At 66.0% G+C, this 230,686-nt stretch carries 193 protein-coding genes and 9 pseudogenes (2 of these 202 only partly in view); 136 read left to right on the top strand and 66 right to left on the bottom strand.

What is annotated here, in order from left to right:
• Positions 1-335, top strand: the 3' end of a protein-coding gene (selD, locus tag G6N68_RS15510) for a selenide, water dikinase SelD (protein WP_163713846.1). 658 nt of this gene lie to the left of the window's left edge; the window shows 335 of its 993 coding nt (coding positions 659-993); its start codon lies beyond the left edge, outside the window; it ends in the stop codon at positions 333-335.
• On the opposite strand, the gene G6N68_RS15505 is transcribed toward selD, so the two are convergent.
• A complete protein-coding gene (locus G6N68_RS15505; RefSeq protein ID WP_240355491.1) occupies positions 332-1,003 on the bottom strand; it encodes a GntR family transcriptional regulator in 672 nt (223 codons plus the stop codon). The genes selD and G6N68_RS15505 overlap by 4 nt on opposite strands.
• A gap of 97 nt (positions 1,004-1,100) precedes the next feature.
• Here G6N68_RS15505 and G6N68_RS15500 point away from each other — a divergent pair, with 97 nt between their 5' ends.
• Positions 1,101-2,135 carry a cupin gene (locus G6N68_RS15500; RefSeq protein ID WP_371871699.1) on the top strand — a complete coding sequence of 345 codons (1,035 nt, stop codon included), beginning with the start codon at positions 1,101-1,103 and terminating at the stop codon, positions 2,133-2,135.
• 69 nt (positions 2,136-2,204) lie between these two features.
• Here the strand turns inward: G6N68_RS15500 and G6N68_RS15495 are convergent, their stop codons facing one another.
• A complete protein-coding gene (locus tag G6N68_RS15495; RefSeq protein ID WP_163713840.1) occupies positions 2,205-2,588 on the bottom strand; it encodes a hypothetical protein in 384 nt (127 codons plus the stop codon).
• 303 nt (positions 2,589-2,891) lie between these two features.
• Between G6N68_RS15495 and G6N68_RS15490 the strand changes: the two genes are divergently transcribed.
• Positions 2,892-5,135, top strand: a complete 2,244-nt coding sequence (locus G6N68_RS15490; RefSeq protein WP_163713836.1) for a sulfatase-like hydrolase/transferase — start codon at positions 2,892-2,894, stop codon at positions 5,133-5,135.
• Positions 5,136-5,139: 4 nt separating this feature from the next.
• Here G6N68_RS15490 and G6N68_RS15485 read toward each other — a convergent pair whose 3' ends face one another.
• Genes G6N68_RS15485 through G6N68_RS15475 form a run of 3 tightly spaced genes read right to left on the bottom strand, consistent with a single transcriptional unit; the run spans position 5,140 to position 7,507 of the window.
• A complete protein-coding gene (locus G6N68_RS15485) occupies positions 5,140-6,243 on the bottom strand; it encodes a quinone-dependent dihydroorotate dehydrogenase (protein WP_263991910.1) in 1,104 nt (367 codons plus the stop codon).
• An 8-nt stretch (positions 6,244-6,251) separates the two neighbouring features.
• Positions 6,252-6,473, bottom strand: coding sequence for a DUF5703 family protein (locus G6N68_RS15480; RefSeq protein ID WP_163718659.1), 222 nt, complete (start codon positions 6,471-6,473; stop codon positions 6,252-6,254).
• Positions 6,474-6,526: 53 nt separating this feature from the next.
• Positions 6,527-7,507, bottom strand: coding sequence for a YncE family protein (locus G6N68_RS15475; protein WP_240355763.1), 981 nt, complete (start codon positions 7,505-7,507; stop codon positions 6,527-6,529).
• A 188-nt stretch (positions 7,508-7,695) separates the two neighbouring features.
• Between G6N68_RS15475 and G6N68_RS15470 the strand changes: the two genes are divergently transcribed.
• The 10 genes from G6N68_RS15470 to G6N68_RS15425 all read left to right on the top strand — a co-directional run bounded on the left by G6N68_RS15470 (position 7,696) and on the right by G6N68_RS15425 (position 17,374).
• A complete protein-coding gene (locus tag G6N68_RS15470) occupies positions 7,696-7,998 on the top strand; it encodes a hypothetical protein (protein ID WP_163713833.1) in 303 nt (100 codons plus the stop codon).
• 69 nt (positions 7,999-8,067) lie between these two features.
• Positions 8,068-8,901: an undecaprenyl-diphosphate phosphatase gene (locus G6N68_RS15465; RefSeq protein WP_163718655.1), complete on the top strand. Its 834-nt coding sequence runs from the start codon at positions 8,068-8,070 to the stop codon at positions 8,899-8,901.
• The gene (locus G6N68_RS15460; RefSeq protein ID WP_163713830.1) at positions 8,898-9,629 is read left to right on the top strand and encodes a histidine phosphatase family protein; all 732 of its coding nucleotides are present in this window, start codon (positions 8,898-8,900) and stop codon (positions 9,627-9,629) included. The genes G6N68_RS15465 and G6N68_RS15460 overlap by 4 nt, the downstream gene beginning before the upstream one ends.
• Before the next feature lie 121 nt (positions 9,630-9,750).
• Positions 9,751-10,338, top strand: coding sequence for a DUF3090 domain-containing protein (locus G6N68_RS15455; RefSeq protein ID WP_163713827.1), 588 nt, complete (start codon positions 9,751-9,753; stop codon positions 10,336-10,338).
• Complete coding sequence (locus G6N68_RS15450; RefSeq protein WP_163713824.1) at positions 10,322-11,137, top strand: SCO1664 family protein; 816 nt, start codon at positions 10,322-10,324, stop codon at positions 11,135-11,137. The genes G6N68_RS15455 and G6N68_RS15450 overlap by 17 nt, the downstream gene beginning before the upstream one ends.
• A gap of 55 nt (positions 11,138-11,192) precedes the next feature.
• The gene (locus G6N68_RS15445) at positions 11,193-11,978 is read left to right on the top strand and encodes a 3'(2'),5'-bisphosphate nucleotidase CysQ (RefSeq protein WP_240355761.1); all 786 of its coding nucleotides are present in this window, start codon (positions 11,193-11,195) and stop codon (positions 11,976-11,978) included.
• A 35-nt stretch (positions 11,979-12,013) separates the two neighbouring features.
• Positions 12,014-13,249 carry a cysteine--1-D-myo-inosityl 2-amino-2-deoxy-alpha-D-glucopyranoside ligase gene (gene mshC / locus G6N68_RS15440; protein WP_163713817.1) on the top strand — a complete coding sequence of 412 codons (1,236 nt, stop codon included), beginning with the start codon at positions 12,014-12,016 and terminating at the stop codon, positions 13,247-13,249.
• A gap of 24 nt (positions 13,250-13,273) precedes the next feature.
• Positions 13,274-14,155, top strand: a complete 882-nt coding sequence (locus G6N68_RS15435; protein WP_163713814.1) for an SDR family oxidoreductase — start codon at positions 13,274-13,276, stop codon at positions 14,153-14,155.
• 4 nt (positions 14,156-14,159) lie between these two features.
• On the top strand, positions 14,160-15,365 hold the full coding sequence (locus tag G6N68_RS15430) for an FAD-dependent monooxygenase (protein ID WP_240355490.1): 1,206 nt from the start codon (positions 14,160-14,162) through the stop codon (positions 15,363-15,365).
• A gap of 179 nt (positions 15,366-15,544) precedes the next feature.
• Positions 15,545-17,374, top strand: coding sequence for a PE family protein (locus G6N68_RS15425; RefSeq protein WP_163713811.1), 1,830 nt, complete (start codon positions 15,545-15,547; stop codon positions 17,372-17,374).
• 117 nt (positions 17,375-17,491) lie between these two features.
• On the opposite strand, the gene G6N68_RS15420 is transcribed toward G6N68_RS15425, so the two are convergent.
• Positions 17,492-19,129 carry an IS1634 family transposase gene (locus tag G6N68_RS15420; protein WP_163713809.1) on the bottom strand — a complete coding sequence of 546 codons (1,638 nt, stop codon included), beginning with the start codon at positions 19,127-19,129 and terminating at the stop codon, positions 17,492-17,494.
• A gap of 164 nt (positions 19,130-19,293) precedes the next feature.
• On the bottom strand, positions 19,294-20,166 hold the full coding sequence (locus G6N68_RS15415) for a PAC2 family protein (RefSeq protein WP_205351484.1): 873 nt from the start codon (positions 20,164-20,166) through the stop codon (positions 19,294-19,296).
• Positions 20,167-20,691: 525 nt separating this feature from the next.
• Here G6N68_RS15415 and metH point away from each other — a divergent pair.
• From metH to G6N68_RS15390, 5 genes are all read left to right on the top strand, one after another.
• A complete protein-coding gene (metH, locus tag G6N68_RS15410) occupies positions 20,692-24,426 on the top strand; it encodes a methionine synthase (RefSeq protein WP_371871698.1) in 3,735 nt (1,244 codons plus the stop codon).
• Positions 24,427-24,544: 118 nt separating this feature from the next.
• On the top strand, positions 24,545-24,826 hold the full coding sequence (locus G6N68_RS15405; protein WP_163713801.1) for a phosphoribosyl-ATP diphosphatase: 282 nt from the start codon (positions 24,545-24,547) through the stop codon (positions 24,824-24,826).
• A 2-nt stretch (positions 24,827-24,828) separates the two neighbouring features.
• Entirely contained in the window at positions 24,829-25,680 is an 852-nt protein-coding gene (gene hisG / locus G6N68_RS15400; RefSeq protein WP_163713798.1) for an ATP phosphoribosyltransferase, read from the top strand.
• Between the two features lie 76 nt (positions 25,681-25,756).
• Entirely contained in the window at positions 25,757-26,254 is a 498-nt protein-coding gene (locus G6N68_RS15395) for a glycine zipper 2TM domain-containing protein (RefSeq protein WP_163713795.1), read from the top strand.
• Positions 26,251-27,621, top strand: coding sequence for an FAD-containing oxidoreductase (locus G6N68_RS15390; RefSeq protein ID WP_163713792.1), 1,371 nt, complete (start codon positions 26,251-26,253; stop codon positions 27,619-27,621). Before G6N68_RS15395 ends, G6N68_RS15390 begins: the two co-directional genes overlap by 4 nt.
• A 92-nt stretch (positions 27,622-27,713) precedes the next feature.
• Here G6N68_RS15390 and G6N68_RS15385 read toward each other — a convergent pair whose 3' ends face one another.
• Together G6N68_RS15385 and G6N68_RS15380 are read right to left on the bottom strand one after the other, a co-directional pair.
• Entirely contained in the window at positions 27,714-28,487 is a 774-nt protein-coding gene (locus G6N68_RS15385; RefSeq protein WP_163718650.1) for a thioesterase family protein, read from the bottom strand.
• Positions 28,484-29,356 (bottom strand): RecB family exonuclease, encoded by an 873-nt coding sequence (locus G6N68_RS15380; RefSeq protein ID WP_163713789.1) that lies wholly within the window; start codon positions 29,354-29,356, stop codon positions 28,484-28,486. The genes G6N68_RS15385 and G6N68_RS15380 overlap by 4 nt, the downstream gene beginning before the upstream one ends.
• Positions 29,357-29,429: 73 nt before the next feature.
• On the opposite strand from G6N68_RS15380, the gene trmI reads away from it, so the two are divergent.
• Positions 29,430-30,281 (top strand): tRNA (adenine(58)-N(1))-methyltransferase TrmI, encoded by an 852-nt coding sequence (trmI, locus tag G6N68_RS15375; protein WP_163713786.1) that lies wholly within the window; start codon positions 29,430-29,432, stop codon positions 30,279-30,281.
• 1 nt (position 30,282) lies between these two features.
• On the top strand, positions 30,283-32,181 hold the full coding sequence (locus G6N68_RS15370) for a serine/threonine-protein kinase (RefSeq protein ID WP_240355489.1): 1,899 nt from the start codon (positions 30,283-30,285) through the stop codon (positions 32,179-32,181).
• Positions 32,182-32,186: 5 nt separating this feature from the next.
• On the opposite strand, the gene G6N68_RS15365 is transcribed toward G6N68_RS15370, so the two are convergent.
• Together G6N68_RS15365 and lppK are read right to left on the bottom strand one after the other, a co-directional pair.
• The gene (locus tag G6N68_RS15365; RefSeq protein ID WP_163713783.1) at positions 32,187-32,483 is read right to left on the bottom strand and encodes a DUF503 domain-containing protein; all 297 of its coding nucleotides are present in this window, start codon (positions 32,481-32,483) and stop codon (positions 32,187-32,189) included.
• A gap of 7 nt (positions 32,484-32,490) precedes the next feature.
• On the bottom strand, positions 32,491-33,117 hold the full coding sequence (gene lppK / locus G6N68_RS15360) for a lipoprotein LppK (RefSeq protein ID WP_163713779.1): 627 nt from the start codon (positions 33,115-33,117) through the stop codon (positions 32,491-32,493).
• 272 nt (positions 33,118-33,389) lie between these two features.
• On the opposite strand from lppK, the gene arc reads away from it, so the two are divergent.
• Complete coding sequence (arc, locus tag G6N68_RS15355; RefSeq protein ID WP_163713776.1) at positions 33,390-35,219, top strand: proteasome ATPase; 1,830 nt, start codon at positions 33,390-33,392, stop codon at positions 35,217-35,219.
• A 218-nt stretch (positions 35,220-35,437) separates the two neighbouring features.
• On the opposite strand, the gene G6N68_RS15350 is transcribed toward arc, so the two are convergent.
• Positions 35,438-36,067 (bottom strand): hypothetical protein, encoded by a 630-nt coding sequence (locus G6N68_RS15350; RefSeq protein ID WP_163713773.1) that lies wholly within the window; start codon positions 36,065-36,067, stop codon positions 35,438-35,440.
• A complete protein-coding gene (locus tag G6N68_RS15345) occupies positions 36,057-37,262 on the bottom strand; it encodes a hypothetical protein (protein ID WP_163713770.1) in 1,206 nt (401 codons plus the stop codon). The genes G6N68_RS15350 and G6N68_RS15345 overlap by 11 nt, the downstream gene beginning before the upstream one ends.
• Before the next feature lie 88 nt (positions 37,263-37,350).
• On the opposite strand from G6N68_RS15345, the gene dop reads away from it, so the two are divergent.
• The 4 genes from dop (at position 37,351) to prcA (ending at position 40,810) form a co-directional block, all read left to right on the top strand.
• Positions 37,351-38,847 carry a pup deamidase/depupylase gene (dop, locus tag G6N68_RS15340; protein ID WP_163713767.1) on the top strand — a complete coding sequence of 499 codons (1,497 nt, stop codon included), beginning with the start codon at positions 37,351-37,353 and terminating at the stop codon, positions 38,845-38,847.
• 138 nt (positions 38,848-38,985) lie between these two features.
• Positions 38,986-39,180, top strand: a complete 195-nt coding sequence (locus G6N68_RS15335; protein WP_069420324.1) for a ubiquitin-like protein Pup — start codon at positions 38,986-38,988, stop codon at positions 39,178-39,180.
• Positions 39,177-40,046 carry a proteasome subunit beta gene (prcB, locus tag G6N68_RS15330; RefSeq protein ID WP_163713765.1) on the top strand — a complete coding sequence of 290 codons (870 nt, stop codon included), beginning with the start codon at positions 39,177-39,179 and terminating at the stop codon, positions 40,044-40,046. Before G6N68_RS15335 ends, prcB begins: the two co-directional genes overlap by 4 nt.
• Positions 40,043-40,810 carry a proteasome subunit alpha gene (prcA, locus tag G6N68_RS15325; protein WP_163713762.1) on the top strand — a complete coding sequence of 256 codons (768 nt, stop codon included), beginning with the start codon at positions 40,043-40,045 and terminating at the stop codon, positions 40,808-40,810. Before prcB ends, prcA begins: the two co-directional genes overlap by 4 nt.
• A 10-nt stretch (positions 40,811-40,820) precedes the next feature.
• Here the strand turns inward: prcA and G6N68_RS15320 are convergent, their stop codons facing one another.
• Positions 40,821-42,410 (bottom strand): PPE domain-containing protein, encoded by a 1,590-nt coding sequence (locus G6N68_RS15320; RefSeq protein WP_163713759.1) that lies wholly within the window; start codon positions 42,408-42,410, stop codon positions 40,821-40,823.
• Positions 42,411-42,637: 227 nt separating this feature from the next.
• Between G6N68_RS15320 and pafA the strand changes: the two genes are divergently transcribed.
• The 7 genes from pafA (at position 42,638) to G6N68_RS15285 (ending at position 50,953) form a co-directional block, all read left to right on the top strand.
• Positions 42,638-43,996: a Pup--protein ligase gene (pafA, locus tag G6N68_RS15315; protein ID WP_205351345.1), complete on the top strand. Its 1,359-nt coding sequence runs from the start codon at positions 42,638-42,640 to the stop codon at positions 43,994-43,996.
• A 12-nt stretch (positions 43,997-44,008) separates the two neighbouring features.
• A complete protein-coding gene (locus G6N68_RS15310; RefSeq protein WP_163713756.1) occupies positions 44,009-44,998 on the top strand; it encodes a helix-turn-helix transcriptional regulator in 990 nt (329 codons plus the stop codon).
• Positions 44,995-45,972 carry a helix-turn-helix transcriptional regulator gene (locus tag G6N68_RS15305; protein ID WP_163713752.1) on the top strand — a complete coding sequence of 326 codons (978 nt, stop codon included), beginning with the start codon at positions 44,995-44,997 and terminating at the stop codon, positions 45,970-45,972. Before G6N68_RS15310 ends, G6N68_RS15305 begins: the two co-directional genes overlap by 4 nt.
• A gap of 101 nt (positions 45,973-46,073) precedes the next feature.
• Entirely contained in the window at positions 46,074-46,325 is a 252-nt protein-coding gene (tatA, locus tag G6N68_RS15300) for a Sec-independent protein translocase subunit TatA (RefSeq protein ID WP_163713749.1), read from the top strand.
• 108 nt (positions 46,326-46,433) lie between these two features.
• The gene (tatC, locus tag G6N68_RS15295; protein WP_240355488.1) at positions 46,434-47,297 is read left to right on the top strand and encodes a twin-arginine translocase subunit TatC; all 864 of its coding nucleotides are present in this window, start codon (positions 46,434-46,436) and stop codon (positions 47,295-47,297) included.
• Between the two features lie 81 nt (positions 47,298-47,378).
• Complete coding sequence (locus G6N68_RS15290; RefSeq protein ID WP_163713743.1) at positions 47,379-50,132, top strand: DEAD/DEAH box helicase; 2,754 nt, start codon at positions 47,379-47,381, stop codon at positions 50,130-50,132.
• A 71-nt stretch (positions 50,133-50,203) separates the two neighbouring features.
• The gene (locus G6N68_RS15285) at positions 50,204-50,953 is read left to right on the top strand and encodes a DUF4333 domain-containing protein (RefSeq protein WP_163713740.1); all 750 of its coding nucleotides are present in this window, start codon (positions 50,204-50,206) and stop codon (positions 50,951-50,953) included.
• A 12-nt stretch (positions 50,954-50,965) separates the two neighbouring features.
• On the opposite strand, the gene G6N68_RS15280 is transcribed toward G6N68_RS15285, so the two are convergent.
• Entirely contained in the window at positions 50,966-51,919 is a 954-nt protein-coding gene (locus G6N68_RS15280) for a 5'-3' exonuclease (RefSeq protein WP_163713737.1), read from the bottom strand.
• A gap of 82 nt (positions 51,920-52,001) precedes the next feature.
• On the opposite strand from G6N68_RS15280, the gene G6N68_RS15275 reads away from it, so the two are divergent.
• Positions 52,002-53,129 (top strand): M24 family metallopeptidase, encoded by a 1,128-nt coding sequence (locus G6N68_RS15275; protein WP_163713734.1) that lies wholly within the window; start codon positions 52,002-52,004, stop codon positions 53,127-53,129.
• Here the strand turns inward: G6N68_RS15275 and G6N68_RS15270 are convergent.
• The gene (locus G6N68_RS15270; RefSeq protein ID WP_163713732.1) at positions 53,126-53,743 is read right to left on the bottom strand and encodes a DUF5631 domain-containing protein; all 618 of its coding nucleotides are present in this window, start codon (positions 53,741-53,743) and stop codon (positions 53,126-53,128) included. The genes G6N68_RS15275 and G6N68_RS15270 overlap by 4 nt on opposite strands.
• A 37-nt stretch (positions 53,744-53,780) precedes the next feature.
• Between G6N68_RS15270 and G6N68_RS15265 the strand changes: the two genes are divergently transcribed.
• Both G6N68_RS15265 and G6N68_RS15260 read left to right on the top strand, forming a co-directional pair.
• Entirely contained in the window at positions 53,781-54,092 is a 312-nt protein-coding gene (locus G6N68_RS15265; protein WP_163713729.1) for a hypothetical protein, read from the top strand.
• 184 nt (positions 54,093-54,276) lie between these two features.
• Positions 54,277-54,555 carry a hypothetical protein gene (locus G6N68_RS15260; RefSeq protein WP_163713726.1) on the top strand — a complete coding sequence of 93 codons (279 nt, stop codon included), beginning with the start codon at positions 54,277-54,279 and terminating at the stop codon, positions 54,553-54,555.
• Positions 54,556-55,290: 735 nt separating this feature from the next.
• Here the strand turns inward: G6N68_RS15260 and G6N68_RS15255 are convergent.
• The 5 genes from G6N68_RS15255 to G6N68_RS15235 form a co-directional block, all read right to left on the bottom strand.
• Positions 55,291-55,842, bottom strand: coding sequence for a hypothetical protein (locus G6N68_RS15255; protein ID WP_163713723.1), 552 nt, complete (start codon positions 55,840-55,842; stop codon positions 55,291-55,293).
• Between the two features lie 231 nt (positions 55,843-56,073).
• Positions 56,074-57,027 (bottom strand): hypothetical protein, encoded by a 954-nt coding sequence (locus tag G6N68_RS15250; RefSeq protein ID WP_240355487.1) that lies wholly within the window; start codon positions 57,025-57,027, stop codon positions 56,074-56,076.
• A gap of 87 nt (positions 57,028-57,114) precedes the next feature.
• The gene (locus tag G6N68_RS15245; RefSeq protein WP_163713720.1) at positions 57,115-57,765 is read right to left on the bottom strand and encodes a hypothetical protein; all 651 of its coding nucleotides are present in this window, start codon (positions 57,763-57,765) and stop codon (positions 57,115-57,117) included.
• A gap of 51 nt (positions 57,766-57,816) precedes the next feature.
• Complete coding sequence (locus G6N68_RS15240; protein ID WP_163713716.1) at positions 57,817-60,126, bottom strand: putative alpha/beta hydrolase; 2,310 nt, start codon at positions 60,124-60,126, stop codon at positions 57,817-57,819.
• Positions 60,127-60,137: 11 nt separating this feature from the next.
• A complete protein-coding gene (locus tag G6N68_RS15235; RefSeq protein ID WP_163713713.1) occupies positions 60,138-60,452 on the bottom strand; it encodes a DUF2563 family protein in 315 nt (104 codons plus the stop codon).
• A gap of 168 nt (positions 60,453-60,620) precedes the next feature.
• On the opposite strand from G6N68_RS15235, the gene G6N68_RS15230 reads away from it, so the two are divergent.
• Positions 60,621-62,090: a phosphoinositide-specific phospholipase C-related protein gene (locus tag G6N68_RS15230; RefSeq protein ID WP_163713709.1), complete on the top strand. Its 1,470-nt coding sequence runs from the start codon at positions 60,621-60,623 to the stop codon at positions 62,088-62,090.
• Positions 62,091-62,108: 18 nt separating this feature from the next.
• Here G6N68_RS15230 and G6N68_RS15225 read toward each other — a convergent pair whose 3' ends face one another.
• Positions 62,109-62,516 carry a F420-dependent biliverdin reductase gene (locus G6N68_RS15225; protein ID WP_163713707.1) on the bottom strand — a complete coding sequence of 136 codons (408 nt, stop codon included), beginning with the start codon at positions 62,514-62,516 and terminating at the stop codon, positions 62,109-62,111.
• Between the two features lie 35 nt (positions 62,517-62,551).
• On the opposite strand from G6N68_RS15225, the gene dprE2 reads away from it, so the two are divergent.
• From dprE2 to bla, 8 genes are all read left to right on the top strand, one after another.
• Entirely contained in the window at positions 62,552-63,301 is a 750-nt protein-coding gene (gene dprE2, locus G6N68_RS15220; protein ID WP_163713705.1) for a decaprenylphospho-beta-D-erythro-pentofuranosid-2-ulose 2-reductase, read from the top strand.
• Positions 63,298-64,470: a precorrin-6y C5,15-methyltransferase (decarboxylating) subunit CbiE gene (gene cbiE, locus G6N68_RS15215; RefSeq protein ID WP_163713702.1), complete on the top strand. Its 1,173-nt coding sequence runs from the start codon at positions 63,298-63,300 to the stop codon at positions 64,468-64,470. The genes dprE2 and cbiE overlap by 4 nt, the downstream gene beginning before the upstream one ends.
• A complete protein-coding gene (cobM, locus tag G6N68_RS15210) occupies positions 64,467-65,216 on the top strand; it encodes a precorrin-4 C(11)-methyltransferase (protein WP_163713699.1) in 750 nt (249 codons plus the stop codon). Before cbiE ends, cobM begins: the two co-directional genes overlap by 4 nt.
• Positions 65,216-65,941 (top strand): cobalt-precorrin-6A reductase, encoded by a 726-nt coding sequence (locus G6N68_RS15205; RefSeq protein ID WP_163713696.1) that lies wholly within the window; start codon positions 65,216-65,218, stop codon positions 65,939-65,941. The genes cobM and G6N68_RS15205 overlap by 1 nt, the downstream gene beginning before the upstream one ends.
• A 42-nt stretch (positions 65,942-65,983) precedes the next feature.
• On the top strand, positions 65,984-66,472 hold the full coding sequence (locus tag G6N68_RS15200; protein ID WP_163713693.1) for a DUF2505 domain-containing protein: 489 nt from the start codon (positions 65,984-65,986) through the stop codon (positions 66,470-66,472).
• A gap of 127 nt (positions 66,473-66,599) precedes the next feature.
• Entirely contained in the window at positions 66,600-67,778 is a 1,179-nt protein-coding gene (locus tag G6N68_RS15195) for an FAD-binding domain (RefSeq protein ID WP_163713691.1), read from the top strand.
• Between the two features lie 39 nt (positions 67,779-67,817).
• Positions 67,818-69,812 (top strand): DUF6541 family protein, encoded by a 1,995-nt coding sequence (locus G6N68_RS15190; RefSeq protein ID WP_163713688.1) that lies wholly within the window; start codon positions 67,818-67,820, stop codon positions 69,810-69,812.
• 17 nt (positions 69,813-69,829) lie between these two features.
• A complete protein-coding gene (gene bla, locus G6N68_RS15185) occupies positions 69,830-70,756 on the top strand; it encodes a class A beta-lactamase (RefSeq protein ID WP_163718640.1) in 927 nt (308 codons plus the stop codon).
• On the opposite strand, the gene G6N68_RS15180 is transcribed toward bla, so the two are convergent.
• The 3 genes from G6N68_RS15180 to cobG are packed head-to-tail and all read right to left on the bottom strand — an operon-like array spanning position 70,744 to position 73,950.
• The gene (locus G6N68_RS15180) at positions 70,744-72,216 is read right to left on the bottom strand and encodes a precorrin-2 C(20)-methyltransferase (protein ID WP_163713685.1); all 1,473 of its coding nucleotides are present in this window, start codon (positions 72,214-72,216) and stop codon (positions 70,744-70,746) included. The genes bla and G6N68_RS15180 overlap by 13 nt on opposite strands.
• Positions 72,213-72,839 carry a precorrin-8X methylmutase gene (locus tag G6N68_RS15175; RefSeq protein WP_163713682.1) on the bottom strand — a complete coding sequence of 209 codons (627 nt, stop codon included), beginning with the start codon at positions 72,837-72,839 and terminating at the stop codon, positions 72,213-72,215. Before G6N68_RS15175 ends, G6N68_RS15180 begins: the two co-directional genes overlap by 4 nt.
• A gap of 4 nt (positions 72,840-72,843) precedes the next feature.
• The gene (gene cobG, locus G6N68_RS15170) at positions 72,844-73,950 is read right to left on the bottom strand and encodes a precorrin-3B synthase (protein WP_163713679.1); all 1,107 of its coding nucleotides are present in this window, start codon (positions 73,948-73,950) and stop codon (positions 72,844-72,846) included.
• 146 nt (positions 73,951-74,096) lie between these two features.
• Between cobG and G6N68_RS15165 the strand changes: the two genes are divergently transcribed.
• Positions 74,097-74,240, top strand: a complete 144-nt coding sequence (locus tag G6N68_RS15165) for a hypothetical protein (protein WP_163713676.1) — start codon at positions 74,097-74,099, stop codon at positions 74,238-74,240.
• A 325-nt stretch (positions 74,241-74,565) separates the two neighbouring features.
• On the opposite strand, the gene G6N68_RS15160 is transcribed toward G6N68_RS15165, so the two are convergent.
• Positions 74,566-75,396, bottom strand: coding sequence for an SDR family oxidoreductase (locus G6N68_RS15160; protein WP_163713673.1), 831 nt, complete (start codon positions 75,394-75,396; stop codon positions 74,566-74,568).
• A 69-nt stretch (positions 75,397-75,465) separates the two neighbouring features.
• Between G6N68_RS15160 and G6N68_RS15155 the strand changes: the two genes are divergently transcribed.
• From G6N68_RS15155 to lnt, 8 genes and pseudogenes are all read left to right on the top strand, one after another.
• Positions 75,466-76,152, top strand: a complete 687-nt coding sequence (locus G6N68_RS15155; protein WP_240355486.1) for an alpha/beta hydrolase family protein — start codon at positions 75,466-75,468, stop codon at positions 76,150-76,152.
• Positions 76,153-76,230: 78 nt separating this feature from the next.
• Entirely contained in the window at positions 76,231-76,611 is a 381-nt protein-coding gene (locus G6N68_RS15150; protein ID WP_163713670.1) for a rhodanese-like domain-containing protein, read from the top strand.
• 24 nt (positions 76,612-76,635) lie between these two features.
• The gene (cobN, locus tag G6N68_RS15145) at positions 76,636-80,223 is read left to right on the top strand and encodes a cobaltochelatase subunit CobN (protein WP_163713667.1); all 3,588 of its coding nucleotides are present in this window, start codon (positions 76,636-76,638) and stop codon (positions 80,221-80,223) included.
• Between the two features lie 130 nt (positions 80,224-80,353).
• Complete coding sequence (locus G6N68_RS15140; RefSeq protein ID WP_163713664.1) at positions 80,354-80,734, top strand: PPOX class F420-dependent oxidoreductase; 381 nt, start codon at positions 80,354-80,356, stop codon at positions 80,732-80,734.
• A 10-nt stretch (positions 80,735-80,744) separates the two neighbouring features.
• Positions 80,745-81,608 carry a type 1 glutamine amidotransferase domain-containing protein gene (locus tag G6N68_RS15135; protein WP_163713661.1) on the top strand — a complete coding sequence of 288 codons (864 nt, stop codon included), beginning with the start codon at positions 80,745-80,747 and terminating at the stop codon, positions 81,606-81,608.
• 115 nt (positions 81,609-81,723) lie between these two features.
• The gene (locus tag G6N68_RS15130; RefSeq protein ID WP_163713658.1) at positions 81,724-82,281 is read left to right on the top strand and encodes an FxsA family protein; all 558 of its coding nucleotides are present in this window, start codon (positions 81,724-81,726) and stop codon (positions 82,279-82,281) included.
• A gap of 9 nt (positions 82,282-82,290) precedes the next feature.
• A complete protein-coding gene (locus G6N68_RS15125; RefSeq protein WP_163713656.1) occupies positions 82,291-83,895 on the top strand; it encodes an amidohydrolase in 1,605 nt (534 codons plus the stop codon).
• Positions 83,888-86,705 (top strand): annotated as a pseudogene (gene lnt / locus G6N68_RS15120) (apolipoprotein N-acyltransferase). The gene G6N68_RS15125 and the pseudogene lnt overlap by 8 nt, the downstream one beginning before the upstream one ends.
• On the opposite strand, the gene rbpA reads toward lnt, so the two are convergent.
• The gene (gene rbpA, locus G6N68_RS15110) at positions 86,683-87,018 is read right to left on the bottom strand and encodes an RNA polymerase-binding protein RbpA (RefSeq protein WP_015293389.1); all 336 of its coding nucleotides are present in this window, start codon (positions 87,016-87,018) and stop codon (positions 86,683-86,685) included. The pseudogene lnt and the gene rbpA sit on opposite strands and share 23 nt — an antisense overlap.
• A gap of 180 nt (positions 87,019-87,198) precedes the next feature.
• Here rbpA and G6N68_RS30170 point away from each other — a divergent pair, with 180 nt between their 5' ends.
• From G6N68_RS30170 to G6N68_RS15095, 3 genes are all read left to right on the top strand, one after another.
• Complete coding sequence (locus G6N68_RS30170; RefSeq protein WP_205351344.1) at positions 87,199-87,570, top strand: hypothetical protein; 372 nt, start codon at positions 87,199-87,201, stop codon at positions 87,568-87,570.
• Positions 87,571-87,844: 274 nt separating this feature from the next.
• Positions 87,845-100,372 carry a type I polyketide synthase gene (locus G6N68_RS15100; RefSeq protein WP_163713642.1) on the top strand — a complete coding sequence of 4,176 codons (12,528 nt, stop codon included), beginning with the start codon at positions 87,845-87,847 and terminating at the stop codon, positions 100,370-100,372.
• Between the two features lie 10 nt (positions 100,373-100,382).
• Complete coding sequence (locus G6N68_RS15095; RefSeq protein WP_163713639.1) at positions 100,383-102,944, top strand: sugar epimerase family protein; 2,562 nt, start codon at positions 100,383-100,385, stop codon at positions 102,942-102,944.
• Between the two features lie 8 nt (positions 102,945-102,952).
• Here the strand turns inward: G6N68_RS15095 and G6N68_RS15090 are convergent, their stop codons facing one another.
• From G6N68_RS15090 to G6N68_RS15080, 3 genes and pseudogenes are all read right to left on the bottom strand, one after another.
• Positions 102,953-103,495 carry a DUF2243 domain-containing protein gene (locus G6N68_RS15090; protein ID WP_163713636.1) on the bottom strand — a complete coding sequence of 181 codons (543 nt, stop codon included), beginning with the start codon at positions 103,493-103,495 and terminating at the stop codon, positions 102,953-102,955.
• 259 nt (positions 103,496-103,754) lie between these two features.
• The gene (locus G6N68_RS15085; protein WP_163718638.1) at positions 103,755-105,317 is read right to left on the bottom strand and encodes an HNH endonuclease signature motif containing protein; all 1,563 of its coding nucleotides are present in this window, start codon (positions 105,315-105,317) and stop codon (positions 103,755-103,757) included.
• Between the two features lie 318 nt (positions 105,318-105,635).
• Positions 105,636-106,844, bottom strand: a pseudogene (locus G6N68_RS15080) (IS110 family RNA-guided transposase).
• 342 nt (positions 106,845-107,186) lie between these two features.
• On the opposite strand from G6N68_RS15080, the gene G6N68_RS15075 reads away from it, so the two are divergent.
• From G6N68_RS15075 to G6N68_RS15055, 5 genes and pseudogenes are all read left to right on the top strand, one after another.
• Positions 107,187-108,329, top strand: coding sequence for a transposase (locus tag G6N68_RS15075; RefSeq protein WP_240355484.1), 1,143 nt, complete (start codon positions 107,187-107,189; stop codon positions 108,327-108,329).
• A gap of 74 nt (positions 108,330-108,403) precedes the next feature.
• Positions 108,404-109,789: pseudogene (locus tag G6N68_RS15070) on the top strand (IS1380 family transposase).
• 1,484 nt (positions 109,790-111,273) lie between these two features.
• Positions 111,274-112,669, top strand: a pseudogene (locus G6N68_RS15065) (IS1380 family transposase).
• A 124-nt stretch (positions 112,670-112,793) separates the two neighbouring features.
• A pseudogene (locus G6N68_RS31510) lies at positions 112,794-114,631 on the top strand (PE family protein).
• A gap of 630 nt (positions 114,632-115,261) precedes the next feature.
• A complete protein-coding gene (locus tag G6N68_RS15055; protein ID WP_163713633.1) occupies positions 115,262-117,154 on the top strand; it encodes a PE family protein in 1,893 nt (630 codons plus the stop codon).
• A 61-nt stretch (positions 117,155-117,215) separates the two neighbouring features.
• Here the strand turns inward: G6N68_RS15055 and G6N68_RS15050 are convergent, their stop codons facing one another.
• Positions 117,216-117,842 (bottom strand): TetR/AcrR family transcriptional regulator, encoded by a 627-nt coding sequence (locus tag G6N68_RS15050; RefSeq protein WP_163713630.1) that lies wholly within the window; start codon positions 117,840-117,842, stop codon positions 117,216-117,218.
• 104 nt (positions 117,843-117,946) lie between these two features.
• Between G6N68_RS15050 and G6N68_RS15045 the strand changes: the two genes are divergently transcribed.
• A complete protein-coding gene (locus tag G6N68_RS15045; RefSeq protein ID WP_163713627.1) occupies positions 117,947-119,164 on the top strand; it encodes a cytochrome P450 in 1,218 nt (405 codons plus the stop codon).
• 23 nt (positions 119,165-119,187) lie between these two features.
• Positions 119,188-120,156, top strand: coding sequence for an SDR family NAD(P)-dependent oxidoreductase (locus G6N68_RS15040; protein ID WP_163713625.1), 969 nt, complete (start codon positions 119,188-119,190; stop codon positions 120,154-120,156).
• Here the strand turns inward: G6N68_RS15040 and G6N68_RS15035 are convergent.
• A complete protein-coding gene (locus tag G6N68_RS15035; RefSeq protein WP_163713622.1) occupies positions 120,143-120,826 on the bottom strand; it encodes a hypothetical protein in 684 nt (227 codons plus the stop codon). The two genes, G6N68_RS15040 and G6N68_RS15035, sit on opposite strands and share 14 nt — an antisense overlap.
• Positions 120,827-120,905: 79 nt before the next feature.
• Between G6N68_RS15035 and G6N68_RS15030 the strand changes: the two genes are divergently transcribed.
• Genes G6N68_RS15030 through G6N68_RS15020 form a run of 3 tightly spaced genes read left to right on the top strand, consistent with a single transcriptional unit; the run spans position 120,906 to position 124,947 of the window.
• On the top strand, positions 120,906-122,411 hold the full coding sequence (locus tag G6N68_RS15030; protein WP_163713619.1) for a carboxylesterase/lipase family protein: 1,506 nt from the start codon (positions 120,906-120,908) through the stop codon (positions 122,409-122,411).
• 5 nt (positions 122,412-122,416) lie between these two features.
• Positions 122,417-124,444 (top strand): DUF7064 domain-containing protein, encoded by a 2,028-nt coding sequence (locus G6N68_RS15025; protein ID WP_163713616.1) that lies wholly within the window; start codon positions 122,417-122,419, stop codon positions 124,442-124,444.
• A complete protein-coding gene (locus G6N68_RS15020) occupies positions 124,426-124,947 on the top strand; it encodes a gluconokinase (RefSeq protein WP_205351343.1) in 522 nt (173 codons plus the stop codon). The genes G6N68_RS15025 and G6N68_RS15020 overlap by 19 nt, the downstream gene beginning before the upstream one ends.
• Here the strand turns inward: G6N68_RS15020 and G6N68_RS15015 are convergent.
• Positions 124,913-125,827: a DoxX family protein gene (locus G6N68_RS15015; RefSeq protein WP_163718632.1), complete on the bottom strand. Its 915-nt coding sequence runs from the start codon at positions 125,825-125,827 to the stop codon at positions 124,913-124,915. The two genes, G6N68_RS15020 and G6N68_RS15015, sit on opposite strands and share 35 nt — an antisense overlap.
• 70 nt (positions 125,828-125,897) lie before the next feature.
• Between G6N68_RS15015 and pncA the strand changes: the two genes are divergently transcribed.
• Both pncA and G6N68_RS15005 read left to right on the top strand, forming a co-directional pair.
• On the top strand, positions 125,898-126,458 hold the full coding sequence (gene pncA / locus G6N68_RS15010; RefSeq protein WP_163713613.1) for a pyrazinamidase PncA: 561 nt from the start codon (positions 125,898-125,900) through the stop codon (positions 126,456-126,458).
• Positions 126,458-127,255, top strand: a complete 798-nt coding sequence (locus tag G6N68_RS15005) for a ketosteroid isomerase family protein (protein ID WP_163713610.1) — start codon at positions 126,458-126,460, stop codon at positions 127,253-127,255. The genes pncA and G6N68_RS15005 overlap by 1 nt, the downstream gene beginning before the upstream one ends.
• Here the strand turns inward: G6N68_RS15005 and G6N68_RS15000 are convergent.
• The gene (locus tag G6N68_RS15000) at positions 127,227-127,595 is read right to left on the bottom strand and encodes a DoxX family protein (protein WP_163718630.1); all 369 of its coding nucleotides are present in this window, start codon (positions 127,593-127,595) and stop codon (positions 127,227-127,229) included. The genes G6N68_RS15005 and G6N68_RS15000 overlap by 29 nt on opposite strands.
• Before the next feature lie 89 nt (positions 127,596-127,684).
• On the opposite strand from G6N68_RS15000, the gene G6N68_RS14995 reads away from it, so the two are divergent.
• The gene (locus tag G6N68_RS14995; RefSeq protein WP_163713607.1) at positions 127,685-128,581 is read left to right on the top strand and encodes a sigma-70 family RNA polymerase sigma factor; all 897 of its coding nucleotides are present in this window, start codon (positions 127,685-127,687) and stop codon (positions 128,579-128,581) included.
• A gap of 13 nt (positions 128,582-128,594) precedes the next feature.
• On the opposite strand, the gene G6N68_RS14990 is transcribed toward G6N68_RS14995, so the two are convergent.
• From G6N68_RS14990 to G6N68_RS14980, 3 genes are read right to left on the bottom strand one after another with little or no spacing between them, the layout of a single operon-like run.
• Positions 128,595-129,434, bottom strand: a complete 840-nt coding sequence (locus G6N68_RS14990; RefSeq protein WP_163713604.1) for a hypothetical protein — start codon at positions 129,432-129,434, stop codon at positions 128,595-128,597.
• A 21-nt stretch (positions 129,435-129,455) separates the two neighbouring features.
• Positions 129,456-129,776 (bottom strand): hypothetical protein, encoded by a 321-nt coding sequence (locus G6N68_RS14985; protein ID WP_163713601.1) that lies wholly within the window; start codon positions 129,774-129,776, stop codon positions 129,456-129,458.
• Positions 129,773-130,111, bottom strand: coding sequence for a YbaB/EbfC family nucleoid-associated protein (locus tag G6N68_RS14980; RefSeq protein ID WP_163713598.1), 339 nt, complete (start codon positions 130,109-130,111; stop codon positions 129,773-129,775). Before G6N68_RS14980 ends, G6N68_RS14985 begins: the two co-directional genes overlap by 4 nt.
• A gap of 100 nt (positions 130,112-130,211) precedes the next feature.
• Between G6N68_RS14980 and G6N68_RS14975 the strand changes: the two genes are divergently transcribed.
• The 3 genes from G6N68_RS14975 to G6N68_RS14965 are packed head-to-tail and all read left to right on the top strand — an operon-like array spanning position 130,212 to position 134,226.
• Complete coding sequence (locus tag G6N68_RS14975) at positions 130,212-130,787, top strand: hypothetical protein (RefSeq protein ID WP_163713596.1); 576 nt, start codon at positions 130,212-130,214, stop codon at positions 130,785-130,787.
• Complete coding sequence (locus G6N68_RS14970; protein WP_163713594.1) at positions 130,784-133,291, top strand: hypothetical protein; 2,508 nt, start codon at positions 130,784-130,786, stop codon at positions 133,289-133,291. The genes G6N68_RS14975 and G6N68_RS14970 overlap by 4 nt, the downstream gene beginning before the upstream one ends.
• On the top strand, positions 133,288-134,226 hold the full coding sequence (locus tag G6N68_RS14965) for a hypothetical protein (protein ID WP_163713592.1): 939 nt from the start codon (positions 133,288-133,290) through the stop codon (positions 134,224-134,226). The genes G6N68_RS14970 and G6N68_RS14965 overlap by 4 nt, the downstream gene beginning before the upstream one ends.
• Before the next feature lie 35 nt (positions 134,227-134,261).
• On the opposite strand, the gene G6N68_RS14960 is transcribed toward G6N68_RS14965, so the two are convergent.
• Complete coding sequence (locus G6N68_RS14960; protein ID WP_163713589.1) at positions 134,262-134,879, bottom strand: TetR/AcrR family transcriptional regulator; 618 nt, start codon at positions 134,877-134,879, stop codon at positions 134,262-134,264.
• Positions 134,880-135,099: 220 nt separating this feature from the next.
• Between G6N68_RS14960 and G6N68_RS14955 the strand changes: the two genes are divergently transcribed.
• The 14 genes from G6N68_RS14955 to G6N68_RS30845 all read left to right on the top strand — a co-directional run bounded on the left by G6N68_RS14955 (position 135,100) and on the right by G6N68_RS30845 (position 153,869).
• Positions 135,100-135,477, top strand: coding sequence for an ATPase (locus G6N68_RS14955; RefSeq protein WP_163713586.1), 378 nt, complete (start codon positions 135,100-135,102; stop codon positions 135,475-135,477).
• Between the two features lie 136 nt (positions 135,478-135,613).
• Entirely contained in the window at positions 135,614-137,488 is a 1,875-nt protein-coding gene (locus G6N68_RS14950; protein WP_163713583.1) for an AAA family ATPase, read from the top strand.
• Entirely contained in the window at positions 137,481-139,067 is a 1,587-nt protein-coding gene (eccB, locus tag G6N68_RS14945) for a type VII secretion protein EccB (protein ID WP_163713580.1), read from the top strand. The genes G6N68_RS14950 and eccB overlap by 8 nt, the downstream gene beginning before the upstream one ends.
• The gene (eccCa, locus tag G6N68_RS14940) at positions 139,067-143,242 is read left to right on the top strand and encodes a type VII secretion protein EccCa (protein ID WP_163713577.1); all 4,176 of its coding nucleotides are present in this window, start codon (positions 139,067-139,069) and stop codon (positions 143,240-143,242) included. Before eccB ends, eccCa begins: the two co-directional genes overlap by 1 nt.
• 297 nt (positions 143,243-143,539) lie before the next feature.
• On the top strand, positions 143,540-143,836 hold the full coding sequence (locus tag G6N68_RS14935) for a PE domain-containing protein (protein ID WP_163713576.1): 297 nt from the start codon (positions 143,540-143,542) through the stop codon (positions 143,834-143,836).
• A gap of 75 nt (positions 143,837-143,911) precedes the next feature.
• Positions 143,912-145,240, top strand: coding sequence for a PPE family protein (locus G6N68_RS14930; protein ID WP_163713573.1), 1,329 nt, complete (start codon positions 143,912-143,914; stop codon positions 145,238-145,240).
• 124 nt (positions 145,241-145,364) lie between these two features.
• Positions 145,365-145,685: a hypothetical protein gene (locus G6N68_RS14925; RefSeq protein ID WP_163713570.1), complete on the top strand. Its 321-nt coding sequence runs from the start codon at positions 145,365-145,367 to the stop codon at positions 145,683-145,685.
• Between the two features lie 38 nt (positions 145,686-145,723).
• The gene (locus G6N68_RS14920; protein WP_163713567.1) at positions 145,724-146,017 is read left to right on the top strand and encodes a WXG100 family type VII secretion target; all 294 of its coding nucleotides are present in this window, start codon (positions 145,724-145,726) and stop codon (positions 146,015-146,017) included.
• A 103-nt stretch (positions 146,018-146,120) separates the two neighbouring features.
• Positions 146,121-146,957 (top strand): ESX secretion-associated protein EspG, encoded by an 837-nt coding sequence (locus G6N68_RS14915; protein ID WP_163713564.1) that lies wholly within the window; start codon positions 146,121-146,123, stop codon positions 146,955-146,957.
• Between the two features lie 103 nt (positions 146,958-147,060).
• Positions 147,061-148,461, top strand: coding sequence for a CpaE/TadZ family protein (locus G6N68_RS14910; protein ID WP_163713561.1), 1,401 nt, complete (start codon positions 147,061-147,063; stop codon positions 148,459-148,461).
• Positions 148,462-148,484: 23 nt separating this feature from the next.
• Complete coding sequence (eccD, locus tag G6N68_RS14905; RefSeq protein ID WP_163713559.1) at positions 148,485-150,041, top strand: type VII secretion integral membrane protein EccD; 1,557 nt, start codon at positions 148,485-148,487, stop codon at positions 150,039-150,041.
• 4 nt (positions 150,042-150,045) lie between these two features.
• Positions 150,046-151,473, top strand: coding sequence for a type VII secretion-associated serine protease mycosin (gene mycP, locus G6N68_RS14900; protein ID WP_163713556.1), 1,428 nt, complete (start codon positions 150,046-150,048; stop codon positions 151,471-151,473).
• Entirely contained in the window at positions 151,470-153,542 is a 2,073-nt protein-coding gene (gene eccE, locus G6N68_RS14895) for a type VII secretion protein EccE (RefSeq protein ID WP_163713554.1), read from the top strand. The genes mycP and eccE overlap by 4 nt, the downstream gene beginning before the upstream one ends.
• A gap of 27 nt (positions 153,543-153,569) precedes the next feature.
• Entirely contained in the window at positions 153,570-153,869 is a 300-nt protein-coding gene (locus G6N68_RS30845) for a helix-turn-helix domain-containing protein (protein ID WP_240355483.1), read from the top strand.
• 28 nt (positions 153,870-153,897) lie between these two features.
• Here G6N68_RS30845 and G6N68_RS14885 read toward each other — a convergent pair whose 3' ends face one another.
• Positions 153,898-154,203 carry a type VII secretion target gene (locus tag G6N68_RS14885; RefSeq protein WP_163713550.1) on the bottom strand — a complete coding sequence of 102 codons (306 nt, stop codon included), beginning with the start codon at positions 154,201-154,203 and terminating at the stop codon, positions 153,898-153,900.
• Positions 154,204-154,264: 61 nt separating this feature from the next.
• Between G6N68_RS14885 and G6N68_RS14880 the strand changes: the two genes are divergently transcribed.
• The 6 genes from G6N68_RS14880 (at position 154,265) to G6N68_RS14855 (ending at position 159,727) form a co-directional block, all read left to right on the top strand.
• A complete protein-coding gene (locus tag G6N68_RS14880) occupies positions 154,265-156,112 on the top strand; it encodes an alpha/beta hydrolase (protein ID WP_240355759.1) in 1,848 nt (615 codons plus the stop codon).
• 94 nt (positions 156,113-156,206) lie between these two features.
• Positions 156,207-157,043, top strand: coding sequence for a DUF3097 domain-containing protein (locus tag G6N68_RS14875; RefSeq protein ID WP_163713547.1), 837 nt, complete (start codon positions 156,207-156,209; stop codon positions 157,041-157,043).
• Positions 157,044-157,183: 140 nt separating this feature from the next.
• Entirely contained in the window at positions 157,184-157,708 is a 525-nt protein-coding gene (locus G6N68_RS14870; protein WP_163713543.1) for an OsmC family protein, read from the top strand.
• A 40-nt stretch (positions 157,709-157,748) separates the two neighbouring features.
• A complete protein-coding gene (locus G6N68_RS14865) occupies positions 157,749-158,816 on the top strand; it encodes an acyl-CoA dehydrogenase family protein (RefSeq protein WP_163713540.1) in 1,068 nt (355 codons plus the stop codon).
• Between the two features lie 21 nt (positions 158,817-158,837).
• Positions 158,838-159,464, top strand: coding sequence for an RNA polymerase sigma factor (locus G6N68_RS14860; RefSeq protein WP_163713538.1), 627 nt, complete (start codon positions 158,838-158,840; stop codon positions 159,462-159,464).
• Positions 159,461-159,727 carry a hypothetical protein gene (locus G6N68_RS14855; RefSeq protein ID WP_163713535.1) on the top strand — a complete coding sequence of 89 codons (267 nt, stop codon included), beginning with the start codon at positions 159,461-159,463 and terminating at the stop codon, positions 159,725-159,727. The genes G6N68_RS14860 and G6N68_RS14855 overlap by 4 nt, the downstream gene beginning before the upstream one ends.
• On the opposite strand, the gene G6N68_RS14850 is transcribed toward G6N68_RS14855, so the two are convergent.
• The gene (locus tag G6N68_RS14850) at positions 159,724-159,975 is read right to left on the bottom strand and encodes a cold-shock protein (protein ID WP_163713532.1); all 252 of its coding nucleotides are present in this window, start codon (positions 159,973-159,975) and stop codon (positions 159,724-159,726) included. The genes G6N68_RS14855 and G6N68_RS14850 overlap by 4 nt on opposite strands.
• 272 nt (positions 159,976-160,247) lie before the next feature.
• On the opposite strand from G6N68_RS14850, the gene G6N68_RS14845 reads away from it, so the two are divergent.
• The 4 genes from G6N68_RS14845 (at position 160,248) to G6N68_RS14830 (ending at position 162,815) form a co-directional block, all read left to right on the top strand.
• Positions 160,248-161,129, top strand: coding sequence for a universal stress protein (locus G6N68_RS14845; RefSeq protein ID WP_163713529.1), 882 nt, complete (start codon positions 160,248-160,250; stop codon positions 161,127-161,129).
• Positions 161,130-161,270: 141 nt separating this feature from the next.
• A complete protein-coding gene (fdxA, locus tag G6N68_RS14840; protein WP_163713526.1) occupies positions 161,271-161,615 on the top strand; it encodes a ferredoxin in 345 nt (114 codons plus the stop codon).
• 28 nt (positions 161,616-161,643) lie between these two features.
• Positions 161,644-162,543, top strand: coding sequence for a universal stress protein (locus tag G6N68_RS14835; protein ID WP_163713523.1), 900 nt, complete (start codon positions 161,644-161,646; stop codon positions 162,541-162,543).
• An 83-nt stretch (positions 162,544-162,626) separates the two neighbouring features.
• Positions 162,627-162,815 carry a hypothetical protein gene (locus G6N68_RS14830; protein ID WP_163713520.1) on the top strand — a complete coding sequence of 63 codons (189 nt, stop codon included), beginning with the start codon at positions 162,627-162,629 and terminating at the stop codon, positions 162,813-162,815.
• Positions 162,816-162,852: 37 nt separating this feature from the next.
• Here G6N68_RS14830 and G6N68_RS14825 read toward each other — a convergent pair whose 3' ends face one another.
• The 3 genes and pseudogenes from G6N68_RS14825 to G6N68_RS14815 form a co-directional block, all read right to left on the bottom strand.
• Complete coding sequence (locus G6N68_RS14825; protein ID WP_240355482.1) at positions 162,853-163,485, bottom strand: PAS and ANTAR domain-containing protein; 633 nt, start codon at positions 163,483-163,485, stop codon at positions 162,853-162,855.
• A gap of 46 nt (positions 163,486-163,531) precedes the next feature.
• Positions 163,532-164,886 (bottom strand): annotated as a pseudogene (locus G6N68_RS14820) (IS256 family transposase).
• 375 nt (positions 164,887-165,261) lie between these two features.
• Positions 165,262-165,744: an Hsp20/alpha crystallin family protein gene (locus tag G6N68_RS14815; RefSeq protein ID WP_163713516.1), complete on the bottom strand. Its 483-nt coding sequence runs from the start codon at positions 165,742-165,744 to the stop codon at positions 165,262-165,264.
• Between the two features lie 143 nt (positions 165,745-165,887).
• Here G6N68_RS14815 and G6N68_RS14810 point away from each other — a divergent pair, with 143 nt between their 5' ends.
• On the top strand, positions 165,888-166,250 hold the full coding sequence (locus G6N68_RS14810) for a MerR family transcriptional regulator (protein ID WP_163713513.1): 363 nt from the start codon (positions 165,888-165,890) through the stop codon (positions 166,248-166,250).
• Positions 166,251-166,253: 3 nt separating this feature from the next.
• On the opposite strand, the gene G6N68_RS14805 is transcribed toward G6N68_RS14810, so the two are convergent.
• Together G6N68_RS14805 and G6N68_RS14800 are read right to left on the bottom strand one after the other, a co-directional pair.
• The gene (locus G6N68_RS14805) at positions 166,254-167,714 is read right to left on the bottom strand and encodes an aminotransferase class I/II-fold pyridoxal phosphate-dependent enzyme (RefSeq protein WP_163713510.1); all 1,461 of its coding nucleotides are present in this window, start codon (positions 167,712-167,714) and stop codon (positions 166,254-166,256) included.
• Between the two features lie 167 nt (positions 167,715-167,881).
• Positions 167,882-168,241 (bottom strand): hypothetical protein, encoded by a 360-nt coding sequence (locus G6N68_RS14800; RefSeq protein ID WP_163713507.1) that lies wholly within the window; start codon positions 168,239-168,241, stop codon positions 167,882-167,884.
• Positions 168,242-168,385: 144 nt separating this feature from the next.
• Here G6N68_RS14800 and G6N68_RS14795 point away from each other — a divergent pair, with 144 nt between their 5' ends.
• Genes G6N68_RS14795 through G6N68_RS14785 form a run of 3 tightly spaced genes read left to right on the top strand, consistent with a single transcriptional unit; the run spans position 168,386 to position 170,034 of the window.
• Positions 168,386-168,922 carry a DUF1360 domain-containing protein gene (locus tag G6N68_RS14795; RefSeq protein ID WP_163713504.1) on the top strand — a complete coding sequence of 179 codons (537 nt, stop codon included), beginning with the start codon at positions 168,386-168,388 and terminating at the stop codon, positions 168,920-168,922.
• 20 nt (positions 168,923-168,942) lie between these two features.
• Positions 168,943-169,356: a ChaB family protein gene (locus G6N68_RS14790; protein WP_163713501.1), complete on the top strand. Its 414-nt coding sequence runs from the start codon at positions 168,943-168,945 to the stop codon at positions 169,354-169,356.
• A 12-nt stretch (positions 169,357-169,368) separates the two neighbouring features.
• A complete protein-coding gene (locus G6N68_RS14785) occupies positions 169,369-170,034 on the top strand; it encodes a UdgX family uracil-DNA binding protein (protein WP_163713498.1) in 666 nt (221 codons plus the stop codon).
• 30 nt (positions 170,035-170,064) lie between these two features.
• Here G6N68_RS14785 and G6N68_RS14780 read toward each other — a convergent pair whose 3' ends face one another.
• Positions 170,065-170,808 (bottom strand): SDR family NAD(P)-dependent oxidoreductase, encoded by a 744-nt coding sequence (locus G6N68_RS14780; protein WP_240355757.1) that lies wholly within the window; start codon positions 170,806-170,808, stop codon positions 170,065-170,067.
• 362 nt (positions 170,809-171,170) lie between these two features.
• On the opposite strand from G6N68_RS14780, the gene G6N68_RS14775 reads away from it, so the two are divergent.
• Positions 171,171-171,554, top strand: coding sequence for a hypothetical protein (locus G6N68_RS14775; RefSeq protein WP_240355481.1), 384 nt, complete (start codon positions 171,171-171,173; stop codon positions 171,552-171,554).
• Positions 171,555-171,576: 22 nt separating this feature from the next.
• Positions 171,577-172,278: an HAD family hydrolase gene (locus G6N68_RS14770; protein ID WP_240355480.1), complete on the top strand. Its 702-nt coding sequence runs from the start codon at positions 171,577-171,579 to the stop codon at positions 172,276-172,278.
• A gap of 73 nt (positions 172,279-172,351) precedes the next feature.
• Here the strand turns inward: G6N68_RS14770 and mbp1 are convergent, their stop codons facing one another.
• From mbp1 to G6N68_RS14745, 5 genes are all read right to left on the bottom strand, one after another.
• Positions 172,352-172,585, bottom strand: a complete 234-nt coding sequence (gene mbp1 / locus G6N68_RS14765; RefSeq protein ID WP_163713492.1) for a microaggregate-binding protein 1 — start codon at positions 172,583-172,585, stop codon at positions 172,352-172,354.
• 187 nt (positions 172,586-172,772) lie between these two features.
• Positions 172,773-174,563 (bottom strand): thiamine pyrophosphate-requiring protein, encoded by a 1,791-nt coding sequence (locus G6N68_RS14760; RefSeq protein WP_163713489.1) that lies wholly within the window; start codon positions 174,561-174,563, stop codon positions 172,773-172,775.
• Positions 174,564-174,618: 55 nt separating this feature from the next.
• Complete coding sequence (mhpA, locus tag G6N68_RS14755; protein ID WP_240355479.1) at positions 174,619-176,169, bottom strand: bifunctional 3-(3-hydroxy-phenyl)propionate/3-hydroxycinnamic acid hydroxylase MhpA; 1,551 nt, start codon at positions 176,167-176,169, stop codon at positions 174,619-174,621.
• Positions 176,166-177,125: a fumarylacetoacetate hydrolase family protein gene (locus G6N68_RS14750; protein ID WP_163713486.1), complete on the bottom strand. Its 960-nt coding sequence runs from the start codon at positions 177,123-177,125 to the stop codon at positions 176,166-176,168. The genes mhpA and G6N68_RS14750 overlap by 4 nt, the downstream gene beginning before the upstream one ends.
• Positions 177,122-178,255 carry a VOC family protein gene (locus tag G6N68_RS14745; protein WP_205351342.1) on the bottom strand — a complete coding sequence of 378 codons (1,134 nt, stop codon included), beginning with the start codon at positions 178,253-178,255 and terminating at the stop codon, positions 177,122-177,124. Before G6N68_RS14745 ends, G6N68_RS14750 begins: the two co-directional genes overlap by 4 nt.
• A 109-nt stretch (positions 178,256-178,364) precedes the next feature.
• Here G6N68_RS14745 and G6N68_RS14740 point away from each other — a divergent pair, with 109 nt between their 5' ends.
• Both G6N68_RS14740 and G6N68_RS14735 read left to right on the top strand, forming a co-directional pair.
• The gene (locus G6N68_RS14740) at positions 178,365-179,048 is read left to right on the top strand and encodes a TetR/AcrR family transcriptional regulator (RefSeq protein ID WP_163713479.1); all 684 of its coding nucleotides are present in this window, start codon (positions 178,365-178,367) and stop codon (positions 179,046-179,048) included.
• A gap of 102 nt (positions 179,049-179,150) precedes the next feature.
• Positions 179,151-179,975 (top strand): alpha/beta fold hydrolase, encoded by an 825-nt coding sequence (locus tag G6N68_RS14735; RefSeq protein ID WP_163713476.1) that lies wholly within the window; start codon positions 179,151-179,153, stop codon positions 179,973-179,975.
• Here the strand turns inward: G6N68_RS14735 and G6N68_RS14730 are convergent.
• Positions 179,965-181,299 carry an acyltransferase family protein gene (locus tag G6N68_RS14730; protein ID WP_163713473.1) on the bottom strand — a complete coding sequence of 445 codons (1,335 nt, stop codon included), beginning with the start codon at positions 181,297-181,299 and terminating at the stop codon, positions 179,965-179,967. The genes G6N68_RS14735 and G6N68_RS14730 overlap by 11 nt on opposite strands.
• Before the next feature lie 47 nt (positions 181,300-181,346).
• On the opposite strand from G6N68_RS14730, the gene G6N68_RS14725 reads away from it, so the two are divergent.
• Complete coding sequence (locus tag G6N68_RS14725) at positions 181,347-182,342, top strand: dipeptidase (protein ID WP_163713470.1); 996 nt, start codon at positions 181,347-181,349, stop codon at positions 182,340-182,342.
• On the opposite strand, the gene G6N68_RS14720 is transcribed toward G6N68_RS14725, so the two are convergent.
• The 3 genes from G6N68_RS14720 to G6N68_RS14710 all read right to left on the bottom strand — a co-directional run bounded on the left by G6N68_RS14720 (position 182,339) and on the right by G6N68_RS14710 (position 185,433).
• Positions 182,339-183,094 carry an acyl-[acyl-carrier-protein] thioesterase gene (locus G6N68_RS14720; protein WP_163713467.1) on the bottom strand — a complete coding sequence of 252 codons (756 nt, stop codon included), beginning with the start codon at positions 183,092-183,094 and terminating at the stop codon, positions 182,339-182,341. The genes G6N68_RS14725 and G6N68_RS14720 overlap by 4 nt on opposite strands.
• A gap of 9 nt (positions 183,095-183,103) precedes the next feature.
• A complete protein-coding gene (locus G6N68_RS14715; RefSeq protein WP_163713464.1) occupies positions 183,104-184,540 on the bottom strand; it encodes an NAD(P)-binding protein in 1,437 nt (478 codons plus the stop codon).
• A gap of 71 nt (positions 184,541-184,611) precedes the next feature.
• Entirely contained in the window at positions 184,612-185,433 is an 822-nt protein-coding gene (locus G6N68_RS14710) for a helix-turn-helix transcriptional regulator (protein ID WP_205351341.1), read from the bottom strand.
• A 144-nt stretch (positions 185,434-185,577) separates the two neighbouring features.
• Here G6N68_RS14710 and G6N68_RS14705 point away from each other — a divergent pair, with 144 nt between their 5' ends.
• From G6N68_RS14705 to G6N68_RS14685, 5 genes are all read left to right on the top strand, one after another.
• A complete protein-coding gene (locus G6N68_RS14705; protein WP_163713461.1) occupies positions 185,578-186,294 on the top strand; it encodes an SDR family oxidoreductase in 717 nt (238 codons plus the stop codon).
• Between the two features lie 46 nt (positions 186,295-186,340).
• Entirely contained in the window at positions 186,341-187,150 is an 810-nt protein-coding gene (locus tag G6N68_RS14700; protein ID WP_163713458.1) for an enoyl-CoA hydratase-related protein, read from the top strand.
• Complete coding sequence (locus tag G6N68_RS14695) at positions 187,150-187,998, top strand: SMP-30/gluconolactonase/LRE family protein (RefSeq protein WP_163713455.1); 849 nt, start codon at positions 187,150-187,152, stop codon at positions 187,996-187,998. The genes G6N68_RS14700 and G6N68_RS14695 overlap by 1 nt, the downstream gene beginning before the upstream one ends.
• Positions 187,995-188,882: an alpha/beta hydrolase fold domain-containing protein gene (locus G6N68_RS14690; protein ID WP_163713450.1), complete on the top strand. Its 888-nt coding sequence runs from the start codon at positions 187,995-187,997 to the stop codon at positions 188,880-188,882. Before G6N68_RS14695 ends, G6N68_RS14690 begins: the two co-directional genes overlap by 4 nt.
• Before the next feature lie 182 nt (positions 188,883-189,064).
• Positions 189,065-190,738 (top strand): tetratricopeptide repeat protein, encoded by a 1,674-nt coding sequence (locus tag G6N68_RS14685; protein ID WP_163713448.1) that lies wholly within the window; start codon positions 189,065-189,067, stop codon positions 190,736-190,738.
• Here the strand turns inward: G6N68_RS14685 and G6N68_RS14680 are convergent.
• Entirely contained in the window at positions 190,716-192,920 is a 2,205-nt protein-coding gene (locus tag G6N68_RS14680; protein ID WP_163713446.1) for a molybdopterin-containing oxidoreductase family protein, read from the bottom strand. The two genes, G6N68_RS14685 and G6N68_RS14680, sit on opposite strands and share 23 nt — an antisense overlap.
• 163 nt (positions 192,921-193,083) lie before the next feature.
• On the opposite strand from G6N68_RS14680, the gene G6N68_RS14675 reads away from it, so the two are divergent.
• The 13 genes and pseudogenes from G6N68_RS14675 (at position 193,084) to G6N68_RS14615 (ending at position 207,564) form a co-directional block, all read left to right on the top strand.
• A complete protein-coding gene (locus G6N68_RS14675; RefSeq protein WP_371871587.1) occupies positions 193,084-194,316 on the top strand; it encodes an acyl-CoA dehydrogenase family protein in 1,233 nt (410 codons plus the stop codon).
• Positions 194,317-194,335: 19 nt separating this feature from the next.
• Positions 194,336-195,202, top strand: a complete 867-nt coding sequence (locus G6N68_RS14670) for a hypothetical protein (RefSeq protein WP_163713441.1) — start codon at positions 194,336-194,338, stop codon at positions 195,200-195,202.
• 151 nt (positions 195,203-195,353) lie between these two features.
• Positions 195,354-196,361: an Acg family FMN-binding oxidoreductase gene (locus G6N68_RS14665; RefSeq protein ID WP_163713438.1), complete on the top strand. Its 1,008-nt coding sequence runs from the start codon at positions 195,354-195,356 to the stop codon at positions 196,359-196,361.
• A gap of 1 nt (position 196,362) precedes the next feature.
• Positions 196,363-197,718 (top strand): wax ester/triacylglycerol synthase domain-containing protein, encoded by a 1,356-nt coding sequence (locus tag G6N68_RS14660; protein ID WP_163713435.1) that lies wholly within the window; start codon positions 196,363-196,365, stop codon positions 197,716-197,718.
• An 82-nt stretch (positions 197,719-197,800) separates the two neighbouring features.
• Complete coding sequence (locus G6N68_RS14655) at positions 197,801-198,403, top strand: SRPBCC family protein (protein WP_163713432.1); 603 nt, start codon at positions 197,801-197,803, stop codon at positions 198,401-198,403.
• Between the two features lie 36 nt (positions 198,404-198,439).
• Positions 198,440-199,598, top strand: a pseudogene (locus tag G6N68_RS14650) (site-2 protease family protein).
• A 331-nt stretch (positions 199,599-199,929) separates the two neighbouring features.
• A complete protein-coding gene (locus tag G6N68_RS14645; RefSeq protein ID WP_163713429.1) occupies positions 199,930-200,805 on the top strand; it encodes a universal stress protein in 876 nt (291 codons plus the stop codon).
• 130 nt (positions 200,806-200,935) lie between these two features.
• Positions 200,936-202,132, top strand: coding sequence for an alpha/beta hydrolase family protein (locus G6N68_RS14640; RefSeq protein WP_240355754.1), 1,197 nt, complete (start codon positions 200,936-200,938; stop codon positions 202,130-202,132).
• A gap of 11 nt (positions 202,133-202,143) precedes the next feature.
• Positions 202,144-203,550 (top strand): wax ester/triacylglycerol synthase family O-acyltransferase, encoded by a 1,407-nt coding sequence (locus tag G6N68_RS14635; protein ID WP_163713424.1) that lies wholly within the window; start codon positions 202,144-202,146, stop codon positions 203,548-203,550.
• Positions 203,551-203,577: 27 nt separating this feature from the next.
• Positions 203,578-203,961: pseudogene (locus G6N68_RS14630) on the top strand (erythromycin esterase family protein); the annotation flags it as partial.
• A 140-nt stretch (positions 203,962-204,101) separates the two neighbouring features.
• Entirely contained in the window at positions 204,102-205,754 is a 1,653-nt protein-coding gene (locus G6N68_RS14625; protein ID WP_205351481.1) for a sensor histidine kinase, read from the top strand.
• Positions 205,755-205,926: 172 nt separating this feature from the next.
• On the top strand, positions 205,927-206,811 hold the full coding sequence (locus tag G6N68_RS14620) for a universal stress protein (RefSeq protein WP_163713420.1): 885 nt from the start codon (positions 205,927-205,929) through the stop codon (positions 206,809-206,811).
• Between the two features lie 150 nt (positions 206,812-206,961).
• Positions 206,962-207,564: a class I SAM-dependent methyltransferase gene (locus G6N68_RS14615; protein ID WP_163718611.1), complete on the top strand. Its 603-nt coding sequence runs from the start codon at positions 206,962-206,964 to the stop codon at positions 207,562-207,564.
• Positions 207,565-207,584: 20 nt separating this feature from the next.
• On the opposite strand, the gene mmpH is transcribed toward G6N68_RS14615, so the two are convergent.
• The 9 genes and pseudogenes from mmpH to G6N68_RS14570 form a co-directional block, all read right to left on the bottom strand.
• Positions 207,585-208,664 (bottom strand): MMP endo-(1,4)-3-O-methyl-alpha-D-mannosidase, encoded by a 1,080-nt coding sequence (mmpH, locus tag G6N68_RS14610; protein ID WP_163713417.1) that lies wholly within the window; start codon positions 208,662-208,664, stop codon positions 207,585-207,587.
• The gene (locus tag G6N68_RS14605; protein ID WP_163713414.1) at positions 208,651-209,409 is read right to left on the bottom strand and encodes a class I SAM-dependent methyltransferase; all 759 of its coding nucleotides are present in this window, start codon (positions 209,407-209,409) and stop codon (positions 208,651-208,653) included. The genes mmpH and G6N68_RS14605 overlap by 14 nt, the downstream gene beginning before the upstream one ends.
• Positions 209,403-210,671, bottom strand: coding sequence for an MMP alpha-(1->4)-mannosyltransferase (manT, locus tag G6N68_RS14600; RefSeq protein ID WP_163713411.1), 1,269 nt, complete (start codon positions 210,669-210,671; stop codon positions 209,403-209,405). Before manT ends, G6N68_RS14605 begins: the two co-directional genes overlap by 7 nt.
• A gap of 201 nt (positions 210,672-210,872) precedes the next feature.
• The gene (locus G6N68_RS14595; protein ID WP_163718608.1) at positions 210,873-212,123 is read right to left on the bottom strand and encodes an Rv1453 family transcriptional regulator; all 1,251 of its coding nucleotides are present in this window, start codon (positions 212,121-212,123) and stop codon (positions 210,873-210,875) included.
• 446 nt (positions 212,124-212,569) lie between these two features.
• Complete coding sequence (locus tag G6N68_RS14590; RefSeq protein ID WP_163713408.1) at positions 212,570-215,497, bottom strand: MMPL/RND family transporter; 2,928 nt, start codon at positions 215,495-215,497, stop codon at positions 212,570-212,572.
• Positions 215,494-215,928 (bottom strand): MmpS family transport accessory protein, encoded by a 435-nt coding sequence (locus G6N68_RS14585; RefSeq protein WP_240355476.1) that lies wholly within the window; start codon positions 215,926-215,928, stop codon positions 215,494-215,496. The genes G6N68_RS14590 and G6N68_RS14585 overlap by 4 nt, the downstream gene beginning before the upstream one ends.
• Before the next feature lie 250 nt (positions 215,929-216,178).
• Positions 216,179-216,787 carry a TetR family transcriptional regulator gene (locus tag G6N68_RS14580; RefSeq protein ID WP_163713404.1) on the bottom strand — a complete coding sequence of 203 codons (609 nt, stop codon included), beginning with the start codon at positions 216,785-216,787 and terminating at the stop codon, positions 216,179-216,181.
• A 112-nt stretch (positions 216,788-216,899) separates the two neighbouring features.
• Positions 216,900-218,579: a PecA family PE domain-processing aspartic protease gene (locus tag G6N68_RS14575; protein ID WP_163713401.1), complete on the bottom strand. Its 1,680-nt coding sequence runs from the start codon at positions 218,577-218,579 to the stop codon at positions 216,900-216,902.
• A 417-nt stretch (positions 218,580-218,996) separates the two neighbouring features.
• Positions 218,997-219,713, bottom strand: a pseudogene (locus G6N68_RS14570) (PPE family protein); the annotation flags it as partial.
• A gap of 261 nt (positions 219,714-219,974) precedes the next feature.
• Here G6N68_RS14570 and G6N68_RS14565 point away from each other — a divergent pair.
• From G6N68_RS14565 to G6N68_RS14555, 3 genes are read left to right on the top strand one after another with little or no spacing between them, the layout of a single operon-like run.
• Entirely contained in the window at positions 219,975-222,260 is a 2,286-nt protein-coding gene (locus G6N68_RS14565; protein ID WP_163718605.1) for a SpoIIE family protein phosphatase, read from the top strand.
• Entirely contained in the window at positions 222,253-223,284 is a 1,032-nt protein-coding gene (locus tag G6N68_RS14560; protein ID WP_205351339.1) for a CobW family GTP-binding protein, read from the top strand. The genes G6N68_RS14565 and G6N68_RS14560 overlap by 8 nt, the downstream gene beginning before the upstream one ends.
• A gap of 54 nt (positions 223,285-223,338) precedes the next feature.
• Positions 223,339-224,166, top strand: a complete 828-nt coding sequence (locus G6N68_RS14555) for an acyl-CoA thioesterase (protein WP_163713395.1) — start codon at positions 223,339-223,341, stop codon at positions 224,164-224,166.
• A gap of 4 nt (positions 224,167-224,170) precedes the next feature.
• Here the strand turns inward: G6N68_RS14555 and G6N68_RS14550 are convergent, their stop codons facing one another.
• Positions 224,171-225,061 (bottom strand): DMT family transporter, encoded by an 891-nt coding sequence (locus G6N68_RS14550; RefSeq protein WP_163713392.1) that lies wholly within the window; start codon positions 225,059-225,061, stop codon positions 224,171-224,173.
• 242 nt (positions 225,062-225,303) lie between these two features.
• On the opposite strand from G6N68_RS14550, the gene G6N68_RS14545 reads away from it, so the two are divergent.
• The 10 genes from G6N68_RS14545 to G6N68_RS14500 form a co-directional block, all read left to right on the top strand.
• Entirely contained in the window at positions 225,304-225,516 is a 213-nt protein-coding gene (locus tag G6N68_RS14545; protein ID WP_205351338.1) for a type II toxin-antitoxin system VapB family antitoxin, read from the top strand.
• The gene (vapC, locus tag G6N68_RS14540; protein WP_163713385.1) at positions 225,513-225,917 is read left to right on the top strand and encodes a type II toxin-antitoxin system VapC family toxin; all 405 of its coding nucleotides are present in this window, start codon (positions 225,513-225,515) and stop codon (positions 225,915-225,917) included. Before G6N68_RS14545 ends, vapC begins: the two co-directional genes overlap by 4 nt.
• A 568-nt stretch (positions 225,918-226,485) precedes the next feature.
• Positions 226,486-227,079, top strand: a complete 594-nt coding sequence (locus tag G6N68_RS14535) for a site-specific integrase (RefSeq protein ID WP_240355475.1) — start codon at positions 226,486-226,488, stop codon at positions 227,077-227,079.
• Positions 227,080-227,142: 63 nt separating this feature from the next.
• Positions 227,143-227,466 (top strand): transposase, encoded by a 324-nt coding sequence (locus G6N68_RS14530; protein WP_069422688.1) that lies wholly within the window; start codon positions 227,143-227,145, stop codon positions 227,464-227,466.
• A complete protein-coding gene (locus G6N68_RS14525; protein ID WP_163713382.1) occupies positions 227,463-227,963 on the top strand; it encodes an IS3 family transposase in 501 nt (166 codons plus the stop codon). The genes G6N68_RS14530 and G6N68_RS14525 overlap by 4 nt, the downstream gene beginning before the upstream one ends.
• Positions 227,926-228,351, top strand: a complete 426-nt coding sequence (locus tag G6N68_RS14520; RefSeq protein ID WP_163713379.1) for an integrase core domain-containing protein — start codon at positions 227,926-227,928, stop codon at positions 228,349-228,351. The genes G6N68_RS14525 and G6N68_RS14520 overlap by 38 nt, the downstream gene beginning before the upstream one ends.
• A 97-nt stretch (positions 228,352-228,448) precedes the next feature.
• Complete coding sequence (locus G6N68_RS14515) at positions 228,449-228,913, top strand: tyrosine-type recombinase/integrase (protein WP_240355474.1); 465 nt, start codon at positions 228,449-228,451, stop codon at positions 228,911-228,913.
• A complete protein-coding gene (locus tag G6N68_RS14510; protein WP_163713377.1) occupies positions 228,910-229,248 on the top strand; it encodes a helix-turn-helix domain-containing protein in 339 nt (112 codons plus the stop codon). The genes G6N68_RS14515 and G6N68_RS14510 overlap by 4 nt, the downstream gene beginning before the upstream one ends.
• Positions 229,241-230,086, top strand: coding sequence for a hypothetical protein (locus tag G6N68_RS14505; protein WP_163713375.1), 846 nt, complete (start codon positions 229,241-229,243; stop codon positions 230,084-230,086). The genes G6N68_RS14510 and G6N68_RS14505 overlap by 8 nt, the downstream gene beginning before the upstream one ends.
• 67 nt (positions 230,087-230,153) lie before the next feature.
• On the top strand, positions 230,154-230,686 hold the 5' portion of the coding sequence (locus G6N68_RS14500) for a tetratricopeptide repeat-containing protein (protein WP_163713371.1). 2,245 nt of this gene lie beyond the right edge of the window; 533 of the gene's 2,778 nt are visible here — the first part of the coding sequence; its start codon is at positions 230,154-230,156; the stop codon falls past the right edge of the window.

Below are 230,686 nucleotides of genomic sequence, written 5' to 3'. Positions count from 1 at the left end.
AATGCGCCACGGACATAACGGGTTTCGGCTTGCTGGGCCACCTGCACAAGTTGGCCCGGGCCAGCGGCGTCACGGCGGTGATCGACTCGGCGGCGGTGCCTTACATCGAGGGTGCCCGCGAAGCCCTCGCGGCGGGTTATGTCAGCGGGGGCACACGCCGCAATCTCGACTGGGTCGGGCCACATGTCGACCTGACCAGGGTTGACGACGCGACCGCGCTGTTGCTGGCGGACGCGCAGACCTCCGGTGGGCTGCTGATCGCAGGCGAGATCCCCGGCGCGCCGGTGATAGGCGAACTCGTTGCACGCCAAGAACATTCGATCGTGGTGCGTTAAATCCCGCCGAGCGGGTCGATGGCCAAGCCCAGGGCCCGCACCGTGCTGGCGAGGTGAGTCCGGACGGCGCCCAGCGCCCGCTCCAGGTCGCAGTCGCGCAGTGCCTCGGCGATCTCGCGGTGCTCGTCCATGATCGTCGTCGTGCGATGCGGATCGCGCCCCGCCGACTCGCGAATCATGCGCATCTGCCGGTCGCGCAACGACGAATAGAAGTCGCACAACAGGGGATTGCCCGCCTCTTCCAGGGTCACGGCATGAAACTGGCGGTCGGCCTCCAGGAACTTCTGCCAGTTCACCACCTCGGCGGCCTCCTGTTGGCGGTGCAGCGCCTCCGACATCCGCTGGTAGACCGCCTCGGCCGCAGCGGGGCCGTGCCGCACCACCTTGGCCGCCGCAAACTGTTCCAAAATCAGCCTGGCCTCGATGACCGCCCGGACCTCTTCTGGCGACACCGGCACCACCAGCGCGCCGCGCTGCGGATACAGGCGGAGCAGCCCTTCGGCTTCCAGTCGCAGGAACGCCTCGCGGACCGGGGTGCGTGACATGCCCAACGCGGCGGCGACGTCGCCCTCGCTGATCAGTTCCCCGCCGGGGAAGGCGCCGGTGAGCACCTGCGACTTGACGTAGTGCAGCGCGCGGTCCTTGGCGGTTCCTCGCTCGGCTGCCACATGCACCCCTTCCGGTGGGACCAAGCTCACAATACAACTGAGATACAAGTTAGATACTATCAAAATATCAGTCATGTTCAACCATCGAGGAGAGGCGATCATGACCATTGCGACACCGTTGACCAGCGCAATCGACTTCGACCCCACGGTCCCCGCGCCCATGACTAACATCGCCGAGCCTGGCTTCGAGGGCAGGTTCGAGTCCTGGTCCGATGACGCGCGCCTGTTCGAGTACTCAAAGGCGGCGAACCCGATCGGCTCGGGACACACGCCGCAGATGCCGATCGCCCAGTTCGGGCCCGAGCTCTACGTGGACCAGCCGACGGGCGTCATCCCCCTCGACCTGTCCGCCCAACTGGGCTTCACCACCGGTGCGGCCACCAGCCCGGGGTTGCTGGCGAACTTCCTGACCATCCGGGCCGCGGAGCACATCGACACCGGACAGCTCCGAGTCAACGCCACCTCACAGCTCTACTACGTGCTGTACGGGCGAGGCTTCGCCGCCGTCGACGGCCGGCTGGTCGGGTGGGAGAAGGGCGACTTCCTGGTCCTGCCCGCGGGCTCGAAGGCGGTGTTCTACGCCGACGCCGACGCGGCCATGTACTGGGTGCACGACGAGCCGCTGCTGCGTTACCTGGGGGTTGACGCGACCCGGCCACGGTTCCGGGCCACCAAGTTCCGTCGCGCGGACGCCGTCGCGAAGCTGGCCGAGATCGCCGCACGGCCCGGCGCGAACGACAAGAGCCGGGTGAGCGTGCTGTTGGCCAACGCCGACCAGGAGCAGACGCTGACCATCACCCACGTGCTCTGGGCCATGTTCGGGGTGCTGCCGCCGCATCAGCAGCAGCGTCCCCACCGGCATCAGTCGGTCGCGCTGGATCTGATCCTCGACGCGCCGCCGAGCGGCTGCTACACGCTGCTGGGCACCCGGCTGGACGAGCGTGGCGAGATCGTCGACCCGATCAGGGTGGACTGGCAGGCCGGCGGTGCTTTCACCACTCCTCCGGGCATGTGGCATGCCCACTACAACGAGACGGACACCCCGGCACACCTGATCCCGGTGCAGGACGCCGGACTGCAGACCTTCCTGCGCAGCCTGGACATCAAGTTCACCCAGCGCCGCGACGGCTGAGGCGCGACGCGCGATTGACTCTGCGCCTAGGGCGACAAAATGCGAGTAACCGCCGCCAAAACCGCAGTATCAACGCGAGGTCAGTTGTCGCTGCAGAATGTGGGCCAATCTGAGGGCTACCAGGTTGAGCATCCCTTGCACTTCCGGCTGTTCATTCGGCGGCAGGTTGTCGACCTCGCGCTGCACGGTGTCCGCTTGCTGCCGCAGCGCCGCAATCTGCTGATTGCGTTGTGCGGGGGTCAGGTTGTCCCAGTTGTCGTCCAGCTCGGTGGCCTGCCGCAGCAGCTCCTCGACCTCCGCCTTGGGGTCGACCGCGAGGCTAGGGGGAGGCCGCAGCGGGCGGAAGTCGCTCGGTATGCCGGACGGCGCGGCGGCGGGCTGTGCTTGCACCGGACTCGCGATCATCAGGGTGCCGGCCAGCAGGCCGGTAGCAACAATCGCCGTGATTTTCATTGACGTTCCTCCTGCGCGCTCGACGACGTCGGCGCGGGGTCCCGACGTCCGAAGGCTCGCGTTCGCGGCCGACACGCGCAGATTGCCGCACGTCGGCTGCGGGATCTTTGCGTAACTCTTGCGGAATTCTTGCGTTCGCCGCGGCGCTGAGCCCACGCCTCGACGCCGCGCGGCGCATCCCTGGCACGAACTCGACTTGCACACTGCGCCTTGCACATTGCGCAGGCGAGCCATAGGGTGACGAAGCTTGTAGTCGCGTGACTACAGCTTCCGACGATTCCGATGGATTGGGGCGATGCCTAAATGAGCCAACCGGTGCGACCGCCGAAAGACGCGCCCAACGTCGTCGTGATTCTGCTCGACGACCTCGGTTTCGCCCAATTCGGTTGTTACGGTTCGGACATCGCGACACCGGCTATCGATCGCCTGGCCGCCGGGGGGCTTCGATACAACCGCTTTCACGTGACCGCCCTCTGCTCGCCGACCCGGGCGGCGCTGCTGACGGGCCGCAACCACCACGCGGTGGGCATGGGTTTCCTGGCCGACCTGCCCACGACGCATCCGGGCTACACCGCGCGCATCCCGCGGTCGGCGGCCACCCTTCCGCGGGTGCTCCGCGACGCCGGCTACAGCACGCTGGCGGTGGGCAAATGGCATCTGGTCCCGCGCGGTCAGCGCTCCGACGCCGGGCCGTTCGAACAGTGGCCGCTGGGTTTGGGTTTCGAGCGCTACTACGGTTTCCTTCGCGGTGATGCGAATCAATGGGCGCCCGAACTGGTTCGGGACAACTCGTTCGTCGAACCGCCCGCCCGCCCGGAGCAGGGCTACCACCTGACCGAAGACCTCGCCGACGAGGCCATCCGGATGGTGCTCAACCAGCAGGCCGGAACCCCGGGCAAGCCGTTCTTCCTGTACTTCGCCACCGGCGCGATGCACTCGCCGCACCACGTGGAACGCTCGTGGGCGGACGCCTACTCGGGTCGGTTCGACCGGGGCTGGGATCAGTGGCGCGACGAAGTGTTTGCCCGGCAAGTGAATTCGGGCGTGGTGCCCGCCAACACCACCCTCACGTCGCGGCCATCCTGGGTGCCCGCGTGGGAGGACCTCAGCGCCGACGAGCGCCGGCTGTACGCCCGGATGCACGAGGTGTACGCGGGATTCCTCAGTCACACCGATGCGCAGATCGGGCGAATCATCGACACGCTGGAACGCATCGGTCAACTCGACAACACCCTGATCTTCGTGCTGTCCGACAACGGCGCCAGTGCAGAGGGCGGCGTCACCGGCACCGCCAACGAGCACCGCTTCACCCACCGTGTCCGCGACAACCTCGCCGACAACCTGCAGCTGCTCGACGACTGGGGCGGCCCCGAGAACTACCCGCATTACGCGTGGGGTTGGGCCTGGGCCGGCAACACGCCGTTCCGGCTTTGGAAGCGCTACACCTGGCTGGGCGGAACACGTGTACCGTTCATCGCCCACTGGCCCAAGCACATCCGCGCGGGGAGCGCGGCCGGCCAAGTTCGAGGCCAGTTCGCCCACGCGATCGACCTGCTGCCCACCGTGCTCGACGCGTGCGGCATCTCCGCGCCCGAAACGGTCGACGGCATTCCCCAGTTGCCCATCCAGGGCGCCAGCCTGCTGCCCAGCTTCACCGATTCCGCGGCGCCGAACCCGCGCTCGGTGCAGTACTTCGAGATGCTCGGCTCGCGGTCGATCTTCGCCGACGGATGGAAAGCCACGACCGACCACGTCTCGGGGGGAGTCATGGACGAGGATCTGCTGTTCCCGGGCAGCCGTGACTTCGAGCACGATCAGTGGTCGCTGTTCAACCTGGACGAGGACTTCTCCGAGGCGCACGATCTCGCGAACGAGCATCCCGACGTGCTCGAAAGCCTGCAGCGGCAATGGTCGACCGAAGCCGAGGCGAACAATGTGCTGCCGCTGTTCGATTCGCTCGTCGGGCGCCTCGCGGCCTTCGCGCCGCCGGATTACCCGATCGACCAGAGGGTCACGCTGTACCCGCAATCGGGCCCGGTGTCCGACGAGGCAATACCGCTGCTGGCGGGCGGTGGCCACATTGTCGCCGACGTCGAGGTGCCCGAGGTAGCCGAAACCGCGCCAAGCGGAGTGTTGTTCGCCATCGGAGACCGCAACGGCGGGCTGGCCGCCTACGTGCTCGACGGACGACTCACCCTCGCGCTGGCCCTACCCGGTGAGACGTTGAGATTGCAGTCCGGTCAACAACTTTCACCGGGCCGCCACCTGCTCGGCCTGGTGCTGCGGCTGGAGCAGGGCGGCCTGCGGGTAGAAGCGGTGTTGGACGGGGAGGTCGTCGCCAGTGCGTCGTCCGAGCACACCCTGCCCTTCGTCTTTCAGCATGGCGGCACCCACCTCACGCTCGGCTACGACCGGGGGCTGCCGGTGAGCGACGACTATCAGCCCCCATTCGCGTGGAACGGCATCCTGCACACCGTCACGGTGCACGCCGGACAGACGGAACTCGACCAGCTGGACTTCCTGCGCACCGCCCTACAGGCCGACTGAAGACTCAGCCGGGCGGGTTCTGCGGTTTGCGCACCGCCGAGCCCACCGCGTCGCTGAGCGAGGCGTATCCACCCGCATGCAGCCGGCGGGCGATTCCGTCGTGAATGTCCTTGGCCCACAAGCCGCCGCCGTAGATGAAACCCGTGTAACCCTGTAGCAGCGACGCGCCCGCGGTGATGCGCTCCCAGGCGTCGTCGGCCGTCTCGATTCCGCCCACGCTGATCAGCACCAGCCGGTCGCCGACGCGGTCGTAGAGCCGGCGCAGCACCTCGACGGCGCGCTTGGCCACCGGCGGCCCGGAGATACCGCCCGGGCCCAGCGCCTCGACGCCCGGGGTGCGCAGACCCGCGCGCGAAATCGTGGTGTTGGTGGCCACGATGCCGGCCAGGCCCAGCTCGACCGCCAGGTCGGCGATGTCGTCGACGTCGGAATCGGAGAGGTCGGGCGCGATCTTCACCAGCACCGGCGTGGAGGTCTCCTGCAGCACCGCCGACAGAATCGGGCGCAGCGACTCCACTGCCTGCAGGTCGCGCAGCCCCGGCGTGTTCGGTGAGCTGACATTGACCACCAGGTAGGCCGCCAGCGGGCCCACCAGGCGCGCGCTGGCGCGGTAGTCGTCGACGGCTTGGTCGGCCGGTGTCGCCTTGGTCTTTCCGATGTTCACCCCGATCGGGATGTCGGGGGTGTGCCGCGCCAGTCGGAGCGCCAACTCGCCCGCGCCGTGATTGTTGAATCCCATCCGATTCAGCAGTGCCCGGTCATCGGCCAACCTGAACAAGCGCGGGGTCGGGTTACCGGGTTGCGGGTGTGCGGTGACAGTGCCGATCTCGGCGTATCCGAAACCCAGCGCGCCCCAGGCGGTCAGCCCGGTGCCGTCCTTGTCGAAACCCGCGGCCAGCCCCAGCGGCCCCGGGAACCGCACCCCGAACACCGCGCTGGACAACACCGGATCGGTCGGCCCCAGGGTCCGACGCAGCCGCGAGCGCACCGGCTCACTAGCCGTCGCACCGCGCAACGCGGCGAACACGAGCGTGTGGACGCGCTCCGCCGGCATCAGGAAAAGCAGCCGTCGAAACGGCGCGTATAACGGGTGCTGGCCCGCGCCGATCTGCAAGGTCACAGTTCCGTGTGGTCGGGACCGCGCGTGCTCGAGTCCGCGCTGTCCAGGCGAGACTTCTTGCGGCGCAACAACACCCGTCGACTCCCGTCATTGTAGAGCCGGACCCTGGTCAGTTCCCAGCCGCGGAACTCGGCCTCGATGGACAACCGGGTGGACGCGCTGAGCCGGGTCACTTCCGGCGGCAGTCGCAACGGCGCCCACTCGTATTCGTCAGACATGTCGGTGTGCCATTCGGCGGGTAGCCGACCCCATTGCGTCGACCGGCGGTTCGTCACGACTGGCCCGCCGCGTGCTCGATGACCTGAACCCCGGCCCCGGAACCGGACACCACGTACAACGTGCCGGACGTGTCGTCGAAGGCCAGCGAGTTGGGTTGCTGCACGGTCGGGTAACGCACCTTTTCCACGGGGATTCCGGTGGACAGATCGTAACCAATGACGATGTTCGCCGCGGTCTGGGCTATCCAGGCCAAATTCCGCGACCCGACCAGGCCGTACGGCGCCTGCGGCACCGGATATGCCTGCCGCAGGATCAGCGGGTCGACTCCGTAGACCAGCAGTTGGCCGCCCCGTGTGTCGGCGACCAGTACCCGACCTTGCTCATCGGCGGCCATGGTGGTGGCGCCCTCGCCGGCGCGCAATGCCTGCTCGGCACGCCCGTCCGGCGCCAACGCCGTCACCGACGTCTGCCCGCGGTCCAGCACCACAACCCGGTCGCCCTGGGTGACAAGGGAATCGACCCGAGCGAACAGCTGGTTGCGGTCGGTCACCGGGGCGGTCCCCGATTCCGCGGCCCCCAGGGTGTAGACGGCGCCATCGGCGCTGCCGAGCACCAGTCGGCCGTCGGCGCGGCGGGTGATCGCGGTGAAGTCCACCTGCCCGGAATCGGCGACGGCGACCCGGTCGACGCGCCCACTGACCAGATCGACCACAAAGTAACCGCCGCGGCTGGCCACCGCCGCCGCGCCATGACCGTCGCAGACAAACGCCGACGCGGGTCCCGGCAGCGCGATGACCCGGGGCGCGGCCTGACCCTCGTCGAATAGGCTGAGGCTGGCGGGCGCCGACGGGTCGTCTCCGGGACTGAGCACCACCAGCTTGTGCGTCTGGCCGTCATACTGCGCGGCCTGGGGATGACCTTCCAGCGGTCGTACCACACCGGCCGGAGCTTGCGCCGCCGGTGGAGAGACCGCCGGCTGTGCGGCCGGAATCGTGGGTGGAGTCGATTGCAGCGGATTCGACGAACACCCCATCAGGGGCAATGCCAAAACCAGCAAAACAATGCCGGTGCAAATACAGCTTTGAAAAGCACTTTTGTGCAGTTTGACCAAGGAATCGCCTTCTTGCGCGGAGCGTACAAATGAAATTCTAAGGAACGCGACCGCCCCCAATCTGGTCATGTCGCTCCCCCCAACTGGTCTTGAAGATGTATCTTCTTGACATGACCGTCATCGCTGACCGGCATATCGCAAGCAACGAGTTTGCTATCGAGGATATGTTGACGGGCATTTTCGCCAGCGGGTACGGAGTCGTCGGAGATGGGCGTAGTTTTTCTTTCCACATTGAGCACCGCTCGCTCGTTGTCGAGATTTACCGGCCACGTATTGCCGGCCCGGTTCCACAATCGGAAGACGTGGTCGCGCGGACCGTCCGCAGCTTGGTCGACATCGACCTGACCGACGAGCGCAGCCTGGCCGCGGCCGTGCGAGACGCCGTCGCCCACGCGGAACCCGTCCAGCGCTGACGCCGCGGTCGCGCCACGTAGCAGCTTTCGCAACCAGGTACGGTCGTCGTCGTGTCTGCGGTTCCGGCGATGTCCTGGTGGCAAGTCATCGACTTGGCCGTGCTGCAGGGTCTCACCGAGTTTTTGCCCGTCTCTTCGTCTGGCCACCTGGCCATAGTGTCGCGGCTCTTTTTCCGCGATGACGCCGGCGCCTCGTTCACCGCGGTCACCCAGCTGGGCACCGAAGCGGCCGTGCTGGTGTACTTCGCGCGCGACATCGGCCGCATCCTCAAGGCCTGGTTCAGCGGCATCTTTCGCGGCGCCGCATACCGCAACGCCGACTACCGACTCGGCTGGTACGTCATCATCGGGACGATCCCGATCTGCGTGCTGGGCCTGCTGTTCAAAGACGACATCCGCTCCGGCGTGCGCAATCTCTGGGTGGTGGCCACCGCAATGGTCGTCTTCTCCGGCGTGATCGCCCTGGCCGAGTACCTGGGCCGACGCACCCGGGACGTCGAGCAACTGAACTGGCGTGATGCCGTGGCGGTGGGTGTTGCCCAATGCCTGGCGCTGGTCCCCGGCGTTTCTCGATCGGGCGCGACGATCAGCGCCGGTCTCTTCCTCGGGCTGCAACGCGACCTGGCCGCGCGATTCGGGTTTCTGCTGGCCATTCCGGCGGTGTTCGCCTCCGGTCTGTTCTCGCTGCCGGACGCCTTCCACCCGGTGACCGAGGGGATGAGCGCGACCGGCCCCCAGCTGCTGGTCGCCACGCTGATCGCGTTCGGGATCGGGTTGGCCGCGGTGGCCTGGTTCCTGCGATTCCTGGTGCGCCACAACATGTATTGGTTCGTGGGCTACCGCGTGCTGTTCGGGGGGGTGGTGCTCGCCCTGCTGGCGACCGGAACGGTGACTGCGACATGACCGTCATCCTGTTGCGCCACGGCCGGTCCACGTCGAACACCGCGGGCACCCTTGCGGGCCGTTCCGAGGGCGTCGACATCGACGACAAGGGCCTCGAGCAGGCCGCCGGCCTGATCGATCGGCTTGGCGATCTGCCCATCCGGGCGCTGGTCACCTCCCCGCTGTTGCGGTGCCGTCGCACGGTGGAGCCACTGGCCGAGGCGCTGTGCCTGCAGCCGTTGATCGAGGACCGGCTCGCCGAGGTGGACTACGGCGACTGGACCGGCCGCAAGCTCAGTGAGCTGGTCAACGAGCCGCTGTGGCGGGTGGTCCAGGCCCATCCGAGCGCGGCCGTGTTTCCCGCCGGGGAGGGCCTCGCTCAGGTCCAGGCTCGCGCCGTGGCCGCGGTCCGCGAACACGACCGGCGCCTGGCCGAGCAGCACGGCGGTGACGCGCTCTGGGTCGCCTGTACCCACGGCGACGTCATCAAGTCGGTGATCGCCGACGCCTACGGCATGCATCTGGACAGCTTTCAGCGGATCAATGCCGATCCGGCGTCGGTCAGTGTGGTGCGTTACACCCAGCTGCGCCCGTTCGTGCTGCACGTCAACCACACCGGGTCCCGGCTCGCGGCCGGGCTGCGCGCAGCGCCACCTCCACCCACCGAGGCCGCCAAAGAGGGCGCCAAGGAGGGCGCCAGGGACGTGCCTCCACCGAGCGACGCCGTCGTCGGCGGCTCCACCGACTGACCCACGACCGCCGAGCGTGCGTGTCGGTACCCGACACGCCGACAAACATTGGCATTCTGCGCACCCTCGCGACACATGGAACCGCACAGGGACCGCATGGGCACGGTATTTTGGAAGTGCCATGGCCCGAGCAATCCACGTCTTCCGCACACCCGACCGATTTGTGGCCGGGACCGTAGGGCAGCCCGGAAACCGCACGTTCTACATCCAGGCCGTGCACGACTCCCGCGTGGTGTCGGTGGTGCTGGAAAAGCAACAGGTAGCGGTTCTGGCGGAGCGCATCGGCGCGTTGCTGCTCGAGGTGAATCGCAGGTTCGGCACCCCGGTGCCGCCGGAGCCCACCGAGGTCGAGGATCTCAACCCGCTGATCATGCCGGTGGACGCCGAGTTTCGGGTCGGGACGATGGGACTCGGCTGGGACTCCGAGGCGCAGACGGTGGTGGTCGAATTGCTAGCCGTCACCGACGCCGAGTTCGATGCCTCAGTCGTCCTCGACGACACCGAGGAGGGGCCCGACGCGGTGCGCGTCTTCCTCACCCCGGAGTCGGCGCGGCAGTTCGCAACCCGCTCCAACCGTGTCATCTCGGCGGGGCGCCCGCCGTGTCCGCTGTGCGACGAGCCGCTGGACCCGGACGGGCACATCTGCGCGCGCGCCAACGGCTACCGGCGCGAGGCGCTGCTCGGGCCCGACGATGACGTCGCAGAGTGACGCGCGTGAGGTCCTGCGCAACGGCGAGCTGACGGTCCTCGGACGCATCCGCTCCGCCAGCAATGCCACCTTCCTGTGCGAGGCCACGCTGGGGTCCGCGAACGTGCATTGCGTCTACAAGCCGGTGGCCGGCGAGCAGCCGCTGTGGGACTTCCCCGACGGCACGCTGGCCGGCCGCGAACTGGGCGCCTACCTGGTTTCGGTGGCACTGGGCTGGAACATCGTGCCGTACACCATCATTCGAGATGGTCCCGCCGGACGCGGCATGCTGCAGCTGTGGGTTCAGCAACCCGGCGACGACGTCGACGCCGACCCCCGGCCCGGACCTGACCTGGTCGACCTGTTTCCGGCCGGCAAATCACAACCCGGCTACCTCGCGGTGCTGCAGGCCTACGACTACGCCGGCGACGAGGTCGTCCTCATGCACGCCGACGACACCCAGCTGCGCCGGATGGCGGTGTTCGACATCGTGGTGAACAACGCCGACCGCAAGGGCGGCCACGTCCTCAAAGGCATCGACGGCCAGGTCTACGGGGTGGACCACGGGGTGACCCTGCACGTCCAAGACAAGCTGCGCACCGTGCTGTGGGGGTGGGCCGGCAAGCCCATCGACGACGAGACGTTGGAGGGAGTGGCCAGGCTGATCGAGGCCCTGCGCGGGTCGCTGGCCGACGAGCTCAAGGGGCTGATCACCGCGGCCGAGGTCGCCGCGCTGCGCCGGCGCGCGCTGGACCTACTGGACAACCCGGTGATGCCGGCTCCGAACCGCCACCGACCCATTCCCTGGCCGGCGTTCTGACGCGGGCCGGCGCGTCAGTGATACTGAAGGCGTGACCGCGGCCCCCGGCGACAAGATCGACAACCACGATCTGACCGACGCCGAGCTCGCCGCCGACCTCGCCGCCGATGCAGGCCGACTGCTGCTGCAGGTACGCGAAGAAATGGGTTTCGCCCATCCGTGGATGCTCGGCGATGCCGGTGACACGATGGCGAATTCGTTGATCCTGCGCCGGTTACGCGTCGAGCGACCCGACGATGCCGTGCTCAGTGAGGAAGCTCACGACGACCTGGTCCGGCTGAAGTCCGACCGGGTCTGGATCATCGACCCGCTGGATGGCACCCGCGAGTTCTCCACCCGCGGCCGTGACGACTGGGCCGTACACGTCGCGCTATGGCAACGTTCCACCAACGGTGAGCGGCAGATCACCGACGCCGCCGTGGCGCTGCCGGCGCGCGGCAATGTGGTGTACCGCAGCGACACCGTGACGGGCGACGCGGCGCCGACGGGAATTCCCCGCACGCTGCGGGTGACCGCCAGCGCGACCCGGCCCCCAGCGATCCTGTACCGCATGAGCCAAACCCTGGACATCGAACTGGTGCCGATCGGTTCGGCCGGCGCCAAGGCGATGGCGGTGGTCGACGGCCACGTCGACGCCTACGTGCACGCCGGCGGCCAGTGGGAGTGGGATTCGGCGGCGCCCGCGGGCGTGGTGCAGGCCGCCGGGATGCATGCCTCGCGGTTGGACGGCTCGCCGCTGGAGTACAACCAAGCCGACCCGTATCTGCCGGATCTGTTGATGTGTCGCGCTGAGGTGGCGCCGATCTTGCTGGACGCGATCCGACAGGCCTGGTGGCGGTAGGTCCCTGGCGACGCGGCTGTCCTAAAGTCGACGGCATGCAGTCGTGGTCGCCGGCACCGGTTCCGGTACTGCCGGGGCGCGGCCCGGAGCTCCGGTTGTATGACACCGCCGATCGTCAGGTGCGCCCGGTGACGCCGGGTGCCCGGGCAACGATGTACGTCTGCGGGATCACGCCCTACGACGCGACACACCTCGGCCATGCGGCTACCTACCTGGCGTTCGACCTTATCCATCGGCTGTGGCTCGATCTGGGGCACGAGACGCACTATGTGCAGAACGTCACCGACGTGGACGACCCGCTGTTCGAACGCGCCGACCGCGACGGGATCGACTGGCGCGATTTGGCCGAGCGAGAAGTTGCGCTGTTCCGCGAGGACATGTCGGCGCTGCGGATCCTGCCGCCCAGCGAGTACATCGGAGCCACCGAGGCTGTCCCCGAAATGGTGGAGCTCATCGAGAAGATGTTGGCGTCCGGCGCGGCCTATGTCGTCGATGGCGAATATCCCGACGTGTACTACCGGGCGGACGCCACGCTGCAGTTCGGCTACGAGTCGGGCTACGACCGCGACACCATGCTTCGGCTCTTCGCCGAACGCGGCGGCGACCCCGGGCGGCCCGGCAAGACCGACGAACTCGACGCGCTGCTGTGGCGGGCCGCGCGGCCAGGGGAGCCGAAGTGGCCGTCCCCGTTCGGGTTTGGCCGCCCCGGCTGGCACGTCGAATGTGCCGCGATCGCGCTCAGCCGCATCGGCAGCGGACTTGACATTCAGGGCGGCGGCAGCGATCTGATCTTCCCCCACCACGAGTTCACCGCCGCGCACGCCGAATGTGTCAGCGGCGAACGGCGTTTTGCGCGCCACTACGTGCACGCCGGGATGATCGGCTGGGACGGACACAAGATGTCCAAGAGCCGCGGCAATCTGGTGCTGGTGTCGCAACTGCGCGCCCAGGGCGTCGATCCGGCGGCCATCCGATTGGGTCTGCTTGCCGGGCACTACCGTTCGGACCGCTATTGGAGCCAGCAGGTCCTCGACGAGGCGACCGCCCGCCTACACCGCTGGCGCACCGCCGCCGCGTTGCCCGCCGGCCCGGACGCGGCCGACGTCATCGCCCGCGTACGGCGCTATCTGGCTGATGATCTCGACACCACGAAAGCGATTGCCGCGCTGGATGGTTGGACCACCGATGCGCTGGAATACGGTGGCCACCACGAAGGCTCACCGGCGCAGGTGGCCGCGGCCACCGACGCGCTGCTCGGCGTGTCGCTCTAGCCGTACGGTGGTACGTTTTCGGCCATGACCACGATGCAGGACAAAGTCGTCTTCATCACCGGTGCCGGGCGAGGAATCGGGGCCGAAGTCGCCCGTCGGCTGCACAACAAGGGTGCCAGGCTGGTGCTGACCGATCTCGGTGACAAGGAGCTGGCCGAGATCGGCGCCGAGCTCAGCGGCGATGGCCGTGTGCTCACCGTCGTTGCCGACGTGCGCGATCTCGCGGCAATGCAGGACGCGGCAAAGCAAGCCGTCGAGAAGTTCGGCGGCATCGATGTCGTCGTCGCCAACGCCGGCATCGCCAGCTACGGCTCGGTGCTCGCCGTCGACCCGGAGGCGTTCAAGAGGGTGCTGGACATCAACCTGTTTGGCGTCTTCAACACGGCCCGAGCCACCTTGCCCGACTTGATAAATCGCCGTGGCTACCTGCTGGTCGTCTCGTCGCTGGCCGCGTTCGCCGCGGCCCCGGGCATGGCCTCTTACGACATGTCCAAGGCCGGCGCCGAGCACTTCGCCAATTCGCTGCGGCTGGAGGTCGCCCATCTCGGCGTTGACGTCGGTTCGGCGCACATGTCGTGGATCGACACGGCCCTGGTCCGCGACAGCAGGGCAGACCTGCCGTCGTTCGATGAACTTCTCCGGAGATTGCCTTCGCCGCTGAACAAGACCACGTCGGTCAACAAGTGCGCCGCGGCCTTCGTCGACGGCATCGAGAACCGGAGAGCGCACGTGTACTGCCCGAGATGGGTGGGCCTGCTGCGCTGGCTAAAGCCGGTGTTGTCCACCCGGCTCGGCGAGATGGCCATCCGCAAGACCGCGGCCGAACTGATGCCCCGGGTAGACGCCGAAACCATCGCACTCGGTCGATCCACCAGCGCCTACACCCAGGCTCTGGAGAAACCGTAATGCCGTGAAGGTGGCCATTTGCGGTGCCGGGATCGCCGGGTTAGCCGCTGCGGAACGTATGTCGGCGCTCGGCGCCGAAGTGGTGTTGTTGGAGCGCTCGCCCGGCCCGCGCACCCAGGGCTACCTGATCGACTTCTTCGGCGCCGGTTACGACGCCGCCGAAGCCGTCGGAGTCCTGCCGGCGATCGAAGATCTTGCCTACCAAGTCGAGGAAGCCGGCCTGGTCGACGAGCGCGGCCGTCGTCGAGCGGGCATACCGTATGGGCTGATCAACAAAGCGCTCGAAGGCCGGCTGTGCAGCATCATGCGGCCCGACCTGGAAAAGGCGTTGCGGGACAACCTGCCTGCCGACGTGGACCTGCGCTTCGGCGCATCAGTTGCCGATGTGACACACCGTGACGAGGGGGTCACGGTGACGCTCGTCGACGGCGGCGAATTCGATGCAGATCTGCTCATCGGGGCCGACGGAATCCACTCGACCGTGCGCACATTGGTGTTCGGCGACGAGTCACAGTATCTGCGCTACCTCGGATTTCACACCGCCGCTTTCGTATTCGACGCTCCCGAGATCCGCGAGGCCGCCGGCGACCGCGTCTTGCTGACCGACACCCTGGATCGGCAGCTGGGCTTCTACGTCCTGCGCGACGGCAAAGTTGCGGCGTTCGCGGTCCATCGCGCGCCGGATCCACAGCGGCCCAACGACGTTCGCGCCGCCATCGAGACCAGCTACGCCGACATGGGCTGGCTGGTGCCGCAGGCCCTGGAAAATCTCCCACCCGCCGAGCAGATCTATTACGACCAGGTCGCCCAGGTCGTGATGCCCACCTGGCGCAAGAATCGGGTGGTCCTGCTCGGTGACTCGTGTGCGGCGGTCTCGCTGCTCGCCGGACAGGGCGCTTCGTTGGCCGTGGCCGCCGCATACGTGTTGGCCGAACAGTTTCGCAGGACCTCGTCCGTGGATCGGGCGCTGGACTTCTACGAGCGGCTTTGGCGCCCAACCGTCGAGGACAAGCAGAAGTCCGCGCGCGATATGGCCAACCGGTTTCTACCCGCCACGGTCGTTCAGCAACGGACCCGCCGCCTGGCGCTGCGGTTCGCTTGGTTCGGTCCCGTCAGACGGCGTCTGGTGGCCGCATTGGTCGGCGAGCCCGACGCGGTCATCCCGATGCTGCTCGACACCGCATCCGACGATCAATCCGCGCTGTCGTAGCTAGAAGCGACGTTCCGCGGCGCGCGTGGCGTGGTCTTTGAAAACTCTTGAAGTTTCCTAGGTGTGGCCTCTGAATAGGGGAGACTTGCTGGCAGGACGGGTCTAGCATCTGCTGTTGCACCTTATTGGTCGTTCGTGAGGGTATTACGGGGCGATTCGTTCAGCGAGCGGAGTCGGGCATGTCGTTTGTTCAGGTGCAACCGCCTTTATTAAGTTGGGCCACTGGTGATTTGGTGGAAATCGGCTCGGCGATCAGGGCAGCCAACGCCGCAGCGCAGGGGCCTACGGCGGGGTTGGCGGCGGCTGCCGCCGATGAGGTGTCGACGGGCATCGCCGCGATTTTCGGTGTCTACGCGCGCAGCTACCAGCAGGCCGGTGCTCAGGCGCTGGCTTATCACGAGCAGCTGGTGCGGTCGTTGAGTTCGGCCGGGTCGTGGTATGCGGCTGCCGAGAGCACCAATGCGGCCGTGGCGCAAGAGGTGCTCAACGTGGTCAATGCGCCGACGCAGGCGTGGTTGGGGCGTCCGTTGATTGGCGATGGGGCCAGCGGTGGTCCGGGGCAACCGGGTGGGGCCGGAGGGTTGCTGTTTGGCAACGGCGGCCATGGTGGTGCCGGGGGGCCGGGGCAGGCCGGGGGCGCGGGTGGGAGTGCGGGGTTGTTCGGCAACGGCGGCAACGGTGGTGCCGGTGGGGCGGGGGCGGCCGGGGGGAACGGCGGTACGGGCGGCTGGCTTTACGGCCATGGTGGCGCCGGTGGGGACGGTGGGGCTGCGGTGTCCGGTATCAACGGCGGCATTGCCGGGCCGGGTGGCCATGGCGGCAGCGCCAATTGGTTCGGCAATGGCGGGAGTGGGGGACACGGTGGTGCTGGTCTTAAGGGGGCGGACGGCGTCAATGTCATTCCCGATCCCACCCCGGCGGCACCCGGCGCGGAGGGTTCCGATGTCTTCAGCACGGGGACAGCGCCGATTATTGCCGGCGACGGCGGTCCTGGTGCCGACGGCGGTCCCGGCGGTACCGGCGGCACTGGCGGGGAGGGTGGGCGCGCCGTGAATGACATCTCCCCATCCGGGCCGACCGTGGGCGGTAATGGTGGTGCGGGTGGTCCCGGCGGCAACGGCGGCGTGGGCGGCATGGGCGGAACAGCAGGTTCCTTAACCGGTCCCGCGTCGGCCGGCGCCGGCGGTACGGGTGGAGATGCCACTGCCGCCGGTGGTGCCGGTGGTGCCGGCGGACAAGGTGGGAGGGCTGTCACCGGAAGCTTCCTCGCCTTCGGGGGTGTGGGCGGGGACGGGGGGGACGGCCATGTTGGCGCCGATGGCGGTGCCGGGGGTGGCGGTGGTGCCGGTGGTAACGGTGGTCGCGGTGGTTTGTTGGTCGGCTCTGGTGGCACTGGCGGTGCCGGCGGCATCGGAGGGGCCGGCGGTGACGGTGTCGTTGGTGGCAATGGAGGCGACGGCGGGAAAGGTGGCATAGGCCAAGCGGCCTCAGGGGGCAACTCCAATGGTGGCCGCGGTGGTTTCGGCGGCGACGGCAACACGGGAGGCTCCGGTGGCATGGGCGGCATTGGGGGCCGGGGCGGCGCCGGCGGCGCCGGCGGGCTCCTCATCGGTGACGGCGGGTCAGGCGGCGCAGGGGGGCTTGGTGGCGCCGGCGGGGTAGGTGGCATCGGCGGTGCAGGCGGGACCGGGGGAGACGGCGGGGTCGGCACTTCCTTCGGCGGCAGCGCCTTCAGCGGCAATGGCGGTGATGGCGGCAACGGGGGTAATGGCGGTGCCGGAGGCGCCGGAGGTGGCGGGGAGGCCGGCGGTGCCGGCGGCGCGGGCGGCTTGCTGAGTGGTAAGCCGGGCACCCATGGTGCGGCCGGGCGTGGTGGCGACGGTGGAGCAGGTGGAGGCGGCGGTGCCGGTGGCGTGGGTGGTGCCCCTGGCGGCCCGGACGGGGATCCTGGCCTTGGTGGCAATGCCGGCAGCACCGGTAGCCAGGGTGCCGACGGCGCGGATGGGTAACGGACAGCCGATACTGGCACCGCCCCGACGATTTAGCGCCGACGAGCGCGCGATTACTAGCGCCCGAACCCCGGACGTCGGCGTTTGAGATACCGCTCCTGAGTTTGGACATTTGGCTTAGTACCCAGGTTTGAAGCCGAGGTCGGTGAGGATTTTGCGTTCGGCGTGGGGGATGGCCGTTGGGAAGGTTTGGGTGGCGCCGTTGATGTTGATGGTGGCGCTGCGCAGCGGCCGCAACGCCTTGATGACCTTGGCGATGGATACCCCAGTACGCGACTGGATGACATGCGAGACAGCCAGGGCGGCGAACACGATGGTTAGGTGCGCTTCAATGGCGTCGCGCATGCGGTTGAACATCGGGCGAGCCTCGAGGTCGCTCTTGGACATCCGAAATGACTTCTCCACGTGCCACAGGTCGTGGTATTTCGCGATGACTTCTGCGGCCGGCATCACCGTGACCGGCACATTGGTCACATACCCCTTGAGGCCTACGAGGGATTGTGCACGCGCCAGACTGGGCTCATCGATGGTGCGATCAGTGCCGCGGACCTTCACGAACCGGGCGGTCCTGGCCACCTTGGAGCCCTCGACGATGGCTCGCGCGCGGGCCTCTTGGGCGGCCAGGGTCCTCTGGTCGCGGCGGGCCCGTTTCGCTGAGTAGGCCCAGAGTGCTCGCCAGGCTCCTGGGTGAGCTTGGGGGTTCCAGACCGGTTCGGCGCGTTTGTTGCAGTCGTTGACCTTGTTGTTGCCGTGTCGCGGCGTGACGGTATCGATGATCTGTCCGTCGGTGAAAACATCGCCATTCCAATGGAAATGGGATTCCAGATCCCCGGGCGCCTTGGTCGTGCGGGAGCCGACGATGAAGGAGAGCTCCAGTTCGTCGAGTGCTTTGAGGTTGGCCGCCGACAGCATCCCGGCATCAGCGGCCACCACCATCGGGATGCCTTGGAGTTGGTGGCGTTCGACGAAGCCGCGGATGATCGGCACGATGGTGGTCGTCTCGGCGGTGTTGCCTTCGAAACACCCGATCTCCAACGGCATCCCGGTGCGGTCCACCAGCAGTCCGACGACAATTTGAGGGTCGATGCGGCGGTCTTTTGAGTACCCCACTCGGCGCAGCTCGTCTTCGTGTTCGGCCTGAAAGTGAAGAGTGGTCGTGTCATAGAGCAACAGTGACAGGCCTCCGCAATCACGGGAATGCTCAAAGCATTTCGCGGCGACCACGGCACGGGCGGGGCCGGCGTGCAGGTTGCGGACGTGGCGGTCAATGGTCTTGTACGACACCAGCGTTGCCCCGAGGTCGGCCAACACCCGCAACGCGTCGATCTTGCTCGTCGGCTCCACGATCCGGGCGATTACCAGGTCCCGGAACACCTCGTCGCCGACCTCGTCGAAACCGAGCCAGTCATACACGTGGGCAAGCAGGTCATAAAGCAAGCGCGAACTGGTGCCCAGCGTGCGTCCCGGAGCCACCACCGGTGCTGACTGCCCGGGCTTGGCCGGCACTGCGACCAGGGCGCGCTCCCGGAAATCGGCCACATCGGCCATCGACTGGGCACGTGCAGATACCTCGAAATCGAGAGCGGCCTGGCCTTCGAGAACCATCTGCCGTGCCTGATCCAGCAGAACCCCCAGTTCAGCATCGGTATGCGCCGAACCCAGATGAGCCAGGACCACCACCTTGCCCTGATCCTTGCGTGCCACCTGCACCGCCACCGCACCCGAGGCAGTGCGCACCTTCCGCACATACGCCACCGCACGAACCTACCCGGTTAGTACCCCAAAACACCGATCCGCACGACCAAAACAGCAGGTCACAAAGTTACGCAGCGCGAGAACCGCCGAGGGTGTCCAAACTCAGGACGGACAGCCGATACTGGCACCGCCCCGACGATTTAGCGCCGACGAGCGCGCGATTACTAGCGCCCGAACCCCGGACGTCGGCGTTTGAGATACCGCTCGAACTCCGCGGCCAGCGCGTCACCGTCGATGCTGCCCAGCGCATCGTTGACATCGATGGCCGCGTCGCCGTGTTGTTCCAGCGAGTGGACGTATTCGCTCAGTTCCTCGTCGTCGGCGGCCATCTCGGTGATCTCGCGTTCCCACGCCTCGGCCTGTGCCGGCAAGTCACCCAGGGGCACCTCGATGTCGAGCACGTCCTCGACCCGGCGCAGCAGCGCCACCGTCGCCTTGGGGTTCGGCGGGTGCGACACGTAGTGCGGCACCGCCGCCCAGAACGTCACCGCGGGAATGCCGGCCGCCACGCACGCGTACTGGAACACCCCGGCGATGCCCGTCGGCCCTTCGTATCGGGTCTCCTGAAGACCGAACATCCGCGCCGAGTCGGGGGAGTAGGCCGCTCCGGTGACCGGCACCGGGCGGGTATGCGGGGTGTCGGCCAGGAGCGCTCCGAGGATCACCACCGTATCCACGTTGAGCTTGTCGATGATCGCCAGCAGCTCGTCGCAGAACGTGCGCCAGCGCATGTTCGGTTCGACGCCGTTCATCAGGACCACGTCGCGATCGCTGCCGGGCGGGCGGCAGTGCGAGATCCGCATGGCAGGCCATTCCAGTTCCCGGGTGACCCCGTCGACCTGACGGATGACCGGACGGTTCACCTGGTAGTCGTAGTACGCCTCGTCGTCGATCTCCACGATGGGCAGCGCGTCCCAGGTCGACGTCAGGTGCGCCACCGCATCGCTGGCGGCGTCACCCGCGTCATTCCAACCCTCGAAAGCCGCCACCACGACGGTGTTGTGCAGTTCGGGCAGCAGGTCGCCGCCGTCGAGCACACTTTCCGGCCCAGGGTCCGGCCCAAAATCCGGCAAATTCACAGTTTCAGCCTACGGCGTCGCAGGCCTGACACCGGTAAACGCGCAGGTGATCGCCCACGTTGATCCGCGCGTGTCGCGCGCCCCCGCGGCGCGGCAGATTACCCATGTCCCCGGCGCAAAAACTGCCTTCCACCTGCGAATAGGCTGCTAAACGGTCATCGAATTTCGATAGCACGACTATCCTTAACTTGTGACCGTTCCCAATTTCGGATCCGACAAAGTCGTCGCGATCAACGAAATACGGTCGGCCGCAATTTGGTTAGCACCAATAACTACGACATCGACAAGACCCGTGGACCGGCGCGCCGGGGCAGCGCGATCGTAAGCGGGTCACGTCGAACTGGGCGTCCAGACGTCGGGTACTGACGTAGACTTTTCTGGCCGAGAGGCGTTGCAACGGGGCCGGGTCCCTACCGGTTCCGCCACGCTCGGCAAGAGTCAAGGACGCCTTCCGTTATGGAAGGAACGTACGTGAACGCCGCCATGTCAGACTTCGCGCCGAACATCCGCCCCGACTGCACCGACGAACTAACCGCGGCTTTGCGCCAGCGGATCATGGTGATCGACGGCGCGATGGGCACGGCGATCCAGCGGGACCGGCCGGACGAGGCCGGCTACCGCGGCGACCGGTTCACGGAGTGGCCGACCGCTCTTCAGGGCAACAATGACCTGCTCAACCTGACGCAACCGCAGATCATCGAGGGGATCCACCGCGAGTACCTCGAGGCGGGCGCCGACATCCTGGAGACCAACACCTTCAACGCGAACGCGATCTCGCTCTCCGACTACGAGATGGCGGATTTCAGTTACGAGCTGAACTACACCGGCGCCGCCCTGGCCCGCAAGGCCGCCGACGAGTACAGCACCCCGGAGAAGCCCCGTTATGTCGCCGGCGCGATCGGCCCGACGACGCGAACCGCGTCGATCTCGCCGGACGTCAATGACCCCGGAGCCCGCAACGTCTCCTACGACCAACTGGTCGCCGCCTACCTCGAAGCCGCCAACGGCCTGGTCGACGGGGGTGCCGACATCCTCATCATCGAGACGATCTTCGACTCGCTGAACGCCAAGGCGGCGGTGTTCGCCGTCGAGACGCTGTTCGAGGAGCGCGGACGGCGCTGGCCGGTGATCATCTCGGGCACCATCACCGACGCCTCCGGTCGGACCTTGTCCGGCCAGGTCACCGAGGCGTTCTGGAACTCGATCAGGCATGCAAATCCGATCGCGGTCGGCCTCAACTGCGCCCTGGGCGCGCCCGAGATGAGGCCCTACATCGCCGAGATGTCACGGATCGCGGACACGTTCGTGTCTTGCTACCCGAACGCCGGCCTGCCCAACGCCTTCGGCGAGTACGACGAGTCCCCGGACCGTCAGGCCAGCTACATCGCCGACTTCGCCGACGCCGGCCTGGTCAACCTGGTCGGTGGTTGCTGCGGAACGGCGCCGCCGCACATCGCCGCGATCGCCAAGGTCGTCGAGGGCAAGCCCCCGCGCGAGGTGCCGAAGGTCCCGGTGGCCACCCGGCTCTCGGGTCTCGAGCCGCTGAACATCACCGACGACTCCCTCTTCGTGAACATCGGTGAGCGCACCAACATCACCGGCTCCGCCCGGTTCCGCAACCTGATCAAGGCCGGGGACTACGACACCGCGCTCTCGGTCGCCCTGCAGCAAGTCGAGGTCGGCGCACAGGTCATCGACATCAACATGGACGAGGGCATGATCGACGGCGTCGCCGCCATGGACCGGTTCACCAAGCTGATCGCGGCCGAACCGGACATCAGCCGCGTCCCGGTGATGATCGACTCCTCCAAGTGGGAGGTCATCGAGGCCGGCCTGAAGAACGTGCAGGGCAAGCCGATCGTCAACTCCATCTCGATGAAGGAGGGCGAAGAGAAGTTCATCCGCGAGGCCCGACTGTGCCGCAAGTACGGCGCCGCCGTCGTCGTGATGGCCTTCGACGAACAGGGGCAGGCGGACAACCTGGAGCGGCGCAAGGAGATCTGCGGCCGCGCCTACCGGATCCTGACCGAAGAGGTCGGCTTCCCGCCCGAGGACATCATCTTCGACCCGAACTGCTTCGCACTGGCCACCGGCATCGAAGAGCACGCGACGTACGGCATCGACTTCATCAATGCCTGCTCCTGGATCAAGGAGAACCTGCCCGGGGTGCACATCTCCGGCGGCATCTCCAACGTCTCGTTCTCCTTCCGGGGCAACAACCCCGTTCGCGAGGCGATCCACGCGGTGTTCCTGTTCCACGCCATCAAGGCCGGCCTGGACATGGGCATCGTCAACGCCGGTGCGCTGGTGCCCTACGACTCGATCGACCCGGAGTTGCGGGAGCGGATCGAGGACGTCGTCCTGAACCGCCGCCCGGATGCCGCCGAGCGACTGCTGGAGATCGCCGAACGGTTCAACAGCAAGGAAAAGTCCGAAGACCCTGCGGCGGCCGAGTGGCGCTCCCTCCCGGTGCGCGAGCGGATCACGCACGCACTGGTCAAGGGCATCGACGCCCACGTCGACGAGGACACCGAGGAACTTCGGGCCGAGATCGCCGCCGCCGGTGGTCGCCCGATCGAGGTGATCGAGGGCCCGCTGATGGACGGCATGAACGTCGTCGGCGACCTGTTCGGCTCGGGCAAGATGTTCCTGCCCCAGGTGGTGAAGTCCGCCCGGGTGATGAAGAAGGCTGTGGCCTACCTGCTGCCGTTCATCGAGGCGGAGAAGGCAGAGTCCGGCGCTGCTGCGGGGAAGGACACCAACGGCACCATCATCATGGCGACCGTGAAGGGCGACGTCCACGACATCGGCAAGAACATCGTCGGGGTCGTGCTGCAGTGCAACAACTTTGAAGTGATCGACCTCGGTGTGATGGTGCCCGCCGAGAAGATCCTGGCCGCCGCGGAAGAGCACGACGCCGACATCATCGGGCTGTCCGGCCTGATCACCCCGTCCCTGGACGAGATGGTCAACTTCGCTGTCGAGATGGAACGCCGCGGGCTGGAGATCCCGTTGTTGATCGGTGGCGCCACCACCTCGCGCGCGCACACGGCCGTGAAGGTGGCGCCGCGTCGGAGCGGTCCGGTGGTCTGGGTCAAGGATGCGTCCCGCTCGGTGCCGGTGGCGGCCGCACTCCTCGACGACAAACAGCGTCCGGGTCTGTTGGAGGCGACCGAGAAGGATTACGCGTCGCTGCGCGAACGGCACGCCCAGAAGAACGAGCGGCCGATGCTGACGCTGGAAAAGGCCCGCGCGAACCGGACGCCGATCGACTGGGACAACTACACGCCGCCGGTGCCGGCGATAGGTGTGGGAGTACGGGACTTTCAGGATTACGACCTCGCCGAGTTGCGCGAGTACATCGACTGGCAGCCGTTCTTCAACGCCTGGGAGATGAAGGGCAGGTTCCCCGACATCCTCAACAACCCGGCCACGGGTGAGGCCGCTCGCAAGCTGTACGACGACGCCCAGGAGATGCTCGACACCCTGATCAAGGAGAAGTGGCTGACCGCCAACGCGGTGATCGGGTTCTTCCCGGCCAACGCAGTCGGTGACGACGTCGAGGTGTACACCGACGACACCCGCACCGAGGTGCTGGCGACGCTGCACAACCTGCGCCAGCAGGGCGAGCACCGCGAGGGCATCCCGAACCGGTCGCTGGGCGACTTCATCGCCCCCAAGGACACTGGGCTGGCCGACTACGTCGGCGCGTTCGCCGTCACCGCCGGGCTCGGCAGCCAGGAGAAGATCGCGGAGTTCAAGGCGGCCCTCGACGACTACAGTGCCATCCTGCTGGAATCGATCGCCGACCGGCTGGCCGAGGCGTTCGCCGAGCGGATGCACGAACGGGTCCGCAAGGAGTTCTGGGGCTACCAGCCCGAGGAGCAACTGGACAACGAGGCGCTCATCGGTGAGAAGTACGTCGGAATCCGCCCGGCCCCCGGCTACCCGGCCTGCCCGGAGCACACCGAGAAGGTCACGCTGTGGAAGTTGATGGACGTTAGGGAGCGGACGGGGATCGAGCTGACCGAGTCGATGGCGATGTGGCCCGGTGCCGCCGTCAGCGGCTGGTATTTCTCGCACCCGCAGTCGCAGTACTTCGTGGTCGGCCGGCTGGCCCAGGACCAGGTCGCCGACTACGCGCGGCGCAAGGGCTGGACCCTGCAGGAGGCCGAGCGCTGGCTCAGCTCCAACCTGGGCTACAACCCCGAGGACTGAGCCTTCTTCTCTGCCGCGAGCGACCGTGTTTGTACGCCGACACGCCGTCGAAGGCGTACATCTGCGCGCCCTCGCGGACGAGCTTCCCGGAAACCAAAGTGACTTCGCTGGAGGGCACGTGAAACAATCGCTGGCCGTGAAGACCTTCGAGGATCTGTTCGCCGAACTCGGCGAGCGTGCCCGCACCCGGCCCGCTGGCAGCGGCACCGTCGCCGCGCTCGACGCCGGGGTACACACGCTGGGTAAGAAGATCCTGGAAGAAGCCGGTGAGGTGTGGCTGGCGGCTGAGCACGAACCCAACGAAGCCCTGGCCGAGGAGATCAGCCAACTGCTCTACTGGACGCAGGTCCTGATGATTTCCCGTGGCCTGACCCTCGAAGACGTGTATCGGAAACTGTGAATATGCTGCGAATTGCGGTGCCCAACAAGGGGGCGCTGAGCGAGCCGGCCACCGAGATCCTGTCCGAAGCCGGCTACCGCCGACGCACCGATCCCAAAGATCTGACCGTCATCGATCCCGCCAACAACGTCGAATTCTTCTTCCTGCGGCCCAAGGACATCGCCATCTATGTCGGTTCCGGCGATCTTGACTTCGGTATCACCGGACGCGATCTGGCGCTGGATTCCGACGCGCCGGTGCAGGAATGTCTGGCGCTGGGCTTCGGCTCGTCGAAGTTCCGGTACGCGGCGCCGGCGGGACGCGACTGGACCGTGGCCGACCTCGCCGGTAAGCGGATCGCCACGGCATACCCGAATTTGGTTCGGAAAGACTTGGCCGCCAAGGGTATTGATGCGACGGTCATCAGGCTTGACGGGGCGGTCGAGATCTCGGTGCAACTCGGGGTTGCCGACGCCATCGCCGACGTGGTGGGGTCGGGCCGCACGCTGAGCCTGCACAATTTGGTAGCTTTCGGTGAGCCACTGTGTGATTCGGAGGCAGTGCTCATCGAGCGGGCCCACGCCGATAGCCAAACCAGCCGTGCACGTGAGCAATTGGTCGCTCGGGTGCAGGGCGTGGTGTTCGGCCAGCAGTATCTGATGCTTGACTACGACTGCCCGCGCACCGCGTTGGACCGGGCCACGGCGATCACCCCGGGACTGGAGTCCCCGACCATCGCCCCACTGGCCGACCCGGACTGGGTCGCTGTTCGGGCCCTGGTGCCTCGCCGCGACATCAACAGCCTCATGGACGAACTCGCCGTCATCGGCGCCAAGGCGATCCTGGCTTCCGACATAAGGTTCTGCCGCTTCTGAACGACTTCTGAGCAGGTGATTCGGACGTCACTGTGTTAGCGTCCCTAATCATCCTGTTCGGTGCCAGGAGGCCCCTGTGACGCACGTACTCGTTCTGCTCCTTGCCCTCCTACTCGGTGTGGTCGCCGGGTTGCGTTCATTGACGGCCCCCACAGTCGTCGCCTGGGCGGCGTATCTCGGCTGGATCGGTTTGCACGGAACGTGGGCAGCATGGGCCGCGAGCCTGGTGGCGGCGGTGATCTTCAGCGTCCTTGCCGTCGGCGAATTAATTAATGACAAGCTTCCCAAGACGCCGCCGCGTACCGCGACACCGGTCTTCGCGGTCCGACTCATCATGGGCGGGTTGGCCGGTGCGATCTTAGGCACCGCCTGGCATTACAAGTGGAGTTCGCTGGGCGCCGGTGTCATCGGCGCGGTGCTGGGCACCTTGGGTGGGTACCAGGCGCGAAAGGCGTTGGTAGCTAAGAACGGTGGCAATGACCTGCCGATCGCACTGCTGGAGGATTCGGTGGCGGTGCTCGGCGGTTTCGGTATCGTCGCCGCGGCGGCCGCCATGGTTCCCGACGCCCTGTGACGCAGCATTTCGACGCGATCGTCGTCGGCGCCGGCCAAGCCGGGCCACCACTTGCGGGTCGCCTGACGGCGGCCGGGCAGCGGGTCGCCGTCATCGAGCGCAAACACGTCGGCGGCACGTGCGTGAACACCGGATGCATCCCCACCAAGACGCTGGTGGCCAGCGCGCATGCCGCCCACTTGGCCCGCCGCGGCGCGGAATACGGCGTGGGGACCGGCGAGATCAGCGTGGACATGGCGAAGGTCAAGGCCCGCAAGGACGGCATTATGCTCAAGGACCGCGCCGGGGTCGAGGGCTGGCTGGAAGGCATGGACGGCTGCACCCTTTATCGCGGACATGCGCGCTTCGAAGACCCCCACACCCTGCGCGTCAACGACGAAATCCTGCACGCCGAGCGGATTTTCCTCAATGTCGGCGGGCGTGCCGTCATTCCGGACATTCCGGGTCTCGACGATGTCGAATACCTGACCAACGTGTCGATTCTCGAACTCGACACGGTGCCTCAGCACCTCGTCATCATCGGCGGCAGCTACATCGGGCTGGAATTCGCCCAGATGTATCGCCGTTTCGGGGCCGCCGTGACCGTCGTGCAGCGTGGCCCGCGACTGGCGTCGCGCGAGGACGAAGACACCTCGGCCACCATCAAGGAGATCCTGCAGGGCGAGGGGATCGACGTAGTCACGAATGCCGACGATATACGAATCACCAAACAAGGCAGCAGTTTTGAGCTTACTCCGAGCGCCGGCGCGAATCCGGTCCGCGGCAGCCATCTACTGTTGGCGGTAGGTCGCCGACCCAACACCGACGACCTGAATCTGGCGGCGGCCGGTGTGCAGACCGATGACCAGGGCCACATCCTGGTAGACGATCAGCTCAAGACCAGCGTCGACCACATCTGGGCCATGGGCGACTGCAACGGCCGGGGCGCCTTCACCCACACCTCGTACAACGACTTCGAAATAGTGGCCGCCAACCTGCTCGATGACGATCCGCGCCGGGTCAGCGACCGCATTCCTACCCACGCGCTCTATATCGACCCGCCGCTGGGGCGCGCCGGGTTGACCGTCGACGAGGTGCGCAAGTCGGGCCGCAGGGCGCTGGTGGGCAAGCGGCCGATGACCCGGGTCGGCAGGGCGGTGGAAAAGGGTGAGACGCAAGGATTTATGAAGGTCGTGGTCGACGCCGACTCCCACCAGATCCTGGGCGCGGCCGTCTTCGGCGTGGGCGGTGACGAGGCCATTCACTGCATCCTGGATGTGATGTCCGCCAAGGCGCCCTACACCACCCTGTCCCGCACGATGCACATTCACCCCACGGTCAGCGAGCTCATTCCGACTGTGCTGCAGGAGCTTTCGCCGCTCGACTAGTTCGTCGAGCGGGAGGCCTACGCACCCACATCTTGAACTCGCGGGCCATATGCCCCACTTTCGGCGACCCCACGGACGGCGACCGCGAACGGTCACCTGCGCTGCACCAGCAGCGGCTGCGCGGACGTACCGATGAACCCGTCCCTGTCGAAGACCTGTCCCGTGGTCACGCCGACCCCGTCTGGCCCTACCGACGCGCGAGCCCGCAACGCGAAATCGGAACCCGTCGGCAGGCGGTGCAGGTGCACGACGGTGTCGGTGTTCATGAAGAAAAACTCTCTGGGATCCAAAACGGCGCCGACACCATTGGCGCAGTCGACCACGGCGGCAAGCCGCTGCAGTGCCGTCGTCGGATCGGTGTCGACGATGTGGGCCAGGGGGCTGAACCACGAAACCGCGGCTGCCCCGTCGGCCTGTTGCGGGCGCCAGTGCAGTGCGTCGAAATAACCCCCGATGCCCAGAAACGTTGCGGGCAACGGCTGCGCCGGTCCTTCGGCCAGTGGGGGATAGCGGTCGCTGGCCGCGTCGGTGGTGTCGCTAATCGCGATGAGCCAGGCCGTCACCCGCGCCACCACGCGGTCGGCCGACATTTCGCCGACCATCATGCAGACGCGCGAACCCGGACGCTCCACCCAGGCCCGCACGCGTACCGGACGCACCGGAATGGCCCCGAGGATATCTAGCCCGAGTCGCCCCACGCGCAGACCGGAATCCGCCGAGAGCTCCTCGATGAGCTTGGTCAGCAGCGCCAATGGCGGTGAGCCGTACTGGATTTCGGGGTCCCAATTGCTTCGGGTGTAGTCGGTGGAATCGAATATCTGGTAATCACCATCGGTGCCGAGGCGCCGGTAGTAGCAACCTTTCACGCCGGGCACGAAGCCGTTTCGGCGGGTTGGAGTTCCGGCCAACCTGGGTACGGCGGGGGTGTCCCCCCGAAGGCCGGGCAGTGCTGTTGGTGCGAGCACCAATCACACAGCCGCGACGGGCTGGGGCGGAAATCGCCTGTCGCACCGGCTGATTGGATCGCGCGCCAGATCGCCATCAACGTCTTCTCGAAACGCAGCAACTCGTCACGATCCGGCGAGTAGTCCAGCACCTGGCCGTCGGCCAGATAGATAAGCCGCAACCGAGCGGGCAGCACACCGCGCGAACGGAACAGCGCCACCGCGTAGAACTTCATCTGGAACATCGCCTTGAACTCGGCGAGGGCCCGCGCCGCGGGTGGGGCCTTGCCGGTCTTGTAGTCGACCACGCGAAGTTCGCCGGTGGCCGCGACGTCGATGCGGTCGATATAGCCGCGCAGGAGCGTGCCGTCGGCCAGTTCGACCTCGACCCGCTGTTCGCAGCTCTGCGGGTCGAACCGCGTCGGGTCTTCCAGGCGGTAATAACCGGAGAGCAACGCGCGCGCGTCGTCGAGTAGCTGAGCGCGTTGCTCGGGGTCGAAGTCGGCCGCCCGCTCAGGTTCGGCAGCGATCACCTGCTCCCAGGCCGACGCCACCAGTGACCGCGCGGTGTCCGGGCCGCGCTGCACGGCGGGCAGGCCGTAGAGCTGCTCGAGGGCGGCGTGCACCAACGAACCCCGGAGCTGCGCCGCCGACGGCGCCTCAGGCAACCGGTCGATGGCCCGGAACCGGTACAGCAGTGGGCATTGCTTGAAGTCCGCCGCCCGCGACGGCGACAGCGCCGGCCGGTGCACACGATCAGCCGGCTCAGGCGCCACCAGCTGTTCGGTCATATTCGCAGCCTAGGTCGGCACACCGACAACCCCGAGCACAAATTGCGGCGAGTCTGCTGGCACGCTAGACGACGTGTCAGCAACCGGCCCGTTCACCGTGGGAGAGCGCGTCCAACTCACCGACGCCAAGGGCCGCCACTACACGATGGCACTCGCGCCTGGCGCGGAGTTCCACACCCATCGCGGCTCGATCGCCCACGACGCGATCATCGGGCAGGACGAAGGCAGCGTCGTCAAATCCAGCAACGGCGCCCTGTTCCTGGTGCTGCGGCCGCTGCTGGTCGACTACATCATGTCGATGCCGCGCGGGCCGCAGGTGATATATCCCAAGGACGCGGCGCAAATCGTGCATGAGGGAGATATCTTTCCCGGGGCCCGGGTCCTGGAAGCGGGCGCCGGATCGGGTGCGTTGACGTGCTGGCTGCTGCGGGCCGTCGGCCCGCAGGGCACCGTGATCTCCTACGAACAGCGAGCCGACCACGCCGAACACGCCAGCCGCAACGTCGCCAACTTCCACGGCGCACAGGGCCGGGTCCCGGACAACTGGCAGTTGATCATCGGCGACGTCGCCGGCTCCGAATTGCCCGACGGCTGCATCGACCGCGCGGTGCTCGACATGCTGGCTCCGTGGGACGTCCTGGACTCGGTCGCCCGACTGGTGATCGCCGGCGGTGTGCTGGTGGTCTACGTTGCCACCGTCACGCAACTGTCCAAGGTCGTGGAGGCGATGCGGGCGCAGCAGTGCTGGACAGAACCGCGCTCATGGGAAACGCTCCAGCGCGGCTGGAACGTGGTCGGGCTGGCGGTCCGGCCGCAACATTCCATGCGCGGGCACACCGCGTTCTTGGTGACGGCACGACGGTTGGCGCCCGGCGCCGTTGCCCCGGCGCCACTAGGTCGCAAGCGCCCGGGAAGGGACGGATAGCTTGAACTCCACCGAGGGCACGCCTTTCGGGCGCTATCGGTTGTTGGAGTTGTTGGGTCGCGGCGGGATGGGGGAGGTCTGGCGCGCGTTCGACACCGAGACCAATCGGGTGGTGGCGGTCAAGGTGCTGCCGGCGCAGCTTGCGGTGGATCCGATGTTTGGGGAGCGGTTCCGCCGTGAGGCTAACGCGGCGGCGGGGTTGAACAATCCGCATGTCATTCCGATTCACCATTTCGGGGAGATCGACGGGCGTCTGTATGTGGATATGCGGTTGGTCGAGGGTCGGGATCTGCAGGAAGTTCTGCGGCAGGGTCCGTTAGAGTCGGCGCGAGCCGTCGCCATCGTCGAGCAGGTAGCTTCGGCGCTGCATGCCGCGCACCGGATCGGGTTGGTACACCGCGACGTCAAACCCTCCAACGTGCTGCTGGACGATGAGGACTTCGCGTACCTCATCGACTTCGGTATCGCACGCAGTACCGATGAAACGGGCCTGACTGGCACGGGCAACATCATCGGCACCTGGGCGTACTTGGCCCCAGAACGCATCTCGGCTGGACAGTTGGACCCTCGTTCCGATGTCTACGCCTTGGCGTGCGTGCTTCATGAATGCCTGACCGGCCAACAGCCGTATCCAGCCAGCAGTCTCGAGCAGCAGATATCGGCCCATTTGACCAGTCCGCCGCCGCGACCCTCGCAGCTGCGGGCGGGGGTTCCCGCGCAGTTGGATGCCGTCATCGCAGCGGGCATGGCCAAGGATCCCGATCAGCGCTATGCCACGACCAAAGAGTTGGCCCGCGCGGCCCGCGAGGCCATCGCTGTACCGACTGCGCCGGGTCCCGTTGCTCGGCCGGAACCCGCCCTTCAGCCTCCGCCACGCAGAGCACCAGCGTCCCCGCCGACCGCCACAGCACCGGCCCCAAGGCCCCCCGCGCCGTACCAAACGCGGGCCCGGCCCCGCCCCGTTCCACCGGCCCCCCAAATCCACACCGTCCCCGTCTCACGCGCGCCGGTGCTTGATAAGCCACCGGAAGCAGAGCCACCAGGCGACAACCCGCCGTGGTGGCGGCGCAAGGTCGTCATCATCCTTGCGGTCATGATCGTCGCCGTAGCCATCACTGTCGGAATTTGGAGCACGGTCGGGAGCACCGGCAGCACAGGCAACAGTCAGGGTCAAGTCGCGCTGCCAATCAAGTGCGCTAACGACTTGGGTCGGGGCCTGGCGGTCGATACCGCCGGAGCGGTGTACATCGCCTGCTCCGACAATAGCGGTGTATTCAAGTTGTCAGCCGGAACCAACGGTCCAGTGAAATTGCCTTTCCCCGGCGGCGACTTTCGGGGAGTGGCAGTCGATACGAAGGGCGCCGTCTATGCAATCTGCGACAGTCGTGTGTATAGGCTTCCGGCCGGAGCCAGGACTGCAATCGAACTGCCCTTCGGCGGTCTCGACAACCCGTGGGGTTTGGCGGTCGATACCGCCGGTGCAGTCTATGTTGCTGAGTCCGGCAAGAATCGAGTGCTCAAGCTGGTATCAGGCACCCCAGTCGAATTGCCCTTTTGGGACCTCAACAAGCCGGTCTCCGTGGCGGTCGACACCGCCGGTGCCGTCTACGTCACCGATCTAGATGCTCGGTTGTTCCAGCTTCCGCGCGGTGCCTCAACCGCAGTTGACGTGACTCCCGCTCCCAGCGCCATTTCGATGGCGGTCGATACCGGCGACCGCATCTACTTCATCTCTGGGGGGGTTAATCAGCGGGTGTTTAAGTTGTCAGCCAACTCTTCTGTCCCACTCGAACTGCCGTTCGACGGTCTCTACAACCCCAGCAATATAGCGGTCGACAACGCCGGCGCCGTCTACGTCACCGATGACAGCCATCGGGTGCTCAAGCTCACTGTGGGCTAACGGGACTAGTCATCGTCGCTGCGCAGCAAACTCCGCCGCGCCGACAGCAACTCGAACTCCGGATGTGCGGCCACCAGACGCTCGGCCGCGTCGAGCACCTCCACCACGTGCCCACGATCGCCGGCCACCACCGATACGCCGATGCCCGCCCGGCGGTACAGCTCGTTCGAACCCGTCTCCGCGGCGGAGACGCTGAACTTGCGCCGCAACTCCGCGACCACCGGACGGATCACCGAGCGCTTCTGCTTGAGCGAACGCACGTCCCCGAGCAGCACGTCGAACTCGAGCCAGCCGATCCACATCCTGGGTTCAGCCCGGCGGTGTCTGCGACGGCGAAGGGGCGGGAGCAGGACTGGACTCTGAGCTGGACGCAGGGGGCACCGGGCTGACAGGCGTCGGCGATGGGCTGGCCGACGCCGTCGAAGTCCCCGATTTCTGCAGCGCCAGCAGCGTCTCCGCGGTTCGCTTGGACAGCTGCCAGCCGCCTTGGACGCGCGTGAACTCCATCGGGAAAGTGAACTCGCGACGCTCCGGGTTCGCGGTCGTGACGACGACCGTCGCTAGCACGTCGGACGGATTCTTGTCCGACCACACGATGTCTTTGGCCACGAAAGTCATGGGTAGATAGCCGCCGTCGCGCGCGGCAGTGGTGAACCTGTCCAGAGCGGCGGCGGTTTCTTGATTGGAGCCTTCGACCAGACCCAACTTGTCGACGCCCGGCACTGCCGGATCGGCGAGCCGCGACAGCACGTCGGTCAACACCTCGGGGGCGGGCAGGGCAGTGGCGGGCGGCGCGGCGGGCACACTCGTGGGCGCCGGCGCGTTTGAGGGGGCAGTGGACGAGGAATTCTTTGCCTCGTCAGGTGAACATCCCGTAAGCACCAGTGCCAGCATCGCTGCGGCGTTGGCGAAAGTTACGCAGATGTTTCGGTGCATCCAGCGGGAGGTTTCGGCTATGGACAATCAACGTATGCGGGACACGTCACATTCACCGCCCCGGGGACCGACGCAACGACCCATACCAAGCCCGTGGCTTGGGATTTCGCAGTCACAGCGGTCCTTTCGCTCGGCCCGAGTAGAAGCTGAGAATACCAGCGAGACCAAGATTGTTACTTTTCAACGGCATTTGACTACACACATGGATCGCCAATCGCCGGTAGCTTGGATGTATCCGCCACGCCATTTCTGGTGCGGGAAAGGAGTGCAACATGGGTGACTCAGAGCGTTCCGAAGCGTACAAGGTCCCTCGCGATAACTCCCTGTCCAGCGGCGATGCTGCCGAATTAGAACAGTTGCGACGCGAGGCAGCGGTGCTTCGCGAGCAACTCGAGAACGCGCTCAGTCATCAGAGCCCGACACGCTCAGCGCGCGATGTGCACCAACTAGAAGCTCGGATCGACTCGTTGGCGGCCCGAAATTCGAAGTTAATGGAAACTCTTAAAGAAGCGCGTCAGCAGCTGCTCGCGCTTCGCGAAGAGGTCGACCGATTGGGCCAGCCGCCCAGCGGTTACGGGGTCCTGCTGGGCACCCATGACGACGACACAGTCGATGTGTTCACCTCCGGCCGCAAGATGCGACTGACGTGCTCGCCGAACATCGACACCAAGACTCTTCGTAAGGGGCAGACGGTCCGGCTCAACGAGGCGCTGACGGTCGTCGAGGCGGGCTCGTTCGAATCGGTCGGTGAGATCTCGACCCTGCGCGAGGTGCTCGCCGACGGTCATCGGGCCTTGGTGGTCGGTCACGCCGACGAGGAACGCATCGTGTGGCTGGCCGATCCGTTGGTGGCCGAGGATCTGCCAGACGGACACCCAGATGCGCTCAACGACGACACCAGGCCGCGGAAACTGCGGCCTGGCGATTCTCTGCTGGTCGACACCAAAGCCGGGTACGCCTTCGAGCGAATCCCCAAGGCCGAGGTCGAGGATCTGGTCCTCGAAGAGGTGCCGGACGTCAGCTACGAGGACATCGGCGGTCTGAGCCGCCAGATCGAGCAGATCCGCGACGCGGTCGAGCTGCCCTTCCTGCACAAGGAGCTCTACCGCGAGTACTCGCTGCGGCCGCCCAAAGGCGTGTTGCTCTACGGTCCGCCCGGCTGTGGCAAGACGCTGATCGCCAAGGCGGTGGCCAACTCGTTGGCCAAGAAGATGGCCGAAGTCCGTGGCGACGACTCCCGCGAGGCCAAGTCCTACTTCCTCAACATCAAGGGCCCCGAGCTGCTGAACAAGTTCGTCGGTGAGACCGAACGTCACATCCGGCTGATCTTCCAGCGGGCCCGGGAGAAGGCCTCCGAAGGTACTCCGGTGATCGTGTTCTTCGACGAGATGGACTCGATCTTCCGCACCCGCGGCACCGGCGTCTCCTCGGACGTCGAGACCACCGTGGTCCCGCAGCTGCTCAGTGAGATCGACGGCGTCGAGGGCCTCGAGAACGTCATCGTCATCGGCGCGTCAAACCGCGAGGACATGATCGACCCGGCCATCCTGCGGCCTGGCCGTCTGGACGTGAAGATCAAGATCGAGCGGCCCGACGCCGAAGCGGCCCAGGACATTTACTCGAAGTACCTGACCGAGAACCTGCCGGTGCACGCCGACGACCTCGCCGAGTTCGACGGCGACCGGGCGGCCTGCATCAGGGCGATGATCGAAAAGGTCGTCGAGCGGATGTACGCCGAGATCGACGACAACCGGTTCCTGGAAGTCACCTACGCCAACGGTGACAAGGAAGTCATGTACTTCAAGGACTTCAACTCCGGGGCCATGATTCAGAATGTCGTCGACCGCGCCAAGAAGAACGCCATCAAGTCGGTGTTGGAGACGGGCCAGCCCGGTCTGCGGATTCAGCACCTGCTGGATTCGATCGTCGACGAGTTCGCCGAGAACGAGGACTTGCCCAACACCACCAACCCCGATGACTGGGCGCGGATTTCGGGCAAGAAGGGCGAACGGATCGTCTACATCCGCACGCTGGTCACCGGTAAGTCTTCGAGCGCGTCGCGGGCCATCGACACCGAGTCCAACCTGGGTCAGTACCTGTAAACACTTGTCGCTCGCCGCGACTAGCGTCTGACCGATGCGGCTTCGTTGCGGTCCGAATGATGCCGATGAACATCGGGCTGCCCGCAATGTGAAGGCATGGGACGGTCGCTCGCCGGTCCAGCAGGCCGAGGCGCTGTTCGCGGCGGCCGTCGCCAAGGCCGCGCAAAGCCCTTATGCGACACCGCAGTTGGATGGCCAACCGCGAGTTAGCAATCGACTCAGGTGATCAGCGAGTAGCTGTTGGTCAGGTCGTCCTGTACGACGTACGCGGGACTCGAAATCGTGTCGACGCGCACCTCACTAGGTAGCACGCGGACGTGATAGGACCACCCGGTGGGCAATTTCAGCCGGTCGCCCAGCTTCCGCAGATCTTCCCGTGACAGCTCGGGGTCCGCGACCTGGCTCCAGGTTTGCATGATCCAGCGCTGGCCCTTGGGGTCTTGAAGTTCGTAGACCTCTTCGCCCGCGTTGTAGACGAAGACCGTGTGGCGGTTGACCTGATTGGGGACGTAAGGTGCGGGGTTCATGGACGACAACAGCACTGTCGCTTGCAGTTGCATGTCGATTCCGCCGAAGTTCTTGATGATCGCCGGGCCCTGGCGGTTCTTTTCGATCGCATTCATCAGCCAATAGCGCGGACCGTTGAGCAGAACCGCGGCGGCACCGTGTTCGGTCGCGAGCGCTTGCGCGTCGAGCGCGCTCCACAGTTCGGCCGGACAATCATTGAGCGGATAGCTGTTGTAGACGTTGGCCTGCGGACCGGCCTCGCCGGGGACTACCAAGAGGACTTCGCCATATCGCTGACCGGCTAAGTCGGCCACCTCGCTACGTGCATGTTTACCCGGCATTCGGGTGAAGGTAATCATCGCTGTCACCGCCGTCAACAGCGACGCGCGCAACGGCGCCGCGGTATCGGTTGCGTGCCGTCAGGGTGGCATGCAGGTCGTCCATCAGCGGATTGAGAAAGCTGGTGCGGTATTCCTCATCGCCGGCGGCGCGAGCGCTGATGTACATGAAGGTCAAGGCGCCCAGCACCAGGCACATGTGGATCAGCGAATGCGGCACCGGAACGGTAAACCCCAGGATCGTGGAGCTGGTCACCCCGGTGTGGGCCCATTCCTTCAGCAGATTGGCATCGAGCACGATCAGGCCGAGCATCAGATAGATCGCGCTGGTCAGGGCCGCCACGACCATGATCTGCGCCAGCTGCGAGACGGCCAGTACGAACACCACGTTGACGCGTTCGGCCCTGGTCAGCGCCGGCGTGTCCGACGGATCGGGCAACGGTTCAAAGGGTGTATCGGCAAGCAGCTCACTGTCTTTGGGCACCGACGCCGGTGACCGCAGCATCGGTCTCACCCGGTCCACGGTCGAGGAGACGACGAACGCGACGGCGATGCCGACCAGAAAGGCCAGTGCCAGCACCAGCCGCTCACCGCTGATCTTCGCCGCCATGAGCCAGACGTTGCCGTTGAAGAACACCAACGTGGTCAGCAGCACGACCGGCAGCGCCCGCACCGCCAGGGTGCCGATCGTCGCGAGATGCGACAACGTCATGCGTATCGCCCACCCGAGCACGGAACCGAGGCCACTGGCCGTCAGTAGCAGCATGATGAGCGCGGCCACAGCGGCCTGTGGCAGGTGTGCCACGCCGGCCTGTACGAGGATGACGGCCGCCACGACGGAGATTGCGACGGTCGCGGCGATGGCGCGCGCCCGGCCGGTCGGGAGCCGGGAGACCAGCCACCCAGCGAGGGTGATCGCTATCGGAGCGACCGCGATGACGGCCAGGATCACCCACTCGGAGGGTGACGGTGTCCCGACTATGTTCACGTCTTCGCCGCGGGTGATCAGATAGATCGGTATGCCCGAGCAATGCAGCATCGCGTAGGCCGCCAACACGGGCGCCGAACGGGACCACAGCCGTCGCCACCGGGCCCGCCTCGTCAGCACCGACGGCAGGCCGCGCTGCAGGAACCAGCTCTCGGCCGCGACGGTCGCCGCGTCGGGTCGGGCACGCCTGCGCTGCGGGGGAAGATCCATCGCGCCTCACCTTAGTGCCGTGACCAGCCCTGACGCGTCACACCGGGCCGTTCACGGCTCGGATCGTCGGCGGGCCTAGGCTTTACGCATGCAACGGATTATCGGTACGGAGGTCGAGTACGGCATTTCCTCGCCGTCGGACCCGACCGCCAACCCGATCCTTACCTCGACGCAGGCGGTCCTGGCCTACGCGGCGGCCGCCGGGATTCAGCGCGCCAAGCGCACGCGGTGGGACTACGAAGTGGAATCGCCGCTGCGCGACGCCCGTGGTTTCGATCTGAGCCGCTCGGCCGGACCGCCGCCGATCGTCGACGCCGACGAGGTCGGGGCCGCCAACATGATCCTCACCAATGGGGCGCGCCTTTACGTCGACCACGCCCACCCCGAATATTCCGCACCCGAATGCACCGATCCGCTGGACGCGGTGATCTGGGACAAGGCCGGCGAGCGCGTGATGGAGGCGGCCGCCCGGCACGTCGCCAGCGTTCCCGGGGCCGCCAAGCTGCAGCTCTACAAGAACAACGTCGACGGCAAGGGCGCTTCCTACGGGTCGCACGAGAACTATCTGATGTCGCGGCAGACGCCGTTCTCGGCGATCATCGTGGGTTTGACGCCGTTCCTGGTGTCCCGGCAGGTGGTGACGGGCTCCGGCCGCGTCGGCATCGGCCCTTCCGGCGACGAGCCGGGTTTCCAGCTGTCCCAGCGCTCCGACTACATCGAGGTCGAGGTCGGGCTGGAAACCACGCTCAAGCGCGGCATCATCAACACGCGCGACGAACCGCACGCCGACGCCGACAGATACCGCCGATTGCACGTCATCATCGGTGACGCCAACCTCGCCGAGACCTCGACTTACTTGAAGTTGGGCACCACCGCGTTGGTGCTCGATCTCATCGAGGAAGGTATCGATCTCACCGACCTGACGCTGGCCCGTCCGGTGCACGCGGTGCACACCATCAGCCGTGACCCGTCGCTGCGCGCGACGGTGGCCTTGGCCGACGGACGCGAACTCACCGGCCTTGCACTGCAACGGATCTACCTCGACCGGGTGGCCAAGCTCGTCGACAGCCGCGACCCGGACCCCCGGGCGTCTCACCTCGTGGAGACCTGGGCGCACGTGCTCGACCTGTTGGAGCGGGATCCGATGGAGTGCGCCGAGTTGCTGGACTGGCCGGCCAAACTGCGTCTGCTCGAAGGTTTCCGGCACCGCGAGAACCTGAGTTGGTCCGCACCCCGCCTGCACCTGGTCGATCTGCAGTATTCCGACGTCCGGCTGGACAAGGGGCTCTACAACCGCCTGGTGGCGCGCGGATCGATGAAGCGGCTCGTCACCGAGCACCAGGTGCTGGAGGCGGTCGACAATCCGCCAACGGATACCCGCGCATACTTCCGCGGTGAATGCCTGCGCCGCTTCGGCGCCGACATCGCCGCGGCCAGCTGGGATTCGGTGATTTTCGACCTGGGTGGTGACTCCCTGGTGCGCATCCCGACGCTCGAGCCGCTGCGCGGCAGCAAGGCGCACGTCGGAGAGTTGTTGGACTCGGTCGATAGTGCGGTGGAACTCGTGGAGCAGCTCACCAGCTAGCGAACGCGGACATCGGAACTAGGAGGAGCTTAGACCGACGAAACGTCGGTGCTGACCGGTACTGTAGGTAAAGACCAGCGGGCGTGTGGAATCACACGAGGCCTCTTGGAGGGCCGTTAACGAAGCAGGAGGCGGGCGATGGCTCAGGAGCAAACCAAACGTGGTGGTGGCGGTGGCGACGAAGAGGATCTCGCCGGCGCTTCTGCTGCAGGCCAGGAGCGTCGCGAGAAGCTGACCGAGGAAACCGACGACCTGCTCGATGAGATCGACGATGTCTTGGAGGAGAACGCCGAGGACTTCGTCCGCGCATACGTTCAAAAGGGCGGACAGTGACCTGGCCGTTGCCCGATCGCCTGTCCACCAAATCTGCACTCTTCGGATCACCGTCAGTAGACCTGTCGTCTTTCACTGACTTTCTGCGGCACCAAGCACCGGAATTGCTGCCCGCGAGCCTCAGCGCGGGATCCGTCGGCGACCAACTGCCGCACGGCACCACCATCGTGGCCCTGAAGTACCCCGGCGGTGTCGTCATCGCCGGCGACCGGCGCTCGACGCAGGGCAACATGATCGCCGGGCGCGACGTGCAGAAGGTCTACATCACCGACGAATACACGGCCACCGGCATCGCCGGCACCGCCGCGATAGCCGTCGAGTTCGCCCGCCTCTACGCGGTCGAACTCGAACACTACGAGAAGCTCGAAGGCGTACCGCTCACCTTTGCCGGCAAGGTCAACCGCCTGGCGATCATGGTGCGCGGCAACCTGGCCGCCGCCATGCAGGGCCTGGTCGCGCTGCCGCTGCTGGCCGGCTACGACATCCATGCTTCGGACCCGGAATCCGCGGGCCGCATCGTCTCATTCGACGCCGCCGGCGGGTGGAACATCGAAGAAGAGGGCTACCAATCGGTGGGCTCCGGGTCGATCTTCGCCAAGTCCTCGATGAAGAAGCTGTATTCCCGCGTCAGCGACGCCGATTCGGCGCTGCGGGTTGCCATCGAGGCGCTCTACGACGCCGCCGACGACGACTCCGCCACGGGCGGACCGGATTTGGTTCGCGGGATCTTTCCGACGGCGGTCCTCATCGACGCAGACGGAGCGGTTGACGTGCCGGAGAGCCGCATCGCCGGGCTGGCTCGCGAGATCATCGAAAGCCGTTCGCGCGCTGACACTTTCGGTCCCGACGGCGGTGAGAAGAAGTGAGCTTCCCATATTTCATCTCGCCCGAGCAGGCCATGCGCGAGCGCAGCGAGCTCGCGCGCAAAGGCATCGCCCGGGGCCGCAGTGTGGTGGCGCTGGCATACGCCGACGGTGTCCTGTTCGTCGCGGAGAACCCGTCGCGGTCATTGCAGAAGATCAGCGAAATCTACGACCGGGTGGGGTTTGCGGCCGCCGGGAAGTTCAACGAATTCGACAACCTGCGCCGCGGCGGGATTCAATTCGCCGACACCCGCGGCTACGCCTACGACCGCCGCGACGTCACCGGCCGGCAACTGGCCAACGTGTACGCCCAAACCCTCGGCACCATCTTCACCGAGCAGGCCAAGCCCTACGAGGTCGAGTTGTGCGTGGCAGAGGTCGCGCACTACGGCGAGACGAAAGCCCCCGAGCTCTACCGGATCACCTACGACGGGTCGATCGCCGACGAGCCGCACTACGTGGTGATGGGTGGCACCACGGAGCCGATCACCACCGCGCTCAAAGAGTCCTACACCGAGAACGCCGACCTGCCGCAGGCATTGCGGATCGCGCTCGACGCGCTTCGCGCGGGCAGCGCCGAATCGTCGACGAACGGCCAGGCCACCCTGAGTGTGACCAGCCTGGAGGTCGCGGTCCTGGACGCCAATCGGCCGCGGCGTGCGTTCAAGCGAATCCATCGCTCGAAGCTGGAAGCCCTGCTGGAGGAATCGAATACCGAAGATTCCAAAGAGGACGGCGACGCCGAGGGCGACGAATCCAAGGATTAGCGGGCGGGTTTCATCGCCAGTTGCGCGGTAGCAACGGTATGTCCGGCGTGCTGCTGAAGTCGTCGGTGGCCAACGTCGTCAAACCAGCGGCCTCTTCCTGCACGTCCTGAAGAACGGACCCGGCCGCGCCCAGTGCTCCGGCGCCGCCATCTGACGCCGCCACCGACACGGGCTCGTCGAGGTCGGGCGCGTCGTCCATATCCATGAATTCGTGGCCGTACTGGCGCTGCGTCATGTGCTTGCGCCGCCGACTACGCGCCTGGCGGCGGGCCGCGGCCCGGGCTTCCGCCGCGGCGGCCGCACTGTCGGGCTCGGGCGCCTTTCGCTGCGCCTTGGCGCTCGCGCTGGACGTCATCCCGGAACCGAACCCGATGCCCGGCGGCGCCAACGCGTAGGGCGGTACGAAGCTCGTTCCTGCGGCGGGTGGGCCCGCGGGTGCGGCACTGACGACGCCGGTAGCCGTCGACGGCGCGGGAGCCGAGGCCGGGGTCCCCGCCGGGGCGGAGGCGACGGTCGTGACAGCAGAAGTCATTCCGCCGGCCGGCCACGACTCGGGTCCGGCCGCGACAAGCGCCGGTGCGGGCGCGGCAACCGCTTGGGGCAGGCCGGCCAGCCCGGCCACCCCGGCGAACCCGCCCGCCGTCGCCGCCGGTGCCAGCATCGCTCCGCCGGCCGCGGCCACCAGCAGCGGTGATTGGGTTATCGCGGTACCCAACTGGGCGATGTGAGTGGGCCAGTCGAACACCGAGAGGGCAACGAAGTACTGCAGTGCCATTGCCGGGTTTTGCGTCATCTGCATCGAGTCACCGATGAGTTCCAGGCCCCGGGCCAGGTACCACATCGGCTGGGTGGCGTCCGCATAGGACTCGTAGCCGACACCATTGAGCAGGCCCGCTCCGGGGTCCCAATACACACCGAAGTTCTCCAGGACGTCGGCGATGAATTCGGTCGCGACGTTGGAAACCAACGGATTGCGAATGAGCGGGTTGATGCCGAGCTGGAGCAGATACGGTCTGAGCACCTCAAGCAATGCCCGCCCCGGATCCAACGACGCCGCGGGCTGCGCAAGAATCGGCGGCGCCGGCGCCGCTTCCGGCGTCGATGCAACCGCTACCTCCGTGGTGGCCTGGTAAACCCCCATGGTGGTGGCAGCCTGGATCCACATCCGCAGGTAATCGGCCTCGTTGAGCGCGATGGGGATCGCGTTGATGCCGAAGAAGTTTGTCGCCACCAGAGTTGCGTGAGCGGCGTGGTTGGCCGCCAGTTCGGCCAGCGTCGGCATGGCCGCCAGCGCGGCGGAATATGCCAGGGCCGCGATTCGGTGTTGTGCGGCCATCGCGGCACTGTTGGCGCTGGCCTGCAGCAACCATGCCGTGAACGGCGCGTGCGCGGCTGCAAAAGATTCCGAACCAGAACCATCCCATTGGCCCGGGTGTACCGCGGCCACCAGGGCATTCACCTCTTCGGCCGCCGCGGCGTACTCGAGGCTCAGCGACTCCCACGCCGCTGCGGCTGCCAGTAGCGGCCCGGGGCCCGGCCCCTGGCTCAGCAGCGCGGAGTGGACCTCCGGCGGCGCGGCCATCCATATCGCCGCGGTCACCAGTCACCTGCCCCTGTCACGGACGACCTCACCCAGCTATGGATCTGCAATTGTTTCGCCGAGCCTAACTTTCAGATTCGGCCTGCGACACACCGGGTGATGGTGGTCCGAAATAGGTGCTGGTCAAGCGATCGCGGCCGGACGAGCCCACCGGGCCGGGTCACGGTCCAGCCACGCGCGCCGCGGGTTGCCGACCGCCACCGTCAAACAGCAAGTACGCTCGATGTGTGCAGCGACGAATCATGGGCATCGAAACGGAATTCGGTGTCACCTGCACGTTCCACGGGCATCGTCGCCTGTCCCCGGATGAGGTAGCCCGCTACCTGTTCCGCCGGGTGGTCTCGTGGGGCCGCAGTTCCAACGTCTTCTTGCGTAACGGCGCGCGCCTGTACCTCGATGTGGGCAGCCACCCCGAGTACGCCACCGCCGAATGCGACAGCCTGGTGCAGCTGGTCACCCACGACCGCGCCGGCGAGTGGGTGCTCGAAGACCTGCTGGTCGACGCCGAGCAGCGACTTGCCGACGAAGGCATCGGCGGCGACATCTACCTGTTCAAGAACAACACCGACTCGGCGGGCAACTCCTACGGCTGCCACGAGAATTACCTGATCGTGCGCGCCGGCGAATTCTCCCGGATCTCCGACGTGCTGCTGCCGTTCCTGGTCACCCGCCAGTTGATCTGCGGTGCCGGCAAGGTGCTGCAGACGCCCAAGGCGGCCACATTCTGCCTGTCCCAACGCGCCGAGCACATATGGGAAGGCGTCTCCAGCGCGACGACGCGCTCACGCCCGATCATCAACACCCGCGACGAGCCGCACGCCGACGCCGAGAAGTACCGCCGCCTGCACGTGATCGTCGGCGACTCCAACATGTGCGAGACCACCACCATGCTCAAGGTGGGCACGGCCGCGCTGGTGCTGGAAATGATCGAATCGGGTGTAGCGTTCCGTGATTTCTCGCTGGACAACCCCATCCGCGCCATCCGGGAAGTCAGCCATGACGTCACCGGCCGGCGGCCCGTGCGGCTGGCCGGCGGCCGTCAGGCCAGCGCACTGGACATCCAGCGGGAGTACTACGCCCGCGCCGTCGAGCACCTGCAGACGCGGGAACCCAACGCCCAGATCGAGCAGGTTGTCGACCTCTGGGGTCGCCAACTCGACGCCGTGGAGAGTCAGGACTTCGCCAAGGTCGACACCGAGATCGACTGGGTGATCAAGCGCAAGCTGTTCCAGCGCTACCAGGACCGCTACAACATGGAGCTGTCCGACCCCAAGATCGCGCAGCTGGACTTGGCGTACCACGACATCAAACGCGGTCGTGGCGTCTTCGATCTGCTGCAGCGCAAGGGCCTCGCGTCGCGCGTCACCACTGACGAGGAGATCGCCGAGGCCGTCGAGCGTCCGCCCCAGACCACCCGCGCCCGGCTGCGCGGCGAGTTCATCAGCGCCGCCCAGGCGGCCGGGCGCGACTTCACGGTCGACTGGGTGCACCTGAAGCTCAATGACCAGGCACAGCGCACCGTGCTGTGCAAGGACCCGTTCCGGGCGGTCGACGAACGGGTCAAGCGGCTGATCGCGAGCATGTAACCGCGAACCCCGATGCCCACTTCGAAAGTCGAACGGCTGGTCAACCTCGTCATTGCCCTGCTGTCCACCCGCGGGTACATCACCGCCGAAAAGATCAGAAACAGCGTGGCGGGTTACTCCGAGAGCCCCAGCCATGAAGCGTTCTCCCGGATGTTCGAGCGGGACAAGAACGAACTGCGCGACCTCGGTATCCCGCTCGAGGTCGGCAGGGTGTCGGCGACGGACCCCACCGAGGGCTACCGCATCAACCGCGAGGCCTACGCGCTGCCACCGGTCGAGCTGACCCCCGACGAGGTGGCCGCGGTGGCGGTGGCCACCCAGTTGTGGGAATCGCCCGAACTGATCACCGCGACGCACGGTGCGCTGCTGAAGTTGCGTGCCGCGGGCGTGGATGTCGACCCCGAGGCGCCGGTGGAGATCGCCTCGCCGGTCAGCCAGCCGGGGTTGCGCGGGTCGGAGAAGGTGCTCGGAATCCTGTTGTCGGCCATCGATTCCCGGCAGGCGGTGCAGTTCCCCCATCGATCGTCACGCAGTGAGCCCTACACCACCCGCACGGTCGAACCGTGGGGCGTCATCACCGAAAAGGGCCGCTGGTACCTCGTCGGGCACGACCGCGACCGTGGCGCCACCCGCACGTTCCGGCTGTCCCGCATCGGCGCCGAGGTGACCCCGATCGGCTCCCCGGGAGCGGTGACCGTGCCCGAGGGGGTGGACCTGCGCCAGATCGTGGCCGAGGCGATCGCTGAGGCGCCGACTGGTGTGCAGGCCACGGTGTGGGTGGCCGACGGGCGCGGTACCGCCCTGCGGCGCGCTGGACGGTCCCTGGGACCTCGCGAATTGGCCGGCCGCGCCGGAGAGGTGATCGAACTCGAGCTCAGCGCCAGCGACCGGGTGGCACGCGAAATCACCGGCTACGGGGCCGACGCGATCGTGCTGGAACCGCAGTCGCTGCGCGAGGACGTGCTGGCCCGGTTGCGCGCCCAGGCGGGTGAGCCGACATGACCCCCATCTCGACGCGCCTGGTGCGGCTGCTCAACATGGTGCCGTACTTCCAAGCCAACCCGCGGATCACCAAGGCCGAGGCCGCCAAAGACCTCGGGGTCACACCCAAGCAGTTGGAGCAAGACCTCAACCAGCTGTGGATGTGTGGGCTGCCTGGCTACTACCCGGGGGACCTCATCGATTTCTCGTTCTCCGGCGACACCATCGAGGTGACTTTTTCGGCGGGCATGGACCGGCCGTTGAAGTTGACGTCACCCGAGGCGACGGGACTGCTGGTCGCGCTGCGGGCGCTGGCGGACATTCCCGGTGTGGTCGATCCGCAGGCGGCGCGCAGTGCCATCGCCAAGATCGCGGCGGCAGCGGGTGCCGCTGGCTCCGCAGGCCAGGGGGGCACCGTGGGCGCCGTCGACGAACCGGCGCCCGTCGAAAACCGGGCCACGGCCGCGGTGCGTACCGCCGTACACGAGAAACGCGCGCTGACCATCGATTACTACGCCGCGTCGCGCGACACGCTGACCACCCGCACGGTCGATCCCATCCGGGTGCTCCTGATCGGTGGCCAGAGCTATCTGGAGGCGTGGTCGCGGGAGGCGGACGGCGTGCGGTTGTTCCGGTTCGACCGCATCGTTGACGCCACCGTGCTGGACGAACCGGCCGCGCCCCCTGAACCCGCGCTGCAGGCGCCGCCGGACACGTCGTTGTTCGACGGCGACCCGTCGCTGCCGTCGGCAACTTTGCGCCTCGCGCCGTCGGTGACCTGGATGTTCGAGTACTACCCGATGCGGGAGTTACAGGAACTGCCCGACGGCTCCTGCGAGGTGGAGATGACCTATGCCTCCGAGGAGTGGATGACCCGGCTGGTGCTGGGCTTTGGGTCGGCCGTGCAGGTCCTGGCGCCGGAATCGCTGGCCCAGCGAGTACGTGGTGCCGCGATCGGGGCCCTCGACGCCTACCAGGCCGCTGACCTGGCCTGATATTGCTTGATCGGGCGGCGCGCGCCGTCGGCGGCGCTCGCTTGGCCGGGAGCGGTCCCCATCCTGCGGTAGCATCGGGTGGACGTCTGGAGGTAATTGAAGTGGGCAGTCTTCAACCGTGGCACTGGCTGATCCTCGCTGTGGTGGTGATCGTGCTGTTCGGTGCCAAGCGGCTCCCCGACGCGGCGCGCTCGTTGGGCAAGTCGCTACGAATCTTTAAGTCCGAGGTCCGTGAGCTGCAGAGCGAGAACAAAGCGGAGTCCTCGACCGACAACCCGACGCCGGTTCAGTCGCAGCGTGTCGACCCCCCAGCCGCGGCTGACCAGGGTCACACCGAGGCGCGCCCGGCCTAGCCGGCGTCTACCCCCGCGGTGGGTGTCAAGGCCTCAGCGCGCGCCTCAGCTTTATTCAAACGGCTCAACCCTCGAAACAGGCGCAGCCGCGTCAATCCTGACGGGACGATGTCCCTGGTCGATCATCTGACCGAACTACGTACCCGATTGCTCATCTCGCTGGCTGCGATCGTCGTCACCACGGCCTTCGGCTTCATTTGGTACTCGCACTCGATCTTCGGGCTGGAAAGCCTGGGCGAGTGGCTGCGGCAGCCCTACTGTTCGCTGCCCGCGTCGGCGCGGGCGAATATCAGCTCGGACGGGGAGTGCCGGCTGCTGGCCACCGCGCCGTTCGACCAGTTCATGCTGCGCCTCAAGGTCGGCATGACGGCCGGGATCGTGCTGGCCTGCCCGGTGTGGTTCTACGAGATTTGGGCGTTCATCACGCCGGGGCTCTATAAGAAGGAACGCCGCTTCGCCATCGCGTTCGTGATCCCCGCGGCGATCCTGTTCATTGCCGGTGCCCTGCTGGCCTACCTGGTGCTGTCCAAGGCGTTGGGTTTCTTGTTGACGGTCGGCAGCGACGTGCAGGTGACGGCGCTGTCCGGTGACCGGTACTTCGGGTTCTTGATCAATCTGCTGGTGGTGTTCGGGGTCAGTTTCGAGTTTCCGCTGCTGATCGTGATGCTCAACCTCGCGGGCGTTCTGCCGTATGAGCGGCTCAAGGCGTGGCGGCGCGGGCTGATCTTCACGATGTTCTTGTTCGCGGCGATCTTCACACCCGGCTCCGATCCGTTCTCGATGACCGCGCTGGGGCTGGCGCTGACCGTGCTGCTGGAGTTCGCCATCCAGATCGCCCGGGTGCACGACAAGCGCAAAGCCAAGCGCGAGGCCGCTGCCGAGCTACCCGATGACCAAGCGTCGGTCATCGACCCGCCCTCGCCGGTGCCGGCCCCATCGGTGATCGGCGGTTCCCATGACGACGTCACCTAGTCTTTCTCCCCGCGAGCGCGCGTGTGTGTACGCCGACGCGCCGTCTAGCGCGTACATTTGCGCACCCTCGCGAGCCATGACATGACCGATCTGCCCGAGTTGGCCCGCTTCGCCGCCGAGTTGCCCTTCAAACTCGACGACTTCCAACAGCGTGGCTGCGCGGCACTGGAACGCGGCCACGGGGTATTGGTCTGCGCACCCACCGGGGCCGGGAAGACCGTCGTCGGCGAATTCGCCGTGCACCTGGCGTTGGCCTCCGGCGGCAAGTGCTTCTACACCGCGCCGCTGAAGGCGCTGAGCAACCAGAAACACACCGACCTGACCGTTCGCTATGGCAAGGACAAGATCGGCCTGTTGACCGGCGACCTCTCGGTCAACTCCGACGCACCCGTGGTGGTGATGACCACCGAAGTGCTGCGCAACATGCTGTACGCGGATTCTTCCGCGCTGCAAGGCCTTTCGTATGTGGTGATGGACGAGGTGCACTTCCTCGCGGATCGGATGCGCGGCCCGGTCTGGGAAGAGGTCATCCTGCATCTGCCCGACGAGGTGCGGGTGGTCAGCTTGTCCGCGACGGTGAGCAACGCCGAGGAATTCGGCGGGTGGATCCAGACGGTGCGCGGCGACACGACGGTGGTGGTCGACGAACACCGCCCGGTGCCGCTGTGGCAGCACGTCCTGGTGGGCAAGCGACTCTTCGACCTGTTCGACTACCGGTCCGACAGCCCGGCTGCCGCCCCCTCCAACAAGGACAAGCCGCACGTCAACGCCGATCTGACGCGGCACATCGCGCATCGCCGCGAGGCCGACCGGATGGTGGACTGGCAGCCACGCCGCGGCAGAGGCGGGCAACGCCAAGGCGGCCGCCCGCGCTTCTACCGACCTCCCAGCCGGCCGGACGTAATCGGGATCCTCGACTCCGAAGGCCTGTTGCCCGCGATCACCTTCGTGTTCTCCCGCGCCGGTTGCGATGCGGCCGTTCAGCAGTGCCTGCGCTCGCCGCTGCGGCTGACCACCGAGCAAGAGCGTGCGCAGATCGCGGAGGTGATCGACCACCGCTGCGGCGACCTCGCCGAGTCAGATCTCGCGGTGCTGGGCTACTACGAGTTTCGCGAAGGGCTGCTGCGCGGCCTGGCCGCCCACCACGCCGGGATGCTGCCGGTGTTCCGGCACACCGTCGAGGAACTGTTCTCCGCCGGCCTGGTCAAAGCGGTGTTCGCCACGGAAACCCTGGCCCTGGGCATCAACATGCCGGCCCGCACGGTAGTGCTCGAGCGGCTGGTGAAATTCAACGGCGAGCAGCACGTGCCGCTGACGCCGGGGGAGTACACCCAGTTGACCGGGCGTGCCGGACGGCGCGGAATCGATATCGAGGGTCACGCGGTGGTGCTGTGGCACCCAGACGTAGAGCCATCGGAAGTGGCTGGGCTGGCTTCCACCCGCACGTTCCCGCTGCGCAGTTCATTCGCGCCGTCGTACAACATGACAATCAACCTCGTGCAGCGGCTGGACCCCGAGGAGGCACACCGGCTGCTGGAACAGTCTTTCGCCCAGTACCAAGCCGACCGTTCGGTCGTCGGACTGGTCCGCGGAATCGAGCGTGGCAAGCGGATGCTCGACGAAATCGCGGCCGAACTCGGCGGCCACGAGGCGTTGATTCTCGAATACGCACGGATCCGCGCCCGCATTTCCGACCTCGAGAAGTCGCAGGCCCGCGCGTCGCGGCTGCATCGCCGGCAAGCGGCCAGCGATGCGCTGGCGGCGTTGCGTCGAGGCGACATCATCAACATCACCCACGGCCGCCGCGGCGGACTCGCCGTCGTCCTCGAATCCGCCCGCGACAGCGAGGACCCGAGGCCGTTGGTGCTCACCGAACACCGCTGGGCCGGACGGATCTCGTCGGCCGACTATTCGGGTGCGAACCCGCCGGTCGGGTCGATGACGCTGCCCAAGCGAGTGGAACACCGTCAGCCGCGGGTGCGACGCGACTTGGCCTCGGCGCTGCGTTCGGCGGCGGAAGGGCTGGCGGTTCCCAAACGTCGCCGCTCGCAGGAGGATGCGGTTCACGATCCGGAGCTGGCGTCGCTACGCGCGCAATTGCGCAGTCACCCTTCTCATTCCGCGCCCGACCTGGACAACAAGATCCGCCAGGCGGAGCGTTATCTGCGCATCGAGCGGGACAACGCCCAGCTGGAGAAAAAGGTGGCCGCCGCCACCAACTCGCTGGCCCGCACGTTCGACCGGATCGTCGGGCTGCTCACCGAGCGCGAGTTCATCTCGGGGCCGACCGACGACCCGAAGGTGACCGACGACGGCCGGTTGCTGGCCCGGATCTACAGCGAGAGCGACCTGCTGGTGGCCGAATGCCTGCGAACTGGCGCGTGGGCAGGCCTGAAACCGCCCGAACTGGCGGGTGTGGTGTCGGCGGTGTTGTACGAGTCGCGTGGTGCCGACGGCCCGCGTGCCGCGTTCGGGACGGACGTGCCCACGCCACGTCTGCGCCAGGCGCTGTCCCAGACGGCGAGGCTGTCCTACGAGCTGCGCGCCGACGAACAGGCTCATCGGATCAGCCAGAGTCGCGAACCCGACGACGGTTTCGTCCAGGTCGTCTATCGCTGGGCCCGCACCGGTGACTTGGCCGCGGCGTTGGCCGCCGCCGACGCCTCGGGCACCGGTTCGCCCATGTCAGCGGGAGACTTTGTACGCTGGTGCCGGCAGGTTCTCGACCTGCTGGACCAAGTTCGCAACGCTGCCCCGGACCCCGAGGTTCGGGCCGCGGCCAAGCGAGCGATCAACGACATTCGGCGCGGCGTCGTCGCAGTTGACGCCGGGTAGGCTGGGCCGGAGCTACGGTTACATCCCGAGTGGGTTTTGGAGCCGGACGAAGAAGGACTGAGGAGAGACGGATGAGCGGACCACAGGACCCGCGGCAGTGGCAGCCGCAAGGCCAGGGTGGGGACTATTCCTCGGACGCGACCCAGGCGGCAGGGTCCCCGTGGCAGCAGCAGCCCTCCCAAGACGCGACATGGCACGCCCCGGCCTACACCCCGACCGAGTACCCGCAATACCAACAGCCCGAGCAGGCGTACCCGCAGCAGTACCCGGCAGCGCCCGCCTACGGGCAACCGTCCGACTTGGGCTCGCAGGCCACCCAGTACGGCGCGACCCCGCAGTACGGCCAGTACGGCCAGCCGCAGCAGACACCGCAATACGGCCAGCCCCCGCAGTACGGCCAGCCGGCTCAACCCGGCCAGTACGGTCAACCCGGGCAGCCTGGTCAGTACCCCGGGCAGTACGGGCCGCAGCAGACGGGTCCCAAGCGTTCAAAGGGGCTCATCTTCGGCTTGGTTGGCGGCGGTGTCGGACTGCTCCTCCTCGTCATCCTGATCCTCGGCTTCTGGGAGCCCGGCTTCTTCGTCACGACCAAGCTGGACATCGACAAGGCGAACGCCGGTGTGCAGCAGATACTTTCCGACGAGACCAACGGCTACGGGGCCAAGAACGTCAAAGACGTGAAGTGCAACAACGGCACCGACCCGACCGTCAAGAAGGGCGCCACCTTCGACTGCACCGTCAGCATCGACGGTGCGTCCAAGCACGTGACGGTGACCTTCCAGGACGACAAGGGCACTTACGAGGTCGGTCGGCCCCAGTAAGACCTGGGTCAGTCAGTCCAGCGCGTCTAGCGCTTTCTGCAGCCTGCCGATCGAGGATCCGACGCCGTACTGGGTTGCCAGTTCGGCGGTGCGCTTCGGGTCGGCGGCATGCAACGGCAGGGCGTCCGTGGGCGTTGACAGCGTGACCGGAGCGTCGGTCGCCACCCGCACGACCTTGTCGGCCGCCTCGATATAGTCCAGCGCGCCAAGCAGTTTCGACCGCAGGCCCTTGGCCATTTTGGATTTCGGGTCCTGGGCGGCCGCGATGATCTGCTCCAGCGAGCCGTGCTGAGCCAGCAGGGTGGCGGCGGTCTTTTCGCCGACGCCGGGTACGCCGGGCAGGCCGTCGGAGGGATCGCCTCGCATCAGCGCGAATTCGGCGTACGCGGGTCCGGCCCTGTCGACCGGCACTCCGTATTTCTCGGCGACGTCCTGGGGTCCCCACAGGGTCGCCTTGGACAAGCCGCTGCCAAGGTAGAGCACCCGCACCTGCACCGGCTCGTCCGCGACCACCTGCAGCAGGTCGCGGTCCCCGCTGACCACCACCACCGGGTCTTTGCGTTCCTGCGCCACCAGGGTGCCCAGCACGTCGTCGGCCTCGAAACCCTCTGCGCCCGCGGTCGGGATGCCGAAGGCGTCCAGCAGTTCCATGATCATGTCGACCTGCGGGGTCAGGTCGTCGGGCACTTCTTCGATGTCGGGTTGCCCCTCGGGTTCTTCTTCGGCGACCCGATGTGCCTTATAGGACGGGATCAGGTCCACCCGGAACTGGGGCCGCCAGTCCAGGTCCAGACATACTGCCAGGCGGCAGGGTTTCTGCTGGCTGATCACGGTTGCCATCGCGTCGATGAAACCGCGCACGGCGTTGACCGGTCGGCCGTCCGGTGCGGTGATCGAGGATGGCACTCCGAAGTACGAGCGGAACCACATGCTGGCGCCGTCGAGCAGCACAAGGGGTGCGGGCATGCGGGCTATCTTGTCACGGCGCGCTGTCGGCACCGCACGTCGAGTTGGTGGGCGCGATCGGGGCGCGGTTAGCCTGACTGGCATGAGTTCTGGCCGATTCGACGCCGACGTATACGCCCGCCGGTTGAGCGCGGCGGCAGCCGCGACCACCAGCGCGGGGCTCGCCGGGCTGGTGATCACCCCCGGCTACGACCTGCGCTACCTCATCGGTTCACGCGCCGAGACGTTTGAACGACTGACCGCGCTGGTGCTGCCTGCTGCCGGTGCGCCGACGGTCGTCTTGCCGCGGTTGGAGCTCGCGTCGATGAAGGAATCTGTTGCGGCGGACCTCGGGCTGGACGTGCGGGACTGGGTCGACGGCGACGACCCGTACCGGTTGGTGGCCGACGCCCTGGGCGGTACTCCGGCGGCGACCGCAGTCACCGATTCCATGCCGGCGTTGCATCTGTTGCCGCTGGCTCGTGTGCTGGGCGTGATGCCGGTATTGGCCACCGACATCCTGCGCGAACTGCGGATGGTCAAGGAAGAGGCCGAGATTGACGCACTGCGCAAGGCCGGCGCGGCTATCGACAGGGTGCACGCCCGAGTGCCTGAGTTCCTGGTGCCGGGCCGCACCGAGGCCGACGTCGCTGCCGACATCTCGAAAGCGATTGTCGCCGAAGGCCACTCCGATGTCGCTTTCGTCATCGTCGGGTCCGGGCCGCATGGGGCAGACCCGCATCACGGGTACTCCGACCGTGAGCTACAAGTGGGGGACATCGTGGTCGTCGACATCGGCGGCACCTATGGGCCGGGATACCACTCCGACTCTACCCGCACGTACAGCATCGGAGAGCCCAGTGCTGAAGTGGCTGAACAGTATTCGATATTGCGGCGAGCGCAGCGTGTGGCGTTTGACTTTGTGCGTCCGGGTGTGACGGCCGAGCAGGTGGACGCCGCCGCGCGTGACGTACTTGCCGAAGCCGGGCTAGCCGATTACTTCGTCCACCGCACCGGGCACGGTATCGGACTGTGCGTGCATGAGGAGCCCTACATCGTCGCTGGCAACAAGTTGCCGTTGAAGCCAGGCATGGCGTTTTCCATAGAGCCCGGCATCTACTTCCCGGGGCGTTGGGGCGCACGGATCGAGGACATCGTGATCGTGACCGAAGACGGAGCGTTGTCGGTCAACAACCGGCCGCACGAATTGATTGTGGTGCCCGTTTCTTAGTCAAGATTGTTGCTGCAGGCCAGGAACCAGGCGAGGTGGTAGTTGGCGACGGTCCTGTCGCCGGCCACCAGCGCATCGATCGCGGCCAGCAGCTGCAAGTTGCCGACATCTTGTGGGTCGACGCGATCGGGATAGCCGTCGAGAATCTTGGTGCTGACGGTTGTGATGTGCTCGTGGAGTAGATCGATTTCCGAGTCCAGAACCCCCGTACCGGCAGAAGTCGCTTTGGCCAGGGTGTGCGCGAGCCGGGGGAGACCGTCCCGCCATTGAGTCGCGTTGCTGAGTTCCCAGCCGAGCTCGTCGATTTCGGGTGCTTGTCGTGGTCGGGTGGAGGTTGGGGGCGGTTCGTTGTCCTCGGGTACGTGGTGGACCGGGGTGTACTTGGCGACGTCATTGACCTCGCCGAGCATGGCCTCCAAGTTGCCGCGGCGCCGTTGGGGTGGCAGGAGCGTGACTGTAGCCGGGAGCGCTATCCCGGGCGGGATCCAGCCGCTGGATAGGTCGGTGGCCAAGACGGTCGTGTTGTCGGCCCGTTCTCCCGCCGCCCATGCGAGGCGCGGTTGCTGGCGGGCCACCGACGCGACAAGGCGCTCAAGGCGTTGTCTTGCAACCATTTTCGCTGATGCTGCTCCAGCCGCTGTCCCTGTGGCGGTGGCGACGGCAGCTTCGGTTGCGATGTTCGGAGGTGGTGCCGACTTGGTCGGCGGGGGACTGTGGCGCACGACGGACGGCTGGTTTGCGTTGGATTGTCCCGACGACGGGTGGACGGGTGCCGAGGTCGGCGCCGCAGGTGGTGGTGACGGGCTGGGGGGTGGTGACGAGATGGTGGTGACGGGTGGTCGTATGTCTGAGCCGTACGACGGTAACGGGCCGGTTGGTGTCGCGGTCGGCGGGATGGGGTTCGCGGGTGCGATGGGGCCCGCGACCATCTGTGTTTGGAGATCTGGTGGGGGTAGGTGCTGAATTGGTTGAGAAACATCGAAGGACGGGTGAGGTTGTACGCCTAGTGCTGACGATGAAGTGGGTGGCACGCATGACTCCGTAGAGGCTATTGCTGCCGACGGAATTCCATGGGCGCCTGGAGGGAACGCACCGCTGGACCCCATGCTTTTGTTGAAGCTCTGCGCAAGTTCTGTGGGAGCGACGGATGGGAGCGCTTCGATCTGCGGTAGGTGCCCCGCTGCTGTACTGGCAAGGTTTGACTTCACCTGCGGCAGAGGGACATTGGAAGCGCCAAACAAACCAAGCGCAGGGACAGGAGCGAGCTGGGACGCTGGCGGTGCTGTTCTGGTCTCTGCTCGGACCGCTGGTGATGCGGGGACATGGGTTGGCATTCGTTGGGCACCCCCAGCTACGCCCATTGCCATACCTGGACAACTTGGGCCAGGTGACGGACGAGGTTCGAACTGCGGTGTTGCTGGCTTGAAGTATTGAGGCACCCCCATTGCCGTACCAGGCTCACTGGCACCGGCGTGTATTCCGGTTGGGGGAGCGGCGAATTCGGGTGGCTTGGCATTTGTCCCAATTCCCATAGCTGAGCCCGGTTTGCTGAGGACACTTTGTACCTGATCTGCTAGAGAACTCTCGTCGTTAGAACCTCTGAACACGCGTCCGACGTCCAGACCATAGGTTTGAGCGAATCCGCGTGCCGACTCACCCTTTCCGTCCTCGTCGAGTATCCGCTGCATCGCTTCTAGAACATTGCTGCCGCACTTAGCGGCCGCCAAATTGGCTAGGGCCCGGAAGTTGTGGATTGCAGCAACTATCTGTGTCGTCTTCGCCGACAGGGGCTGTTCGGAGGACTCGATGGCTTGAATTTGTTGATTGCCTTCTTCGGCCAAACCTGTCAGGTCGTGCCGGAGTCCCACGACACTTTCATAGGCCGTAGCGTACGCATTCGCCTTGACAATGTTCCTTGCCACCGCGAGCTGAGCGTGGTGTATTCCTCGCTCGAAAGCATCGCGTAAATTTTGCGCCGTATGACCCTGCTGTTCAACAAGTGGACCTAGCTGGGCATTACGCAGTATTCCTGCGAAATTAGCAAATCTTGCTTGGATTTTTGCGCGGCTAATCTTAGCACTCTCAACTACTAGCAAGTCGTTGTCATCAGGCCATTGATCGCCAACAAGCAAGAAGGACCACTTTCCAGGAGGAAAGTCATTCATTTGCAGATCGATTGAATAGTCAGAGTAGCTTCGTCACCCGCACGCAGCGACGGGTCAACTTCAGGACTCCCATGCCCATTCAAATAATCAACTGTGAGGCTTTGAAACACATCAACGAGTTTACGCACAGCTGTAGCCAACTCAGCAGGGGCGGCTGGTTGCTCCGAAAGCGTAGTTTGCAGGTGGACGCTGCCAGCGAGGAGTGCTTGCTGGCCCGTGACAGCGACCAAGAGTTGTTGGTTGGGGTCGTCGCCGTGGTCGCGCGCAAAATTGCTACGAACTGCTTGATGGACATTCGCGAACGCGGCGCACACCTTGGCTTTCGCATCGGTTATCTGTCGATCCGTGTAAGCCGGCGCTGTTGAAGTAGAGGCAGTACTTGTGGCACTGGGAGGGCGGACCCAGGAACCGATGGCCACACTAACCGCGATGAGCGAGATGACCAGGGCAGCGTAAGCAGGCCACGGAACCTTAGCCTTGTAGCCATTTGGTGCCACAGGTGATGGCTGTGGTGCTGTGGTTGCGGTGGGAGGAGGCACATTTGACACTGGCCGATCGTATCGCTTATCGCCAGATACGGTAGTCACCCCTATGCGGCGCATTTAGTACCGGTTGATAATCACCATGCGAATAGGCATAGGTGTAATGCTGCCGCAACAAATCCTGATTTGTAGGACAACAAATCGCGTCAAGCATCCAACCAAACGTATTTTACGATTGACGCCGGCAGGTAACATTCATCGTCTTGTTCGGGAAACCTTGTTTCATTTCACGGGGACTCATTCGACAGTTTCGGCGCGCCGCATACCGTCCCCCAAAACGATGCGCCTAGTCGCAACCGGCTTACCGTCAACATGCTTGATCACGGCAGGCGCTGGCGGAGGCGTGGTAATGCGCCCCTGCACAGGCGCGCCGTTCTTCACCGAGGGGGCAACGATGCGCTTGGTCTCCGGCTTAGCCTCGTTGCCCGTACCGCTGGCACCGTGCATGGCTCCCGGCGGCATCATGGGCATCGCTCCCATGCCGCCGCGAGCTGCTGGTGCAGTCTCGGGTGTGCTCGGAGCCACCGGTGTTCCTGCGTGCGATGACGCCGGAACGGTTCCTGCCGACGGCGTAGGCGGCGGGCCAAGCATCGCCGTTGGAGTCGTGAAGCTCGGGCCGGCGCCGCTGCCGCCATCGCCGCCGCCGGTGCCACCTCTGCCTCCGAATTCACCTCCGCCGCTTGTGAATTCGTCCTCACCTTCGTCTGGGCCAATGCTTTCTGCGCCAGACCCAGCCCCATGTTCCAGCATGCCCATGCCCATCTGCATGGCCTGCTGGCCGGCCTGGGCGAGTTGCTGAGGTATCTGGCTCAGCGGTTGCAATACACCGCCTAATGCCCCGGCGATCGCACCCGCGATGCCCGAGGCCATCTGCGGCATTTGCTGAAGCATCTGTGCCGCCTGGCCGGAGTCTCCGATGCCGGCTAACTGAGTGGCTGCGTCCTCCTCATTGGCCGGAAACTTTGCCAGCGCGTCAGCCGTCTTAGCGGCTCGTTCGTCATGCCCTAATTCGGCATCCTCATTGTCGGCAGGGTCGCCGGCGTTGGCAGCGGCGCCCAGCGCTCTGAGCAGCTGGCTGATGGGTGAGGTTCCCGTCGCAAGCTCATCCGATGTGATCACTGGTGGCCGCGGTATCCCGAGCAGCTGTGAGAGTTGATCGAGAAGGATCCTTACCTCGTCGCCTCCGCTCATTGAGCCCACCTGCCGAGGCGGACCACGGCATGAGGTGCCCGCAAACGCCAGTCAGTGGATTTAGGCATTCGGAGATGCTATCGCCAATCAGCGAATCGGGTTAGTCAGGTTTGCTGGATCACCCGCTGGCCTGCACTCCGCGGTGCCCAGGGGCGGTCGCAATCCTTCTCGCATCCTTGCTAGCAATGCGGCAAACACCTGTTTGATGGAACTGACGCGCCACCAGTGACGCGTGCCTGCGACACGCCACCAGCTACGCGTCGCGGGCAGCCAGACCAGGATGGCGTTGACAACAGGCGACACGAAGGACAACAAGACAATGACTGGCATGTTGGGTGCTTCAAGCAAGATCTGACCGTCGTCTCCCGCGCCAACCAGAACGAACCAGTGGTGCATCTCGATGGTGGCCGCCCAGCCGATGATGGTGTGCTGAATTATTACGGCACCTCCAGCGACGACGAGCCAGCGGCCAACTGACACTCGCGCTAACACACAGATGGCGCCGATGAGGAGGATGACCGTCGCGACCCCTGACATTCCGGTCTCCAGCCGTAGCCACGCGCAGAAATATTCAAAGCTCATGGTGTAGTGCTGGAATCCATCGAACATCTCAGAGTACGTGGCCGCCTCATTCGCCAATTTGACTCCACGCCAAACCTGATAGACGCCGCTCAACAGCGCCAGGATACTGGCGGTAACGGCGAGTGCCGTTGCTTGAAAAGTCGGTTTCGCTTGCATAACTAAGCCTTTCGTCTTGCAGAGGTAGAGGGCGGAACGCGTGACTGAGCCTCATCGCTTGTGAGGGTCCGGGTCCTTAATGACGTCGTTGTAGCGGTCTATCATGTGCTCATCCACGACAACTGGAATGGCGGGATCGGTGCCATAGTTCTGCGCAAACACCTGGCTCAGCGCAGCGTTCAGCGCCTGATCGTAAGCGCCGACGGTAAAGTCCGGCGTACGCGCAAGTTGGTCCGGAGCTGCGACGTGTCCGTTGATCATGTATTGCGAAATGCCGTCGACGTGTTGTCCAAATGCGATGAGGGCGTTGAGGATCTCGCGATCGGCCTCCCCTATCGACATGTTTGGCAGCGGATGGTCGGTCGGCGGGGACGACGTGGTGGGCGGCTTCCCGACGAACTCGTCCTCCAGTATCGAGCCAATGATTCCGACCACAGGCCCGGCGTACTTGCCGATTCCTGGAATCCACCCGGCCAGCGCACCGTCCGTCTTGAGACTCAACTCGTAAGCGGACTTCTTGCGATCGTATTCCGCAGTCTTGCTTGCGGCTTCGCTGAGATGGTGGTTCTCCGCGTCTGCCTGTACCGCAGCGTGAATCCCCGAACCAACCAACCCACGCAAAGTCGCGGCGTCGTGCAGCCGTTGGTCGGCGCCATTGGTGTTGGGCTCGTGGTTGACGACTGCTTGAGCGTAGGCGCTTTCGTTAAGCAAAGCCTGATCGAAGGCGGCAGCGTTGAAGTTCGCGCCTGCGGTTGCGTCGCTGCTTAGCACCGCGAATGTTCCTTTGGCGTTGGGGATTGTGCCGTTTTCGACGTATTCCTGAATAACAGTGGGCGGGGTGCCGGGCGGTGGGCTGAATCCTGCGACGCCCCCGGCTGTTCCAGCAATATTGTTGACGTAAGGGGTAAGGCCCTGCGCCATACCTCGGACCAGATCCGGGTTCACTTCACCTAGGGTGTGACTGCCAGGGAGGTGAAGTAGCTCCGAACTGTGCAACCCGATGTGCGTGCTGTAGATCCAAGCGGTTTCGGCGGCAATCCTGGCTTCTGGTCCGTGGGCAGCGTCTCCGGTCCAGTTGAACAGTGACGCAGCGCCTTTTCCGTTGTCTAGCCAGAAGTGGTGAGTGACCTCGCGCAGAAAGGTGTCACCCCCTGAGCCAACCAGAAAGTCGTGGACTACTTGGTGATCCGGAGACACCGCAGACAGGGCCGCGGATACCGTCGGACCAAACGCGGGATCCCGGTCGAAGTCCTCGCCGTGGCTCGCTCGGTCATGCTTCTGAAATACCGGTGTGTCCAGCATCACCGAAGCCTTGCGCAAGAATCCGCGGTCGAACTCCGTATTCCTCTGCAATAAGGGGCTGCCATTTTTAACGATTCCCGCGATCGCCTTGATGGTCGTGTTCTCCTTGAGTCCGGTCGAGTTCAACACCTTCTGCATGCTCTCCGGCAGTTGTGCCGCACCACCTTTGACGGTGTCTGTTCCCTGTCTTGCACCCGGTTTGAGCTCGGTCCTGGGGAAGACGATGGCCGGGTTGCTCATGAGCTGCCATGAATTGGCAATCATCGAATGCTGATCACCAAGCCGTCCTTCTACGTCCACGAGTGCTTCCACGGACATGCCATGCTGTTGGGCTTGGAGCTGGCTCAACACGGAGGCTTGTTCGCGACCAAGCGGCTTTTTTCCGCTCACCTGCTCCTCGCTAATCGAGGCGAGCACCGCATTGATGCGCGCAGCGGCCGCCTGATCGCCGGCAAGGGCTGCGTGCACATCCTTTTCGGCCTGGTCCGGTGTTTCGACGTCGTAGCCGTCCACGCTTCCGAGGAGCGAGGCGTCGTACCCGTCGCCGGTCCGCAGGCGGATCATCGAATCGTGCAATTGTTCCGCATAACGGTCACGAGTTTGCTCCAGCCGATGCAGGTAGAACGTGGTCGTCGCAGCGGCATCCAGCTTCAGTTCTTCCTTGACTAGCGCATCGTGCGCGTCGCCTATAAGCCGGTCAATCGCCTCCAGCCCCTTCTCAAACTGCGAAATCTGCTCTCTCGCAGTGCGTTGCGCTTCGGCGAGGCTGGCGGCAAGCGATTCCAGGTCCACCGCAATCTTGGGTAACTGCGCCGCCTGCACACCCAGTGACTCGGTGGCACGGCGCACCTCAGCGGCGTCGTTGATCGGATGATCACCGTTCTGGTGATTCCAGGCCGCCTCAAATCGGCCGCGGGCTTCTTCAAACTTGGCGTCGGCGTCAGCAGTGTGTTGCCCGGCATCGTGGAATGCCCCCGCCAGGCTGGAGATCTGTGCAGGACTTCCACTTTGGAGCATTCTGTTGATGGCCCATGGGTCACCGCCGGCGTGTGCGATCAACCATGACGTATCTAAGTACTGGAGATGCACGGGACAGTCCGCAGAGCAGCAGCGTTTCGCTGTTCCATGTCAGAGAACTCGACCGCGGCCCGATAAACCCTGCCGCCCAGGGACATAAGCGTCTCTCCATGCGTTTGCAGGAGTCCGACATGCGCGGCGTAGGCCGAATTCAGCACGTCATGAAACATCTCGGCGGCAGCAAATCGACCAAACATCCCGGCTTGCAAAGGTCCTCGCAACAAACGCCCGACCCCATCCATGGCGTGCCCACCGGCGCGATGTGCGTCGTTGGCTCCCAAGTGCAACACCTCGATGTCGACGAACATCGCGACCCTTTCCCGACCACCGATCAATGACGCTGGCGACGCTAGCCAGGGCGCATAGGTCGGTCAATTCACCCTGGCGCCAACGCCACATCGCGACTCGGCAAGAGGATGGCATCACTTCGACAACATTTCTCGGCAGCGGCGTGTCGTTGTGCGAAGGTTGCGCGCATGCCCCGCGTGCGATGGCTGCACACCGCGGCCGTCGTCACCGTGTCCGCGGTGGTGATTTCGATGGCCGCGCCACACGGCGTCGCCGCTCCGGACGGGCCGCCCCCGCCGCCGAATCCGCCTTCGCCGACGGCACCGTGCAACGCCATCAGCCCGGTCGCCTTTCCCTGTGTCGGGGTTGGGAAGTTTGCCGACGCGGTCGCCGCGGAGTGCCGTCGTGTCGGGATACCCGATCAGAAATGCGTACTCCCGTTGGCCCACAAGGTGACTCAAGCCGCGCGCGACGCCTACCTGCAGTCGTGGGTGCATTTCGCGGCGGAATTCCAATACACCTTGGGCGATTCGGTGCCGTTCAGGGAAACTGAGTGGATCGGCACCCACAACTCGTTCAACAGCCTTGCCCACGAGTTCACCATCTCCCATGCGGACTCGAACCAGCAGTTGTCGTTGGCCCAACAGCTGGACGTCGACGTCCGCAGCCTGGAACTCGACTTGCACTTCATGCCACGAATCGAACGTCTCGGCGCGCCCGGGGTTACCGTGTGCCACGGCCTGAGCGCGCAGGTCGGCAACCTTGGCTGCACTGTAGAACCGGTCCTCGCCACGGTGTTGCCGGAGATCGCCAACTGGCTGAACACCCCCGCGAACGCCGACGAGGTTCTCCTGATTCTCGTCGACAACCTCATGACGAACGGGAAGGGCGACGCCCAGGCCGTCGCCACCTTGGAGAGGGAGTTGCGACGGCCGGACGGTTCCAGCCTCATCTACCACCCGGATCTCAGCCTGCGCGCCGCCAACGGCTGCGTCCCGTTCCCGCTCGACGACTCGCGCGCCAACGTCCGGGCAACCGGCGCGCGGGTCGTGCTGGTCAGCTCCTGTGTGACCGCCTGGGCCGGCACGGTCTTCGACTGGGCTGGCCAGGAGGTCCAAAGCGGCTCAACGCCCGGGTATCAGCCGTACCCGGCCTGCGACGCCACCTACCCACCCTCGGTCTACAGCTCAAGTGTGGTCCGCTATTTCGAGGACTCCACGTTTGTCGCAGCGCTACTCAACCCGACCCGCCCGCCGAACAACCCCGCCGCGCTCACGCCGATCAAAGTGCAGTCGATGACCAATTGCGGCGTCAACCTGTTTGGGCTCGACCAGCTGCTCCCCGAGGACGGACGCATCCAGGCGACTCTGTGGAGCTGGGCGCCGGACGAGCCCCGCGCCGGCGCCGGCACCTGCACCCTGCAGGGGCCTGACAGTCGCTGGGTCGCCGCCCAATGCGGGGACTCGCATCCCGCAGCCTGCCAGGACGGGAGCGGCACGTGGACCGTGACACCGGCCGCGGTCACGTTCGCCATGGCGGCGGCAGCCTGCGCCGGCCTCGGCTCGACCTTCGCCCTACCGCGAACGGGGAATCAGAACTCGCGCCTGCACGCCGTCGCGGAAGCGGTGGGTGGTGCCTGGGTGGCTTACACCTTCTGAACGAGACAGGGGGAGAAATTAACCGCGGTCGAGCAGGTCCGCGGACCCCAACACTCGCTCGACCTGGACCTCGATGGCGACCCGCCGAGGATTGGCCCGGGGTGTGCGGTAGCGCTGCGCGTACCGCAGTTCGGCATCCCGGACGGCTTCGATGTCCTTGTTGACGGCGGCCTTGCCTTCCAGCGACAGCCACCGTGCGCCGTCGACCTGGCTGAGCACCGCGATTCCGCCACGCTCAGCGTTGACCGCCTTCTGAGACCCTCCGGTGGTGATCACCCGGGCGATGTGCGTCTTGGGATCGAAAGTGAAACCCACCGCCACCACGTGCGGCGATCCGTCGGCCCGCAGCGTCGTCAGCATGGCCAGATGGCGCTCGGAAAGAAACGCCAGCGCGTCGTCGGTGAGCCGCGTAGTGGTATTCGCCATCGCTACTCACGCTAGCGCAGGTAATAATCGCAGCCGTGGACGACACGGGCGCAGGTCCGGTGGTAATTTTCGGCGGCCGGAGCGAAATCGGCGTTGAACTGGCCCGACGGCTGGCCCCAGGGGCGACGTTGGTGCTGGCGGCGCGCAGAGCCGACCAGCTCATGGATCAGATCGCCACCCTGGAGACCGCGGGCGCCGCCGCAGTCCACACCAGGGAGTTTGACGCGGACGACCTCGCATCGCACGGCCCGCTGGTCGACTCGATCGTCGCCGAATACGGCCCGATCCAGACCGCAGTTCTGGCCTTCGGCATCCTCGGCGACCAGGCCCGTGCGGAAACCGACGCCGCGCACGCGGTGGCCATCGTGCACACCGACTACGTCGCCCAGGTCAGCCTGCTCACTCACCTCGCGCAGGCGATGCGCGCGGCCGGCCGCGGATCTCTGGTGGTGTTCTCCTCAGTGGCCGGGGTCCGGGTGCGCCGTGCGAACTACGTGTACGGATCGGCCAAAGCCGGCCTCGACGGGTTCGCCAGCGGCCTGGCCGACGCGCTGCACGGCACCGGGGTTCGGTTGCTGGTCGCACGTCCCGGATTCGTCATCGGCCGCATGACCGAGGGCATGTCGCCGGCGCCGCTGTCCAGCACCCCCGAACAGGTGGCCAAGGCCACTGCTCGTGCGCTGGCGAAGGGGAGACGCACCGTCTGGATTCCGTGGGCACTGCGGCCAATGTTCTTCGTTCTCAAGCTCCTGCCGCAGTTCGTGTGGCGGCGGATGCCGCGATGATCATCGTGGTCGGCATCGGCGCCGACGGAATGGCCGGCCTAGCGCCCAAATCCAAGGCCGAATTGCGCAGGGCAACCGTCGTTTACGGCGCCGAAAGGCAACTCGACCTGCTCGATGATTCCGTTACCGCGCCCCGGCGGAAGTGGCCCTCGCCGATGATGCCGGCACTGCAGCAGCTTGATCCAGACGGAGACGACATCCATGTCGTGGCCAGTGGGGACCCGCTGTTGCACGGCATCGGCAGCACCCTCATCCGACTGTTCGGATCCGAGAAAGTGCGTGTGCTGCCACATGTTTCGTCGGTGACGCTGGCGTGTGCGCGGATGGGTTGGAGCGTCCAGGACACCGAGGTGATCAGCCTGGTCACGGCGCCACCGCGCGCCGCCGTCCGGCGTGGCGGCCAGGCGATCGTCCTGTCGGCGGACCGCACCAGCCCCAAAGCGCTGGCGGTGCTGCTCAACTCCTACGGGCGCGGCGACTCCGAATTCAGCGTGCTCGAACACTTGGGCGGGCCGAACGAACGGCGTCGCGACGGCACTGCGCGCGAATGGGCCGACAACGCGCCGACCGACATCCAAGACCTGAACGTGATCGCCGTGCGCTACCTGCCCGACGAACGCCTGTCCTCCCTGCCCGACGACGCGCTGGTGCATGACGGGCAGATCACCAAGCAGGGGATTCGGGCGCTCACGCTGGCGGCGCTGGCGCCGCGGCCCGGGCAGGTGCTGTGGGATGTCGGCGCAGGCTCGGGAAGTATCTCGGTCGAGTGGTGCCGAAGCGCCCGCGGCTGCACGGCGGTGGCGTTCGAACGCAACGAACGGCGTCGCCACAACATCGGACTCAACGCCGGCGCGTTCGGTGCGGACATCGACGTTCGCGCCGACGCGCCGCAGGAGTTCGACGGCGCCGCCACTCCGGACGTGATCTTCATCGGCGGGGGCCTCACCCAGCCGGGCCTGCTTGACGCCTGCCTGCACAGCCTGCCCGCCGATGGACGCCTGGTCGCCAACGCCGTCACCGTGGAATCGGAAGCCGCGCTCGCGCTGGCACATTCGCGGCTTGGCGGCGAATTGAGACGCTTCCAGCACTATCGGGACGAACCGATCGGCGGTTTTACCGCATGGCGTCCGCAACTGCCGGTCACCCAGTGGACGATGGTCAAGCCGTGACGGTGTACTTCATCGGCGCGGGACCGGGCGCCGCGGACCTGATCACCGTCCGCGGCCAACGGCTGTTGCAGCGCTGCCCGGTGTGCCTGTACGCGGGCTCTATCATGCCGAAAGACCTACTGGCCCTTTGCCCCTCCGACGCCAAGGTCGTCGACACCGGGCCGTTGACGCTCGAACAGATCATCACCGAACTCGCCGACGCCGACGCCGCCGGCTTGGATGTGGCCCGACTGCATTCCGGCGATCCCTCGCTTTACAGCGCGGTGGCCGAGCAATGCCGCCAGCTCGACACCCTGCAGATCGAGTACGAAATCGTGCCCGGCGTACCGGCTTTCGCGGCAGCCGCAGCGGCGCTCAAACGCGAGCTCACCGTTCCCGGAGTGGCGCAAACCGTCACGCTCACCCGGGTTTCGACCTTGTCGACACCGATGCCGCCCGGCGAAGAGCTGGCGACCCTAGCTAAATCCGCTGGCACGCTGGTGCTGCACCTCGCCGCAGCGCAGATCGACGCCATCGTCCCGCAACTCACTGCCGCTGGTTACCGACCCGAAACACCCACGGCGGTAGTCGCTTTCGCGAGCTGGCCACAACAGGTGGTGCTGCGGGGCACCCTGGCCGACATCGCCGGACAGATGCACGACGCCAACGTCACCAAGACCGCCGTCATCATCGTCGGTGACGTGCTGGCCGCCGAGGGCTTCACCGACAGCTACCTGTACTCGGTAGCGCGCCGACAGGCCCACTGATGCGTATCCTCTTGCTCGGCGGCACCGCCGAGGCCCGCGCCCTGGCCGCCGAACTGCATCCGCGGGTCGACATCGTCAGCTCCTTGGCCGGTCGCGTCCCGGAACCCGCGCTTCCGGTCGGTCCGGTTCGCATCGGCGGATTCGGCGGCATCGACGGCCTGCGCCAGTGGTTGCGTGACGAACACATCGACGCGGTGGTCGACGCCACGCACCCGTTCGCGGCGACGATGACCGCCCACGCGGCGCAGGTCTGCGACGAAATCCGCTTGCCGCACGTGGTGTTGGCGCGCCCGCCCTGGGACCCCGGTGACGCCATCGTAGTGGCCTCCGACGTCGAGGCTGCGGAAACCGTTGCGCGACAAGGCTACCAGCGGGTCTTTCTCACAACCGGCCGTTCCGGTGTGCACGCCTTCCGGAACAGTGACGCGTGGTTCTTGATCCGTGCCGTCACCGCCCCCGACCCGGCCACACTGCCACGCCGACACCAATTGATCTTGTCCCGCGGGCCATACCGCTACGACGGCGAGCTGCACCTCCTCAAAGAACACCGCATCGACGCCGTGGTCACCAAGAACAGCGGCGGCGACATGACCCGAGCCAAGCTGGATGCCGCAGCAGCGCTGGGGGTTTCGGTGATCATGGTCGCGCGTCCACCGCTGCCGCCCAGAGTCCAAACTGTGGACACCGTCTATGAAGCGGTCCAATGGGTGGCGGCGCTCGGCTAACATATCGGGACCCTTAGGCGGATCGAGGCTAAGCGAGGATCAATGGCCCAGGCCAGCAAGCAGTTCGTGTGCAACTACGACGCACCGCTCGACGACGTGATGGCGATGCTGCTCGACGAGGGATTTCGCAACAAGGTCTGCGAGGCCCAGGGGCTGCTGTCCCACAACGTCTCGATCACCAAAGAGGGCGACACGACACTGGTTGCCATCGACAAGCAGCAGCCGATGGCCGGACTTCCCTCGGTCGCGACGAAGTTCTTAGGCGCCAGAACGGACGTCCGGCAGCGGGAGACCTGGACCGGCACCGACATGACCCTCACGCTCGAGATCCCCGGTAAACCCGGCGGCGGCACCGGCAACGTCACCGTCGTCTCGAAAGACGGCAAGACGGTGGAGACCGTCGAGATCAACGTCGAGGTCAGTGTGCCTCTCGTCGGCGGCAAGGTGGCAGGCATCATCATCGACCAGTTTGTGGCTGCGATGGAAGCCGAGTACGAGGTCGGGAAGTCCTGGCTGGCAGGCGAACGCTGAACCCGAAGCGCTAACTCCGCGAGGCGCGCGACTCGCCGGGAACATTTGCGCAAGGGTCAAAGTAGCAATATGCAATAGTTGCATTAGGATGGTCTGAACGATCGCACCCACGAGAGGTGTTCACGTCATGAAGGTCGCCATCAGCGGAGCGGGCGTGGCCGGCCCATCGCTCGCTTATTGGCTGCGCCGGACCGGTCACGAGCCGACGTTGATCGAGCGTGCACCGCAATTTCGCACCGGCGGCTACGTCATCGACTTCTGGGGCGTGGGCTACCGCATCGCGCAGCTGATGGGAATCGAAAAAGTCATTCTCGACGCGGGCTATCAGGTGCACACGATCCGTTCGGTAGGTTCCGACAATCGGGTGCGAGCAAGCCTGAGCACCGATGCGATCCGCAAAGCGGCGGGCCAGAAGTTCACCAGTCTGCCGCGCGGCGACCTTGCCGCCGCCATCTACGACACCGTCAAGGACGACGTCGAAACGATCTTCGGCAACAACATCACCGCGATCAACGAACACTCCGACGGGGTTTCGGTGAGCTTTTCCGGCGCCATGACTCGAGATTTCGACCTCGTCATCGGTGCCGACGGGTTGCACTCCAACGTGCGCCGCCTAGCGTTCGGGCCTGAGACGGACGCCGAACATTATTTGGGCTGCTGCGTGGCGGCGTGCGTGCTCGAGGGCTACCGTCCCCGCGATGAACTGGTCTATGTGACCCACACCGAGCCGGGCCGCTCCGTCGGCCGCTTCTCCCTGCGCGGGGACCGCACCATGGTTCTGTTCGTGTTCCGCTCCGCAGAAGCTGCCGATCCAGGGAATCTGGAAGGGCGAAAAGCGTCGCTGCGGACGGTTTATGCCGACACGGGCTGGGAATGCCCGCAGATTCTGGCCGCGCTCGACGACGTCGACGACCTGTACTTCGACGTCGTCAGCCAGATCCGCCTGCCGAGCTGGTCGCGAGGCCGCACGGCTCTGGTCGGCGACGCCGCCGCCTGCGTTTCACTGCTGGCCGGCGAGGGCACCGGTTTGGCGATGACCGAAGCGTATGTGTTGGCCGGCGAACTCCATTGCGCCCAAGGCGATTACCGACGAGCGTTCGCCAACTACGAGAAGCGCATGCGCCGCTTCATCGAGGACAAGCAAATCGCGGCGCAGAAATTCCTCCCCGTGTTCGCAACACGGACTCAGTTCGGTGTCCGGTTCCGTGACTTCGTGATGGGTGCGCTGAACTTCCGCCCACTCGCCAGTCTGTTGGTAAGCCGGAGCTTGCGTGACGACTTTGAGTTACCCGACTACGCGATGTGAACCCGGCGACCGAGCCAGTCGGCCAGCTGGGCGGGTTCAGTGAATTTGATAGCCGGAGTGCTGGTGGCGACGCTGCTGCTGGTGATCCCCGGGGCATTGATCGCGTGGTTAGCCCGCCTGCCATGGCCCATCTCGATCGCCGCCGGCCCAGCGCTGACCTACGGCACGGTCGGCTTGGCCATCGTCCCGTTCGGGGCCATCGGAATTCCGTGGAACGCACTGACAGCGCTGGCGGCACTGGGCGTGGTGTTGTTCTTAGCCGCGGTATTTCGGGTTGTGTTGGAGCGCTACCGCGACCATGATGCCGAAGCCCTAGCGGCCACGCGATGGCCGGCCCTGTGTGTCGGTGCCGGTGTTGTGGTGGGCGCAACGTTGATCGGGTGTGCCGCAGTCGCCGCCCTGCCGCACTGGCAGTCCATCCCCAGTACCTGGGATTCGGTATGGCACGCCAACACCATTCGCTCGATCCTCGACACCGGTCAGGCCTCACCCACGCACATGGGTGAGCTGCGCAACGTCGAAACCCACGCCCGACTGTTTTACCCCTCAACGTTTCATGCGCTGGCAGCCGTGCTTGCTCAACTCACCGGCGCCGCGCCCACAACCGCCTACACCCTGTCCTCGCTCGCGGCGGCAATCTGGCTTTTTCCGAGCAGCGCGGCCGCGCTGGCCTGGCATCTGATGCGCCCGCACACAACCCTGTGGGCCACCGCCGGATGCGCTACTGCCGCAGCGGGATTGGCGGCATCCTTCACCGCGGTGCCGTATGTCGAGTTCAACACCGCCGCCACGCCCAACCTTGCCGCGTACGGCATTGCCGCGCCGACGATGGTACTGATCGTGTCCGCGCTGCGACACCGCGACCGCATCCCGATCGCTGTCCTGGCGTTGATCGGGGTGTTCTCGGTACACACCACCGCAGGCGTCATCGCGGTCGTGTTTGTCGCGGCGTGGTGGCTGGTGGACGGGTTACGGCGCCCGGTGCGCGGTCGTGTCTCTGACATGGTGGCCCTGCTGCTGATCGTCGGGACAACGGCTCTGGCGAAAGTCCCTCAGGTGATTGGCATTTTGGAGCAGGCCGAGATCATCGCCGGGCACTCCTTTGTCAGTCACGAGGGTAAGAAGCGGGCCTTGCTGCGGGCGGTGCTGCAGTACACCCGTCATCTCAGCGACTACCCGATCCAATACACGCTGCTGGTACTGGCCGCCGTCGGTGCGGTGATCCTGCTCGTGAAGCGCGTCTGGTGGCCGTTGGCCGTGTGGTTGCTGCTGGTGGGATCCGTGGTGTATTCGGCGGCGCCGTTCGGTGGCGTGATCGGCGCGCTCATCAGACGATTCAGCGACAGCTTCTATTCCGACCCGCGCCGCTTGTCGGCGGCGATCACTCTGCTGCTGACGCCCATGGCCGGCATCGGCCTGTTCATGCTCGTCGCCTGGGTCGCCAACGCGACGCGGGGACTGTTGGCCCGACGAAACCTCCGAATTTGGGGTTCGCCCGCATGGAATGCCGCCTGCGCCATGGTGGTGATCGGCGCCAGCATCGTCGGCGCGTGGCACTACTTTCCGCGGCACCGCTTCCTGCTCGGAGAGAAGTACGACCAGGTCATGATCGACGACAAGGACTTGGAGGCGATGGCCTATCTGGCCACCCTGCCCGGCGCCCGCGAGACGCTGATCGGTAACGCCAACACCGACGGCACCGCGTGGATGTACGCGGTAGCCGGCCTGCACCCGCTCTGGACGCACTACGACTACCCGCAGCAACTCGGTCCGGGTTACCACCGGTTCATCTTCTGGGCCTACGCCGACGACGCGGACGGCGATCCCCGCGTCGCCCAGGCCGTACAGGCACTTGACATCCGCTATGTGCTGACCAGCACTCCGGTGGTGGGCGACTTCGTCATGCCCGACGGGCTGACGGGACTGGAAGAGTCACACTCCTGGACCAAGATCTACGACAACGGTGAAGCCCGCATCTACGAATGGCGGCCGGGGCGAACAGCACCGGCGCCGACGAAGAAGCCCACAACCTGACCATGGAATACTGCGGCATGCTCGCAACGCCCGCCACCCGAAGGCAAGTCCTGCTGGCCATGCTGGTTCCGTTGGTGGGCTGTTCATCTCAGGCCGCTACCGGCCGTCCCCAGTCGAGTACTACTTCGACGTCGCGGGCGGCCCAGGACCTGTCGGCGCGCTTTGCAGAACTTGAGCGGCGCTACGAATCCCGGCTCGGCGTGCATGTGCTCGCCGACGGCGATGCCGCACCGATCTCCTACCGCGCCGACGAGCGGTTCGCGTTTTGCTCCACGTTCAAGGCGCCGCTCGCAGCAGCGGTGCTGCAACGAAATCCGTTGACCTTCTTGGACAAGGTGATCACCTACACCCGCGACGACATCCGGTCCACCTCGCCGATCACCGAACAACACGTCGACGGCGGAATGACCATCGGGCAGCTGTGTGATGCGGCGGTCCGTTACAGCGACGGCACCGCGGCCAACCTACTGCTTGCCGAAATCGGCGGGCCCGCCGGCTTTACCCAGTTCCTGCGCAGCCTGGGGGACAGCGTAAGCCGCCTGGATCAGCTTGAGCCCGAACTCAATCGAGATGCTCCCAACGACGAGCGGGACACCACCACGCCGCGCGCGATCGCCGGGGTATTCCAGCGGTTGGTGCTCGGTGACGCGTTGCCCGCCGACAAGCGGGGGTTGCTCACCGACTGGATGGTGCGGAATACGACGGGGGACAAGCGGATCCGCACGGGGTTTCCGCCAGACTGGAAGATCGCGGACAAGACGGGGTCGGGTGACTACGGACGCACCAACGACGTCGCCGTGGTGTGGTCGCCGAGCGGTGCGTCGTACGTGGTGGCGATCTACTCCGACTGCGTCACCGGCGGATACGACGCCCCGTTCAATGACGCGATCGTCGCCGCGGCGGCGACCATCGTCGCGTCCGCTCTGCCCGGTCAGCGCAAGTAACGTCGGGGCGTGAACACCCTGTCGCCGTAATCAGTCGTATGCCATTGGGTTTGAGACGATCCGATGATCAGCAGGCAGCGCATGTCGACGTCGGCGGGGTTCAGATCCGCCAACCGCACCACGCGTACCTCTTCATCTGGCCCCGACACGTTGCGGCCGATCACCACCGGCGTCCCGGGTTCGCGGTGCTCTAGCAACAGGTCCCGCATCGCGCCCACTTGCCAGGTCCTCGACTTGGAAGCCGGGTTGTATATCGTCAGCACCAGATCGGCGGCGGCCGCGGCGGAAATGCGCTGGGCGATGACGTCCCACGGCTTCAACCGGTCAGACAACGAGATCACCGCGTAGTCGTGCCCCAGCGGCGCCCCGACCCGACTGGCCACCGCCTGGGCGGCCGTCATCGCCGGGATCACCCGAACCTGCACGCCGGGCCACTGCTTGGCCTCTTCCAGGACAGCGGTGGCCATCGCGAACACCCCGGGATCGCCGGAGGACACCACGGCCACCGCGCGGCCCTGCTCGGCGAGCTCGCAGGCCAGTCGGGCGCGCGCGGGTTCGTCGGTGTTGTCACTGGGATGACGTCGTTGGCCGTCCCGCACAGGCACCCGGTCCAGGTAGTTGGCGTACCCGATCAAGTCTGTGGCGCAGGATAATTCGCGTTGGCTCTGCGGGGTCATCCATTCCGTGGCGCCCGGGCCCAGACCGACCACCGCGACGGAGCCGGTCACCGACTTGCCGCGCCTGCCGCCCGGCAGCATGGCCAGCGAGAAGTACGGCACGCTGGTTTCGTCCACCTCGGCGGCGGGCAGCACCCGCTGCGTCGGGGTGCTGGCCCGCTCCACGTAGAACGTGTCGTCTAGCTGGCCGGAGGCTGAAAGCGCTTCCCGCACATTGTGGTACGAGCGACCGAGTTTGAGGATCACGGCGGCGTCGACATCGGCCAGCCGACGGGTCAATTCGGCCACCGGCAGCGTCCCCGGCAAAATCGACAGCACCTCATCACCGGCGACCAGCGGCGTCGCAACCGCCGCGGATGCGGCGCTCACCGACGTCACGCCAGGAACGATGACCGCGTTGAACCGCTGGGTGAGGCGGGTGTGCAAATGCATGTAGGAGCTGTAGAACAACGGGTCGCCCTCGGCGAGCAGTGCCACGTTGCGCCCGGCGTCCAGGTGGGCGGCGATGCGTTCGGTGGCCGCGACGTAGAAGTCCTCCAGCGCGCCGGCGTAACCGCCCGGATGGTCGGTCGTCTCGGTGGTCACCGGATAGACCAGGTGCTCTTCGATTTGGCCGGGCCGCAAGTATGGTTCGGCAATGCCACGGGCGATGCTGCGCCCGTGCCGCGCGCTGTGGTAGGCCACCACATCGGCTTCGCCGATCAGCCGGGCGGCCTTGACCGTCACCAGTTCCGGATCGCCGGGACCCAGCCCGACGCCGTAGAGCGTGCCCCGACCAGTCATTCGGCGTCGCTCGCGATCGCATTGACGGCGGCCGCGGCCATGGCGCTACCGCCGCGGCGGCCGCGGACCACCAGGTACGACATCCCGCGCGGGCGCTCGATGAGCTCCTGCTTGGATTGCGCCGACCCGACGAAGCCGACCGGTCCGCCCAGTACCGCAGCCGGTGCCGCCGCGCCCTCGTCGATCAATTCGAGCAGCCGGAACAGCGCGGTGGGCGCGTTGCCGATCGCCACCACGGCACCGCCCAGTCGCTCGGCCCAAAGCTCCACGCCGGCCGCCGAGCGGGTGGTCTGCCGGCGGGCGGCCAAGTCGGCGGCGCGCGGGTCCGCGACCAGCGTCACCACCTCGTTGCGGGCGGGCAGCCGTGCCGCGGTGATCCCTGCTGCAACCATCGACGAGTCGCACAACACGGGTGCACCGTCGTCCAGCGCGGCCCGGGCCCGCGTAACGACGTCGTCGGTAAAGGCCACATGCTCTGCGACATCGACCTGTCCGCAGGTGTGGATCAGCCGGACCACCACCCGCGCGACGTCGGCGGGAAACCGCGTCAGGTCCGCCTCGGCGCGGATGGTTGCGAACGACTGCCGGTAGATCTCCGCCGCGTCGCGGATGTAGTCGAGCACCCGCTCACCCTAAAGGGCGAACGTCGCGGAGCAGCCGATACCCATCCGCACTGGCGACCAACACCTCACCGACCAGCGGGCTGCCGCACGCGCGCTCACAGCCCACGAAGTGCCGGTGTACCTCGGAATCTGCGTCCAGCGCCGCTGCGGCGTCCGCGCGCACATCGGCGGCCGAATGCGCGCAGCCGGGGGAGCCGGTGCAGGCGCTGACGCCCAGCCAGGGCGAGTTCTCGTCGAATACCAGACCCAGCGGCGCCAGCACCCGCAGCGCCGTGTCGGCGACCCCTTCGTCCAGGTCGCAAACCAGCACCGAACGCCATGGCGTGATCACCAGCGGCGCATCGATCACCGCCAGGAACTCCGCGACACGGGCGGGCAGGACCCCCAACGGCACCGCCGCACCCAACGTCACGCGGCCATCAGCCTGCGCCAGCCACCCCACCGGGGCTCTGGTGACGGGCGGGAAGGCCGCGCCCAGTTCAACACCCGGCAACAGACCAGTGAGTGAATCCAATTCCTGGATCCGCCAAGCTTTTCCGTGAACCGCGACGAACTTCAGCGCGATGCCGGTAAGCGTCCCGACGACGTCGTCGACCCGCACGCCCGTGTCGCGACCTGCCACCACCAGCCCGGGCCCGTCGTCGAACACGTGCACACCGACATCGGCGGCCAGTCCCGACACGTCGCCGCGCCCGTCGTCGAGGCTGAACCAGAACCGGCCGCCCAGCTCCACCAGTTCCGGTGCAGCCTGGATCGCCGCGTCCAGTTCCTCGACCCAGTCCCGCACGTCCGCCTTGCCGCCGACACGGCCGGACAGTGGCGAGGCGACGATGTTGCGGACGCGCTCATGCGTGGCGGATGGCAACAGCCCGGCGCCCGCGATCGCTTCCGCGACCGCGGCAACGTCGGTGATTCCGCGGACTTGCACGTTTCCCCGCGCCGTGAGCTCCAACGTCCCGGAACCGAACTGGGTGGACACCGCCGCCAGTGCCGCCAGCTGAGCGGGCGTGAGCATCCCGCCGGGCAGCCGGATCCGCGCCAGCGCGCCGTCGGCGGCCTGGTGCACCTGCAGCGCACCGGGGCAGGCATCGACATCGCGGGCTCTGGCCACCCGTCCACGGTACGGCTCACCGCGAGCTAGTCGACGACCGAGACACCGAGCGAAATCAAGTAGTCGCTTACTCTAGTCCGCCGCCCCTCAACGGCCGGTCACTTCGCCCGTCCGTATCAGGCGAGGTCAGGGTGCGTCATGACGAGGTGCGGAAGTCACGCGGTGGTGTTGGGTGCGCCACCAGCCTGGCTGACGGGGACTTCTCGAAGTTCTTGGTATCGGTCGGTGGACACCAGATGGCGAGTAGCGGTATTTCGCCCGATGCGCCGGACGGGGGCATCGCGGCCTGATCACGCGTTTGAACCGCCGCGCAGCCAAGGTCGTCCGAGTGGCGTGGCAGACTGCTGTCGGTTCCGACTTGGCTCTCCCGGAAGTGCCGGGGCCGCGGCCAATCTCGATGCGCGCCAGCAATCTGTTCTTGGACCGCGTCCTGACGGTTATGGAGTCGGATCTCGTTGTCGCAAGCCAATTCCTGAGGGTCACCGCGATGATCGACCCGCCGAGTCGGCTGCTGCGCCCCTCGAACTTGCTTCGCATCATGCGCGCTCGGCACCGTGAGCAGACGACCATCCAGCCCGCAATCAAGAGGACCCGCGAGACTTTGCCTGAATCGCGTCAGGACGTTCCCGTCCGATCGGCGTAGCCCTTGCGCTTGTCGCTCTGCACGTCGCTGGTGAACACGCGGCCGCTGCCCAGCGCACGTCCCATCGCCTCGGCCACCCGCAGCGGCATCAGACGTTGTGAAGCCACCGTGATGCCGATGGCGCGGGGCACGAACACCCGGGATTCGGGCCGTGCGATCGCGCCGACGACCGCGTTGGCGACGTCTTCGGGCTCGGCGTTCTTGAAGCCCTTGGCGTGTCCGATCCCGGCGGTCATCTCGGTATTGACCAGCGTCGGCAGGATCGCCGTGAAGTGAACGCCGCTGCCGCGGTTCTCCAGCCGGACGGCGTCGGTGTAGCCGAGCACGGCATGCTTTGTCGCACAATAGGTTGCGATGCCCTCGGTGGGCAGCACACCGCCCAGTGATGCGATGTTGATGATGTTGCCGCGACGGCGGGGCAGCATCCGCTGCGCGGCAAGCTTGGTGCCCAGGATGACGCCGAAAATGTTGACGTCGAGCAGCCGCTGGGTGATGTTGTCGGCTTCCTCGACAGCGCTGCCCACCGCGATGACCCCGGCGTTGTTCACCAGCACATCGAGAGGACCCACGCTGCTTTCGACGGCGTCGAGGAAGCTGGTGAAGGACTGGCGATCGGTCACATCCAACTGGCTGGACAGCTCAAATCCCTGTTGGTCTCCGGACTCTTTCGCGGCGGCTTCGTCGATGTCGCCGATGGCGACGCGCGCGCCCAAACGATGCGCGGCCACGGCGATGGCCAGCCCGATTCCGCGGGCTCCACCGGTGACGGCGACGACTTTGTTGGTGAGGGACCCTGGCTTCATGCCCTCACCGTACGACCCCGCGAACACGGCCGGGGATTGGATTCCGGTTACCTGGGCACCCTGTTGCCCATGAAGCCCATGGAGCCCACGGAGACGGTCGAGTACGCCCCAGGACGCCTTGCTGACATTTACGGCGATTGGTCGCAGCCGGCGGTGTTGCTCTGGCACGGAATGCAGACCGACGCCCGCGCGGCCGTCGGCCCCCTCGCCGGCCTGCTCGCCGAGCGCGGTGCCGTCGTGGTGGCGCCGGACTGGAACTCCCACGCCGACGACGGCGGCCGCGGCGACCTGCTCGCTTCGGTCGACTTCGTGCGCAAGCGCGCCACCGGGGCGATCGTGCTCGTCGGGTGGTCGCTGGGCGGGGCCGCCGCGGCGGGCCTGACGATCGACGCCGCAAACCACGATGTCGCAATCGCCCACACCGTGTGCCTGGCCGGCGCGTTCATGGCGCCCGACCCCATTTCGGGTCGCAGCCCGGCCGACATGCTGTCGTCCGCCCAGATCGGTTCCCCTTTCACGCTGTTGCACGGGCTCAGCGACGACGCCGTGCCGTCGACGGCCAGTCGGGAGTTCGCCGCGAGCCTCGAACAGGCCGGCTGGCAGGTGGACCTAGTCGAGTTGGCGGCCGACCACGGGTCGATCGCCGGCGCCGAGTACGACCCGGTCGCGGATCGCTACGAGCCGGGGCGGGGCGACGAGGCGCGGCGCATGGCAACCGAGGTGGCCGACCGCATCGGGGCGACCCTTCGCCGCTGACCGTCGGTGCTGACGCGCGAGACATGGGACAAGATGGGGTGTGTACCAGGTCATCGCAAAGGGTCAGAAGGGATAACCATGGCTCGCAGTGTCAAGGAGTTGGTGGAAGCCGCCAACGCCGTCGTGCCGCGCATCACGCCCGCCGAGGCGCAGGAGCGAATTGCCGCGGGCAACGTGTTGGTTGTCGATGTGCGGGACGCGCCGGAGGTGCAGCAGAGCGGCAAAGTCGCCGGCGCCGTACACGTCCCGCGCGGAATGCTCGAATTCCGGGCGGACCCGAGTGTGCCCTCGCACGACCCGCAGTTCGACAAGAACAAGACGGTCATCGTCTACTGCGCATCGGGCGGTCGCTCTGCGCTGGCCGGCCAGGCGCTGAAGGAACTCGGCTACAACGAGGTCTACAACCTCGGCGGCTTCAAGGACTGGGCGGACAGCGGCGGGGCGGTCGAACGGGTGTAGCCGCCGCTACGGTACGAATGGGGGATGGCCGAACCGACCATCCTGCTGCTGTCGACGTCCGACACGGACCTGATCAGCGCCCGGTCTAGCGGGAAAAACTATCGGTGGGCCAACCCGTCCCGGCTTTCGGATCTGGAACTGTCCGACCTGCTGGACGATGTGGCGATCGTGGTGGTGCGGATCCTGGGCGGCTACCGCGCCTGGCAAGACGGCATCGACAAAGTCCTGGCCAGCGGCGTGCCGGTGGTGCTGGTCAGCGGCGAACAAGCGGCCGACGCCGAACTGACCAGACTGTCCACGGTGAAAGCCGGCACAGCGGTGCAGGCCCACATCTACCTCGCGCACGGCGGCGTGGACAACTTGCGCCAGTTGCACGCGTTCCTGGCCGACACCGTGCTCATGACCGGATTCGGGTTCACCCCGCCGGTGGTCACTCCCACCTGGGGTGAACTGGAACGTCCGCATGCCGCGACAACCGAGGGCACCACGATCGCGGTGCTCTACTACCGCGCCCAACACCTGGCTGGCAACACGGCGTATGTCGAATCGCTTTGCCGCGCCATCGAGGAAGCGGGCGCCCGCGCCATGCCGATCTACTGCGCTTCGCTGCGCACCGCCGAACCGGAGCTATTGGACAAACTGGGCGAGGCGGACGCCATGGTGGTCACCGTGCTGGCCGCCGGGGGAGTGAAGCCCGCGACCGCGTCGGCCGGCGGGGATGACGACAGCTGGAACGTCGAACACCTTGCAGCACTGGATATTCCGATCCTACAAGGGCTGTGCCTGACCAGCTCTCGTAGCCAATGGCAGGACAACGATGACGGGTTGAGCCCGCTCGACGTCGCCAGCCAGGTCGCGGTGCCGGAATTCGACGGCCGGATCATCACGGTTCCGTTCTCGTTCAAGGAGATTGACGACGACGGGCTGATCTCTTATGTCGCCGACCCGGAGCGGTGCGCGCGGGTCGCCGGTCTGGCCGTCCGGTACGCGCAGTTGCGGCAGGTGGCACCCGCGGACAAGCGGGTGGCGCTGGTGTTCTCGGCTTACCCAACCAAACACGCACGCATCGGCAATGCGGTCGGACTGGACACCCCGGCCAGCGCCGTCGCCCTGCTGCGGGCCATGCGCGATTACGGGTACCAGGTAGGCGACATTCCCGGTCTCGACGCCGGCGATGGCGACGCCCTGATCCATGCCCTGATCGAACGCGGCGGCCAGGACCCCGACTGGCTCACCGAGGGACAACTGGCCGGAAATCCGATCAGGGTGTCGGCCAAAGACTATCGAGCCTGGTTCGCGACGTTGCCGAGCGAACTGGCCGACGCCGTGACAAAGCACTGGGGCCCACCGCCCGGTGAACTGTTCGTCGACCGCAACCACGATCCCGACGGCGAAATCGTCATCGCCGCAATGCAAGCGGGCAACCTGGTGCTGATGGTCCAACCGCCGCGCGGCTTCGGCGAGAACCCCGTCGCGATCTACCACGACCCGGACCTACCGCCCAGCCACCACTACCTGGCCGCCTACCGCTGGCTCGATGGCGGCTTCCCGTCCAGTTTTCGGGCACACGCCGTGGTGCATCTCGGCAAGCACGGCAACCTGGAGTGGCTGCCAGGAAAGACGCTGGGCATGTCGGCGGCCTGCGGTTCCGACGCTGCGCTGGGCGATCTGCCGCTGATCTACCCGTTCCTGGTCAACGATCCGGGCGAGGGCACCCAGGCCAAGCGCCGGGCTCACGCGGTACTCGTGGACCACCTGATCCCGCCCATGGCGCGGGCCGAAACCTACGGCGACATAGCCCGTTTGGAGCAGCTGCTCGACGAGTACGCCAACGTCGCGGCGCTGGATCCGGCCAAGCTGCCCGCGATTCGACAGCAGATCTGGACGCTGATCCGCGCCGCCAAGATGGACCACGACCTGGGACTGACCGAGCGCCCCGGAGAAGACTCATTCGACGACATGATCCTGCACATCGACGGCTGGCTGTGCGAGATCAAGGACGTTCAAATCCGCGACGGCCTGCACATCCTCGGGCAAAAGCCAACGGGGGAAGCCGAACTCGACCTGGTGCTGGCCATCCTGCGTGCCCGACAGTTGTTCGGCGGCGAGCACACGCTGCCAGGGCTGCGCCAGGCGCTCGGCTTGGCCGAGGACGGCACCGACGAACGCGCATCGGTCGACCAGGTTGAGTCCGCGGCCCGTGGACTGGTGGCCGAATTGCAGGCCAGTGGCTGGGCCCCGGGGGCCGTGGACGGGATCACCGACAACCCCGACGTCGCAGCGGTGCTGCGGTTCGCCGCGACCGAGGTCGTGCCCCGGTTGGCCGGCACCGATGCGGAAATCGACCAAATATTGCGCGCGTTGGACGGGCATTTCATTCCGGCCGGCCCGTCCGGATCGCCCCTTCGCGGGCTGATCAACGTGCTGCCGACGGGCCGCAATTTCTACGCCGTCGACCCCAAGGCCGTCCCATCCCGGCTGGCGTGGGAAGCCGGTGTGGCGCTGGCGGACTCGTTGCTGGATCGCTACCGCGTCGACCACGGCGAATGGCCGCAATCGGTGGGGCTGTCGGTGTGGGGTACCTCGGCCATGCGTACCGCCGGTGACGACATCGCCGAAGTGCTTGCGCTGCTGGGTGTCCGGCCGGTCTGGGACGATGCGTCGCGGCGCGTCACCGGGCTGACCCCGATACCGCTGGCCGAGCTCGGGCGGCCGCGCATCGATGTGACGGTCCGCATCTCGGGCTTCTTCCGGGATGCCTTCCCGCATGTGGTCACCATGCTCGACGACGCCGTGCGGCTGGTCGCCGATCTCGACGAGCCCCCCGACGACAACTATGTTCGCGCCCACGCCCAGGCAGACCTGAGCCAGCACGGCGACCAACGGCGCGCCACGACAAGGATTTTCGGGTCCAAGCCGGGAACCTACGGCGCGGGTCTGTTGCAGCTGATCGACAGCCGCAACTGGCGCGACGACGCCGACCTCGCGCAGGTCTACACCGCGTGGGGCGGATTCGCCTACGGGCGTGGCCTCGACGGTCGCGAAGCCGTCGACGACATGAACCGCCAGTACCGGCGAATCGCGGTGGCCGCCAAGAACACCGACACCCGCGAGCACGACATCGCCGACTCCGACGACTACTTCCAGTACCACGGCGGCATGGTCGCCACAGTGCGCGCTCTCACCGGAAAGGCACCGGCCGCCTACATCGGCGACAACACCCGTCCGGACGCGATCCGCACCCGCACGCTGTCCGAGGAGACCACCCGGGTCTTCCGTGCGCGGGTGGTCAACCCACGCTGGATGGCCGCGATGCGCCGGCATGGCTACAAGGGCGCCTTCGAGATGGCCGCCACCGTCGACTACCTGTTCGGCTACGACGCCACCGCCGGGGTGATGGCCGACTGGATGTACGAACAACTCACCGAGCGTTACGTGTTGGACCCGGAGAACCGCAAGTTCATGTTGGAGTCCAATCCGTGGGCTCTGCACGGTATGGCCGAGCGGTTGCTTGAGGCGGCCGGCCGTGGCATGTGGGCCGAGCCGCAACCCGAAACCCTCGACGGCCTGCGCCAGGCCCTACTGGAAACCGAGGGCACCCTCGAAGGCTAGTACGGTTCCCCGCGAGCAGACACAAACTTATATGAAAAGTGCTCGCAGAGTACAACTTTGCGTCTGCTCGCGGGTGAGGGTTAGGGGTCGAACAACCGCCAAAACGCGCGGACCAGGTAAGTTGGCATCCGTGACGCCCTCTTTCGCGGACCTAGCCAAGGCGCAGTACATCCTGCTGACCACCTTCACCAAGGACGGCCGGCCCAAGCCCGTCCCGGTCTGGGCCGCCGCAGACGGTGACCGGCTGCTCGTCATCACTCAAGAAAAGTCGTGGAAGGTCAAGCGAATTCGCAACACCCCCCGCGTGACGCTGGCCATCTGCGACGTGCGCGGCAACCCGAAGAGCGAAGCCGTCGAAGGCACCGCGACCGTCCTCGACAAATCGCAGAACGCCGCTGTCTATGACGCAATCGGCAAGCGATACGGCATCGTGGGCAAGGTGTTCAACCTATTCAGCAAGTGGCGCGGCGGCATGGAGAAAAACATCGGACTTGAGCTCAGGGTGAATTAAAGCCGACCCGGTGGGCACAGTCCTGATTCCAATTCCCGACCGTGACTTCGACCCGACCGAGGTTGCGGTCAGCTGGCGAGTGCTGACCCACCAGGGGCACCGGGTCATATTCGCCACCGCAAGCGGCGAGCCGGGCGTCGCCGACGACATCATGCTGACCGGCCGGGGATTGGACCCGTGGTCCCGGGTGCCGGGCCTGGGCGCCGTCACGCTCGTCGGCCGGATCCTGCGTGCCGACAAGAATGGCCGTCGGGCGTATGAGGAGATGCGGCACTCACCGGAGTTTCTCAGCCCGATCACCTGGTCGGAAGCCAGCCTCGACGGCATCGATGCATTACTTCTGCCCGGTGGCCACCGTGCTCGCGGCATGCGCAGCTACATCGACAGCGAGACGCTGCACCAACTCGTCGTGCACGCCTTCAAGCAAAAGGTGATCGTGGCCGCGATCTGTCACGGGGTGCTGCTCGCCGCTCGCAGCATCGATCCCCACACCGGCCGCTCGGCGCTCTACGGGCACCGGACGACGGCGTTGACGTGGGCGCTGGAACGAAGCGCCTGGCGGATCACCCGCATCACCCGATACTGGGATCGCGACTATTACCGCACCTACACCGAACAGCCCGGACAGAGCGAGGGATTCATGTCGGTGCAGGCGGAAGTCACTCGCAGCCTCCGCGATCCCCGGGATTTCTGTGACGTCCCCCGGATCACGCCGCACCGGTGGGTCAAGACCTCCGGGCTATTCCGCGACACCCCGACCAACTCGCGCCCGGCGTTCGTCGTTGACGACGGCAATTACCTATCGGCGCGGTGGCCCGGCGACACACACACGTTCGCCGCTGCTTTGGCGCAAAAGCTGCGCGCTCCGGCCTGAGAATTTCACGATCCCGTCAGCATCCCCGCAGATCGTCGTCATTACGTCATCTAACTGCAGCCGACATGTTGTCAGCGGCGGAACTTACGCAGCACGTGCAGACGTTGGACGTGACATGGTCAGACGGCTGCTTCTCATTTATGCCGTCGTCGAGTTCGCGGTGTTTGTCGGGCTGACGGCGGCCATCGGGCTGGGCTGGACCTTGCTGGTGCTGGCGGCAACTTCGGGGCTTGGACTGGTCCTTTGGGCGCCGTTGGGCGGATATCAGCTCAGTCGACAGTTGCTGCAATTGCGGTCAGGCGTGACCACGCCCGGTAGTGCCCTCAGCGACAGCGCGCTGGTCGCCGTCGCGACAGGTCTGGTCCTGGTGCCGGGGCTGGCCAGCACCGTGCTGGGCCTCCTGTTGTTGGTGCCTCCCGTCCGTTCCGCGGCTCGCCCGGCGTTGACCGCGATCGCCATGCGGGGTTTCCTGCGCCGCGTTCCGCTCACCACCGAAGAGGCGACGGGCCTGGCAGACGCCCTCTACGTCCGCAAGACGCCCGACAACCGAGACGTCATCGACGGTGAGGTGATCAGCGTCGAAGACGTCTACAACGCCGAGCCGCCGCCGCTGCCCTATGCGCGGCCACAGACCGCGCCCGGCTCGACGCAATTCGACCGCTGGCCCACGTAGTTTTGGCGTGTGACGCCGATCCCCACCAAGCTGCTGCTGAACGGCCGGGTGCACAGCCCCACCCACCCCGACGCCACCGCCATGGCGGTGCGCGGCGACGTCATCGCCTGGCTGGGCAGCGACGACGTCGGCCGTACCCAGTTCCCGGACGCTGAGATACAGGATCTTGAGGGCGGCTTCGTCGCTCCCGGCTTCGTGGACAGCCATATCCACCTCAGCGCGACGGGTCTGAGCCTCAGTGGACTGGACCTACGGTCGGCGACCTCCCGCGAGCACTGCCTGAAACTGCTCGCCGACCACGCGGCCGCACACCCACGGGAGCCGGTATGGGGCCACGGCTGGGACGAGTCGGCGTGGCCGGACAACACGGCGCCCACCACCTCGGAGCTGGACGCCGTACTCGGCGATCGCCCCGCCTACCTGGCCCGCATCGACGTGCACTCCGCACTCGCCTCGACCGGTCTGCGCAGCCTGATCCCCGACATCGACCGCGCCTGCGGCTACAGCGCCGAGCAGCCGCTGACCGGCGACGCGCACCACCTCGCCAGGGCCGCAGCCCGTCGCCTGCTGACCGACGGCCAGCTCGCCGAAGCCCGCACGGCGGCGTTGGCGGCCTTGGCCGCCACCGGTGTCGTGGCGGTCCACGAGTGCGCCGGCCCCGAGATCGGCGGACTGGACGACTGGCTGCAACTGCATCAGCTGCAGAACGGCGTCGAAGTCATCGGCTACTGGGGTGAAGCGGTGACCACTGCTGCCCAGGCCCGCGCACTGGTGGCCGAGACCAAGTCGCACGGGCTGGCCGGCGATCTTTTCGTCGACGGCGCCATCGGATCACACACCGCCTGGCTGCACGAGCCCTACGCCGACGAACCCGGCTGCACCGGCACCTGCCACCTGGAACCCGACGCCGTCGAGGCCCATCTGCGGGCCTGCACCGAAGCCGAGGTGACCGCCGGATTCCACGTCATCGGCGACGCAGCGGTATCGGCGGTCGTGACGGCGTTGGAAAACGTCGTCAACGACCTCGGGGTAGTGGCGGTCGCGCGCTGCGGGCACCGCTTGGAGCACCTGGAAATGGTTACCGCGGAACAGGCCGCAAAACTGGGCGCATGGGGCGTCGTCGCCAGCGTCCAACCCAATTTCGACGCGCTGTGGGGCGGCGACGACGGCATGTACGCCCGGCGCCTGGGTCCGGAAAGAGGTAGCCAGCTCAACCCGCTGGCGCTGTTAGCATCCCAAGGCGTGCCCCTCGCCCTTGGCTCCGATGCCCCAGTCACCGGCTTCGACCCGTGGGCCAGCGTGCGCGCCGCAATCAATCACCGCACCCCCGGCAGCGCGGTGTCGGCGCGCGCCGCGTTCGCTGCGGCCACCCGCGGCGGCTGGCGGGCCGGGGGCGTCCGCGACGGCACGACCGGCACGTTGGTGCCCGGGGCGCTCGCCTCGTATGCGGTGTGGGATGCCGGACCGCTGGACGTGGCCGCACCCCGCAACGCGGTCCAGCGCTGGTCGACGGACCCCCGGTCTCGGGTCCCGGCTTTGCCCTCCCTGACGCCGAACGACGCCTTGCCACGGTGTCGCCAGACCGTGCATCGAGGTGCGGTCATCTATGGCTAACGAAGAGGACGAGCGCACCGAGGCTCCCACCGAAGACACGGCCGAAGACCCCACCGAAGACACGACCGAGGCTCCCACCGAGGACACCGCAGCCGAACCCGCAGGGCCCGCCGAACCGGAGCGCGAGAGCGCCGCAGGCCGGAGCCTGGCGGCCGTCGGCACCGGGCTGAAGGCGAGGTTGCCCGGCGCCTGGGCGGCGCTGCGACCCCGGCTGCCGCGGTTGCTGGTTTCTGCCGCCGCCGGAGCACTGATGTACGCCAGTTTCCCGCCGATCAACTGGTGGTGGGCCGCCTTCATCTCCATCGCCCTGCTGAGCTGGGTACTGACTCATCGGGCCACCACGGTCGCGGGTGGGCTGGGCTACGGCTTTGTGTTCGGGCTGACGTTCTACCTGCCGCTGCTGCCGTGGACCGGCAATTTCGTCGGCACCGTGCCGTGGTTGGCGTTGGCCACCACCTGCGCACTGTTCCCCGCCCTGTTCGGGCTGCTCGCCGTGGTAGTTCGCGGACTGCCCGGCTGGCCGATCTGGTTTGCGCTGCTGTGGGCGGCACTCGAGTGGGTGAAGTCGGTCTTCCCGTTCGGCGGGTTCCCCTGGGGACTGGTGGCGTTCGGGCAAGCCGAGGGTCCGCTGCTCCCGTTGGTCCAGCTGGGCGGCGTTGCGCTGCTGTCAACCGGCGTCGTACTGGTGGGCACCAGCCTGACGGCCATCGCTCTGGAAATAGAGACCTGGTGGCGCGCCGGCTCGCGGGCTGGCACCCCGGCCGACGAGGCGGCCGAGGACGCCGAAGCCAAGCCGCCCGCCGTGCTGCTCCCCGGTGTCTGCATTTGTCTGGTGCTGCTCGCCGCGATCGTCATCTGGCCCCAGGTGCGGCACGCGGGCGCGGGATCAGGCGGCGAACCCACCGTCACCGTCGCCGTCATCCAGGGCAACGTGCCCCGGCTGGGTCTCGACTTCAATGCGCAGCGGCGCGCCGTCCTGGACAACCATGCCCGGGAGACCTTGCGCCTGGCCGAGGACGTCCGCGCAGGCAACGCCCCCCAACCACAGTTCGTCGTCTGGCCGGAGGACTCGTCGGATATCGATCCGCTGGTCAATCCTGACGCCGCGCAGCAGATCGCCAAGGCAGCCAGCGCCATCGATGCGCCGATCCTGATCGGCACCGTTCTCGACGTGCCTGGTCGCCCGCAGGACGCCCCGGAGTACACCAACACGGTCCTGGTCTGGAATCCGGAGACCGGACCCGCGGACCGCCACGACAAGGCCATCGTCCAGCCGTTCGGTGAGTACCTGCCGATGCCGTGGCTCTTCCGGCATCTCTCCGGGTACGCCGACCGGGCCGGCCACTTCGTGCCCCGCCCGGGCTCCGGCGTGGTGCGGATCGCCGGCGTGCCGGTCGGCGTTGCCACCTGCTGGGAAGTCATCTTCGACCGTGCGCCGCGTAAATCGGTGCTCAACGGCGCCCAGTTGCTGGCCGTGCCCAGCAACAACGCGACCTTCAACCAGACCATGAGCGAGCAGCAGCTGGCCTTCGCCAAGGTGCGGGCCGTCGAGCACGACCGCTATGTCGTGGTGGCGGGCACCACGGGTATCAGCGCGGTGATAGCGCCCGACGGGGGCGAGCTGGTCCGTACCAAGTTCTTCGAACCCGACTACCTGGACATGCAGGTGCGGCTCAAGACCAACCTCACACCCGCGACGCGCTGGGCCCCGATCCTGCAATGGGTGCTGGTCGGGGCGGCCGGAGCGGTGATTCTCGTCGCGATACGGCAGAATGGATGGTTCCCGCGTCCGCTTCGCCGGCGGTCCGGCCCCACGGGCGAGCCTGCCGACGCCGACGGGCCCCCGGACGAACTCGACGATTCGGCTGCGGCGCCTCCGAGCGAACCGGAGAGCGAAGCAGAGACTGCGAACGACACTCCGTCCACCGAGGACGGCGATACTCATTTCGGGCCAGATAAAGGAGCTACATGACCACCGGCCAGCCTGCGTCCCAGGTCGGGGGAAATCGTCCCAGCCAGCGCGTCCTGGTGATCATCCCCACCTACAACGAACTCGACAACCTGCCGCTGATCCATCGCCGGGTCAGGGAGGCTTGCCCCGACGTGCATGTGCTGGTGGTCGACGACAACAGCCCCGACGGCACCGGCAAGCTCGCCGACGAGCTGGCGGAAGCCGACGCCGGACGCACCCATGTGCTGCACCGGACCGCCAAGAACGGTCTGGGCGCGGCGTACCTCGAAGGTTTTGCCTGGGGACTGAGCCGGGACTACTCGGTGCTCGTCGAGATGGACGCGGACGGCAGTCACGCGCCGGAGCAGCTTTACCGCCTGCTCGATGCCGTCGACAGCGGAGCCGACCTGGCGATCGGCTCGCGCTATGTACACGGCGGCACGGTGCGCAACTGGCCGTGGCGACGGCTGGCGCTGTCCAAGACCGCCAACACCTATTCGCGGCTGGCGCTGGGGATCGGCGTTCACGACATCACCGCCGGCTACCGCGCCTACCGTCGCGAGGTGCTGGAAACCATCGACCTGTCCGGCGTTGACTCCAAGGGATATTGCTTCCAGATCGAGATGACCTGGCGGACGGTGAACAGCGGCTACGTCGTGGTCGAGGTGCCCATCACCTTCACCGAGCGGGAGATCGGCGTATCGAAGATGAGCGGGTCCAACATCCGCGAGGCCCTGGTCAAGGTCACCCGGTGGGGTTTCGAGGGCAGACGCGACCGCGCGCGGGCTGCCCGGACGGGCAACCGCGCGTAACTCCCGCTCAGGGAATAGGGGCGATCAGCCGCGGCGACGCGACCTGATCAGCTCGAGCCGCTCCTTGAGCAGCTCCTCGAGCTCCTCGATTGAGCGCCGCTCCAGCAGCATGTCCCAGTGGGTGCGCGGCGGCTTGACCTTCTTCGGCTCGGGCAGGTCGCCCTCGATCAGGGTGCCTTCCATGCCGTTGCGGCACAGCCAGGTGCCGGGGATTTCGGCGTCGTCAGCGAAGGGAACCTCGAACTCCTCGCCGTTCTCGGTGCGGTACCGAGCGATCTGGCGCGGGGCCAGGTCGTGATTGCGATCCGTCTCATAGCTCACGGCTCCGAGCCGGCTGCCTCTAAGAACACGATCAGCCATTGGCGCTGCTCCTTTGGGTGCGGTGAGCTTGCAATGCTCCCGTATGCGATTTCTCTAACCGCTTAAGCAAACGTTAAGGCGGTCTGCGTAGTTCCCGTGGCCGCATCTTGCGCGACGCGACAGTCAATAATACCGGCAAGATGCCGGGATCGACGGCCGCTCGGGACTAAAGTCTGCACCGTGAGTGCCGCCCGACGTCAGCGAGCCAGGCCCCAGCCTTGCCGGTGGTGCGGACGCGACGTCGCCGATGCGGGCATGGGCCGTCGCCGCCAGTACTGCCGGCAGTCCTGTCGACAGCGGGCGTATGAGCAGCGAGCCATGATCACCCGCGGGCAGGCCGGGGCCTCGCTGGCCCTGCCCGTCGACGCGGTGGTGCTGACGGCCGACGAGGCGGCCGACCTCTCCGACCGCGTCTACCAGGTGCGATGTGCGGCCGAAGACGTCGCCACGGCGCTCGACGAAGGTGCGGCGGCCGCCGAGCTGCGCGAACTGTGCGAGGAGTTGATCCGGGCCGCCAGGGCCGCTGACGGGTGGCGACGGGTGGGTGTGTAGCCCGCCAGGCCCGCTACAACGGTAAAGTCACGCCATGGATGGCAGGCCACGCGGGGGCGCACGGACGGCCTGCCGTTTTTCGTACAGCTGGGAGTATCGGACGTTTTGAAATCCTGCCGTTGTTGGCGATACTCACGAGCGAGTTTCTTGGGTCGGAGCGCACGATGCTGGTCGACCTAACAACGACGTCGTGTCGTGCAGCAGCGTCGGTGACGCGGCGACAGCCGCATCCGACAGTCGAAGACGACTAAGACCAAGTAGGCGAGGGTTAGTGATGGTTGACCAACTCCAGCATGCAACCGAAGCGTTGCGAAAAGCGCTGGTCCAGGTTGAACGCCTGAAACGCACCAACCGTGCGTTGTTGGAGCGCTCCAGCGAGCCCATCGCCATCGTGGGCATGTCGTGCCGTTTCCCGGGCGGGGTCGACTCGCCTGAGGCGTTGTGGCAGATGGTCGCCGAGGGTCGCGACGTCATCTCCGATTTTCCCACCGACCGAGGCTGGGATCTGGCCGGCCTGTTCGATCCCGACCCCGACGCTCGCCACAAGACCTACGCCCGCACCGGCGGTTTCGTCGACGGTGTCGCCGATTTCGATCCGGCGTTCTTCGGTATCGCGCCCAGTGAGGCGCTGGCCATGGATCCTCAGCACCGGATGTTGCTGGAGCTGTCCTGGGAGGCGCTGGAGCGGGCGGGAATCGATCCGACCGGACTTCGGGGCAGTGCCACCGGTGTGTTTGCTGGCCTTATTGTCCAGGGCTACGGCATGTTGGCCGAGGAGATCGAGGGCTACCGGCTGACCGGCATGACCTCCAGCGTCGCGTCCGGCCGGGTGTCCTATGTGCTCGGGCTGGAAGGCCCGGCGGTGTCGGTGGACACGGCGTGCTCGTCGTCGCTGGTGGCGTTGCACATGGCCGTGCAGTCGCTGCGAACGGGCGAATGCGACCTGGCCCTGGCCGGCGGCGCGACCGTCAACGCGACGCCAACCGTCTTCGTCGAGTTCAGCCGGCACCGCGGGTTGGCGCCGGACGGGCGCTGCAAGGCCTACGCCGGGGCGGCCGACGGCGTCGGCTGGTCCGAGGGCGGCGCCATTCTGGTCGTCGAGCGGCTTTCGGATGCGCAGCGGCTGGGGCATCCGGTGCTGGCGGTGGTGCGGGGTTCTGCGGTCAACCAGGACGGCGCCTCCAACGGCCTGACCGCTCCCAACGGGCCGTCGCAGCAACGGGTCGTGCGCGCCGCGCTGGATAACGCCGGCCTGTCGACGGCGGACGTCGACGTGGTCGAGGGCCACGGCACCGGCACGACGTTGGGCGACCCGATCGAGGCTCAGGCGCTGCTCGCGACCTACGGACAGGGCCGGTCGGAACCGCTCTGGCTGGGTTCGGTGAAGTCCAACATGGGCCACACGCAGGCCGCCGCGGGGGTGGCGGGCGTGATCAAAATGGTGCAGGCCATGCGCCACGAGGTGTTGCCGCCGACGTTGCACGTCGACCAGCCCAGCCCCCATGTGGACTGGTCGGCGGGGGCGGTGTCGCTGCTTACCGAGCCGCAGCCCTGGCCGGCGAACGGTCGCGCCCGTCGCGCCGGGGTCTCGTCGTTCGGGATCAGCGGCACCAATGCCCACGTCATCGTGGAAGCCGTCGACGCGGCAAACGCCACCGCGCAGCAGCCGCGTGAATCCGGTCCGACGCTTCCGGCGGTGCCGTGGGTGGTGTCGGCCAAGTCGGCGACCGCATTACGGGCGCAGGCCGCTCGGCTGGCCGAGCATCTCCGCACCCATGAACTCGATGTTGCTGACGTGGCGTGGACGCTGGGCGGGCGGTCGGCCTTCGAGCACCGGGCCGTGGTGGTCGGTGGCGATCGGGACAGTTTGCTGGCCGGGCTGGACGAACTGGCCGGTGACGACGTCTTCAGTGTGATCCGTGGCTCGGCTCAGCCCGCCGGCAAGACGGCCTTCGTGTTCCCCGGCCAGGGCTCGCAATGGATGGGCATGGGCGTCGAATTGCTCGACACCGCACCGGTATTCGCTCAACACATCGAGGCGTGCGCCGAGGCTTTTGCGGAGTTCGTCGACTGGTCACTGATCGACGTGCTGCGCGGTGCACCCGGTGCGCCGGGACTGGACCGCGTGGACGTGGTGCAACCGGTGTTGTTCGCGGTGATGGTGTCGCTGGCCGAGTTGTGGAAGTCGGTGGGGGTGCGCCCCGATGCGGTGATCGGCCATTCCCAGGGCGAAATCGCCGCGGCCTATGTGGCCGGAGCGCTGTCCCTGCGGGACGCCGCGAAGGTGGTCACGCTGCGTAGCAAGTTGCTCACCGGCCTGGCCGGGCCGGGCGGCATGGTGTCGATCGCCTGCAGCGCCGAGCAGGCGCAAGAGTTGTTGGCGCCCTTCGGAACTCGGATCGGCATCGCCGCGGTCAACGGCCGCGCGGCCGTCGTGGTGTCCGGCGAGGTTGCGGCGCTCGACGAACTGATCGAGGTCTGCACGGACAAGCAACTGCGCACCCGTCGGATCGAGGTCGACTACGCGTCGCACTCGCCGGAGGTCGAGGCGATCGGCGCCGAGCTCATCGACGCGCTGGCCGACATCGAGCCCCAGTCATCTCGGACCGCGTTCTTCTCCACGGTAACCGGAAACCGTTTGGACACAGCCGGTTTGGATGCCGAGTACTGGTACCGCAACATCCGCCAGACCGTCGAGCTGGACCGGGCGGTGCGCAGCGCGTGCGAGCACGGCTACCGCACCTTCATCGAGTCCAGCCCACACCCGGCGTTGATCGCCGGCGTCGAAGACACCGTCAATGACTGCTTGGCCAGCGATGGGAACGCCGCCCCCGCAGCGGTAGTCGTTCCGACGCTGGGCCGCGAGGACGGGGGACTGCAGCGGTTCCTGTCGTCGGCCGCGACGGCCTTCGTCGCCGGCGTCGCGGTGAACTGGCGCGGCCTGTTGGATGGCGCACGCCTGGTCGAGTTGCCCACGTATGCCTTTGACCGGCGGCGGTTCTGGCTCGCGGGTGAAGGTATCGCGGCCGACGCACACGGGTTGGGGCTTGGTACCAGTGAGCACCCGCTGCTGCACGCGGTGGTCGAGTTGCCGGCCTCGGGTGGGGTGGTATTGACCGGCCGCCTGGCCCCCAACGTTCAGGGGTGGCTGGCCGATCACGCGGTGTCCGGCACGGTGGTGTTCCCCGGCGCGGGCTTTGTCGAACTCGCGGTCCGGGCCGGTGACGAGGTCGGCTGCTCGGTGGTCGACGAACTGACCCTGCGCACGCCGTTGCTCATCTCTGAGACGAATGCGGTTGCGCTGCAAGTGGTTGTCGGTGCTGCCACGGAGTCGGGCCAGCGCAGCGTGTCTGTGTATTCCCGCGCCGAGGCCGGTGCGGGTGCGGTGTGGGTGTGCCACGCCGAGGGGATGCTGCGGTCGGGGACGATCGAGCCCGGCGCGGACCTGTCGGTGTGGCCGCCCGCCGGCGCGGCCGCTGTCGACATTGCCGACGGCTATGACCGGTTGGCCGCGCGCGGGTACGGCTACGGCCCGGCGTTCCGCGGATTGACCGCGGTGTGGGCCCGCGGCGACGAGATGTTCGCCGAGGTACGGCTGCCCGAGGCGGCCGGCAGCGTCACCGGTTTCGGCGTGCATCCCGCGCTCCTGGACGCCGCGTTGCACGCCGCCGTCATCGCCAACCCGGACGCCGAGCTGGTCTTACCGTTCGCCTGGCAGGGTGTGTCGTTGCACGCCGCGGGCGCATCGGCGGTACGGGTGCGGATAGCGCCGGCCGGGCCGTCGGCGGTGTCGATCGAGCTGGCCGACGGTCTCGGGTTGCCGGTGCTGTCGGTCGAGGCGATGGTCGCCCGCCCGCTGAGCGAGCAGCAGCTGCGTGCCGCGGTTTCCGGCGCCGGTCCCGACCGGCTGTTCGAGCTGGTCTGGTCGCCGGCCTCGGTGTCCGGCAAATCCTCCGACGAGGCTCCCTCGTACGATATCTTCGAATCCGTTGTTGCCGAGGACGATCCGGTCACGGGCGCCTATCAGCGCACCCACCGGGCGTTGGCCGCCGTGCAGTCCTGGCTGACCGATCACGACTCCGGCGTGTTGGTGGTTGCGACCCGCGGCGCGGTGGCGCTGCCCGGTGAGGACGTCACCGACTTGGCGGGCGCAGCGGTGTGGGGGCTGGTGCGCTCAGCGCAGACGGAGCATCCCGGTCGGTTCGTTCTGGTGGATTCCGATGCGCCACTTGATGATTCGGCGGTATCGACGGCACTGTCCTGCGGCGAGCCACAGGTATTGCTGCGTGCGGGGCAGGCATACACCGCACGGGTGCACGGGAGCCGCGCGATCGACGGTCTGCTGGTGCCACCCAGTGAGGGCCCGTGGCGGTTAGGGCTCAGTAGCGCAGGCACCTTCGAAAATCTGCAGTTGGAGCCGGTTCCCAACGCCGACGCTCCGTTGGAGCCGGGCCAGGTCCGGGTGGCGCTGCGCGCCATCGCGGCCAACTTCCGCGACATCATGATCACGCTGGGCATGTTCACCCACGAGGCGCTGCTCGGCGGCGAAGGCGCCGGCGTGGTCGTCGAGGTGGGCCCGGGCGTCACCGAATTCGCGGTAGGCGACTCGGTGTACGGGTTCTTCCCCGACGGCAGCGGCACCCTGGTCCCCGGTGACACGCGACTGCTGCTGCCCATGCCCGCGGACTGGTCATACGCCGAAGCCGCCGCCATCTCAGCCGTTTTCACCACCGCGTACATGGCCTTCGTGCACCTGGCCGAGGTCAGGCCGGGGCAGCGGGTGTTGATCCACGCCGCCGCGGGTGGTGTCGGCATGGCGGCCGTGCAGCTGGGCCGTCACCTGGGCTTGGACATGTACGTCACGGCCAGCAAGGGCAAGTGGGACACCCTGCGCGCCATGGGCTTTGACGACGACCACATCTCCGATTCGCGCAGCCTGGCCTTCGAGGACAAGTTCCGCGCGGCCACCGGCGGGCGAGGCATGGATGTGGTGCTCGACTCGCTGGCCGGCGAATTCGTCGACGCATCACTGCGATTGGTCGCCCCAGGCGGGATCTTCCTGGAGATGGGCAAGACCGACATCCGTGACCCCGGCGCGATCGCCGAGGAATACCCGGGTGTGCGCTATCGCGCCTTCGACCTGTTCGAGCCGGGCCGCCCGCGCATGCACCAATGGATGCTCGAGCTCGCCCAACTCTTCGACACCGGCGTGCTGCGCCCATTGCCGGTCACGACATTCGATGTGCGGCGGGCACCGGCGGCGCTGCGCTACCTGAGTCAGGCCCGCCACATCGGCAAGGTCGTCATGACTGTGCCTTTTGGCCCAGGTGGTGCACTGGGTACCGGCACCGTCCTGATCACCGGTGGTACCGGAATGGCGGGTTCGGCACTGGCGCGTCACGTGGTGACTCGGCACGGGGCACGTCACCTGGTGTTGCTGAGCCGACGCGGCCCGGACGCACCGGAAGCCGCGGAGTTGGTGGCCGAGCTGGCCGCGGCCGGCGCGCAGGTGCAGGTCGTCGCGTGTGATGCGGCCGATCGTGCGGCGCTGGCCCAGGTGATCGAAGACATCCCCGCACAACACCCGCTGACTGCGGTGATCCATGCCGCCGGTGTGCTCGACGACGCCGTGATCTCGTCCCTGACGCCGGAACGCATCGATTCGGTGCTGCGCGCCAAGGTCGATGCCGCGTGGAACCTGCACGAGCTCACTCGTGAGATGAATCTGTCTGCGTTCGTGCTGTTTTCGTCCATGGCGGGGCTGGTGGGCTCGTCGGGTCAGGGCAACTACGCGGCGGCCAACTGCTTCCTGGACGCGCTGGCCGCGCACCGCCGGGCCCATCGCCTGCCGGCCATGTCGCTGGGCTGGGGTCTGTGGGAACAGGCCAGCGCGATGACGGGCGGAATGGATGCCGCCGACCGCGCCCGGCTGGCCCGCGACGGCATCCTGGCGTTGTCGTCAGAGGACGCGCTGGAGCTGTTCGATACGGCGTTGATCGTCGACGAGCCATTCTTGGTGCCCGCCCGCATCGACCTGCCTGCGCTGCGTGCCCACGCGGTCGCGGTGCCGCCGATGTTCGGTGACCTCATCAACACGCCGATTCGTCGGCAGGTCGACGACTCGTTGGCCGCGGCGAAGTCAAAATCGGCACTGGCGCACCGCCTGCACGGCCTGCCCGAGGCCGAACAACACGCCGTCCTGCTGGATTTGGTCCGGTCCCACATCGCGACCGTGTTGGGCAATGTCACGCCCGAAGCCATCGACCCCGACAAGGCCTTCCAGGACTTGGGATTCGACTCGCTGACCGCGGTCGAGATGCGCAACCGGCTCAAATCCGCGACCGGCCTTTCCCTTTCGCCGACCCTCATCTTCGACTACCCGACGCCGAGCGGACTGGCGACCTACATCCGCACCGAGCTTGCCGGGGTCCCACAAGAGATCAAGCCCACCCCGGCGGTTCGCGCGACTGGCGACGACCCCATCGCGATCGTGGGCATGTCGTGCCGCTACCCGGGTGGTGTCGAGTCTCCAGAAGACCTGTGGGACATGCTGGTTTCCGGCCGCGACGTGCTCTCGGAGTTCCCGAACGACCGCGGCTGGAACTTGGCAAGCCTGTACAACCCGGATCCCGACGTCGCGGGCACCTGCTACACCCGCACCGGCGGCTTCGTCGACGGGGTTGCCGACTTCGACGCCGCGTTCTTCGGGGTTGCGCCGAGTGAGGCGCTGGCAATGGACCCGCAGCAGCGTATGTTCCTCGAACTGTCCTGGGAAGCGTTGGAGCGCGCGGGAATCGACCCGGGCAAGTTGCGGGGCAGCGCCACCGGCGTGTTCGCCGGGGTGATGACGCAGGCCTACGGCATGCATGGCGACGCGCTGGAAGGCTTCCGGTTGACCGGGCAGTCGTGCAGCGTGACCTCGGGCCGGGTCGCATACGTGCTGGGCCTGGAAGGCCCGGCGGTGTCGGTGGACACCGCGTGCTCGTCGTCATTGGTGGCCCTGCACATGGCGGTGCAGTCGTTGCGGTCGGGCGAGTGCGACCTAGCGCTGGCCGGCGGTGTCACCGTCAACGCCACCCCGGACATCTTCGTCGAGTTCAGCCGCATGCGCGGGCTCTCGGCGGACGGCCGCTGCAAGGCCTTTGCGGGCGCGGCCGACGGCACCGGATTCTCCGAAGGCGGGGGAATGCTGGTGGTGGAGCGGCTGTCCGACGCGCAGCGATTGGGCCACCGGGTACTGGCGGTGGTGCGGGGTTCGGCGATCAACCAGGACGGCGCCTCCAACGGCTTGACCGCTCCGAATGGGCCGTCGCAGCAACGGGTGGTGCGGGCGGCGCTGGCCAATGCGGGGTTGTCCCCGGCCGAGGTCGACGCGGTGGAAGGCCACGGCACCGGCACCACGCTGGGCGATCCCATTGAGGCGCAAGCGTTGTTGGCCACCTACGGGCAATCGCGCCCGGACGACGGGGCCCCGCTGTGGCTGGGGTCGATCAAGTCGAACATGGGTCACACGCAGGCCGCCGCCGGGGTGGCAGGTGTGATCAAGATGGTGTTGGCGATGCGCCACGAACTCCTGCCGCCCACCCTGCATGTGGACGAGCCCAGCCCGCACGTGGATTGGTCGATGGGGTCGGTGTCGTTGTTGACCCAGCCGCAGCCCTGGCCGGCTAACGGCCACGTCAGACGGGCCGGCGTGTCTTCCTTCGGGATCAGCGGAACCAATGCGCACGTCATCGTGGAATCCGCGCCCGTCGACGCTGACCCTTCGGAGGTCGTCGAGCCAAAGCCAAAGCCGCCGTTGGTCCCCTGGGTGGTGTCGGCGAAAACCGAGACGGCGCTTACCGCGCAGGCGGCTCGGTTGGCCGAGCATGTGCGTGCACACGAGCTCGACGTCGTCGACGTTGGTTGGACGCTGGCCGGCCGTGCGGTGTTCGAGCATCGGGCCGTCGTCATCGGCGACGACCGTGACGCGCTGCTGACCGGGCTGGACGAACTGGCCGGAGACGGTCTGGGTGCCTCGGTGATCCGCGGTACCGCTCAGCCGAACGGCAAGACGGTGTTCGTCTTCCCGGGTCAGGGCTCCCAATTGCTCGGCATGGGAAGGGAATTGCACGCCGCATACCCGGTGTTCGCCGAGGCGTTCGACACTGTGGTGGGCGAACTGGATCAGCACCTGTTGCGGCCCCTGCGTGACGTGATCTGGGGCAGGGACGAAAACCTGCTCAACAGCACCGAATTTGCGCAACCCGCTTTGTTCGCCGTCGAGGTCGCCCTGTTCCGGTTGCTCGAATCCTGGGGTGTGCGACCAGATTTCGTGATGGGCCACTCGGTCGGCGAGATTTCCGCCGCACACGTCGCCGGGGTGCTGTCGTTGAAGGACGCCACGGTGCTGGTCGCTGCCCGCGGCCGATTCATGCAGTCGCTGCCGGCCGGCGGGGCGATGATCGCCGTGCAGGCCACCGAAGAGGAAGTGCGGCCGCTGCTGACGGAGGAGGTCGGCATCGGCGCGATCAACGGTCCGAGCTCGGTGGTGATTTCCGGCCCGCAGGACGCCGTGACCGCCATCGCGGAACGCTTCCGCGCCGAGGGTCGCCGGATCCACCAACTGGCCGTCTCGCATGCGTTCCACTCGCCGCTGATGGACCCGATGATCGACGAGTTCGCCACGGTCGCCGGCGGTCTCGCGGTCAACCGACCGAACATCCCGATCATCTCGAACCTGACCGGTGAACTCGCGGGCGACGATTTCGCAACCGTCGCGTACTGGAAGCGGCATGTCCGCGAGGCCGTACGATTCGCCGACAGCGTGCGCTTCGCCCAGTCCGCCGGCGCCACCCGCTTCTTCGAAGTCGGACCCAACAGCGGTCTGGCCGGCGCCGTCGAGGAGTCGCTGCCCGACGCGGACGTCTTGACGGTGTCGGCGTTGCGCAAGGACCGCCCCGAGCCGGCCACCCTGACCAACGTACTGGCACAGGCCTTCGTCGCCGGCGCCGGCGTCGACTGGGCCCCCATAGTGGCCCCAGTCGGACGGGCGAGCTTCGTCGAGCTGCCGACGTATGCCTTTGAGCGGCGCCGGTTCTGGCTTTCCGGTGAAGCCGCGGCCACCGATGCCGCCGACCTCGGGCTGGAAGCCAGCGAGCACGCCTTGCTGGGTGCCGTGGTCGAATTGCCCGCCTCCGGGGGCGTCGTCCTGACCGGCCGCCTGACGCCCGGCGCCCAGGGCTGGCTCGCGGACCACGCCGTCGGCGGGGTGGCGATCTTCCCGGGAGCGGGTTTCGTCGAACTGGCCATTCGGGCCGGCGACGAGGTCGGCTGCGGCGTGGTGGACGAATTGACCTTGGCGGCGCCGCTGGTGCTGCCCACCGAAGCGTCGCGCGGATCGGTCGCCGTGCAGGTGGTCGTCGGCGGTCCCGATGAGTCCGGCGCCCGCGCGGTGTCGGTGTACTCGCGCGCCGAGGCCGGTGCCGGGTGGCTGTTGCACGCCGAGGGCTCGCTGAAGCCTGGCTCGACGCAGCCGTCCGCAGACCTGTCGACGTGGCCTCCGGTGGGCGCAGTACCGGTGGAGGTCGCCGACGGCTACGAGCGGTTGGCCGAGCGCGGCTACGGGTACGGCCCGGCGTTCCGGGGACTGAACGGGATCTGGCGTCGCGGTGACGAGGTGTTCGCCGAGGTGACGCTGCCCGCCGACGCCGGACTGTCGGTCGCCGGTTTCGGTGTTCACCCGGTGCTGCTGGACGCCGCGTTGCACGCGGTGATCCTGACCGCGGACCGCTCGGAGGTCCCGGAAGGTTCGGTGCTGGTTCCGTTCGCGTGGCAGGGCGTGTCGCTGCACGCCGCGGGGGCCTCCGCCGTGCGAGCCCGCATCGCGCCGGTCGGCCCGTCCTCGGTGTCCATCGAACTCACCGATGCACTGGGTCTGCCCGTCTTGTCGGTCGCTTCGATGCTGGCCCGCCCGGTGACCGACCAGCAGCTGCGCGCGGCGGTGTCCGGCTCGGGCCCCGACCGGCTGTTCGAGGTGATCTGGTCGGCGCAACCGCAACAGGCGGTTGAACCGACCTCGGTGCAACCTTGGGACGCAACCGAATTGGATATCACCGAAATCGGCGCGGCTAACGTGCTATTCGAATCCGCACCCGTGGCCGGCGACGTTGTCGCGGGCGTTTACACGGCCACGAGTTCGGTGTTGGAAGTCCTGCAGTTGTGGTTGTCCCATGATGGGACGGGCACCTTGGTGGTGACGACCCGCGGAGCCGTGGCGCTGCCGGGGGAGGACATCACCGATCTGGCGGGCGCCGCGGTGTGGGGTGTGGTGCGTTCGGCGCAGACCGAGAACCCGGGCCGCATCGTGCTCGTCGACACCGACGCGGACCTCGACGAGATGGCCGTCGGCGCGATCCTCGCGGTCGGCGAGCCCCAGGTGTTGTGGCGAGACGGGCATGTGTACACCGGACGGGTGCACGGCAGCCGAGCGGTCAACGCCCTGCTGGTGCCACCCGGCGACATGCCTTGGCGCATGGGCATGAGCAGCCCCGGCACCTTCGAAAATCTGCGGTTGGAGCCGATTCCCGACGCCGACGCGCCCCTGGCGCCCGGGCAGGTGCGGGTGGCCCTGTCCGCCATTGCCGCCAACTTCCGCGACGTGATGATCGCTCTGGGTCTGTACCCCGACCCCGATGCGGTCATGGGCGTTGAGGCGTCCGGTGTCGTGGTCGAAACGACCGGCGACGGTGGCCGATTCGCGATCGGTGACCGGGTGATGGGTCTGTTCCCCGAGGGCACGGGAACCGTCGCGGTCACCGATCACCGGTTGCTGGTCAAGGTGCCCGCGGGTTGGTCGCACACCGCCGCCGCGACCACATCGGTGGTGTTCGCCACCGCCTACTACGCCCTGACCGACCTGGCTGCGGTTCAGCCTGGCCAGCGGATCCTGGTGCACGCCGCCGCCGGCGGTGTCGGTATGGCGGCCGTCCAGTTGGCCCGGCATTGGGGTCTGGAGGTGTTCGCCACCGCCAGCAAGGGCAAGTGGGACACGTTGCGGTCCATGGGCTTTGACGACGACCACATCGCCGACTCGCGCAGTCTCGAGTTCGAGGACAAGTTCCGGGCCATCACCGGCGGGCGGGGCGTGGACGTGGTGCTCGACTCGCTGGCCGGCGACTTCGTGGACGCCTCGCTGCGGTTGGTCGCCCCGGGCGGGGTCTTCCTCGAGATGGGCAAGACCGATATCCGCGAACCTGAGGTGGTCGCCGCCGAGCACCCGGGCGTGCGGTACCGCGCCTTCGACCTGTTCGAGTCGGGACCCGACCGCATCGCGCAGATGCTGGCCGAACTCGCCGCGCTGTTCGCCGACGATGTGCTGCGGCCGTTGCCGGTCACCACGTTTGATGTACGCCGGGCACCCGCCGCCTTGCGGTACCTCAGCCAGGCCCGCCACGTCGGCAAGGTCGTCATGACCATGCCCGACGCTTGGGCCGCGGGTACGGTGCTGATCACCGGCGGGACCGGCATGGCCGGTTCGGCGTTGGCGCGCCACGTGGTGACGCGTCACGGGGTTCGAAACCTGGTGCTGGTCAGTCGGCGCGGGCCGGATGCGCCGGGCGCCGAGGAATTGACGGCCGAACTGACCGCGACCGGCGCCCAGGTCCAGATCGTTGCGTGTGATGCGGCCGATCGGGCGGCACTGGCCAAGGTGATCGCCGATATCCCGGTGCAACAACCTCTTTCGGCCGTCATCCACGCCGCCGGAACGCTGGACGACGCGGTCGTGACGTCGCTGACGCCGGAGCGGATGGAAGCGGTGCTGCGCGCCAAGGTGGACGCGGCGTGGAACCTGCACGAGCTGACCCGCGACCTGGATATCGCGGCGTTCGTCATGTTCTCCTCCATCGCCGGGTTGGCCGGGGCCGCGGGTCAGGCCAACTACGCTGCCGGCAACTCGTTCCTGGATGCGCTGGCCGCCTACCGGCGGTCGCAGGGGCTGCCGGCGATTTCGCTCGGCTGGGGTCTGTGGGATCAAGCCAGCGCCATGACCGGCGAGTTGGCTTCGGTCGACTTCAAGAGGCTCGCTCGGGACGGCATCGTCGCGATGTCCTCCGACGAGGCGCTGGAGTTGCTCGACACCGCAATGATTGTCGACGAACCGTTCCTGCTGCCCGCCCACATCGACCTTGCCGCCCTGCGGGTCAAGTTCGATTCGGGCACCCTGCCGCCGATGTTCGTCGACCTGATCAACGCGCCGACCCGCCGCCAGGTGGACGATTCGCTCGCCGCCGCAAAGTCGAAATCGGCGCTGCTGCAACGCCTGGATGGGCTACCCGAGGACGAGCAGCACGCCCTGCTACTGGATCTGGTGCGCTCGAACATCGCCACGGTGTTGGGCAGCAACAGCGCCGAGGCGATCGACCCCGACCGCGCCTTCCAGGAGTTGGGCTTCGACTCGCTGACCGCCGTCGAAATGCGCAACCGGCTGAAATCGGCTACCGGCCTGCCGCTTTCGCCAACGCTCATCTTCGACTACCCGAACTCCGCGGCGTTGGCCGGCTACATGCACCGCGAGTTGCTGGGTGCCGCAGCGGAACCCGCCCCGGTCGCCGCGCCCGGCGAAGCCGAACTGCAGCGGGTGGTGGCATCCATTCCGATCAAGCGGCTGCGGCAGGCGGGTGTGCTCGACGTGCTGCTTGCGCTGGCCAACGAGACCGACGTTCCCACCTCCTCGCACCAAGCGGCGACCGGCGAGAAGGACCTTGCGGAGATGGATCTCGAAGACCTGGTCAACGCGGCGTTCATGGACGACGACGAATGATGATGGACACGTGAGAATCGCGATCACGGGGGCCAGCGGCGTACTGGGCCGCGGGCTGGCTGCCAGGTTGCTCAGCCAGGGCCATGAGGTCGTCGGCCTCGCCCGCCACCGACCCGACAGTTGGTCCAGTTCGGCGACTTTCGTGGTGGGCGACATCCGGGATTCGGCCACGGTCGGTCGCGCGATCGCCGGTGCCGATGTCGTCGTGCACTGCGCGTGGGCCCGCACGGTCGGGTCGGAAGGCCGGATCGCTCACGCAGTGAACATCGATGGCACCCGCAACGTGTTGCGGGCGATGGCCGAGACGGGTGCCGGACGCATCGTCTTCACCGGTTCCGCGCACGTCTACGGAACCTCGGTCGAGGGTTCCCATCAGCACGAGGTCGAGCACATGCTGGCCGAATCCGGGCGCCAGTGGGTGGCCGTGCGCTCGGCGCTCATCGTCGGCCGCGGGGTTGACAACTGGGTACGCCGGTTGTTTGCCTCGCCGGCGTTTCCCCGGGCGCTTGCCGATCGTCCCATGCAAGTGGTTCACCCCGACGATGTCCTTCGGTTCTTGACGCGGGTGGTTCTGGATCCCGAATCGCGTGGCGGTTCCGTTGATCTCGCCGCCAGGGAGACGGTGACGTTTGGGCAAATCGCGGCTGCACTCGGTCGGCCGATGGTGGCGGTCGGCGCCAGAGCCCTGCCGTCGTTCGCCGAATTCGATTCGGTGACGGGTGCGCCGCTGATGGACGTTTCCCGGTTGCGTGACGAGTGGGGATTCGAACCGGCGTGGTCCGCGGAGGAATGCCTGGCCGACTTCGGGTTGGCGGTGCGGGGGAGGGTTTCGTTCGGCACACGAGTGGTGTCGCTGCCCTGGCGGCTGGCCAACATCCCGGACCTGCCCGCCGTCGATGCCCCGGCCGCGGACGGCGTGTTGCCTAAACTGGCTGGGCCACAAGGGGTTAACGGCGAATTCGATACGCCGATCGACCCACGCTTCCCGACGTTCCTGGCCACCAACCTGTCCGAAGCGCTGCCCGGCCCGTTTTCGCCGTCGTCGGCGTCGGTCACGGTGCGCGGCCTGCGGGCCGGCGGAGTGGCGATCGCCGAGCGACTACGGCCGGGCGGTGTGGTCCAGCGGGAAATGGCCATGCGCACGGTGGCCGTCTTCGCCCACCGGCTCTATGGAGCGATTACCTCGGCGCATTTCATGGCGGAGACGGTGCCGTTCGCCAAGCCCGCGATGATCGTGAGCAACAGCGGGTTCTTCGGCCCCAGCATGGCCTCGCTGCCGATCTTCGGTGACGAGAAGCCGCCGTCGGCGCAGTCCGGACGGCTCGCCAAGCAGTTGCGCACCCTGCGCAACATCGGCGTCTTCGGCGTCAATCTTGTTGGCCTGAGCGCGGGTTCGCGTCGGGATACCAGTGACTACCTCGACGATGTCGACCGGCTGGAGCGGCTCGCCGGCGATGTCGCAAAGCTCGACGACCGGCGGTTGCTCAGTCTGATCCTGCTGGCCCGCGACCACGTCGTACACGGATGGCTCTTGGCCTCCGGTTCTTTCATGTTGTGTGCTGCGTACAACGTGTTGTTGCGCGCTCTGGTTGGCCGAGACACCGCGCCGGCGGCCGGGCCTGAATTGGTCAGTGCGCGTTCGGTGGAAGCCGTGCAGCGCCTGGTTCAGGCCGCCAGGCGGGACCCGGCCGTGACACAGTTGCTGGCCGAACCGGGGGAGCGGCTGGACAAGCTTGCCGTGGATTCGCCGGAGTTCCATGCCGCGGTGCTTCGCGAACTGGCTTTGATGGGGCACCGTGGGCCCGCTGAGGTCGAGATGCTGTCGACCAGTTATGCCGACGATCCCGAGCTGCTGATCAGGATGGTGGCCAAGGCGTTGGATGCCCCGCCCACCCCGCCGCCACCGCCGCCGTCGATTCCCTTGCGGGCCAGGCCTGTTGCGGTGCTGGCCGCGCGTCAGCTTCGGGATCGGGAAGTCCGTCGCGACAAGATGGTTCGGGCGATCTGGGTGCTTCGTGGCCTGCTTCGTGAGTACGGTCGTCGCCTGACCGACGCCGGTGTTTTCGCCGCCCCCGAGGATGTGTTCTACCTCTTGGTCGACGAGCTCGATGCACTGCCGGACAACGTTTCCGAGCTGGTGGCGCGGCGCCGCGCCGAGCAGCACCGGTTGGCGGCGGTCATTCCGCCCACCGTGTTCAGCGGGAGTTGGGAGCCGGTTGCCATCGAGGCAACGGTTATGGCCGATGGGGACGTCCTGCGCGGCGTCGGGGTCTGCGGCGGAAAGGTCCGGGGTCGGGTCCGCATCGTGCGTCCGGAAACCATCGACGACCTTGAGCCCGGCGAGATCCTGGTCGCCGAGGTCACCGACGTGGGCTACACCGCCGCCTTCTGTTACGCCGCCGCCGTGGTGACCGAACTCGGCGGCCCGATGTCGCATGCCGCAGTGGTCGCCCGGGAGTTCGGGTTTCCCTGTGTGGTCGACGTGCAGGGCGCCACTCGGCGGCTGCAGCAGGGAGCCATGGTCGAGGTCGACGGCTCAACGGGGGAAATCCGGCTGCTGGATTCGCCGTAGCCGTTCTATCAGCGGTTCCCGACGCTTGGGTCCCGCGTTATCGACTGCGATTCCAACTGGCGGGCGCCTCGCTTGTACAGCAGCCAGCCGACTACAACCAACAGCACGCTGAAGATCAAGAAGCCGATGTCCCAGGACAAGGGCGCGCCGAGGTCATCCCGCACATGGTGAATCTGGAGGATCTGATGGTCGATCAGTCCCTCTATGACGTTGAAAATTCCCCAACCCATAACGAGAAGGCCGAAGTGAAATGACCAGTTCGGCGCAACGCGGCGCTCCCGCCATGACAGAACCGTCAACGTTGTTCCTGCCATAACGAGCAACCATGCGGCAACGTGGAACACGCCGTCGGCGACGGTGTTGGCCTGTAGTCCCGCCAGAGTATCGGTCGGATAGTCCTCGACATGGCTGACCATGTGATGCCACTGGAGAATTTCGTGCAGAACGATGCCGTCAATGAAGCCGCCGAGGCCAAGCCCGAGCAGTACACCTGGCAGGACCCGCGGCGTTTTCACCGCCGCGAAACGATCACTCGTGGTGGGGGCCGCCATAGCGCCTGACGTACCCGTTGATTGGTCGTTGAAACGCCAGTGGGCGCTGCGCGACATCTAAGGGCTGAGCGGTTGTCGGCCGCCATCCGCGTTGCCGCCGAACGTATGGAGGTGTGCCTGCCCGGCCGTTGGCTCAGCTGGCTCGTCAAAGCCACTGTCACCCGGGTCGCCAAATGCGCGCAGTTCGCGTCAGCGGGTGATGGCCGTGCGGCAGCGGCTGCAGATGCGACTGAGATGAAGTGTTTACGACGCCCCGCCGCTAGAACGGTGGGGGTTCGTCGTCGGGGTCCAGCGGTGGGCCTTGTACGAGTTCGCCGGTCATGCTGAAGATGCGGATCTTGGCGCGGGCTTGGCGGTTGCGTTTGCGTTCGGCCTTGATCCGTGTGGCGCGGTCTTGGGCGCGGGTGCGGCGCCGGCGGGGCATCATCGCGGCGCGCTGCCCGCAGTAGTCCTCGTGGCCCTTGACCTCGAGACGAGGCATGCCCCCCACCGGCCGGCACAGGCTGGGGAACAGCAACGCGCTGCCCGGGGTGGTGACGTGGGTGTCCCCGCTCGGGGACGTCAGGATCAGGGTGCCATCAGCCAACTGTTGTTCGGTCCAGCCCACAAATGTCTTCACCAAATGATGAAAAGTGCAGTAACACTTCATGTTCCCCGCATGCGTGGGCCCACCCTGGGCATAGGGGATGGTGTGATCGAGCTGGCAGTCCCAGGCCGACACCTCACACCCCGGCCACCGACACGTCAGATCCCGGCACTTGAGGAAATCCGCCAACCCCGCCGACGGCCGATAATGCGGTTCCGGCGCGGTGTCGCCGGGATGAGCCAACGGCACCACGGCCGCGGTGTGAGCCAACTCAGCCACCAGCTCAGGGGTGATCAGCCCGTCGGCGCGGACCTCGCAGGCCGGGGTGGTGCCGGCGCCGTTGAGGGTGGCTTGTTCGGCGATGACGTGGATGACCACCGGCGAGGCCGGCTTCTTCCCACCAGCGGTGCAATCGGCGCGTTGACAGTGACACACCAGCCGGTCCGCCCCGGCCGCCAGTGCCCCCAACGCATCAGCGCGGCGCTGCTCCCGGCTACGCGGATCATGCGCACACACGGTGCCCGCCAGCGCCGACAGCCGCTTGTCCAGGGCGTGGGCGTCGGGGGTCAGGAAGAACCCCTCGATGCGCGAGATGCCGTCCTGATCCCCGCCGATCCACACCTGCCGATCCGTGTGCTGCTGGTCGCGCCGGCGCAGCGCATCGCGGTCCTGGCCGGCCACGATCTTGTCCACCTGCGCGGCCAACCGACCCCGGGTCAGCGACGGCCAACGCCCCACGTTGGCGGCGATCAACTCATCGACGCGGGCCAGGATCTCCGGGTCCTCGATCGCATCAGTGTGATAGGCGATCGTGATAAAAGCACGGAAGTCGATGTCGCCGGCACCAAACACCTCCCCGGTCTTGGGCAGGCGCTCACGCATCACCCGCGCATAATGCAGCCGGCTCAAAGCCAGCCCCCGACTGATCCGCAGCCCCGCCCCCACCTCCGCGGCGACCGCGGCCATCGCATCGATGGCCCAGTCCTCATCACACCCACAGTCGGCGAACCGTTGGGCGAACAACTCCCCGATCGCCACCAACTGCGCGGCCGCGGCCTGATTCTCCACCCGCGCCGCCGCCCGCACCCGATCCAGCCACTTCGTGGTCTCCGCGGTCGTGGACAGCAACGCCTCCCGCCGCACCAAACTCTCATCCAGCCACGCCAACGCCTCTTGCGGCACCACCCGCTCGGTCAACCGAGCCTTCGACGGCGCGGGCTGCGGATCGTCGAACATCGACAACTGGGAGTCAAACATACTTTCGATTCTAGCCAGCGGGACTGACATTGATCCTGTTAACCGAGTTCGGGTGAGGATGGTCTTGCTCGTTCGCTGCCGGTGATGACACGCGCACTGACTGACGTCCTGCTGGGCTGTCTTCCAATTGATTTGTCTCACCGGCGACGTGCGGGCAAGTACCACAGCAGCCCTGGCAGGGCGGACATGACTTAATCAGGAGCCTGTCCGCTGCCTCATCAATGTCTTGTCTGCCCGCCCTACCGGGTTGTCACCCACCGCAGGTTCATATGCAGGAGAGGACTCTCAATGAAGATGTCAAGCCGCCGACTGTGTGATTGGGGGTGAGTCGGGTTGCCAGGTGCGGTTGTCACGGATGAGCGCGTAGAGGACGTTGGTGCGGCGTCGCGCCAGGCAGATGGTGGCCGCGATCGGTCGTTTTCCTTCGTTCCGTTTGCGCTGGTAATAGGCCTTGGAAAGCGGGTCGCAGCGGATGGCGGTGAGCGCGGACATGTACATGACCCGGCGCAGTCGTCGGCTGTAGCGCTTCGGAGTGTGCAGGCGTCCAGTGCGTTTCCCCGAGTCGCGAGAGACCGGGGCCAGCCCGGCCCACGCCGCGAGTTGGTCAGCCGACTCGATCAGGGCGGGGTCACCAACAGCGGCCAGGAATTCGGCGCCGAGCCGAAATCCCATGCCGGGCATGCTGGTGATTACTTCAGCAAGTGGATGGCGGCGAAATCGGCCCTCGATGTCGGCGTCGGTGGTCTTGATGCGTTCATCGAGGGAGATCACCTCCTGGGCCAGTTGTGCGACCAGCCCAGCGGCGACTTCTTCGCCCGGCAGGCGCACCGTCTGGGTCTTCGCCGCAGCCACGGCCGCCGCTGCGATTGCAGCGGCGTTACGCACCCCCGGGCATCGGCCAGCACCCGCGTCAGCCGCGAAAGGCCGCTCTGCCGAATGGCTTTCGGACGCTGGTAGCGCGCCAGCAGCACCACCCAACCACGATCCTGGGTCAGCTGAGCTGCTCGCTCCAGGGCCGGGCAGACCGCTACCAGCTGTTGACGCAGCCGGTTGATGGTGCGGGTGCGATCAGCCACCAGATCAGTCCGATGGGCGGTCAGCATCCGCAGTTCGGTGATCACGTCATCGCCGGGGTGCAGCACCGGCAGATCGGCACCGCGCATCCGGGATTGATCGGCGATCACCCGCGCGTCCTGGCGTCGGTCTTGGCCTCCCCGCCGCGGTAGGTCGCCGAGGCCTGCCACACCTGGCGGCCCGCCAGATAGCGCACCGACTTGCGGCATCGGCGAGCACCGTCAACAACAGGGTGGCGTAGACGGTGGTCAGATCCACTGTCCAAGACACCTGCCCACCGAGCTTGTCCACATCGGAAACAAGTCCACGAATCTGTTGCTCGTCGTTGACGAACTTTCGGGAAAGCACCACCGCACCGTGGTCATCGACCACGCACACCCAGTGATGCTCCTTGCCGACGTCCACACCAGCCCACAACTGGACCGCAGTCATCTCGCCTCTATTCGCTTGTCTGCCAACATGTTCCCCACGGACCACCCGCCAGCATTTCCTTAAACAAGCGATCACATCGCAGATCTCAATCAGCGGCCAGAGAAGTCCAAGCGGGTCGGGCGGCCAGTCCTCTCAAGCCGCACCATCAAGCCGGCAACACACCAACAACCTCACCCGACCCGCCCGGGTCACAGCACAACGTAACAACACGAAGTAACTGCACCTACGAACTTAAGGACACCACCATCGTGACATCTGACCGCCGCATCGTCATCGGCGCCGACACTCATCTCGACACCATCCACCTGGCCGCGATCACCGATACCGGTCAACTGCTCAGCGATGCCGAGTTCCGCACCAACCCAACGGGCTACTGGGCGGCGATCTGCTGGGCCCGTAGCGGGCGAGGTCGTCAGTGCCGGCGTGGAAGGCACCAGCAGCTACGGCGCAGGGTTCACACAAGCATTGCAGGCCAACAATATCCACGTCGTCGAAGTCAACCGCCCCGATCGGTCTGCGCGGAGGCGACAGGGTAAATCCGACCCCCTAGACGCCCACAGCGCCGCCCGGGCGGTGCTGGCCGGCCATGGACTGGCTGTGCCAAAAGACCCCCACACCGGGGCACTCAAAGCACTGCTGGTTGCCCGCCGCGGCGCGATCAAAGCCCGCACCGCGGCCATTCAGCAGATCAAAGACCTCCTCGTCACCGCTCCTGCCGAGTTGCGCGAGCGCTACCGCCGCTACCGGACCACCCTGCGACTGGTCGAAGCGTTGGCACGCTGCCACCCCACCGCGCACGAGGATCCGACCACGGTGTCGGTACTGACCGCCTGCAAAACGCTGGCCCAGCGCATTGAGTTCCTCGAACGCCAAGACCGCGACCTGACCGCCGAACTCGATTCCCTGACCTCGAAACTCAATCCGGCCCTGAGGGCGGCCTACGGAGTCGGACCTGACACCGCCGCCCAGCTGCTCATTACCGCCGGCACCAACGCTCATCGACTCCGGTCTGAAGCCGCGTTCGCGATGCTCGCCGGCGCCGCGCCGATTCCGGCATCCTCAGGAAAGACCACCCGCCACCGGCTTTCCCGCGGCGGAGACCGCGCCGCCAACAACGCACTGCACCGCATCGCCCTGCTCCGCTGGTCCCACGACCCCCGCACCCGCGACTACACCGCCTGCCAACTCGCCGCTGGCCGCTCCAAAAAAGACATCCTGCGCTTGCTCAAACGCGCCATCGCGCGTGAGATGTTTCGACACCTCACCGCGCCTTGCCCGATCGATGACTACAGCGACCTACGTCCCGCCCGGCAAGCCAAAAACATCACCCTCAGCGCCGTCGCCAACCACTTCGGCGTCTGGCCCAACGACATCTCCCGACTCGAACGCGGACTCAAACGCGACGACACCCTCGCCGCCGACTACCGCCGCTGGCTAAACCTGGATCCACTGACGAATGAGCTGTCTGTCGGGGTGTCGGTATAAGGAAGTGCCCTCTGAGCTGGGATGATTGGTGTTCTTCAGGCAACAATCGGTCCAGTTCGAGAAAGGCACTTCCAGTGCGAGTGTCCCACACCTTCACCCCGCAGTCCGCCGTATTCGATGAGGACAATCTCGTGTCGTGCGCGGGCCTGGTGCCGGTGATGGTCTTGGCTGAGCAGGCTGGCCTGTCGGAGTTGTTGGCCAACAAGATTCACATCACGGCACCTCGGATCAAGTCCGGGTCGGCCAACCCCGCCCCGAAACTGGCCACCCTGATCGCGAGCATGTGCGCGGGCGCGGACTACATCGACGATGTCGACCTGGTCCGCGCCGGCGGGATGAAGACCCTTTTTCACCGGGTGTATGCGCCCTCAACGGTGGGAACTCTGTTGCGGGAGTTCACCTTCGGCCATGCCCGCCAGTTGGATTCGGTGCTGGCCGAGCATCTGGCCGGTCTATGCAAACGGACCGATCTGCTGCCCGGCGCGCAGGTGCGTGCCTTCATCGATATCGATTCGTTGGTGCGCCCAGTCTATGGACACGCCAAGCAGGGCGCCTCTTACGGGCACACCAAGATCGCCGGCAAGCAGGTCCTGCGCAAAGGCCTCGCCTCTGGTCACCACCGTCAGTACCGACACCGCGCCCCAGTGGTGACCGGGATCCGGCTCCGCCGGCAAAGCCAACTCCGGCAAAGGTGCGGCCCGTATGGTCGCCCAGGCGATCACCACTGCCCGCGCAGCCGGGGTGAGCGGGCTGATCACCGTGCGCGGTGACGGTGCCTACGGCAACCGTGCGGTGATCCGGACCTGCCGCCGCTACGGTGCGGTGTTCTCGCTGGTGCTGACCCGCAACACCGCAGTGCAACGCGCCATCGACGCGATTCCCGAGGGCGCGTGGACCCCGGTGAAATACCCCGGCGCCGTACTCGATCCCGATACCGGAGCATGGATCTCTGACGCCGAAGTCGCCGAGACCACCTACACCATGGCCGAATCCGATACCGAGGCGATCACCGCCCGCCTGATCGTGCGCCGTGTCAAAGACGCCACCCAACCCGACGGACTGTTCCCGATCTGGCGGTATCACCCGTTCTTCACCAACTCCACCGAGCCCGCCACCGACGCTGACATCACTCACCGCCGCCACGCCATCATCGAAACCACCTTCGCAGATCTCATCGACGGACCCTGGCTCACATACCTTCTGGACGCTTCGGCGCCAATTGCGCATGGGCGATCTGCGCGGCCATCGCACATAACCTGTTGCGTGCGGCCGCGACCCTGGCCGGCACCCGCCACCGCAACACCCGCGGCACCACCCTGCGCCGACACCTGGTCAACATCCCCGCACGCCTGGCCCGACCCCAGCGCAAACCGATCCTGCACCTACCCACCCACTGGCCCTGGGAACCCGCCTGGATCACCCTGTGGCACAACATCATCGGCCACCCACAACGAACCTGAACATCATCACACGACCCGACAACCAGGACCCCACAGGAAAAGCTGGGCAGACCAGCAGCTACCCCGCGTCCACCGTCACCAGAATCAAGATCAAAGGCTCAACCAATCACCACGACGGCCCATCGGTGGTTTGAGGCTAAAGATCCAGCTCATTGACGCCGCTTGACCCGTAACACAGATAGGAGCATCAAGATGATGACGCGCTACACATCCGACTCACGCTGTGCGCGTTTGTAGTCCAGTGACTTGTACTGCGCAGGTATGACGGTGCCTGAGCTCGTCCATGCGTCTCCCCCAACGTGGCAACGGTTTCGGCGATGGATCGCAAATGCCCAGACGGAGGAGGGTATCCAGGCGGAGTTCGACCAGCTTGTCTGCGAATCGGGACACGCATTCTTCGAGATAGCTTTGCCGTATCTGGACCGCAACAAGGCGACGGCCGTCAACTTCGCCGCTGTCACGACGCGGGTTCTTGTAATCCGGGGCGAATGCGACCTTTTCGTCGCACCACACGTCGCAGCCGATACCGCGGCTCGCTATCAACGAGGGACCTACGTGGAGGTGCCACGTGCTGACCACCTCGTGCTCTCTCGGCGCGGCGTTACCCGTGGCCATGGGCCACATTGACGACTGGCCGCAAGGAATCACGTCCTCGCCACCGAATAGCTGCCCGGCCGATCGACCGAGCGCGACGCCGCGCACCACGAGCTTGCAGAGCGCATGGGTTTGTTGGTCACACAACACTTTTCGTCGCGCGTGTGGAACCCAAAGAATCACGCCACCCGTCAGCCCCTCCTGTGAAACGAGCCGTCACGCGCATGGCGACGAGACATGCCTAGCCATGCATGAGAAATTCAAAGGAGGTGTACACGAAATCGACATGAGTTTTAGAACGAAATTCAGAGCAGTGGGTGGCATCATTTTGCCCCGCGCTACTCACGATCTCCAAATGCTAGTAGCAACGAATTCGTCCGCGAGAGCAACTTAGTGACCAGCCGCAGTTCCTGCGTCTAGCTGCACAACTCGCGAGCCGAGGGCACCCACCGACGACATGGACAGGGCACACGCGACCATTTTCTATAACGTCGGGCTTGAATGGCATACGCCGCAACAACAATGGTTGCTTCTTACCACTGACAGGTGCGGCCCACACCCAAGTCAGCACCCAGCGGCGCGCCAATCTATGAGTGCTGCAAAAGTGCTCCCAGAGCGCGCGGTGACGTGGTTATTAGCAGAATTGCCAATATCGGCAGCTCCTTGGAAGGGGAGGAACCGCAATGTCGTTCGTCTTCGTATCCACAGCTGAATTGCTCAGTGCGGCAACGGAGTTAGCCGGGATTAGATCGAGCGTCAGTGTGGCTAACCCGGATTTTTCGTGAAACGTTGTGAGTTTCGGGGTGTAGATATGCGAAAGTGCCTGTCCTGCAAGGAATAATTGGACTTCTCTACGGGTTCAGTCGTTCCAGCGGGAAGGCACCTCGCAGGTGAAGAATATCGCGGTCGGGTCGCGGGTGAAAGTTTCCGCCGACGGTTATGGTGTCGTGTCGCATGCCGGGATGGCCATGGTGCGTGAGCTCGCGGACCGCAGCGGGTTATCGGCGCAGGTCACCGCCGCGTTGGCAGATACCTACCGGGGCCCGTGGGTGTATGCGCCCGGGGAGGTGTTCGCTGATCTGGCTGCCGCGGTCGCCGATGGGGCGGACTGCATCGACGCGGTCGGACAACTGTGCGGCGACCGTGAGCATGTCCTGGGTGCCAAAGCCTCCACGACCACGATGTGGCGGCTAATCGATGAGCGCATCGATGCTTCGCACCTACCGCGGGTGCGTGCCGCCCGGGCTGCGGCCCGCGCAGCGGCCTGGGCCGCCGGCGCCGCCGCACCGGGTGGCTGGTTGCACATCGACATCGACGCCACCCTGGTCCTCGATCATTCCGATAACAAGGAGAAGGCAGGGGCGACCTGGAAAAAGACCTACGGTCACCACCCGCTGCTGGCCTTCGTGGACCGCCCGAGATCGCCGGCGGGGAAGCGCTGGCCGCCTACTGCGCCCCGGTGGCGCGGGCTCCAACACCGCAGCTGACCACGTCAGTGTCCTAGCGCAGGCACTGGCCGGCCTGCCGGCGCGATGGCGGCCGGACCCCGATCATCGCGACGACCCCGACAAGCCGGCGGTGCTGGTGCGCTGCGACACCGCCGGGGCCACCCACGACTTCGCCGACGCCTGCCGCGCCGCGGCGTGGGGTTCTCCTTCGGCTACCCGTGGATTGGCGGGTGCAGGACGCTGTGGACACTCTCAACATCGGGCAGTGCTGGTATCCGGCGATCGACACCGACGGTGGTATCCGCGAGGGCGCCTGGGTCGCCGAGGCCACCAACCTGGTCAACCTGTCATCGTGGCGGCGGGGACCCGGCTGATCCTGCGCAAGGAAAGGGCCCATCCGGGTGCGCAGTTGCGGTTCACCGACGCCGACGGGATGCGGGTCACCGCGTTCATCACCGACACACCGCCCGGTGGTCGCCGCCAGGTGGCAGGTCTGGAACTACGCCACCGCCAACACGCCCGCGTCGAAGACCGCATCCGCGAACTCAAAGCCACCGGCCTGCGCAACCTGCCGTGTCAGGCATTCGACGCCAACGCCGCCTGGCTGGAAATCGTCTTGGCCGCAGCCGATCTGGTCACCTGGTGCCAGCTCATCGGATTCACCGGCCACCCCGGCCTGACCCGTGCCGAGATCGCTACCTTCCGCTACCGAGTCCTGCACGTCGCAGCCCGCATCACCCGCGGCGCCCGCCGAACCCGACTACGCATCGACGCCACCTGGCGATGGGCCGCAGCCATCGCCACCGCATGGCAACACATCCGCACCGCCTTCGGTTGACCGACAACCCAGCTGACCAACCGAGCACGAAAGACCACCGGCCCTGGGAAAGCCCGCCAACCCGGCGACACGGGACAACCCCAACACGCCCTAAACCACACAAACCCCAGACACCACGCACCCCATCGCCAAGTCCGACCGAAATCACCCTCGACGAAAAATCGAGGCTAATGCGGCGGCGGCGGTGCCGACCACGGCGTTGGCTGCCGCTGGTGCCGACGAGGTATCGGCGGTTGTTGCGGCGGCGTTTTCCGGTTACGCGCAGAGCTATCAGCAACTCGGCGCCCAGGCGGCGCAGTACCACGAACGGTTCGTCCAGGCTTTGCAAGCGGCCAGCGGTGGTTACCTTCAGGCGGAAGCTGCGAACGTCGAACAAGTTCTGTTGGGGTTGATTAACGCCCCCACGCAGACGTTGTTGGGGCGGCCGCTGATTGGCGATGGTGCCAATGGCACTGCGGCCAATCCCAATGGCGGTGCTGGCGGTTTGCTTTGGGGTAACGGCGGTCACGGCTTTTCCCAAACCGCGGTGGGCGCCGTTGGTGGCAACGGTGGTGCGGCGGGTTGTTCGGTAATGGCGGCAACGGCGGTGCGGGTGGGCCTGGTGCCAACGGCGGCAATGGTGGAGCCGGCGGATGGTTACGGGGTAACGGAGGTGCCGGTGGGGCGGGTGGAGTCGGTACCGCTGGCGCGGCCCTCCCGGCCTTCCCCACCGGTGGCAACGGCGGTAACGGTGGTCACGGCGGGGCGGCCGGACTGTTCGGCAACGGCGGCGCCGGCGGTGCCGGTGGCATGGGCGGGGCAGGATTCAATCAGCCCGACGGCACCGTCGCAGGCGACGGCGGCAAAGGCGGCGTGGGTGGCGTGGGCGGCAACGGCGGGGCTGGCGGCTGGATCAGCGGGCAAGGGGGCGATGGCGGAGCCGGTGGTCACGGCGGAGCGGCCGGCAAAGGTGGCGGCAACACGGGATTCAGCGGCACCGGCGCCAAAGGTGGTACCGGAGGTGATGGTGGGGCCGGCGGCAATGGTGGAGAGGCTCGCGGGTTGTTCGGTAGCGGCGGCAATGCCGGCCGGGGCGGCGATGGTGGCGCCGGAGGAGCTGGTGGTTTTGGGCCGTCAAACGGTAACGGGGAGGGTGGCACTGGCGGCGCCGCTGGCGATGGTGGTGCCGCTGGCGCTGGTGGTACCGGCGGCAATGGTGGCTGGGTATCGGGTAACGGTGGCGCGGGTGGCGCTGGCGGTGACGGCGGCCTCGGTGGTGGCGGCGGCAAGGGTGGCGCCGGCAACTTTGCGGGTGGGTCGGGAGGCACTGCAGGGTCCGGCGGCAACGCTGGCGATGGCGGTGGCGGCGGTCGGAGCGGCTGGCTGATCGGCACCGGCGGCGTCGGTGGTGCGGGCGGCGCCGGGGGCGCCGGGGGGACTGGCGGTAATGGCAACAGCGGCGGTGCAATCTCGCAATGGGGCTCCGGCGGGACGGGCGGTAACGCCGGCGCCGGAGGCTCCGGCGGGCACGGTGGGGCTGCCGGACAACTGTTCGGCGACGGTGGAGCCGGCGGCAAAGGCGGGGCCAGCGGAGACGGCGGTAAAGGTGGCAACGGCCCGATCAACGTCAATCAGCCCCAACTGTCGGGTTGGGGTGGGGCCGGTGGGGATGGCAATGTCGGGGGAACCGGTGGCAACGGCGGCGCCGCTGCGGGCGGTTTCGGCATTGGCGGTCGCGGCGGCGACGGCGGAAGCGGTGGCGCGGGCGGTCTACGCGGAGATGGGCTCCCCGTGAACAGTGACGGCGAGGGAGGTGATGGCGGAGCCGGCGGCAATGGCGGCGACGCGCAACTGGTCGGCTCTGGCGGAACCGCCGGGGTTGCCGGCACCGGCGGTACCGGGTCGCCATCCGGCCAACCGGGGGATGACGGAACCCCCGGGAAGGGCGGAACGCTGTTCGGTCCGCCTGGCGTCGTTGGGTAACCGCTTCGTCTGAAACGATCGGCCACTTAACGCAACCGGGTGCCCGCTGCCCCGGGCGTGCCCAGTTGCGGCCGTATCCGCAATAGGCGCCGGAACTGTTGAATTGGGCGATGCGATGTCTTGGATGACGACACGACGCTCGCCAAGCCCGCGGGATGAGGGAAATCGATAAGGTCATGCGCAGGACTGCGAGTTGTATTGCGGCAGAGTAGAATTTAATCGCTGTAGACGAAATCGACATGTTCAAGATCGGAAGGACAAAGCTTCGGCTCCTACCATTTTGACCGGCCGTAAATAGAGTGTTTGGTCGCTAGATGACCACGGTTAGATCCGTGGCAGCCGTCGGGTAGCCTTAGCTTGTTACTAAGTGCAACTACGCAATTCACCTCCTGGCGGTCGCTGCTGGCGATGAGAACGACGAGTCTGACGACCACTTCTACGCACGTCGAGTGATTGAGTGACGCAACGACAATGGTTGCATCAAGCGTCAATACAGGCGGATCACAACCGATTTAGCAGAATGCCGCCCCGTCGGCCTATGAGTGCGCTACTCGAGTAGCTTCCGAAAAACGTGACGCGCGTTATTATGCAAAATGCCAATGTCCGTGCCTTCAGAGGGGAGAAACCGCAATGTCGTTCGTGCTCGTGTCTCCAGCTGAACTACTCAGCGCGGCAACAGAATTGGCCGGCATAAGATCGAGCGTCAGTGTGGCCAACGCGGCCGCGGCGGTGCCGACCACGGCGTTGGCCGCTGCCGGTGCGGACGAGGTATCGGCTGCCGTTGCGGCGGTGTTTTCCGGTTACGCGCAGAGCTATCAGCAACTGGGCGCCCAGGCGGCGCAGTACCACGAACGATTTGTCCAGGCGCTACAGGCGGCAAGCGGTGCGTACGTCCAGGCCGAGGCGACAAACGCCGAACAAGTTCTGTTGGGGTTGATTAACGCCCCCACGCAGACGTTGTTGGGGCGCCCGCTGATTGGCGATGGTGCCAATGGGACCGCGGCCAATCCGAATGGCGGTGCGGGCGGGCTGCTTTGGGGTAACGGCGGTCACGGCTACTCCCAAACCGCCGCGGGAGCCGTTGGTGGCAACGGTGGTGCGGCGGGGTTGTTCGGTAACGGCGGCAACGGCGGTGCGGGCGGGCCTGGTGCCAACGGCGGCAATGGTGGAGCCGGCGGATGGCTATGGGGTAACGGGGGTGCCGGTGGGGCGGGCGGAGCCGGTACCGCTGGCGCGGCCCTCCCGGCCTTCCCCACCGGTGGCAACGGCGGTAACGGTGGTCACGGCGGGGCCGCGGGACTGTTCGGCAACGGCGGCGCCGGCGGTGCCGGTGGCACGGGCGGGGCAGGATTCAATCAGCCCGACGGCACCGTCGTCGGCGATGGCGGCACCGGCGGCGTGGGCGGCATAGGTGGCAACGGCGGGGCTGGCGGCTGGATCAGCGGGGATGGGGGCCAGGGCGGAGCCGGCGGTTATGGCGGAGCAGCCGGCAAGGGTGGCGGCAACACCGGATTCAACGCCGCCGGCGGCGCCGGCGGTACCGGGGGTGACGGTGGGGCCGGTGGTCACGGCGGCGAGGCGCGCGGGCTGTTCGGCAACGGCGGCAACGCCGGCCGCGGCGGCGACGGTGGTACCGGGGGTGCCGGTGGTGCTGGGGCGCCGGCGGTGGCGGATGACAGCATCGCCGGCAGCGGCGGTGCCGGTGGTGACGGCGGTGCTGCCGGCGCAGGTGGTACTGGCGGAAATGGTGGCTGGATATCCGGTACCGGTGGCGCGGGTGGCGCCGGCGGTGACGGTGGCGCCGGTGCAGCCGGCGGCGCGGGTGGCTTCGGTCCCGCGGCGGGCGGGCAGGGGGGTAAGGGAGGGGCCGCCGGTGATGGCGGTGCCGCCGGCGCTGGCGGCGGCGGCGGCAGGAGCGGCTGGCTGACCGGCAACGGCGGTGCCGGTGGTGCCGGCGGAGTCGGGGGCTCCGGGGGGGTCGGTGGTAATGGCGGTAGCTCTGGCGGAGACACCGTGAAAACGGGGGAGGGAGGCGCGGGCGGTCATGCCGGCGCCGGAGGTTCCGGCGGGCACGGTGGCGCTGCCGGACAGCTGTTCGGCGACGGTGGAGCCGGCGGCAGCGGCGGCGCCAGCGGAAACGGCGGCAAGGGCGGCAACGGTTTTCTCAATGTCGACAGCCCTATGGCCACTTGGAGTAACGGTGGGGCCGGTGGGAACGGGAACGTCGGTGGCGCCGGTGGGAACGGCGGCGCGGGCGGCGGTGTCTACGGCGCTGGTGGCCGCGGCGGCGATGGCGGAAGCGGCGGAAACGGCGCGGCGCGCGGGAGCGGCATGAACGACAACCCGTTCGGCTTAGGAGGTAATGGCGGAGCCGGCGGCAACGGCGGCAACGCCCAACTGGTCGGCCCCGGCGGTGCCGCCGGAGTCGGCGGCCCTGGCGGCCTTAGCGGCATCCCACCCACTGGTAATGGCAAAGCTGGGCCCAACGGAACTTCGGGCAAGGGCGGCACGCTGTTCGGTTAAGCGGGGCGGGGTCGGGAAACCGCACGCCGGTCGCCGCCCTCAACACCTGCTACAACACCTTTTACAAAGGCCAACCGCTCGATTCGGTGTCATAGCGGAACGGTGGCGCCGGGGGCAACGGCTGTGCCGGACGCGTGGATATCGCGTCCAAAACCAAAGCGAGATAACGTCGCCAGCTGTCGCTGCCCGGTTCCATCGTCCATAACACGCTGTGCAGCATCGCGATCAAACGCGGCAGATCGTCGGCAACCAAGTCGTTGCGAATGAGGCCGGCCTCTTGACCGCGGCGTGCAAGCTCGGCGAGCGCGTCATCAAGCTCGGCCGAGATGTCCATGGTCAGTGAGCCGGCCTGGTGGGCCGCGGTCAGTAAGTGGTGTTCCTGCGACGCAAGCGATATCGCCGCTTCGAGCAGTCGGGCGATCCCGTCCACTGGGTCGTCGGCTCGACGGGCATCCTCGATCGTCGGGGTGAGACCCTCGGCGATGCTTTCCAGTGTGGCCCTGACCAGATCGGCCTTGGCCGGAAATCTGCGGTACAGGGTGCGTTCGCCGACGCCAGCGCGGCGGGCGATGGCCTCGATCGGTGCGTCGGCACCCAGTTCGCGGTAGACGTCGCGCGCGGCGCGCACGATGCGGTCGACGTTACGGGCCGCATCGGCTCGCAATGGTCGATCCTCAACCGCGGTCATCGTCGTCCCTAGTTGATCGTTTGACTGCCCGTTGACTGCCAATTGGCCGAAGTCTACGCTCAGCGTAACTGACAGATAACTGACATTTAACGGAAACGGTGCTGATGTCAACAACTTCCGATTTCCGCTCGGACACCGATCTCCCGGTCGTCCCCGTCCCGCGTCCCGCACACTGCCCGTTGCAGCCGCCGCCCGAATTCGCCGCCTGGCGTGCGGAATCCGGTCTGCAGCGCGTCATGTACCACGGTAAGCCCGCGTGGATGGTGAGCCGTTACCACGACATCAGGGCGGCGTTGGTCGATCCGCGACTGTCCGCGGATACCATCCCCGCCGTCGTCAAGCCGCCCGGCTCGGGCGACAAACCGCCGCCGGTCATGTTCGCCCGCGCCGACGACCCCGAGCACCACCGGTTGCGGCGAATGTTGACCACCAACTTCACCTTTCGACGAACCGAAGCCATGCGCCCGCAGATCCAGGAGATGGTCGACCACTACCTGGACGAGATGATCAGCAACGGGCCGCCGGCCGACCTGGTTCGTGAATTCGCCTTGCCCGTACCGTCGATGGTCATCGCGCTGTTGCTCGGCGTGCCGCCGGAAGACCTCGGACTCTTCCAGCACCACACCACGGTCGGTCTCGACTCCAAGTCCACCGACGAGGAGAGGGGAGCGTCGTTCGGGGTCATGTTCGCCTACATCCACGAACTGATCGAACGTAAAGTGCGCGAGCCGGGTGACGACATGATCAGTCGGCTGGCCACCGACTACATCGCGACCGGTCAGCTCGACAACGAGACGGCGGCGATGAGCAGCGTGATCATGATGCAGGCGGGCCATGAAACCACGGCCAACATGATTGCTCTGGGAACTGTTGCGCTACTAGAGAATCCCGACGTGTACGCGCGGTTGGGCCAAACCGACGACAACATGGTGGTCGCCAACATCGTCGAAGAACTGATGCGCTATCTGAGCATCGTGCACAGCCAGGTGGATCGGATCGCGACCGAGGACTTCGTGCTCGGCGGACAGTTGATCAAAGCCGGGGACGCCGTCGTGATGAACCTGCCCGCCGGAAACTGGGACACCGAATTCACCGACAGTCCCGAAACACTGAATCCAGATCGAAACACCCGCGGTCACTTGGGCTTCGGCTACGGAGTCCACCAGTGCATCGGCGCCAATCTAGCCCGCGTCGAGATGCAGGTCGCCTTCGCCACGCTGGCCCGACAACTGCCCGGGCTCCAGTTGGCCGTGTCGCCGGATGAGCTGCGTTTCAAGGAATCCGACATCTACGGCATGAAAGAGCTCCCGGTCAGCTGGTAAACGACGTCCGGGAAAGGGCTTCAGTGACCAACGAACTGCGGTTCGACGGGCAAGTCGCCGTCATCACCGGCGCCGGCGGCGGGTTGGGCAGGGAGTACGCGCTGCTGCTTGCGTCGCGCGGCGCCCGGGTCGTGGTCAACGACGTCGGCGGATCCGTTACCGGCGAAGGCGCCAACAGCGAGACGGCCAACCCCGCCTACGACACTGCAAATGAAATCCAACACCACGGTGGTGAAGCCATCGCCGACACCCACAGTGTGGCCAGTCCCGAAGGCGGCCAAGCGATCATCGAAGCCGCGCTTACCGCCTGGGGGCGAATCGACATCCTGATCAACAACGCCGGAATCGTCGGCGACGCCCCGTTCGAAGACATGACGGCCGAGCGGTTCGAACCGCTACTGGATGTACACCTGAGAGGCGCCTTCCATGTCACCAGGCCGGCGTGGCGGGTGATGCGCGGGCAGCGCTACGGTCGGATCCTCAACACCTGTTCGGCCGCGGGAATTCTGGGTGCCGTCAACATGAGCAACTACGGCGCCGCCAAGACCGGGCTGATCGGTCTTACCCGCGTGCTCGCCGCCGAAGGCGCCGACCACAACATCAAGGTCAATGCCATCGCCCCAATCGCCTACACGCGAATGCTGGCACGATCCCTGGAAAGCGCCGCCCCACCGGACGACCCGGCGGCGCGGGCAATACTGGATGACCTTGCCAATCAATACCTTCGGAAGCTGGACCCCGCACTGGTGGCCCCGGTGGCTGCCTTCCTGACGCACCCGGACTGCCCGGTCTCCGGCGAGGTCTACACGGTGGGCGCGGGGCATGTCTCACGTTTCTTCATCGGCCGGACCCGGGGTTTCCACCGTCCGGCGCTGTCGGTCGAGGATGTGCGCGACCACCTCGACGAGATCCGCGACGAAACGGGCTACACCGTTCCGGGAGGTCCGGCCGACGAGATGAGCGAGCTCTTCGCGACGATCATGAACAACTGAACGCCGTGCCGACACCATCGGGCGGGGGAACCGAGCGCAGGCAACCGAACGGTTCGATCCCGGCGGGAACCAGCCGAGCCGCCGACTGATGGGCATAGTTCACGCACACCGCACCGGTTTGGTCGGCGCGGCAGCGGAAATCGCCGAACTGCAACGAGTCCCCGCCGGCCAACTCGGGGCCGTTGCCGTTGACGAACGGGCCGGGGTCGCCGCGCGCCGACCCGACCTGCAAGTTGGTGCCGTCGAAGTCGACCCAACCGCCCTTCCACTCTCCGTAGGCCGTCGGCGGGGCAGGAGGCGGATTGGTCAGCTTGACCAGGCAGGACAACGCGCCACCGGTGTGTTTCGAGTCGGTCATGCAGACCACCGAACCTCCCGCGGCGGAAAACGCGACGTCGTTGCCGAGCGCAGTGGTGGCGCCGTCGCGCGTCGCGCTGTGGTACCGGGCCGGATCAGCCGGATGACCTGCCTCGATCCAAGCGATCACCGCCGAGATCGGTGCCCCGGCGGACGGTGCGGGTGCGGCCGCCGGCGGATTGCTGACCGACGGAATCTTGGTGATGGTCGAACTAGGTGCGGAGCTGGTCTGGGAACCCGCCGGGTGATCGCCGCCGGTCTGCGAGCACCCGGCTATCAGCAACGACACAGCCAGCAGCACGGCTTTTCGCATTTCCTCAGGCTAGCCGCCACGCGCCGGAATTCGGGCGCTCAGCGCGCACTACGTCCATAGTGTCGGTTACCGTCGCTGTATGCATGAGCGAACCATTCGCGCACGCACCACCGCCGGAACCGTCGAAGGCTTCACCCGTGACGGGGTCAACCGCTGGCGATCCATCCCCTATGCCAAGCCGCCGGTGGGGCCGTTGCGCCTGCGTGCCCCGCAACCCGTGCAGCCCTGGTCCGGGGTGCGTTACTGCCACGGTTTCGGCAACTGCGCGCCGCAGCTAAAGCGCTACACCATGCTGGCCCCGGGTAAGTACCAGCCAATGGGCGAAGACTGCCTCACCCTCAACGTGGTGACCCCGCAGAGCCCGGCCGCCGAGCCGCTGCCGGTCATGGTCTTCATCCACGGCGGCGGGTACATGATGGGCAGCTCGGCCACTCCGATCTACGACGGCGCAGCCCTGGCTCGCCGCGGCTGTGTCTACGTGTCGGTCAACTACCGGTTCGGCGCGCTCGGGTGTTTAGACCTGTCCTCGCTGTCGACGCCGGAGAATCCAATCGACAGCAACCTTTATCTGCGCGATCTGGTGTTGGCGCTGCGGTGGGTGCGGGACAACATCGCCAATTTCGGCGGCGACCCGGACAACGTCACCATCTTCGGCGAAAGCGCCGGGGCGCATATCACCGCCACCCTCTTGGCGGTGCCCGCAGCCAAAGGCCTGTTCGCGCGGGCGATTTCGGAAAGTCCCGCGGCGGGCATGACGCGTTCGGCGGAAACGGCGGCGGAGTTCGCGCGGCGTTTCGCCCACCTGCTGGGTGCGCGGACCCAGGATGCGGCCAGCGTGCTGATGCGGGCATCCGCCGCTCAACTGGTCGAAACCCAACATCGCCTGATCGACCAGAACATGCAAAATCGGCTAGGGGCCTTTCCCCTGGGCCCCATGTTCGGCGACGACTATCTGCCCATGGATCCCGTGGACGCCATGCGCTCGGGCAAGGCCCACCGGGTGCCGCTCATCGTCGGAAGCAACGCCGAAGAGGGTCGCCTGTTCACCCGCTTTCTGGGCATGCTGCCGACCAACAAAACGATGGTCGAGGAGCTGTTCGCGGACTTGGAACCCGATGTGCGGGACCGCATTACGGCCGCATACCCCGACTACCCCAAGCCGGAGGCATGCATCCAGCTCGGCGGCGATTTCGCCTTCGGCGTCGCCGCGTGGCAGATCGCCGAAGCGCACGGCCGGCACGCGCCGACGTTCATGTACCGCTACGACTACGCTCCCCGTGCGCTGCGCTGGGCCGGTTTCGGCGCCACGCATGCCACCGAGCTGTTCGCCGTCTTCGACATCTATCGCACCCGGTTAGGGGCCTTGTTGACGGTGGGCGCCGACCGGCGCACCGCATTGTGGGTGAGCAACGAGGTGCAACGGCGCTGGCGCGCGTTCAGCCGAACCGGCGTACCGGGCGGGGACTGGCCGGCATACACGCAGGCAGACAGGGCCGTGATGGTTTTCGACCGCAAATGCCGCGTCGAGTTCGATCCGCACCAACACCGCAGGATGGCGTGGGACGGGTTCTCCCTGGCACGCTGACGGTCATGGACCCAGCCGCCGAACGAGATGCCCAGCAAGACCTCGGCCATGCGATAGAACGACCCGATGACCTCACCACCTCATGGCTGACCAGCGTCATCGGAGCGGGAACCGTCTCCGACTTCGCCGTCGAGCGCATCGGCACCGGCCAGATGAGCGACTGCTACCGGATCCGGCTGACCTACGCCGACGACCACCCGGACAACGCCCGCCCGGACTCGGTGGTGCTCAAGGTCGCCGCCACCGACCCGGTGAGCCGGCAGACCGGGTTGGCGATGGGGCTCTACGAACGCGAGGTTCGTTTCTACCGGGACATCGCGCCGCGCTTGCCCGGACCGATCGCGCCCTGCTACCACGCCGCCGTCGACACCGCGACCGGGGTGTTCGACCTGCTGCTCGGTGACGCCGGGCCAGCCGCCGTCGGCGACGAAATCGCCGGTGCCACAGCCGAACAAGCCATGCTGGCGGTCACCGAGCTGGGCCGGATGCAAGGTCCACTGCTCGGCGACGCCACCCTGGCCGACGCGCCGTGGCTCAACCGCGATGCGCCGCTCAACCAGGCGATGATCGCCGGACTCTATGCCGGCTTCGTCGAGCGCTATGCCGACCAGATCGCGCCGGAACATCGCGTGGTGTGCGAACGACTGGTCGAGGCGTTCGACGGCTATGCGGCCCGGGATCCCGGCATCCAGGGCTTGGTGCACGGCGACTACCGCTTGGACAACATGCTGTTCGGCACCCCGGACGCCGACCGCCCGCTGACGGTGGTGGACTGGCAGACCGTTTCCTGGGGCGCGGCACTGACCGACCTGGCCTACTTCCTGGGCGGTTCCCTGCCGAGCCCGGACCGCCGGGCTCACTACGACTCACTGCTGGCTGCGTATCACCAGGCGCTCGGTCCCGATGCGCCGATCAGCCTGGCCGAGGTGGTCGAAGGTGTGCGTCGGCAAAGCTTTTTCGGCGTCATGATGGCTATCGTCTCGTCGATGCTGGTGGTGCAGACCGAGCGAGGCGACCGGATGTTCATGACGATGTTGCAACGCCACTGCGATCACGCGTTGGACACCGACGCGTTGGCGACGCTTCCAACCCCCGCCACACCCGAGTCGCTTCGTCCTTCAGACGAGGACGAACTTGCCCACCCCGCCGGCGACGAACCATTGTGGAGCGAAAGTTGGTATGCCGACTTCGTCGATGCCGCACAGGGATTGGGCGGCTGGTTCCGGCTCGGTCTGATACCGAACCAGCGCACGGCGTGGTTCCATGGTTTGTTCTGCGGACCAGATCGTCCGACGATCGCCGTGGCCGACGTCGAAGTTCCACTGCCCGAAGACCCTTGGGCGCTGCGCACCGACGCCATCGAGTTCGCCCACTCGGCTAGCGCACCGCTGCAGACCTACCGAGTCCAGGTGCGCGCAACGGGTAAGGCGTATCCGGACCCGTCGGCGTTACTGCGCGCTGAGTCGGGTGATCCCGTCGAGCTGGCACTGGACCTCGTGTGGACCACCGTCGGAACCCCGTACCGGTACCGAGTGACCACCCGCTACGAGATCCCGTGCCTCGTCTCGGGGGAGGTGACCGTCGGGACCGGACCGCAGGCCGCTCGCTACCAATTCGATTCGGTTCCCGCACAACGCGATCACTCCTGGGGCGTGCGTGATTGGTGGAGCATGGACTGGATGTGGAGCGCGCTGCATCTCGACGACGGAACGCATCTGCACGCCTTGAGCCTGCGCATTCCCAATACCCCCGCGATCAGCATCGGTTACCTTCAGGACGCCGCCGGGACGGTGACCGAGCTACAGCAGGTGGACATCCAAACTGTGTTCGACGACAACGGTTTACCGGTCAGCGCGAAACTAGTGCTGCAGCCGGGTGACATCGAGGCCAACGTTGAGGTGCGCGGGCAGGCCCCCGTGCGCCTGGATGCGCTCGACGGGCGGGTGAGCCAGTTCCCGCGCGCCTGGGTCAGTCTCAGCACCGCGGATGGCCGCACTGGCGTGGGCTGGATGGAATGGAACCGCAACCTGTAGTCGTGGTGATGGGTGTATCCGGTTCGGGCAAGTCCACCGTCGGGGAGGCCCTGGCCAAACGGTTGCGGGTCGCGTTCGTCGATGCCGACGACCTGCATCCGCAGGCCAACATCGACAAGATGACCGCCGGTGAGGCCCTGACCGATGACGACCGTCACCCGTGGCTGGAGCGGGTCGGGCAATGGTTGGCAGATCACGGCGACGGCGGCGTGGCCAGTTGCTCGGCGCTGAAGCGCCAATACCGTGATCAGCTGCGGCGGCACTGCGAACACGTCGCGTTTCTGCACCTCAACGGTTCGCAGGAACTGATCCGCCAGCGGGTGGCGGGCAGAACCGGCCACTTCATGCCGGCCGGCCTGGTGAGCTCACAGTTCGATGCCCTGGAACCCCTCGGCGCCGACGAGCGCGGGCTCGTCATCGACGTCGCCGAGGAGGGCCAGGACGTTCAGGCGGTGGTCGACGCCTTCGTTAAGAGCGCCACCAACGCTTCCGACGACCGTTGAGGTTGAGGTCGGCGAGTTGGCCGTCGAACCGGTCGCGCGCGGTGAAGGCGATTTCGCTGCCACGCGCGGCGGCTCGGTCGGCGAGTTCACTGCTGCGCGCCGCCGCGGTGTCGGCCAGATGGCTACCGCGGTGACGTGCGGTTTCGGCGAGTTCCACGCCGCGCACCCGAGCGGTGCCTGCGAACTTCTCGCTGCGCTTGCGGGCTTCCTCCGCCAGCGGCGCCGTACGCTCGGCGGCGGTAACCGCCAGCTCGCGACCGCGCCTGCGCGCCTTCTTCGCGAGGGGAGCACCCCTTTCGGCCGCGGTGCTGGCCAGTTCGCGTCCCCGTTCGGCGCCGACATGCAGGCTGTGCACGATCCGGTCGGTGAGTTCGGCATCAAGCAACGCGTCGTGTGACGATCCCGGCAACACTCCGGACACCCGCTCGGAGAGGCGTTCGGCCGCCCGACGTCCCCGCCAGCCCAACGAGGGCTTGCCGCCGGTGTCGGCGGCGGCGATGATCAACCCGCCCAGCAGGCTCACATCGGTGATGAAGTCGCGACGCTTCTCCCGCTTGCGTTCCGGGTCGGCCTCGTTCCAAAACATGTGTGCGCCAAGATTTCCCGGGATGACCGTCAGCGCGAGCGCGGCCGACGCGATGCGGGGGAGTCGACCGGTTGCGAGCAGCAGCCCGCCGCCAATCTGGACGGCCGCATTGATCTGAGCGAACTGCTCGGCATCGGGTGGAATGTGGCTGCTGACCGGATCCGGCAGGGACTGCAAACCCTCCACCGTGGGTTTCGCGGCTTCAGCCGCCGGTTTGGGATTGAGCAACGAGTCCACACCTTGGCTGATGAACACCGCTGACAACATGGGTCGGGCGATTCTGCGGATCAACATGGTCGGGGAGTTCCCCGGGTATCCAGCGCACAAACCAGCCAGTTGCCGATCCAGAGCTAGGGTGGAGTGCGTGCGAGCGTTGCTCATCGTCGACGTCCAAAACGATTTCTGCGAAGGCGGCTCCCTCCCGGTGACCGGCGGGCACGACGTCGCTCGAGCGATCAGCGACTATTTGTCGAAGGACCGCGGCTACCACCACATCGTCGCCGCAAAGGACTTTCATATCGACCCAGGCGACCATTTCTCTCAGCGCCCCGACCTTGCGTCGTCGTGGCCGCCGCATTGCCGCGCGGGCAGCGCCGGCGCTGACTTCGCGCCCGATCTCGATACAAGCCGCTTTGAGGCGGTCTTCCTCAAGGGCGCCTACACGGCGGCCTACAGCGCCTTTGAAGGTATGGACGAGAACCGCACCCCACTGTTGGATTGGCTGCGACAGCGGGGGGTCGACGAGGTCGACGTGGCGGGTCTTGCTACCGATTACTGCGTGCGCCGCACGGCCGAGGACGCCGTCGGCGCCGGCTTGGCAACCAGGGTGCTGCTGGACTTGACAGCCGGCGTTTCCGCGGACTCCACCGCGCGGGCGCTGGACGAAATGCGAAGGGCAGGTATCGAGTTGAGCGGAGGGCGCTGATGGTTGCACCGAACCGGGCCGACTTACTGGCCACAGTCGAACGATCACCTCAGGCGGTTGGTGTACACGACCGCGCCGGCTGGGTGGGCCTGTTCGCCGACGACGGTCAGGTTGAAGACCCAGTCGGATCGCGCCCGCACGTGGGGACCGACCAGATCGGTCGGTTCTTCGACACCTTCATCGCGCCGCGCGACATCACGTTCCACCGCGACCTCGACATCGTCTCCGGCCAAGCCGTACTGCGTGACGTCGAACTGGAAGTCTCGATGGGATCCGGCGTGACGGTGTCCATCCCCGCTCTGCTGCGATATGACCTGCGAGAGGTCAACGGAGAGTGGAAGATTGCGCGAATGCGGGCCTACTGGGAATTGCCGGCGATGATGGTCAAGTTCGTGCGTTGCGGACCGCGCGCGATCTCGCCCGGCCTGCAGCTGTCCAAGAGCCTGCTCGGCAATCAGGGACCGGGCGGTGCTGTGGGCTTCGCCGCCGGCTTTCGGCGCGCGGGCAAACGCCACAAGAAATTGGTCGAGAAATTGATCTATACGGCCGCCGCCCGCGACAAGGGCACCGCGCTGAGCACGCTATCGCCTGGTGCCACAATGACTTTGGGTGACGAAGAGGTGCTCGACATCACCGACTTGGTCGAGCGGCTGCGGGGGGCCCGCTGTCGCAAGATGATTGGAGCGGGCCCCACCGTCGCGGCTTCGCTCACCACCGATCAAGGGCGCGGCCTCTTGTTCGCCGACGTCGCAAAACGCGGCGACCATATCACCCGAGTCCGGTACTTCCCTGCATGATCGCCAGTGCCAGCGACGCGATCGACAACGCCAGGTAAGCGCCGGGGAAGGCGATGTTGGAGAAGACGCGCGCCCTGATGTGCACCGCGACCGCGCCGATGAAATAGAGGACCAGCCCGACCGCTGCCGAGATCCCGATCAGCGGCAACCCGAGCACCCCGACGATCAGGCCGACCGCTCCGGCGAGCTTCAGGGCTCCCAGCGTCGGCAGCCACGAACGGGACACCCCAACTCGTGCCGAGTTGGCGAGCACGAATTGGGCCGGGATGAAGTCGGGCAGGGCGATGCCGGCCGTGACGATCGCGGTGGTCAGTATGACCACGAGGTACGTGGTCTGCATTAGAGTCATGGTCAGGCCTCCTTTGCGGTAGTGCGTCTGAGAAATCCGGTCATCTCTTCGACGACGCCAGACCAGGAAAGGTGACCCCCATGAATGCCACGACGGATCTGACGGAACTCGCGCAACGGTTCGACGCCGATCGCCGCCATCTGCGGTCGGTGGCCTTTCATCTCCTCGGTTCGGTGCCGGATGCCGAAGACGCCGTGCAATCGGCCTGGTTGAAGGCCAGTGGATCGGACTTCGGCGCGGTACAGAACCTGACCGGGTGGCTCACCACGATCACCGCGCACGAAGCGCTCGATCAGTTGCGCGGTCGTCGGCGACGTGCAGAGCGGCCGCTGATCGAGTCCGAAGATCTGGATCGGATGGTTTCCGCGGCTGCGGACGAAGAGGCGCTGCTGGCGGACTCGGTCGGTAGGGCCCTCATGGTGGTTCTCGACCGCCTGTCACCCGCGCAACGCGTCGCGTTCGTACTGCACGACGTGTTCGGGGTGCCGTTCGAGACCATCGGAGAGCTGTTGGATCGCTCGCCCGTCGCCGCCAAGAAACTGGCCAGCCGGGCCCGTAGTCGACTACAACCGGATCCCGCCTCGTCGGCTGCCCGCACGGTCAAGCACACCAAGCTCGTCGAGGCGTTCTTGGCGGCATCGCGCGGCGGCGACATCGATGCGTTGCTGGAATTGCTTGCTCCCGACGTGGTGCGGCGGGTGGACCCGGCACTGGTACCCGAGAACGTCCCCACCGAAGTGCGCGGCGCCCGGCAGGTCGCCGAGGAGACCCGGCACTTCGTCCAACGCGCGCGGGTGGGTGCCGTGCTGCTCATAGACGGGTCGCCGGGCATCGTGATCGCGCCCGGCGGACGCGTGCAGGCGCTGTTGCGAGTCAGCATTGGCGACGACGACCGGATTCGCGAGATCGACATCGTCGGCGATCCCGACCGCCTGCGCAACCATGTCTTGAGCTTGTCGCCGCCGCATACGCCGTAGCGAGCGGCTGAGCCTACGACCCGTCGACCAGCCGCGGAAAGTCTGCCAGGTCCCAGTCGCCGAGCGACCACCCCGCATACCGGTCGAGCGCCTGCCGGGCCGCTTCGCTTGCGACGCTTCGCTCTTCGCCGTCGAGCGCCGCCTGGCGGGCCGCGGTGTAGTCAGCGGCGGCCGTGGCCACGCCCGTCCGTGCGGACATGTACTCCGTAGCCCACGAATTGACATCGGCTACGCTGTGCTGCAACGCATTTCGGTAGTCAACACGGATCCATTCACCGAACCGGTTGAGCATGGCGGCGGGTCGGCTGCCGCCGGGCCAGGCTTGCTGTAGTCGCTCGCTTAGCGTCGCCAGCGTGTCACCCAGCGTCTGGAGCGCGGCAGCATCGGGTAGCCACGGGGTGCTCAAATCCGGGTCTCCGATGTTGAGCAACACCGCGCAACTCAGTACCTCATCGTCGTTCTGGGGTGTCCAGGTGTTGTCCTGCGCCCAATTTGGTGTCGCGGCGCGCACCGTGCGGCGGCTGTAGTCCACCGGATGATTGGCCGACGGCGCGACCAGGCCAAGCATTCCGACCGAAGTCCAGCGCGCAATGCCCGCCATGGTGTGCGCGGTTCCGACGAAAATCTCTGCCATACGGGTCAATTCGTCGGCCGCGTCGCACGCGGCGAGCCCTAACGCGGCCCGCCGGTGGGTGAGGTGGGCGGCGGTGCGCAGCGAATACGGATCCGGGGCCGGCGACGGCACCGCAAGGCGCAGGGGTCTGCCCATCGCGGCCAGCGAATCAGCGATGGACAACACCCCACCCGAGATCTCGCAGACCGCGGATACGTCGATCAACAGGGTCTGGTCCATTCGGGGTCCGTTCGCCCGTCCTCAGTACTTGAGGGTCTGACGTTTGAAGGCTTCGTACTCTTCCTCGGTGGGCACCTCGGGCATCAGCTCGTAAACGGCGGGCCCCAGGTGTTGGTCGGTGCTCTCCGCGCTGGCCGCGAGCTGTTCCCGCAGGCTCAACCGCCCGCGTGCCGAGGCCACCGCGGCCACCTGCAAAATCTCCTGCGCCAGTACGCGTTCCGGCAGTTTGCGGACGTCTTCGTGCAGGAATATTCCGCGCACCGCACCCCCGTGCGCCGCCAGGACGCCAACGGTCCGGCGCTGGTTGAACACCTCATAGGTGCGGTCCTCGAAGGTTGTCATCGCGGCTCGTCCGCATCCGCAGTCTTGCCGTCGACGATTTCGACGCACTGGTTGTACAAGCGCGCCACCTCTGCCGCGGCGTCCTCGCCCGCCGCGACGGTCAGCTGCGAGATCTCCTTGGCGATCATGGCGGCGCTTTTACGGTCCAGCACACCGGGTTTGAGCCAGAGGTCCACCAATTGTCCGTTCATATCGACCTTTACCGCGATGTCCTCGTCCTTCGACAACCGCTCGGCGGTGTACGCCCGGATTTGATCCAGCGCGGACATCAGCCGATCGCTGAGTTCGTCGGCAAAGTCCAATGCCCTTTGGACTTCGGGGTCTACGCTGCTCACTTCGACGACTTTATCGCCGCACGTCGGCCGAACGGTGTCAATGGGGCCAAATGCCGTGCACTGCCCCCGCCAACCACATTCCTGCAGGTACCATCCGGTTATGGACGCGTCCGCGCCCGGGGGAGCACAACACCTGCCGACCAGCACAAACGCGCCCGGAAACGCAGGGCCCTACTTCGGTGGGCCGCCGCCGCCGAAGAATCGGCCGTGGTTCCCGCTGGCGGTCGTCGCGGCGATCTTGATTGCCGGCGCGCTTATCGCCGCCGCCATTTTCTTCAAGGACTCCGGACAACCCGCGACCCAGCCCGCACCGTCGTCGCCGGCCGCGCCCGCTGCTCCGACAAGTGGGCCCCGCGGCGCGCAAACCTGTGCGGCCTGGACGATCGCAAAGAGCGACTTCAGGGCGATCCCCAAACTTCCGCCGGGGTGGGACTACCAGACCCCTGGCATTGATGCCGTGATCGCCAGTCGCGTCGCGCAGGTAGACAAGGTGCTCAGGGCGTTCGAGGCGCAAATCGCGCCGGCACCGGTTGACGTTGCCGCGGCGGCCCAACTCTTCGTGGAGAAGCAGCAGGCGGAAGTCACGAAGCTGCCTGCGCACACCTTCGACTCGGCCGACGTCTATGCAATCGATGGCGCTTACCGGGCGCTGGATCGTGCTTGCGGCATGGGATGACCCCCAAACCCAGCACGCCGCACGCCGACCAGATTCTCGGTCCCTACTGGGAATCGGCGGTAACCCCTGAGGCCCTGATCCAGTGGTCGATCGAACTGGGCAAGGCCGCCGCCGAGTTGGGCTTCAAATCCGCGGATGGCCAGGTCCAGGCCGTGCAGCTGCTCGGCTATGGCCACGGTGCCCTCGCGGAAGCCATTTCGGCCGCGTGGACTCGGTATTTCGTCGAAATGGCCGCCGCGGGAGCCCGCTTCGGTGAGGCGGCCACGACCGTGGCGGCCTGGGCCGAACTGCTGGGAACCACGCTGGCCGCCATGTCCGGTGTCGTCGACTGGGCCGAAGCCGCGATCGCGGCGCTAGAAGCGGCTCGCGTCGAGCTGGAACTTGCCGGTCAGAACGTGGAGGAGCTGATCCAGACGGTCATTGCCGAAGGGCATTCCCAGGTCGCGGGAATATCCGCCGGCGCCGTCGCAGCGGTCAGCCTGCCGGGATGGGTTTCGGCCGCCGGCGGGCCTCCGTCGCTCTCTCCCGGCGGACTGCAGCCGGGAACCGCGCAAGGACTGACCGGAGCATCCGGTCCCTCGACTGGGGCGGGGATGCCCGGAACGACGCCGGTTCCGCCAGCCGGTCTGACGGGAGCCTTGGCCCCCAATCCACCGGCAACCGCCGTCGAGCAGCCGCTCTACGAAGCGCCGACGGGTGCGCTCGCGCCGGCATCGATGCCGCCGCCCGGCGACGTCGCGCCCGTGTTAAGCACCACCGGGCCCGGCGGCATGCCTGCGCCCCCCGGGGCGCCGATGCCAACGGCGCCTGCTCCACCCGCGCTCCCTACCGGGACCGCTCCCATTCCGAGCATGGCCGCACCCGGTGGCGGTGTCCCAGCGGGCCCAGCGACCGGCCTGCCCACCACCGGCTTGACTCCCACCGCCCCCGCGACTCCCGCTGCGCCCGCGGCTGGCTTGCCCGCCACCGGCGCTCCCGCGACCGGTCTGCCCGCCGTCGGCGACGGACTGCCGGCGGCGTCCGGGCTGCCCGCAGGAACGACCCCGCTGGGGACCCCGAGCGCGGGCACTCCGGCCACCGGCATGCCGCCCGCCGCGGCGGTGTCGCCGGCGGCGGCGGTCGCCGGGGCAGATGCGCAAGCCGCGGCTCCAGCCGCCGCAATCGGTGCGGTAGGCCCGGCCGCCGGTGCCGCCCCAGTCGCCGCGACGGCGGCCGGTTCGGTGGCCGGCGCGCCGCTGACCTCGGCGCCGCTGGCCTCGGCCTCGGTGGCGGCCGCCACGGCAGCCGTCCCGCCGGCGCCCGCACCGGTGCCTGCCGTTCCGTCGGTGACACCGGTTGCCCCCACCGCTCCCACGATCGCACCGCCACCGATTGCTGCCGCCCCACCCCAATCGGGCGTGCATGTGCCCGCGTCGCCGTCGTCATCGGGCGCGCCACCAGCCGCGGCCGCACCCAACATCCCCCACCCACACCCGTCCACTGGGCCGAATACCCAAGGGCCGGCGCATGTTTCGCCGACTGCCTCCGGCAACGACCAAGCACCGGAGGAGGACGACGCGGCGGCCGTTGTTCCGCTGCTAGCCCCGGTCGACGACTCCGCGGTCGTCGTGGCGCCTGTGCTGGTGCGGGCAGCAGCCGACGAACCGAGTCAGCTCGTCGACCTGGATCTCGCGACGGTGCGAACGGTCCTGGAAGCCGCCGGTGGGGGATCCGTGGTGCGCTGGGCCGCAGGAATGGTCGTCACCGGTGGTCGACGGCAGGTCGTGGTCACCACCGACCGGGGGCGTGGTTGGTTGCCGTCCAACGTGTTGCTCCCCGAGGACGCCGTGTTGCCGTGGCCGCATCCTGACTCGACGCGGTGGGAAGGACTGCGCGACCCGGCCCGAGTGATCGTGGAATACGCGGCGGCGACGGGAGGAACGCTGACCGCACTGGCGTCGACGCACAGCAGCGCCCCGGCCGTCGCAGCGGGGGTGCCCTTCGTCTTCGCCGACGCGGTGCAGCGGCCCCGTCCGGACTTGTTGGGCGGGTCGCCCGCCAGGCGCGAGCGCTTCGGCGTGGAACCGGCGCGGCTGGTCGCTGCCGAGGCCATCACCGACCCCGACGACCAGCGTCGCCAGGCCGTGTGGATCGCCCATGATGCGGCCGAGAAAGCCGGCGATCGCAGTGTGGTTCGTCGGTCGATCCTGGCTGCGTGGAATGCCGATCCGACGTTGTCCGACCCTCGCAAGATCGAGCGTCTCGGCTGGGACACCCTCGTGGTTGAAAACGAAACTTTGTGGGAGCAGGACTTCGCTGCGAGAATCGACGTGCGCAATGTCGGTATTGGTCAGCTGGACACCGGGGGCGGTGCGTGTCGGTCGGTCTTGCTGCAGTCGTACGCGACCGAGGCGGTATTGGCGTTGCGCAGCGCGTCGCCACGGCAGGCTTTGCTGGAAGCCTTGTACTCCTGGTCGATGCTGCTGGAACTGATCGATACCGACAGGGAGGCGGTAATCGCATGAACCAGCCGATGGGATTCGACATCCCCCAATTTCGGGATCTCTCCAATCGCATGGCGCAGAACGGCCTCGCCGCCGGGAATCTGGCGCGGGACGCGACGTTTTCGTACTCGAACGTGATCGGCAACAGTCCGCTCGGATTCACCATTTCGACGGGCACCGGCGCGCTGCAGAGCGAGTTGGGCTTGATGCCGCCGCAGATCACCAACCAGGCGCTTGAGACCAACGAGCACACCCAAACCGGCCTGAGCAACATCGAGGGTCAGGATCAGCTCAACGCGGGGCGGGCCCGCGTCGCCGAGCAGACCGGCGATCCGCAGTCGCTTGAGCAGCAGGCCACGGAAAAAACCAAGGAGATGGCTGAGAAGCCCGAGCAAATGCTCCAACAGATGCTGCAAACCGCCGCCCAAACCGGCGGGCAGGTCGGCCAACAACTCGGCCAACAATTCGGGCAGGTCAGCCAGCAGTTCGGGCAGCTGGCCGGCCAGGGTTTCCAGCAGGTGAGCCAGCTGCTTTCCAAGGCCGGAGAAACGGGTGCACACGCCGTTGAACCTGCAATCGACGCCGCTGCGGCGGGCCTGGACGGCGCCGGGGCAGGCGGGGGAGCGGCCGCTGGCTTGGGCGCCACCATGCCCGCCGGTCTGGACGAAGCGGTCATCCCGATGACGACGTCCAGTGCGCTGACACCCAGTTCGATACCGCCCGCCTCAGCCGCATCGGCGGCTGCCGCGAGCGCCGGCCGCGGCGGAATGCCGATGATGCCGCTCCTGCCGATGGCGCCGCATCGAGGAACCGGTGAGGGCGCATCGGTCAAGCGCGATCCGCGAATCTTTCCGGAGGGCAAGATTTACGAGCCGCCGCAAGGGACTGAGCAGAATTTCGGGGCCAACCCCGAAATCGAAGCCGAGGAACCACCTTTCGGCACCGCCAAAGCCTGACCCGGTGGAAAACCCGGCAGGTGAGCAGCTTGCAACTAGGAGCTGGCTGGGCCGATCAACAGGCGCTGCGCGGCTAGCCTGAGCTCCTCGATGCATTGGTCGACCGTGATGTCGCCGACGCCGAGCAACGCCATGTCGGCGAGAAAGACCCGTCCAAGCACGGTCAATGCCGGATCGAGCGTCAACGATTCCGGCACCTCGCGCCACCCGCCCATGGCGCCACCCAACAGGTCCAAAAACATCTCCCGCACGCCCAGGCGGAACTGGTCTGCGACCGGCCCCAGCGCCAACACCGAGGCCATCGTGGCTCGAACCATGGCCAGGTCCGTCGCGGCCTCCCGCACAATCTGCTCGATGGCTCCGTCCATTGCGGCGACCGGGTCTGACGCGGCGGCGGCGATGACGTCCGGGATGCGCGCGGCGACTTCCTGGCCCCAGTCCAGCGCCGCCTCGCACACCACATGTTCCTTGGACGCGAAATACCGATACGCGGTCGCCCTCGACACACCGGCTGCCGTCGCGATCGACTCCATGGCCACCGACTCGTGGCCGTTCTCGCGAATCAGTTCCCTGGCGGCGCCGAGCAGCCGCTTGCGCACCCCCAGCTGACGCGCATCCAGCGTTCGATAGATCGTGAATGTATTTGCACTCACCAATATGCCCCTACGTGCGTCAGCCTTGCTGATACAACTAAAGATACAGCTGTACCAAGGATAAATTCATTGTGCGGGTTCAGATGCGTATCCGATTGAAAATACCTGCACGTCGCGGGAAGCGCGAGCACCGAGGGGTTGCTGGCAAAGGTGTCGCTCATCACGCCAGGTCTCAAATGTCTCGTGGTCCCGACAGCCCCGCCGTCGCATACTGGGCAGCGTGACTGACAATTCCGGGGGCTCGCCACGTCCGCGCACCGGACGGGAACGCATCAAGACGCTGACCCAGGCCGCGCTCAATGTCGACGTCCGCGTCGAGCAGGTGGAGGCGCTGCTCGAGGGTCTCAGCACCACGCTCGAGGGCATGAACGTTTCGATCGAGAACCTCGACGAGACCATGGTTCGGTTCAACGACACCATCACCAAGATCGACGCGCTGGCACCGCGGATGGACGCCGTCGTCGACCGGATGGAGGCGACCGTGCACCGCGTGGAACGCATTGTCGGCCTGGTTGAGTCCGTGCTTGCGCCGCTGACCGCCACCGAGGATGCCCTTCGCGACGCGGTAAACATCGTGAAGAAGATCGCCAGGCGCTAACGGCCCCCGGCACCCTCTGGGCCCCTCCAAGGGTGAGCGAAGCGGCCCGAGGCAACCCCACGGCCAGCTAGGATCGCACCATAGCTGCGCCCGCCGTGCGCGCACGATCCCGGTTCGCAGCAAGGATTGGGGGAGTATGTCCACAGGTGTTGCCCGGCCGCTCGATGTGTTCACCATTGGGCTGCGGCACCTGCGCAACCGGGAGATGCCGCAGGCCCGGGCGGCCTTCGCGCACGCGACCGACGGTGATCCCACCATGTGCGACGCCTGGCTGGGTCGGATGGCCGCCGGCGAGCAGAACGTCGAGGTCACCGAGGGCGCCTACCGCAACCGGGGCAATTTCGGGGCGGCCTTGCGGCACGCCCAGATGCGGCCAGACCAGCTCGGCGTCCAGATCACCCTGACCCTGGGCACCATCGGGCTGCGGCTACCGCTGAACGGTGATTCGGATCTGGCGATCGCCTACGCCGTAGCGCTCGCCGAAAGCGATCCGCCGCAACTGGCCGCCGCCAACGACGTCGTCGAGCGCCAGCTGCGCCGCTCCACGTCGACGGCCTTCGAACTGGACATGCTCGACTATGTGCGCCTGGGCCTGCTCGGCCTGGCGCGCCGCTGGCCGGACGTGCTGAGTTTCGAGAACTCGCAGCAGTGGCGCTCCGACCGGCCGGACCTGGTGAAATTCCTCAACGCCGGCCTGCTGGTCTGGAAGGTCTGGGCGCTGATCGGCACCGGAAACCCGTTGGAGGCACAGCGTTTTGCCGAAGGTGGCCTGGAATCCCAAGGCCTGCCAACCGATCTGCACGCCAAGCTCCGCCTTGCTCGTGGTTACGCGCTGCGCGCCCAAGGCAAGCGGGACGAGGCCATGACGGCTTTCCGGGAGCTGAAAGCGTGGATCGCCTCCCGGGACGTCGACGCCGCGATCAACGACCCGGACAAGATGGTCGAGATTGTCACCGCCGAGTCGTTGGCTACCCGCGCCGACATCTGGGATCCCGAGTCGGGCCAGAGTGCCGCCGCGCTGGAATCCGCACAACGCGACCGCACCAGGGACGCCGTGCGCCAAGAGGCAATGGCGCTGCTGAACAAGCAAATCGGCATGGAGGGCGTCAAGAACCAAATCCGGCGCCTGGAAGCCAAAGTGGCCATGGACCAAAAGCGCGCCGAGATGGGTGTGGGCAGCAAGAAGGAGTTGGCGCTGTCGTATGTCTTCGTCGGACCCCCGGGCACCGGGAAGACGACGATGGCAAGGGTGTTGGCGCAGTTGTTCTTCGGCCTCGGGCTGATAGCGCGCCCCGACGTCGTCGAAGCCTCGCGGCCGCAGTTCGTCGACGAATACCTGGGCAAGACCGCGCAGAAAACCAACGCCGTGCTCGACAAGGCGCTCGGCGGGTTGCTGTTCATCGACGAGGCCTATTCGCTGTACTCCCGCGGCTATTCCGACGGGGACGCCTACGGCGAAGAGGCGATCAACACACTGCTCGCCCGACTGGAGAACGAGCGCAAGACCTCGGACCCGAACAAGAAACTTGCGGTGGTCATCGCCGGGTACGAGCCGGACATCGACCGGTTCCTGTCCATGAACGAAGGTCTGGCGGGCCGCTTCACCACCCGGATCAGGTTTGAGTCCTACACTGCCCAGGAACTGGTCAAGATCGCCGATCTGATTGCGGCTGAAGAGGACTCGCTCTACTCCGCACCCGCCCAGGATCTGCTGCTGGAGCGCCTTTCGGCCTTGGCCGATACCTTGATCGCCGAGGTGGACGCCGACGGACGGCCGCGGGACGTCCCGGCTCTGGACAAGGCGGGAAACGCACGGTTCGTCCGCACCATCACCGAGAAGGCCGCTGAATACCGCGACTTTCGGCTCAACAGTTCCGCGACGCCGCCGACCAAAGAGGCCCTGGTCACCCTGGAAGCCGGCGATGTCGACGAAGCTTTCCGGGAAGCCTGTATGACGCTGCGGATTCCGCTTCCGCTGAGCGATCTGGACGGGGGAGTCGGTTTTGGCTGAGCTAGCGGGACCTGAACACCGGCGCCGCCGCCGCGGCTTCCGGATGACCGCGAAGTATCAAATCAGCGGCCTGCGGTTCTTGTACCGACGGATGGCGCACGCGCTGGTCCGTCGGGACACCCGGATGATCGACGACCCGCAGCGGGCCCAGGCGGCGCCGCTGATCCTGGGGGTGCTGATCGCGGTGATCCTGGCCGTCGGCACCATCGTCTGGGGTCTGTTCTCACCGGGTGGCCTGGTCAGCAACGCCAATATCGCGATCGACCGCGACACCGGCGCGATGTACGTGCGCATCGGTGATCGGCTCGATCCGGTCACCAACCTCACCTCGGCGCGCCTCATCCTCGGCGCCCCGGAGAAGCCGGTTCGCGCCAGCTCGGCCGAAATCGCGAAGTACCCGCACGGCTCGCTGGTGGGCATCGTGGGGGCGCCCACCGACATCAGGGACAGCGCCGACCCGTCATCGATCTGGACCGTTTGCGACACCACGATGACCGGCGCGGCCGTCCCACTGGACCCGGTGTCCGGGCTGCCGACGACAGCGACGTCGCCGGTGACGACCACCGTGATCGGCGGGCCGCTCACCAGAAGCGGTGACATCACCAAGCTTTCGGCCAACCAGGCCCGGCTGGTCAGCTACGACAAACGAACCTGGCTGATCTATGCGCGTCCCGACGGGGAAGTGGTCCGCTCGACGGTCGACATCACCAATGCCGTGGTCGAGGATGCCCTCGGACTGCGCGCCACGGACCTGATTCTGCCGATCTCCCAAGGGTTGTTCAACGCGATCCCGGCCGAGCCGCCTCTGGTGGCGCCGCCGATCGCCGATGTCGGCGCCCCGCCGACGTTCGAACTCAACAAGCCCGTGCGCGTCGGCACCGTCCTTAATCTGCGCGAATTGTCCGGCGGTACAAAGTACTACGTCGCGCTCACCGATGGCGTCCAAGAGGTCGGCCTGGTCGCCGCGACGATGATCCGGGCCGCGAACACCCAGGCCAGCACCACGCCGATCGAGATCGGGCCCGACGAACTGGCGTCGCTGCCCAAGTCGCGCCAGCTCGAGGTGTCCTACTATCCGGCGGCGCAGGTGCAATTGGTGTCGGCCGCGCACGAGCCGGTGACCTGTTGGTCCTGGTCGCATTTCGGCGACGAGCCAACCGCGCGCACCGAGGTCATGGTCGGCCGCACATTGCCGTTGACCGACAGGCAGACCGGGGCCTTGACCCCGCTGGTGTCGGCGGCCACCTCGAAGGGCATGACCGCCGACCGGGTGTTCATGCCGCCCAATGGAGGTAGGTTCGTTCAGATCACCGGGGCCGCAACAGATTCGAAGAACCGCGAGAGTTACTTCTGGATCTCCGACAACGGTGTGCGGTTCGGGTTGGACACCACCGATTCCAAGAGCGGCGACCTGACGCTGTCCGCGCTCAATCTGCGTCACCCGGTACCCGCACCCTGGGTGGCGATTTCGCTGTTCGCCCGCGGACCAACGTTGTCCCAACGCGATGCGCGGATCCGTCACGACGGCGTGCCCGCCGATCCCGTGGTGGCCGGCTTCGACGACAAGGAGATGAAGTAGTGCGGATCAGCTTCTTGCGTCCGGCCAACCCGGTGCCGCCGCCCCGGATCATCCGCGACGAGATCGAAGTTCCGCCGCCCAAAGAGATAGAGCAGGGCGAGCCCGCCTCGCGGATCCGCACCATCGGCCTGCCCATCCTGTTGGTACTGCTGCTGGTTGGAATGGTCGCGTTGATGATCCGTTCCGGCCGCGGATTCAGTCCGCTGATGGTGTTGTTCCCGCTGATGATGCTCGGCGGTGTCGGCGGAATGGCCTTCGGGCAGCGCGGCGGGACGGGCACCTCACGCGCCCAGGTACTGCAAGACCGCAAGGCCGCCACCCGCGGACTCGGAATGATCCGGGAGAAGGTGTTCGACCGGGGTCTGAGCATGCACGCCGGGCTGCAAAGCTCCTACCCCGACCCACAGATGCTGCCCAGTCGCATTGGCGGCGAGCGGATGTGGGAGGTGGTGCCGACCGGCGACGGCTTCACCGCGCTGCGCTACGGCCTGGGTGACGTCGAGTTGGCGGCGCGTATCGTCGCCCCCGAAGCCCCGCCCGGGGAGTTTTTGGAACCGGTGAGCTGGGTGGCCACCGTGCGCTTCCTGCGCCACCACTCCACGGTGTCGTCCATGCCGGTCGTGGTCACCGCGGCCCGCTTTCCCGTCATCGGCTTCACAGGCGACCGCGACGTCACGCTGGGCATGGTCCGGTCAATGCTGTTGCAGGCCGCGGTGACTCACGGTCCGGACAACCTGGCCATGGTGGTGCTCACCGACGACGTCGACGCGCCGGAATGGTCGTGGATGAAATGGCTGCCGCACACCCAGCACCCGTACGAGCTGGACCGGCTGGGCAGCGCCCGGATGATGTACCGCGACTGGTCGACCCTGCAGGCCAGCCTGGGCGGCGACGAGGCCGATCCCGACGACCCCAACAAGGTCATCGACTTCACCATGAATTTCAATCCCGACCCGGAGTTCACCACCGACAGCTACCGCCACGTACTGGTCGTGGTGGACTCCGCAGTCACCGACAAGCTCGTCGACTCGGTCATTGCGCCACGTGCCGGGGTGACCTGGCTGCTCGTCGGGCCGCCGGAGAACGCCCTCAATGCCGAGGAGGGCATCACCCTGCGCTGTGACGCCGACCGCACGGTGTGGCGCAGCGAGGCGGACCGGCCGCTGGCCGAACCGGTGAAAGTCGCTGTCGCCGACAATGTTTCGCTCATCGATGCGCGAATGGTGGCCAGGCAGCTGGCGCGCTACGAGGTGGCGACGTTGGCCAACATGGGCCGCCAGGTCAAACAAGCCGAGCGTGGTAGGGACTGGCAGACCTTGATGCGGGTGCGGGACCCCGGCACCTTGGAGCCGCTGGACCTGTGGTCGGTGATCAACCGCTACGACGACAAACGGCGACTGAAAATACCGATCGGGTTCCTGCAGAACGGCGACCGCCTCGAACTGGACATCAAGCAGGCCGCCGAGGGCGGCACCGGGCCGCACGGCCAGCTGCTGGGGACCACCGGATCCGGAAAGTCGGAATTCCTGCGCAACCTCGTCATCAACGGCTGTGTGACGCACTCGCCGGACGTGCTCAACTGGCTGCTCGTCGACTTCAAGGGCGGCGCCACCTTCAACGGGCTCGATCAGCTGCCGCACGTCAGCGCGGTGATCACCAACATGGAGCAAGAGGCCCACCTGGTGGCGCGCATGAAGGAGATGATCAACGGCGAGATCGACCGCCGTTATCGGATTTTCCGCGAGGCCAAGGAACTCAACCCGCGCTACGACGTCAAGGACCTGCGCGACTACGAGAAGCTGCGCGAGCGAGGCGTGGACCTGCCCCCGCTGCCCTCGTTGTTCATCGTCATCGACGAATGGGCCGAGCTACTGCAGATGCACCCCGATTACGGCGAGCTGTTTCGCCGCATCGGCCGCGTCGGGCGGTCGGTGGCGCTGCACCTGCTCTACGCGTCGCAGAACCTGGACAACTCCGGACGGACCAGCGGCCTGGAAACCAACATCGGCTACAAGATCGGCCTCAAGACCCAGACGGCGTCGGAATCCCGTGCGCTGCTGGATGGTTCGGATGCGGCTTACCGACTGTCCGGCGACCCCGGCCACGGAGTGCTGCGTCCCACCGGGGGAGAACTGATCGGTTTCTACGCCGGGTGGACCGGTGCGGCGTATTTCCCTCCGGTGGTGCCGACGGCCGGCTCGAATGGGCATCGCGGCAGGAGCGCTACCGACCCCAACCTGGTCGAGCCCCGGCCCTTCACCGCCGCGGCCCAGCCGCTTCCGGACAGCGGTGCGAGCGAACCGCAGACCGTGGAGCCGGAACGCACCGAAGAGGAAATCGAAAGCGCACCAACGGTGTTCACCACCGTGATCGAGCGTCTCAAGAGCGCTCACTTCCCGCCGCCGTACCGGATGTGGTTGCCGCCGCTGGAGGTCACGACGCTGGACGCCGTCGCGCCGGGGCTGCGCGACTGGCAGGCGGCTACCAACGAAACCATCGCCAATCTCGTTGTGCCGTTCGGGTTGTTCGACAACCCGCTCAAGCACGAGCAGCCCGTCTGGTACCTGGACGCCGAAAAGAACGTGTTGATCCTCGGCGGTAGCGGCGCGGGAAAGTCCACGGTCGTCAAGAATCTGGTGTGTTCGCTGGCGCTGGCGAACACCCCCGAGCAGGTCCAGATGTACATCGTCGACTATGCGGGCGGCGGGCTGAGCCCGTTGGCCGACCTGCCCCATGTCGGCGCGGTCGTGACCCGGTCCGATCCCGATGCGATCAACCGGATCCTGATGCAGATGGGCACGCTGCTGACCGCCCGGGAACGGCTTTTCCGTGAGAACCGCATCACCATCGACGAATATCGTCAGGCCCGCACCGACCCCGATTGCCCTTTCCTGCAACAGGATCCCTACGGCGACGTGTTCGTGATCATCGATGGCTGGGACGCCGCGGTGGCCCAGGACCAGGTGCTGCAGTTCCGCGGCGGCGAGGTGGAGGCACTGTTGGTCGGTGCCCGCAACTACGGGCTGCACTTCGTGTTGACGACGGCGCGGGTGGTCGAGATGCGCGGGATCGAGCCCAACATGAACACCGTCATCGAGTTGCACAACGAAACCGAACTTTCGCGGGTGGGCTCGCAGCTGGCCAAGCAGCGGCGCAAGGCACCCGGCCACGCGATCACCACCGGTTCGGAGTTCCAGGGACTGGTGGCGCTGCCGCGCATCGACTCGATTGCCGACGCATCGACGGTTCCGGCCGGGATGACGGCGCTGGTCGACATGGTCGCCGAGCGGTTCGCCGCACGCGGCGCCGAGCGGCTGCGAACGCTGCCGACCTCGCTGACCCGTGATCAGCTGGGTGAATTGGTGGCCGCCGCCGACGAGGCCGCGGCGGCCGATCCGCGCCAGTCGCAGCTGGCCGACAAGCGCCGGTTGCGGATCGCGCTGGGGGTGCGCGAAGACACGCTCGGTCCGGCCTATGCCGAGATGTACCGCGAGCCGCACCTGCTGATCCTTGGTGAGGCCAAGAGCGGCAAGAGCGAGCTGATCGGGACGATTTGCGACAGCATCAGCCGCCGCTTTGCGACCAAGGACGACGCCGTCATCGTGCTGATCGATCCGCGGCGACGTCACCTGGGGCGGGTGGACATGAAGAATGTGTTCGCCCACATCCATCGGGAAGAGCAGATTCACCCCACCAACGAGGCCCTGTACGCCGAGTTGGACTTGGCCTCCCGCAATGTGCCCGCTGACCTGGACGCCGAGACTCGCGCGGCGCGCGCGTGGTGGAGCGGGCCGGAGATCTTCTTCGTCGTGGACGACTACCACATGATCGTGGACCCGCGTGCCATCGAGAAGCCGGCGATGCATGCGATGGCGCCCTGGCTCCAGAACGAACCGTTGGCTCGGGGCTTCCACTTCGTCATCGCCCGCGGCTCCGAGGAACTGTATCTGGCCGGCAACCGCGACCCCTTGATCAAGAGGATGCTGCAAGACCGAGTGCCGACGGTGCTGCTGTCGGCCGACAAGTTCGACGGTCAGATCGGCGACACCAAGTTTGAGCGATTCCCCTTCCCGGGCCGCGCCCGCTATATCGAGGCGTCACTGGGCCGCAAGAATCGCATCCAGGCCGCCTGGTCCGGCGTGCGAGAGAGTAGGGACACCGACTTCGAGGATTAATGCCCCGTCGGGGATTGACTCTGCGTTGAGGGCGGGGTTTCTCGCATTTTGTCGCCTTAGACGCAGAGTCGACGCATAGTCGAGGCCATTCCACACGTGTTAACTGTCGCTATTCAACACATGTTAGCTAAGGGCATTTTACCCGAGTGGCGCTTTATTCGGGTGGGATCGGTGCAACTGGTGCACCTAGGTTGCAGCTGCCTGCGGCAGAAGGGCAATATTTACCACCAGGGGTAAAAAACGGCGCTAAGCTGGTGCGAATACGGCGCATGTGCGGACGGCGAGGGGGTTTGCTAAGTGATCACTCAAGTGCAAACTGAGGCTTTGCTGGCGGGAGTTGCAGACGTGGTCAGCAATGCCGCGACCACGGCATCGGTGGTAGCTGGTGGTGCACCAGCGGGGATCGCTCCGGCACCCGCAGGAGCCGACGAGGCGTCCGCACTGGCGTCGGTGAACACCAGCGCGCACACCGCTCAGTTCCTCGCTACCGCCGCGCAAGGCACCTTCTTGATGGGCCACTACGCGGGCGCCCTGGGCACCACGGGTCTCGGCTACGAGGTGACCGACGACGGCAACGCCGCGATGCTGGCGTAGATCGACCACCTCCATGTTCATCGGGGTCGGGGACGGGGCTGCGCGCATCAGCGGGTGGCCTGGAAGTGAAGGCCGATGGTCGTAGCACCCCCTGAGGTCATCACCGGCAGGCTGATGTCGGGTGCCGGCGCCGGGCCCATGTTGGCCGCCTCGGCGTCGTTCGGCGCTGCGGCCGCCGCGTATGAAGCGGCATCGGACCGGCTCGAGGCGCATTTGGCCTGGCTGATGAATGCGTGGCAGTCCCCGGCTGCGCTGGCCCTGCTCGGCGCGGTGACGCGCTTCATCGTCTGGTTGCGGGTCGTAGAAGCGCAGTTGATTGCCTCCGCGGCGCGAACGGCGGATCAAGCCGCCGCCTTCACCACCGCTTACGCCACCATGGCCCAGATGGCCGAGATCGTCGAGAACCGGGTCACCACCGCGGTCTTGATCGGCACGAACTTCCTTGGCATCAACACGATTCCCATCGGCATCCGGGAAGGCCAGTACCTGGAGATGACCATCCAGGACATCACCGTGCAGGAGACCTACCTCGCCGCCAGCATGGCGAACACGACGTTCGAGGCGTTCGTGCCGGCGGTGCCAATCGTGGTGGGCATGCCGGTGCTTCCGCCGGTGATCGAACAAGCCGTTGTTGCGGCTGAGCGCGCCGGCGACACGTTGATGCTGGCCGCGGCGAAAGCCGAATCCACCGCCCAACTCATGGCGCAGACGTTCGGCCAGGGCGTATCCGCGGGTACCACGGCAGGTCTCTGGGCCAAAGGTGCTCTGCAGCAAGCCGATCCGCGTGATGCGCTGGACCGTTACCGCGACGCGGAGGCGCGGCAGCAGAACCTGGCCGAGAAGTTCGGCAAGCAACTGGTGCAGCAGGCACCCCAGCAGGTTGCGCAGGGAGTCTCGCAGGCGGCGCAGATCCCCGGACAGGCGATGCAATTCGTGACCCAGCCGGTGCAGCAGGTCCAGCAGTTCGGCTCGCAGATCGGCAACCTGCTCTCCCAGGTGAAACCCGAACATCGCGTGGAGAATCCGGGGTTCTTCGACACGCAGCCGTCGTCGCCGACACTGGACCGGTTGGCCGGCAGCAATGTTGGCCCCGCGGCCATGACGGCGGCGGTGCGAGTACCCAACCTCGGCGGACTCTCGGCCGCCTCCACGGGTTTTCGCTTCCCCAGCGGCTGGGATGGTGCGCCGCCGCCGGCGCCGCCGGTGGAAGCCCCTGCCACCGGTCGGCCGTCCGCGTCCGGCATGACTCCGTTGTCGGCCTTGCAGCACCGGCGCGATGACGAGGAAGACACTCACGTCACGCGTCCCACGCCCGAACTGGTCCCGGTGTGGAGTACCGAACCCCCTGAGCTGCAAACGGTTTCGGCGGGCGAATTGGTCGAACAACGGCAAGAGGCCATATGACGGCCGGGACGGGGACGACGAAAACAGACTTGCACTCAGCGCTGTTCGGAGTGCGCCATGCCAGTTGGCACGGAGTTGTTAGGAATGGCGATACACCATTGGAATCGCAAGATTGGAGATGCTGATGTCAGCAGCAGCACCCTTATCGGTGGATACCGCCGCCTACCTCGCTCAGACCAAAGGGCTCATGGGCCTCGTCGAGGAGACGCGCTCCAACAACCAGCACTTGCTCTCCGCGGCAGGCAATTTCGAGCAAGCCAACCGCGGACAGATGGGCACCGTCGCTCAATCGGTCTTGGCCGATCTGTACTCGACGGCCACCCAGAACAACCAGGTGTTGGACAGCATCACCACCGGCCTGACCACCACGCACACGCAGTTCGACGGCCAAGAGGCGACCAACGCGTCCGCTGTTCTCAACGCCGGCGGCACCATCTACACATAACCGCCGACCTCACCGACTCGACTTAGGAGCAACACATCATGAGCGACGTTCTGTACAACTACCCGGCGATGCACGCCTGCATCGGCGAGATGAGCCAAATCCACGCCACCGCAATCGCGCTGAAGACGGCCGGCATGGGACACCGCGCCGCGCTCGCCGCGAGCTGGACGGGTACCACCGAGGGTTCATTTGAGGACGCCTACAACGCGTTCCTGCGCGTCAACGAAAACCTTGAGCACGCCACCCAACGCGTCATCCACGCCCTCACCACCGGCACCCTGGACATGCAGGGCACCGAAGTTCAGGCGTGCGGGAACTTCTCCGCGATCTGAGCCGGTTCCCGTCGGCCCAGCTGGTTGAGAAACCAGGCCGGCTGCCCAAAAATTCAGTCGCGCAAGCCATCTGGGTGTGGTGTCGAAAGTAGGATTCCAACTCATGGCAAAGCGATCGGACATGCTGGCCGCGGCGCACCTCAGCGTGGACTCAGCACTGTTCCTGAAGCGGCTGCTGGGGATCGAAAGCCTGCCCGCCGTGCTTGCCTTGCTCGACAACGTCTACTACGCGGCCGACCAGGCCGTGGTCGACGACCAGACCGTCCCGGTGCTCATCGAAAGCGGCCTGTTGTCCATCGACGGAACCGTCGAACCATCGTTGCTGAAATGGCTGCGAGTGCTCGAACGCCCCGAGATCGATGTGGCCTTACGGGCGGTGGAAGGCGATCGGATGCGCCGGGCGGTACTGGCCCGCCGAGGCGAAGAGCACGTGCTGGCGCTGCGACGCAACGACGAAGTGGTGATCCAGGGGGTGTGGTCGCACGGGCAGACCGTCGACGAGGTGATGTGCGCACCACTGTGGGCGGCGCTGCGGGTCGGCCCGGATCAGCCGGCACCGCCGCCGGCGGAAATGGAGTCGATGACGTTGTCGTGGGCCGAGGTAAAGGAGTTGGCGTCCGGCGATTCGGGGAACAACCTGCGTTGGCTCCGCGACCACGGCGCCGACCCTGCGACCGCCAAGGTCCTCAACGAGATGTCGACGTACTCGGGTCAACGCGCCGAGCTGGTCATCCACCAGGACCGGGGAATCACCACGTTCCAAACACCGGCGGGCGTAGGTGTCGCGGATACTTCGGCAGGGCGGATCGTCTCGGCGGTGCGCCGCCAAGGCAGCCAGTTCTACGTCACTTTCGGACCGGGGACGTATGCCCGATTTCGGGCCGCGATGGCCGACCTGGTGGAAATGACCCCGACCAAGAGTTGGTTCGCCAGAAATTGACCGGCGAGCAGACGCAAAGTCCCCCGAAAATCGCGTTTTTCGCGCGATTTTGCGTCTGCTCGCGCAGAGTAGCCAGAGTTGTAGTTCGAAAGGCTGGGACCCAGTGACTGACGACGTTGAGATTGCAAACGGACACCCTCGCCACGCTGATACCAGCGGCGAGGCCCAGGTGCACAAGGAACAGGCCGCCGCGCCGCCGCCGTCGTTGGTGCCCGCCGAGCAGCCCCTGGCTCCATCCTCGCCGCTTCCGGGCCCGCCCCCAGCGCCGGTAAGCGCCGCAGTCCCGCCGCCCGGGCAGCGGGAGACGGTTGCGCAGCGGATTCCACAGCCTGCTCCCGCGCCGGGCGCCCACTGGGGGCCTCCGCAACACCAGGGCGCGTCCTGGGCACCGCCGGCACCCGACGCGGCAGCACGGGCGGATGCCGCACCGAGGGCGGCCGAACCGAGCGATGCGCGCGAGGACCGGGACAACCGCCCGCAGACCCCCGCTCCCGCACCCGCGGCCAGGCACGAGGCGCCATCCGACGTCGACCAGTACCGGCGACCCGCGGCACCGATCCAAGCCGCCGCCACCGGCATCCGTCAGGAGCTCATCAAGGTCGCGACCGAGGAACGGTCACCGCGTGCCAACACCGGCATCCGGGGAGCGCTGAACCACCTGGGCCTGTCGCTGCCGCCCAGCGCAAAGGAGTTGGCGCACCGCGAGGTGTTGCGCCGGATCCGTGCCAGCAAGCAGAAGATGTATTCCATTGCGGTGCTGACCCTCAAGGGCGGCGCCGGCAAGACGACGGTCACTTCTGCGCTCGGCCAGGTGTTCGCCTCGGTCCGCGGCGACGGCGTCATGGCCGTCGATGCCGACCCCTCATCGGGTGACCTGCCGATGCGCACGGCCCAGCACCCCGAGAACCTCTCGATGGTCGACCTGATCCAGGAAGAGGATCTCACTCAGCGCGACTTCGTCCAGCGCTTCCTGTCCACCACCGACACCGATTTGCAGGTGCTGGCCAACGGGTGGCGCGCCGACGACGACCGGGTGCTCGAACCCGAGGACATCCGCGACGTCCACGAGATCGCGTCGCACTACTACAGCCTGCTGCTGTGGGACGGGGACACCAACCTGCACTCGCCGCTGGTGCGCGAGGTGCTGTCCAAATCCGACGCGGTGGCGCTGCTGGTACAGGCCTCCCCACAGGGAGCGGTCGCGGCCGGCAACGCGATTGACTGGCTACGCTTCCACGGGTTCGAAGGACTGCTGGCCCGCACGGTGCTGGTGATCAACGAATCCACGCCCAACACGCGCGTCAACATGGATTCGCTGCTCACGGTGCTGCGCCGGCAACAGCTCAAGATTCACCGCATCCCGTTCGACAAGCACCTCGACGAGGGCCTGGAAATCGATCTGGCGAAGCTGCGCAAGAAGACACTACGAGCGTTCGAGGAGTTGGCGGCCATGCTGGCCGACGACTTCACCGTCCCGCAACCTCCCGCTGCGGTGCCCGCTTGAGTTGATCGGAAGAGAGACAACCGATGTCAGTGGTATTGCCCGCCGGACCGGTGCCGGCCGATACTCCGGACGCGGCCGCCGCAAACGCACCGGCGAGCGCGGTGCCGGAGCAGCTGCGGCTGTGCATTCATGTTGGAAACTATTTCGTCGACACCTCGGTGTCTGCGCACGCGCCGATATCGGTGGTCATGGAAGGGCTGGTGCCCTTCCTGGCCGAGACGCTGCGAAACGAAGGTCTGACAGTCGATTTCGATCGCGCCGGGGTGTACTCGCTGGCCGTTGAAGGGGCAATGGCGTTCCCGCGCACCACCACGCTGGCCGACGCCGGAGTGCTCGACGGTGCCCGGTTGATCCTGCGGGAAGTGCACTCCAACGAGGTTTTTCGGCCGATCATCGAGGATTCGGCCGATGCCATGGCCGAATTCAACGCGGCCAAGTTCGCGTCGTTCAGCGCCGGCACCGCACGCGTGCTGGGACTGGCCGCACTGGTTCTCGGTTCGGCGCTGCTGGCGGTGCTGAGCATCATGGCGTGGCGGGCGAATTCGAGCATCGCGTGGTGGTTTCCGCCGACGGCGGCGCTGACACTGGTCGCGGTCATCGGGGCGGTGATCGCGGGACGGCGCGGGGCGACGCAGATCAGCTACACCCTCGGGCTGGCCGCCCTGCCGCTGGCGTTTGCCGCGGGGTGGGTGGCCGTTCCCGCCTATGACGGCGTCGACGGACACTGGACGGCCGCCAACGTCTGCGCCGGGATCTTCACTGCCGGCGGCATATCGCTGATGGTGTTGTGGTTGACCGGGATTGGCATCACCGTCCACACCGCGGTGATCAGCCTGTCGATCGCCGGAACCGTGGCGGCCGCGTTGCGCGTCTATACCGGTTTCGACGTCCGCCAGATCGCCTCGGTCGCGGTCCTGGTCGGTGCCGTCCTCACCGTGTGCGCGCAAGCGTTGGCGCTGGCACTGGCACGAGTCCGTCCGCCGAGCCTGCCGCCGCCCGGTGAAGACATCGACCGCAGCGAGCTCGAGGAAGCCGCTCTGGTGGTCGAGGTGTTCGACGACCCCAGTGGCGTGCGTTCGGTGGCGTTGGCCGAACAGGAGGACGCGGAGCTGGAGCGGCGATCCCGCGCCTCCAACAAGTACCTGACCGGCCTGTTCATCGCGGCCGTGGTCATCACAGCGGTTGGCGCGGTGGCCGCGGTGTTCCCGCAGACGCACTACTTCTACGGTGAAGTCGCGCTGGCGATCATCACCACGCTGGTGCTGGCGCTGCGTGGCCGTTCCCTGACCGACCGGGTGCAGGCGGTGACGTTCTTCCTGGGTTCCTTCGCGGTGGCCGCCGGCTTGGCGATCACGGTGGTGCTCGGCACATCCAATCCGCTGGCCCAACTCAGTGTCGTAGCCGGTGTCGCGGTGGCGACCGTGCTGGCCGCGCTCGCGGCACTGCGGTTGCCGGGAGCCAAGATTTCCGAATTGACCGCGCGCCGCATCGAGAACGTGGAGTTCCTGCTGATCTTGGCCGGTCCGCCGCTGGTCGTGTGGATAACCGGCACCTTTGCGGTGCTGCGGAACCTGTTCTGAGGCAATGAGAATACTCACCTGGGCGCGTGCGACGGCGGTATTGGCCACCGTGGTCGCCCTGGTTGCCGTGACGCCGGCCGGCAGCGCGTTGGCGGTCACCCCGCCCACGCCGGACATCGGCGCCGCCCCGCCGGATGGCCCGCCCGGCCCAGACACCGCGATGCGCAAGAACGGCGCGTGCGTGGTCGGTGGGGTGCTGCCCAATTCCGATCTGTCCAAGCCACCGCCGCCGTCGGTGTCTTTGCAACTCGACAAAGCGCACACGTTCTCCACCGGGGCCGGCGTCATGGTCGCCGTCATCGACACCGGCGTGCGGCCGCAACCGCGGCTACCCGGCATGATTCCCGGTGGCGACTACGTCGAGGCCTCTGGCAACGGATTCGACGACTGCGACGGTCACGGCACGATAGTCGCCGGAATCATCGGCGCCGCAGCCTCTCCCTCCGATGGGTTGGTCGGAGTGGCGCCCAACGCGCAAATCCTGGCCATCCGGCAGACTTCGGCGGCCTACATCCCCGAGTCGGGGTCCGCCAACCCCAACGATCCGATGTCGTCGCGCACCGCCGGCGATATCCGCACGCTGGCAAGGGCTATCGTGCACGCGGCCAATCTCGGCGCGCGGGTGATCAACGTTTCGGTGGTGTCCTGCGTGAAGGCGACCACCCCGATCGATCAGGCGATGCTGGGCGGTGCGTTGAAGTACGCCGTCGATGTCAAGGACGCCGTCGTGGTCGCCGCCGCCGGCAACATCAACGGGATCGACGCCGGCGCCGGTCAGCAGAACAACTGCCGGGCAAACCCCGACCCGGATCCCGCCCATCCCGACGATCCGCGCAATTGGGGTGGTGTGACGTCGATTTCGACGCCGTCGTGGTTCGACGACCAGGTGCTGTCGGTGGGGTTTGTGTCGCCCGACGGGGTGCGCGCACAGAACTCGATGTCGGGACCCTGGGTGGATGTCGCCGCGCCGGGATCCGGCATTGTGTCGTTGAGTTCGACGGGGGAGACGGTGATCAACGGGGTGCCCGGCAGCGAAGGCCCGCTGGTGCCCATCGCCGGTACGTCCTTCGCCGCGGCCTACGTGTCGGGTCTGGCGGCGCTGATCCGGTCCCGCTTCCCGTCGTTGACCGCGCAAGAGGTGATCACCCGCATCATCACCACCGCACACGCGCCGGCGCGCGGCGTCGACAACGTGGTCGGGCGCGGGCTGATCGACCCCGTCGCCGCCCTCACCTACGAGGTGCCGATCCAGGGCCGACCCGCGGCGACGGTAGACGCGGCGCAGTTGGCCATGCCGCCACCGCCCCGCCCGCCCGATGTGAAACCGAAATACGGGGCGGCGATCGTCATGGGAAGCGTTGCCGCGCTGATCATCCTGGTGGGTGTCGTCGTTGCGGCGACGGGATTCCGCCGGCCGGGTAGGCCGCGATGACCCGCCGCGGCCGGGTTCAGGCGCACCGCGCCGGTTGGTTGCGAGTCAGCTTGCCGTCGGCTCTGGTGTTCACCCTGGTTGTATGCGCCTTGGTGCCCACGACGACCGGGCCCGACGGACCGGGACTGTTGGTCTGGTCCTCGGTGCTGATCGGGCTGGTTGCCTTCGTGGCCCTCTTCGTGCCCATCCGGGGTCGGGTGTTACTCGTCGAGTGGATCGCGGTCGTCTTGGCATTCTGGCGGCGCCGCAAGCGTCCGTTGGTCGACGAGTTGCCGCCCGCCAAGGACGTCCACGCCATCGCCGGTGTGGCGGGTGTGCGCTGGGACGGCTACACCCTGGTGTCAGCGGTGGAGATCGCCGCAGCCCCGGCGTTGACGTTCGAAGCCGGCGGACGCGCGGTCACCGACGGCGTCTTGCCGCTGGACCTGGTGGTCTCGCTGATGCGCCATTACGACCTCAGCCTCGACATCGATGTGGTGTCGGCCGGGCGTCACGTGCCGTCCGGATCGGCTTACCGCACGGTGTATTCCGAGATTGTCGGCCCGCGGCCGTTGATCGGGCAGCGCCGGACGTGGCTGGTCTTGCGTTTGGACGCCAAGGAGAATCTCGACGAGATCGTCGCACGGGGCCCCTCGGCCAGCGCGGCGCCCAAGGCGCTGGTATCGGCCACGCATCGGGTGGTGCAGCGCCTGCAGCAGGAGCGGATTCGGGCGTACGCGTTGTCGGCGGAAGATCTCGACGAACTCGCGGCGATTCTGCTCCAGCCGGTCGGTGCCGTCGGCAACCGGGAGCGTTGGGGCACAGTGGAATCCGGCCCCAATTACATCAGCAGCTACGTCGGTGATCCCGCCACGCTCAACGGCGAGCAGCTGGATCGGTGGTGGTCGTGGCGCACCGAGGATGCCGTCGTCATGCTGAGGCTGTCCGGCATGCGTGCCGGCTCGCATGCCGGCCCGGACGCCCCGCCAAATGCCGGCAACGTGACGGTCGGCTCCGTGGTGCGATATGTCACCCACGGCAAGGCCTACCGGCCGCTGGCCGGGTCAAACCTGGCTCTGCCGACCGGTGTTCAACGGCTGATGCTGATGGCTCCGCTGCCGGGCGGCGACCGCAGCCTCCAAGTCGCCGTGCCGTCGATCAACGTGTCCGAGCTAGGTGACCTCAACATCTCGATCGGGCCGTCGGGCCAACTGCTGGGCCAGTCCGACGACGGTGCGATGGTCACCGTGCCGCTCTGGGACCAAAGCGGCCAACCGCAGCGCCGCCGAATCGAAGCGCGGGTCAGCGCCGAACTCGCCCAGCAATTGGTGCTACGTGCGGTGGTAACCGGCGCGGTGGTGGGTATCCACACCAACGCCCGACCGCAGTGGGACAACCTGGTGGCCGCCGTCGGAGACAGTTCGCGGTTGTTCTACGCCACCGCAGGCGCTTTCGCGTGCGACATTGCCGTCTTCGACGGTCGACCGGTGACCACGGTCCCCGCCCGGACGGTGATGCGCTTGCTGGAGCCGTCCAACACCAGGGTCCCGGCGGCCGTCGGCGGTGCCGACCTGGTCATCACCGAAGTGGACGGCCAGTTGCTCGAGGTCGGCGTGGGATCTGCCGAGCCACAACGTGTTCGGATCATCCGTAGTCGGGAAGAGGACCGCTATCTGGGGCATGCTGAGCCGGCGGCCGTGCCGCGCCGGTCGGTGTCCACCGAGCCCGCCCTGTCCCGCACGGTGCGCCAACCCCAGCCGGCTAAGCCGCCGGAGCCGCCCGAGCCGCCCGAGCCGCTAGAGCCGCCCCCGCCGCCGGCTCGCGAGGTGGCCCCGGCCCCCGCTGCGCCAGAGCCGGCTGCTGCCACTGAATCAACGCCCAGCCCAAGCGGTGGTCGGCATCGCAACATTGCTGGCCCGCAACGCGTTACACGCACACCGCGCTCCGAGGCGGCCAGCCGACAACCTCGGTCTGCACGTCCCCGCCGGCAGTTCAACCTGCCGCAGGACACGCCGTCGGTACCGGAGGACGACGGTCAGGATCCAACCTCGAACCCGGAGCGTCGGGTTCGGTGGCGAGGACGTGAATAGCTGCGAGAAAACGACAGGGGGACAGCGATGACGGTCCAGGGTGGGGATTCTGACCGGTCGCCGGCGGAGCACCCGGCTACCACGTACTTCGCGGAGCGGTTGCAAGAGTTGGCCTCGACCACAAGCGTGCACGGCGACAGCGGGCACGCCCGCAGAATGACCCCGCTGCGCCTGCAGAAACTACTCAAAGAGCAGGCGCCGGATCTACCGGTGTCGCAGACGCAGATCTATCGCTATTACCACGGCGAGGCCGCCCCGCGCCTGGACGTGGTGTACGAGTTGGCGCACCTGTTCGGGGTGTCGCCCCGAGACTTCCTGCCGGAGTAGCAGTTACGCCGAGTGTCCGCCCGGCCCGTTACCGCGGACGCGGAATGGCTTGCGCGTTCTGATGATCCGTGGCGGCAACGGACTGGGCCGCCACCCGAATCGCCGACGCATGCGCTCGGTAGCGGCCGGCGAGTTGCTCACCGCTCATCTGAAGACGCGCCAAGTATTGGGTCAACGCAACGCTGAACATCGCTCCGGCGGCCCCGTAAGCCGGAATTGACGCGACCAAAGCCGGGTCCGGTTGGCACGCTGCGGTCACTTCGGTCGCCAGACAATCGTTGGCCTCGCCGAACGCAAGCACCTTCGGAATGTCCATAAACATTGGCTGGTTCATTCGCGCCCCCCTGATCCGCAGACCGTCAATGTCTTGTTACACATTACCTGTCTTGTCGCAGGTGCGCGGTGTTGGCTACGTTGTCTGGGTGGGGGATATCGATGCGGCCCTTGCTGCGTTGAAAGCGCTGCTCGGCACGGGGGACCCGGTAGCTGCGCGGGTCCCCAATCTGCCGACGGAACCACCACCCTGGCCGCCCTGGAGCGGTGCCGCCTCCGATGCCGCGAAGCTGCGCAGCAGCGATCTGGACGGTCAGCGTCGCCGCCTCTATCAACAGCAAGTGGAGGCCTACCCGATCATCAGCGGGGCCGGTCAAACGCTGATCCACGCACGTAAGCAAATGGACGCGGTCATTGCGGCGTGGCAGGCGGACAAATTCAGCATCGGCTGGCTGGCCAACACGGTGCAAGGTCAACAGGCCCTGATCGCCGCCGGTCAGCAACGCCTCGCCGAGGCCGCCGGCGTCATTCGGGAAGCTATGCACGAGTTCGCCCGTGCCGCCGAACAACTCAACGCGATTTCCGACGACTTCCCACTCACCCCCGGGCAAGAGCGGTCGGCTCAGCTCCAAATGCCGCAATTGCCACCGGAAGACGCGAGCGCCCAGGACGTCGAAAACTGGTGGCATTCGCTCAGTCAGGACGACAAAGATCGGCTCATCGCCGCGCACCCACAGCGACTGGGGAATCTGAACGGCATTCCCGCGGCGGTGCGCGACCCGGTGAACCGGGCCGTGCTGAGCGACGACCTGCACCGCGTCGAGGACATCGCCAAACTCGGCGGCGTCGACGTGAGCGAGATCCTCAACGACCCAAGCAAATACGGGTTGACGTCGGACGATATCACCCGTTACACAAACGCCGTTCAGACAAGACACGGCCTGGATCACGACCGGACGTGGACCGCCGACGGCAAGAACACCGCCGACCGCCCGGTCATGCTGTGGGCATACGATCCCCTGGCATTCCAAGGCCGCGGCAAGGCGGCCATCGCCATCGGCAATCCCGACTGGGCGCGCAACACTGCGGTGATCGTGCCCGGCACCGGCAGCAGCGTGAAATCGGGTTGGCTCGCCGGCGGCCGCAACGACGCCGCCGTGCTGTACGACCAGTCCGCGTTGGCCGACCCGGACAGCACCTCCGTGATCGCCTGGATGGGCTACGAGACGCCCGACAGCTTCACCGATCCGGACATCGGTAACACGACGCTCGCCCGGCAGGGCGGGAATCTCCTGGCCGCCGACGTGAACGGTTTGGGAGTGACGCACAACGGTCCGGCGAATATCACCGTGATCGGACATTCGTACGGGTCAACCACGGTTGCCGACGCATTCGCCAACAGCGGCATGCACGCCAACAATGCGATCCTGCTGGGCAGTCCCGGCACCGACCTGGCCCGCAGCGCCGCGGACTTCCAGCTCCCCGAGGGTGGACATGTCTACGTGGGTGCCGCCTCGTCAGACCCCATCACCTGGGTGCCCCAGCTGGGCTCGACGGTGCAGAACTACCTCAACGACAAGCTCGGCGACCTGGTGGGCGCTTCGGCGGGGCTCGGATTCGACCCGGCCGCAGACAGTTTCGGGTCGATCCGATTCCACGCCGAAGTTCCCGGTGCCGACGGGTTGAATCCCGCCGATCATTCGTATTACTACACCGTCGGCAGCGAATCGCTGCGCGCGATGACCGACATCGTCACCGGCAACCCCGGTCGCCTCTTCGACGACAACCTGATCGCCGAAGGCCGGCACCTACCGCATCTGACCACTCCCAACAAGGTCGACATTCCCGGATTGGGCCGCGTCGAGATACCCCATCTCGACGTCCCGCTGCCGGGACTAGGCGGGTTCGATGTGGAGCCCGAGGACAGCCGCGCCGGCACAGTCACCAGCAACCACCAATACGGGCCCTGATGTCGTGGTGTAAATCACTCCGGCGCAACCATTTTCGACGCTCGTCCGGCGTGCCGCCGCCGTCATCTCGCCAAGGGCTGCCTAGTATTGCCGAGTGATCGACCGCTATGGAACCGACGTGCTTGCCGGCGGGGGACGCCGCAAGCCGCGCTCGGTGGAACATCCCGTTGAGCTCGGCATGGTGGTCGAGGACGCCCAGACCGGCTACGTCGGCGCCGTGGTCCGTGTCGAGTACGGCCGGGTCGACCTGGAAGACCGGCACGGCCGCACCCGCGGATTCCCGTTGGGCCCTGGCTTTTTGCTCGATGGCCGCCCGGTGATACTGACCCCGCCGCGTCGCCCGGCACCCGCCGCGAAGAAGCGCACGGCGTCCGGTTCGGTTGCAGTTTCGGGGGTGCGGGCGCGGGTAGCCCGGGCCAGCCGGATCTACGTCGAGGGCCGCCATGACGCCGAACTCGTCGCCCAGGTCTGGGGTGAGGACCTGCGCATCGAGGGAGTGGTGGTCGAACACCTCGGGGGAGTCGACGACCTGGTGGACATCGTCGCCGACTTCAAGCCGGGCCGCGGCTCGCGGCTCGGCGTCCTGGTCGATCACCTGGTCCCCGGGTCGAAAGAGGCGCGCATTGCCGACGCCGTGCGCCGCGGACCCGGCGGCGAACACACTCTGGTCGTCGGGCACCCCTACATCGACATCTGGCAGGCCGTGAAACCGGACCGGCTCGGACTTTCGGCATGGCCGACGGTTCCACGGCACATCGACTGGAAGCATGGCGTGTGCGAGGCGCTCGGCTGGCCGCATGGCAGTCAGGCCGACATCGCCCGGGCCTGGCAGCAGATCCGCGCCCAGGTGCGCGACTGGAACGATGTGGAACCGGCGTTGATCGGCCGGGTCGAAGAACTCATCGATTTCGTCACGCAACCGGCCGCGTAACCGTCTGGCCCCGACGCACCCTTAGGCGCCACAGGGTGCCCCGTGCCGCTCTGTGGCGTACATCACGCGTCACATACTCGGCGTTGCAGGCACTAACGACGTGAGACCGCAGCACTGCCGCAACGAAACGGAGGAAGTCCATGACGGACGCGCTTGTCATCGACGCCGAGGGCCTGGACCGCTTGTCGTGCAACGCGAAGGCCGACCCGAGCACCGGCAGGAAGACCCTGCGGGCCAAGACGGTCTGCGAGTCCGGGTTCCGCAACATGACCTACGTGCGCGACCTCGCGCCGATGCTGGTCGGCGAGCCGCCCGCACTGCTCGGCGACGACTCCGCGCCCAACCCCTCCGAGGTCACTCTGGCCGCACTGGGATCGTGCATTTCGGTGGGCCTGCTGGCCAACGCGACACACCGCGGGGTGACGTTGACCAAGATCGAGGTTGAGATGGAAGGGGACATCGACATCTCGGCGGTCTGGGGGGTCGGCGACACCCCGGCCGACAAAGCGCTCGGTATCACCGCCGTCCGCTGCAAGGTGACCCTGGCCGGGGACGCGGACGACGACACGCTCAAGGAGATTCACGACAACGCAATTGCCTGGTCACCGGTGGTCAACACGTTCCGCCGCCCGGCCAGCGTCGATTCGACGCTATCGATCGGCTAGCCGGTCAGCATCGAGAAACACCGAACAGGAGGGAGCGCCAATGACCGCGACGGTCGACGCCGCGATCGGTCCGCTCGATTCGGAGCTGCTGCCCGATATTCGTGCCCACGCGGGCGATTTGGATCGTGGCGAGCTAAATTCGCGCCGTAGCTTCGTGGGTCTTGGCGCCGCGGGTCTGCTCGGCGTCGGTGCGCCCGGCAACGCCGACGGCGCCCTTCCCCGGATGGCCGAAATCATCAAGCGAATCTCCGGGGAGTGCATGAGCACCGGGTTCTCCGTATGGGCCCACCGCATGGTGCTCGAATACCTGCTCACTGCGGATACGCCATTCAGCAGGTCCGCGGCCCAGCCGCTGCTCGCCGGCACCACCCCGGGCGTGACGGGCATGGCGGCCGCGTTCAAAGACCTGGCAGGCTGCGGCAACCTCGAACTCGTTGCCTCGCGTGTTCCGGGCGGCTTTGCGTTGAGCGGGCCGATCAGATGGGCCAGCAACCTCTACGACGACTCGCTGTTGGTGACCGGCGCGCGCACGGAGGATGGCGCCAAGCTCATCGTGGCGCTGCCGTTGGCCACCCCGGGCGTCACCGTGGGTGACCATTTCAAATTGCTGGCCATGGACAGCACGGCCTCGTCGTACCTGAATCTGACGGACGCATTTGTCCCGGACGAGCAGGTTCTGACCACCGATTTCGCCGGGTTTCTGGGCTCCGTCCGCCCGACTTTCCTTGTGCTGCAGTCGGCTATGTGCCTAGGCCTGGCGCGCACCGCGATAACGCAGGCGAAATCGGGCGCAACCGGGGTGAACGAGGTCTTCGCCGCTGAGGTCCAACAAGTCGCCGAAAGGCTCGAGGTGACCGAGACCGTGCTGGCGGACGTCGCCGTCACGGTCGGCGGAGCGCAGCCCCCCGCCAAGAAGGAACTGTTGTCGCTTCGACTTGCAGCCGCCGAGATCGCCGTCGCCAGCGCCTCTTTGGAGATTCGCACGGCCGGTGGCAAGGGCTATGCGAGCAAGACACCGGCCAGCCGACGTTACCGCGAGGCCGCCTTCATTCCCGTCCAGTCGCCCTCGGAGGCGCAATTACGTTGGGAGCTCGGCCGATGCGTCTAACGCGGGCTGCGAGCGGTCGCGATGGTGACTTCCGAGACCTTTGAGACTTCGGCGACCGAGCATCACATCGGTGGCATCCCGCTGACCAACCTGGTCCGTGACTTTCACCTGCCAATGGTGAGATTCGCTCGCACACTGGTCAATTCACCAGCGGCGGCCGAAGAGGCGGTACAGGAGGCGTGGGTACAGGTGCTCAAGTCCTCCGACACGTTCGAAGGACGGTCTTCGGTGGCCACCTGGCTGTTCGGAATCGTCAAGAACACCGTCTCGCGACATCGCCGGCAAGAGTCGCGAATTCGCGCGCACGAGGTTCTGGCCCCTCAGGACGCCGACCCGGATGCCGATCCGCTGTCGGGACGCATGCATCCGGCCGGCCATCCCGACGCCGGCCACTGGAGCATCCCGCCGTCGAAGCGGTTCCTGCCCGAAGACCAAACTGTGGCAAGGGAACTCGTCGAATATCTGCGAGCTGCATTGGACTCGCTGCCGATCCGCCAACGACAGCTGATCATACTGCGCGACGTTGTCGGCACTTCGGCCGAAGAGGCGGCCGAAGTTCTGGAAGTGTCGGCTCAGGCACAGCGCGCGTTGTTGTACCGGGCCCGAGGCAACCTTCGAAACGAACTGGAAAAGCGGTACCAACAATGACCGTTTACGACAACACCGTCCCGGCAATCGACTGCGTCGACTTCGTCCGGCTGGTCGACGACCTCATCGATTCCGACCCGCGGCAGTGGGGCCCGATTGTGGCCAAACACCTTGACGAATGCCCGCCGTGCCTGGTCTACCTGCAACAGATGCGTGATCTTCGGATCCTGCTGCACCACGTCTTTGACGGCGAGACGCTCACCGACGAAGACGTCGCCGGCGTCATCCGCACGATCGACGGCTTACGTAACGGTCAGCGCTAAAGCGCGTGCACCGACGCCGCTATCGGCCAATGCCGGGTGCCATCGAGGTGATAGCTCACCGGTTGACCGGGCTCGAGTCCTGCTGGGGGCGGGTCGATGAGCTCGGAGACGTCGACGAAGAGGTCGAGGCCGTCGTCCGCGGGTTGCACGAATCCGTATCCGTGTTCGCCGTCGAACCAGCGGATGGTGCCGTACCGGATCGCCAGGTCTGGCAAGGTCGCGGTATCAAACGAATTAGTAGTGACCATTTGCGTGCCTTCCCCGTGGATTTTCGGTCGACACACCAGAGTTAGCCGTCGCCGTAGCTGCGCTGCGGTCACCATTGTCCCGCGAGCAGACGGGAAATCCCCCTTTCGTGGGGCGTGTCGTGGGCTTTTGTGGCTGCTCGCGGTCACGATGCGATCACGAGCTCGATCAGGGGTGGGGTCCAATGTCCCTTTCGCGCCGCCGCGCGGGTCCGATAGCGTCTGGTAGGAGCCAGCCGGTACGGCAGCGTTAGGTTCCGCAAGAGGAGCGTGGAATGACAAGTGGCACAACCGAATACGGGATCCTGGTAGCCGTGGACGGGTCGTCGGCGGCGGAGGCGGCGATCGCCTGGGCGACCCGCGAGGCCATCCTGCGGCAGAGCCCGCTCACCCTGCTGCACGCCGTCGCGCCGGTGGTGGTCGGCTGGCCGGTTGGGCAACTCTACGACGAAATGCCTGGGTGGCAGAAAGACAGTGCCGAGCAGGTCATCGAGCAGGCACGCCAGATCGTCGCACGTAGCGCCGGTGCGTCGAATCCGCCGGAAGTGCACACCGAACTGGTCTACGCCAACGCCGTACCCACCCTCATCGAGGCATCGAAGCGGGCGGCGCTGGTCGTCGTGGGAAGTCAGGGGATGGGCGCAATCGGGCGCGCGCTGCTGGGTTCGGTGAGCGCGGCGTTGCTTCACCACGCCCATTGCCCGGTCGCGGTGATCCACGGCGACGCGGACCAGGCTCCGGACGCCAACGCACCCGTGCTCGTGGGTGTCGACGGCTCGCCGGCCTCCGATGCCGCGACCGCCTTGGCGTTCGAGGAGGCGTCCCGTCGCGGCGTCGATTTGGTCGCCTTGCACGCGTGGAGCGACGTCGGGGTTTTCCCGATCCTCGGGATGGACTGGCAAGATCGCGAAAGCAAAGGCCAGGAGGTTCTCGCCGCGACCTTGGCTCCGTATAAAGAGCGCTACCCGGATGTCCACGTGCGGGAATCGCTGGTTTGCGACACTCCCACCAAGTGGCTGATCAAGGAGTCCGACCACGCGCAACTGGTGGTGCTCGGCAGCCACGGTCGCGGGGGGTTTGCCGGCATGCTGCTGGGCTCGGTCAGTTCTGCCGTCGCCCAATCGGCCAAGGTGCCGGTCATCGTCGTCCGCCAGTGACTCCGCGAGAAGACGCAAAAACGCAGGTAAGCCCATAGTTTGGGTGAACTTGCGGCTGCTCGCCGGCGGGGGACTTTAGTCCCTACGGCTGAGGGCTTTCGGACGGCGCGATCGCGCCCCACGGCTTTGTAACTTGATCCCATGACGTATGTGATCGGACGAGAATGCGTGGACGTTGCCGAGAAGTCCTGCGTGCAGCTTTGCCCCGTTGACTGCATCTACGAAGGCGCTCGCACGATGTACATCAACCCCAACGAGTGCGTCGACTGCGGCGCTTGCCGGCTGGAATGCCGCGTCGGCGCAATCTACTGGGAAGAGGATCTGCCGGAAGATCAGCGCGAGCACCTCGCGGACAACGCCGCATTCTTCAGCGAAATCCTGCCCGGACGCACCGAACCGCTGGGTAACCCGGGCGGTTACTCGAACGTGGGCCGAGTCGGTGTCGACACACCTATGATCGCCGCAATGCCGCCCAACGCGAAGTAACCTGGACAAAACAGAAGAAGGAAACGAAATGACTGCGACCGGTTACCATTCCGACAAGAAGCTCGGCATTGTGGTGGGGGTTGACGGTTCGCCCGCGTCGAACGCGGCAGTGGTCTGGGCAGCACGCTCAGCGGCAATGCGCAACGTGCCGCTCACCGTGATCCATGTGGTGGGCGGCGACGTGGCCACCTGGCCGCCGATGCCTTTCCCGGACAGCTGGGGAGTGTGGCAGGAAGACGAAGGCCGCAAGATCGTGGCCGCTTCGGTCAAGCTGGCCGAAGAAGCCGTCGAGACCGACCGCAAGCTCGTCGTGAAGCACAAGGTCGTTTTCGCGGCGCCGGTGCCGGCAATGATCGAAATGTCAAAGGACGCCGAGCTGATGGTTGTCGGTGCCACGGGACGGGGCGCGCTCGCCCGCGCGTTGCTGGGTTCGGTCAGCTCGAGCCTGGTGCGCCGGGCGAGTTGTCCGGTCGCGGTCATCCGGGACGAGGACCCCCTGATGCCGAACCCGCTGCGCGCGCCTGTCCTGCTGGGGGTCGACGGTTCACCGGCGTCGGAGGTCGCCACCGCGATAGCTTTTGACGAGGCATCGCGTCGCGGAGTCGAACTGATCGCGCTGCACGCCTGGAGCGACATGGAGGTCGTCGAGCTTCCGGGTCTGGACTGGACCGCGGTCAAGGCGGAGGCCGAGCGTAGCCTCGCCGAGCGTCTGGCGGGCTGGCAGGAACAGTACCCAGACGTCCGGGTTTGCCGTGTAGTGGTGTGTGACCGTCCTGCCCGGCAGCTGGTCGAGAGGTCGGAATCGGCTCAACTAACCGTCGTGGGCAGCCACGGCCGTGGCGCGGTCATGGGCGCCCTGTTGGGTTCGGTGAGCCATGCCGTCGTGAATTCCTGCCGGATGCCGGTGATTGTCGCGCGGTCGTCCTGAGACCCCCGCCGAAAGGCGCGAAAGACCCGCCACGGGTTGCCTGGGAATGATTGAAAGGCGACCCGGGGGGTTAACCAGGTCGCATGGCTGAGTTCAGAGTTATCGACCCACGCGGTGAAGTCGTCGCCACCAAAGAGATCGAGAGCGCCGAAGACGCCCACGCCTGGTTCGTCGACTCCGTCGCGGACAAGTCGGAACTGGGTTGGCGGCTGGAGGTCAACGACGACGGCGAATGGGCCTTCTTCGAAAACAGTGATAGCGCGCCCAGTTGAGCGCGCTGACCCTGCATAGAACCGGTTTCGGCCGCGCTTAGCGCACCTTGGCCGCGGCGTCGGAGTGGCTGGCGCGATCACGGGCGGCCATCAGCAGCTGGTCGAATTCGGCTTGTGAAGTAAGGCTTGGCCCGGCCGCGCGGAATTCCGTGCGGATTTGCTCGGCCAAGCGCCGCAGCTTGACGTTGGCTTCCTGTGACAGCCATTTCAGCAGGTTGAATGCCCCCGCGTCGTCGAGGTCGTAGACCAGCATCAGCATGCCCTTGGCTTGCTCAATCGTGGCGCGGTTCTCGGCGATCTCGGCAAGCTTTGCCGTGACGACCGCGTCGGGCATTTCGTGGGGGTGTGGCGTGACGTCGACGTAGAACCCGTGCGTCCCGATGACGGCGCCGTCTTCGTCGAACAGCCGGTCGCCGACCACCACAACGTGACGTGTCTTCCCGGCTTTGTCGACGATTCGGTGGCGGGTGCTGAACGCCTTGCGGTTGTTCAAGATGTCGTCGATGGTCGCCGCGACCTGGCCGCGGTCGTCGGGGTGCTTGTGCGACAGCACCAAGTCGGTGGTCGGGGTGACGCTGCCGGGTTCGTAGCCGTGCATCTGCTGGACTTGCTCGGACCATTCCCACCGCTGGTTTTCGAAGTAGAAGCGGAATGACCCCGAGCGTGTCAAGTTTTCTGTGTAAGTCGCCTGTTTGGTTTTCTTGTTAGTCGTCGAGTTATAGGTACCGCTCGATGCGGTCTGGGTAGACCAGCGAGAGTTGTTCGAGTGCCTTCTTCCAGTTGGTGACCACCTGTCCTTCCACGAGACGTCCGGGCGCTGTTCGGCAACGTTTCTGGGCGTATTTTTTGGCCCGTTCGGCGGCGCGTTTGTCCTCGATGTTGCAGATGGCCAGCCAGAGGAGTTTGACCACGGCGGCATCGTTGGGGAACTGGCCTCGGGTCTTGATGACCTTGCGCAACTGGTAGTTCAGCGATTCGATCGCGTTCGTCGTGTAAATGACCCGGCGCAACTCGGGCGCAAACGCCAGGAAGGGGGTGAACTGCTCCCACGAACGATCGAAAACCCTGGTCACCGTCGGATTTTTCTTGCCTAACTCCGACGTGGTGAACGCATCGAGTTCGGCACGGGCAGCCTCAGCATCCGCCGCGGTGTAGACCGGTTTGAGGGCTGCGGCCACGGCTTTGCGGTCGCTGTAGGACACGAACCGCAGCGCGTTGCGCAGCAGATGCACACACAGGTCTGCACGGTGGCCTGCGACCAGGTGGCCGCGATCGCCTCGGGAAAGCCGGTCAGCCCGTCGCAGCACACGATCAGCACGTCGCGAACGCCGCGATTGGCCAGATCGGCACACACTGAGGCCCAAAACGCCGCTCCTTCGTTCTGCTGGACCCAGATGCCCAGCACGTGCTTGATCCCGGCCATATCGACGCCTACGGCGATATGAGCGGCCTTGTTGCGGGTGTGGCCGCCGTCTTTGACCTTGACCACGATCGCGTCGAGGTAGACCACCGGGTAAATCGGGTCCAGCGGCCGACGCTGCCAGGCCAGGACCTCCTCGGAGATCTCATCGACGATCTTGGAGATCGTCTCGTGCGAAACATCGGTTCCGATCGTCGAGGCAAGATGAAATTGAATGTCGCGCAACGTCATTCCACCGGCGTACAGCGAGATGATCATGTCATCGAGCCCGCCGAGACGGCGGGCGCCCTTGGGCACCAGCCGTGGAGTGAACGAGCCGTCGCGATCGCGCGGCACCTCCAACGGGACGGGGCCGGCCTCGGTCTGCACCGTCTTCGGTGAGGTGCCATTGCGGGCATTGGGCAGCGCACGCCCCGCCGGGTCGCCCTTCTCATAACCCAGATGATCAGTCAGCTCAGCAGCCAGCCCACGCTCCAAGGCGAGCTTGATCAACCCTGGCAACAAACCACCCTCACCGGTCAACGCAACCTCGCCGGAATCGACCTGAGCCAGCAAATCGTCCACCACGCCCGACGCCCGAAGCGCCTCGGCCATCTCCACCGTGGACTCCACCTCACCTAGCGCCAAATCTTCGTCCTTGCCCGTCGCCATGTCCTGAGATCCTTCCGTCAGGACTTACACAGACGATCTGACACCCCCATGACCCCACCCGCTGTGGTGCACCTCCGGCCAACGCTTGTTCGACATCGGTAGCTTGGCCATCGAGATTCCAGGTCATCGCTGACCACGCCTCCTCGACTCGAGTCCACTCGGACGCTATCAACTGCCCTTGAGATGCGCAGGTTATGTTGGCGCGCGATCGGCAAAACGGCGATTCAAGATAGCGCGTCACAGAAGTGTCGGTCTAACTCCCCGACAACCCCGCACGCCGCCATCGACGCTGGTTGAATCGGCCTGGATCAGGCCGGCGGCAACCGCCCCGGAGCCGCAGCGGGCACCGGTCTGCGGTCGCCGCCGGCTAGCGACTCAGGCGTTGACCATCTCCCGCTCTGACTCCTCCCGCTCGATCACCTTGGGCTGCTCTTCCTCGTGCTCGATCACCTGGTGGTGCCCATTGCCGCGGCTGACCGAAATCTTGCGCGGCTTGGCCCGCTCGGCCACCGGAATGTGCAGGCTCAACACCCCTTCCTGGTAGGTCGCTTCGATCTTGTCGGTGTCGAGGTTGTCGCCAAGGACTAGTTGGCGGCTGAACACACCACGGGGACGCTCCGTGGCCAGCATCTCGCGGTTGGGGTCGAGGCCGGGCCGTTCGGCCTTTACGGTCACCACATTGCGCTCGATGTCGATGTCCAGAGAGTCGGCGTCGATGCCGGGCAGGTCGAACTCGACGACGAATTTGTCGCCTTCACGCCACGCGTCCATCGGCATCACGGCGGGGCGAGCCGCTGTGCCGAAGACTTGTTGCGCAAAGCGGTCGAGTTCGCGGAACGGGTCGGTACGCATCAGCATGGCGGTCACCTTTCTCTCCAATCTCTTGTCTTGGGGTAAGGATTTCCTATGTCTATCGACATAGATTTTATATAACATCATCGACAATAGAACGCAAGTATGGTAAATAGCTTTTCTGTGTGGCTAGTCAAGGAGGATCCCTGATGGTCGATCGCCCTGGCGGTAACGGTTCGCCGCCAACCGATCGTGGCGTGTATGGGATCTCGGTTGCGTCAGAACTTTCCGGCATACCCGTGCAGTCGCTGCGACTGTATGAGCGCCACGGGCTGCTGGCCCCGGCCCGTAGCGAGGGTGGAACGCGGCGCTACAGCGTCGACGACCTAGCAAGGCTGGAACGCATCAGTGCGCTCGTCGAGGCCGGAGTCAATCTGGCCGGGATCGCGCGCATTCTCAATCTTGAAGACGACAACGCCGCACTCGCGGCGGCCAATTCGTACTTGCGGTCCACCAACCGCAGCCTGCGCAACAAGGCGAAGAAGAAACCCAATCCGGAGACATCGGACTGATCGCTATGCGACCACCCGGAAGTGTTCGGCTTTCGGATCGGCAGGGTCGGGCAGTGTCATGCCCGCGTCGACACCTGATCGCAGGTAGTCGACAACGCCGTCGGTGAGGCGCTCGCCGGGTACGACGGCGGGAATGCCCGGTGGATAGGGAGTGATCTGCTCCGCGGCAATGCGCCCGCCGGCTTTGTCCGCTGGGACCATCTCGGTAGGGCCGAAGAAGGCGTCTCGTGGCAATTGCACTGTCTCGAGCTGTAATTCCGACGGTGCGGGCAGGTGGATCGGTGGTGGCTGCTCGAACCCTCGGGCCGCGTCGCGCCATTGGGCCATCGCGGTGCGCAGCCGGTCCGCGGTTTCCGCGTTGTCGGCGAAGGACATGGTGGCCAGAATCCGGCGGTGATCGCTGAGCCCGAGGTCGAGCTGGCAGTTGTTGCGTAGCCAGTCCGCGGCTTGGTATCCGGAGGTTCCGCTATCGGCGACATCCATCAGCACCTGCGTAACGTCCAGGTCGCAGGAAGCCTCCTTGCCCAGCAACTCGTCTTGGAGGACAACAACCTCGGGTATCTCGGCAAGACTCTTTCGCAACCGGCCGGCCAGTTCCAGTTCGGCGCTGAGCAGATCGTGACCATGCTCGACCATCTGGCGGCGCCAACCGTCCAAAGCGGCGTAGACCATCACGTTGGGGCTGGTGGTCATCAACAGGTCGGCGCACGAAGACAACAGGTCGGCGTCGACCAGGTCGCCCTGGAGGTGAAATACCGAGCCTTGCTCGAATCCGGCGCCCATCTTGTGGACGCTCACCACGCAGACGTCGGCTCCGGCGTCCATCGCCCAGGTCGGCAGGTCTTCGTGGAACGGCAGATGGGCGCCCCATGCCTCGTCGACGATCAGCGGCTTGCCGCGCTCGTGGCACACGTCGGCGATAGCCCCGATGTCGGCGCAGGTGCCGTATGGGCTCGGGCTGACGATCAGGGCGCCGGCCGCGTCGGGATGTTCTTCCCAGGCGGCTTTCACCTGGGCCGGTGACGGCGGGTGGGAGAAGTGGTGTTCGCTGTCCCAGCGCGGGGTGATCCAGTGCGGCTGCACGCCAGAAAAGATCAATCCCGCCACGATCGACTTGTGGCTGTCCCGGGCGACCAGCAGGCCACCCTGCGCACAGCCCGCCACGGCCATCATGGCTGCCTTGACCGAAAGCGAACTGCCGCAGGTGGAAAAGAACGCCGTGTCGGCGCCGACGGCGTGGGCCATCAGTTCCTCGGCCCGCGCCAGATACTTTCCGCTGGACCGGCGATCGTCGAGTCCATTGGTGGCCAGCAGGTCGTTGCGGAATGGGTCCTTACCCATCACCGCAAGGACTCGGGCGTCGGTGCCGGCGCCCTGGCGGTGCCCCGGTGGCGTGAACCCGTACCGGTTGCTGCGGTGATAGTCGGACAGCGCATCCAACAGGGGCGCTTGCGACTGATCCATAACGAACTAGTACCCCGCGCTCACCGGCGCAACCGCTGGGTTTTGTCGCTCTTCCCGGGCGTCGGTGTTGCGCTGGCGTGACGCTTGGCGACGGCCGCCTCGCTCGCGTGACGCTCGACGTCGATCTTTGGCAGGAATTACCCCGAAAGGCGTTGTGCGGTAAGGAGTTACGCGCTCCGATAACGTCGACGCGCGGCGGCCGCCTTCGGGCGCGCCAGCTGGAATCGATCGATGAGGCCAGAGAGCTCGTCGAGTTCGCTGCGCAGCGTCTGAAATTCGACTTCATCGGCTCCGTCGAACATGCCCATCGCGTTGTACTGGGCAAGCCGTCGCAGCCGCGCCGCCAGAGCCGCACCCCACTGCACCCTGAAGTCGTAGAGCTGGTCCTCGCTGAGACCGTCCAGCTTCTCCAGTTTGCGCAGCGCATCGATCTGGGTGGCGAGCTTTTCCAAGTCGTCAGCGACATCATCGGCGACGTTGTGCGGCGCGTGCTCCGGTATCACGTTCGTCGGGTCCTTTCTCGCCACGGCCGGTCGGCTCCCATATACCCACTCCGACCCAATTTCCACCTGGTCAACGAAACCGATCGCGCACGAATTCCCTGCCCTCGAGTCCCAGATTGCACATTGTCGAAACGGGTATCCGGCGGTGGAGCCGACGAAGGAGTGCATGTGGCTGACGTATCTGACGCTAGCGCGGAGGTGGCTGCGCGCGCACAACAGGAAGCCGACGAATATCGCGGCGACAATCCCCGCCCGTTGGGCGGCTATCTGGTGGTGATGGGCGCCTACGGCGCACTCCTTGCGCTGGCCGCAGTACTGGCGGCGGTCACCGGACGTAGGTTGCCGGAAGGTTGGCGCATTCAAGACCTGTTCACGGTGACGGCTGGCGCACACAAACTTTCGCGCACTCTGTCCAAGGGCGCGGTGACCAGCCCGCTGCGCGCACCGTTTACCCGCTACTCGGGCACGGGCGGTCCGGCCGAGGTCATGGAGGAGTCCCGGGAAACAAGCGACTTACGGCATAGCGTGGGGGAGTTGCTCACCTGCCCGTTCTGCCTCGATGTCTGGGTAACCACGGCATTCGTCATCGGGTTGGTCTTCGTTCCCAGATTCACCCGTCTGGTAGCCGGCGGCTTCACCGCACTGACCGGGGCCGACTTCCTTCACCTTGCTTACGCGAAGGCTCAGCAAGCGGTGGAGGGCTAGCACACCGAGAGAGGTTCCTCATGCCCAAGACGACGAAGCGCGGCGCCGCGAAGAAGGACGAGTTGCCCAGCACGCTGCGACGCTCCAGCGCCAAGGCGCAGCGCACGTTCGCCAAGGCGCACGACGCGGCCGCCGAACAATACGGCACCGAGGAGCGGGCTCACCGGGTGGCGTACGCCGCGGTCAAGCACAGCTTTGAAAAGGTGGGCGATCACTGGGAAGCCAAAGAGGAAAAGGGCCCGTCCGACGAGCGCGCCGAACGGGGCGGGCTGGAAAACCCGCTGCCGTCGGAAGAGGGAGTGGATGCCAATGCGAGTAAAAAGCATCTGCTGGACATAGCGCGCCGGCTCGACGTCTCTGGTCGGTCAAAGATGACCAAGCCCGAACTCGTCGAGGCGATCAAGAAACACAATCGTCGCGCCCAACGTCGCTGAGGATTGCGAATCATGGCTGGCGCCAAACCGTCGGCACAGGCCGGGGGCGCGGCCCGCTACGTGCCCGAACACCATGATCTGCGTTCACTGGAGAACGCGGCCACCAGCTGCCGCGGCTGTGACCTGTACAAAGACGCCACCCAAACCGTATTCGGCCACGGTGGAGGCGATGCGCCGCTCATGCTGGTCGGTGAGCAGCCGGGCGATCGTGAAGACCAAGAAGGACTTCCGTTCGTCGGCCCCGCCGGTCGACTGCTCGCCAGTGCCCTCGAGGATGCCAGCATCGATCCTGGTTTGACCTATCAGACCAATGCCGTCAAGCACTTCAAGTTCAACCGATCGGGGAAGCGACGAATCCACCAGACCCCCCGACGCATCGAGGTCGTCGCCTGTCAACCCTGGTTGTTGGCCGAGATCGAGGCGGTACAACCGGAGGTGATCGTGTGCCTGGGGGCTACCGCCGCAAAATCTCTGCTGGGCAGTTCATTTCGCGTCACCGCGCACCGGGGCGAACGGCTGGAGTGGCCGAAAGACATCGTTGTCGACCTGGATCCGCAGCCGTTCGTGGTGGCCACCTTGCATCCTTCGGCGCTGTTGCGCGATCGCAGTGACCGTCGCCGGGCGAATTACGAGTCGTTTGTCGACGACTTGCGCGGCGCGGTAGCCATCCTGAAATAGCCGAAACAGACAGTGCGGCAAGAAATTAGATCACTGTCGACGGCGGTGCCGTCCCCAGCGTGCCGTTGCGATGGCACTGGCCATAGTGGCTCCGGAGATCAGGGCCCGCGCGTGGCGCGTCACCCAGGCTTGGGCGCATGCGCTGCCGCTGTCGACTCGATATTGCTTGCGGCGCGGATGGTCCAACGCATGTACAACCCCTTCGGCGGCAACCTCGAGGGGGCATGCCGGTGCGACGGCCGGCAACAGACAGAGCGTCACATGAACGTGACTGCGCTCGTGGAGCAACTCGCTTCGAACCGATTCCGTGAAGCCGTTGATCGCATGCCCGACGCCGCAGTCGGCGGATTGCAGCGTCCCACGACCGCCGGGCGCCGAGGCTACCTGCACGATTACGCCGGAATCACGTGGGCGCATCCGGTTGAGCGAGGCCATGGTGCCGTGCACGTAGCCCAGGTAGCTCACCTCGGTCACCCGGCGGTATCGGTCCGCTTCGATGGCGGTAAAGGGCGCGAACAGCGAGGTGAGGGTGACGTTGATCCACGCATCAATGGGTCCGAACTGCTCCTCGACCTGGCTGGCCGCTCGCTCCACCGCCGCGAAGTCGGAGACGTCAGTGGGAATCGCCAGCGCCTCTCCGCCGGCGGCGCGTACCTCGGCCGCCGCCGCCTCCAGGCCGGCCTGCCCGCGCGCCAGCAAGCCCAGGTATGTCCCCCGCCGCGCCAGCAGACGGGCCGTGGCTCGGCCGATCCCCGCGCTCGCGCCGGTGACCACCGCTACCTGCGCGGTCTCATTCGGGGCTCGATGGAAACCCGCCTCCGGCCAGCCGCGACCGAAGCGCCGAAGGCTTTCGCTCAGTTGCGCCGTCGCTTCTTCGATTTGGCCGAAATGTACGTACTTGTCGCGCTCAAAGGCAGCCATCAGCCCTCCCCCAGGTGACGGTCTCGACCCGACTACCCCCCGCGAGAGCTGATAAACCTCCCGCACGTATTTTCTGCCCGGTCACTGTGCGCACTGTGGCCCGCAAATCTTGTGCGGTGGGGGCCGCTTCCCGCACATTCGGCGCCATCGCTGGGCGCGCCATGCGCTTTCTGCGACTCAGGTTTCGGCCCTCGGTACCTGGGTAGTCGAGACAAATGAGCGTGCAGAACCCACAGACCGCTGAGCTGGCTCACGAGACGTCGGGTGGTCGGACGCGACAGGACGAGGATTCCGGCCGCACCCGCCGCGCCATCGTCAACTGGGTGTTGGCCTTACTGACGGTGCCCGCGGCAATTCTGGTCGTGGTCTTTGCGATCGGTGCGGCCATGAGTATGGCCGGCTGTAGCGCACCGGCCTGCCCCGGCATGGGACCCAGTGGTTTCGTCTACGGGGTGCTGCTTTACGGCGCTCCGGTGATTTCCGTACTGACCCTCGTCATCTCGATCTTCACCGCTTTCCGGCGGTACGGGTTCATTGTCCCGGTGATTGCGCTGGCACTGCTCCTGGCTGACTTCGCGACTATAGCGGCGCTTTTCTAGTCCCAGCGATAGGCGAAATTCATTGTCCGCCAACCGAGAATCGGTGTACCGACCCGCTGTGCTTTTCGATGTCGACGGAACGCTGGTCGATTCGAATTATCTGCATGTCCATGCTTGGCAGCGCGCCTTCGCCGAGGTCGGAATCGACGTCGAGACGTGGCGCATCCACCGGTCCATCGGCATGGATGGGTCCACGTTGGTCAAGTCATTGTCCGGCAACGCATCCGAGGACAAACGGAAGCGGCTGAAGGACTTGCACTCTCGTTACTACAAAGAGGCGGCACCGCTGTTGCGCGCGCTGCCTGGGGCGCGAACCCTGTTGCAGCGCGTAGCCGACCTCGGCCTCCAGGTGGTACTCGCGACGTCGGCTCCCGAAGACGAATTGTCGTTGTTGCGGGAAGTGCTCGACAGCGAGGACCTCATCGCCGCGGTGACATCGGACGACGACGTCGATACCGCGAAGCCAAAACCCGACATCGTCGAGGTCGCGTTGCGCCGGGCCGAAGTGTCCGCCGAACATGCGGTTTTCGTTGGCGATGCCGTCTGGGACGCTGAAGCATGTGTTCGAGCCGGCGTGACCTGCATCGGGTTGCTCAGCGGGGGTGTCGCCCGGGATGAGCTCAAGATGGCCGGTGTTGCAGCCATTTTCGAAAATGCGGGCGAGTTGGCCGAACACCTCGCCGAGACCCTGATCGCGCAGCTGGCCTCGAGGGTCGCCAGCTAAATCCAAACCCAATAGCAACAAAGCGAATGGGCCCAGTCCGTTGTGGACCAGGCCCATTCGTTTGAATATGACGTTACTGGTTGGCCTTCTGGCGCTCCTCAGCGGCGTCGGCGCCACCGCGGGCGGCCTCGGCTTCGGCTTCCTTCTTCGCAGCGTCGCGCTGCGCGTCAGCCTTGTCCTGCTGGGCCTGGCCCTCGCGCTTGACGTCGTCACGGCCCGCTACGGCGCCAATGACTTCCTTTGCCTTGCCCTTAACGCCCTCGACGACGCCTTCGACGCCCTCTTGCGGGCCACTCTTGTCAGCCATCAGTTCCTCCTGTGGTCACTTTTGCTTATATGGCGACCTTGCGCACGCTGGACGCGCTCAGCCAACAGGGCCGAACATGCGTTGTCCGAAATCCCCCTGCAGTGTTAGGGGTTTCCGGCCAGCGGCAGACTCAAACATGTGGCTTCCGTCACCAGGAGTTCTGCCGGCGGACGTCTCATCAGTTCCGTCAGGTTTTTCGGTGCGGCAAGAATTCCTGCGCCTTGACTTTCACGCCTTCTTTGATCATGGCGAAAGAGTCCTCGTCACCCTTCAAGACCGCGCCGGCGGCGCTCTTAATCTGATCGAAGGTCGCGTGCGGTGGTACTGGCGGAACGTTCGGGTCGCAGTGCACATCCAGCACCGTGGGTCGGTCCGCTGCGAGGCCCTGCTCCCAGGCCGACGAAATCTGCTCAGGGTCGGTCACCGTCACCGCGCCAAGTCCGAGGCTGGCCGCGAATCCGGCGTAGTCCACGTCGGGCAACGTCTGGGACTCAGCGAATTTCGGTGCGCCGCCCATGGCCCGCATCTCCCACGTCACCTGATTGAGGTCATTGTTGTGCAGCACCGCGATCACCATTCGCGGGTCCGCCCACTGCTTGTAGTAATGCGCGATGGTGATCAGTTCGGCCAACCCGTTCATCTGCATGGCTCCGTCCCCGGCGAAGGCGATGACCGGGCGGTTCGGGTGGGCGAACTTCGCGCCGATGCCGTAAGGAACGGCCGGGCCCATGGTGGCCAACGTGCCTGACAATGAGCCGCGCATGTTGCCGCGGAACTTCAGTTGGCGGGCATACCAATTCGCGGCCGATCCGGAGTCAGCGGTGACAATCGCGTTGTCGGGCAGCTTCGGTGACAGCTCGCCGAACAGCCGCAGCGGGTTGATCGGATCCGCGGACACATCTGCAACCATGGCCATGGTTTCCCACCATCGCGCCACGTTGTGTTCCACCGTCTCACGCCACGACCGGTCGGACTTGCGTTGCAGCAACGGCAACAATGCGCGGAGCGTGGAGGCGGCGTCGCCGACGAGGTTGACCTCGTTGGGGTAGCGCATGCCGATCAGCGCCGGGTCGACGTCGATTTGCACACCGCGGGCCGAACCGTACGGCGGCAGGAACTGTGAGTAGGGGAAACTCGACCCGATGGTCAGCAGGGTGTCGCAGTCGCGCATCAGTTCGTAGCTGGGCCGTGTGCCCAGTAGACCGATGGCTCCGGTGACCCACGGTAGCTCGTCGGACAAAACATCCTTGCCCAGCAACGCTTTCGCCACGCCCGCACCCAGCACGTCGGCAATCTCGGTGACCTCGGCGACGGCACCGCGTGCACCGCATCCGATGAGCATCGCCACCCGCCGGCCGGCATTGAGCACCTCGGCGGCGCGCTGCAAGCCGTCACGCGACGGTTCCACGGTGGCCTGTTCGAATCCGAGGCTGGAGGGGACCATCTTGAATTCGTGGGTGGGGGCAGAGTATTTCAGCTCCTGCACGTCGTTAGGGATGATGAGCGTGGTCGGCGTCCGCCTGGTCAAAGCCGTCCGGATCGCGCGGTCCAACACGTTGGGCAACTGTTCGGGCACGGTAACCATCTGGACGTAGTCGCTGGCCACGTCCTTGAACAAGCTCAGCAGGTCGACTTCCTGCTGATAGGAGCCGCCCATCGCGCTGCGGCTGGTCTGCCCGACGATCGCCAGAACCGGTACCCGGTCAAGTTTGGCGTCGTAGAGGCCGTTGAGCAGATGAATCGCACCCGGGCCGGATGTCGCGGCACATACCCCAAGGCGGCCACTGAATTTCGCATAGCCGACCGCTTCGAACGCGGACATTTCCTCGTGGCGCGCCTGGATGAACATCGGTTTGTTGTCGGCGCGGCCCCACGCGGCGAGTAGCCCGTTGATGCCGTCGCCGGGGTAGCCGAAGACCTTGGTGACCCCCCAGTCCCGCAGGCGTTCCAACAGATAATCGCCGACCTCAGCCACCATTGTTCACCCTTCCCGTCGTCGGCCGTTCGGGACGGGTTACCCACTCGTGCCGCGCTTAGACGCTGTGCAGGGGGGCGGGGCAGGGTGCCTGTAGGTGGTTGACGGTCCATGCCTGCAGCGCCGCCGGGTCCCGCGCGGTTCGCATGACCGTCCGATCGGGACGTACCAGCGCGGCTTGGGCGCGCCCTCGCCTCAGCCAGTTCGCGAGGTCACCGCCCGGGACGGCGGTGAGTACCGCGAGGCCACGCCGACGGAGCGCCGTGTGGTTGGCGTAGGACAGGGGAGTGGCGGTGACGAACAGGAAGTCCGCGCCCACCACGTCGTCGAGTCGTCGCCCGCTCGGCATGATCGGGTTCGGGCAGAGCGTGCCGGGTAGCCGGGAAAGAAAACTGCGTGTCACCAGCGCGCAGGCGCGCAACCTCGGTGTGGTCGAATCGACCACCTTCTCGCGCAGGCCGGGAATCAGGCGCAGTCGCGGCAGCACCAGATGGCGGGCCACGTTGCCCGGACGGCCGCCGCCCGTCATCGCCCGCCCCATGTTGAGTGCCAATCGAATCAGCGAGCGGGTATGCGGTTTGCGCTCCTGCTCATAGGTGTCGAGGACATCAGGGGCAAGCGCGCCGCTGTGCACTGCGGCAACTTTCCAAGCGAGATTCATCGCGTCGCGTACGCCGGCACCCATGCCTTGCCCGATGAATGGCGGCGTGAGGTGTGCCGCGTCGCCGAGGATGAACATGTTGCCCCGGCGCCATCGGTCGGCTATCTGCGCGCGGAAGGTGTACTCCGCCACCCGCAGCAGCGTCAACTCGCTGATCGGGACACCGGTGGTCCACGGCGCGATGAGCGGGTGCAGTGTGGTGATGGTGTCGAAGTCGGCGCTGTTCTCGCCGGGCAGCAGTTGAAACTCCCAGCGATATCGTGACTTCCCGATGCGCATGTAGGTGCCGGCACGTACCGGATCGCAGACCTGGTACACACCGTCCCACTGGTGTAGGTCGGCATCGGTGGCCACATCGACGACCAACCAGCGTTGCGCGAAGTGCAAATCCCGCATGGTGGAACCCATTCGGCTGCGCACCGTGCTGTTTGCGCCGTCGCAACCAAGGACATATTCGGCGTCGACCTGGTGAACCCGGCCGTCGGAACGGTCTGTGAAAGTGACGCGCACAAAGCCATCGCCGACGGGTGAGATATCGGTGACGTCGGCGCCGCCGCGCAGTTCAGCGCACGGGAAGCGGTTGAGGTTCGCCCGGAGCAGGGACTCCAGTTCCGGCTGGTCGAACATGTTGGCCTGGGGGAAGCCGTGCACCCCCACGCCGGGGTCCCGGCGGAACTCGCCCAGCACGCGAAATCGCTTGTCCAGCAAACGGAGGCCAAGAGTGGGCCGGGATATCGCGGCGAACTCGCCGGCAATGCCGAGGCGTGCGAGGATGCGGTAGACCTCGTCGTCCAGGTGGACGGCTCGGGGTTTTTGGTAGACGCCAGGCCATCGTTCGAGGATCAGGCAGTCGACACCGTACTGGGCCAGCAGCGTGGCGGCGGTGATCCCCGTCGGTCCGGCGCCGACGATGACGACGGGGATGCGCGGGATCCGGTCTGCGTTCACGCGTACCGCACCGTGGTGCGCTGGGTGCCGAGATCGATGGCGCCGTCGTCGGTAGCCACCGACGCCTCGACCACGTCGCCGTTTTGCAGGTACTTCGGATTGCCGGCCTGTCGTTTGAAGAACGCCTTCCATTTGACCGCGGGTGGCAGCAGGTTTGCGATGATCTCCAACGGCTTGGGCGGGGCGCTGAGCGCGGTGCCCACCGGGGTTCCGGTGAGGATGAGATCGCCCGGTGCGAGCTCCTGGAATTGGGTGAGCGACTGCAGCGCTTGCAGTGGCCGGTAGATCATGTCGCCCTCAACCAGCGCGTTCTGTCGCTCTTCGCCGTTAACGCTCAGACGCAGTCGCAGCTCTCCGAATCGATTGAGCTCATCGGCGTTGAGTAGCAACAGCTTCGGTCCGACCGGTGTGAAGGTGGGATAGGACTTCGCTTCGTAGAACTGCGTCTGCGGTAGTTGAATGTCGCGCGCCGAGACGTCGTTGGTGACCACAATGCCCGCCACGAAGTCGGCCAGGTTGGCGTCGGTGATGTTGGTGCCGACCGGAATTGCACGCCCGATCACCAACCCGATCTCGACCTCGTAGTCGAGCAGTTGGACGTGGGCGGGTTTGACGATGTCGTCGAACGGGCCGCTGATCGATGCGGAAGCCTTGCGAAAAAAGGTCAAGGGGATCGACGCGGGGTCCATGCCCGCGTCCTTGACGTGTGATTCGAAGTTGGTCATTTGAGCAATGACCCGGCATGGCCGGGTCAAAGGGGAAATGAGATCCAAGCTGTCGACAGGCACCGTATCTCTGCCATCCGGGGTCCCCGAGGCGGCCTGCACTGCGGTCTCGACCGCGGACCGGTCACCGAGCAGCTCACCCGTGCTGGTCGCTGAGGTGGCGATTTTCGTTGCGCCGGCGGCGGTTTCGACCCACCAGTCATCGGCGGTATGAAGCACGGAAACTGTCATGAGGTGGGCACCTTCAGTAGGCCGATCAGGCGACGTATGTCGAACTCGTTGTCTTGGCGAAGCGCGCGGATCATCGAAACCACTTCATGCCAAGCTGATTTCGGATCGGTGCCCAGAAAGTCCCGGGTGGCCGGCGGACCCCACTGGGCCAACCCGGAGGCGGTCAAGGGCGCCCAGCCCGGCTCGACGGTGCTGTCGAACATGTCGCCGTCGGTGTAGTGCTCCACCATGAACCCGTCGGGGTCGCGCCAGTAGTCGAAGATCTGACTGCCCTGAATGTGCCTGCCGATTCCCCAGGAGTGAAAATAACCCCGCTCCTTGAGGTATTCGCCGCCGGCGGCCAACGCGTCGAGGTCACTGACCTGATACGCCGAGTGCAGGTAGCGGTTGACCGGCCCCAGCGCCATTGCCAGCGTGTGGTGATCGGCTGGTGTCGCCCCTCGGTCGCAACGGATGAAGCTCATGGTCGGGCCGCGTTCGCGCTGCCCGGGGAAGAACTGAAAATCGCTGACGATCATGCCCAGGTTGTCCAGGTACCAGTTCAGTGCTTGACGGTATTTCGTCGACTGCAGCACCAGGTGGCCCAGGCGTTGCACCCGTGCGGGCACTCGTGGGGGGCGTTGGGTTGCGTTGGCCCGCCGTAAGTCTTGGCCGAAGTTGAAGACGTGCGGATGTTGCCCCGGCAACGCCGGTAGTTCGTGCATGCCGGCGACCACCCGCACCGGGATGCCGCTGGGGTCCACCAGATCGACCGCTAGGCCGCCGATGGCCTCGGGCAGCGGGCGGGCGGTCCTGCCCGACTTGTCGGCCAAGCGCAGCACGTCGACTTCGTCACAAGCGCGGAACGCCGCCGCGACGAACCGGGTTTGTTGTCCGCGGCGCACGATGACGCACGGCGCACCGGCGTCGGTCCCGCGCAACAGAAGTCCGTCGGGGCTGCGCTGTGCCGTCTGAAATCCGAAGGCGCGCGCGAAGGCTTCGGTGCGGGCCAGGTCCGGTTTCTCGAATTCCAGCCACGCGATGTCGGCGACCTTGATGATCGGGTTTCGGGATCGGCCGGGGTGTTCCCCGGGTAAGGCTCCCTTTTCGCTGTGCAGGTCTTTGTGTGCGTCCGCCGCGCGGGTAGCCATCAGTGGTTTCATCGCCATCTTTCGAAGTAACTGACGAAATCGTCACATGGTGGAGACGATCTGGTCAAGAGTTTCTGACGAATTCTCAGAAGTGATGCATACTTACAACATGGCGTCGACTGATCTTGCTTCTGGTCTTGATTCCGGTCCTGCCTCTGCCCCTACGCGCCTGGAGCGCCGCAAGCAGCGAACCCGCGCGGCCCTGGTCAAGGCCGCACAGCGGTTGATCGCCGAAGGCAAGACCAATGTGCCGGTACTCGAGATCACCCAGGCCGCCGACGTCGGCATGGGCTCGTTCTACAACCATTTCGAGAGCAAGGAAGAGCTGTTCGCGGCCGCCGTCGCCGACGTACTCGACGCACACGGCGCATTGCTGGACCGGCTCACCGCATCGATCGAAGATCCCGCCGAGATATTCGCCGCCAGCTTCCGGCTAACCGGCCGACTATTTCGCAGCAAGCCGCAAGAGAGCGAGATCCTGTTGGCCAACGGACCGGCCTTGCTGTCATCGGACTTCGGTCTGGCGCCGCGGGCACTGCGCGACATCAAGGCCGGCGCCGCCGCGGGGCGCTTCAAGCTTGACGATCCGGAACTCGCCCTGGCCGTCGCCGGCGGTGCGCTGCTCGGACTGGGCACGCTATTACGAGGAGACCCGCACCGCGACGGGGCGGCGGCCGTCGACGCCGTCTGCGAAAACGTGTTGCAACTGCTCGGACTCGACGCCGACGAGGCTCGCGCCGTATGTCAACGCCCCCTGCCGGACCTCGTTCCGGAGCACGAGGATCAGCCGTAACCGGCGTCGCCCGTGCCCTAGACGTGCGGTCAGATGCCGTGTAAACCTACGGACACGCCTGGCTAGCGCACCGATAGCTCAAAACACCGAAAGGTACTGGCTATGCCCTCAGTTACCACCAGTGACGGCGTCGAGATCTATTACAAAGACTGGGGTTCGGGCCAACCCATTGTGTTCAGTCATGGGTGGCCCCTGTCGTCGGACGATTGGGACCCACAGCTGTTGTTCTTCTTGCAGCATGGCTACCGCGTGGTCGCCCACGACCGGCGCGGACACGGCCGTTCCAGTCAGGTCCCCGACGGTCACGACATGGACCACTACGCCGACGACTTGGCAGCGGTGGTGGAACATCTGGATCTGCATGACGCGGTACACATCGGTCACTCCACCGGGGGCGGCGAGGTGGTGCATTATCTAGCTCGCCACGGCGAAAGTCGTGCCGCCAAAGCCGTTCTCATCAGCGCGGTGCCTCCGCTCATGGTCAAGACCGAGGCCAATCCGCTTGGGCTGCCGAAAGAGTTTTTCGACGATCTGCAAGCACAACTGGCGGCCAACCGTTCCGTCTTCTACCGGTCACTCTCGTCGGGACCCTTCTACGGGTTCAACCGGCCCGGCGTCGAGTCGTCCGAAGCCATCATCGCCAACTGGTGGCGCCAGGGCATGACGGGTGACGCCAAGGCGCACTACGACGGAATCGTCGCCTTTTCACAGACGGATTTCACCGAGGACCTCAAGAAGGTGACGGTACCGACGCTGGTCATGCACAGCGAAGATGACCAGATCGTGCCGTACCAGGCTGCCGGACCCCGGTCCGCGGAACTGTTGCCGAACGGAATCCTGAAGACCTACAAGGACTTTCCGCACGGCATGATTACCACCCAGGCCGAGACGATCAACGCCGACATCCTGGAGTTCCTCACGTCGTGACGGCCGTGCGGGCCTTCGCCGGCTTCATTGCTACCAGGAGAATGCCCGCGGCGAACACCACCGCGGTGATCCACGGGAAGCGACCGTTCGGGGCGAAACCCAGTGCGGACACGTAGCCGAGGCCGTAGGCGGCCATCAGGGTTCCGGTTACCAGGATGGGTTCGGTCCAGCGATCGGTGAGCGGCACGCCGAATGTCGGAAGCGGGGCTGCGGCGACGCGCCGCAGCCACCACAGCAGTGCCAGTTCGAGCGCGGCCACGATGGCGAGGATCACCACCCACTGCAACCGCGCCAGCCACCACTGCGCCGTGCCCTGGGGCGGTTGCGGCAGCAGCCCGCTCGGGTAGCCGATGATCGCCACGAGGACGACGGGCAGCATGTGCCACAGGTACAGGGCCATCACATTGTTGTTGGCCACGGACAGCACTCGCTGCAGCAGTCGGGGGCGCAGTGCCCGGTTGAGTGCGGGTGCGAGCGTCATCGCAAGCCCGGCCTGCGCACACCCGAATGCCAGCAACGCCATCGATGGGGGCGTGGTGTTGTCCACCGTCTGGCCGGGGACGCCGATCATGCTGATCGGGTAAGGACCCGGACCGATCAGCAACGCCAACGCCACCGCCGAGACTGCGGCCAGCACGGCGGACTTGCGGGCGGTAAACGCCCCTTCGTGCCAGGCGATTCCGAGTTGGTGAAACGTCCCCCAGCACAGCACCTGGTTCAGCCACCCGATCCAGGAGATATGGGTGCCGTGGGAGATGAGGTCGACGGCAATGACTGACAGCGCCAACACCACGAGCAGCATCAGGCCCCAACGTCGCTGTGCGGCAACCGCAACGGGCGTCAGGGACACCACGAGGACGTAGACGGAGAGAAACCACAGATGCATGGCGACAGCCCAGCCCGCGTATTCCAGCACTGAACCGGCGACGCCGCTGGCCTGTAGGGCCACCACCACGAGCGACACCAGGCCGACATACACCGCGGTCGGACCGAGCACACGCGCCAGTCGCCGCCGCAGCCACTCTTGGCGCGGGGTGCCGTCCTGGTGGTAGCGGTGGTTCCAGGATAGGGCGCCCGCGTATCCGGCCACCAGAAAGAACACGGGGACCGCCTGCAACGGCCACGTCAGCCATTGCGTCCAGGGCTGGTCGACGAGTGGGTTCTGGCGACCGAAATATCCGTCACGATAGGTAACCACGCCGGCCGCCCAGTGGCCGAGCACGATCAGCAGCACACCCGAGGCGCGGTAGTAGTCGACGGCGAGATTGCGCGCTGGGGCACGCGCCGGGGCACCGGCGGCGGGAGACGTCTTGGGCTGGTCCATCGACTGCGAGGGTAGCCCCGCGGTGGCGATGGTGCAGGATCGGCATCATGACCCTGTTGACATCGGAGTTGATCTGGGACCAGCACGCCTGTTTGCCGCTGCAACTCGGTACCGATGTCGATCCGCTCGCCCGGTTCCGGCGACCGGGAGGCACCTTCGTCTCGGTGAATGCCGGGTACTCCCCGCACAGCTTCAGCGACACGGTGGCACTGTTGCGACACTTTCGGTACGCGGTGGCTGCCCATCCCGACATGGAGCTGGCGGACGATATCGACGACATTGCGGCGATCACCGGGGCCGGCCGCATCGCGGTGGTCTTCGACCTCGAAGACGCCAATCCGATCGAGGACAACCTCGACAACGTGGCCGCGCTCGCCGACCTCGGTGTGCGCACCCTGCTACCCACCTACAACCACGCCAACCGCGCCGGCAGCGGCTGCCTCGACGCCGATGACGGCGGTCTCACGTCGTGGGGCAGGTCGGTCGTCGCCGAGCTGAACAGGGTTGGCATCGTGCCCGACGGATCGCACTGCAGCGCCCGAACCGGGCTCGACCTGTGTGAAATCTCCTCCGGCCCGGTCATTTACAGTCATTCCTGTATGCGTGCGGTGTGGGACCATCCCCGCAACATCACCGACGACCAGGCGCGGGCCTGCGCTGCCACCGGGGGAGTGGTCGGCATCACCGGCGTCGGCATCTTCCTCGGTCCCAACACCCCCACCCTCGACGCGATGATGCGCCACCTCGACTATGCCGTCGACCTCGTCGGCATCGACCACGTCGGCATCAGTTCCGACTTTTCCTTCGACTACGCGGACTTCGTCGACGAGCTCACTCGAAACCCGCAGCTATTCGACGAGAGCTATACCCGGTGGGGCCCGATTCAGTGGATGCCGCCGGAAATCGTGCTGACTATCGGCGAGTACCTCGGAGAGCACGGCTGGAGCGACGACCACATCCGCGCCGTCGTCGGCGGCAATTTCTATCGCGTGGCCCAGCAGGCATGGCGGGGCGCTAGCGACCGGAAAAGCGACCGCGATTAGAGCTTGCGCACAAGTGCTGCCGTGCGCACGTCGTCGTTGACAACGAAGTGGATGCGGACGGCGTCTTTTACCCGCTCGGAGTGGATGGTCACTGTTTCGCCGTGTTTGATGGGGCTGCGGTACTCGAGCACCGCGCGGTACGGCGCGCGCTCGAGTTCGGGTAACTGGCCGAGTATTTCGTGCACACCGTGCCAGTAGATCGTGTTGTTGACATGTGCCATGGGGTCGATGTCGGTGCGGCGCAGCGGGAATGGCGTCACGGCGCCGTCCTGGACCGGTTCGGTGAGCCAGGGACGCCATTTGAGCCGGTGGTTGTCGGTGGTGCTGCCGAAACGCGCGATGCAGTCGTCGGTGAGGCGGGACGGCGTCAGGGTGTCTTTGTTGACGCACAGCCAGAAGCCCTCGGTTTCGATCCGTCCGCCGTCCGAGCCTTCGAGTTGCACGCGCATGTTGCACCATCGCGTGGACAGTGCCGCACACCAGCGGCGGAAGGTGATGTCGCTGGGCAACTCGATCGGTTTGATCACGTCGATCACGGTGCGCAGCACTATCCAGTGGGGATGGACCTCCGCGAGGCCCGCATCAGCGAGATGCTCGGCGCCCGCCTCCTGGATGTAACGTGCTACACCGTCGAGGCGCAGTCTCATGTGTTCGTCGATGTCCGATGTGGCCACCCGCCAAGCCGTTTGGAAGACGTATCCGGCATCGGGCAGCTCGGCGAGCGGTGTGTCCAACTCTGGAACTTCGGCCATGGCGTCTCGCTATTGGACTGCCGCCGCGGCGGTTTCGCTGCGCAGCGCTTCCAATTGATCGATGGCGGTATTGAGGCCCTTCTGGAACATCGACACCACGCGCAGGCGCACCCGAGGCTTGTGTGACAGCGGCGGGAGCAGGTCGGCGAGCAGGTTCAATCGGGCCGAGCTGAGCCAGTCGAACAGTTCCTCGTCGTCGAGCCAGCGCGAGAAATTGCGCAGATCCGAATGTGTCAACCGCATCCAGTCCAGATCGGAGTCCGGGTGCGGAATCGGTGTGCAGAGTTCGTTCTTCACCGGGTCGTCGTCGTAGGCGAACTCGACGTGCGCGGTGAACGCGGCACTGAACACCTGTTGGCAGCCGCGCACCGCCTGCAGCGTGATGTGGTCGCCGTCGAAAACCGGCTTGGCCGGCTGCTGCGGCGCTCCGTCGGCGGTGCAGTCGATGTAGAGCGCCGAGGGAGACGAGGGCACCGAGCCGTCGTCGAGCACGATCTCGGTGGGTTCGACGGACTTCACGTGGCCCATTCTGACGATGTCGCTGATGCGGCGCAGCTGCTCGAGTTCAGGTTGCGACACGGTGGCGCACCGATACATGCGCGGCCGCACCGAAGGGTCGATGCGGAGCAGGGTCCCAGCGGCTTCCAGCTGGTCGAACAGGTCGTCGGTCGAGGTCGCCTTGCCGATCACCTCAAGGGTGGCGCTGTAACCCTTCCGGAACTGCTTGATGAATGTCGGTCCGGGCTGCAGTGTCGCCCGGTCGATCAGCCACGAGTCGCGCGGCATGATCCAGGTCAGGTTGTCCGGATCGATGTCGTGACGCAGCAACCACAGGCAGACGTCCATGCCGGTCTTGCCCGCGCCGACGATCACGTAGCGGTCGCGAGCCGGGAATTTGGGTAGCTCGTTGGGGGCGACACAGTCGATGCCGGTGGCCACTGCGAAAGGGGCGGGCCGCATGGATGGCACGACGGCCCGCAGGTACGTGGCGTCGACGATCCGCTTGTTGACGGTGACGTCATATTCGTTGCCGGCGAGGGTCCGCAGGCGTCGGTCGCCCAGATACTCACTCATCGGGAAGTACTGCACCCGACCCGTGGGCAGAAACTGCTGTTGCATGACCGCGTCGAAATACGCGCAGATTTCCCCGACCGGGGCCAACTCGTTCAGTCCCTTGTTCCAGCCAACCTGGTCAATGGTGTTGTTGCCCAAGGGTCTTGAGTTGACGCCGTAATACGCCGACGGCTGGTGCAGGCGCACGAAGGGGTATGCGGTGGTCCAGTGTCCACCTGGTTGACACGCTCGGTCGACAACGACCACGCGCGCGTCGGATTCGGTGATGAGCGTGTCGATGAACGCCATTCCCATCGCGCCGGCACCTATCACCAGGTAGTCGGTCTCGATAGCGTTGGTCTGCACGTGCGCCACGATAGTGCCTGGCCTCATTGGACAAAGCACAGGACGTCCGGCATTTTTCCGGCCGATGTCCACGGTTCGGTGTGTTTGCCCCGATAAAGCTACGGGTCGACAGTTACCGACAGCGAGCCGAGCAGCCGCAGCGCGTGGGCGCTAGCCGAATCGGGAGCGGCGTGGTAGACCACCAACTCCTGGCCGGGGCTGGACCGCACGTCGAAGGTCTGCATCGACAACGTCAGCTCACCCACGTCGCGGTGGTAGAACCGCTTGGACTCCAACGACTTTCCTCGCGAGTCGTGCCGCTGCCAGAGTCGTTTGAACTCGTCGCTGGAGGCCAGCAGCTCGGTGAGCACCTGCTGGATCCTCGGATGGTGAGGCGCTCGGCCATGGTTGAGCCGGAACCCGGCGACCGAATTGGCCGCCACCTGTTCCCAATCCAGGTAAAACCGCCTGGCTTCCGGATCGGTGAACACGACCTGCATCAGGTTGCGGGAATGGCTCCAGTTGTGGAACAGCGCGTCCGCGATTCCGTTGGAGGCCAGCACGTCGTAGGCGATGTTGTAGACGATGGCCGGGTTATCCGGCCAGGCCGCCATCAGGTCGAGCAGCGCGTTGTCCACCCGGTCCTCGACGGCCACCCGGTCGCGCGGGATGTGGCCGGCCAGTCGGTACAGATGGCTGCGGGCGTCCTCGCCCAGGCGTAGCGCGACCGCCAGTGCCTCGACCACCTGCACCGACGGGCTGCGCTCACGGCCCTGCTCCAGCCGGGTGTAGTAGTCGACGCTGAGCCCGGCCAGCATCGCCACCTCTTCCCGACGCAGCCCGGCCACCCTGCGGTGGCCGCTGCTGCGCAGGCCCACCTCGTCAGGGCCCACCGCGGCCCGCCTGGCCCGCAGGTAGGAGCCGAGTTCGTCGTCGGACATGGTGTCGATGCTAGCGACCCGCCTGCCCCCGAGCCTGGGTGCAGCGCACCCAGGAACACTGCGTCCTGCCGGATCCGTCGGCTCTCCGTCACGGTGGATGGTGCGCAGTAACCACCCGAAACACCGTGCGAATCAAGGAGAACCATGACCACACCTAAAGTCGCGTTCGTCACCGGAGCCAGCAGCGGCATCGGCCGCGCCATCACGACCAGGCTGGCCGCCGACGGCCTGACCGTGGTCGCCGCGGCGCGGCGCACCGAACTGCTCGACGAGCTGGCCGCCGGCACCGACACCATCGAGGCGCAGGAGCTCGACGTCACCGACCGGGACGCGGTCCGACGCGCCGTCGACGACGCGGTCGCCCGGCACGGCCGCCTCGACGTGTTCGTCGCCAACGCCGGGGTGATGCCGCTCTCGCGGCTGGACTCCGACCTCGTCGACGAATGGGACACCATGATCGACGTCAACATCCGCGGTCTGCTGCACGGGATCTCGGCCAGCTTGCCGCATTTCCGCACGCAGGGCTCCGGCCACTTTGTCACGACGGCGTCCGTCGGCTCGTACAAGGTCACTCCGACCGCGGCGGTGTACTGCGGCACGAAGTACGCCGCCTGGGCGATCACCGAGGGCTTGCGCCAGGAGTCCCCGCCCGGGATCCGCGTGACCACGGTCTCGCCCGGAGTTGTGGAAAGCGAACTGGCGAACACCATCAGCGATCCGCACGCCAAGGGGTTCATGAAGGAATACCGCAAGTACGCCCTTGACCCGGCCGCGATCGCCGCCGCGGTCTCCTACGCGGTCGGCCAGCCCGCCGACGTGGACGTCAACGAGATGGTGATCCGGCCCGTGCGCCAGCGCTGATCTGGATGTCCACGGTTCGGTATGTTTGCCCCGATGGATGAGCACCATGGCTGATCTCACCGCCGCGGTCGCCGACGGCGTTGCGCTGTTGACCCTGAACCGACCCGAGCGGCGCAATGCCTACACCGCGGAAATGGGTGCGCTGCTCAATCAGGCCTACCGGCAGTGTGACGAGGACGATCAGGTGCGGGCCATCGTCCTCACCGGCGCGGGGGACGCGTTCTGCGTCGGAGCCGATTTCTCGATGGAAAACAGCCCGTTCGACACTCCGGGCAACGAATTCACAGCAGCCCCAACCGATCCGGCCGCGTTTGAGCTGGGCAAGCCGGTCATCGCCGCGGTCAACGGCCACGCCATCGGCATTGGATTGACCATCGCGCTGCAGGCCGACATCCGAATCATGGCTCGCGACGCCAAATACGCTGTGGCACAGGCACGCAGGGGAGTGATAGCGGACTGCATGTCGCACTGGACGTTGCCGCACCTGGTAGGTGGTGCCGTTGCGGCGGACCTGCTCCTGACCGGGCGGACGTTCGACGGCGCCGAGGCGGCCACGATGGGCGTCGCCACTCGAACACTGCCCGGGGACCAGGTGCTCGAGCATGCGATGACGGTGGCGCGCGACATCGCCGTCAACGTCGCACCGATGTCGGCCGCATTGAGCAAGCGACTGCTGTGGGACACCATGCTCAAGGGCTACACGGCGCGGCAGGTCGCCGATCTGGAGACGAAACTGCATCATCGGGTGATGGGGGGTGCGGACGCACGCGAGGGTGTTGAGGCATTCCTGCAGCGCCGTGTCCCGCGTTGGAGCGGATCGGTGTCGAAGGACTGGAAACCACTGCCGGAGGTGTAATGCAGATCGACGTGGTCGCCAATGAACTTGGCTTCACCGAAGGGCCCGTGTGGTTGGCGGACGGACGAATTGCGCTCACTTCGATCAGTCACGGTTGCCTCTATGTCGTCGACCCGACGGGCGGCGGACCGATCGAGCGAATCGTCACCGGCGGTGGCCCCAACGGCCTGGTGCTGGGCTCCGACGGTGCCCTGTACGTGGCCCAGAACGGGGGAGTCTTCAACGCGAGCGGCCCGGCGCAGCCCGGGGTGCAGGTCGTCATCGACGGAAAGGTCGACTACCTGGTCACCGGCATGGGCGCACCTAACGACCTGGTCTTCGGTCCGGACGGTCGGCTGTGGGTGACCGATCCCCGCGACGAAGCCGTCCTCAACGCACCCGATGACTGGCCGGGACACCTGTGGGCCTGTTCGCTCGACGGAGCCGAACCCGAACAGATCGTCGACAACGGGCCCCCGTTCATCAACGGCCTGGGCTTCACAGACGACGGACAGTCACTGCTGGTCACGGCCACGCTGTCGGCGGGCTTGCTGGCCTACGAGGTGAGCCCGTCGGGTTCTGCGAGCTGGTCGCAGCCGCGGCTGCTGCACACGTTCGACAACGGGTGGCCCGACGGCATGGTGGTCAGCCCGTCCGGCCTGACGTGGGCGGCGTTGACGGGCGGGGACCGCATCGACGCCATCGACGCCGAGGGGAACCGCCAAGCCGTGATCGAGCTGCCGGCCGGGTCGCTGCCCACCAACGTCTGCATCGGCGGCGCGGACCTCGACGAGCTGTACATCACCGCTGCCGGGAGTCAGTCGCTGCTGCGGGTGCTCTTCGGTGACGGCGAGACGGGTCTTCGATGACCAGCTGGGCCAGTCGCGCGCTACCCGTCCTCCTTCGCCTGACGGGGCGGACGCGCGCCTACGCCAGTGCTGACAACGCGCGCGCCCACCTTGCCGGACGAGAACTGCGTCCACAACCGTACGGGCCGCCCGCCCGATTGCGTCCGGATGTCGCGGTGGAGGTCCAGCGCCGGTTCGGGTGGCCGATCTACACCGTCACCCCCGCGTCCGGCTTGCCCACCGGCGCGGTCGTTTACCTGCACGGTGGTGGCTGGGTCAACGAAATCAGCACGCAGCATTGGCAATTGGTCACCGAAATCGCCGCTGATGCGCGTGCGAAGGTGATCGTCCCGATCTATCCGTTGGTGCCATTCGCCACGGCGGCCGAGGTGATGCCGACCCTCGTGCAATTGGTGGCAGAGGCGGTGGCGTCCGGTTGTGACCGGGTGTGCCTGGCCGGGGATTCCGCCGGTGGTCAGATGGCGTTGTCGGTGGCCCTGCTGTTGCGCGACGAGCATGACGTGGTCATACCGCAGACGGTGTTGATCTCCCCGGTGCTCGACCTCTCACTGTCCAATCCGGACATTGCCGCCGTCGACGACCCATGGCTGGGACGCGACGGTCTGCTGGTCTTCGCCGACTGCTGGCGTGGCAACCTGCCGCTCGGCGATCCGCGGGTAGACCCACTGGCGGCGGACCTGAGCCGTCTCGGTGCGCTGACTGTGTTCAGCGGAACCCGGGACATCCTCAATCCGGACGCCCGGTTGCTGGTTGAAAAAGCCGGCGCCGCAGGCGTTGCCGTCGATTACCACGAGGAACCTGGGTTGCTGCATGTGTATCCGCTGTCGCCGACGCCGGAAGGTCGTGCGGCGCGGCGGATTATCGTCGAGCGCCTGCGTGGCTAGCTTTCGGCCGGAGGCTGCGGCGAGCCTGTAATTTGGCAGGCCGTTACTCGTACTTTTTCTGCATGGATTCAGGGTCGCTGACGGGGATGGTCTGCGTGCCGTGGGTGCACAGAGCCTTGCGGCGAGCGCACGCTTTCAGGCTCGGTGCGGCGGCCGGCCGGCCCCGTGAGTAAGGTGCCACCATGGCTGCCGACGAGCAGTACTACGACCTCGGCTCCTACCACCGACCCGTCGAAACCCCTGTGCCGCAAGCACAGGTGTGGTTCGACCGGGGGCTGGTGTGGGCCTACGCGTTCAACCATGAAGAGGCGATCCGCTGCTTCGAGCAGGCGCTGGAACTCGACCCGGATCTGGCCATCGCGCGATGGGGGATCGCCTACTCGGTCGGGCCCAATTACAACAAGGCGTGGGAGGCATTCGACCCGACCGACCTGAGCTCATCACTGGCCCGAGCACGGCGGGAATTGCAACTCGCGGCGCAAGGCCGTGCCAGCGCGGTCGAACGGGACCTCGTCGTCGCGCTGCAGGTCCGCTTTCCCACCGACGACCCGGACGACACGAAAGCCCTGGCAACCGGCCAAAGCGCCTACGCCGACGCGATGACCAAACTCGCCGCGACCTATCCGAGCGACGTCGACGTGCAGGCTCTCGCGGCCGACGCACTGGTCAACCTCACGGCGTGGGCGCTGTGGGACACCACAACGGGCGCCCCCGCCGCGGGCTCACGGGTGCTCGAGGCCAAGCGGATCCTCGAAGACGCGCTGGCCACCCCCGCGGGCCGCGAACACCCGGGTGCATTGCATCTGTATGTCCACACCATGGAAATGTCGCCGACCCCGCAGGACGCCCTACCGGCAGCCGACCTGCTGCGTGACCTGGTGCCCGACGCCGGGCACCTGCGACACATGCCGAGCCACATCGACGTCCTCTGCGGCGACTACCACAGCTCGGTGGTGGCGAATTTTGCTGCGGTGCAAGCGGATCGACGCTTCGTCGAACGTGAGGGCCCGCTGAATTTCTATTCCCTCTACCGCGCCCACGATCTGCACTTCATCGTGTATTCGGCGATGTTCGAAGGGCAATCACGAATTGCCTTGCAGGCCGCCGACGAGCTAGCGGGCCAATTGACACCCGAACTGCTGTCGATCGAATCCCCGCCGATGGCCGACTGGCTCGAAGCCTTTGTGCCGCTACGCATCCACGTGCTGGTGCGGTTCGGGCGGTGGGAGGAACTGATCGCCCAGCCGCTGCCGCAGGACACCGACCTCTACTGCACCAGCACGGCCACCTTCCACTACGGACGCGGCGTGGCGCTGGCGGCCACCGGTCGGCTCGCCGAGGCCAACGACGAACGCGCGGCGTTCACCGACGCGTACGAGCGGATACCGGAGACCCGGTACCTGTTCAACAACACCAGCCGAGACATCCTCGCCGTCGCCGGGGCCATGCTCGACGGTGAAATCGCCTACCGGGAAGAGCAATTCGACGCGGCCTTCAGCCACCTGCGGCGTGCGGTGGAGCTCGACGACTCGCTACCCTACGACGAGCCGTGGGGCTGGATGCAGCCCACCCGGCACGCCTACGGCGCACTGCTGCTCGAACAGGGCCACGTCGAGGAGGCGGCGGCCGTTTACGCCGCCGACCTCGGTCTGGATCCCACTCTGGCCCGGCCGTGTCAGCACCCCGGGAATGTGTGGAGCCTGCACGGGTATCACGAATGCCTGCAGCGACTCGGCCGCACCGCCGAAGCAACGATCATCGGCCAACAACTCGCCCTGGCCGCCGCGCGCGCCGACGTCCCGATCAGAGCGTCCTGCGCGTGCCGGCTCGACGTCACGTCGTGCTGTGATGACTGACCCGACTGATGCCCACGTAGGACGAACTCATCGCCGGGGTCTGCGACAGCGGGTCCACCGGCTCACCGTCAACCAGGAGGTTGCGGTTCACGCCGAACGATTGCGGCGCCGCGCCGCCGCGTGGGTCGAAGACGCGTGAACCCCAGCCGTGGTCAAGGATGACCAACCCGCGCCGCGGTCGGTCGCTCAGACGGGCCTTGACCTCGACCGCGCCGACCGGTGCATGCACGCACACCGGGTCCCCGTCGTCGATGCCGAGCGCTGCCGCGTCGGCCGGGTGGATCAGCACCACGCTGCCCTTGCCGCCGGGATGCAGGTCGGGCAGCTCGTTGAGAAACGAGTTCATCGAGTGGCGGTGGCGGCGGTTGCCGATCTGGAAAGGGTACTTCTCCGGGGCCTCGGGCGGTGGCGCGGCAAGTAACTCCCGGGCCCGCGCCACCAGTTCGTCGGGCGCCACGTGTGCCCGCTTGTCGGGGGTGCGCAGCGCGGACGCGAAGTGGCCGTACTCCCGCGGCCCCAGCACCAGCCCGTGCGGGTGGTTCCGGAGGTGATTCCATTTCAGCTTGTGGCCGTTGACCTTTCGTGAGGATGCCACGATCAGCCGGTTGATCCAGTGCGGCGTGAAAGCCAGCCCCGGCCGGCCCGTGATCCCCGCCAGGCGCCGGCTGGCCCGGATGAACCCGTTGAGTCCTTTGACGCCAAACAGCGGTGCGTTCATCGCCAGTGCCAGGTCGACGAAGATGCGCCATTCCTCACGCGCGTTCGGGGGCGGCTCCACGGCGCGCACCCCGTACTGCACGTAGGGCTCGTCGTGCAGATTGCTGGTCAGGGCCAGCAGGTCGTCGCGTTCGAGCCAATGCACCGCCGGTAGCAACCAATGCGCATGGCGGTGGCTCTCGCGCTGGACGAAGTCGATGGCCACCAGCAAGTCCAACTGCGCCAGTGCGTCGTCCAGCGCCGCGCCATTGGGGCCGGAGACGACGGGGTTGCCGGAGTTGATCAGCAGCGCTCGGATCCGCCCGCGTCCCGGGGTGGTGATCTCGGCGGGCAGTTCGCTCAGCGCGTGCGCACCGGCGACCATCGTGCGGCCGGCCAGTCGACTCTTGTGGTCCGGTGTCTTGGCCAGGCCGGCCATCCGCAGCGCGTCGAAGTACCCCGGCTCGAAACGGCGGCCACCGGGGCGGTCCATGCGTCCGGTGATCACGTTGAGCACCTGGCCGAGCCATTCGCCCACCGTGCCCGCAACATGCAACGAGACCCCGGTCCGAGTGATCGCCATGGCGGCTCTGGCCGTCGCGAAATCCCTTGCCACGGATTCGATCTGGCTACGGTCGATGTCGCAGCGCCGCGCCAGGTCATCGAGATCCGCATCAGCGACGAGTCTCCGAAGCACCGGCATACCCACGGCCAGACGCGCACAGTCGCCCGCGTGTTCCAGTCCCTCGTCGAGGATCACCTTGACCATGGCCAGCAGCAGCGCCCAGTCCTGGCCGGGCCGCACCGCGATGTGGACGTCGGCCCTGTCGGCGGACTCGGTGCGGAGCGGGTCGACCACAACGATCTTGGCGCCTTGCCTCTGCCGCGCCAGCGCGCGCTTCCAGCCGCCGGGTGCGCTGTCCACCCAATTCCATGCGCTCACCGCGGGATTCGTGCCGACCAACAGAAAGTAGTCGCAGTTGTCGATATCCGACACCGGCACCATGATCGACGACCCGTACATCGCCTCGGCGACGACGTGTAGCGCGTTCTGATCGACCGACCCGACCGCGTAGCGGTTGTTGGTGCCGACCCCATCGAGCCAGCCGTTCATAAAGATCAGATTTGACCCCGAATAGCCGGCCGGATTGCCGTAGTAGGCGGCGACGGTGTCCGGGCCGTCAGCCTTGATCAACTCGGTCATCCGGGTGGCGATGTCCGAGATCGCCTCGTCCCAGGTGGCCTCGCGGTAGCCGTCACCCACCCGCCGCATCGGGGCCAGGATGCGGCGCGGATGTTCGACGAGTTGTGCCGCGGTGCGGCCCTTGGCGCAGAAATCCTGCCAGCTGTGCGGATTCTGCTTGTCGGCGGCGATCTTGCGCACCCGGTTGCCCTCGACGGTCACCTCGACTCCGCACGAGGCGAGGCAGTACCGGCAGAACGTGAACACGGTCCGAGAACCAGTGGCTCGGTCGCGCGGATCCATCCTTCGAGCGTGACACTTCCACCGATTTTTGTATAGCTCGGCGATTACCGGCGAGGCGCCCACTGTGGAATCTCCGACGCCGAACCGGCGTGGCGCGCCATCGGATTCACACTCGACGAGGGGTATCCGAGCTGGCGCTGTACAGTCGCTTAGCATGGAGGCCATGGCTGAGTCCGTCCAGCAGTTCCGGGACCGGGCCCGATCCTGGCTGGCCGCGAACATGCCGCGGTTGGATCCCAACAGTCCGACCGCTCTCGAGCGCGACGGGGAAGCGTCCTGGCGGCGGGCCCGTGAGCTACAACGACTCCTGTACGACGGGGGATTCGCCGGCATCTGCTTTCCGCGCGAGTACGGCGGGTTGGGGCTGAGCTACGAATACAAGAAGGCGTTCGACGCCGAGGCGGTGGATTACGAGACGCCGTTCATCCTCAACATTCCGTCCTTCGCCATCTGTTGCGCGACGATCCTGGATATGGGCAGCGAGGAGCAGAAGCGCACCCACGTCCACGCGGCGCTGCGCGGCGACGAAATTCTCGTGCAACTGCTGTCCGAACCCAGCGGGGGATCGGACCTCGCCGGTGTCATCACCCGCGCCGATCGCCGCGACGGGCGGTGGATCATCAACGGCGCGAAGACGTGGAGCAGTGGAGCATTCGCGGCCGACTATGGGCTGTGTCTGGCCCGAACCGATTGGGAAGCACCCAAACACCAAGGGCTGACCATGTTCCTGGTGCCGATGCGTCACCCCGGCATCACGACGAATCGGATTCGTCAGGTCACCGGATCCGCGGAGTTCTGCGAAGAGTTCCTCGACGACGTGGACGTCGGTGACGACGCCGTTGTCGGTGAACCGGGCAAGGGCTGGGAGGTTGCGTCCCGCCAGCTCTACCACGAACGGCGCACCATGGGCGACGGCTCGGAGTACGCGATCGGACCGGGAATCACTGAATCTCAAGATGTTTCGCTAGATCTGGTAGCGCTGGTGCGTTCGGTGCGGCAGGAGGACAGCGAACGCGTTCGCGAAATGGTCGGCCGAGCCCTGGTTCACCGCGCGGTACAAACACAGCTCAGCGACCACGTGTACCGCGCCGTCGTCGCAGGATCCCTGCCGCCTACCGGGGGATCGATCATCCGGTTGCACATGGCGGAGGCGCACAACATCGAAACCGACACCGCCGCAGCCGTCGCCGGACCGGCGGCCGTCGTCGAGGATGACGCAACGGTCCTCGACGTGGGCACCCGCTATATCGGCCGTCAGATCGCCAACATCGGCGGCGGCACTACCGAGATGGCGCGCAACGTCATTGGCGAGCGGGTGCTGAATTTTCCACGCGAGTACGCCGCGGACCGAGGCGTGCCGTTCAACCAGGTGCGACGCAACGCGTCGCGCTCCTAGTCGCAGGAGGGTGGCCAACATGAGTGACCAACTACGGGACATCCGCGAGTTGGCCCACGACTCCGACGCCTACCGCGACGAGCTGTATCGGCGCTGGACGGGCCTGCTCAGCTACCGCTACATCGGACGCAAGCACTCTGCGATGAACATCGGCGAGCAGGACGACACCGTCGCCATCCGCCGCGACATGCGCAACGAGGCCGGTGGAATCATGGTGGCGCCGTTGGCCATCTCGTCGCCCGAGGGGTGTCAGACCGACATGGTGGCGGTGCCCAACCCGGTGATCGCCTCGGTGCAGATCGTCGACCCCGGTTACGACGTCACCCGGATCGAGATCGTCGGTTCCGGGATCGTGCACCAGGGCCGCACGATGGGCTACGGGCGGTGCACGATCGTCGATGCCGACAACCCGGACCGGGTGATCGCCTTCAACGAAGGCCAGGGGGCAGTCATCGGCATCCCACCGGAAGGCCTTGGCAAGATGGATGTTTCGGGAACCGAGTTGGTCATCGAGGACTCACCGGACCTACCACCGTTGTGGGCGGCGTTCGGGGCGAGCAAGCGCGACGACGGACATTGGGTGCTGCCGCCGTTGAGCGCCGAACTCGCCTCACCGGATGCGGCGCTGCACATTGGACCGCAGCACGTCGTCCTCGAGACCGCGGCCACGGACCTGGCGGCCGATCTCGTGGGCACCCGCAAGGTGCAGGTGGTCAGTTGGCACGTCATGTTCATGTCGCGGGGCAAGGTGGGCCCGTTCCGGGTGGAGGGCACTGCGCACGCCGGTCGCTCCGGGCGGGTGGGCGTGCGCATGCTGCTGCACGACGAGGGCAACGCGGACAAGCCCGTCACCTCTGCCGCGGCGATCTTCGACGTCGTCGGCTGACCACCGCCCAGCCGACCCGGCGGTTACCGCACCTCGCGGACTCGTAAATGGTCCAAAGTCCCCTCCATTAGGGACGGCATGCCCTCGTTGCGGCCCCCTGTTCGCGCGATCGTTGGTGGCAAGGCTTCGATTGAACGGGCAAAGGAAGGTCATGAACGCACACTTCCCAGATGCGGGGACAATCCAGACCGCATTGACGCTGGCGTCTCGTGCGCCGTCCGTGCACAACACGCAGCCGTGGCGGTGGCGGGTTGGTCAGTCCAGCCTGCACCTGTATGCCGACCCGAGCCTGCAGCTTCCCCATACTGACCCGGACGGTCGCGACCTGATGTTGAGCTGCGGTGCGGCGCTGCACCACTGCGTGGTGGCGTTGGCGGCCCTCGGATGGCAGGCGAAGGTCAACCGCCTGCCGAACCCGGCCGAGCCCGCCCACCTAGCGGCAATCGAGGTGACTCGCCACGTACCCGATCAGCTCGACATCATGCTTGCCGCCGCGATTCCACGGCGGCGAACCGACCGGCGACACTACAGCTTCTGGCAGGTCCCGGTGGCTGACATCGCCTTGATGGCCGCGCGAGCTGCCCGCAGCGGAGTCGCGCTGCATCGCGTCGAGTCGATGAGCTCCTTGAGCGCCATTGTGTCGCAATCGATGTCAGAGCATGCGGCAGACCCCGGTTACTTCACCGAACTCGCCACCTGGACCGGGCGGCATGCCTCGCCGGTGGGTGTGCCGGCCCGCAACATACCCGTGCCGGATCCGACGGCAATGGTGCCCAGTCGCCATTTTGCCGGCGCCGCATTGCCCATGCCCCCCGACACTTCATCGGTCGACGACAATGCCGTGATTCTGGCGTTGGGAACCCATGACGACGATCGACTGTCTCAGCTGCGGGCGGGGGAGGCGACGAGCGTCGTGCTACTTACCGCAACGGCGATGGGGTTGGCCAGCTGTCCGGTGACCGAGCCACTCGAGATCGCTGAGACCCGTGAAGCCGTTCGCGCTGAGGTTTTCGGCGATAGCAGCTACCCACAGATGCTGCTGCGGGTTGGTTGGGCTCCCATCAATGCGGATCCGCTGCCGGCGACGCCGCGGCGTCCGCTCGCCGAGATCGTCGAATGGCTAAGCGATAGCGACCCCATACCAAGCGCCGGGGGCTAGCATGCCCGGATTCCTCCGCAGCAGTGATGCTTTCATCTGGTCGATCGAGAGCGATCCGTGTTTGCGTTCGACCATCGTCGTGCTCGTCCTGCTCGACCGGCCGCCGGACTGGCGGGAGTTGACCAAGCGATTCGAACTGCTCAGTCGGGTGGTGCCGGCGTTTAGGGAACGGGTGGTCCCGTCACCGGGGTTAGCCCCGCCACGGTGGGAACCCGACGACGAGTTTGACCTTGCCTTCCACCTACGCAGGGTGGACGCCCCTGCGCCCGGTGACATGGCCACTCTCGAGGAGATGGCCCGGATTGCGGCGATGGCCGACTTCGATCGGGCTCGTCCACTCTGGGAGTGCACCCTGATCGAGGGCTTGGTAGATGGTGGCGCGGCACTGCTGTGCAAGGTCAACCACGCGCTCACCGATGGTGTCGGTGCCGTCGAAATGGCGGCGGCGTTGTATGACCGCGCGCCACAGTATGAGGAGTGGCCAGCGCCAACGGGGGCGGCGCCGCGGACAACCCGCGCGTCCCCGTATCGGACGGCGGCACTGGGCGCTGTGCGATACGCGACCGACGCGCTCAAGGCCACCCGAAGACTCCCCGCGCTCGTTGGCAAGGGCATCCAAAACCCGGCCAAAGCGGTGGTCGAAACCTGCGAGACTGCGGCATCAGTCTGGCGAACTGCCCAGCCCACCCGTGGCCCCGGATCGCCGATCATGATCGACCGCCACAAAGGCCGACGCCTCGCGACCCATCACGTGCCCACCGAGGGGCTGCATAAGGCCGGACTGAACGCCGGTGGTTCGTTGAACGATGCGTTCATCGCCGCCGTGGCCGGCGGACTGCGTCGGTATCACGAGAAGCACGGCGCAATGGTCGAAAGCCTCACCATGACAATGCCAATCAGCGTTCGGACCCCGCACGACCCGCCGGGAGGCAATCGTGCAACGCTGATGAGGTTCGAGGTGCCGGTCGGAATTGTCGATGCCGCGGAACGCATCCGGATCATCCACGAGGCAACCGCCAAAGTACGCAACGAAAAGTCCTTGCGCCATACCGAATTCATCGCAGCTGCGCTTCGTCTGGCACCGCGCTGGTATGTCGGTTCGGCCCTTCGCAAGGTTGATTTCATCGCCAGCGATGTACCCGGCTTTGCCGAACCGATCTACCTGGCCGGAGCCGCGGTCAGGATGCAGTACGCGTTCTCGCCCACCCTCGGCGCCGCCTTCAACATCACCTTGCTGACCTGCGTCGACGAGTGCGCTCTGGGCATCAACGTTGATACCGCGGCTATCCAGGACGTCGATGTCTTCCACGACTGCCTGATCGCCGGCTTTGACGAGGTGTTGGCGCTCGCGCATTGAGCGTGTGCCCGAGCACTTCGGCTGATCCGCTGGGGACCAAGGACCCTCGTCTGAGAGCGCAATTCCCGACAAGACTGGTGGTATGACCACGATCAAGCGCGCCGCGAAAGCAACCGCGTTGCTTGCCGCACTGTATTGCTCTCGACGCTATTACCGAAATTGGGGCGCTACCAAAGCGGAATCCCAAATGCGACTGCCCGGTGACGCCTTGGTGCGGGACCCGGCGATCCAAACGACCGAGGCGGTCTACATCGATGCGCCCGTAGCTGCGGTCCTGCCCGAGGTTCTGCGCACGTGCCAACTCGCCAGTGGCTTTTCCAAGTCGGATGAGTTGCCGGACATCGCGGTAGGGGACACTCTGCACGTGGGCTTCCCAGCCAAGATGGGACGACACCACACCCTGCGCTTCACCGTCGTCGAGATGGTGCCGGATAGCCATATCGTCCTCAGCCTGGCCGAACCCGGTCTGGCCGGGAACGCGGTGGTGTCATTCCATCTGCAGCCACACTGGGAAGACCGTGCCCGCCTGCTCATACGCGCCAGGGTCGCCCTGCGGTACCCCGGCGAAGTGTTTGTCGTGGAACTGATCAGGCCGTTGGTCTCGCTGGGGGCCAGAGGGTTCCTGCTCAGCGTCAAACGCCGAGCGGAACGGTCCACGTCGTCGAGCGTCAGCTTCTCAGCGTAATGCTCTGTGTACCAGTGAATTTCGGAAGGAACAAGAATGCGTGAGACCATCCCGCTAGGGCCTATCGCCGGGTTCCGGGTCAGGGTTCACTGGAGCGTGATCGTGATCCTTGTGGCTGTTTACCTGGAGCCTGGCGACCGAACTGCCCGGTCTCGCCGCGGGTTACACCCGACTGGCCTACTGGGTGGCCGGCGCATGCGGGGCGCTCGTGCTGTTGGCATCGCTGCTGGCCCACGAGCTTGCGCATGCGATCGTCGCGCGCCGAGTGGGTTCGAGTGTGAAAGGGGTGACGCTATGGCTCGTCGGTGGTGTGACGGCGATCGAGGATGAGGCGAAGACGCCTGATGCGGCGTTCCGCATTGCCATCGCAGGACCGGCGACCAGCCTTGGCCTGTCTGCGGCATTTGCCGCCGGCGCAATCACCCTCGATGCCGTGTGGGCCCCCAGTATCGTCGTCAGCGTCGCGTGGTGGCTCGCCGCCGTCAACCTGCTACTGGGCCTGTTCAACCTGCTGCCGGGGGTGCCGCTGGACGGGGGCCGGCTGGTTCAGGCCCGGTTGTGGCGCCGTCACGGGGACAGGGTGCGGGCCACCCTATCGGCGGCGCATGCCGGACGAGTTGTAGCCATCGTTCTGATCACTTTGGGTCTGGCCGAGTTTCTCCTAGGCGGCGTCATTGGCGGCGTTTGGCTGGCGTTCATCGGATGGTTCATCCTGCTTGCGGCACGCGAGGAGGAAGAGGACGCGAAGACGCGGCGGATGTTTGTCGGCATGTGCGTCGCCGATGCGATGACCCCGCAACCGCGTACCGCGCCCGGCTGGATCAGTGTCGAGGATTTCATTCAGCGCTATCTGCTCGGCGATCGGCACTCGGCGTATCCCGTAGTTGATCATCACGGATCCATCGTGGGATTGGTGGCGTTGCGGCAACTGCGAGACGTTGCGCCGGACCAGCGTGCAAGGACCAGCGTCGGCGAGATCGCCGTGCCGTTAGGTGAGGTACCCACCGCCAATCCTGGGGAACCGCTCAACGTGTTGTTGCAGCGAATGACACCTGTTGGCGCGCGAAGCCGTGCCCTGGTCGTCGATGACGAGGGTCGGGTCGTCGGCATCGTCACGTCGGGTGATCTCGCCCGGTTGATCGAGATATACCAACTAGCCCGGCCGGGGCAACTCGACCACCACGCGCACAGCTAGGGCGGGTGCGAAATGGATGCCAAGCAGGGCGGTGCCTCGCTGCCGGTCGACCGGGATGTTGACGAGATCGCTGACGAGTTCTTGAGTTCGCCGTACGCAGACAGCAGGTATATCGATTGGACTTTGGATCGCCGCCTCGAAGGCTTCTTGCGTCGACACGGACTCGCCTGCCTCGTTGAAGACGGTGACGCATACGACCTGGTCCTAGACCGTGTCATGGTCCGCATCGGCGCTGCTTCGTGTCGGCGCTCTGGTCACAGGGCCGATCGTGGGGGAAGCTCGACGCGATAGCGTTGCTCGGACGCTCTGAGGCGCACCGAAGGAGAGGCAAATGTCTACAAACGTGACGCGTTATGGCATCGTCGTCGGCGTCGACGGATCGGCCGCATCGAACGCCGCCGTCGGTTGGGCCGCACGGGATGCGGCGCTGCGCAATGTGCCGCTGACATTGGTCCACACGTTCAAGCCATTCGTGCCCATGTATCCGCAAATCCCTCTCCCGGACGGGGTTTCGCTCTGGCAGGAAGACGACGGACAGCAGGTTCTGGAGCAGGCGGTGAAGATCGCCCACGAGGCCGTCGCAGACGGAACCATCGCGATAGCAAGCGAAGTGAAGGCGTCGCCCCCGGTGCCGACCCTCGTCGAGATGTCCAGCGATGCGGACATGGTCGTCGTCGGCTCCACCGGTCGTGGCGCAGTGGGGCGTGCGTTACTGGGGTCGGTCAGTGACGGTGTGGTGCGTAGCGCCAGGTGCCCCGTTGCGGTCATCCGCGAAGAAGCTTCCTACCTGCCGCGTTCCAATCAAGCTCCGGTGTTGGTCGGCATCGACTGTTCGCCGGCGTCCGACCTGGCCCTTGCCGTGGCACTCGATGAAGCGTCGTGGCGTGGTGTCGGGCTCAAGGTCCTGCACGCATGGAGTGACGTCGCGGTTTACCAGCGCCCGTGGTTGGACTGGGCGGACGAAGCGGAACGGAACCTCGCCGAATACATGGCGGGCTGGCAGGAGCGCTATCCCGATGTCAGCGTGAAGCGCATTGTCGTAATTGATCATCCAGGTCGATCGCTCATTGAAGAGTCCGAATCCGCCCAACTCGTTGTAGTGGGTAGTCATGGTCGGGGCGGCGTGGCCCGGGCACTGCTAGGTTCGGTCAGCAACGCCGTCGTGCATTCGGTCGTGACTCCCGTGATAGTGGCGCGGCCCGCGTAAGGCGATGACTTTTGGGCGACTTGCACGGGTCTTAGGTCCCTAACCTGCGGCGCGACGAGGCTGTTAGTTTGCAACCATGGCCAGACCCAGCAATGAGGATCACCGGACATCGGGGCCGCCGAACGACTACATGTCGGCCGCGACTGGCGTAGTTGGGGCTATTGCGCCCTTCATGCACACCGGCCAGTACCTCGTGCAGTCGTGGCGCGAGTACTTTGGCCACGCATCGGACGAGCTTCCGATCGCACGTCCGACGGTAGCCATTGCGGCACAAGCCTTTCGCGATGAAATCGCCATTATGGGCCTCAAGATGCGGCGGCCGGTCAGTCATCCTGAAGTGTTTGAGCGCATCACTGAGGAAGTGACCGCCGCGTTGGATTTCTTCGGCGACAGCGGGTTGCTGCAGCATCCCGAGCGGTTCTTCGCCACGCCTCCAACGCTTTCCGAGGTCACGGTCCACAAGGTGAAGGGGCGCAAGCCCTCGTTTTATCGCATCCGCTATGACAGCGAGTACCTGCCACATCCTGGCGAGCCCGGTGCGCAACGGTGGCAGACCTACACCGCCAATACCCATGACTATGCGCTGTTACTGCGTCATGCGGAACCGCGACCCTGGTTGGTGTGCGTACACGGTACTGAGATGGGCCGCGCCGCAATTGATCTTGCCCTGTTTCGGGCCTGGAAGTTGCATGAGGAGCTCGGCCTCAACATCGTCATACCGGTCCTGCCGATGCACGGACCCCGGGCGCGCGGATTGCCGAAGGGGGCCGTGTTTCCCGGCGAAGACGTGCTGGACAACGTGCACGCGACGGCCCAGGCGGTCTGGGACATCCGGCGGTTGTTGTCCTGGATCCGCTCACAGGAGCCTGACTCACGGATTGGGTTGAACAGTCTTTCGCTGGGCGGTTACATCGCGGCGCTGGTCGCCAGCCTCGAAGAAGGACTTTCCTGCGCGATTCTCGGTGTACCCGTGGCCGATCTTGTCGACATCCTGGCCCGCCACTCCGGTCTTCGTCACGATGACCCTCGGCTGCACACGATGAAGCTAGCCGCACCTATCGGGCAGATGGTGTCACCACTGTCGTTGACCCCGCTAGTGCCCATGTCGGGCCGGTTTATCTACGCCGGCATCGCTGACCGCCTGGTGCATCCCCGAGAGCAGGTCAACCGTCTCTGGGAGCACTGGGGTAAGCCCGAGATCGTCTGGTATCCGGGCGGTCATACCGGATTCTTCCGCTCGCAGCCGGTACAGAGCTTCGTTTGGGATGCTTTGCAACAGTCTGGACTCCTGGATGGCCCACCGACGCGCCGCGCTCGCCCTGCTTAGTTTGAGACGAGATGGAACCGCTCGATCCGCTGGACGCCGCGATGATGACCGCGGAGTTGATATCCAACCCGATGCACGTCGGCGCTTTGCTCATCTTGTCGCCTCCCCCCGATGCTGGGCCGGACTACGTCGACGAACTGTATGCCGCGGCGACCAAGTGTGAATCGGTTGACCCGCGGCTGCGTAGATATCCGCATCGTGGTCTCGATACCGGGGGTATCTGGGTCTGGCGCGAAGTGGATACCGTTGACTTCAACCAACATTGCCAGCGACGCACGCTCTCTTCAGAGCGGGCCGAGTTGTGGCCGTTGATCGGTGAACTGCATGCCGAGCGCCTCGACCGGTCGCGTCCGATGTGGATGTCGTATCTGATCGACGGTCTCGATGGTGGACGGTTCGCCTTCTACCTCAAGGTGCATCACACCGTTGTCGATGGTGTGGCGGGATTCCGGATGATCGCCGATGCGCTGAGCTCCGACCCACAAGTCCGTTCGACGGCACCGTTCTATGCCGACCGTAGTGGCGAACCGGAGGTCCCCACGGGGCCGGGCGGATTGGTGCGTCGCCTGGTAGCGCCGATACGTTCGGTAGTCGAAAAGGCGACGTCGGGAATCGAGTTGGCCGAACACGTCCTGACGGGGGAACTGCAGACCGTCATCGACAGCCTGGTCGGGCACAGGACGGTGTTGCCGTTCGGAGCACCTCATACGAGGTTCAATTGCCGTCTGGGGCCGCAGCGCGCAGTCTGCGCCGCCAGCTGGACCAAGAGCCGGATTCGGGCCGTGCAAGACGCGGCAGATGTGACCGCCAACGACGTAGCAACCGCAGTAATAGCCGGCGTGCTGCGTCGATGGCTGAGTGACCGTGGGGAACTGCCCACTCAATCACTGGTCGCGAGTTGCCCGATCACCGTGCGTAGCCGCGCGAGCGATCCTGCAAACGAACAACACGGCAACATGTTTGGGCTCTGGATGTGTCCACTGGGAACCGACCTGGACGACCCGGCGGCACGTCTGCAGCTGATCCACCGGTCGATGGCCGAGGGGAAACGGTGGGTGACCAAACGTGGGTCGACGGCATCGCTGGTAACCAACGCCGGAAGCATCGCCGCGACGGTGATCTCGCCGCTGCTGCCTTTCACGCCAAAGGTTCGTACCGGATACAATCTGCCGATCTCACACGTGCCAGGTCCGCCCACCGAAATGTACTGGAATGGAGCGCATGTCGAGGACATCTACCCGGTGTCGACAGTCTTTGACGGCCAGTCGCTCAACGTGACGACGTGCTCATACGCCGATCGGATCGGATTTGGATATGTCGCCGGTGCCGAGGTGATGCCCGATATCCAAGCATTGATCCCATTGACCGAGGCGTGCCTCACCGAGCTCGAGTACGCGGTCGGCGCACGCCGTTGCTGAGCTTCGCCTTTGACGACTTACGCGACATACTGCCGTGCGATGTTCAGCGGTCGCGTCACTTCCTGGAATCTGCGCGATCGGCATATGGCGCAGACGCTGGACGCGCTGCTGAAGCATCTGGATCGCCACAGTCAGAGTGCGTCATCCCGAATAGTCGTGTGGGCTCACAATTCTCACGTGGGTGACGCGCGAGCGACCGAAGTTAGTTCAGACGGTCAGCTCAGCCTGGGGCAACTTGTTCGGGAACGATACGGTGACGAATGTCGCCTCATCGGACTAAGCACGTACACCGGCACCGTCACCGCCGCGAGCGAATGGGGCGGCGGCGCACGGAGGTGGCAGTCTTCGTCGCCCCCGCGTGCGCTGTTATTAACCTCCGCGTCAAACAGTGGTCGGGCCACATCATCGTGAGTAGTCTGCAACTGGCGTTGTAAGCCCGCAACGCTAACTACGCTACGCCAGTAGCCGTCGTGGAAGGTCTGACTCAGGTGGCCAGCGACGAAGGCGGCTCGGCTTTCGCCGGACTGGGTCGGCCAGCTCTGGTGAGCCAGATGCACCAGCAACTCGACGAGTTGTTGGCGGCGCGCGATCAAATGGCGCAATTGCTACGCGTGATCGTCGAGATCGGTTCCGACCTTGACCTCGACGCGACTTTGCGACGGATCATCCTCGCTGCTAGAGAGTTGACTTCTGCTCCGTACGGGGCACTTGCTGTCCGGGATCCCGAAGGAACTTTGCTGCGGTTCGTCCATGCCGGGATAGACGAGGCGACCGCGCAGCGGATCGGACATCTGCCAGTGGGCAAGGGGGTGCTGGGCTTGTCGCTCAGCGAGACGCCGGCGCTACGCCTTGACGACCTGACGTCGCATCCGGCCGCCGTCGGCTTCCCGGAACACCATCCACCGATGCGCGCCTTCCTGGGTGTGCCGATCACGATCCGCGGGACGGTGTTCGGCAGCCTGTATCTGACCCACGTCGACCCGGACCGGGCGTTCTCTGAATCCGATGAATTCGCGGCTCGTGCCTTGGCATTTGCGGCCGGCGTCGCCATCGACAATGCGCAGGTGTTTGCGCGCGAACGCACGTCGGTGAAGTGGATGGAAGCTAGTCGCGAAATCACCACCGCCTTACTAGTTTCCAGCACAGAGCGGCGGGGGCGACCGTTGCAGCTGATCGCTGAACGCGCGTGCGCGTTGACAGAGTCCGAGCAGGCCATCGTCCTCATACCGATCGACGCTGACCTGCCGCCGGAAGAAACCGACACATTGGTCGTCGCTGCGGCCGTAGGGGTCAACGCCGACGACGTCATCGGTCATCGAGTCCCGGTGGAAAATTCCACTAGTGGCAGCGTCTTTCGCTCCGGGCAGCCGTTGATCACCGAATCCCTGAAGTATCCGATCGAGGCGTTCACCGACGTCGGGCAGCGCTCCGCCATCGTGATGCCGTTGCGCGCCCACGATCACATTTCCGGAGTCATCGCCCTGGCACGCAGTGCCTATCAGACGCCGTTCGACAGTAGTGATCTCGATCTGGTCGGCCAGTTCGCCACCCACGCCGCCATCGCCCTCATGTTGGCCTCTGGCCAGGAAAATGCGCGGCAATTGACCATTCTCGCTGAGCGCGAACGCATCGCACACGACCTGCACGATCACGTCATCCAACGGCTCTTCGCCGCTGGGATGGACTTGCAGGGCACTCTCGCTCGAGCACGTTCACCTGAGGTCGTCAGCCGGCTCAACCGCACGCTCGACGATCTACAGGGGATCATCGAGGAGATTCGCACCACGATCTTTCAGCTGAAGTTGCCGTCGGGTTCCGATGGCGGCTTCCGCCACCGCCTCCAAGGGATCGTGGCCGACCTGACCGAGGATCGGGACATCGTGACTACCGTCCACATTGACGGCCCAATGAGTGCCATTGATGGCGAGATCGCCGAACACGCCGAAGCGGTCGCGACCGAGGCCATCAGTAACGTGGTGCGCCATTCATCCGCTTCGAGGGTGACGGTCGAAGTCAGCGCCGCCGACATGCTTACGTTGGCCATCACCGACAACGGGTGTGGCATACCGGTCGGCAATCGTCGGCACAGCGGCTTGGCCAACATCGTGCGTCGTGCCGAACAACTCGGCGGCACATGCGAAGTCGCGAGTCCGCCGGAGGGGGGCACTCGGGTCTGCTGGACGGTGCCCCTTCCCGATCGATGATGCGTTCCTGCTTCGCGTGGTCAAATCACGGGCGCTGTGGGCAATCCGGGGTCATTCCGCGTCGGCGACGGGAAAACGAGTGCCGGTGCACAACATCAAGTCGTCGCCGTCTTGACGGGATGCTTTGGGGTGCGGGTCGTGCTATCAAGCAATTGCTGAGGGGAGAGAAGAAATGTCAACTGCCATCAAGCGTTATGGCATCGTCGTCGCGGTCGACGGATCCGCCGCATCGGACGCGGCCGTGGAGTGGGCCGCGAGGGACGCCGCGCTGCGGCACCTCTCGTTGACCTTGGTCCACGCGGTGAACCTGACTCCAATGTGGCCCACGGGGCCGATGCCCACCGGCATCTCGGTATGGCGAGAAGAAGACGGCCGCCAAGTCCTCGAACGTGCGTACCAGATGGTCGAAGAAGTCTTATCGAACGACCGGAATGTGGAGATCAAGCGTGAATTAATCTGGGCGCCACCGCAACCCGCGCTTATGGAAGTATCCGATGAAGCGGAGATCGTCGTCGTGGGTAGCCGCGGCAGGGGAGCGCTGGCCCGCGGCTTGCTCGGTTCCGTCAGCTCCGCTTTGGCCAGGCGCGCGAAATGTCCGGTCGCGGTGATCCGTGAGGAAGATCCGTCGCGCCCCGTTCCTGCGCAAGGTCCCGTCGTGGTGGGGATTGATGGCTCGCCAGCGTCGGAGCTCGCGACAGCGATCGCTTTCGAAGAAGCCGCGCTCCGCGGTGTCGAATTGCGGGCGGTACACGCATGGAGCGATATCGATGTCACTGAAATTGCAGATCTGGATTGGTCTGCGCCCGGCGAGGAAGCTGAGCGAGTCCTGGCCGAACGTCTCGCCGGTTGGCACGAGCGCTATCCCGATGTGACGGTGCGCCGATGCGTCGTGAGCGATCGACCGGCCCGACGTTTGATCGAGGAATCCGAATCCGCGCAGCTGGTCGTCGTGGGCAGCCACGGTCGCGGCCATGTCAGCGGCGCACTGTTGGGTTCGGTCAGCAACGCCGTCCTGCATTCGGTCCAGTCGCCGATAGTGATAGCGCGGCCGTCTTAGAAGCGCGCTAGAACGCCCGCCCTTTGTCACGTACGGCCTGCACCGGCTTGTTGGGCTCGGATAGTCGACCGATAGGGTCGATTCGTGACTGCCGACTCCATTAGTGCTACCGAGCGACTGTTTACCCTTGCCGAGCAAGTCCAAGGTTTCATGCCCCCCGATGAAGGCCGTGCGCTCTTTGAGGCCGCGCGTCGATACCTCGACGGTGGCATCGGCGTCGAGATCGGAACTTACTGCGGCAAGTCGACTTTGCTGCTAGGGGCAGCGGCCCAAGAGACGGGCGGGGTGATCTACACGATCGACCACCACCATGGCTCCGAGGAGCACCAAGTCGGCTGGGAATACCACGACCCGTCGCTGGTCGACGAGGTCACGGGCCTGTTCGACACGCTGCCGGCGTTCCGGCGCGCGCTCGACGCCGCCGAGCTGGGCGACCACGTCGTCGCCGTGGTGGGGAAGTCCCCGATTGTGGCTCGGGCGTGGCGAACTCCGCTGCAGTTCTTGTTCATCGACGGCGGACATTCCGAGACCGCCGCGCGGCAGGACTTCGACGGATGGGCGAAGTGGGTGACCCCGGGCGGGGCTCTACTTATCCACGATGTTTTCCCGGACCCGAAGGACGGCGGTCGACCGCCATACGAAATCTATTGCCGAGCAATCGATTCTGGTCAGTTTCAAGAGGTCGCGGTGACAGGCTCGCTACGGGTGCTGGAACGGACCGGCGGGCAGGCGGGCGAGCAAATCCCTGCGTGAGTGCTTTCGCGGCTGCTGACCTAGGACCGGCGAGGGCCCGCCGCGATGCACTCGCAATCGAAGTCGGCCTGCAATCCCATCGGCAGGTGGTCGCCGCGGAAAATCCCGGCACCAGGTGTGGTGTTCGACAGTGCGTCGGCGGCCAGGATCATAGCTGCACCCGTCCAGGTGGTGCGCTCCTCGGGCCAACGCTTGCCGTCGGCGAAGACCAAACCCGTCCAATAGGACCCATCGCCCTCACGCAGGTGCTGCATCGCGCGAAATTGCTCTTGTGCGGCCGACTGCTTGCCGATGGCGTCGAGCGCCATCACCAGTTCACAGGTTTCGGCGCCGGTCACCCACGGTCGGTCATCGACGCAGCGAATGCCGAGGCCGTCGACCACGAAGTCGTTCCAGCGCTGCTTGATTCGCACGCTGGCCGCCGGGCCGCGCAGCGCGCTACCCAGAATGGGGTAGTACCAGTCCATCGAGTAGCGATCCTTGGTGGTGAACACCTCGGGGTGCTCGGTGATCGCATGGCCCAGTCGGCCTAACGCGAACTCCCATTCCGGCTGCGGTTCCCCGACCAGTTCGGCCAGTGCGAGCGCACACCGGATGCTGTGGAAGACGCTCGCATTGCCGGTGAGCAGGGCTTCGGGAAGCGGGCCGGCAGCGCTTCGAGCCCAACAGATCTCGCCATAACCGACTTGTAGGTCAATGACGAAATCAATCGCCTTTTGCACCGTCGGCCACATCGCCACACCGAAGGATTTGTCGCCGGTGACCAACACGTAGTGCCATACGCCGGTCGCGATGTAGGCGCAGAAGTTGCTGTCGCTGTTGCCGTCTTCGATTGTCCCCGAGCGGATCTGGATCGGCCAGGAACCGTCGGCTCGTTGGGTGCGTCGACACCAGTCGAACGCGGCCCGTGCGGGTTCCAGCAAGCCGCAGACGGTGAGCGCCATCGCGCACTCGACATGATCCCATGGGTCGGTGTGTCCGCCCTCGAACCACGGGATGGCGCCCGATGATTCCTGGGACGCGGCAATGGACAGCGCCGTCTGTCGGGATTGTTCGGAAGTCAGGATTCCCGAAACCGCCGGAGCTTTAGCCAGATGCAACTGAATACCCCTGCGTCGCTTCACTTTCTACGGTCTGCGGCTTGGTGAAATACATTGCCACGCTCTTGCCGACCAGCGGATTGAGCAGCGACTCCGCCATCCGCGTGATCCTCGGGCGTTGCATGAGATCCCACACCAGGAGCTTGTGATATGCCGTTACGGCGAAATGATCGGTGTTCGAAACGCCGACAGCGCATTTCAACCACCAGAACGGGGAATGCAGTGCGTGCGCATGATGAGAATGGGTCAATTCCATTCCACCGCTGATGATCTTGTCTCGCAACTCGTTGGCGCGGTAGATGCGTACGTGGCCACCCTCGTTGCTGTGGTATTCATCAGACAGTAGCCAGCACACCCGCTCGGGCAGCCATCGCGGGACGCTGACCGCCAGGGTGCCACCGACTTTGAGCACTCTGATCAGTTCGGCGATCGCTGCGTCGTCCTGCGGTATGTGTTCCAGAATTTCCGAGGCGATGACACAGTCGAAGGTCTCATCTGGATACGGCAGGTGCAGCGCGTCACCGAGAACCGCTTTGGCGGACGCCGCATTGGGCGCTTCGCCCGCCTCGGCCATGGCCTTGAGCATGGTGTCCACCGAGCGTAATTCGTCGGCGTCTTGGTCGAAGGCGATGACGTCGGCCCCGCGCCGGTATGCCTCGAACGCGTGCCGGCCGGCCCCGCAACCCACGTCGATGACGGTGGTGGACGGCCCGATGCCCAGTCGGTCGAAATCGACTGTCAGCATTGGGTGGTCCCGTCGGCTTCCCGGGCGGTAGTGGCCTTGCGGGCGATGGCCCGTTCGTACACCTGCACGGTCTGGGCGGCCACGGCGTCCCAGCTGAAGACGTTCACCGCGCGCTTTCTGCCCGCGCTGCCCAGGCTGCGCCGCTTTTCCGGCGAATCGAGTAGGTCACCGAGCGCGTGGGTCAGGGCGGCGACGTCGGCCGGAGGAACCAACTCGGCGCACGCGCCGTCGGTGCCGACGACCTCGGGGAGTGCGCCCACCCGGCTGGCCACGATGGGGGTGCCGCTCGCCATCGCCTCCACCGCAGGCAGCGAAAACCCTTCGTAGAGCGAGGGAATGCAGGCTACTTCGGCGGAGGCGAACAACGCCGCCAGTTCGGCATCGGAAAGCCCGTTGGCGATGTGGACGATGTCGGAGATGCCGAGTTCGGCGATGAGTTTCTCGGTGGGGCCGTTGGGTTCTACCTTGGCCACCAGTCGCAATTCGAGGTCGTGGTTGACGCGAAGTCGAGCGATCGCGTGCAGCAACGTGCTCACCCCTTTGAGTGGGGTGTCGGCGCTGGCGATCGCGATGATCCGGCCGGGCTGTCGGGGCTGGGTTCCCGGCTGGAACAACTCGGTGTTGACCCCGAGGGGCACGACGTGGAGTTGGTCAGGCGAAACGCCGAAGTCGGTGACGATGTCGGCTGCCGACGACGACGAAACGGTCAGCAGGTCAGGGATCTGACGCGCCACCTTCTTCTGCATAGTGGAGAAGCCGTACCACCTGTGCACCAGGGGTTTCCGCCACCACGGTGCGGCGGCGAGGTCAAGGGCGCGGTCCCGGGTGATGGGATGGTGCACGGTGGCCACTACCGGCATGCCGCGGCCGGCAATGGTGAGCAGGCCGGTTCCCAGGCATTGGTTGTCGTGCACGACGTCGAAGTCAGCAGCCCGGTCTGCCAGCAGCCGGGCGGCCCGCAATGCGAAGGTGCGGGGTTCCGGGAACCCGGCGGTCCACATGGTGCCGAGCTCTAGCAAGTCGATCGAATCGCGAATCTCACTCGGCCACGGGACTCGGAAAGGGTCGGGTTCTCGATACAGGTCCAGGCTCGGAACCTCGGTCAACCGGACTCGAGGGTCGAGCAGTTCCGGGTAGGGCTGTCCGGAGAACACCTCGACCTCGTGGCCAAGGTCAACCAAGCCGCGGCTGAGCTGGCGCACGTAGACGCCCTGTCCGCCGCAATGGGTCTTACTGCGGTAGGACAGTAAGGCAATTCGCATACTTAACCCTTCCGAGCCTTATCCGGGGGCAAAACGGCTGCGGAGGGGCGCTCCTGACTCCACTGCGATTAGCAGCACTGCTACAGCCCCCCATCGCAAACTGGACACCTGTCCACCATATCTAACGTGGTATGGCGTGCTCAAACGCAGGTGGGCGACGGACGAGGGATCGTCGTCAGGGCGTGCCGGTCGCGGTGTGAGCTACGCCATACTGCTCTCGCTGGGCGGCACTTGAGTGCGCGGGCCGTGCCATTTCAGTGCTTCGAGCGCGACGGCGATACGAACGGTGTTGCGCTCCAACGGCCGAGGAAGAAGCCGTTGCGCGGCGTCCAGACGGCTCAACAAGGTGTTGCGATGGATGTAGAGCTGCTGGGAAGCGCGCGCGGCGTTGCACTGCTCGTTGATGTAGGTCAGCAGCGTATTGCGCAGTACGTCGCTCGCCGAAGCGAAAGCGCCCAGCGTCTTTTCGATGAATTCGTCTGACCGATCCGGCCTTTGGGTCAAGAGGGCGATCATGTGGACGTCGTCGGAAAATGCGACCTGCTGTCGCGACTGCAGCCGCACCATCATCTGCTGGGTTGCGAGCGCATCAAAGTGGCTGCGGCGGAAGCCCTCGATACCCTGCGCGGTTTCGCCAAGGGCGATCCGCAGGCCGGGCGTCTTTTCGACTAAGTCGCGGATCCTGTCGGCTTCGAAGGGACCGGCGTCCTTCATCCACACCCAGCGAGCTGCCGGGCTGGACGTCACAATCAGTGAGCGCGGGCACCCGACGGCCTGGCTGAGTTCCTCGGCCATCCTGTCCAGCAGGTGGTACTCGTCCTCGTACTGATCGCACCAGATGACGGCGGCGGTGTGTCGTCCACTGAGGGCATAACCGAGGCGCGCTTCGGCGCGGCTGTGGTGCATCGAGTCACCGTCGAGGATGAGCTCGACGATTTTGCGGCGTTCGACCAGCACGCCCTGGGCCAGCTCGTGGTGTTCCAGCTGCATCTGCCGGCTGATTCCGACGAGCGTGGCGTCGACGAAATCGCTGGCCGACTGCGCCATCACGGTGAGGAGTTCGCGCAACTCGTCCGGGTCAGAGGTGAGCTCGAAAACGATATTCGTCCAACGTTGCAGGGCAAGGTTCTGGCCGACGCGATAGATGTCGAACGCGGTGATACCGACGTCGCGGCGTGCCAGGATCCGCGCCATGCGCAGCGGTTCGGGGCCGAGGTAGGGGGCCACCGGCGCGCCCGGAGCACGCAGGTGAGCGGTCGCGAAATGGATCAGAGTCGTGCGGTTGGACAAGCTGACCGATTGGGCCAGAGCGGGGTTTTCGATGATGGTGGGATCGGTGACCACCGTGGCCTGGTCGAGCTCTTCCAGCCACTCCGGGCTGGGGTTGAGAGCCATCCACGCTCCCTGGCGGATCAGTTCACGAATCCGCGGAGTCAGCTGGCTATCTGCCATGGGCGGCCATTCGGTTGCGGGTGCGGTGCGGGTACGCAGCTTCATCGGAATCTCGCATGCTGTTGAGCCGGTTTGGCGGGCTGTTGCGGGTGATGTGGGGTCTGAGCGCTGGTGGAGCAAGTAACCAGAATGCTACATAAACGTATCCTATACAGTCAAGCATCTTATACCTAAACGTATGCGATACATGTGCGGCTGACTCGCCTTGGCCGTAGGAACACCCCTTGAACTGCGGGTTCGCTCAAGAGACGGGCGCCGCTGGGCCGTTAGACACGGGACCCGGAGGGTCATGTGCCTCCCTAGCCGGGGAAGCGGGCACGGGGCCGGCGGCCGGTCAAGGCCGCGGAGTGACCCGTGCGTTAGGGGAGGGGAGGTGCCGTCGGCGTCCAACGCGACGACTGGTGGCTAACCTCCGGCACCTGGTCGCAGGTGCCGTTCGGCTGGGCTCAGCTGGTGGTTGTCACCAATTCGGCATCCTCGGCCGAGTCCTTGCTCGGCTTGGGCCACGGCGACGGGACGGGCCGCTGGCGAACCCGTTGGGGCCACCAGAACCATTTGCCTAGCAGCGCGGCGATGGATGGGGTCATCAACGACCGGACGATCAGCGTGTCCAACAGCAGACCGAGACCGATGGTGGTGCCGACCTGGCCGATGACGATCAACTTGCTCACCGCCATAGTCATCATCGTGAAGGCGAAGACCAGGCCGGCCGAGGTGACCACCGAACCGGTGCCGCCCATCGAGCGAATGATGCCGGTGTTCAGGCCGGCGTGGATCTCTTCCTTGAATCGGGACACCAGAAGCAGGTTGTAGTCGGCGCCCACGGCAAGCAGGATGATGACCGACATCGCGAGCACCATCCAATGCAGTTCGATGCCGATGAGGTGCTGCCAGATGAGCACCGAAAGCCCGAAAGATGCACCCAGGGAAATCAACACGGTGCCCACGATGACCGCCGATGCCACCACGCTTCGCGTGATGATCAGCATGATGATGAAAATCAAGCACATGGAAGCGATTCCGGCGATCAGAAGGTCGTAGTTGCTGCCTTCCTGCATGTCCTTGAAGGTCGCCGCAGTGCCGCCGAGGTAGATGTTCGAGCCCTCCATGGGCGTGCCCTTAAGGGCCTCATAGGCGGCCTTCTTGATCGCGGCGATGTGCGAAATGCCTTCCGGCGTCATCGGATCGCCGTCGTGGCTGATGATAAAGCGCACGGCGTGGCCGTCGGGGGAGATGAAGTTCTTCATGCCCCGTTTGAACTCGGGGTTGTCGAACGTCTCCGGCGGCAGGTAGAACGAGTCGTCGTTCTTGGATGCGTCGAACGCTTTACCCATGGCGGCCGAGTCTTGCTGCGCCCGCTGTTGCTGTTCCAGCAGACCCTTCTGGGTCGAATACATGGTCAGCATCATGGTTTTCATGTTCTTCATGTTCTGGATCATCTCGGGCATCAGCGCATTCAGCCGCGGCATCAGCGTGTCGAGATGATCCATCACGGGCATCAGGCTCTGGATGTCGTCGGTCATGATGTCGACGCCGTCGAGCGCGTCGAAGACCGAACGCAAAGACCAGCACACCGGGATGTCGAAGCAGTGCTTCTCCCAGTAGAAGTAGGCCCGGATCGGACGGAAGAAGTCTTCGAAATCGGCCATGTGGTTGCGCAATTCGGCGACGTCCATCGTCATCGCGTGCATCTTGCCGACCATGATGTGCATGTCGTTGGTCATCTGAGCGGTGATGTCCTGCATCTCGATCATGCTGTCGATGGTCGTCTGCATTTCCTCGGACTGACGCAGCATGTCCGCGATCTGGTCTTCCTGGTACTTCTGCGTCATCTGCTGGCTGACGCCTTGCATGCTGATCTGGAAGGGGATCGAGGTGTGCTCGATCGGCGTGCCCTGCGGTCGGGTGATGGCCTGGACGCGGCTGATGCCGGGCACCCGGAAGATCGACTTGGCGATCTTGTCGATGACCAGGAAGTCAGCGGAATTGCGCAGATCGTGGTCACTTTCGATCATCAGCAACTCGGGGTTCATGCGGGCCTTCGAGAAGTGCCGATCCGCGGCCGCGTAACCGGCGTTGGCCGGTAGATCCGCGGGCAGGTAGTTGCGGTCGTTGTAGTTGGTCCGGTAGCCGGGCAGGGTGAGCAGGCCGACCAGCACGATGCCGATCGTCAGGACCAGCACCGGTCCCGGCCACCGCACGACCAGTGCGCCGACCTTGCGCCAGCCGCGAATCCGCTGGGCCCGCTTGGGCTCGAGGATCTGGCGGAAACGCGATGCCACCGAAATGACCGCAGGACCCAACGTCAGCGCCGCGAAAACCACGACCACCATGCCGATGGCGAGCGGGATGCCCAGCGTCTGGAAGTACGGCAGGTTGGTGAAGTGCAGGCAGAAGGTGGCGCCGGCGATGGTCATGCCGGATCCGAGCACCACGTGGGCGGTGCCGTGGAACATGGTGTAGTACGCGTCTTCTCGCGATTCGCCGTTGGCCCTGGCTTCCTGGTATCGGCCGATCAGGAAGATTGCGTAGTCGGTGGCGGCGGCGATTGCCAAGGTGACCAGCAGGTTGCACGCGAACGTGGAGAGCCCAATGATCCGGTGGTAGCCCAAGAATGCGACACCACCCCGGGCGGCGGCCAACTCCAAGACCACCATCGCCAGCGTGATCAGCACCGTGATGATCGAGCGGTAGACCATCAGCAGCATCGCGATGATCACGAGGAACGTCGTGGCCGTGATCACTTGGAGGCTGCGGTCGCCGGCGATGTGTTGGTCTGCCTCTAGTGCGGAAGGTCCGGTGACGTAGGCCTTGACCCCGTTGGGTGCCTTGACGCTTTCCACGATGGCTTGGACGGCCTCGACCGAGTCGTTGGCTTTCGTCTCACCGAGGTTGCCGACGAGATAGACCTGGACGTAGGCGGCCTTGCCGTCGTTGCTCTGCACGCCGGCTCCGGTAAGCGGATCGCTCCAGAAATCCTGAACGTGCTCAACGTGTTCCGGATCGGCCTCGAGCTTCCTGACGATCTGGTCGTAATAGGCGTGGGCCTCGGCGCCCAGCTGATTCTCGCCTTCCAGCACGATCATCACCGAGCTGTTGGACGAGTATTCCTGGAAAACTTGGCCGACGCGCTTGGTCGCGATCACCGATTGTGCGTCGTCCGGGCTCATCGAGACCGAGACCATCTTCCCGACCTCGTCCAACTGCGGCACGACCGTGTTCAGGACGGCGATTAGCGCAATCCAGGCCAGGATGACGGGTACGGCGAAGGTGCGAATGAACCGCGGAATGAACGGCCGGGCTGCGTGTTTGGCGACGGGAATGGCGTCGGTCCGAGCGTCGTCGGCTCGCACGTCTTCAGAGGTGGTACTCATGCGGATTTCACCAAGCAGGAGGTCAGGGCGTGCACGCCGTTGGCAATCCTCTCGTCCTTGATCTCGTCGTCCACCGTGATCCGGCAACCGAGGTAATCGCCGTCGCTTTGCGCCGAGATGGTCGGGAAGACCGAAGGCGCGGTCGTGGTGAGGACCAAAGTCCACGGCAGCGGCGCGTTATCCAACCGCTGGGGCTCGGCGTTGAGATCCAGGTAGTTCACGTTGGCGTGGCTCGCCGCGCCGAAGATCTCGTACTTGACGACCTTGGGCTTGAATGGCTTGGAGTCATCGACCTTCGTACCGCCCACCGAGGCGGATTGCTCGGCGATGAAGAAGGACTTGACCCGTGTCACGGCGAATCCTCCGACTGCGAGGACCGCCACGATCAACAGCGGCAACCACGCGTTGCGCACGATCTTGGATATCCCCATGCGTGGCGATTTCCTTTCCCGTCCCTGCGCGTGATTCACGAGATATACGGTGCTGCAACGGATTACAGCGGTAATGCGTATTGATGGTCGATCAGGCCCCAGGCATGGCCGGGCATGGTCCGCGACCGCTGGCGCCGGCTACGGCGCACTCCGCGATGAGCGACCGCACCAGAACGTCACCAAAAGGTCACGATACATCATGTGCAGTTTTTGCAGAGTATGCAAGTTTATGTGTTGGCGGTCACGTCAATTACCGCGTGAAGATGCTGTTGACCAGTGCGGCGGCGCGCTCGACGTAGGGCATCGGCGTGTCGTCGGTGTCGGTGGGGTCGCTCTTGGACCAGCGCTCGATGCCCGAACGCACGGCCGTCAGCGCCAAAGCCGATATCAGTGCCGGTATTTCATCGTCGGGGCTCATGCCTTGGCGTCGAGCGACGATGTCGGTCAGCTGGGACTGGAATCGCTCCAGGTCGGCGAGGAACGCCGCCAGCACCGCCGGGGTCGTCTTGGCCAGGTCCAGCATGCACACGGCTTGTTCGCGTTCCGGTGGCATGTCGCGCAGGTGGTGCGCTGCCAGCGTGATCAGTTCGGCCAGGACCACCGGATACGGGGCGGGCCCGGCGGCGATGAACTCGTCTGCCAACTCCGGTGGGAGATCGGAAGGGCCGTAGGCAATTGCTGCTTCCTTGTTGGGGAAGTAGTTGAAGAACGTACGGGCAGAGATACCGGCTCGGGCGCAGATTTCCTCGATGGTCACCTTGTCCCAGCCGCGCGCTTGCGCCAGTTCCACCGCTGCTCCACGGATGTCCGCGCTGGTTTGGCGGCGCCGTCGCTCGCGGAGGCCCAACTGATTCGCCATGCCCACCATAATTGCACGTTCTGCAAACTTTGCAGTCCGAACGGGCGTGACCTGCCCCTCGAGCGTGAATCAGGCGACGCTGAATCGGCGTGTCATGTCGTGGGATTCACACTCAGGGCGGCCACGGCTTATCGAAGATTGTGGTCCCGACGCCAGCGGGGTTGTAGTCGATGTAGACGGGCTGGTACCAGAACGGCAGGAAGCCGGTGTTCATCAGGCCCGAGGTAATCACCGTCGGCTTGTAGTTGTTCGTGTTGAACGAATACAGCGGCTGGGTCATCGCTTGATCCGCATAGACATAAATCCAAGTGTTCGGGGGCAGCGTTCCGGAGCCGATGACGGATGAAGGGATGGTGCCCTGCACGCCCCCGGAGTCGATGATGGACGGGACCTGCTGCGGTGCTCCGGCGACGCCAACTTTCACCCAGAGGTTGGCAATTGGCGATCCAACGATCGATATGTTGTCGGCCGGGTTGGGCAGCGGGTTCGGGCCGAACCACAGCCTGCCGCCCGGTATGTCGATGAGCGCGCCGGCGCTGAGGTCGCCCGGCAACGCCTGCGTCGGGATGCTGGGACCCGGGCCGACGGCGTTGGGCCCCAAGCCCAGAACCCCGTCCACGCCAGCCGTCTCGAAGTAAGCGTCGAACGGGGTGACAAACGGGTTCTGCAAGAAGTTTCGGATATATGCGCCCATCGCGAACGGAGACGTCGGGATCGAGAGGAGCACGACGTTGACGTTCGTGGGTCCGGCGACGATGCCATTGCCGAAGTCCACCGTTGTCGGGTAGGAGGCGAAGAGGTAGGTCAATCCGCCGCTGTAGGCACTGACGCTGACGCCGCCGGTCGGGATGCCCATCTTCAGCAATCCCGGTAGACCGCCGATGTCTTTCATCTGGACGACGAGGCCCTCGGATCCGGTGTCGACCAGAATCGGCGCATAGTTTCCACCATTGACCGACAGTTGCACGACGGGCTCGGTGCCCGCGACCAGTGACATCGGGACCGTTCGGCCGTCTAGGCCAGGTCCGCTGAAGCCGGTGCCACCCCACAGCAGGCCGGCACTGCCGCCGACGCCGCCCGTGCCAAGCTCCCCCGACGTGCCGAGGCCGCCGGCCCCGCCGTTTCCACCGGTCCCCAGCAGGTAAGCCCTGCCTCCGGCCCCTCCGGCCCCACCATTATCAAGAGTGGTCGATATGCCGCCGGTGCCGCCCCAGCCGCCGTTGCCGATGAGCCATCCGCCCGCCCCGCCGGCCCCACCAGCGGCGTCCGCCCCGCCGACACCCCCGGCGCCGCCGTTACCGATCAACCCTGCGGCGCCGCCGGCACCGCCGCCTACGCCAGGTGTCGTCGAGGAATATCCGGCTCCGCCGTTGCCTATCAGCAGGCCGCCGGCACCGCCGTTAGGACTGGCTTCGGTGCCAGGCGCTCCGTCGCCGATCAGCGGACGCCCCAGCAGCAATTGAGTCGGCGCGTTGATGACACCCAAGACTTCGTCCAGCAGCGGTACCGCCGCCGCCGCTTCGGCGGAGGCATACGCGCCGGCGGCCGAGTTCAGTGTCAACAGGAACTGCCGATGAAAGGCGCCGACCTGCGTGTTGAGCGCTTGATACTCGTTGCCGAACCCGGCGAATAACGTCGCGACCGCAGCGGATACCTCGTCCGCTGCAGCGGCGGCGAGTTGGGTGGTCGGGGCGGCCGCAGCCGCGTTCGCCGCGTTCAGCGCCGCGCCGATACTCTCCAATTCCGCTGCCGCCGAGCTGAGCCACTCGGGCGCCACGGTTACGAACGACACGTTGCCCCTCTCGCGTCAATCACCCGGCTGTGTGGATGAAGCCTAACCATTTCCCGCCCCGCTGGCGCGGCTTCCGCAAACACCTTTGCATCTCATCGCATACTCACAGAAAGCCGGTTACGCCCAGCGGTCATGGGGTTAACCGCCTGTTTCAGGCCGGGGCCTTTGAGCGCGCGGCGTCTAGTGGTTGATGTGCAGTGGGCCGATGCCGATCAGGTGGTCGCCGACGAGGCCGATGCCGATGTTGTGGTTGCCGGTGTTGAACAGGCCTTGGTTGAAGGTGCCGTGGTTGCCGATGCCCAGGGTGCCCAGCAGGGGCAGGGGCAGGCCGCTGTTGGCGATGCCGGTGTTGGCGATGCCGATGTTGAGTTGGCCGTTGTTGGCGATGCCGACGTTTTGGGCGCCGGTGTTGAAGAAGCCGACCAGGTCTGTGCCGGTGTTGTAGGCGCCGTAGCCGCCGATGGTGGTGATGTTGTTGGGGTCGACCGGGACCAGTGGGCTGACGTTGCCCAGGCCCAGGTTCAGGCTGCCGAAGTTGTTGACGCCGAAGTTGTAGTTGCCGGTGTTGAAAAAGCCGACGTTGCTTTCCCCGACGTTGCCGTAGCCGATGTTGGGGAACAGGGCAGCACCAGGCAGAGCCAGCTGGGCAGCCGCCGCCGCGGCTTCGGCGTGATAGCCCACCATCGCGGCCACGTCCCGCGCCCACATCTGCTCGTAGATGGCCTCCGCCGCGGCAATAGCCGGCGCGTTTTGGCCGAAAAGGTTCGAAAGAACCAGGGACACAAAGCTGGATCGGTTGGCCTCGATCAATGCCGGGGGGACCGTGGCTGCCAGCGCCGCCTCGAACGCCCCCGTCACCGATTGAGCCTGCGCGGCGGTGCCGGCAGCCTGAGCTGCCGCCGTGCTCAACCAGCCCGTGTAGGGCGCGGCGGCCGCCAGCATCGCCTGTGACGCTGGGCCCTGCCACGCGTCAGCTGCCAACGCGGAAGTCAGCGATGAAAACGATGAGGCCGCCGCGTCCAGCTCCTCGGCCAAGGTATTCCAGGCGGCCGCAGCCTCCAGCATGGGAGCCGACCCGGCTCCGGAAAGCATCAGCGCAGACGTGATCTCCGGGGGCAATACCAAAAAGTTCATTTCCTGCTGGCTCCTTTCCGGGCGTCGGTGCTGCAATGTCCGTTGTCTGCGGTTCAGGGGAGGACCCTGGCGCTCTGTTGAAACATTGCGCTACCGCAAATAATGCAATACGGGATTGAATAGGGTGTGGAATTCAACGAGATTCGGAGAGGTATTAATATTTACGGGCGCGTTAGTCACGGACCGCGAGCAGCCTTGCTAACCTGATGGCCGGGCTAGTCCTTGTCACAGAACCGAGAGCGTGACCAAAAGGGAGAAACGATCCCGCCATCCGCATCAGACAGTCAGCATGTCGACCTCGTCCCGGTCGGCACGCCGATTGATTTAGATAACTGCGCCCGCGAGCCGATACACATCCCGGGCAGCATTCAACCGCGGGGCGTGCTCGCCGTCGTGCATGAGCCCGATTTCGCGATACGCCACATCAGCGCTAACGTCGCCGACCTGCTGGGCCGCTCCGTCGAGGCGGTGCTGGGTCAGCACCTGTCTGCACTGATCGGCACCGAAGAGGCCGCGCGCATCGAGAAGGCCGCGTCCACGTTCAGTGATCTGCGTCAACGCAACCCGATCGAGTGTGTGATCGACGTGGACGGCGAACTGAAGAACTTCGACGCCATCCTGCATCGCGACCCGGGCCGCGTCCTGCTGATCGAACTCGAGATCGCCTACGGCGAGCGGCCGTTCTCCTTTCCTAACACCTATCAGGCGGTGCGCGGCTCGGTGGAGGAGCTCAACCGAGCCGCCACGTTGGGCGAGTTGTATGACACAGCCGCGCGTGCGGTACGTGAACTCACCGGTTTCGACCGCGTGATGGTGTACCGCTATGACGCGCACTACAACGGCGAGGTCGTCGCCGAGGCAAAGCGTGACGATCTCAATTCGTTTCTGGGACTGCATTACCCGGCGTCCGATATCCCGGCACAAGCCCGCGCTCTCTACGAAAAAAACTGGATACGGCTGATCTCGGACGTCCACTACGTGCCTGCGCCCGTAGTTCCGACCGTCGACCCCGACAGCGGCACGCCGCTTGACCTCACGTACGCCACCCTGCGCAGCGTCTCGCCCATCCACATCGAGTACCTACAGAACATGGGCGTGACCGCATCGATGTCGATCTCGCTGCTGCGACACGGACGTCTCTGGGGGCTCATCGCCTGCCATCACTACGACGGTCCGTACCTGCCGCCGTTCGGTGCCCGGGTGGCGGCCGAATTCCTTGGATCGACCCTGTCTCTGCGACTCGTCGATCGCTTCGAGGGCGACTTGCTGCAAGAACGGCTCGCCGCGCAAGCCTTGCTCACCAAGCTCACCGCGGCCACCTTGGACGACAGGGAATCGCTCTCGGCGGTCCTGCTCGGAGCGCCTGACCTGCTCGATCTCGTGCCTGCCGACGGCGTCGTCGTCGACATCCAGGGCGACCACCGGGCGCAGGGAGCAGTTCCGTCCCCGGAGATCGTGGCTGCTGTCGCCGCCTGGGCACGCGGGGCGGGTGAGGAGATCGCGAGCTGCGAGTGCCTCGCCGATGAGCTACCCGACATCGGTCTGGACCCGCAGCTGGCTGCCGGAGCGCTCGCGTTGAACCTGCCCGACGGACAGTACGCAATCTGGTTCCGCCGCGAGGTGCTGCGCTCGGTGGACTGGGGCGGCGATCCGCACAACAAGACCATCGCGGTAAGCGAGGGCGACGAATTGCGCCTCAGTCCGCGCAAGTCGTTCGATCGGTGGCGCGAGATCGTGCGCCTGCGCAGCGAACCTTGGACGCAGAGCGAGACGGAGTCAGCAGAGACGTTGCGACGCCACCTCGTCGAATCCCTGTACCGCCGCGCCCGGGGTGCGCTGCGGCTGGCCGAAACCCTGCAACTCAGCCTGCTGCCGGAGTCGATACCCGAACTTGCCAACTGGAAGCTGTCCGCGCACTACGAACCGGCCTCGGGCGACAACGTCGGCGGCGACTGGTACGACGCATTCAAACTGCGCGATGGCAGGCTGATCGTGCTGATCGGCGACGTCGCCGGGCACGGCGTCAACGCCGCAGGCACGATGGCGCAGCTGCGCAACGCCTTACGCGCGCAGTTGTTCGCCGGCGCCACGCCGGCCGAGGCGCTGAACCAGCTCAATGAGTTCTGCGTGCATATGCTGCCCGGCGCGTTCGCCACGATCATCGCCGCCCGGGTCGACCTCGATTCCGGACAGGTGGAGGCCGCGTCCGCCGGCCATCTGATGCCGTACCTACCCAACCCGGCGGCACCCTCCGGGAACCCCGCGGTACAGGCCCCGATACGTCTCTCGCCACCGATCGGCATTGCCGGCGTCACGTACACGCCCAGCACGTTCACGGTGGAGCCCGGGCACGCGTTGGTCATGTATTCCGATGGTTTGGTGGAACGACGCGGGGAGTCGATCGACGACGGTCTGGAAAGGCTGGCCGAGATTCTTGGTCGTTCGCGTGACGTGACCGCGTCTTGGATTTGGAGTTCGATGGCGTGGGGCAATACCGACGACGACGTCACCATCATCACCCTGCGCCGCTCAGCGACCGGTGAGTAATCGGTCCCCGATACCGGTCATCGCGCTCACCGGTCATCTTGGTGCCGGCAAGACGACGCTGCTCAACCATCTGCTGCGAAGTCCCGGAACCCGAATCGGCGTGGTTGTCAACGACTTTGGCGAACTCAACATCGATGCCGGGTTGGTAGCGGGCCAGATCGACGAACCGGCATCGATCGCCGGCGGGTGCATCTGCTGTCTGCCCGATGACGGCGGCTTGGACGAAGCTCTCACAAAGCTCGCAGACCCCGCGCGCCGCCTCGATGCCATCATCGTCGAGGCCAGCGGTGTGGCCGATCCGGTGTCGATCGCGCGAATCATTGGTTTTAGCAAAGTTTCCGGGGTACGTACCGGCGGCATTGTCGACATCGTCGACGCCGCGAATCACTTCGACACCGTCGACCGCAGCCAGTTGCCCCCGGCGCGCTACGGCGCCGCGTCGCTCGTCGTCGTCAACAAGCTTGACCAGGTGCCCGAGGACGAACGGGCCGCGGTGGTGGAACGCGTCAAACAACGGGTGGCGCAACGTAACCCACGCGTGGTCGTGGTTGGTACCACCGCTGGCAGAATCGATCCCGCCCTGCTTTTCGATACGTTGGACGAGCCTGATCCATTGGGGCAGCTGTCGTTTCGTGACGTGTTGCTTGCCTCCGACGGCCCAGACGAGGCGCACGACCATGTCCATGCTGACGCGGTCACAGTCAGCTGCGACGACTGCATCGACCTCGACGCGCTGTTGGACCTCCTCGCACAGCCGCCATCGGGTGTCTTCCGGCTGAAAGGCGTGGTGGCAGTTCGGCAGGGCCGGTCGGTCCGGCGCTACGTCGTCAATTTGGTCGGCAACGCGATCCACATCGACAAGCTGCCGCCACGTGCCGACGGGAGTTGTCTCGTGGCGATCGGGATGCACCTGGATGTTGAGGCAGTACGGACAGCACTGGCCCGGGCGTTGCGGCCCGCCGCGGGCGCTGCGTCGGCGTCAGCCTTGCGGCGACTGCAGAGGTATCGGGGGATGGGCGTCTGAGTGTGGTCCAGACCGGCGGTGGGTCGTTGCCGGCGGTCAGGCAAGATACTCCCGATGTCATCCTCGCTCGACGACGTGCTCGCCACCCTGTCGCTGACAAGGGTGGATGACTGGGACTTCATTGGTCAGCAGTTGCCCGCACCGGCCAACCACATCTTGGGGGGCCATATCTCGGCGCAGGCGCTGTTCGCGGCGAGCCACACCGCACCGGGCCGGGTGCCGCACAGCGTGCACACTTACTTTTTGCGGCCGGGCGATGCGCGGCTGCCGGTGGACTTCGAAGTGGTTGATCTGCAAGAAGGGCGGACATTTTCGGCGCGTCGAGTCACCGCTCGCCAACACGGCAAGATTCTCATGGAGACGATGTCGTCGTTCAAGGTCGCCGATCCTGCTGCCGCCCAAGTCGTTTACCAACCGACGATGCCGGAGGCGCCGGATCCGGAAACATTGCCGCGGGTGGCACCGCACTTGGCCGAGTCCGAAGGCAACCCTGCCGGACGGTGGGCAAGCCTGCGTTGGTTCGAGCGGCGCGTCATCCACGCTGAGAATGCGCCGCCCGCATGGTCGCCGATGTGGTGGCGACCGGACGGCGATGTTCCCGACGACCCGGTGCTGACCGCCAGCCTCGTGGCATATTTGTCGGCGGTGACATTGACCGAACCGGCAATCGTCGCGCAGGGGGGAGTCGCTGACTCGGCGCAACGTGATCATTCGGTGTGGTTCCACGGGCCAGCGGTACTGTCGGATTGGCTTCTCTACGACCGGTGTTCGCCCAGTAGCGCCGACTCGCTGTCGCTGGCGAGCGGAACGATGTTCAACCGCAACGGCGACTTGGTGTGCACGGTGCGCCAGGAAATGTACTTTCCCGCGCGCCGCTCCTGAACGGTTACTGGCTTGCGCGCGCTACGGCGGAATGCCCGGCGCTTTCGGTCTGGGCGCCTTCGCCGCGGCCTAAAGCGATGGTGGCCATGACCATCGCGACGACAGCGACCGGTAGCACTACGACTCCCAGCTCGCTCACGGTCAGGTACTCGCCGAGCACGTTGATGCCGAGGACGACCGCGACGATCGGTTCTCCGACCAGCATCACCGGTACGGACGCTTGCAGTGCTCCGGCCCGGAAAGCCCACTGCTGCAGACCAGTAACCACGACCGCCAAGGTGACAAGAACGTACGGGGCTGGGTCGGTCAGCAGTGCATGCCATGAGCCGACGGCGAATCGGTGGGTGCACACCTTGGTCAACACCGCGACCATCCCGAGCCCGACGGCGACCGCCACCCCCAACGATGTAGCGCGGACGCGACCGGTGCTGCGCCGGGCCACCACCACACAGATCACCGAAACCGGCACGATCCAAGCGAGCGCAATCGTCCAGGCCGGCACCGGGGGACGGTAGTGCCCTTCGCGCGGTTGGCCCACCAGAACGAATGCCGATAGGGCCGCAGTCAGCAACAGCGCCCACGCCCATTCGATGCCCGTGACACGGTGGCCTGATCGCCGCGCGCTGAGCGGCAGCACGAAAAGCAGTGAGGACACCAGCAGTGGTTGCACCAACAGCAGCGAGCCGTGTGCCAGTGCGATCGCCTGAAACACGTACGCGGTGATTGCTGCGCCCGTCCCGGCCCACCACAACGGGTCCCGGAGCACGGTTGCGCCAGACTCATCGACGGCCGGACGTTGCAGGGCGGCTTGCCGAACGACGATGCCCACCGCGGCAACGAACGCGGCCAACAAGGCCGAGCCGATAGCGACCGCGTGTGAGACCAGCCAATCCATGTGTCCGCCTATACCCCCGGCCGTCGTCGCTGACTCCGGCACCGCCCGACAACCCTCGGCCGTCATGACTAGAGGCCGTCGCCGGGCGGGCCGACGCCTTGCCGGTACCGACTGTACCAATCGCACTGCGGTACAAGACTATTCGTCACTGTGACGTATTGCGGTGAGGCGAGCCCCCTTGTCGGTTTCTCCACGGGGTGGTCGTAAACGCAGGTGGTGTATCTAAGGTGCATCATTGGTGTATGTCGCGCACCAACATCGACCTCGATGACGGCCTCGTCGCGGAAGTCATGCGACGCTATGGCGTGTCGACCAAGAAGGAGGCTGTCGACCTAGCGCTGCGTCGCTTGGTCGGCGCTCCGTTGAGCCGCGACTTCCTACTCGGCCTCGAAGGGGTCGGTTGGGGCGGCGACCTGGACGCGATGCGACACGACCAGCCCGGCGAATTCGCGTGATCCTGATCGATACTTCGGCATGGATTGAGTACTTTCGTGCGACGGGTTCGTCGGCTGCGCTAGAGGTCCGCCGCTTACTTGCCGAACAAACCGACCAGATCGCCATTTGTGAACCGATCGCCATGGAAATCTTGTCCGGCGCGATTGATGACGCGGCACACGCCCAGCTCGAGCGTCTTGTGAATGGGTTGCCGTCGCTGGACGTCAATGTCGCGCTCGACTTCCGGACGGCGGCGCAAATCTACCGTGCCGCGCGGCGAGCGGGGCGGACGATCCGTAGCATCAACGACTGCCTGATCGCGGCCGTCGCAATTCGACACAACGCGCACGTTGTCCATCGTGGCGCGGATTTCGACGTGATCGTCGCAATGACGTGTCTCGTCGCGACATCCCTGCGTTGAGGTGGTGGGTATCCGATAACGCCTGCGGCGCAGCGCAATTCGTCACAGTGACGTATTGCGTGTTGCGGGCGGAGAGTGGTGGGAGGGCCGCTAGGCGCTCCGAGTGGAGGCCAACTCCGCGGGTGTACTCGACCCGTCCGGCGTCGGACCCGGGATCTGTTATCAACGGCGCGGGCGGGTCATGGGTTGGTGTCGGGGGCGCACTGGCATGTCGATGGGGGCGCATGGCGAAACATGCGCTGAGCTGCCCGAACGTGGCTGTAGGCACCGCCGGGTCGGCTACCTCGCATAATGCTTTCTACCGATAAGCGACATTATGTCAAGTTGTAAGTTGGTTATTCGCATGTAATGCGAATACGTCTGCTTGTGATATTGCCCCGGCGTGGAGGGACTTGCGTTGTCTCACGGGTTGATTCGCTTGGGCGCGGTCGCGGTTCCCCCGGCCTAGGTGCATCGTCTTCGGCCAGGTTCTGTGCGATGCCTGGGTGACGCTGACCTGCGTCTTCGGCGCATCTGATTGCAGTATTCGCATTCTGAATGCAGAATATGCAGTCGTTGAGGAGGTCGGGTGGACGCGACGATGGGCCAGTTGGTGTATCTGCCGGCCGGTGTGGCTGGCCCGGATCCGGATGCGTTTCTTGGTGACGTTCTGACGGGTTGGCGGCGGGCACAGCTGGCGCAGAACTTCTCGCCTGACACGGCGCGGCGCCGGGTGGCGTCGGTGTTGCGGATGGGCGACTTCGTGGGCTCGTATCCGTGGCAGTGGACTGCGGCCGATGCCGATGATTTCTTCGGCCACCTGCGCGGTGTTCGTAACCTCGCCCATACGACGGTGCGCGCCTACCAGACCGATGTGAAGCTGTTCCTCGATTACGCCACTGATCCGGCTTACGACTGGAATGAGCACTGCGGGCGATTGTTCGGAACGGTGTTTTCTCAGGTCATTACCGAGTTCAATAGGGCGCGTCACGTTCAGGCTGACGACGCGCGGCCGCTGAAGCGGCCCTTCACTCCTACCGAGCTGCAACAGTTCTTCGACCTGGCCGACCTGGAGCCCGAGCGGATCCTCAATGCTGGACGAAAAGGCGCTTTGGCGGCGTGGCGAGACGCGGTCGCCTTCAAGACCCTCTACGGATGGGGCTTGCGCCGCAACGAGGTCTGAGGTTCCCCAGGATTGGTGGACATCTGAGATAGCGGGACGGTGGTCCCCTGGAAGGATGTTCGTATGCCACGATCTCGGCGGTCGTTTTCTCCTGAGTACAGGGTTGAGGCGGCGCATCGTGTCATTGATGGGAATCGGCGTGTTAGCGAGGTTGCCCGCGAGCTGGATCTCAATGAGAACCTGCTGCATAAGTGGGTGCGAGATGAACGGCGACGGATGGCCGCGGCCGCAGCTGGCGGTCGGCCGGACCCTGGTGGTGGTGAAGGGCTTTCGGTCGATGAGCGCGCGGAGTTGGTGGCACTGCGCGCGCGGGTGGCCGAGCAGGCGAAGGACATCGCTTTCCTGGAAAAAGCCTCGGCGTACTTTGCAGCACAGCATCGAAGGTGAGCCGGTTTGAGCTCATCGCTGCAGAGTGCGCCGGCTACGACGTGACACGCATGGCCGAGCTGCTCGGGGTATCCAGGGCGGGCTACTACAAGCATGCCCATACCTGCACCGCTGCTGAGCCCACACCTCGGGTGCAGCGCCGCCGTGACCTGGAGGTCAAGATCCTTGCCCATCACCGCGCCTCACGGGGCACCTATGGGTCACCGCGCATCACCGCCGACCTGCACGCCGAGGGTGAACGAGTTTCGGAGAACACGGTCGCCAAGATCATGGCCGAGTTGGGCATTGAGGGGATCAGTCCGCGCACCTTTAAGACCACCACCCAGGTCGACCCGGCAGCCTCGTTTCCCCCGGATCTGGTCGGGCGCTGCTTTGACCAGGGCCGTATCGACGCGGTGTGGTCCTCCGACATCACTTACCTGTGCTGCGGAGACGGTGACATGTTTTTATGCGCCATCCGTGACGAACACTCGCGGCGCGCTGGGCTGGGCCGTTGATGACCACATGCGCACCGAGCTGGTCACACTGGCCGTCGAGCGGGCCGCGTTCGTGCGCGCTCACCGCTGCCAGGGGGTCATATTGCATTCGGATCGCGGTACTCAGTACACCGCCCACGACATGGCGCTGGCCTGCGCCGCTCACGGGCTTCGGCGCTCGATGGGCGCGACCGGGATTTGTTGGGATAACGCCGGCGCTGAATCGCTGTGGTCGAGCTTCAAGCACGAGTGCTACTACCGGCACGCCTTCGCGACGAAAGCGGAACTTGTTGCAGCAGTTGACAATTGGATGATTTTCTACAATAATGATCGAAGGCACTCAGCACTTGGAATGCGCTCACCTATCGACTATGAACGCACGCTGCGTGCCACCACGGAAGCAAGCTAACCGTGTCTACTTTTTCGGGGGAACCCCAGTCCGGCACCTTCAGCTGGTCGACTTCTCGCGTAACGCCCGGGCTCCGTTCTTCGGCGAGTGGGGTCTTGTGCGGGTGCGCCACGGCAAGGCCATGCGCGGGTCGCCGGCCAAACAGCGCACCGTGATGACCGTGTTCGACTGGGCTGCTGAAGCTCTCGCGGATTGGGCTGAGCGCGGACTTCCCCGCTACGGCACGCCCATCAATGACCTATTTCCCACCGAGAAGGGCGGGTTGGTTCCTGAACGCAACCTCTGGCAGCGGATGCGTGACTTCGTCGACGAACTGGGCTTCCCACCCGGGCTGGATCTGCATTCCTTCCGCCGTGCCTATGCCACCAATCTTCAAGTCGAGTACAACTACGACGTCAGCTTCGTGCAGCTGCAGCTTGGCCACGAGCATGCCTCGACCACTTCCATTTACACACTGGCCGCACCGGACTACCGAGCCCGCGAACTCGAACGCGTCCTGAGTGCAACCCTGGCACGCAGTAATGCCCGCTTGAGCGGGCCGACACCCAAGGAGTCGCGATGAAACGCGAAATTCAATACCACTGGCGAGTGCGGGAGTTCATGGCCCGAGCCGGCATGAAGAACAGTCGCGATTTGGTCGTGCCCCTGCGCGAACGAGGCATCACGCTATCGGAATCGCAGATTTACCGCATCGTGGGACAAGAACCCGAACGCATCGCGTTCAAAGTCCTTGTCGCCCTGTGTGACATCTTCGGCATCGAAGCCGGTGATCTGATCACCTACACCGCCGCCGACGCTCGCCAGTCGCGTACCAAGGCAGTGAACTCGGCCGCCGATGTCCCCCTTCTCAACGCCTACCGACCAGTGAAGGCCCGGATCATCTCTGACGATGACTGAACCGCGCAGACGCGGCCGTCCCCGCAGCACGGGCACCCGGGAATGCGGCCGATGCCACAACCTGGTCCCAAAGATCCGGACGCACTGGCCAGACGGACCGATCTGCGGCCCGTGCTTCACCGCAGCAGCACGCAACTACGGCCTGTGCGCGTTCTGTGGCGCCGACCGACTGCTACCCGGACGCTCTCCCACGGGGCAACACATCTGCCGCGACTGCGCCGGCATCACCACCAACCTGAATTGCGACAACTGCGGACTTGAAGCCGAACGCATCAGAGCTGGCCACTGCGCCCGCTGCGTGGTCAGCCATGATCTCGAGCAGATACTCAAACCACACGCACCGCCCGACATGCGCATCAAACGGCTCATCAACGAGCTGGCAGCGGTTCCCCGTCCCGAAAGCATCATGACCTGGATGCGCCATCCCGTCACCGCCGGCCTACTGAACAAGATCGGCGCACGAGAACTGCAACTCACCCACGACGCCTTCGACGCGCTGCCACCCTCACGCAGCCTCGAGCATCTACGCGAAATGCTGGTCGAGCACCGCATGATGCCCAGCCGCGGAGACCTACGCCTGGCCCGCTTCGAAACCTGGCTCGACCACCGACTCGAAACGCTCGAACCCACACCGACCATCCACACACCCATCGAACAATTCGCACGATGGCACCACCTGCGCCGCTTACGCGAAAACATCGACCCCACACGCAATATGGACAACGCCACCAGGTGCGCCAAACAAGAAATCACCGAAGCCGGCAAGTTCCTACGTTGGCTGCTTGACGAGCACAACACCACCATCAACGACCTCCAGCAGGGTCTGCTGCACGGATAGGTGTCACCTGTGAAATGGCCACCGGTAGATAATTTGGCGCTAGATAACTGATAACGACGGGGACAAAATGGTGGCATTGGGCGGCGGCGGAATCGCAGCCTTCGGTCTCAGATACCAGTACCTAGTAACAGCCGAATATGTCTTGGCGTTCCTTCGGAAGGACCTCGCCCTCATACCGCATGCAGACCTAGTTATCGAGCCACTGCACAAGAAAGACGACGGCAAAGACGATGACGTAGTCGACTTCGCCATCGAGATCGACGATGAGCCATCGCACAACGTGCAAGTGAAATCGTCCTCTGAGCCCGAGGACCACCCGCTACAGCCCGCCGCAGCGCGCGAAGTCTTCGACCGACTTGTCAACCACCCAGCAGAACAAAGAATTCTGCTAACGAACAAGCCGTTGTCACCCGCCTTAGCCGACGCGGCGGTCGCACAAACGACCTACGCAAGTCGAACGCAGTACGCCTGGCCATCGGGCCCGCAGGCTCCCGCAGGAGAGGCGGAACCGCGCATTATCTGCGACGCGCGAAGTACCGCCGAATTGTTCGACTCAATCGCGGAGCTGGTCAGAGGTTTCCGCGTAGAGCGAGGACGCTC

It is taken from the genome of Mycobacterium bourgelatii, from assembly GCF_010723575.1.
Taxonomy (GTDB): domain Bacteria; phylum Actinomycetota; class Actinomycetes; order Mycobacteriales; family Mycobacteriaceae; genus Mycobacterium; species Mycobacterium bourgelatii.
Note: the sequence above shows the minus strand (reverse complement) of the source record. Positions and strands in the feature narration are given on the sequence as shown.

Bases quoted from the DNA above. Each gene is read 5' to 3' on its own strand.
- G6N68_RS15160 (WP_163713673.1), bottom strand. From the start codon at position 75,396: ATGAAGCCAGGGTCCCTCACCAACAAAGTCGTCGCCGTCACCGGTGGA.
- G6N68_RS14645 (WP_163713429.1), top strand. From the start codon at position 199,930: ATGTCTACAAACGTGACGCGTTATGGCATCGTCGTCGGCGTCGACGGA.
- G6N68_RS15030 (WP_163713619.1), top strand. From the start codon at position 120,906: ATGCATGAGCGAACCATTCGCGCACGCACCACCGCCGGAACCGTCGAA.
- G6N68_RS14985 (WP_163713601.1), bottom strand. From the start codon at position 129,776: ATGACAACCTTCGAGGACCGCACCTATGAGGTGTTCAACCAGCGCCGG.
- G6N68_RS14615 (WP_163718611.1), top strand. From the start codon at position 206,962: ATGCCCCCCGATGAAGGCCGTGCGCTCTTTGAGGCCGCGCGTCGATAC.
- G6N68_RS15455 (WP_163713827.1), top strand. From the start codon at position 9,751: ATGGCCCGAGCAATCCACGTCTTCCGCACACCCGACCGATTTGTGGCC.
- lppK (WP_163713779.1), bottom strand. From the start codon at position 33,117: ATGCACCGAAACATCTGCGTAACTTTCGCCAACGCCGCAGCGATGCTG.
- G6N68_RS14510 (WP_163713377.1), top strand. From the start codon at position 228,910: ATGAAACGCGAAATTCAATACCACTGGCGAGTGCGGGAGTTCATGGCC.
- G6N68_RS14915 (WP_163713564.1), top strand. From the start codon at position 146,121: ATGGCAAAGCGATCGGACATGCTGGCCGCGGCGCACCTCAGCGTGGAC.
- G6N68_RS15350 (WP_163713773.1), bottom strand. From the start codon at position 36,067: ATGCCGGGTAAACATGCACGTAGCGAGGTGGCCGACTTAGCCGGTCAG.
- cobN (WP_163713667.1), top strand. From the start codon at position 76,636: ATGGCCGAACCGACCATCCTGCTGCTGTCGACGTCCGACACGGACCTG.
- G6N68_RS15475 (WP_240355763.1), bottom strand. From the start codon at position 7,507: ATGGGGTGTTCGTCGAATCCGCTGCAATCGACTCCACCCACGATTCCG.
- G6N68_RS14745 (WP_205351342.1), bottom strand. From the start codon at position 178,255: ATGGCTACCCGCGCGGCGGACGCACACAAAGACCTGCACAGCGAAAAG.
- G6N68_RS15290 (WP_163713743.1), top strand. From the start codon at position 47,379: ATGACCGATCTGCCCGAGTTGGCCCGCTTCGCCGCCGAGTTGCCCTTC.
- G6N68_RS15480 (WP_163718659.1), bottom strand. From the start codon at position 6,473: ATGTCTGACGAATACGAGTGGGCGCCGTTGCGACTGCCGCCGGAAGTG.
- G6N68_RS14970 (WP_163713594.1), top strand. From the start codon at position 130,784: ATGACCCCCAAACCCAGCACGCCGCACGCCGACCAGATTCTCGGTCCC.
- G6N68_RS15460 (WP_163713830.1), top strand. From the start codon at position 8,898: ATGACCGTCATCCTGTTGCGCCACGGCCGGTCCACGTCGAACACCGCG.
- G6N68_RS15380 (WP_163713789.1), bottom strand. From the start codon at position 29,356: ATGACCGAACAGCTGGTGGCGCCTGAGCCGGCTGATCGTGTGCACCGG.
- G6N68_RS14920 (WP_163713567.1), top strand. From the start codon at position 145,724: ATGAGCGACGTTCTGTACAACTACCCGGCGATGCACGCCTGCATCGGC.
- G6N68_RS14640 (WP_240355754.1), top strand. From the start codon at position 200,936: ATGTCGGCCGCGACTGGCGTAGTTGGGGCTATTGCGCCCTTCATGCAC.
- G6N68_RS14995 (WP_163713607.1), top strand. From the start codon at position 127,685: ATGAATGCCACGACGGATCTGACGGAACTCGCGCAACGGTTCGACGCC.
- arc (WP_163713776.1), top strand. From the start codon at position 33,390: ATGGGTGACTCAGAGCGTTCCGAAGCGTACAAGGTCCCTCGCGATAAC.
- G6N68_RS14865 (WP_163713540.1), top strand. From the start codon at position 157,749: ATGACCGCGACGGTCGACGCCGCGATCGGTCCGCTCGATTCGGAGCTG.
- eccD (WP_163713559.1), top strand. From the start codon at position 148,485: ATGTCAGTGGTATTGCCCGCCGGACCGGTGCCGGCCGATACTCCGGAC.
- G6N68_RS14550 (WP_163713392.1), bottom strand. From the start codon at position 225,061: ATGGATTGGCTGGTCTCACACGCGGTCGCTATCGGCTCGGCCTTGTTG.
- G6N68_RS15000 (WP_163718630.1), bottom strand. From the start codon at position 127,595: ATGCAGACCACGTACCTCGTGGTCATACTGACCACCGCGATCGTCACG.
- G6N68_RS14660 (WP_163713435.1), top strand. From the start codon at position 196,363: ATGCCCGGATTCCTCCGCAGCAGTGATGCTTTCATCTGGTCGATCGAG.
- G6N68_RS15085 (WP_163718638.1), bottom strand. From the start codon at position 105,317: ATGTTCGACGATCCGCAGCCCGCGCCGTCGAAGGCTCGGTTGACCGAG.
- G6N68_RS15260 (WP_163713726.1), top strand. From the start codon at position 54,277: ATGGGAGCGCTTCGATCTGCGGTAGGTGCCCCGCTGCTGTACTGGCAA.
- G6N68_RS15055 (WP_163713633.1), top strand. From the start codon at position 115,262: ATGTCGTTCGTGCTCGTGTCTCCAGCTGAACTACTCAGCGCGGCAACA.
- G6N68_RS14885 (WP_163713550.1), bottom strand. From the start codon at position 154,203: ATGAACCAGCCAATGTTTATGGACATTCCGAAGGTGCTTGCGTTCGGC.
- G6N68_RS14975 (WP_163713596.1), top strand. From the start codon at position 130,212: ATGGACGCGTCCGCGCCCGGGGGAGCACAACACCTGCCGACCAGCACA.
- G6N68_RS15335 (WP_069420324.1), top strand. From the start codon at position 38,986: ATGGCTCAGGAGCAAACCAAACGTGGTGGTGGCGGTGGCGACGAAGAG.
- G6N68_RS15270 (WP_163713732.1), bottom strand. From the start codon at position 53,743: ATGGTTGCAAGACAACGCCTTGAGCGCCTTGTCGCGTCGGTGGCCCGC.
- G6N68_RS14700 (WP_163713458.1), top strand. From the start codon at position 186,341: ATGGCTGATCTCACCGCCGCGGTCGCCGACGGCGTTGCGCTGTTGACC.
- G6N68_RS15305 (WP_163713752.1), top strand. From the start codon at position 44,995: ATGACCCCCATCTCGACGCGCCTGGTGCGGCTGCTCAACATGGTGCCG.
- G6N68_RS14760 (WP_163713489.1), bottom strand. From the start codon at position 174,563: ATGGTGGCTGAGGTCGGCGATTATCTGTTGGAACGCCTGCGGGACTGG.
- G6N68_RS14725 (WP_163713470.1), top strand. From the start codon at position 181,347: ATGACCCTGTTGACATCGGAGTTGATCTGGGACCAGCACGCCTGTTTG.
- G6N68_RS15195 (WP_163713691.1), top strand. From the start codon at position 66,600: ATGAAGGTCGCCATCAGCGGAGCGGGCGTGGCCGGCCCATCGCTCGCT.
- G6N68_RS14870 (WP_163713543.1), top strand. From the start codon at position 157,184: ATGACGGACGCGCTTGTCATCGACGCCGAGGGCCTGGACCGCTTGTCG.
- G6N68_RS15225 (WP_163713707.1), bottom strand. From the start codon at position 62,516: ATGGCGAATACCACTACGCGGCTCACCGACGACGCGCTGGCGTTTCTT.
- G6N68_RS14785 (WP_163713498.1), top strand. From the start codon at position 169,369: ATGGCTGGCGCCAAACCGTCGGCACAGGCCGGGGGCGCGGCCCGCTAC.
- G6N68_RS15425 (WP_163713811.1), top strand. From the start codon at position 15,545: ATGTCGTTTGTTCAGGTGCAACCGCCTTTATTAAGTTGGGCCACTGGT.
- G6N68_RS14530 (WP_069422688.1), top strand. From the start codon at position 227,143: ATGCCACGATCTCGGCGGTCGTTTTCTCCTGAGTACAGGGTTGAGGCG.
- G6N68_RS14585 (WP_240355476.1), bottom strand. From the start codon at position 215,928: ATGGGGATATCCAAGATCGTGCGCAACGCGTGGTTGCCGCTGTTGATC.
- G6N68_RS15310 (WP_163713756.1), top strand. From the start codon at position 44,009: ATGCCCACTTCGAAAGTCGAACGGCTGGTCAACCTCGTCATTGCCCTG.
- G6N68_RS15495 (WP_163713840.1), bottom strand. From the start codon at position 2,588: ATGAAAATCACGGCGATTGTTGCTACCGGCCTGCTGGCCGGCACCCTG.
- G6N68_RS14720 (WP_163713467.1), bottom strand. From the start codon at position 183,094: ATGGCCGAAGTTCCAGAGTTGGACACACCGCTCGCCGAGCTGCCCGAT.
- G6N68_RS15150 (WP_163713670.1), top strand. From the start codon at position 76,231: ATGGCTCGCAGTGTCAAGGAGTTGGTGGAAGCCGCCAACGCCGTCGTG.
- G6N68_RS15200 (WP_163713693.1), top strand. From the start codon at position 65,984: ATGGCCCAGGCCAGCAAGCAGTTCGTGTGCAACTACGACGCACCGCTC.
- G6N68_RS14730 (WP_163713473.1), bottom strand. From the start codon at position 181,299: ATGGACCAGCCCAAGACGTCTCCCGCCGCCGGTGCCCCGGCGCGTGCC.
- G6N68_RS14925 (WP_163713570.1), top strand. From the start codon at position 145,365: ATGTCAGCAGCAGCACCCTTATCGGTGGATACCGCCGCCTACCTCGCT.
- G6N68_RS15230 (WP_163713709.1), top strand. From the start codon at position 60,621: ATGCCCCGCGTGCGATGGCTGCACACCGCGGCCGTCGTCACCGTGTCC.
- G6N68_RS14670 (WP_163713441.1), top strand. From the start codon at position 194,336: ATGAGTGACCAACTACGGGACATCCGCGAGTTGGCCCACGACTCCGAC.
- G6N68_RS15005 (WP_163713610.1), top strand. From the start codon at position 126,458: ATGGTTGCACCGAACCGGGCCGACTTACTGGCCACAGTCGAACGATCA.
- G6N68_RS15050 (WP_163713630.1), bottom strand. From the start codon at position 117,842: ATGACCGCGGTTGAGGATCGACCATTGCGAGCCGATGCGGCCCGTAAC.
- G6N68_RS14750 (WP_163713486.1), bottom strand. From the start codon at position 177,125: ATGACAGTTTCCGTGCTTCATACCGCCGATGACTGGTGGGTCGAAACC.
- G6N68_RS14790 (WP_163713501.1), top strand. From the start codon at position 168,943: ATGCCCAAGACGACGAAGCGCGGCGCCGCGAAGAAGGACGAGTTGCCC.
- G6N68_RS15205 (WP_163713696.1), top strand. From the start codon at position 65,216: ATGCGTATCCTCTTGCTCGGCGGCACCGCCGAGGCCCGCGCCCTGGCC.
- G6N68_RS15465 (WP_163718655.1), top strand. From the start codon at position 8,068: ATGTCCTGGTGGCAAGTCATCGACTTGGCCGTGCTGCAGGGTCTCACC.
- G6N68_RS15025 (WP_163713616.1), top strand. From the start codon at position 122,417: ATGGACCCAGCCGCCGAACGAGATGCCCAGCAAGACCTCGGCCATGCG.
- G6N68_RS14555 (WP_163713395.1), top strand. From the start codon at position 223,339: ATGTCATCCTCGCTCGACGACGTGCTCGCCACCCTGTCGCTGACAAGG.
- G6N68_RS14665 (WP_163713438.1), top strand. From the start codon at position 195,354: ATGAACGCACACTTCCCAGATGCGGGGACAATCCAGACCGCATTGACG.
- mbp1 (WP_163713492.1), bottom strand. From the start codon at position 172,585: ATGGCTGACAAGAGTGGCCCGCAAGAGGGCGTCGAAGGCGTCGTCGAG.
- G6N68_RS15345 (WP_163713770.1), bottom strand. From the start codon at position 37,262: ATGGATCTTCCCCCGCAGCGCAGGCGTGCCCGACCCGACGCGGCGACC.
- G6N68_RS14580 (WP_163713404.1), bottom strand. From the start codon at position 216,787: ATGGCGAATCAGTTGGGCCTCCGCGAGCGACGGCGCCGCCAAACCAGC.
- bla (WP_163718640.1), top strand. From the start codon at position 69,830: ATGCTCGCAACGCCCGCCACCCGAAGGCAAGTCCTGCTGGCCATGCTG.
- G6N68_RS14830 (WP_163713520.1), top strand. From the start codon at position 162,627: ATGGCTGAGTTCAGAGTTATCGACCCACGCGGTGAAGTCGTCGCCACC.
- G6N68_RS15015 (WP_163718632.1), bottom strand. From the start codon at position 125,827: ATGTTGATCCGCAGAATCGCCCGACCCATGTTGTCAGCGGTGTTCATC.
- mycP (WP_163713556.1), top strand. From the start codon at position 150,046: ATGAGAATACTCACCTGGGCGCGTGCGACGGCGGTATTGGCCACCGTG.
- G6N68_RS15245 (WP_163713720.1), bottom strand. From the start codon at position 57,765: ATGCAAGCGAAACCGACTTTTCAAGCAACGGCACTCGCCGTTACCGCC.
- cbiE (WP_163713702.1), top strand. From the start codon at position 63,298: ATGATCATCGTGGTCGGCATCGGCGCCGACGGAATGGCCGGCCTAGCG.
- G6N68_RS14625 (WP_205351481.1), top strand. From the start codon at position 204,102: ATGCACCAGCAACTCGACGAGTTGTTGGCGGCGCGCGATCAAATGGCG.
- G6N68_RS14855 (WP_163713535.1), top strand. From the start codon at position 159,461: ATGACCGTTTACGACAACACCGTCCCGGCAATCGACTGCGTCGACTTC.
- G6N68_RS14595 (WP_163718608.1), bottom strand. From the start codon at position 212,123: ATGGCAGATAGCCAGCTGACTCCGCGGATTCGTGAACTGATCCGCCAG.
- G6N68_RS15035 (WP_163713622.1), bottom strand. From the start codon at position 120,826: ATGCGAAAAGCCGTGCTGCTGGCTGTGTCGTTGCTGATAGCCGGGTGC.
- G6N68_RS14950 (WP_163713583.1), top strand. From the start codon at position 135,614: ATGTCCACAGGTGTTGCCCGGCCGCTCGATGTGTTCACCATTGGGCTG.
- mshC (WP_163713817.1), top strand. From the start codon at position 12,014: ATGCAGTCGTGGTCGCCGGCACCGGTTCCGGTACTGCCGGGGCGCGGC.
- G6N68_RS15090 (WP_163713636.1), bottom strand. From the start codon at position 103,495: ATGGCGGCCCCCACCACGAGTGATCGTTTCGCGGCGGTGAAAACGCCG.
- G6N68_RS14715 (WP_163713464.1), bottom strand. From the start codon at position 184,540: ATGAGGCCAGGCACTATCGTGGCGCACGTGCAGACCAACGCTATCGAG.
- G6N68_RS14695 (WP_163713455.1), top strand. From the start codon at position 187,150: ATGCAGATCGACGTGGTCGCCAATGAACTTGGCTTCACCGAAGGGCCC.
- G6N68_RS14930 (WP_163713573.1), top strand. From the start codon at position 143,912: ATGGTCGTAGCACCCCCTGAGGTCATCACCGGCAGGCTGATGTCGGGT.
- G6N68_RS14835 (WP_163713523.1), top strand. From the start codon at position 161,644: ATGACTGCGACCGGTTACCATTCCGACAAGAAGCTCGGCATTGTGGTG.
- eccE (WP_163713554.1), top strand. From the start codon at position 151,470: ATGACCCGCCGCGGCCGGGTTCAGGCGCACCGCGCCGGTTGGTTGCGA.
- G6N68_RS15130 (WP_163713658.1), top strand. From the start codon at position 81,724: ATGGTCAGACGGCTGCTTCTCATTTATGCCGTCGTCGAGTTCGCGGTG.
- G6N68_RS15100 (WP_163713642.1), top strand. From the start codon at position 87,845: ATGGTTGACCAACTCCAGCATGCAACCGAAGCGTTGCGAAAAGCGCTG.
- G6N68_RS14775 (WP_240355481.1), top strand. From the start codon at position 171,171: ATGAGCGTGCAGAACCCACAGACCGCTGAGCTGGCTCACGAGACGTCG.
- G6N68_RS14545 (WP_205351338.1), top strand. From the start codon at position 225,304: ATGTCGCGCACCAACATCGACCTCGATGACGGCCTCGTCGCGGAAGTC.
- G6N68_RS30845 (WP_240355483.1), top strand. From the start codon at position 153,570: ATGACGGTCCAGGGTGGGGATTCTGACCGGTCGCCGGCGGAGCACCCG.
- dop (WP_163713767.1), top strand. From the start codon at position 37,351: ATGCAACGGATTATCGGTACGGAGGTCGAGTACGGCATTTCCTCGCCG.
- G6N68_RS15365 (WP_163713783.1), bottom strand. From the start codon at position 32,483: ATGTGGATCGGCTGGCTCGAGTTCGACGTGCTGCTCGGGGACGTGCGT.
- G6N68_RS15075 (WP_240355484.1), top strand. From the start codon at position 107,187: ATGCCGAGTTCCGCACCAACCCAACGGGCTACTGGGCGGCGATCTGCT.
- G6N68_RS14850 (WP_163713532.1), bottom strand. From the start codon at position 159,975: ATGGTCACTACTAATTCGTTTGATACCGCGACCTTGCCAGACCTGGCG.
- G6N68_RS15285 (WP_163713740.1), top strand. From the start codon at position 50,204: ATGAGCGGACCACAGGACCCGCGGCAGTGGCAGCCGCAAGGCCAGGGT.
- manT (WP_163713411.1), bottom strand. From the start codon at position 210,671: ATGCGAATTGCCTTACTGTCCTACCGCAGTAAGACCCATTGCGGCGGA.
- G6N68_RS14505 (WP_163713375.1), top strand. From the start codon at position 229,241: ATGACTGAACCGCGCAGACGCGGCCGTCCCCGCAGCACGGGCACCCGG.
- G6N68_RS14965 (WP_163713592.1), top strand. From the start codon at position 133,288: ATGAACCAGCCGATGGGATTCGACATCCCCCAATTTCGGGATCTCTCC.
- G6N68_RS14815 (WP_163713516.1), bottom strand. From the start codon at position 165,744: ATGCTGATGCGTACCGACCCGTTCCGCGAACTCGACCGCTTTGCGCAA.
- G6N68_RS14860 (WP_163713538.1), top strand. From the start codon at position 158,838: ATGGTGACTTCCGAGACCTTTGAGACTTCGGCGACCGAGCATCACATC.
- G6N68_RS14675 (WP_371871587.1), top strand. From the start codon at position 193,084: ATGGCTGAGTCCGTCCAGCAGTTCCGGGACCGGGCCCGATCCTGGCTG.
- G6N68_RS15180 (WP_163713685.1), bottom strand. From the start codon at position 72,216: ATGACTGGTCGGGGCACGCTCTACGGCGTCGGGCTGGGTCCCGGCGAT.
- G6N68_RS14605 (WP_163713414.1), bottom strand. From the start codon at position 209,409: ATGCTGACAGTCGATTTCGACCGACTGGGCATCGGGCCGTCCACCACC.
- G6N68_RS14805 (WP_163713510.1), bottom strand. From the start codon at position 167,714: ATGGATCAGTCGCAAGCGCCCCTGTTGGATGCGCTGTCCGACTATCAC.
- G6N68_RS14680 (WP_163713446.1), bottom strand. From the start codon at position 192,920: ATGGATCCGCGCGACCGAGCCACTGGTTCTCGGACCGTGTTCACGTTC.
- G6N68_RS15435 (WP_163713814.1), top strand. From the start codon at position 13,274: ATGACCACGATGCAGGACAAAGTCGTCTTCATCACCGGTGCCGGGCGA.
- G6N68_RS15045 (WP_163713627.1), top strand. From the start codon at position 117,947: ATGTCAACAACTTCCGATTTCCGCTCGGACACCGATCTCCCGGTCGTC.
- G6N68_RS14685 (WP_163713448.1), top strand. From the start codon at position 189,065: ATGGCTGCCGACGAGCAGTACTACGACCTCGGCTCCTACCACCGACCC.
- G6N68_RS14620 (WP_163713420.1), top strand. From the start codon at position 205,927: ATGTCAACTGCCATCAAGCGTTATGGCATCGTCGTCGCGGTCGACGGA.
- G6N68_RS15470 (WP_163713833.1), top strand. From the start codon at position 7,696: ATGACCGTCATCGCTGACCGGCATATCGCAAGCAACGAGTTTGCTATC.
- metH (WP_371871698.1), top strand. From the start codon at position 20,692: ATGTCAGACTTCGCGCCGAACATCCGCCCCGACTGCACCGACGAACTA.
- G6N68_RS15275 (WP_163713734.1), top strand. From the start codon at position 52,002: ATGAGTTCTGGCCGATTCGACGCCGACGTATACGCCCGCCGGTTGAGC.
- tatC (WP_240355488.1), top strand. From the start codon at position 46,434: ATGTCCCTGGTCGATCATCTGACCGAACTACGTACCCGATTGCTCATC.
- G6N68_RS14735 (WP_163713476.1), top strand. From the start codon at position 179,151: ATGCCCTCAGTTACCACCAGTGACGGCGTCGAGATCTATTACAAAGAC.
- G6N68_RS14810 (WP_163713513.1), top strand. From the start codon at position 165,888: ATGGTCGATCGCCCTGGCGGTAACGGTTCGCCGCCAACCGATCGTGGC.
- G6N68_RS14740 (WP_163713479.1), top strand. From the start codon at position 178,365: ATGGCGTCGACTGATCTTGCTTCTGGTCTTGATTCCGGTCCTGCCTCT.
- G6N68_RS15250 (WP_240355487.1), bottom strand. From the start codon at position 57,027: ATGAGCGGAGGCGACGAGGTAAGGATCCTTCTCGATCAACTCTCACAG.
- G6N68_RS14655 (WP_163713432.1), top strand. From the start codon at position 197,801: ATGACCACGATCAAGCGCGCCGCGAAAGCAACCGCGTTGCTTGCCGCA.
- G6N68_RS15450 (WP_163713824.1), top strand. From the start codon at position 10,322: ATGACGTCGCAGAGTGACGCGCGTGAGGTCCTGCGCAACGGCGAGCTG.
- G6N68_RS15235 (WP_163713713.1), bottom strand. From the start codon at position 60,452: ATGTTCGTCGACATCGAGGTGTTGCACTTGGGAGCCAACGACGCACAT.
- G6N68_RS14690 (WP_163713450.1), top strand. From the start codon at position 187,995: ATGACCAGCTGGGCCAGTCGCGCGCTACCCGTCCTCCTTCGCCTGACG.
- G6N68_RS14845 (WP_163713529.1), top strand. From the start codon at position 160,248: ATGACAAGTGGCACAACCGAATACGGGATCCTGGTAGCCGTGGACGGG.
- G6N68_RS14990 (WP_163713604.1), bottom strand. From the start codon at position 129,434: ATGGACCAGACCCTGTTGATCGACGTATCCGCGGTCTGCGAGATCTCG.
- G6N68_RS15490 (WP_163713836.1), top strand. From the start codon at position 2,892: ATGAGCCAACCGGTGCGACCGCCGAAAGACGCGCCCAACGTCGTCGTG.
- rbpA (WP_015293389.1), bottom strand. From the start codon at position 87,018: ATGGCTGATCGTGTTCTTAGAGGCAGCCGGCTCGGAGCCGTGAGCTAT.
- G6N68_RS15020 (WP_205351343.1), top strand. From the start codon at position 124,426: ATGGAACCGCAACCTGTAGTCGTGGTGATGGGTGTATCCGGTTCGGGC.
- G6N68_RS14590 (WP_163713408.1), bottom strand. From the start codon at position 215,497: ATGAGTACCACCTCTGAAGACGTGCGAGCCGACGACGCTCGGACCGAC.
- fdxA (WP_163713526.1), top strand. From the start codon at position 161,271: ATGACGTATGTGATCGGACGAGAATGCGTGGACGTTGCCGAGAAGTCC.
- G6N68_RS14710 (WP_205351341.1), bottom strand. From the start codon at position 185,433: ATGTCCGACGACGAACTCGGCTCCTACCTGCGGGCCAGGCGGGCCGCG.
- G6N68_RS14635 (WP_163713424.1), top strand. From the start codon at position 202,144: ATGGAACCGCTCGATCCGCTGGACGCCGCGATGATGACCGCGGAGTTG.
- G6N68_RS15155 (WP_240355486.1), top strand. From the start codon at position 75,466: ATGAAGCCCATGGAGCCCACGGAGACGGTCGAGTACGCCCCAGGACGC.
- hisG (WP_163713798.1), top strand. From the start codon at position 24,829: ATGCTGCGAATTGCGGTGCCCAACAAGGGGGCGCTGAGCGAGCCGGCC.
- G6N68_RS15280 (WP_163713737.1), bottom strand. From the start codon at position 51,919: ATGCCCGCACCCCTTGTGCTGCTCGACGGCGCCAGCATGTGGTTCCGC.
- G6N68_RS14705 (WP_163713461.1), top strand. From the start codon at position 185,578: ATGACCACACCTAAAGTCGCGTTCGTCACCGGAGCCAGCAGCGGCATC.